At 36.7% G+C, this 196,874-nt stretch carries 169 protein-coding genes, 3 tRNA genes and 1 riboswitch; of the genes, 80 read left to right on the plus strand and 92 right to left on the minus strand.

Annotated elements, in window-relative coordinates:
- The first annotated feature begins 29 nt into the window (after positions 1-29).
- The 9 genes from BUC16_RS09045 (at position 30) to BUC16_RS09085 (ending at position 7,494) form a co-directional block, all read left to right on the plus strand.
- Positions 30-1,193 carry a sigma-54-dependent transcriptional regulator gene (locus tag BUC16_RS09045; protein WP_073369966.1) on the plus strand — a complete coding sequence of 388 codons (1,164 nt, stop codon included), beginning with the start codon at positions 30-32 and terminating at the stop codon, positions 1,191-1,193.
- 68 nt (positions 1,194-1,261) lie between these two features.
- A complete protein-coding gene (locus BUC16_RS09050; protein WP_073369967.1) occupies positions 1,262-1,945 on the plus strand; it encodes a DEAD/DEAH box helicase in 684 nt (227 codons plus the stop codon).
- A gap of 64 nt (positions 1,946-2,009) precedes the next feature.
- Positions 2,010-2,228: a putative signal transducing protein gene (locus BUC16_RS09055; RefSeq protein WP_073369969.1), complete on the plus strand. Its 219-nt coding sequence runs from the start codon at positions 2,010-2,012 to the stop codon at positions 2,226-2,228.
- 35 nt (positions 2,229-2,263) lie between these two features.
- A complete protein-coding gene (locus BUC16_RS09060) occupies positions 2,264-2,509 on the plus strand; it encodes a hypothetical protein (RefSeq protein ID WP_073369970.1) in 246 nt (81 codons plus the stop codon).
- Between the two features lies 1 nt (position 2,510).
- A complete protein-coding gene (locus tag BUC16_RS09065) occupies positions 2,511-2,810 on the plus strand; it encodes a type II toxin-antitoxin system RelE/ParE family toxin (RefSeq protein ID WP_073369972.1) in 300 nt (99 codons plus the stop codon).
- A 39-nt stretch (positions 2,811-2,849) separates the two neighbouring features.
- Entirely contained in the window at positions 2,850-3,653 is an 804-nt protein-coding gene (locus tag BUC16_RS09070; protein WP_073369974.1) for a Cof-type HAD-IIB family hydrolase, read from the plus strand.
- Positions 3,654-3,677: 24 nt separating this feature from the next.
- Positions 3,678-4,466 (plus strand): alpha/beta hydrolase, encoded by a 789-nt coding sequence (locus BUC16_RS09075; RefSeq protein ID WP_084546133.1) that lies wholly within the window; start codon positions 3,678-3,680, stop codon positions 4,464-4,466.
- 126 nt (positions 4,467-4,592) lie between these two features.
- Complete coding sequence (locus BUC16_RS09080; protein ID WP_073369977.1) at positions 4,593-6,227, plus strand: ABC-F family ATP-binding cassette domain-containing protein; 1,635 nt, start codon at positions 4,593-4,595, stop codon at positions 6,225-6,227.
- 64 nt (positions 6,228-6,291) lie between these two features.
- On the plus strand, positions 6,292-7,494 hold the full coding sequence (locus tag BUC16_RS09085) for a hypothetical protein (RefSeq protein ID WP_073369978.1): 1,203 nt from the start codon (positions 6,292-6,294) through the stop codon (positions 7,492-7,494).
- Positions 7,495-7,571: 77 nt separating this feature from the next.
- Here the strand turns inward: BUC16_RS09085 and BUC16_RS09090 are convergent, their stop codons facing one another.
- Positions 7,572-7,856: a GNAT family N-acetyltransferase gene (locus tag BUC16_RS09090; protein WP_073370238.1), complete on the minus strand. Its 285-nt coding sequence runs from the start codon at positions 7,854-7,856 to the stop codon at positions 7,572-7,574.
- Between the two features lie 367 nt (positions 7,857-8,223).
- On the opposite strand from BUC16_RS09090, the gene BUC16_RS09095 reads away from it, so the two are divergent.
- The gene (locus BUC16_RS09095) at positions 8,224-8,880 is read left to right on the plus strand and encodes an alpha/beta fold hydrolase (protein WP_073369980.1); all 657 of its coding nucleotides are present in this window, start codon (positions 8,224-8,226) and stop codon (positions 8,878-8,880) included.
- Between the two features lie 67 nt (positions 8,881-8,947).
- On the opposite strand, the gene BUC16_RS09100 is transcribed toward BUC16_RS09095, so the two are convergent.
- Positions 8,948-9,463: a hypothetical protein gene (locus tag BUC16_RS09100; protein ID WP_073370240.1), complete on the minus strand. Its 516-nt coding sequence runs from the start codon at positions 9,461-9,463 to the stop codon at positions 8,948-8,950.
- A 164-nt stretch (positions 9,464-9,627) separates the two neighbouring features.
- Between BUC16_RS09100 and rpmH the strand changes: the two genes are divergently transcribed.
- Together rpmH and carB are read left to right on the plus strand one after the other, a co-directional pair.
- The gene (gene rpmH / locus BUC16_RS09105) at positions 9,628-9,789 is read left to right on the plus strand and encodes a 50S ribosomal protein L34 (RefSeq protein ID WP_008464848.1); all 162 of its coding nucleotides are present in this window, start codon (positions 9,628-9,630) and stop codon (positions 9,787-9,789) included.
- A 144-nt stretch (positions 9,790-9,933) separates the two neighbouring features.
- Positions 9,934-12,789 carry a carbamoyl-phosphate synthase large subunit gene (gene carB, locus BUC16_RS09110; RefSeq protein WP_073369981.1) on the plus strand — a complete coding sequence of 952 codons (2,856 nt, stop codon included), beginning with the start codon at positions 9,934-9,936 and terminating at the stop codon, positions 12,787-12,789.
- 251 nt (positions 12,790-13,040) lie between these two features.
- Here the strand turns inward: carB and BUC16_RS09115 are convergent, their stop codons facing one another.
- The 7 genes from BUC16_RS09115 to BUC16_RS09145 form a co-directional block, all read right to left on the minus strand.
- Positions 13,041-14,093, minus strand: coding sequence for an ATP-binding protein (locus BUC16_RS09115; protein WP_073369983.1), 1,053 nt, complete (start codon positions 14,091-14,093; stop codon positions 13,041-13,043).
- A 3-nt stretch (positions 14,094-14,096) separates the two neighbouring features.
- Positions 14,097-14,786, minus strand: a complete 690-nt coding sequence (locus BUC16_RS09120) for a hypothetical protein (RefSeq protein WP_073369984.1) — start codon at positions 14,784-14,786, stop codon at positions 14,097-14,099.
- A 271-nt stretch (positions 14,787-15,057) separates the two neighbouring features.
- Entirely contained in the window at positions 15,058-15,498 is a 441-nt protein-coding gene (locus tag BUC16_RS09125; RefSeq protein ID WP_073369986.1) for an SRPBCC domain-containing protein, read from the minus strand.
- 18 nt (positions 15,499-15,516) lie between these two features.
- The gene (locus BUC16_RS09130) at positions 15,517-16,410 is read right to left on the minus strand and encodes a dienelactone hydrolase family protein (protein WP_073370241.1); all 894 of its coding nucleotides are present in this window, start codon (positions 16,408-16,410) and stop codon (positions 15,517-15,519) included.
- Between the two features lie 176 nt (positions 16,411-16,586).
- Positions 16,587-17,411 (minus strand): hypothetical protein, encoded by an 825-nt coding sequence (locus BUC16_RS09135; protein ID WP_141226114.1) that lies wholly within the window; start codon positions 17,409-17,411, stop codon positions 16,587-16,589.
- A 273-nt stretch (positions 17,412-17,684) separates the two neighbouring features.
- Positions 17,685-18,293 (minus strand): YkgJ family cysteine cluster protein, encoded by a 609-nt coding sequence (locus BUC16_RS09140; protein WP_073369989.1) that lies wholly within the window; start codon positions 18,291-18,293, stop codon positions 17,685-17,687.
- Between the two features lie 104 nt (positions 18,294-18,397).
- Positions 18,398-19,762, minus strand: coding sequence for an MGH1-like glycoside hydrolase domain-containing protein (locus BUC16_RS09145; RefSeq protein WP_073369991.1), 1,365 nt, complete (start codon positions 19,760-19,762; stop codon positions 18,398-18,400).
- 163 nt (positions 19,763-19,925) lie between these two features.
- On the opposite strand from BUC16_RS09145, the gene BUC16_RS09150 reads away from it, so the two are divergent.
- Complete coding sequence (locus BUC16_RS09150; protein ID WP_073369992.1) at positions 19,926-20,948, plus strand: LacI family DNA-binding transcriptional regulator; 1,023 nt, start codon at positions 19,926-19,928, stop codon at positions 20,946-20,948.
- Between the two features lie 21 nt (positions 20,949-20,969).
- Positions 20,970-21,902, plus strand: coding sequence for a dihydrodipicolinate synthase family protein (locus BUC16_RS09155; protein ID WP_073369994.1), 933 nt, complete (start codon positions 20,970-20,972; stop codon positions 21,900-21,902).
- A 167-nt stretch (positions 21,903-22,069) separates the two neighbouring features.
- On the opposite strand, the gene BUC16_RS09160 is transcribed toward BUC16_RS09155, so the two are convergent.
- The 4 genes from BUC16_RS09160 to BUC16_RS09175 form a co-directional block, all read right to left on the minus strand.
- Entirely contained in the window at positions 22,070-23,320 is a 1,251-nt protein-coding gene (locus BUC16_RS09160; protein WP_073369995.1) for an MFS transporter, read from the minus strand.
- A gap of 111 nt (positions 23,321-23,431) precedes the next feature.
- The gene (locus BUC16_RS09165) at positions 23,432-23,758 is read right to left on the minus strand and encodes a DMT family transporter (RefSeq protein WP_073369997.1); all 327 of its coding nucleotides are present in this window, start codon (positions 23,756-23,758) and stop codon (positions 23,432-23,434) included.
- A 140-nt stretch (positions 23,759-23,898) separates the two neighbouring features.
- On the minus strand, positions 23,899-24,195 hold the full coding sequence (locus BUC16_RS09170) for a hypothetical protein (protein ID WP_073369999.1): 297 nt from the start codon (positions 24,193-24,195) through the stop codon (positions 23,899-23,901).
- A 122-nt stretch (positions 24,196-24,317) separates the two neighbouring features.
- Positions 24,318-25,211, minus strand: coding sequence for a LysR family transcriptional regulator (locus BUC16_RS09175; protein ID WP_073370001.1), 894 nt, complete (start codon positions 25,209-25,211; stop codon positions 24,318-24,320).
- Positions 25,212-25,311: 100 nt separating this feature from the next.
- Between BUC16_RS09175 and BUC16_RS09180 the strand changes: the two genes are divergently transcribed.
- The gene (locus BUC16_RS09180) at positions 25,312-25,914 is read left to right on the plus strand and encodes an NAD(P)H-dependent oxidoreductase (RefSeq protein WP_073370002.1); all 603 of its coding nucleotides are present in this window, start codon (positions 25,312-25,314) and stop codon (positions 25,912-25,914) included.
- Positions 25,915-26,042: 128 nt separating this feature from the next.
- Here BUC16_RS09180 and BUC16_RS09185 read toward each other — a convergent pair whose 3' ends face one another.
- The 4 genes from BUC16_RS09185 to BUC16_RS09200 all read right to left on the minus strand — a co-directional run bounded on the left by BUC16_RS09185 (position 26,043) and on the right by BUC16_RS09200 (position 30,140).
- Complete coding sequence (locus BUC16_RS09185; protein ID WP_073370004.1) at positions 26,043-26,762, minus strand: DUF3826 domain-containing protein; 720 nt, start codon at positions 26,760-26,762, stop codon at positions 26,043-26,045.
- Between the two features lie 26 nt (positions 26,763-26,788).
- Entirely contained in the window at positions 26,789-27,553 is a 765-nt protein-coding gene (locus BUC16_RS09190) for a hypothetical protein (RefSeq protein ID WP_073370005.1), read from the minus strand.
- 180 nt (positions 27,554-27,733) lie between these two features.
- Positions 27,734-28,138, minus strand: coding sequence for a hypothetical protein (locus BUC16_RS09195; protein WP_073370006.1), 405 nt, complete (start codon positions 28,136-28,138; stop codon positions 27,734-27,736).
- A gap of 220 nt (positions 28,139-28,358) precedes the next feature.
- Positions 28,359-30,140, minus strand: coding sequence for an L-fucose isomerase (locus BUC16_RS09200; RefSeq protein ID WP_073370008.1), 1,782 nt, complete (start codon positions 30,138-30,140; stop codon positions 28,359-28,361).
- A 296-nt stretch (positions 30,141-30,436) separates the two neighbouring features.
- Between BUC16_RS09200 and BUC16_RS09205 the strand changes: the two genes are divergently transcribed.
- The 9 genes from BUC16_RS09205 (at position 30,437) to BUC16_RS09245 (ending at position 38,723) form a co-directional block, all read left to right on the plus strand.
- The gene (locus tag BUC16_RS09205) at positions 30,437-31,396 is read left to right on the plus strand and encodes an ion channel (protein WP_073370009.1); all 960 of its coding nucleotides are present in this window, start codon (positions 30,437-30,439) and stop codon (positions 31,394-31,396) included.
- 54 nt (positions 31,397-31,450) lie between these two features.
- Positions 31,451-32,347, plus strand: a complete 897-nt coding sequence (locus tag BUC16_RS09210; RefSeq protein ID WP_073370011.1) for a MerR family transcriptional regulator — start codon at positions 31,451-31,453, stop codon at positions 32,345-32,347.
- A gap of 54 nt (positions 32,348-32,401) precedes the next feature.
- The gene (gene crtID, locus BUC16_RS09215; protein WP_073370013.1) at positions 32,402-33,871 is read left to right on the plus strand and encodes a bifunctional phytoene desaturase/3,4-desaturase; all 1,470 of its coding nucleotides are present in this window, start codon (positions 32,402-32,404) and stop codon (positions 33,869-33,871) included.
- Between the two features lie 5 nt (positions 33,872-33,876).
- Complete coding sequence (locus BUC16_RS09220) at positions 33,877-34,716, plus strand: phytoene/squalene synthase family protein (RefSeq protein ID WP_073370014.1); 840 nt, start codon at positions 33,877-33,879, stop codon at positions 34,714-34,716.
- A 38-nt stretch (positions 34,717-34,754) separates the two neighbouring features.
- Complete coding sequence (locus BUC16_RS09225; RefSeq protein WP_073370016.1) at positions 34,755-35,195, plus strand: sterol desaturase family protein; 441 nt, start codon at positions 34,755-34,757, stop codon at positions 35,193-35,195.
- Positions 35,196-35,197: 2 nt separating this feature from the next.
- Positions 35,198-35,872 (plus strand): lycopene cyclase domain-containing protein, encoded by a 675-nt coding sequence (locus tag BUC16_RS09230; RefSeq protein WP_073370018.1) that lies wholly within the window; start codon positions 35,198-35,200, stop codon positions 35,870-35,872.
- Between the two features lie 183 nt (positions 35,873-36,055).
- Complete coding sequence (locus BUC16_RS09235) at positions 36,056-36,517, plus strand: SRPBCC family protein (RefSeq protein WP_073370019.1); 462 nt, start codon at positions 36,056-36,058, stop codon at positions 36,515-36,517.
- Entirely contained in the window at positions 36,517-37,812 is a 1,296-nt protein-coding gene (locus BUC16_RS09240; RefSeq protein WP_073370021.1) for a cryptochrome/photolyase family protein, read from the plus strand. Before BUC16_RS09235 ends, BUC16_RS09240 begins: the two co-directional genes overlap by 1 nt.
- Positions 37,809-38,723 (plus strand): TIGR01777 family oxidoreductase, encoded by a 915-nt coding sequence (locus tag BUC16_RS09245; protein ID WP_073370022.1) that lies wholly within the window; start codon positions 37,809-37,811, stop codon positions 38,721-38,723. The genes BUC16_RS09240 and BUC16_RS09245 overlap by 4 nt, the downstream gene beginning before the upstream one ends.
- A 2-nt stretch (positions 38,724-38,725) precedes the next feature.
- Here BUC16_RS09245 and BUC16_RS09250 read toward each other — a convergent pair whose 3' ends face one another.
- The gene (locus BUC16_RS09250) at positions 38,726-39,265 is read right to left on the minus strand and encodes a YceI family protein (protein WP_073370024.1); all 540 of its coding nucleotides are present in this window, start codon (positions 39,263-39,265) and stop codon (positions 38,726-38,728) included.
- A gap of 545 nt (positions 39,266-39,810) precedes the next feature.
- Here BUC16_RS09250 and BUC16_RS09255 point away from each other — a divergent pair.
- From BUC16_RS09255 to BUC16_RS09280, 6 genes are all read left to right on the plus strand, one after another.
- Positions 39,811-41,313 (plus strand): rhamnulokinase, encoded by a 1,503-nt coding sequence (locus BUC16_RS09255; RefSeq protein WP_073370025.1) that lies wholly within the window; start codon positions 39,811-39,813, stop codon positions 41,311-41,313.
- A 38-nt stretch (positions 41,314-41,351) separates the two neighbouring features.
- The gene (locus BUC16_RS09260; RefSeq protein WP_073370027.1) at positions 41,352-42,656 is read left to right on the plus strand and encodes a class II aldolase/adducin family protein; all 1,305 of its coding nucleotides are present in this window, start codon (positions 41,352-41,354) and stop codon (positions 42,654-42,656) included.
- A 173-nt stretch (positions 42,657-42,829) separates the two neighbouring features.
- Positions 42,830-43,990 (plus strand): lactaldehyde reductase, encoded by a 1,161-nt coding sequence (gene fucO, locus BUC16_RS09265; protein WP_073370028.1) that lies wholly within the window; start codon positions 42,830-42,832, stop codon positions 43,988-43,990.
- Between the two features lie 110 nt (positions 43,991-44,100).
- Positions 44,101-45,363 (plus strand): L-rhamnose isomerase, encoded by a 1,263-nt coding sequence (locus BUC16_RS09270; RefSeq protein WP_073370030.1) that lies wholly within the window; start codon positions 44,101-44,103, stop codon positions 45,361-45,363.
- A gap of 361 nt (positions 45,364-45,724) precedes the next feature.
- A complete protein-coding gene (gene rhaT, locus BUC16_RS09275) occupies positions 45,725-46,798 on the plus strand; it encodes an L-rhamnose/proton symporter RhaT (protein WP_073370031.1) in 1,074 nt (357 codons plus the stop codon).
- 46 nt (positions 46,799-46,844) lie between these two features.
- Complete coding sequence (locus BUC16_RS09280; protein WP_073370033.1) at positions 46,845-47,753, plus strand: AraC family transcriptional regulator; 909 nt, start codon at positions 46,845-46,847, stop codon at positions 47,751-47,753.
- A gap of 209 nt (positions 47,754-47,962) precedes the next feature.
- On the opposite strand, the gene BUC16_RS09285 is transcribed toward BUC16_RS09280, so the two are convergent.
- Positions 47,963-49,300 (minus strand): DNA recombination protein RmuC, encoded by a 1,338-nt coding sequence (locus BUC16_RS09285; protein WP_073370034.1) that lies wholly within the window; start codon positions 49,298-49,300, stop codon positions 47,963-47,965.
- A gap of 143 nt (positions 49,301-49,443) precedes the next feature.
- A complete protein-coding gene (locus BUC16_RS09290; RefSeq protein WP_141226115.1) occupies positions 49,444-49,779 on the minus strand; it encodes a hypothetical protein in 336 nt (111 codons plus the stop codon).
- Between the two features lie 201 nt (positions 49,780-49,980).
- Between BUC16_RS09290 and BUC16_RS09295 the strand changes: the two genes are divergently transcribed.
- Positions 49,981-50,586 (plus strand): pseudouridine synthase, encoded by a 606-nt coding sequence (locus BUC16_RS09295; RefSeq protein ID WP_073370037.1) that lies wholly within the window; start codon positions 49,981-49,983, stop codon positions 50,584-50,586.
- 50 nt (positions 50,587-50,636) lie between these two features.
- A complete protein-coding gene (locus tag BUC16_RS09300) occupies positions 50,637-51,092 on the plus strand; it encodes a tRNA (cytidine(34)-2'-O)-methyltransferase (protein WP_073370038.1) in 456 nt (151 codons plus the stop codon).
- A 163-nt stretch (positions 51,093-51,255) separates the two neighbouring features.
- Here BUC16_RS09300 and BUC16_RS09305 read toward each other — a convergent pair whose 3' ends face one another.
- From BUC16_RS09305 to BUC16_RS09325, 5 genes are all read right to left on the minus strand, one after another.
- Positions 51,256-52,665 (minus strand): vanadium-dependent haloperoxidase, encoded by a 1,410-nt coding sequence (locus BUC16_RS09305; RefSeq protein WP_073370040.1) that lies wholly within the window; start codon positions 52,663-52,665, stop codon positions 51,256-51,258.
- Between the two features lie 84 nt (positions 52,666-52,749).
- Positions 52,750-53,586: a hypothetical protein gene (locus tag BUC16_RS09310; RefSeq protein ID WP_141226116.1), complete on the minus strand. Its 837-nt coding sequence runs from the start codon at positions 53,584-53,586 to the stop codon at positions 52,750-52,752.
- A gap of 189 nt (positions 53,587-53,775) precedes the next feature.
- The gene (locus BUC16_RS09315) at positions 53,776-54,558 is read right to left on the minus strand and encodes an ABC transporter ATP-binding protein (protein WP_073370043.1); all 783 of its coding nucleotides are present in this window, start codon (positions 54,556-54,558) and stop codon (positions 53,776-53,778) included.
- Positions 54,558-55,589, minus strand: a complete 1,032-nt coding sequence (locus BUC16_RS09320) for an iron chelate uptake ABC transporter family permease subunit (protein ID WP_073370044.1) — start codon at positions 55,587-55,589, stop codon at positions 54,558-54,560. The genes BUC16_RS09315 and BUC16_RS09320 overlap by 1 nt, the downstream gene beginning before the upstream one ends.
- Positions 55,590-55,779: 190 nt before the next feature.
- The gene (locus BUC16_RS09325) at positions 55,780-56,922 is read right to left on the minus strand and encodes an ABC transporter substrate-binding protein (protein ID WP_073370046.1); all 1,143 of its coding nucleotides are present in this window, start codon (positions 56,920-56,922) and stop codon (positions 55,780-55,782) included.
- Positions 56,923-57,007: 85 nt separating this feature from the next.
- A riboswitch (cobalamin riboswitch) is annotated at positions 57,008-57,302 on the plus strand.
- A 78-nt stretch (positions 57,303-57,380) separates the two neighbouring features.
- Between BUC16_RS09325 and BUC16_RS09330 the strand changes: the two genes are divergently transcribed.
- Entirely contained in the window at positions 57,381-59,321 is a 1,941-nt protein-coding gene (locus BUC16_RS09330) for a TonB-dependent receptor plug domain-containing protein (RefSeq protein ID WP_073370047.1), read from the plus strand.
- Positions 59,322-59,377: 56 nt separating this feature from the next.
- On the opposite strand, the gene BUC16_RS09335 is transcribed toward BUC16_RS09330, so the two are convergent.
- Both BUC16_RS09335 and BUC16_RS09340 read right to left on the minus strand, forming a co-directional pair.
- Positions 59,378-59,998: an N-acetylmuramoyl-L-alanine amidase family protein gene (locus tag BUC16_RS09335; RefSeq protein WP_073370049.1), complete on the minus strand. Its 621-nt coding sequence runs from the start codon at positions 59,996-59,998 to the stop codon at positions 59,378-59,380.
- Between the two features lie 75 nt (positions 59,999-60,073).
- Complete coding sequence (locus tag BUC16_RS09340) at positions 60,074-61,552, minus strand: GFO_1087 family putative carboxy terminal peptidase (protein ID WP_073370050.1); 1,479 nt, start codon at positions 61,550-61,552, stop codon at positions 60,074-60,076.
- A 169-nt stretch (positions 61,553-61,721) separates the two neighbouring features.
- Between BUC16_RS09340 and BUC16_RS09345 the strand changes: the two genes are divergently transcribed.
- Entirely contained in the window at positions 61,722-62,039 is a 318-nt protein-coding gene (locus BUC16_RS09345; protein WP_141226117.1) for a hypothetical protein, read from the plus strand.
- Positions 62,036-62,566: a GFO_1090 family protein gene (locus BUC16_RS09350; RefSeq protein WP_073370053.1), complete on the plus strand. Its 531-nt coding sequence runs from the start codon at positions 62,036-62,038 to the stop codon at positions 62,564-62,566. Before BUC16_RS09345 ends, BUC16_RS09350 begins: the two co-directional genes overlap by 4 nt.
- Positions 62,567-62,629: 63 nt before the next feature.
- On the opposite strand, the gene BUC16_RS09355 is transcribed toward BUC16_RS09350, so the two are convergent.
- The 6 genes from BUC16_RS09355 to BUC16_RS09380 form a co-directional block, all read right to left on the minus strand.
- On the minus strand, positions 62,630-62,974 hold the full coding sequence (locus BUC16_RS09355; RefSeq protein ID WP_073370055.1) for a hypothetical protein: 345 nt from the start codon (positions 62,972-62,974) through the stop codon (positions 62,630-62,632).
- 272 nt (positions 62,975-63,246) lie between these two features.
- A complete protein-coding gene (locus BUC16_RS09360) occupies positions 63,247-63,939 on the minus strand; it encodes a DUF5020 family protein (protein WP_073370056.1) in 693 nt (230 codons plus the stop codon).
- 33 nt (positions 63,940-63,972) lie between these two features.
- A complete protein-coding gene (locus BUC16_RS09365) occupies positions 63,973-65,274 on the minus strand; it encodes an NCS2 family permease (RefSeq protein WP_073370058.1) in 1,302 nt (433 codons plus the stop codon).
- A 173-nt stretch (positions 65,275-65,447) separates the two neighbouring features.
- Positions 65,448-65,530: transfer RNA gene (locus BUC16_RS09370), tRNA-Leu, on the minus strand.
- A 43-nt stretch (positions 65,531-65,573) separates the two neighbouring features.
- Positions 65,574-65,646: transfer RNA gene (locus tag BUC16_RS09375), tRNA-Lys, on the minus strand.
- A gap of 37 nt (positions 65,647-65,683) precedes the next feature.
- Positions 65,684-65,756: transfer RNA gene (locus tag BUC16_RS09380), tRNA-Lys, on the minus strand.
- Between the two features lie 127 nt (positions 65,757-65,883).
- On the opposite strand from BUC16_RS09380, the gene BUC16_RS09385 reads away from it, so the two are divergent.
- A complete protein-coding gene (locus BUC16_RS09385) occupies positions 65,884-66,402 on the plus strand; it encodes a shikimate kinase (RefSeq protein WP_073370059.1) in 519 nt (172 codons plus the stop codon).
- On the opposite strand, the gene BUC16_RS09390 is transcribed toward BUC16_RS09385, so the two are convergent.
- Positions 66,394-66,894 (minus strand): phosphoribosyltransferase domain-containing protein, encoded by a 501-nt coding sequence (locus BUC16_RS09390; protein WP_073370061.1) that lies wholly within the window; start codon positions 66,892-66,894, stop codon positions 66,394-66,396. The genes BUC16_RS09385 and BUC16_RS09390 overlap by 9 nt on opposite strands.
- Positions 66,895-66,968: 74 nt before the next feature.
- Positions 66,969-67,355 (minus strand): RNA-binding S4 domain-containing protein, encoded by a 387-nt coding sequence (locus BUC16_RS09395; RefSeq protein WP_073370062.1) that lies wholly within the window; start codon positions 67,353-67,355, stop codon positions 66,969-66,971.
- Between the two features lie 78 nt (positions 67,356-67,433).
- Between BUC16_RS09395 and bamM the strand changes: the two genes are divergently transcribed.
- On the plus strand, positions 67,434-68,543 hold the full coding sequence (bamM, locus tag BUC16_RS09400) for a BamM family beta-barrel-assembly machinery protein (protein WP_073370064.1): 1,110 nt from the start codon (positions 67,434-67,436) through the stop codon (positions 68,541-68,543).
- Between the two features lie 88 nt (positions 68,544-68,631).
- On the opposite strand, the gene BUC16_RS09405 is transcribed toward bamM, so the two are convergent.
- The 5 genes from BUC16_RS09405 to BUC16_RS09425 form a co-directional block, all read right to left on the minus strand.
- Positions 68,632-69,333: a DUF2971 domain-containing protein gene (locus BUC16_RS09405; protein ID WP_073370065.1), complete on the minus strand. Its 702-nt coding sequence runs from the start codon at positions 69,331-69,333 to the stop codon at positions 68,632-68,634.
- 31 nt (positions 69,334-69,364) lie between these two features.
- Complete coding sequence (locus BUC16_RS09410; protein ID WP_073370067.1) at positions 69,365-71,191, minus strand: ABC transporter ATP-binding protein; 1,827 nt, start codon at positions 71,189-71,191, stop codon at positions 69,365-69,367.
- A gap of 77 nt (positions 71,192-71,268) precedes the next feature.
- The gene (locus tag BUC16_RS09415; RefSeq protein ID WP_073370068.1) at positions 71,269-72,996 is read right to left on the minus strand and encodes a phospho-sugar mutase; all 1,728 of its coding nucleotides are present in this window, start codon (positions 72,994-72,996) and stop codon (positions 71,269-71,271) included.
- A 62-nt stretch (positions 72,997-73,058) separates the two neighbouring features.
- Positions 73,059-74,012, minus strand: coding sequence for a glycosyltransferase family 2 protein (locus tag BUC16_RS09420; RefSeq protein WP_073370070.1), 954 nt, complete (start codon positions 74,010-74,012; stop codon positions 73,059-73,061).
- 8 nt (positions 74,013-74,020) lie between these two features.
- Complete coding sequence (locus BUC16_RS09425) at positions 74,021-74,548, minus strand: DUF4199 domain-containing protein (protein WP_073370072.1); 528 nt, start codon at positions 74,546-74,548, stop codon at positions 74,021-74,023.
- Between the two features lie 246 nt (positions 74,549-74,794).
- Between BUC16_RS09425 and BUC16_RS09430 the strand changes: the two genes are divergently transcribed.
- The 3 genes from BUC16_RS09430 (at position 74,795) to BUC16_RS09440 (ending at position 77,269) form a co-directional block, all read left to right on the plus strand.
- Positions 74,795-75,046 (plus strand): type B 50S ribosomal protein L31, encoded by a 252-nt coding sequence (locus tag BUC16_RS09430; RefSeq protein ID WP_073370073.1) that lies wholly within the window; start codon positions 74,795-74,797, stop codon positions 75,044-75,046.
- Between the two features lie 140 nt (positions 75,047-75,186).
- Positions 75,187-76,362: a GlmU family protein gene (locus BUC16_RS09435; RefSeq protein WP_073370075.1), complete on the plus strand. Its 1,176-nt coding sequence runs from the start codon at positions 75,187-75,189 to the stop codon at positions 76,360-76,362.
- A 160-nt stretch (positions 76,363-76,522) separates the two neighbouring features.
- Positions 76,523-77,269: a hypothetical protein gene (locus BUC16_RS09440; RefSeq protein WP_141226118.1), complete on the plus strand. Its 747-nt coding sequence runs from the start codon at positions 76,523-76,525 to the stop codon at positions 77,267-77,269.
- A 102-nt stretch (positions 77,270-77,371) separates the two neighbouring features.
- On the opposite strand, the gene BUC16_RS09445 is transcribed toward BUC16_RS09440, so the two are convergent.
- A complete protein-coding gene (locus tag BUC16_RS09445; RefSeq protein ID WP_073370078.1) occupies positions 77,372-79,402 on the minus strand; it encodes a S9 family peptidase in 2,031 nt (676 codons plus the stop codon).
- Between the two features lie 291 nt (positions 79,403-79,693).
- Here BUC16_RS09445 and mtaB point away from each other — a divergent pair, with 291 nt between their 5' ends.
- Entirely contained in the window at positions 79,694-81,058 is a 1,365-nt protein-coding gene (gene mtaB, locus BUC16_RS09450; protein WP_073370079.1) for a tRNA (N(6)-L-threonylcarbamoyladenosine(37)-C(2))-methylthiotransferase MtaB, read from the plus strand.
- A gap of 54 nt (positions 81,059-81,112) precedes the next feature.
- Here mtaB and BUC16_RS09455 read toward each other — a convergent pair whose 3' ends face one another.
- The 4 genes from BUC16_RS09455 to BUC16_RS09470 all read right to left on the minus strand — a co-directional run bounded on the left by BUC16_RS09455 (position 81,113) and on the right by BUC16_RS09470 (position 85,879).
- Positions 81,113-83,653, minus strand: a complete 2,541-nt coding sequence (locus tag BUC16_RS09455; RefSeq protein ID WP_084546135.1) for a vWA domain-containing protein — start codon at positions 83,651-83,653, stop codon at positions 81,113-81,115.
- Positions 83,654-83,655: 2 nt separating this feature from the next.
- Complete coding sequence (locus BUC16_RS09460; RefSeq protein ID WP_073370081.1) at positions 83,656-84,156, minus strand: RNA polymerase sigma factor; 501 nt, start codon at positions 84,154-84,156, stop codon at positions 83,656-83,658.
- A gap of 144 nt (positions 84,157-84,300) precedes the next feature.
- Positions 84,301-85,131 carry a DUF6929 family protein gene (locus BUC16_RS09465; protein ID WP_073370244.1) on the minus strand — a complete coding sequence of 277 codons (831 nt, stop codon included), beginning with the start codon at positions 85,129-85,131 and terminating at the stop codon, positions 84,301-84,303.
- A 196-nt stretch (positions 85,132-85,327) separates the two neighbouring features.
- Complete coding sequence (locus tag BUC16_RS09470) at positions 85,328-85,879, minus strand: hypothetical protein (protein ID WP_073370082.1); 552 nt, start codon at positions 85,877-85,879, stop codon at positions 85,328-85,330.
- 218 nt (positions 85,880-86,097) lie between these two features.
- Between BUC16_RS09470 and BUC16_RS09475 the strand changes: the two genes are divergently transcribed.
- Together BUC16_RS09475 and BUC16_RS09480 are read left to right on the plus strand one after the other, a co-directional pair.
- On the plus strand, positions 86,098-87,474 hold the full coding sequence (locus BUC16_RS09475) for an MATE family efflux transporter (RefSeq protein ID WP_073370245.1): 1,377 nt from the start codon (positions 86,098-86,100) through the stop codon (positions 87,472-87,474).
- Positions 87,475-87,637: 163 nt separating this feature from the next.
- On the plus strand, positions 87,638-87,868 hold the full coding sequence (locus BUC16_RS09480; protein WP_073370084.1) for a DUF8828 family protein: 231 nt from the start codon (positions 87,638-87,640) through the stop codon (positions 87,866-87,868).
- 2 nt (positions 87,869-87,870) lie between these two features.
- Here the strand turns inward: BUC16_RS09480 and BUC16_RS09485 are convergent, their stop codons facing one another.
- The 3 genes from BUC16_RS09485 to BUC16_RS09495 are packed head-to-tail and all read right to left on the minus strand — an operon-like array spanning position 87,871 to position 90,831.
- Positions 87,871-89,505: an ArnT family glycosyltransferase gene (locus BUC16_RS09485; protein ID WP_073370086.1), complete on the minus strand. Its 1,635-nt coding sequence runs from the start codon at positions 89,503-89,505 to the stop codon at positions 87,871-87,873.
- Complete coding sequence (locus tag BUC16_RS09490) at positions 89,486-90,118, minus strand: lipid-A-disaccharide synthase N-terminal domain-containing protein (RefSeq protein ID WP_073370087.1); 633 nt, start codon at positions 90,116-90,118, stop codon at positions 89,486-89,488. The genes BUC16_RS09485 and BUC16_RS09490 overlap by 20 nt, the downstream gene beginning before the upstream one ends.
- Entirely contained in the window at positions 90,118-90,831 is a 714-nt protein-coding gene (locus BUC16_RS09495) for a glycosyltransferase family 2 protein (RefSeq protein ID WP_073370089.1), read from the minus strand. The genes BUC16_RS09490 and BUC16_RS09495 overlap by 1 nt, the downstream gene beginning before the upstream one ends.
- A gap of 130 nt (positions 90,832-90,961) precedes the next feature.
- Between BUC16_RS09495 and BUC16_RS09500 the strand changes: the two genes are divergently transcribed.
- On the plus strand, positions 90,962-91,903 hold the full coding sequence (locus BUC16_RS09500; RefSeq protein ID WP_073370090.1) for an NAD-dependent epimerase/dehydratase family protein: 942 nt from the start codon (positions 90,962-90,964) through the stop codon (positions 91,901-91,903).
- Here the strand turns inward: BUC16_RS09500 and meaB are convergent.
- Complete coding sequence (gene meaB / locus BUC16_RS09505) at positions 91,891-93,072, minus strand: methylmalonyl Co-A mutase-associated GTPase MeaB (RefSeq protein ID WP_084546142.1); 1,182 nt, start codon at positions 93,070-93,072, stop codon at positions 91,891-91,893. The two genes, BUC16_RS09500 and meaB, sit on opposite strands and share 13 nt — an antisense overlap.
- A gap of 81 nt (positions 93,073-93,153) precedes the next feature.
- Here meaB and BUC16_RS09510 point away from each other — a divergent pair, with 81 nt between their 5' ends.
- The 3 genes from BUC16_RS09510 (at position 93,154) to BUC16_RS09520 (ending at position 96,038) form a co-directional block, all read left to right on the plus strand.
- Positions 93,154-94,065 carry an AEC family transporter gene (locus tag BUC16_RS09510; protein WP_073370092.1) on the plus strand — a complete coding sequence of 304 codons (912 nt, stop codon included), beginning with the start codon at positions 93,154-93,156 and terminating at the stop codon, positions 94,063-94,065.
- Between the two features lie 47 nt (positions 94,066-94,112).
- Complete coding sequence (locus tag BUC16_RS09515) at positions 94,113-95,333, plus strand: MFS transporter (RefSeq protein ID WP_073370093.1); 1,221 nt, start codon at positions 94,113-94,115, stop codon at positions 95,331-95,333.
- A 66-nt stretch (positions 95,334-95,399) separates the two neighbouring features.
- A complete protein-coding gene (locus BUC16_RS09520; RefSeq protein WP_073370095.1) occupies positions 95,400-96,038 on the plus strand; it encodes a peroxiredoxin in 639 nt (212 codons plus the stop codon).
- Positions 96,039-96,146: 108 nt separating this feature from the next.
- Here BUC16_RS09520 and nudK read toward each other — a convergent pair whose 3' ends face one another.
- The 5 genes from nudK to BUC16_RS09550 form a co-directional block, all read right to left on the minus strand.
- Entirely contained in the window at positions 96,147-96,728 is a 582-nt protein-coding gene (gene nudK / locus BUC16_RS09525; protein WP_073370096.1) for a GDP-mannose pyrophosphatase NudK, read from the minus strand.
- 227 nt (positions 96,729-96,955) lie between these two features.
- Positions 96,956-98,227, minus strand: coding sequence for an adenylosuccinate synthase (locus BUC16_RS09535; RefSeq protein ID WP_073370099.1), 1,272 nt, complete (start codon positions 98,225-98,227; stop codon positions 96,956-96,958).
- Between the two features lie 8 nt (positions 98,228-98,235).
- Entirely contained in the window at positions 98,236-98,709 is a 474-nt protein-coding gene (locus BUC16_RS09540; protein ID WP_073370101.1) for a Fur family transcriptional regulator, read from the minus strand.
- A gap of 86 nt (positions 98,710-98,795) precedes the next feature.
- Positions 98,796-101,015 carry a RelA/SpoT family protein gene (locus BUC16_RS09545; protein ID WP_073370103.1) on the minus strand — a complete coding sequence of 740 codons (2,220 nt, stop codon included), beginning with the start codon at positions 101,013-101,015 and terminating at the stop codon, positions 98,796-98,798.
- 142 nt (positions 101,016-101,157) lie between these two features.
- Entirely contained in the window at positions 101,158-101,943 is a 786-nt protein-coding gene (locus BUC16_RS09550) for a TrmH family RNA methyltransferase (RefSeq protein WP_073370104.1), read from the minus strand.
- A 127-nt stretch (positions 101,944-102,070) separates the two neighbouring features.
- Here BUC16_RS09550 and BUC16_RS09555 point away from each other — a divergent pair, with 127 nt between their 5' ends.
- Positions 102,071-102,679, plus strand: coding sequence for a trimeric intracellular cation channel family protein (locus BUC16_RS09555; RefSeq protein WP_073370106.1), 609 nt, complete (start codon positions 102,071-102,073; stop codon positions 102,677-102,679).
- Positions 102,680-102,763: 84 nt separating this feature from the next.
- On the opposite strand, the gene BUC16_RS09560 is transcribed toward BUC16_RS09555, so the two are convergent.
- The 6 genes from BUC16_RS09560 to BUC16_RS09585 form a co-directional block, all read right to left on the minus strand.
- The gene (locus tag BUC16_RS09560; protein WP_073370248.1) at positions 102,764-104,095 is read right to left on the minus strand and encodes a DUF58 domain-containing protein; all 1,332 of its coding nucleotides are present in this window, start codon (positions 104,093-104,095) and stop codon (positions 102,764-102,766) included.
- Positions 104,096-104,231: 136 nt separating this feature from the next.
- The gene (locus tag BUC16_RS09565) at positions 104,232-105,239 is read right to left on the minus strand and encodes an AAA family ATPase (RefSeq protein WP_073370107.1); all 1,008 of its coding nucleotides are present in this window, start codon (positions 105,237-105,239) and stop codon (positions 104,232-104,234) included.
- Positions 105,240-105,368: 129 nt separating this feature from the next.
- Positions 105,369-106,568, minus strand: a complete 1,200-nt coding sequence (locus BUC16_RS09570) for a DUF4350 family protein (RefSeq protein ID WP_073370109.1) — start codon at positions 106,566-106,568, stop codon at positions 105,369-105,371.
- Positions 106,561-107,322, minus strand: a complete 762-nt coding sequence (locus tag BUC16_RS09575) for a DUF4129 domain-containing protein (protein ID WP_073370111.1) — start codon at positions 107,320-107,322, stop codon at positions 106,561-106,563. The genes BUC16_RS09570 and BUC16_RS09575 overlap by 8 nt, the downstream gene beginning before the upstream one ends.
- Positions 107,315-108,271 (minus strand): hypothetical protein, encoded by a 957-nt coding sequence (locus tag BUC16_RS09580; RefSeq protein WP_073370112.1) that lies wholly within the window; start codon positions 108,269-108,271, stop codon positions 107,315-107,317. Before BUC16_RS09580 ends, BUC16_RS09575 begins: the two co-directional genes overlap by 8 nt.
- On the minus strand, positions 108,271-109,236 hold the full coding sequence (locus BUC16_RS09585; RefSeq protein ID WP_073370114.1) for a stage II sporulation protein M: 966 nt from the start codon (positions 109,234-109,236) through the stop codon (positions 108,271-108,273). Before BUC16_RS09585 ends, BUC16_RS09580 begins: the two co-directional genes overlap by 1 nt.
- Positions 109,237-109,256: 20 nt before the next feature.
- Between BUC16_RS09585 and BUC16_RS09590 the strand changes: the two genes are divergently transcribed.
- From BUC16_RS09590 to BUC16_RS09620, 7 genes are all read left to right on the plus strand, one after another.
- The gene (locus tag BUC16_RS09590) at positions 109,257-110,000 is read left to right on the plus strand and encodes an RDD family protein (protein ID WP_073370115.1); all 744 of its coding nucleotides are present in this window, start codon (positions 109,257-109,259) and stop codon (positions 109,998-110,000) included.
- A gap of 54 nt (positions 110,001-110,054) precedes the next feature.
- Positions 110,055-110,657: a trimeric intracellular cation channel family protein gene (locus tag BUC16_RS09595; protein ID WP_073370117.1), complete on the plus strand. Its 603-nt coding sequence runs from the start codon at positions 110,055-110,057 to the stop codon at positions 110,655-110,657.
- Between the two features lie 35 nt (positions 110,658-110,692).
- Positions 110,693-111,670 (plus strand): GNAT family N-acetyltransferase, encoded by a 978-nt coding sequence (locus tag BUC16_RS09600; protein WP_073370118.1) that lies wholly within the window; start codon positions 110,693-110,695, stop codon positions 111,668-111,670.
- A complete protein-coding gene (locus BUC16_RS09605) occupies positions 111,667-112,773 on the plus strand; it encodes a DegT/DnrJ/EryC1/StrS family aminotransferase (RefSeq protein WP_073370120.1) in 1,107 nt (368 codons plus the stop codon). Before BUC16_RS09600 ends, BUC16_RS09605 begins: the two co-directional genes overlap by 4 nt.
- Before the next feature lie 10 nt (positions 112,774-112,783).
- Positions 112,784-114,106, plus strand: a complete 1,323-nt coding sequence (locus tag BUC16_RS09610) for a CDP-glycerol glycerophosphotransferase family protein (protein WP_244534354.1) — start codon at positions 112,784-112,786, stop codon at positions 114,104-114,106.
- 54 nt (positions 114,107-114,160) lie between these two features.
- Positions 114,161-115,516 (plus strand): bifunctional cytidylyltransferase/SDR family oxidoreductase, encoded by a 1,356-nt coding sequence (locus BUC16_RS09615; protein ID WP_073370122.1) that lies wholly within the window; start codon positions 114,161-114,163, stop codon positions 115,514-115,516.
- 80 nt (positions 115,517-115,596) lie between these two features.
- Entirely contained in the window at positions 115,597-117,039 is a 1,443-nt protein-coding gene (locus tag BUC16_RS09620) for a lipopolysaccharide biosynthesis protein (RefSeq protein ID WP_073370123.1), read from the plus strand.
- Between the two features lie 44 nt (positions 117,040-117,083).
- Here the strand turns inward: BUC16_RS09620 and BUC16_RS09625 are convergent, their stop codons facing one another.
- Positions 117,084-117,965, minus strand: coding sequence for a glycosyltransferase (locus tag BUC16_RS09625; protein WP_073370125.1), 882 nt, complete (start codon positions 117,963-117,965; stop codon positions 117,084-117,086).
- A gap of 167 nt (positions 117,966-118,132) precedes the next feature.
- On the opposite strand from BUC16_RS09625, the gene BUC16_RS09630 reads away from it, so the two are divergent.
- Together BUC16_RS09630 and BUC16_RS09635 are read left to right on the plus strand one after the other, a co-directional pair.
- Positions 118,133-119,230, plus strand: coding sequence for a glycosyltransferase (locus BUC16_RS09630; protein ID WP_073370126.1), 1,098 nt, complete (start codon positions 118,133-118,135; stop codon positions 119,228-119,230).
- Positions 119,231-119,641 (plus strand): sugar 3,4-ketoisomerase, encoded by a 411-nt coding sequence (locus tag BUC16_RS09635; protein ID WP_073370128.1) that lies wholly within the window; start codon positions 119,231-119,233, stop codon positions 119,639-119,641.
- Here the strand turns inward: BUC16_RS09635 and BUC16_RS09640 are convergent.
- The 3 genes from BUC16_RS09640 to BUC16_RS09650 are packed head-to-tail and all read right to left on the minus strand — an operon-like array spanning position 119,622 to position 122,360.
- Positions 119,622-120,557, minus strand: coding sequence for a glycosyltransferase family 2 protein (locus BUC16_RS09640; RefSeq protein ID WP_073370129.1), 936 nt, complete (start codon positions 120,555-120,557; stop codon positions 119,622-119,624). The two genes, BUC16_RS09635 and BUC16_RS09640, sit on opposite strands and share 20 nt — an antisense overlap.
- 3 nt (positions 120,558-120,560) lie before the next feature.
- On the minus strand, positions 120,561-121,661 hold the full coding sequence (locus tag BUC16_RS09645; RefSeq protein WP_141226119.1) for a glycosyltransferase: 1,101 nt from the start codon (positions 121,659-121,661) through the stop codon (positions 120,561-120,563).
- A gap of 15 nt (positions 121,662-121,676) precedes the next feature.
- A complete protein-coding gene (locus BUC16_RS09650; protein ID WP_073370133.1) occupies positions 121,677-122,360 on the minus strand; it encodes a cell division ATP-binding protein FtsE in 684 nt (227 codons plus the stop codon).
- Positions 122,361-122,554: 194 nt separating this feature from the next.
- Between BUC16_RS09650 and BUC16_RS09655 the strand changes: the two genes are divergently transcribed.
- The 3 genes from BUC16_RS09655 (at position 122,555) to BUC16_RS09665 (ending at position 127,960) form a co-directional block, all read left to right on the plus strand.
- Positions 122,555-125,569, plus strand: a complete 3,015-nt coding sequence (locus BUC16_RS09655; RefSeq protein ID WP_073370134.1) for a tetratricopeptide repeat protein — start codon at positions 122,555-122,557, stop codon at positions 125,567-125,569.
- A 56-nt stretch (positions 125,570-125,625) separates the two neighbouring features.
- Positions 125,626-127,389 carry a porin family protein gene (locus BUC16_RS09660; RefSeq protein WP_073370136.1) on the plus strand — a complete coding sequence of 588 codons (1,764 nt, stop codon included), beginning with the start codon at positions 125,626-125,628 and terminating at the stop codon, positions 127,387-127,389.
- Between the two features lie 121 nt (positions 127,390-127,510).
- Complete coding sequence (locus BUC16_RS09665; RefSeq protein WP_073370137.1) at positions 127,511-127,960, plus strand: hypothetical protein; 450 nt, start codon at positions 127,511-127,513, stop codon at positions 127,958-127,960.
- Positions 127,961-128,006: 46 nt separating this feature from the next.
- Here BUC16_RS09665 and BUC16_RS17895 read toward each other — a convergent pair whose 3' ends face one another.
- Positions 128,007-130,241 (minus strand): T9SS type B sorting domain-containing protein, encoded by a 2,235-nt coding sequence (locus BUC16_RS17895; protein WP_073370139.1) that lies wholly within the window; start codon positions 130,239-130,241, stop codon positions 128,007-128,009.
- Positions 130,242-130,523: 282 nt separating this feature from the next.
- Here BUC16_RS17895 and BUC16_RS09675 point away from each other — a divergent pair, with 282 nt between their 5' ends.
- The 7 genes from BUC16_RS09675 (at position 130,524) to BUC16_RS09705 (ending at position 144,216) form a co-directional block, all read left to right on the plus strand.
- Positions 130,524-130,793 (plus strand): Asp-tRNA(Asn)/Glu-tRNA(Gln) amidotransferase subunit GatC, encoded by a 270-nt coding sequence (locus BUC16_RS09675; protein WP_073370140.1) that lies wholly within the window; start codon positions 130,524-130,526, stop codon positions 130,791-130,793.
- A 1-nt stretch (position 130,794) separates the two neighbouring features.
- The gene (locus BUC16_RS09680) at positions 130,795-132,192 is read left to right on the plus strand and encodes an amidase (protein WP_073370142.1); all 1,398 of its coding nucleotides are present in this window, start codon (positions 130,795-130,797) and stop codon (positions 132,190-132,192) included.
- Positions 132,192-135,521: a bifunctional amidotransferase subunit GatB/aspartate--tRNA ligase AspS gene (gene gatB/aspS, locus BUC16_RS09685; RefSeq protein ID WP_073370143.1), complete on the plus strand. Its 3,330-nt coding sequence runs from the start codon at positions 132,192-132,194 to the stop codon at positions 135,519-135,521. The genes BUC16_RS09680 and gatB/aspS overlap by 1 nt, the downstream gene beginning before the upstream one ends.
- Before the next feature lie 183 nt (positions 135,522-135,704).
- Positions 135,705-137,648, plus strand: a complete 1,944-nt coding sequence (gene gyrB / locus BUC16_RS09690) for a DNA topoisomerase (ATP-hydrolyzing) subunit B (protein WP_073370251.1) — start codon at positions 135,705-135,707, stop codon at positions 137,646-137,648.
- A 46-nt stretch (positions 137,649-137,694) separates the two neighbouring features.
- Positions 137,695-138,630, plus strand: a complete 936-nt coding sequence (gene mdh / locus BUC16_RS09695) for a malate dehydrogenase (RefSeq protein ID WP_073370145.1) — start codon at positions 137,695-137,697, stop codon at positions 138,628-138,630.
- Positions 138,631-138,852: 222 nt separating this feature from the next.
- On the plus strand, positions 138,853-141,822 hold the full coding sequence (gene secDF / locus BUC16_RS09700; protein WP_073370146.1) for a protein translocase subunit SecDF: 2,970 nt from the start codon (positions 138,853-138,855) through the stop codon (positions 141,820-141,822).
- 195 nt (positions 141,823-142,017) lie between these two features.
- Positions 142,018-144,216, plus strand: a complete 2,199-nt coding sequence (locus tag BUC16_RS09705) for a T9SS type B sorting domain-containing protein (protein ID WP_073370148.1) — start codon at positions 142,018-142,020, stop codon at positions 144,214-144,216.
- Positions 144,217-144,277: 61 nt separating this feature from the next.
- Here BUC16_RS09705 and lgt read toward each other — a convergent pair whose 3' ends face one another.
- The 5 genes from lgt to BUC16_RS09730 form a co-directional block, all read right to left on the minus strand.
- The gene (lgt, locus tag BUC16_RS09710) at positions 144,278-145,204 is read right to left on the minus strand and encodes a prolipoprotein diacylglyceryl transferase (protein WP_073370149.1); all 927 of its coding nucleotides are present in this window, start codon (positions 145,202-145,204) and stop codon (positions 144,278-144,280) included.
- Between the two features lie 61 nt (positions 145,205-145,265).
- Positions 145,266-145,514 carry a membrane protein insertion efficiency factor YidD gene (gene yidD / locus BUC16_RS09715; protein WP_073370253.1) on the minus strand — a complete coding sequence of 83 codons (249 nt, stop codon included), beginning with the start codon at positions 145,512-145,514 and terminating at the stop codon, positions 145,266-145,268.
- Between the two features lie 49 nt (positions 145,515-145,563).
- Positions 145,564-147,045: a cysteine--tRNA ligase gene (gene cysS, locus BUC16_RS09720; protein ID WP_073370151.1), complete on the minus strand. Its 1,482-nt coding sequence runs from the start codon at positions 147,043-147,045 to the stop codon at positions 145,564-145,566.
- Positions 147,046-147,086: 41 nt separating this feature from the next.
- A complete protein-coding gene (gene folE, locus BUC16_RS09725; protein WP_073370152.1) occupies positions 147,087-147,758 on the minus strand; it encodes a GTP cyclohydrolase I FolE in 672 nt (223 codons plus the stop codon).
- 102 nt (positions 147,759-147,860) lie between these two features.
- Complete coding sequence (locus BUC16_RS09730; RefSeq protein ID WP_073370154.1) at positions 147,861-149,090, minus strand: pyridoxal phosphate-dependent aminotransferase; 1,230 nt, start codon at positions 149,088-149,090, stop codon at positions 147,861-147,863.
- Positions 149,091-149,213: 123 nt separating this feature from the next.
- Between BUC16_RS09730 and BUC16_RS09735 the strand changes: the two genes are divergently transcribed.
- From BUC16_RS09735 to BUC16_RS09750, 4 genes are all read left to right on the plus strand, one after another.
- A complete protein-coding gene (locus tag BUC16_RS09735; RefSeq protein ID WP_073370254.1) occupies positions 149,214-150,524 on the plus strand; it encodes a PDZ domain-containing protein in 1,311 nt (436 codons plus the stop codon).
- A 210-nt stretch (positions 150,525-150,734) separates the two neighbouring features.
- A complete protein-coding gene (locus BUC16_RS09740; RefSeq protein WP_244534355.1) occupies positions 150,735-153,296 on the plus strand; it encodes a T9SS type B sorting domain-containing protein in 2,562 nt (853 codons plus the stop codon).
- A gap of 28 nt (positions 153,297-153,324) precedes the next feature.
- Entirely contained in the window at positions 153,325-154,260 is a 936-nt protein-coding gene (locus tag BUC16_RS09745; protein WP_073370157.1) for a PorP/SprF family type IX secretion system membrane protein, read from the plus strand.
- Positions 154,261-154,270: 10 nt separating this feature from the next.
- On the plus strand, positions 154,271-156,361 hold the full coding sequence (locus BUC16_RS09750; RefSeq protein WP_073370256.1) for an OmpA family protein: 2,091 nt from the start codon (positions 154,271-154,273) through the stop codon (positions 156,359-156,361).
- Between the two features lie 77 nt (positions 156,362-156,438).
- Here BUC16_RS09750 and BUC16_RS09755 read toward each other — a convergent pair whose 3' ends face one another.
- Complete coding sequence (locus tag BUC16_RS09755; RefSeq protein WP_073370159.1) at positions 156,439-156,825, minus strand: DUF1573 domain-containing protein; 387 nt, start codon at positions 156,823-156,825, stop codon at positions 156,439-156,441.
- A gap of 165 nt (positions 156,826-156,990) precedes the next feature.
- On the opposite strand from BUC16_RS09755, the gene BUC16_RS09760 reads away from it, so the two are divergent.
- Positions 156,991-159,624, plus strand: a complete 2,634-nt coding sequence (locus BUC16_RS09760) for a valine--tRNA ligase (protein ID WP_073370161.1) — start codon at positions 156,991-156,993, stop codon at positions 159,622-159,624.
- A 195-nt stretch (positions 159,625-159,819) separates the two neighbouring features.
- On the opposite strand, the gene BUC16_RS09765 is transcribed toward BUC16_RS09760, so the two are convergent.
- The 10 genes from BUC16_RS09765 to BUC16_RS09810 form a co-directional block, all read right to left on the minus strand.
- Positions 159,820-162,036, minus strand: coding sequence for a TonB-dependent siderophore receptor (locus BUC16_RS09765; RefSeq protein WP_073370162.1), 2,217 nt, complete (start codon positions 162,034-162,036; stop codon positions 159,820-159,822).
- Between the two features lie 264 nt (positions 162,037-162,300).
- The gene (locus BUC16_RS09770) at positions 162,301-163,299 is read right to left on the minus strand and encodes an FAD:protein FMN transferase (RefSeq protein ID WP_073370164.1); all 999 of its coding nucleotides are present in this window, start codon (positions 163,297-163,299) and stop codon (positions 162,301-162,303) included.
- Between the two features lie 148 nt (positions 163,300-163,447).
- Positions 163,448-165,643 (minus strand): PepSY domain-containing protein, encoded by a 2,196-nt coding sequence (locus BUC16_RS09775; RefSeq protein WP_073370165.1) that lies wholly within the window; start codon positions 165,641-165,643, stop codon positions 163,448-163,450.
- Between the two features lie 91 nt (positions 165,644-165,734).
- Positions 165,735-166,217, minus strand: a complete 483-nt coding sequence (locus BUC16_RS09780) for a DUF2271 domain-containing protein (protein ID WP_073370167.1) — start codon at positions 166,215-166,217, stop codon at positions 165,735-165,737.
- A 71-nt stretch (positions 166,218-166,288) separates the two neighbouring features.
- Entirely contained in the window at positions 166,289-167,803 is a 1,515-nt protein-coding gene (locus BUC16_RS09785) for an ankyrin repeat domain-containing protein (protein ID WP_073370168.1), read from the minus strand.
- Between the two features lie 245 nt (positions 167,804-168,048).
- Complete coding sequence (locus tag BUC16_RS09790) at positions 168,049-169,176, minus strand: PepSY-associated TM helix domain-containing protein (RefSeq protein ID WP_073370170.1); 1,128 nt, start codon at positions 169,174-169,176, stop codon at positions 168,049-168,051.
- A 65-nt stretch (positions 169,177-169,241) separates the two neighbouring features.
- Positions 169,242-171,593 (minus strand): TonB-dependent receptor, encoded by a 2,352-nt coding sequence (locus BUC16_RS09795; RefSeq protein ID WP_073370171.1) that lies wholly within the window; start codon positions 171,591-171,593, stop codon positions 169,242-169,244.
- A 196-nt stretch (positions 171,594-171,789) separates the two neighbouring features.
- A complete protein-coding gene (locus tag BUC16_RS09800) occupies positions 171,790-172,263 on the minus strand; it encodes a DUF6265 family protein (protein WP_073370173.1) in 474 nt (157 codons plus the stop codon).
- Between the two features lie 149 nt (positions 172,264-172,412).
- A complete protein-coding gene (locus tag BUC16_RS09805) occupies positions 172,413-174,722 on the minus strand; it encodes a type IA DNA topoisomerase (protein ID WP_073370174.1) in 2,310 nt (769 codons plus the stop codon).
- A gap of 325 nt (positions 174,723-175,047) precedes the next feature.
- Positions 175,048-176,094 carry a DUF4917 family protein gene (locus BUC16_RS09810; RefSeq protein WP_073370176.1) on the minus strand — a complete coding sequence of 349 codons (1,047 nt, stop codon included), beginning with the start codon at positions 176,092-176,094 and terminating at the stop codon, positions 175,048-175,050.
- Between the two features lie 504 nt (positions 176,095-176,598).
- Between BUC16_RS09810 and prfA the strand changes: the two genes are divergently transcribed.
- Together prfA and BUC16_RS09820 are read left to right on the plus strand one after the other, a co-directional pair.
- On the plus strand, positions 176,599-177,675 hold the full coding sequence (gene prfA / locus BUC16_RS09815) for a peptide chain release factor 1 (protein ID WP_073370177.1): 1,077 nt from the start codon (positions 176,599-176,601) through the stop codon (positions 177,673-177,675).
- A gap of 119 nt (positions 177,676-177,794) precedes the next feature.
- On the plus strand, positions 177,795-179,993 hold the full coding sequence (locus BUC16_RS09820) for a DUF5723 family protein (protein WP_073370179.1): 2,199 nt from the start codon (positions 177,795-177,797) through the stop codon (positions 179,991-179,993).
- A 123-nt stretch (positions 179,994-180,116) separates the two neighbouring features.
- On the opposite strand, the gene BUC16_RS09825 is transcribed toward BUC16_RS09820, so the two are convergent.
- From BUC16_RS09825 to BUC16_RS09845, 5 genes are all read right to left on the minus strand, one after another.
- Positions 180,117-180,329 (minus strand): YtxH domain-containing protein, encoded by a 213-nt coding sequence (locus BUC16_RS09825; RefSeq protein WP_073370180.1) that lies wholly within the window; start codon positions 180,327-180,329, stop codon positions 180,117-180,119.
- 11 nt (positions 180,330-180,340) lie between these two features.
- Entirely contained in the window at positions 180,341-180,961 is a 621-nt protein-coding gene (locus BUC16_RS09830) for a hypothetical protein (RefSeq protein ID WP_073370182.1), read from the minus strand.
- A 113-nt stretch (positions 180,962-181,074) separates the two neighbouring features.
- Positions 181,075-183,294 (minus strand): PAS domain-containing protein, encoded by a 2,220-nt coding sequence (locus BUC16_RS09835; protein ID WP_073370183.1) that lies wholly within the window; start codon positions 183,292-183,294, stop codon positions 181,075-181,077.
- A 3-nt stretch (positions 183,295-183,297) separates the two neighbouring features.
- A complete protein-coding gene (locus BUC16_RS09840) occupies positions 183,298-183,744 on the minus strand; it encodes a response regulator (RefSeq protein WP_073370185.1) in 447 nt (148 codons plus the stop codon).
- A 5-nt stretch (positions 183,745-183,749) separates the two neighbouring features.
- Complete coding sequence (locus BUC16_RS09845) at positions 183,750-184,316, minus strand: helix-turn-helix domain-containing protein (protein WP_073370186.1); 567 nt, start codon at positions 184,314-184,316, stop codon at positions 183,750-183,752.
- A 314-nt stretch (positions 184,317-184,630) separates the two neighbouring features.
- Between BUC16_RS09845 and pyrF the strand changes: the two genes are divergently transcribed.
- A complete protein-coding gene (gene pyrF / locus BUC16_RS09850; RefSeq protein ID WP_073370188.1) occupies positions 184,631-185,443 on the plus strand; it encodes an orotidine-5'-phosphate decarboxylase in 813 nt (270 codons plus the stop codon).
- Between the two features lie 84 nt (positions 185,444-185,527).
- Positions 185,528-186,313, plus strand: coding sequence for an alpha/beta fold hydrolase (locus tag BUC16_RS09855; RefSeq protein WP_073370190.1), 786 nt, complete (start codon positions 185,528-185,530; stop codon positions 186,311-186,313).
- A gap of 542 nt (positions 186,314-186,855) precedes the next feature.
- Here BUC16_RS09855 and purU read toward each other — a convergent pair.
- Together purU and BUC16_RS09865 are read right to left on the minus strand one after the other, a co-directional pair.
- Entirely contained in the window at positions 186,856-187,710 is an 855-nt protein-coding gene (gene purU / locus BUC16_RS09860; RefSeq protein ID WP_073370191.1) for a formyltetrahydrofolate deformylase, read from the minus strand.
- A gap of 7 nt (positions 187,711-187,717) precedes the next feature.
- Positions 187,718-188,425, minus strand: coding sequence for a DUF4197 domain-containing protein (locus BUC16_RS09865; RefSeq protein ID WP_073370193.1), 708 nt, complete (start codon positions 188,423-188,425; stop codon positions 187,718-187,720).
- Between the two features lie 220 nt (positions 188,426-188,645).
- Here BUC16_RS09865 and BUC16_RS09870 point away from each other — a divergent pair, with 220 nt between their 5' ends.
- On the plus strand, positions 188,646-192,098 hold the full coding sequence (locus BUC16_RS09870; RefSeq protein ID WP_073370195.1) for a methylmalonyl-CoA mutase family protein: 3,453 nt from the start codon (positions 188,646-188,648) through the stop codon (positions 192,096-192,098).
- Between the two features lie 206 nt (positions 192,099-192,304).
- Positions 192,305-193,108: a TIGR02391 family protein gene (locus tag BUC16_RS09875; RefSeq protein WP_073370196.1), complete on the plus strand. Its 804-nt coding sequence runs from the start codon at positions 192,305-192,307 to the stop codon at positions 193,106-193,108.
- On the opposite strand, the gene BUC16_RS09880 is transcribed toward BUC16_RS09875, so the two are convergent.
- From BUC16_RS09880 to BUC16_RS09895, 4 genes are all read right to left on the minus strand, one after another.
- The gene (locus BUC16_RS09880; protein ID WP_073370197.1) at positions 193,105-193,617 is read right to left on the minus strand and encodes a hypothetical protein; all 513 of its coding nucleotides are present in this window, start codon (positions 193,615-193,617) and stop codon (positions 193,105-193,107) included. The two genes, BUC16_RS09875 and BUC16_RS09880, sit on opposite strands and share 4 nt — an antisense overlap.
- A complete protein-coding gene (locus BUC16_RS09885) occupies positions 193,602-194,021 on the minus strand; it encodes an STAS-like domain-containing protein (RefSeq protein ID WP_073370199.1) in 420 nt (139 codons plus the stop codon). Before BUC16_RS09885 ends, BUC16_RS09880 begins: the two co-directional genes overlap by 16 nt.
- Positions 194,008-195,099 (minus strand): sensor histidine kinase, encoded by a 1,092-nt coding sequence (locus BUC16_RS09890; protein WP_073370200.1) that lies wholly within the window; start codon positions 195,097-195,099, stop codon positions 194,008-194,010. The genes BUC16_RS09885 and BUC16_RS09890 overlap by 14 nt, the downstream gene beginning before the upstream one ends.
- Before the next feature lie 361 nt (positions 195,100-195,460).
- Positions 195,461-196,183 (minus strand): S24 family peptidase, encoded by a 723-nt coding sequence (locus BUC16_RS09895; protein WP_073370202.1) that lies wholly within the window; start codon positions 196,181-196,183, stop codon positions 195,461-195,463.
- 78 nt (positions 196,184-196,261) lie between these two features.
- On the opposite strand from BUC16_RS09895, the gene BUC16_RS09900 reads away from it, so the two are divergent.
- Both BUC16_RS09900 and BUC16_RS09905 read left to right on the plus strand, forming a co-directional pair.
- Positions 196,262-196,453: a hypothetical protein gene (locus tag BUC16_RS09900; RefSeq protein ID WP_073370203.1), complete on the plus strand. Its 192-nt coding sequence runs from the start codon at positions 196,262-196,264 to the stop codon at positions 196,451-196,453.
- Positions 196,437-196,829 carry a hypothetical protein gene (locus BUC16_RS09905; protein WP_073370205.1) on the plus strand — a complete coding sequence of 131 codons (393 nt, stop codon included), beginning with the start codon at positions 196,437-196,439 and terminating at the stop codon, positions 196,827-196,829. Before BUC16_RS09900 ends, BUC16_RS09905 begins: the two co-directional genes overlap by 17 nt.
- The last annotated feature ends 45 nt before the right edge of the window (positions 196,830-196,874 follow it).

The raw sequence follows: 196,874 nt of genomic DNA on the forward strand, positions 1-196,874 counted from the left end.
TAAGCAATTAACCGATTAATCAAAAAAAGATGAGTAAAATACTAATCATAGAAGACGAAGCCGCTATCCGAAGAGTACTTGCAAAAATACTTTCCGAAGAAAGTGATACTTATATTGTGGAAGATGCCGAAGACGGAGTTCAAGGATTGGAAAAAATAAAAAACAACGACTACGACCTCGTTTTGTGTGACATCAAGATGCCCAAAATGGACGGAGTCGAAGTACTTGAAGCCGTGAAAAAGATAAAACCCGAAATTCCGATGGTGATGATTTCAGGTCACGGCGACATGGAAACCGCCATTCAAACGATGCGTTTGGGCGCTTTTGATTATATCTCGAAACCGCCTGATTTGAACCGATTGTTGAATACCGTCCGCAATGCTTTGGACAGAAAACAACTCGTGGTCGAAAATAAAATCCTGAAGAAAAAAGTCAGCAAGAACTACGAAATGATTGGCGAAAGCGAACCCATCAATCGCATCAAAGTGATGATTGAAAAAGTAGCCGAAACCGAAGCCCGAGTTTTGGTTACGGGTCCCAACGGAACCGGAAAAGAATTGGTTGCCCATCAATTGCACGAGAAAAGCCAAAGAGCCAGTTTTCCTTTAATCGAAGTGAATTGTGCCGCGATTCCAAGTGAATTGATAGAAAGCGAATTGTTTGGCCACGTGAAAGGTGCTTTTACTTCGGCAGTGAAAGATCGTGCCGGTAAATTTGAAGCAGCCGACAAAGGAACTATTTTCTTGGATGAAATTGGAGACATGAGTCTTTCTGCCCAAGCCAAAGTATTGAGAGCTTTGCAGGAAAACATGATTACTCGCGTTGGCGCAGACAAGGACATCAAAGTGGACGTTCGCGTCATTGCGGCAACCAACAAAGACTTGAAAAAAGAAATAGCCGAAGGTCGTTTCCGCGAGGATTTGTACCATCGTTTGGCCGTAATCTTGATAAACGTTCCATCGTTGAACGAAAGAAGAGACGATATTCCGTTGTTGATTTCACATTTTGCCGATAAAATAGCTTCCGAACAAGGAAATGCGGTGAAACATTTCTCTAAAGCCGCAGTCAAATTATTGCAGGAATACGATTGGACGGGAAACATTCGCGAATTGCGAAACGTGGTGGAACGATTGATTATCCTGGGTGGAAACGAAATTTCGGAAAGCGACGTGCAACTGTTTGCGAGTAAATAATATTAGACACAAATTATGCTAGTTTTTAGAAATTGAATTAGTGTAATTCGTGTCAAAAAGAAGAAAATATGAAACTAAAAAAAATAAACGAAAACCTGCAAGATGCCCTCATTGAAAGCGGTTTGACCGAAGCCAACGAGATGCAAAAAGAAACATTTTCGACCCTGAAAAGTGGAGCCGATTGTATTATTATTGCTCCACAAGGAAGCGGAAAAACGACGACAATAGTCATCAACGTGATCCAGAAATTGGCTGGTGCCACCGAAGAATCTCCTCGTGCCTTGATTATTGTGGAAGATAAAGCCAAGGTGTTGGAAATGGTGGCGCTTTTCGAAAAATACGGAAAAAATTCTGGTTTGGAAGTCTATGGTGTTCACGACAAAGGCGACACGGATTATGACAAGAATTATATTTCCACGGGAATCGATGTATTGATTGGTACACCCAACAAATTGAGCGATTTGTTCAGTACGGCAGGCTACAACGTGAATCGATTGCGAATGTTTATTCTTGACGATGCCGACCCTATTTTGAAATTGCGTCACGAAACCAAGATCATGCGTATTTCGAACAGCATTGCCAAAACCCAACGCATTATTTTTTCGGATGTCTTCACGGAAAGAATAGAAATTTTGGCAGACAAGATGTTGGTAGAGCCTTTTGAATTCGATTTTGATGAAGCAGAGGAAGACGAGTATTTTGAAGACGATGAGGATTTCGAAGAAGGCGAAGAAGATCAAGAAGAGGAGTAATCGGTTTTTAACAACACACGAGCGTCAGCGAACTGGCGAAGCAAACTATAAATAATAAAAAACTATGGGATTAATGAAGGTGTTTTCTGGAAGCGAAATTTTGGCTTTGGCTTTGCAGGGAAAAATTGAAGAAGCAGGAGTGGACACGGTTTTGAAAAACAATATTCAATCGGCTAGATTGGCAGGATTTGGAAATTCAGGGCAAGCTGTTGAATTGTTTATCCAGGAAACCGATTTTGCAAAAGCGAATCCCGTAATCGAGGAATTCAGGTTGAGTATTTAAAATTTGTATATTTGTTATTCAAATAACTCTGTAAGATGGATATAGCTGCAAAAAAAAAGGAATTGGTGGATTGGCTGCTTCATATTAATGATGAAAGCAAGCTAAAAAAAATTATAGCGCTTAAATCTGTCTTGGATAAAGAAGTTGTTGCCCATACTATTAGTGGTTATCCAGTTGATAAAGAAGAATATGTCAATATGGTTAAAGAAGCTGATGAACGAATTTCATCAGGAAAATATACTACAATTGAAGATTTAGAAAAAGAAATCGAGAATTGGTAATATGCAAAAGCCAATTAAAATTCTTTGGGATATTCAAGCCAAAGCTGATTTAAAATTAATCTTTGAATTTATTAAATTAAAATCTCCTCAAGGGGCAAAAAATGTCATTAGTGATATTATAGCCCAAAGTAAAAGTATTCATTTTGTTGAGCAATATCAAATTGATGAATTTTTGGGAGAACCCTATCGAAGAATGATTGTTAGAGATTATAAAATTATTTATAAAATCCATTCTACAACAGAAATTCGTATTCTTCAAATTTTTGACACTCGTCAAAATCCGGTAAAACTTAAAAAGTAAGCAGGATAAATTCTGTTTAAAATCATAAAAAAATAAAGAATGAAATATAAAATGCTGGTGGTGGATATGGACGACACTTTGTTGACCGATGACCACGAAATATCAAACGAAAACAAGGAAATGCTTTTGAAAGCACAGGAATTGGGAGTTTACGTGGTTTTGGCTTCGGGCAGGCCTACCTCTGCGATGATTGAATTTGCCAAAGAATTGCAATGTGACGTGAATAATTCCTTCATGATTTCTTTTAATGGTTCAACTATTACAGACCTGAAAGAAGACAAAGTGCTGTTTGAACACTCCTTGACCAAAGAACAAATCCATTCCATTTACGATTTCAGTCAGCAAAACAACACGCATATCATCACTTATTTAGAGGATAAAATTATCAGCGAGACGAGTTCAGAATATATCGATGTTGAAAGTACCATCACGGGCTTGGAGCATATAATTGTCCCGAGTTTTAAAGATGCGGTAACCACTTCGGCAGTGAAATGTTTGTTGTTGGAAGAACCAAGTTATCTGAAAACGGTGGAGCCAATATTGAAAAACGCCATGCCCGATTTGAGTGTTTGCATGTCGAAACCTTTTTTCTTGGAAGCTGCACCAAACGGAGTTGACAAAGGAGCCGCCATTCAAATCTTGGCCAAAAAACTAAATATCCATCAAAGTGAAATCATCGCCATTGGAAATGCCGGAAACGACTTGACAATGGTACAATATGCCGGATTGGGCATTTGGGTTGACAATGTTGATGCTGAATTAAGAGAATTTGGCGACGTTGTCGTGGCTTCGAACAATGATCACGGTGTTGCCGAAGTGGTGAGGCGATTTATTTTGGAGTAAAAAATTATGCAAACGTTCCGATTTATGATATTGTCACTTTTTACATTCTTTGGAGCAATTTATTTGCTTTATGTTAGTTATGTTTATTGCAATCAGGGAGAACTGATTTTTATTGCAAATAAACTTCCCAATGATTATAAATTTGAATTCAATCAGAATTTTGAAGAATTAAATATTCCTTCATTTGATAATAAAAAATTAAATGGATTATTATTCAAAACGCCAAATCCAAAAGGATTAGTCTTTTATCTTCACGGAAATGCAGGTTCACTTGATACTTGGGGATCTATTGCTAAAAATTATACTGATTTAGGATACGATATTTTTATTTTGGATTATAGAGGTTTTGGGAAAAGTGAAGGAGAAATAGAGAGTCAAGATCAAGTTTTTAAAGATTTAACTTTTGCGTATAACAAACTGATAACGAAGTATGATAGGAATAAAGTTGTAATAATTGGGTATTCTATCGGAACTGGATTGGCAGCCTATTTGGCATCAGTTGAAAAGCCTGAAAAACTAATTTTGCAAGCACCTTATTATAATTTTATTGAATTTTCAAGTGGAAGGGTTCCTTTTGTTCCTGACTTTTTGAAGAAGTTTAAATTTGAAACCAATAAATATATCGTAAAAGTGAAATCACCAATTTATATCTTTCACGGGAATAAAGATCAAGTGATTTCTTATGATAATTCAATTCGAATGCAAAAACTTTTGAAACCCGACGATAAAGTTTTTATTTTGGATGGTCAAAATCATTTGAATATGAATGAGAATCCTGATTTTCAAGAAGAATTGAAAGTAATTTTGGAGTAATTGATTTTGTGAAACCAATTCTACATTCCTAAAATTGCTCAATTCCTCAATTAATCTATCTTTGCAACTTTCAAAAAAATCGCTAATCGATTAAACGATTAATCGAATAAACAAATCAACAAAAAAATGATTACAGTTAACGATATCTCCGTTCAATTTGGCGGAACAACTTTATTTAGCGACGTTTCTTTCGCCATCAACGAGAATGACAAAATTGCCCTTATGGGTAAAAATGGTGCCGGGAAATCAACGCTTTTAAAGATTATTGCAGGTCAAAGCAAACCATCAACGGGAAATATTTCGGCACCAAAAGAAGCGGTTATCGCTTATTTGCCGCAGCATTTATTGACTACCGATGGCGCAACGGTTATGGAAGAAGCATCAAAGGCTTTTGGGGAAATTTTCAAGATGAAAGCCGAAATCGACGAAATTAACGAACAATTGACCATTCGAGCCGATTATGAAAGCGATGCTTACATGAAATTAATAGAAAGAGTTTCGGACTTGAGCGAGAAATTCTATGCCATTGAAGAAGTGAATTACGAAGCCGAGGTGGAGAAAATCTTGACTGGATTGGGTTTTCTTCGAGAAGATTTTTCGCGTCAAACATCGGAGTTTTCTGGTGGTTGGAGAATGCGAATCGAATTGGCCAAAATCCTTTTGCAAAAACCAGACTTGATTTTGCTGGATGAGCCAACAAACCACATGGATATTGAAAGTATTCAATGGTTGGAAGATTTCTTGATTAATGCTGCCAAAGCTGTTGTGGTAATCTCACACGACAGGGCTTTTGTCGACAATATTACCAATCGTACCATTGAAGTGACCATGGGACGAATTTATGATTACAAAGCCAAATATTCCCATTATTTGGAATTGAGAAAAGACAGAAGGATTCATCAACAAAAAGCATACGACGAGCAACAAAAATTCATTGCAGACAATCAGGCATTTATTGATAGATTTCGTGGTACTTTTTCGAAAACAGATGCGGTTCAATCGCGCGTAAAAATGTTGGAAAAATTGGTTATTGTCGAGGTTGATGAAGTAGACACATCGGCTTTGAAATTAAAATTTCCGCCTGCTGCCCGTTCCGGGCAATATCCCGTGATTGTAAAAGAAATGTCCAAGTCCTATGGCGACCACGTGGTTTTCAAGGATGCCAATATCGTGATTGAAAGAGGTCAGAAAGTTGCTTTCGTTGGGAAAAATGGGGAAGGAAAATCGACGATGATCAAAGCCATCATGAAAGAAATAGGTGTTGATACAGGTTCTGTAGAAGTGGGGCACAATTCGCAAATTGGTTATTTTGCCCAAAACCAGGCCGCTTTATTGGATGAAAATGCCACTATTTTTGAAACCATCGATGCTATTGCCGTGGGTGATGTCAGAACCCAAATCAAGAATATTTTGGGAGCCTTCATGTTTCACGGTGATGACATTACCAAGAAAGTAAAAGTGCTTTCGGGTGGCGAAAAAACGCGTTTGGCAATGATAAAATTATTGTTGGAACCAGTGAATTTATTGATTCTCGATGAGCCTTCGAATCACTTGGACATGAAAACCAAAGACATCATCAAAGACGCTTTGCGCGATTTTGACGGAACATTAATCTTGGTTTCGCACGACAGGGATTTCTTGGATGGACTGGCCACAAAAGTTTTTGAATTTGGAAACAAAAGAGTAAAAGAACATTTTGAAGATATTAGCGGTTTCTTGGCACATAAAAAAATGGTAAATTTAAGCGAGATTGAAAAGTAGAAACTTTTTTTTGTAAATTAGCCTTACAAATAATGGTTTAAATAATTAATTTCAATCAAAATATATGAAAAATAAATTTTTATCAATAGTGTTGTTGTTGTCGAGTTTGTTTAGTGTGGCTGCTTTTGCACAAACTAAAGACAAGCCGGTTTCATTAGGATTGCCAGGTGATGATTTGGATCTTTATGCTGTATTGGAAGTGTTTCAAAAAGCTAAAACTATTGAAGGTTTTGAAAAAACATTGAATGACAGTAAAACTGGTGTCAATAATTTAGATTTGGATAAAGACAAAAAAATAGATTTCATCAAGGTAATTACGAACAAAGAGGATGATGATTTTAGTTTTATTCTCCAAGTTCCGGTAAGCAAGACAGAAAACCAGGATGTTGCGGTTATTTTTGTTTCAAAAGATAAAGCTGGTCAAATTTCTATACAGGTTGTAGGAGATGAAGATATGTATGGTAAGGACTATGTTGTAGAGCCTAAAGGTGCCAGTTCTTCTGGAGGAGGTACGGCAAATCCTGGATATAACGGTGGCAGTTCTGAAACAATGAATCTTCCAGCACAAACAGCTCCAACGACGACTGTGGTAGTTCAATCGGCGCCAATTGTGCAATATGTGTATTCTCCTGCTTACGTGCCTTATTATCCTCCTTACTATTACGGATATTATCCTCCATATTTTCATCCAATTGTACCAATTGCACGTGCTGTTTTTTGGGCAAATAATTTCCATTGTCATGGAGGTTATTATGGAGGTTACCATGGTAATGTAAATATTAACGTAAACCACGTAAACCATTTTAATAATTACAACAATAATTCCAGAAATAGATCCAATACGGTAGCCAATAACAAGGCTAGAGGCGATTATGGAAATGGTAGAGGTAGTGCAGGTAACAACAATAGAGCGAATAATAACAATAGAGCAAATAACAATAGAGCAAATAATAATAGAGGAAATAGTGCGTCACCAAGACCTTCGACTTCCGACAGGTCTTCATCGCGTGAATCAGGATCAGCAAGACCTTCGACTTCCGACAGGTCTTCATCACGTGAATCAGGATCGTCAAGACCTTCTACTTCCGACAGGTCTTCATCACGTCAATCCTCGTCGAGTAATTTTTCTCGTCCATCAAGTTCATCCAGCAATTATTCTCGTCCATCGTCTTCATCCTATGGTGGTGGTAGAAGTGGAGGAGGTTATAGCGGTGGCGGTAGAAGTGGCGGCGGCGGCGGAATGCGCGGCGGTGGTGGAAGAAGATAATGGAATAATTGTCGATTGATTTCGTCTGAATTTAGATAAAAAAAGGGGCTGTTTCTTAGTTGAAACATCCTTTTTTTTTATAATCGAATTCCCGGAGGAAGCAATTCTTTGTAAACCGGATTTTTTTTGAAAAAGACCACAATTTTGGGAAGAATGGGAACTACTTTCAGCTTCCTTTCGATGGCAATTGCCATAATTTCTTTGAGCAAATTAGAAATGAATTCTTCGTCGTCAAATAAATCCGGTACATTGAGTTTGGTCAAAAATATTTTTTTTTCCTGAAAAGAGTATTCGACCGTAACCAATCCTTTTTCGGTCATAGTTTCAAATTGTCTGGCAAAAGTATTGTCCTTGATTTCAATAATGACTGCTGCATCCATAATAATTTGTTTTGTTTCATTGGCACTTCAACCAAAAGTATTTTTGATTCAGAATTGATATTGATTTCAAATGGGATTAAAACCAGTTGTTTTTGTCTTAAGAAGTAATAAGAATTGTAAAGGTATCGATTTGATTTTCAATATCAAACGATTTCTTGACGTATCTCGACAGGATAGTTTTTTTTGTCAGGAGATATTCACAAGAGCGGGATGGTTTTAAATGAAATGAGATTTTTGATTGTAATTTTATTTGGTAATTATGGCGTCGAAATGTCATTTAGTTCCAATAAAAAAATTAATTTTATACAAAATCAAATCGATAGCGTTGCAAAACGGCTTAACCCCAATTATGAATAAAATTCCTGTTTACATGATGCCTGGTTTGGCGGCCAATTCGTTAATTTTTGAAAATATTAAATTGCCTGAATCTACTTTTGAAATTCATTTGCTGGATTGGGAAACTCCCATGGGCAATGAGACTTTATCGAGCTATGCCGAAAGAATGGCGAAATTGGTAAAACACGAAAAGGCTGTTTTGATTGGGGTTTCTTTTGGTGGTGTTTTGGTTCAAGAAATGGCTAATTTCCTGAATTTGAGAAAATTGATTATTATTTCCAGCATCAAATCAAATTTGGAACTACCGCTTCCAATGAAAATAGCCAAGACTACCAAAGCGTATAAATTAATGCCTACGAGTCTGTTCCAAAATATTGAGGCATTGGTGAAACTATCTTTTGGGAATGCCGTTAAACAAAGACTCAATTTATACCAAAAATACATGTCAATGCGTGAAAAGGTATATTTGGATTGGGCAATTAAACAAATGGTTTTGTGGAACAGGGTAGAAGAGGATAAAAACGTGGTTCACATACATGGGGATGCCGATGCTGTTTTTCCGATAAAAAACATCAAGAATTGTATTGTGATAAAAGGAGGGACGCACATCATGATTCTGACCAAATACAAATGGTTGAACGAAAACTTGCCCCGAATTATTTTGGAATAAAAAAATCAGCCCCGAATTAGTTTAATTCGGGGCTGATTTTAATCGTGGTAAAAGAATGTGGAGAAAACTATAGTTTCTTCATTTGTTCCTTCATCATCTTGATTTGGTCTGCCAACATATTTTGTTTGTCCAATTTTTTGGCTTCGTTCAATAAATTGGTGGCTTCCAGTTTTCTTCTGCGGGTCATGGCCACTCCGGCAAGATTTAATTTGGCAACAGCCAAATCCATGTCCATAGACAATCCCAATTCAATCGCTTTCTTGAAATATTTCTCGGATTGATTGATGTTGGTTTGCGAAAGCATGATTCCGTGCAAATAATTGAAGTAACCTTGTTGTTTTCTCACCAAAGCAGTTTCTGGATTTTTGATGTAAGCCAACCATTTTTTGGCGCCTTCGAAATCTTGTTTTCTTAGTTTTAGGAAAGCCAATAGTATAAATTCGTTTTTGTAGTAAAGAAAAATTGGAATAGCCGATAATAATACAAGAAAGATTCCGTTACCAATGTTACTTTCGGTAAATTGCCAAATGCCTGTAATTACAATAAGTCCAGCGATAATAAGTTTAATAATTCTATGAAACATGATGTCTATATTTAAGATAGCAAAGATAGGAAAAGGAATTAAAAAAAAAATTATAAAACCACTTGCCAGAAATAAAAGTCTTTGTATATTTGCACTCGGTTTTAGAATAACAGAATTCAAAACTACCAAAGACAATTAAATACATTTTTTAAAGATACAAAGCAATGAGCAAGAGAACGTTTCAACCATCGAAAAGAAAAAGAAGAAATAAGCACGGATTTATGGACAGAATGGCTTCTGCAAATGGAAGAAAAGTCCTAGCTCGTCGTAGAGCCAAAGGAAGACACAAATTGACTGTATCTAGCGAACCTAGACATAAAAAATAATGTTTTTATAAACATACATAAAGGCGTTACTGTTATTAGTATCGCCTTTTTTTATACCTTATCATTAAAAATGGTTAAAGTCTAAGATTTTAAAGACACTTAAGCCACTTTGAATCATAAACTTTAAGTTAAAAAAACAAAAAAATGCCAAAAGACAACTCCATAAAATCGGTTTTAATAATAGGTTCAGGTCCAATCGTGATTGGTCAAGCTTGCGAATTTGATTATGCAGGTTCCCAATCGGCACGTTCCATTCGTGAAGAAGGAATCGAGGTTATCTTGATTAACTCGAACCCAGCAACGATCATGACCGACCCATCAATGGCCGATCATATTTATTTGAAACCATTAACTACCAAATCCATCATTGAAATCCTGAAAGCGCATCCGCAAATCGATGCCGTTTTGCCTACAATGGGAGGACAAACCGCTTTGAACTTGTGTTTGGAAGCAGATGAGAAAGGAATTTGGCAAGATTTCGGAGTACGAATGATTGGTGTTGATGTTAATGCCATCAATATTACTGAAGATAGAGAGCAGTTCAAACAATTGCTTCAAAAAATAAATGTTCCTACAGCACCGGCAAAAACGGCTACTTCTTTCTTGGAAGGAAAAGAAATTGCGCAGGAATTTGGTTTTCCATTGGTAATTCGTCCTTCGTTTACATTAGGGGGAACTGGAGCTGCTTTTGTGCATACCAAAGAAGAATTTGACGAAAAACTAACCTACGGATTAGAAATGTCTCCTATTCACGAAGTTTTGATTGATAAAGCTTTGATAGGATGGAAAGAATACGAATTGGAATTGTTGAGAGATAAAAACGACAATGTCGTGATTATCTGTTCTATCGAAAATATGGATCCAATGGGAATTCATACTGGAGATTCTATCACGGTTGCTCCAGCGATGACATTATCAGATACAACATTCCAAAAATTACGTGATTACGCTATCTTGATGATGCGCAGCATCGGAAATTTTGCAGGAGGTTGTAACGTGCAGTTTGCCGTTTCACCAGATGAAAAAGAAGATATCGTTGCGATTGAAATCAATCCTCGTGTGTCTCGTTCATCAGCTTTGGCTTCAAAAGCGACAGGTTACCCAATTGCGAAAATTGCTTCTAAACTGGCTTTAGGATATAATCTTGATGAATTACAAAACCAAATTACAAAATCAACTTCAGCTTTATTCGAGCCGACTTTGGATTATGTAATCGTGAAAATACCACGTTGGAACTTCGATAAATTTGAAGGAGCCGACAGAACTTTGGGTCTTCAAATGAAATCGGTTGGTGAGGTAATGGGAATTGGACGTTCGTTCCAAGAAGCCTTGCACAAAGCCACGCAGTCATTGGAAATCAAAAGAAATGGTTTAGGTGCTGATGGAAAAGGATACACCAACTATGAGCAAATTATCGAGAAACTGACTTTTGCAAGTTGGGATCGTGTTTTCGTTATTTATGATGCCATTGCCATGGGAATTCCATTGAGCCGCATTCACGAAATCACGAAAATTGATATGTGGTTCTTGAAACAATACGAAGAACTTTATGTTTTAGAAAAAGAGATTTCTAACTATACCGTAACAACTTTGCCAAGAGAATTGTTGTTGGAAGCGAAACAAAAAGGTTTTGCAGACAGACAGATTGCACACATGATGAACACTAAGGAAAGTGAAGTACATACTTTGCGTTCAACGATGAACATCAACCGTGTATTCAAATTGGTTGATACTTGTGCGGCGGAGTTCACGGCAAAAACACCTTATTATTACTCAACTTTTGAGGCAGAAATTGAAAAAGCCAATGGTGAGCGTTACGTTCACAACGAAAGTATCGTAACCGATAAAAAGAAAATCGTAGTTTTAGGTTCAGGGCCAAACCGAATTGGACAAGGAATCGAGTTTGATTATTCTTGTGTTCACGGAGTTCTGGCAGCGAAAGAGTGTGGTTATGAAACCATAATGATCAACTGTAACCCAGAAACGGTTTCGACTGATTTTGACACGGCCGATAAATTATACTTCGAACCAGTTTTCTGGGAGCATATTTATGACATCATCCAACACGAGAAACCAGAAGGTGTGATCGTGCAATTAGGAGGGCAAACTGCCTTGAAATTGGCTGAAAAATTGTCTAAATACGGAGTGAAAATCATAGGAACCAGTTTTGATGCCTTGGATTTAGCCGAAGACAGAGGACGTTTCTCTGATTTATTGACAGAATTACATATTCCTTTCCCGAAATTCGGAATTGCTGAAACGGCTGATGAAGCTTCTGCTTTGGCAGATACTTTGGACTTTCCTTTATTGATTCGTCCTTCTTATGTATTGGGTGGACAGGGAATGAAAATCGTGATCAACAAAAAAGAATTGGAAGAGCACGTTATCAATTTATTGAAACAGATTCCAGGTAATAAATTGCTGTTAGACCATTATTTGGCTGGAGCAATCGAAGCGGAAGCGGATGCAATTTGTGATTCAGACGGTAATGTGTATATCATAGGAATTATGGAGCATATCGAACCTTGTGGAGTACACTCGGGTGATAGTAATGCGACTTTGCCACCGTTCAACTTGGGTGAATTTGTAATGCAACAAATAAAAGATCACACTTTTAAAATCGCTAAAGCTTTAAAAACAGTTGGTTTGATCAATATTCAGTTTGCGATAAAAGACGATACGGTTTACATCATTGAAGCAAATCCTAGAGCGTCTCGTACTGTTCCGTTTATTGCAAAAGCATATGGAGAGCCTTATGTGAACTATGCTACGAAAGTAATGTTGGGTGAAAAGAAAGTAACCGATTTTGATTTCAATCCGCAATTAAAAGGATACGCCATCAAACAACCGGTTTTCTCTTTCAGCAAGTTCCAAAACGTGAACAAAGCATTAGGGCCAGAAATGAAATCAACCGGAGAAAGCATCTTGTTTATTGAAGATTTGAAAGACGACCAATTCTATGAATTGTACTCTAGAAGGAAAATGTATTTGAGCAAATAAACTTGAGTTTTAGATATTGAAAAAGCCCCGATTGGGGCTTTTTTTTGTTTAAATATAAAATGGCGAGTAGCCATAATTGCTTTTTTTTAAATGGTATGATTTTATTTAGGTTTTAACGTTCTGGTAGTAGGAGATGGTCGTGCTAAAGAGAAATTATTTTCAGATTGTCACTAATTTCCCTAACACAAAACAATCTTTCCATTAAGTCTGATTCCCGACTATTGCTTACTAGCTGTTGGTAAATAGTGCTTTTATATAATCCGATTCTTATCAAATTTAATTTTAAATTGATTATGTTCATATTGTAAATTGTTTCTTGTTTTTGCCAACGGTGTTATTCTAGGCAAAATTTCCAGTTCTGCATTATTCAACTTAAGTGTTTTAAGAATTCTATTCATTCCAATTCCATTTCCTTCACTTGTTAATTGAATTGCGCTTTTTGCACGAAATTTTTTGTCACAAAGCTTATCAATTTCATAATCTTCAATCCTTAAAGATAACATTTCAAATACCACGATATATTTGTTTTGCTCTTCTTTAAAGATAATTTTAAAACTCGTATTTGAGCAACAATATTTTACTGCATTTTCAAAAATATAAAATAATGAAACAAATAATATTTCATAATCAAGATGGATTCTTTTTTCATTAGAATCAACAGAAACAACAATTTTTTTATAATCAAAATCTTCAATAAAAATTTGTAGTACAGATAATATTATTTCTCTAACTGAATATTCAATTTTTTGAACATTTGGATTTTGCATTACAGTTTTTTCAAACACAGAAAACTCAACTTTCATTGCGTAATTATATTTGATTAATTTCAGCAAAGTTTCAGTAGTTACGTTTGGCTTGTCATTAACTATCTTTTTAATTATCTCTTTTTGTTTATTAATATTTCCTGATAAAATACTTTGAGGAATTAATAATTGTAATTCTTGGACATTATAGGTGTTTAATGAAGTTAAATTATGTATTAACTCTTGTACATACTCATTTTGATTTAATGATATATTATTTCTATGAGAAACTATATTGTCTAACATCATTAAAGACATTCTTGATAAATCTGTAAAAAGTCTAGAACTATTTACGTATTTTTCATCTATTGTCAATGTAATAATTGAGCCATTTGAATTTGATTGTTTTTCAATTTTAGCCTTTATTTTTTTATTTAAGTATTGTATTTCAACTTTCTCAATTTTCTCAATTTCATTTTTTAATAAATGTCGTATTTCTGTTGGAAAGCTATTTAATACAATTTTTCCTGATATGTCGGTAATTTGGTAAAAAACTTTCATTGATTAAGCATATAATTCTAGACTATATTGTTCAACTAAACTTAAAAATTGATAGGATAAAGCATTTTTTTCAAGTTTGAAATCGCAAACATCCCAAGCAGAATGAAAATTATTGTTTTTATTTGCTGAATATATTACAATCTTTTTATTTGGATATTTTTGTTTCAACATTAAAGCAATATCCAAACCTTCGTGTTCGCATTTCAATAACTTACCAACACCATTTACATCGACAAAAAGTATATCAGCTTCTTTTACGGAAGGAATATCAATACTTTTTATATCAACTACAGATTTTGTGTTTTTCCACTTACTATCTTTTAAAATTTTGACAATATTAAATTTTTTATCATCATCAATAAATAAAATTTTGACTTTTGATTTTAAAGAATCAATTTTAGCTTCACGATTAAATGAATTATCTTTTGAAGTTGATTCTTTAGTGTTATTATGTTCCATATTACCTACATTAACGTTAATTGTATTTGTTGGACTAATTATTGGATTTATATTGGAATTTATTGAAGGATTTTTTTCAGTAATTGGGTCTTCTGTTTTTTTGTTTTTTTTATAATAACTTCTGACGGTAAATGATAATGCTGTTGCTGATAGCGTAATTCCAGACACATAATACCAATTTACTACCCAAAAATTTGAAGTATCAATGCTTAATAAATGTAAAGTAATATTCATATATAAATTATTTTTTTTAAGTTTTTATATTCGTTTCTCTTTTTTTAGCATTTCTGCAAACTCGTTTATAAGTCTGATAAAATCATACAAAGCCACCCTTTTTTGGGTAAATAGGTCTGATAAACATTAGTGTTATTTATTTTCAAATATAATTATAATTCCTCTTTTGTTTGCGTTTTTTTAAGTATTTTCTTTAAAATGTTTTAGTCTTTCCATAAAAAAAAGCCCCAATCACGAAGCTTTTTTTATGGAATCTGTGTTTAGACTGTTTTCAATTTTCACGCATAAAGTCAAATGCTCCCTTGCGAAGTTGTATTCCGTATTCCAAATAGGCTTTCATGCAGGCGAGGAAATTGGCCCAACCTTCCGTGTTTCCTATGGCCCATTTCAGGTTGTCTTCATTGTGTGGTTTTCCGTCTTCGGTCACTTTTACCACGGTGCTTTTGTCAGGTTGTTCTTCCAATATAATTTTAACGACGGTTTCTTTGTCCCAAACAAATGAAATGGAACGATTGATTTCAATCTTGACGTCTTTTACGGGAACTTCGACAGGGAATTCGGGGAATTTCCATGTCAATTCTTTTCCTGTTTCTAGTCGTCCGTTGCTCTCCGATATGAAATAATTCGTCATCTTTTCGGGATTTACAATTCCTTCAAAAACTTCTTCAATCGGTTTTTGTATTTGTATTGTTGCTTTGGCTGTCAATTTCATAATGTCAAAATTTTGAGATTATTTCTTTTTTAGTTTTTCCCTGAAAAAATCAATTGTTCGTGTCCAAGACAATGTTGCGGATTTCTCGTCGTATCGTGGAGTCGTGTTGTTGTGGAAACCGTGATTGACGCCCTCATAGAAATAAGCGGTGTGTTCCACTTTGTTTTTTTTGAGTATGGCTTCAAAAGCGGGCCAGCCTTCGTTTACCCGGGTGTCTAAACCAGCATATTGCAACAGGAGCGGCGTGGTTATTTTTTCTGCATCTACTGCGGTCGGTTGTCCTCCGTAATAAGGTACGGCTGCAGCCAAAGTCGGGATTTTGACCGCCATCATGTTGGCAATCCAGCCTCCAAAACAAAATCCGACCACGCCTACATAACCGTTGCAATCTTTGTGGGATTTCAGGTATTCGTAAGCCGCAATAAAGTCTTCCAACATTTCTTCGCGGGTACGTTTTTTTTGTAATTCTCTTCCCGCATCATCATTGCCGGGATAACCGCCCAATGGTGACAAGGCATCTGGAGCCAAGGTAATAAATCCTTCCACTGCGGCTCTTCTTCCCACGTCTTCGATATAGGGATTCAATCCACGGTTTTCGTGCACGACTATGATTCCGGGTAGTTTTTTCTTTGTTCCGGTGGGTTGGGATAAAAGTCCCTTGATGGTTCCTCCTCCTTTGGGCGATTCGTAGGTCATGAATCCTGATTTCAACCTTGGGTCGTCAGGGTTGATGGTAATGGAATCCACGTAATTTGGTGTCATAAAGCCAAGAAGTGTTGGCAACGTAAGGCTTCCTATGGCAAAAATCGATAATTTTTCGATGAATTGCCTTCTTTCAATTTTATTGTGTGCATAGTCATCGTATAAGTCAAATACTTCTTGACTGATGTCTTCTTTGGTTAGTTTTTTCATAACAGTTGTTTTTTGGTGCAACAATTTAGGAAATAAAATGATTGTTTCAACGGTATCAATGCTCAATAAGATGGGAAAATCAAATTTTATAAGTTTGTTCTATAAAAAAAACCGTTTCAATTTATGAAACGGTTTTTAGAACAAGAAAAAATGTTGTCTAAACTAAAATATTCAAATTAATACACAGATAAATAAATAATCTTTTTCCCAATATAATTATCTTCGGTATCGCTATAAAAACGGAAAACTAATTTTTGAGTTGCATATTGGTACGCCCTATTAGTGGTAGAAGTTGCGGAGGTACTTTTTATGGTTGGTACTCCCAATAGTGTTACTACCATATCCATTGTAGTGGTTGCACTATTGATTTTCCAACCATTCCCAATTTCATAAGGGAAGTTAGTGTAGCTTACTTGTGCATTTGCGCTATTTGTGTAAAAATAATTAGAGCTATACATATCAATTTGGTCTACAATCGTACTGCTTTTAATTATTATAATGCCTAATCCCTTTGAAGCATATCTCCAATATTCAGAAAGTCCATCAGTTGAATTTGTTTTAATGTCAGGCTCACCCAAAAGACTTAAAACTTTAGAAGATAAATCGGCGTTTACTTTTATTCCTTCCACAGTGTTATAATTTTTAACTCCGTGTTCTGCAAAAGTCAAATCAATATTTTTAGTGTCTTTGTATGTATTGTTGCTTAGTATAACATGTATTTTTGCGGAAGTTGCTTCGGTACTTGAAATTTCATAAATTGTACTGGCAACTTTGGTAATTTTAATTTTGGTATTACTAGTAATAACGTTTATATCTTTATAACCAGATGCTTTAATATTTAAAGTTATGGTTCCGTCGATATAAATATCTGTTTTGTTGGCTTCAATACTTGTGAATACGATTGCAGGGTCTTTCTCGTCTGAAGAACATGAAGCCAAAAGCATTACGAGACATAGAACTAAAATAGTACTAATACTGTTTTTAAAGAATGATTTTTTCATTGGTTTTTTTAAGGTTAATTTTTAGAATTGCAAATGAAGTAATAATTTTCTTATTTCAATTTCATTTATTGTTTTTTTAATTAATTCTTCGAAATTATATTTTTTGTAATTGGTTCTTTTACGGTTTCCCACATTTTAACAAAATAATTTTTTTCTTATTTAAAAAGAACAAATACTTAATTAGTTTATACATACAACTTTGTATAGTCGATAACTATCAATTGCGAGTATTTATATAGAAGATGCTATTTTGGAGAAAAGGTTGGAATTTCTTTAAGCAATATTTTCCAATCCACCCGGAAAGGGTCTGTAGGCAAAATAATGCAGGACTTCTTCGATGGCTATTTTCAAGGCTTCGTTTATGGGGAGTAAAGTGGTGCCCATTCTGTAATCAATTTGCGCCAACTGCATGTAATAATCAGTAAAAATGGGCACGTAAAGTCCTTTGCTGATGGCTTCTTCCGTATTGTTGAAGTTTTCCAGTTGGTCGTCTTTTATGATTTTGCAGGTGGCCAATCGCAGTTTGCCGTATTTGTCCCTGCTGGCGGCATTGCCAAAAAGGCGGCATATTAACCCGCGATAGCGATAGTTGTTGCAGCTTCCGTTATGTTCTTCCAAAAGAGAAAGAGGTCGGTAGATGTGACAAGTTGAAATGGAAGAATTGTCTAATTCCAACAAGGTTTTTTCGGCCAGACCATTCAAAAACAAATGGAAAGCCCAAGGCAGGAATTCCAAGGGAGAGGCATCTATGTTTGGTGTGGAACAGCATTTGCCACAGCCAGTGAGACAATGTAAACTAGTTTCGGTTTTGAAAGCAGTAATCTCCTTGTCAAGACGGTGGAATATTTCTTCAACCTGCCGAACCTTTTGTTCTATCGTCATTATTTTTTTCGTAAGGTAGGCTATTAAAAACGGCTGATGCCATAATATCCATTTACTTACGGTTTATTGTAATGGCTCCCTCGGCGAATGAAGCAAATTGCACATTAAAACTCTTCGACAACCTTTTTTCCTTCGAGCCAAGCTGACATATTCAATACGAGGTAATTCCAGTTTTGGAATCCTTTGTTGAGTAGTGGTTCTCCAGTTTCGGGATCGTAATATTCGTGCAAGGCGCCATTTTTTTCAAAATCTTTGCCAAATAATCGAACTGTTTTTGATGCCAATTCTTTTGCTTCTGCGGTGTAGCCATATTTTGCCAGACCTTTGAATACCATGTAATTGGATATTCCCCAAATTGGACCTCTCCAGTTGGATGGATTGGCACTCGCCCGAAGACTGTACATTTTTTCCATTTTGGAAAGTGTTCGAACTCCCGAGGCCGAATTAAAGGTTTTTGGATTCGAATAATGCTCTTTCACGATTCGTTCGGCTTGTTCGGGTGTTGCAATTCCTGCCCATAAAGCCAAGAAGCTGGACCAACTTTCAATGCGTTGAATCAGGCAGTCGTAATCACGCGGATAGCCGCTATGAATGACAAAAGACTTACCCAAAGTGTTGTCGGTGTGGTTGTCCACGGGACGCAAGTTCAAGTCGACACTGTAGAAAAAACCGTCGCGTTCGTCCCAACAATTTTTTTGGATGGCAGCTTTTAATTCTTTGGCATCATTGGCAAATTCTTCTCCAATGGCAGATTGGTTCAATTGGCCGGACAAATAAACCATTGCCAAGAGTTCTTTGTACATCAGGCAATTCAAGTAAATGGAAGCGGAGCTTTTTTCGGGTCTAAAAAAAGTGGCTGGATCATTGTCCACTCCAATGGCCACGTCGTTTTGCCAGTAATACAAACCCGTGGCTTTATTTCTGTGGTGTGATTTGTAGTTGTTTACAAAAGCCTGAAGATGGAAGAACTTTTCCCGGATCCATTCTGCATTGCCGCCGTTTGTCTGGGTGATAAATGCGGCATGTTGAGCCAAAACCGGTTTGTGCATGTTGACGTTATAGATATTTTCTGGGCGAATGTCTCGAGGCTTGGAGTCTTCCCATATCACGATGGGCAAATAGCCGTCCCAATCGCCGTAATGCAAAAAATTAAGGACACAACCTTGTTCGTATTGAATGGCTTCTTTTTTGTCTTTTTCAGAGCCAATGTCGGTCAAAATTTGTCTGAGGGCAATGTTGCTCAACCAGGAATCCCAGTCCCATAAAACATTGTCGTATTGGTTGCTTCCCGGGGTAAGAAAAGGATAGGTCAACGAACCACCGCCTTTGCGATACATTTTTTTGTAATCTTTATAAATATTGGTTTTGATGGTAGAAATGTAATGTGAAAGAGAATCTGATTTTTGACTATAAAGGGCAGAACTACAGAATGTAACGAGCAAGAGCAGAATTTGTATTTTCTTTTTCATGTTTTTTTGGGGCTAAAAAAAATCAAAACAATGTTTTTTTGGTTAAATAAAAAGTAAATATATAATTTTAACTATAATTATGTACTTTTAAATGTAAATGAAACACGTTAAATATTAGGTGGTGTCTAATTATTTGTTACTTTTGCTTAAACGTTAAAGCAAAATGGCTCGTAAAACTTCATTAAAGGATATTGCAAACAAGGTAGGAGTTTCTACTAGTCTAGTTTCATACGTTCTAAACAACAAAGATAAAGAAAACAGGGTAGGTAAAGAAACGGCAGATAAAATTAGAAAAGCAGCCAAAGAGCTTAATTATTTTCCGAATTTGAATGCCAGAAGTTTAAAAACCAATATCTCCCATACCATTGGTCTTATTGTGGCCGATATTTCAAATCCTTTTTTTTCCAGTTTGGCTCGAACGATAGAGGATGAGGCTTATGCCCGTAATTATACCGTGATATTTGGTTCTTCCGATGAAAATAATGACAAATTCATAAAAGTATTGGATTTTCTGAGCACTCGTCAAGTAGATGGGTTTATTGTGGCATCTCCAGAAGAATCCCGTGAAACGGTTTTGGGCCTAAAAGAATCCAATGTTCCATTGGTGCTGATTGACCGTTATTTTTCGGATATTGTCGTGAATACGGTTATGGTGGACAACTTTAAAGCTTCATTTGAAGCGACAAATCATTTGTTGAACAAAGGACACAAAAGAATTGGTGCCATCGTGTATGAATCTACACTTTTGCATTATCAGGATAGGTGCAATGGTTATCTGGAAGCCATGAAGCAAGCCGGGATTGTTGATGGAACACAGTTCTTGGCAAAAGTCAATCATCAATCATTGCAGACTGAAATTCAAGAAGCCGTACAAAAGCTGATTTTCGAAGACAAAGTAACTGCCATCTATTTTTCAACCAATACCATTGCAACGGAAGGTTTAAAACAAATTAAAAATGTTGGAAAGAAAATCCAGGAGGAAATTGACGTGGTTGCCTTTGACGAAAATTTGATTTTCCAGTTTTTGGATGTCCATGTACCTTTTGTGAGCCAGCCCATAAAGAAAATGGGGCAGGAAGCTGTTCGAATCCTGATAGACCAGATTGAGAATAAAGATCAGGGAATCATAAACGTCCTCTTGAAGGCTACGCTTGAAACAAAAGAAAAACTACAAAAAGTAAATTAAAATATATAAAAATTTAGCATAATGGCAACGCAAACAAATAAACCGGCTTTTAGTGGAATTATTCCTCCAATGGTAACACCTTTATTGTCAGACAACCTTAGCTTGGACGTCGAAGGAGTTAAACATCTCGTAGAGCATTTGGTTTCGGGAGGAGTTCACGGAATATTTATTTTGGGAACCACGGGAGAATCAACCAGTTTAAGTTACAAAACAAGAGAACAACTCATCGTGGAAAGCTGTAAAGCGGTAAACGGAAGAGTTCCTGTTTTTGTGGGAATCACGGATACTTCAATCGAAGAAAGTGTTCATCAGGCTTTAGTGGCCCATAATGCAGGAGCTGCGGCCGTTGTGGCTGCACCTCCTTATTATTATGGTTTGGGACAAGAGGAATTATACAAGTACTATTGGAGTTTGGCAGACCAAGTGAACTTGCCGCTTTTCTTGTACAATATGCCGTCACATACCAAAATAAACATCGACGTAAAAACCGTGGTTCGTTTGTCTGAACATCAAAATATTATTGGGTTGAAAGACAGTTCAGCCAATGCGGTTTACTTCCAATCGCTTTGTTATTTATTGAAAACCAATTTCAGCCTTTTGGTTGGACCGGAAGAAATCACTGCCGAAACCGTAATGATGGGCGGAAATGGTGGTGTCAACGGTGGTGCCAATCTTTTTCCTAAACTATACGTGGCACTTTATGATGCTGCAATGGCCAAAGATTTTGCCAGAATTGAAGAGTTGCAAGACTTGGTAATGGAAATCAGTACCAGAATTTACACAGTTGGATCTTATGGTTCCAGCTATTTGAAAGGATTGAAAGGGGCGCTGTCGGCATTGGGAATTGTCAACGGAAATATTGCTCCTCCTTTTACCACTTTCGACGAAAAAGAAATGACCAAAGTAATTGCCAATATCAAGGATATCGAAATAAAAGTGGCCAAGGTTTTGTAGAAAAACTAGAAAGTCCAAAGAGTTCATAAAAAAATGAGCCCGATTTATATCGAGCTCATTTTTTTTGCATTAAAACGAATTCAAAAATCCGTTTTTATCCGTGTTTTCGCAAAGCGAATTCGTTTTATCCGTATCCTAAATGGATTGCTTTATGCAGATAGAATAATCTATTCCGTCATATTGATTGTTTTGGGGCGCAAGGTCGTCAATTGCAAAACGATGGCAATCACCACCACGATAATCAACAAAACAAATACACGTCCCATTCCTCCATTGTCGGCAGCTTTTCCCAAGTATTCCGTAATAACCGCTCCAGCAGAAATTCCGACAAAGTTCATGATGCCATAGCCTGTGGCGCGATAACGTGGTGACACGAACTGGCAAAGAATAGGCATATTGTTGGTGTCAAAAATTCCAAATCCAAGACCAAAGAGCATTCCTCCAACTATGATGGCTTCGATACTGCTGCCATTGCCCAATAAAAATAAGGCAGGAATCGTGAGACTCAAACCGGCTACACTGGTGTAGATTCTTCCTTTAAGATTCCGCATGACCCATTTATCGGAAACAACCCCACCGATTAAAACCCCGACAAACGATGACATTGCGATGGTAACCGTGGCGATGGGTCCGGCCAGTGCCATATCCAGATGCAGTTTTTCCGAGAACAAGGTAGGTAGCCAGTTTTTTGCCGCCCAACCCGGCAAACTTGGAGCCGAGAAATAAAAGAGCAAAACCCAAAAAGAAATGTTTCCGAACAAGATGCCCAATCCCTTGAACATTTGCCTGAATTCCGTTCTCATCGATAATTTTTGGGAAGTGTCAAGAGTGTATGCTTTCTTTTCTTTTATGAAAAAAATCAGGATAATACTGTAAATCACTCCAATCAGGCCAACGGAGTGGAAGGTGAAATGCCAAGAAAATTGTTGTGAAACAGTTGCTCCAAATCCGCCCAAGGCTTGACCCAGGTAGATTCCGGTGGTGTGAATTCCTATGGCAAACGATCGGGTGTTCCCTTGGTGATAATCGGCGATTAAGGACAGGGCGGCAGGGATATAGAACGCCTCGCTAACTCCCATAATGGCGCGCAATACATAAATTTGATTGAAAGTGGTGGCATAACCCATCGCCATCGTGACGCCAGACCAAACAAAGAGACTGCAAATAATCATGTTTTTTCGGTTCATCCTGTCGGCAATGATTCCGGAAATGGGACTCATCAAGGCGTAAATCCAAAGGAAAATGGCCATTAGCATTCCGAAGTTTTCGGCCTTGGCCAATTCTGGAATATCAATCATCATGGACGGTTTCATGGTAGAAAGCATCTGGCGATCCAGATAATTCAACAAGGCTACAAACCATAATAAACCAACAACTATCCACGGATAGGATTTCTTTTCACTCAATTTTGCAATCATAAAATATTTACTATTAAAAAGTCCTAATATACAAATTCAAATGAAACGGAATACTGACTATTATCATATTTTATGGTGTAAATATTAACGTAGTTATGCGTTTGTCAGCAATCAATGCGACATCGATTTTAGCCCGATTATGGAACCAATAAGTGTGGTAATGAAGAAAATGCGCCAGAAGGTAGCCGGCTCTTTGAAAACAAAAATTCCCACCAAGACGGTGCCAACGGCTCCAATGCCTGTCCATACGGCATAAGCGGTTCCTATGGGCAAAGTTTGTGTGGCTTTGACCAACAAAACCATGCTGATTGTCAATGAAATTAGAAAACCGGCATACCACCAATACATTTCATTTCCATTGGTTTCTTTGGCTTTTCCCAGGCAAGAGGCGAAGGCCACTTCGAATAATCCGGCAATAATTAATAGTATCCAATTCATTTTTCAGGTTTTTTGTTTGCTACAAATATACCCGTTTGAATTCGATTTATTTATTTCCAAAAATTTAAAATTGCAGCCAAAGGCATATTGATGGTAAATTTGGTGTCCTTGTTTTGGAACCATTGTAAAGGCAGGATAAATCAGGAAATCAGTTTTAGAATTTCCCTTTCTGAATGGTTCACGGTCGCCTTGAATTTTTCGTACCACTGTTTCCAATCCGCAGTACCCATTTCTTTTGTGAGTTCTTTTTCAAAATCGGAAAGCGAGGCATGCGAAGATTCTAAAATCAATCGGTAACCTGTCCCCGTAAAATCGGTTAAAATCCGACTTCCGCTTGATTGAGGCATCAATCCGTTTTTTTCGGCTTCATCAATCAAGGCTTTGGCATCTTTATAGCGGCCAAATTGCAAATAAAATATTTCACGAACTATATACATGATTGCAAAAATTAAGGATTAGACAAAATAACTTCATTCGCATAAAGTTAATGAATAATACAATTAAATAATTGTTAATTTTCTGGAGTACAGTTTGTTGTGTTTGTTTTGAATATTTTTTTCTACATCACTTCAATAAATATTTTCTTGATTAAGTTAATTTCATCCACATACATTGTTTTTTTGCGTGTTGCAAAATAAAGCGTGTTTTCCAACGGGACTTTTCCTTTCCAAATCAATTGGATTTGATGGTTGTCGATTTCTTTTTTGCACAGGAAATCAGGTACAACCGCCAAACCTTTTCCGCTGCTCAAACAACGCACGATGGAATTGAGATTGGGCACAATATAATTGGGACGAAAATCGGCGTATTTATTGAAATTGAGTTGCCAAAAACGGCGCAAATGTTCCATGTCGCCAGTTGTTCCGTACCATTTTTGCTCTTTGAGCCAGTTTTCGGTAGCTTCAAGATTATTGTTCTTTTCCACTTCCTGGAATTCGGATAGGTTTACTTCATTTCCTCCAACCAGAACAATGGTTTCCGATGAAAAAGCTTGATATTCGATGGCGTTTTTTGTCACCATTTGCGGCGTAATGATAATGTCCAAAATACCTTTTTCCAAATTTTCTACCATTACCGGATATTCCCCAAACTGGATAATGACGTTGAAAGGCAAGGTCGAAATGTATTGTTCCAACGTGATCTGAAAGGTTTCAAAACACATCCCGATGCTGATGGTTGGTGTATGTTTTTCGGTGCTTCGTTGAAAGTTTTGTTCGGCTTCTTCGAGTTTGCTCAAGGCATCGATGGTGAAATTATAGAGTACTTTTCCTTTTTCTGTCGGCACCATTTTGCGTCCCGTTCGGTCAAATAATTTATAGCCCACGTAATTTTCCAATGAACTTAAATGCAAGCTCACGCCCGGTTGCGAAATAAACAATACTTCTGCCGCACCGGTCAAGGTTCCCGTTTTGTAAACCGCTTTAAAAGTGCGATACCATTCTAAATTTACCATAATCAACTATTATTATTCTGATGCAAAGGTATGAATTATGTTATTTTAATAATAGAAAAGACGGTTGTAAATTTGCATCATCAAATTAAAGTAAATCAAAATGACAAAAATATTTATAATTAATGGCGGACAAAAGTTTGGTCATTCAGGTGGAAGATTCAATGAAACGATTGCCCAGGAATCAGCTGATTTTTTTAGAAACAATCCCGATTTCGAAGTTAGAACTACCGATGTGAATGATGATTATGTCCCATCGGAAGAAGTGGAAAAATTCGTTTGGGCAGACGTGATTGTCTATCACACGCCCATTTGGTGGTTTCAATTGCCGCACGGTTTCAAAAAATACATTGACGTGGTTTTCACGGAAGGACACGCCAAAGGAATTTATCAAAGTGATGGACGTTCCTCTAAAAACCCGACCCGAAATTACGGAACCGGAGGAATGCTTCACGGAAGAAAATACTTGTTGACCACTTCCTGGAATGCGCCAAAAGAGGCGTTTACCTTGCCGGGAGAATTTTTCGACGAGAAAAGCGTTGATGATGGTCCGTTATTTGGTTTTCACCGAATGAATGCTTTTACGGGCATGACTTCATTGGAAAGCATCCATTTTCACGATATTGAAAAAAATGCAGATGTGCCGAGGGATATAGAGTTATACAAGGAGCATTTAACCAAAACTATTTTAAATTCGTTATCCTGAATTATCTGTTTTTTGAAATTTGTATCAGTAAAAAACCGCACTTTCTCAAAGCCAGAGGCTTTGAGAAAGTGCGGTTTTTTTAAAGCTGTTGGTTTTATCCAATTGTATTCTCGATGTTCTTTTATAAATTATTTGGCGGCTGCTTTTTCAGCTGCTTTTTTTGCTTTTATGGCATCGGTGAACGCTTTGTACATTTGCTTCCAGTTGCGACCATTGTTGTTGAGATACTGCTCCGATTTTGTTTTGTAAATTTCGAAGATGGCCGATATTTGTTTCATGCTCTTGTAATCGACAGCTTGCTCGCGGGCTTGTTTCATGAACTTGAGAATGGTTTCTTCTTCCAAGGCTGTCATGTCAGGAACGATGGCTTTGTAACCTGCCATAGTAAATTGAACTTTTCCAATGGTGTATTTATCCAAAACAAGTTCCACTTGTTCTTCGGCTAAATCCTTGCGAAGTCCTGACATCAGGTTTTCGTGGACCGTTTTTGGCATGGACGACTGGGCAATAATCTGCTTTTCCAAATCACTGAGCTGCTGTCCTGTCGTTGGATTGATTCCAGCGGGAACAATAGTGCCGGGATGTTCGTTGTTCCAGTCGCGAACCGCTTTCAAATGGGTAACGATTACGGATTGCAGTCTTTTTTCTTTTGCGGTATCGTTCAAATTCAATGAAGTAACCCATTCGGCGGCTTTCTTTTCTTGTTCCAGATTGGAATTGGCTTGTTTTTCTTCTTGGGTCAATTCCTTTTTCTGACTTTGTTGAGCGTTTGATTGTTCCTGTGCGAAAGTTGCGTTCGAAAGGAATAATGCGAATAGGAGTGCGGGTATAAGGTTTTTGTTTTTCATTACTGTTTAAATTGATTTTCTTGTTGTTAACCAGGTATCTTTAAAGCCGGCTGTTTAAATTTAATCTTTTCACCTTTGGATTTGCTCAGGTTGCCTGAAGCATCAAATAAGCTGAATTCAACTTCAAAATTTTCACCATCTTTAAAGTTAAATGCACCTGAACACATACCGTGCCCAACTGCAATTAAGTTTTCTTCTGCTTTTAAATAATAGCTTGTTTCTTTTCCTGTGGAAATATTTTTTACGGTGGTTTTAATTAGAAATTCTGATTTATCACTGGCCGAAAAAGAAAAGTTGGCAAAAATTATAGGACCGCACCCAGCTACAGTAAAAGAGCTGTTCTTGAATTTTGGACTGTCTGTCCACGCAGGTGCTGCATTGTCTAGTCTATTAACCACCGTCCATTTTATTTTTTCTCTCTCTCCGGCTGGATTGTATTTACATACCAATCTTTCTGAATTCTCAAGGTTTTCAATTATCAGTTCATACTCCTGTCCTGGCGAAAGTGTGGTTTCAGGTTTTAATATGGCCTGAGTCAAACCGTATTGTCCAACAAGAATTTCCTGAACTGTTAATTTGATTTTTTGCTGATCTGATTTTAAATATACAGGGTAGACTGTTCCAAGTTCGCTAACGATTTTTTGACTCAGCTGTTGGCCGTCAATTACGAATATTGAATTTTTATTTACTGTCTGGCCTGCAGGCCAAAAAGAAAGTCCGGTGTAAGCACATTTTGAAAATGCGTTCACTGCAGTCAGAAGCATTACTGATATTAGAATTACCTTTTTCATATTGTTAATATTGGTTTATTCTAACTAGATGATAATTTTAGGCAAAAGGTTGGAATTGCGGTTAAATAAAATCTGGTCTTCGGGTATAAGGGTTTTGTTTTTTATAGGATTTTTTGAGTTTAATGTTTTTATTGATTTAAAGCTGGACAGAATTTTGAATAGGTTCAAATGGGTACAAAATCAAACCTCTTCTTCGAGTTTTAAATGTTTTTTCCATCCCAATTTTCTGTAGTAAATATCGAATAGAAACACGGGAATAAATAGTAATGTCGTGTGTCTAAAGCCAATTGTCATTTTCAAAATAAAGTGGAGGGCAAAAATTGCTATTATGATTTCCCACACCCATTTCATCTTCTTGAATTCGGCAATTTTTAAGGTCGTTATCTTATCTTCGGATGTTTCAATTGTAAAGTCTGAACTTGAAAATTGCCCCACTTTCAAGTTGATTAGGTGTTTTCCGTTTGTTGTGTTGAACTCCATAATATCGCCATCAGAAATTGTTCCGGCTTTTTGTTTGTCAATATAGATTTCGTATTCTTTCACCCTGTTTTCTCTAGGAGGTCTTTTAATTGTAATTATTGCCATAATTTAATTTTTGTTTTCTCTCGAAACCTTTAGATTTTACGAATGTTTTTATTTTTAACATTTCCTCAAGTATACTGATTTTTTCTTGCAAAAAATTAAAAAGGTTAGTTAGATAGTTCAAACCAGCCTTTTGTTATTGTCTAAAAATTTACCGCAAATTCGCAAATTAAAAATAGAAGAATTAAATAATTTGCGAATTTGCGGTTTAACCAAATATTAATTATTCATACAAAGCCTTGTATGTACTGCAAGCCCTGTAATCGGAAGATTCTGGATCCATACCAAAAGACGCCCAAGCGCTTGGCCTGAAAATTTGGTCTTCGGGAACGTTGTGCATGTTTACCGGGATTCGGAGCATCGAGGCCAAAGTGATTAAATCGGCACCAATGTGTCCGTAAGTGAAGGCGCCGTGATTGGCTCCCCAATTGGACATCACGCTATACACATCCTTGAAAGGTCCTTTGCCTGTGAGGTTCGGCACAAACCATGTGGTTGGCCAAGTAGGATTGGTTCTTTCGTTGATGGTGTTGTGCACGTCTTCCGGAAGTTCGATGGTTTTTCCTTCGGCGATTTGCAATACGGGTCCAATGCCTTTCACAATATTGATTCGACACATGGTCACCGGCATTTCGCCTTTGGTTTTGAAAGTCGAAGAATAACCGCCACCCCTGAAATACTCCAACATTCCTGGTCCCCAAGTGGTTTTTTCGAGACATTTTTCGACTTCGCTTTCGGTAATGTCCCACCATGGTTTCATTGCCGGTTTTCCGTTGATGGTTTGTTCGCCCGTTCCGTCCAATGCCGAAGCACCGGAATTGATGAGGTGGATAAAACCGTTGGCAGCATCGCCTTTTAGCTCGTAACCCGTCACTCTTTTCACGGCTTCTGGACTCCAATAGGTTCTCACGTCGCTGAAAATTTGGGCTGCACCTGTCAATAAATGTCCGAACAACATCGAAACTCCGTTCAAACTGTCGTTTTCAGTGGCCAACATAAACGGTTGACGGATGCCGTTCCAGTCGAAAGAGGAAGTAAGGATGGCTTCCATAAAATCGCCATTCGGCAAATGGTCCGTCCATTGTCTTTGCCCTTGGAAACCTCCTGAAATAGCATTTCTTCCCAAGGCTTCTTCGCCGTAACCCAAGGCTTTCAGCTTTGGATTTCCAATCATCAAGTCACGACCAATCAAGGCCATTTTTACGACAAATTCCCAATCTTTGTCCAATTCGGCTCTCGATTTTTGTCTGTTTTCAGGATTGTAATCTTTTCCTTCTTTGCATTTGGCTTTTGTCCAAGCAAAGGCTTTTTCGTATTCTTCTTTGTCGTAGATTTCGTGTTCGATTCGTCTCGAAAATTCGGTCATGTCAATGTTTTCACATCGCATTCCCAAAAAGCTTTCGAAGAAATTTGGGTCAATGATGGAACCCGCAATTCCCATGGAAACAGCTCCCATTGACAAATACGACTTGCCTTTCATCGTGGCCACTGCCAAACCGGCTTTTCCGAAAAGCAATAATTTTTTCTGTACATCTTCAGGAATGCTGGTGTCGTCACTGTCTTGAACATCACGGCCGTAAATGCCAAAGGCTGGAAGCCCTTTTTGGTTGTGTCCCGCCAAGGCTGCCGCCAAATAAACCGCTCCCGGACGTTCGGTTCCGTTGAAACCCCAAATGGCTTTTGGAATCAGGGGATCCATATCGATGGTTTCGCTCCCATAACACCAGCAAGGCGTCACGGTCAGGCTCAAACCAACGCCTTCTCTCGAAAATTTGTCGGCAGAAGCTGCGGCTTCGGCAACACCGCCAATGCAGGAATCCGAAATAACGCATTCCACTTTGCTGCCATCGGCGTGTCTCAGGTTTTTTTCCAGGAAGTCGGCGGCGATTCTCGCCATATTCATGGTTGATTCTTCCAACGATTCTCTCACGCCGTCCAATCTTCCGTCTATTACGGGTCTGATTCCTATTTTGGGTAATTGTCCAATCAAGTTTTTAAAGTTCATTTTTATACCTTGTTTTAATGTAAATTTTTCGAGACTATTTGTTTAAACAGCTTTTAAAAATACTACTTTTTTTAAGATAATAAGTGACTGGAATAAAATAATTGTATTTTTTACACTAAAAATATTTATTCTAAAGAATATGTGGTTTTGTACTTGTTTTTCGAGCGAATTAATTTACAAATATTAGCTTGAAAAGAGATGGTGTTTTTTGTTTTTTTTCGAATGTGGCAATTTTCCGGCACGATATTATTGCAGCATTTTTTTGACTATTTTTACGCATCATCAAACAGTATCCAATGGCATTAATGAAACGAATAAACGAAAAAGCAAAATCCTATTTAAGTTCCGGATTTGGGATAAATACCAGTAGCTACGGTGGACGTTTCGTGAATAAAAACGGTAAGGCCAACGTCGAGAAACAGGGAATGCACTTCTTGCATCGCATCAGTTGGTACCACACGATGATTGATATGCCTACCTGGAAATTTATGTTGGTGCTTTTGACTTTTTATGTCTGCATCAATTTTCTTTTTGCCATCCTTTATTTTGCTATCGGCATCGAATATTTGAATGGCATTGACCCTTTGGAATCGGAATGGGTCAAGTTTGGAGAGACTTATTTTTTTAGTGCACAAACATTTACCACCGTGGGTTATGGTCACGTTAGCCCTTCGGGATTTTTGGCGAGTACCGTTTCGGCCTTGGAGGCCTTGATTGGCTTGTTGAGTTTTGCCATCGCCACCGGTTTGTTCTTCGGGCGTTTTAGCAAACCTGTTGCTTTCTTGAAATTTTCCCACAATGCCATAATAGCTCCGTACAAAGACATCACGGCCTTGATGATTCGTTTGACTCCTTTCAAAAACACCAATTTGACTGATGCCGAAGCTAAAATAACGGTGGGAATTAGTATCGAGGAAGATGGCGTGATGAGGAATAAATTTTATTCGCTGGATTTGGAATTGGATAAAATCAATGCGCTAACTTTGAGCTGGACTCTGGTGCATCCCATTACGGAAGACAGTCCGCTGTATCAATTTACGAAAGAAGATTTTGAGGCTGTCAATGGTGAAATTTTGGTGTTTATCAAAACTTTTGACGACATGTTCAGCAATACCGTTGCCATTCGTACTTCCTACACTTTCGAAGAGGTTGTTTATGGGGCAAAGTTCCAGCCGATGTATTCCAGAAATGATGCGAATACCAAAACCATTTTGTATCTGGATAAGTTAAATCATTTTGAAAGTGTTGCTTTGTAGTTCCAGGGTCTAAAAAATATTTCATTACATTTGTTTATTAAATTATGACAAATGATGAACAATATTAAATCTGTCTTTAGTATCAAAGACCTGGAAAACCTATCTGGAATAAAAGCGCATACAATCCGGATTTGGGAAAAAAGATATAATATTCTGGAGCCTATGCGTTCCACGACCAACATTAGAAATTACGATACGCATAATTTGCAAAAATTGCTCAACATTGTTTTGTTGCACAATTACGGTTATAAAATTTCCCGAATTGCCGAATATTCATCCGAGAAAATGGAGCTTCTTGTCAGGGAAATAATTTCGGAAAAAAGTTCCAAAAATCACGCCATCAATGCTTTTAAAATGGCGATGATGAATTTTGACCAAGTCTTGTTTTTCAAAACCTACGCCAATCTGCTTTCCGAGAAATCCTTCCGGGAAATTTTTTACGACGTCATGATTCCGTTAATGAACGAAATTGGATTGTTGTGGCAATCAGGTACGATAACGCCGGCCCAAGAGCATTTTATTTCGTTTTTGATCAAACAAAAATTACTCGTGAACACCGAAAAAATCCAACTTTTGGAACCAACTAGAACCGACAAGATTTTTGTTTTGTATCTCCCGGAAAACGAAATTCACGAATTGGGGTTGATGTATTTGAACTATGAAATCTTGCTCAACGGCTATAAAACCATTTATCTTGGCGAGAGCGTTCCTGTTGACAGTTTGAAGGACATGAAGCAATATTTTGACAATATTGTTTACATTTCTTACTTTACCATTCAGCCTTCTAGAGATGCGATTGATGATTATTTAAAAGAAATTGCAGCCGAAATAATGGATTCCAATTCGCAGATTTGGTTGCTGGGCAGAATGACCCAATTCATTGATGTCAAAAAGATTCCCGAGAACATGATTGTCTTTAATTCCATTCCTGATTTGGTAAACGAATTGTAATTTATTGTTAAGAGTAATTATTTTGTTTAACTTTTTTATATATTTGTTAAACAAATGAAAAAAACAATTACAATAATAGGTTCAGGATTTTCGGCATTGGTAGCTTCTTGCTATTTGGCGAAGGATGGTTTTGATGTAACGATTCTTGAAAAAAATCATACCGTTGGAGGTCGAGCAAGACAACTTTCAAAAGACGGTTTTACTTTTGATATTGGTCCCACTTGGTATTGGATGCCGGACGTGTTCGAGAAATTTTTTGCCGATTTTGGCAAAAAGCCTTCCGATTATTATCATTTGGACAAACTGAATCCAGCCTATGAAGTTTATTTTGGCAAAGTAGATTCGATTAAAATTCCCGATAATTTAGCCGATATTCTTTTCATTTTTGAAAAGGAAGAAAAAGAAAGTGCCAAACACTTGAATGATTTTTTGGATAAAGCCAAACACAATTATGACGTGGCCATCAAGGATTTGGTGTATCGTCCCGGAATTTCCATAACCGAATTGATTACGCCCGCTACCATCAAAAAAGCAAACCAGTTTTTTAGCAGTATTAGAACCACGGTTCGAAAGAAAATCAAGAATCATCGCCTCCAGCAAATAATGGAATTTCCGGTTTTGTTCCTCGGAGCAAAGCCGTCCAATACACCTTCGTTTTATAGTTTCATGAATTATGCTGATTTTGGTTTGGGTACTTGGCATCCAAAAGGCGGAATGTATGAAGTGGTCAAAGCAATGGTGACTTTGGCTGTGGAATTGGGCGTGAAAATTGAAACCAACCAAAATGTCGAAAAGATCAATGTTGAAAATGGAGAGGTAAAAAGCATAGTTTCCAATGGAATCACGATAGAATCTGATGTCGTTTTAAGTGGTGCTGATTACCATCATACGGAAACTTTGTTGGAAGAAAAATACCGGGGTTATTCCGAGAATTATTGGGACAGCAAAATTTTTGCACCATCCTCATTGTTGTTTTACGTGGGTTTTGACAAGAAAATAGACAATGTTTCGCATCACACCTTGTTTTTCGACACCGATTTTGATGTTCACGCGAAGGCTATTTACGACAATCCGAAATGGCCTGAAAAACCTCTTTTTTACGCAAGTTTTCCAAGCAAAACCGATTCGACCGTTGCACCCGAAGGAACAGAAGCCGGAATATTCCTGATTCCCATTGCGCCCGGAATTGAAGACACGTTTGAAATAAGAGAGAAATATTTTAAAAGCATTATCGAAAGATTTGAGCAATTGACCAATCAAAAAGTATCGGAAAATATTCTTTTCAAGGAAAGTTTCTGCGTGAATGATTTTGTGAATGATTATAATTCATACAAAGGGAATGCTTATGGATTGGCCAATATCCTCACGCAAACCGCTTTTTTGAGACCCAAAATCATCAGCAAAAAAGTCAAAAATTTATTTTTCACGGGACAATTAACCGTTCCTGGACCGGGAGTTCCCCCATCGATAATTTCAGGAAAAATAGTGTCGGATTTGATTAAAAAACAATTTACAAATATTTAATAGCTATGAAACAATTATTTGATGAAGTATCGTTTAAATGCAGTGTTTTGGTAACCAAAAGTTACAGCACTTCATTTTCTTTGGCTGTTAAAATGCTGGCACCAAGTATTCGGGAAGCCATTTACAGCATTTATGGTTTTGTTCGTTTTGCCGATGAAATCGTGGATTCTTTTCACGGTTTCGACAAAGAAACCTTGATAAATGATTTCGAAAACGAATATTATAAAGCCCAAAAAATGGGTATCAGTTTGAACCCGATTTTGAATTCTTTTCAACAAACGGTGAACAAATTCAATATTACTGACGACTTGATCCAGTCTTTTTTGAAGAGTATGAAAATGGATTTGGTCAAATCGGATTATCACAACAAGAAGGAATTTGACGACTATATTTATGGTTCTGCCGACGTGGTGGGTTTGATGTGCTTGAAGGTTTTCGTGAAAGGCGACGAACAAAAATTCGAGGAACTGAAAGGGGAAGCGATGCGTTTGGGTTCTGCATTCCAAAAAGTGAATTTCCTTCGGGATTTGAAAGACGACAATCTGGTTTTGAACCGAAATTATTTTCCGGGTGTCGATTTGAAATCCTTTGATGAAAAGTCCAAAGCCATGATTATCCAAGAAATTGAAGAGGATTTTCGAGTGGCTTTGCAAGGAATCAAAAAATTGCCTTTGGAAGCCAAATTCGGGGTTTACACCGCTTATGTCTATTATAAAAAACTATTGCGAAAATTGGAAAATACGCCTTGCCATAAAATTGGAAGCGAAAGAATTCGGGTTTCCAACTATGCTAAAGGGCTTTTGTTTGCCAATTCTTTCGTATCTTACAAATTGAATTTGGTGTAACTAATTTGCTGCCCATTCATCTAAAAAAACATTTTGAAATGATAGCTTTCCTGATTTTTTTGGCCACTTATTTGCTGATGGAATGCGTGACTTGGTGCACGCACAAATTTGTGATGCATGGTTTTTTATGGTATTTGCACGAAGATCATCACCAGCCCAAATACGCCCATGTTTTCGAGCGCAACGATTTGTTTTTCGTGATTTTTGCCACACCTAGCATTTTGCTTTTTTATTTTGGGGCAGAAGCCGGTTTTGACTACAAGTTCTTTATCGGATTGGGTATTTTTGCTTATGGATTGAGCTATTTTATCGTGCACGACATCATCATTCACCAACGATTGAAACTTTTCAAAAACACCAAAAACAAGTATTTGATTGCCCTTCGCAAAGGCCATAAAGTCCATCACAAACACTTGGGAAAAGAACACGGAGAATGTTTCGGGATGTTGTTTGTGCCGTTCAAATATTTTAAAATTTAGTTATGTCGTTGTATTTTTTTTTAAATATCGCTTCCTTTTTCATCCCGTTTCTCTACAGTTTCGAAAGCAGGATGAAATATATCAACCGATGGAAAGCTGTTTTTTCGGCCATCTTTATTACTGCCATTTTCTTTATTGTTTGGGATATTATTTTTACCAAAATAGGAGTGTGGAGTTTCAATCCACGGTATCATTCCGGTATTGAATTCTTTGATTTGCCTATCGAGGAATGGCTGTTTTTTATCTGTATTCCGTATGCGAGTATCTTCATTCACTTTGCTTTTCATTATTTTTATCCAAAGGTTTCGTTGACGGACAAAACGGTGAAAATCATTTATTGGATTTTAATGGTGGTACTTTTGCCGACTATCGTGATTCATTATGATAAGTGGTACACGGTAATTAATTACAGCGTTTTGGTATTGGTTTTGACTTACACGGTTTTCAAAGTTCCCCATATTTTGAATACGTTTTTCATCACTTTTCTTATCATATTAATTCCATTTGCCTTGGTCAACGGAATTTTGACAGGTAGTTTTATTGATGAGCCGGTGGTGTATTATAATAATGCAGAAAATCTGGGAATACGGTTGGGAACCATTCCGATTGAAGATGTTGGTTATGCCTTTTCGATGTTGCTGATGAGTTTGGTCTTGATTAAAAAAGTAGAAAAATAATTAGCCACAGATTGGACGGATTAAACGGATTTACACCGATTTTTGTGAATGCGGTAGTGGAATTATAATATTTTTAATGAGTTTTTATAATCTGCGAAAATCTGCTAAATCTGCGTGCTTATTTTTTCACGCAGATTTATCAGATTCGGCAGATTTTATGCAATAAGAATAAAAACAACTGAAATGAAAGTATATAAAAAAGAAACCGTTCAGCATATCAATGCGAGTATCGAGGAATGCTGGGCTTTTTTTTCAAGTCCAAGGAATTTGCAGAAGATTACGCCAGAAACGATGGGTTTCAATATCACGGATTTCGACGGAAAAAACATGTATGCTGGACAAATTATCCAGTATAAAGTCTCTCCGCTTGCAGGCTTGAAATTGCGTTGGACGACCGAGATAACCATCGTGAAAGACAAGCAGTATTTCATCGACGAACAACGTTTCGGGCCTTATGCTTTGTGGCATCACAAACATTTTTTTGAGCCAACCGAAAACGGGGTAAAAATGACCGATGTGGTTCATTATGCCTTGCCTTTGGGGTTTATTGGTCGAATAATGAATGCTTTGGTGGTCAAAAACAAGTTGAAAGACATTTTCGAATATCGAGTTATGGCCGTAAACCAAATTTTCAATTCCAAATAATGAACAAACAAGAAATAACCCTTTTTTGGTTTCGCAGGGATTTGCGATTTGAAGACAACGTGGGCTTGTTTCACGCACTTCAATCCAAATTTCCAGTGATTCCGTTGTTTATTTTTGATGAAGCCATTTTGGACAGTTTGCCAAAAAATGACGCCAGAGTTGGTTTTATTCACGATTCGCTTTCGAAAATACATCAGAAATTGCAGGAAATGGGTAGTTCTCTTTTGGTCAAAAAAGGGAAAACCCAGGAAGTTTGGCAAGCGCTTCTTCAAGAATTCGATGTCAAGGAAGTATTCTTCAACAAAGATTATGAACCGTATGCCATCAAAAGGGATTTGACTATTAGCGAATTATTGGAAGCGAATAAAACGACTCATTTTTCATTCAAAGACCAAGTGATTTTTGAAGAAAAAGAAATCGTGAAAGCCGATGGATTGCCTTATACAGTTTACACGCCTTATAAAAATAAATGGTTGGAGAAATACAATTCGATGGCTCCAGTTCAAGAATATGATGCCACTGAAAAGTTCTCCAATTTTCACAAAAACAACTTTGTTTTTCCAACATTGGAACAAATAGGATTTGAGGAAAGTCCCATAAAAGTAATTCCGCATAACTTGAAAAACGTTTCCAAATACCACGAAACCCGTGATTTTCCTGCTTTGGACAGCACGACACATCTTTCGCCACATTTGCGTTTTGGAACGGTAAGTATTCGTAAATTAGTCAATTGGGCGACGCATAAAAATCAAGTGTTTTTGAGCGAATTGATTTGGAGAGAGTTTTTTATGCAAATTCTGTTCAGTTTTCCGAAAGTGGTCACGAATAATTTCAAATCTGCTTATGACGGAATTCAATGGCGGAACAACGAAGAAGATTTCAAGCGCTGGTGTTTGGGAACCACGGGTTATCCGATGGTGGATGCCGGAATGCGTGAACTCAATGAAACGGGTTATATGCACAATCGGGTTCGAATGGTGGTGGCAAGTTTTCTCTGCAAACATTTATTGATCAACTGGCAATGGGGCGAGGCTTATTTTGCCGAAAAGTTGTTGGATTTTGAATTGTCGGCCAATGTCGGAAACTGGCAATGGGCTGCGGGAACGGGTTGTGATGCCGCACCTTATTTCAGGGTTTTTAATCCGGAAATTCAACTGAAGAAATTTGACGAAAAAGGAATCTACATCCGAAAATGGATTCCAGAATTTGATTTGGGATATGGCGAGCCAATGGTGGATCACGCTTTTGCTAGAGACCAAGCAATTGCAACTTATAAAAAAGGAATTTTGAAATGAAGACAAATGTATTAATAAGCGGAGGAACGGGATTTATAGGCAAGCATTTGACTCGTTTATTGGTCGAAAAGGGATTTTCTGTTTCCATTTTGAGTAGAAGTGAAAAAGAAAACACCGAGGATGTCAGCTTTTATAAATGGAATGTCGACAAGGATTATATTGACGAAAATGCGGTTTTAAATGCGGATTACATCATTCATTTAGCCGGTGAAGGAATTGCTGATAAACCTTGGACAACAAAGCGTAAAAAGGTAATTGTTCAAAGCAGGGAACATTCCATTGAGCTGATTTATGCGGTTTTGAAAAAGAATAATAAAAAACCCGAGGCTTTTATTTCGGCATCGGGAATTGGCATTTACGGGGCAATAAATGGATCGGAAATTTGCACAGAAAATACTTTGCCAGCCGATGATTTCTTGGGAACTACGTGTCAAAAATGGGAAGCTGCCGCCGATACTATCGAGAGTTTGGGAATTCGCGTGGTTAAAATCCGCACGGGTTTGGTATTGGGTAAAGATGATGGATTTCTAAAAAAAATGGTGCCTATTTTTAAATTAAGATTGGGTTCTGCCTTGGGTTCGGGAAAACAATATATGCCTTGGATTCATATTGACGATTTGTGTGGAATTTACTTCGAAGCCATCAATAATCCCAATATGGTTGGCCCTTATAACGCAGCCATTAACGACAATACAACAAATGCTGTTTTTTCAAAAGCATTGGCGAAAATTTATGGCTATTCGATTTGGTTGCCCAATGTTCCAGCTTTTTTGTTGAAAATAGTATTGGGTGAAATGGCTCAAATCGTCCTCACCGGACAAAGAGTTTCTTCGGTCAAAATAGAAGAAACTGGGTTCAAGTTTCAATTTACAACTTTGGAGACCGCACTCAGGAATTGTGTTGTAGAATAGATTTACTGAACCAGGAATACTGTTTGTATATTCACGGTTTCCGCCACTTTCATACTCAATATTTCGGGAATTTTAATATTGAAGTCTTTGGTGTTTACATTGAAATCCGTGGTAATTTCCAATCCATTGTTCAATTTTCTGAGGATTGCAATCGTGTTGATTTTTTTGGATTTTCCGTGTAATTTCAATGTGCCTTTGAGTCTGAATTCTTTAGGCAAATTTCCAATGATATTAAGGTTGAAACCTTCGATTATACCTTTGAAACTGGCTTTTGGATAGTTGCCACTTTCCATGTAATTTTCGTTGAAATGCTGCTCCATCAAGGCAATCTTGAAGTGAAAATCTCGTATGAAAACTGAACTTTTGATTTCTCCCGTTTTTAGAGTTAGCGTGCAAGTTGCATTTTCGCTTTTTGCTTTCACTTCTTCAAATAATGGCACTGAAGCCTCAAAATTGATGATTCCTTTATAGGCAACCATCTTTTCTTGAGCCATTATTATATTGGCAAAACACACCAGAAAAATTAGAGTAATTTTTTTCATCTTGGCAAAAATGAATTGATTATCTAAAGTTACAAAATTCAGTTGATAATTCCTTGAATTTATTAGGAAAAATTACCTTTTTTTAGGAAGGAAATTAATTGTTTTATTCCCTGTCTGCATTAGCTGGATTCAGGCTGTTTTTTTGTATGTCGTTTTGTTGTTTCAATTGATTTTGGAACTTGAAAAGAGGAATGTTCACAAATTGTTCTTCGCTGCTTTCAAATATTTGGCATAAAGTTTTTTTTAAATATGCTACACTAATTCTTGCCCCAAAAATCAATTTATATAGAATTCTATCCTGATTTTTATCATTTTTATATTTGGATAAATTTGTCTTTTTATTAAGAATATGATAATTATCATATATTTAAATTAAGAATTTTATCAAAAAATCAAGTTTAAATATCAAAAATGCATTCTTGGTTGTATGTGTATAAAATACATTTGTATGTGGTTATTCATGAAGCAGAAGAAAATAGTGTTGCAGGCAATAACCGATTAAATTTTAATTTCTTACTCATTTTTAGACTAAACAATATTTTCGGATGAAAAATAAATCATTCTTGGCTTTCGATCTTGGAGCAACTAGCGGGCGCACCATTTTGGGTACAGTTGAAAACGGTCGCCTTCAAATGAAGGAACTGACCCGTTTTTCCAATCAAATACTTCAAATCGGGAATCACATACATTGGAATATTTATTCCTTGTTCGAACATTTGAAAGAAGGACTTGTTGCCGCCAAAAGAGAAGGTGTGGAAATCGCTTCCATTGGGATTGATACTTGGGGCGTGGATTTTGTTTTGCTGGCCGAGGACGGTTCTATACTTGGTGCACCATATGCCTATCGCGATCCGCATACCATCGATATACCCGAAAAATATTTCGACCTGATTTCGCGTGAAAAAGTATATGAACTAACGGGAATTCAAGTGATGAATTTTAATAGTTTGTACCAACTTTTTGCCTTGAGTCAAGCCAACAATTCTTTGTTAAAAAGCGCCAAGGAATTGTTGTTCATTCCCGATGCCTTGGCTTACATGCTTACCGGAAATAAAGTCGTGGAATATACTGTTGCGTCCACTTCCCAAATTTTAAATCCACGCACCAAAAAATTTGAAGCCGAATTGCTTGAAAAAGCGGGAGTTTCGCCTTCCATTTTGGGAGAAATCGTGATGCCGGGTCATTTGATAGGCACACTAAAAGACGATTTGGCAGCAGAAAGCGAATTAGGAAAAATCAATGTAATCGCTGTCGCAGGACACGATACGGCTGCTGCGGTTGCTGCGGTTCCAGCTACCAGCGAAAATTTTGCTTACCTAAGTTCAGGAACTTGGTCCTTGATGGGTATTGAAGTAAAAGACCCGATTATCAACGGCGAAACTTTTGCGTTGAACTTCACCAACGAAGGCGGAATTGAAGGAACGACCCGTTTCTTGAAAAACATCACGGGAATGTGGCTGTTGGAGCAATGTTTGAAAGACTGGAAAAACGAAGGCATCACTTATGCTTACGAAAAACTGGTTCAAATGACCGCCACTGTTCCTGCTTTTCAATCCCTGATTGATCCCGACCATGTTTCATTTGCCAATCCAGTTTGCATGCCGACCGCAATAGCCGATTATTGTCGGGCAACGAATCAAATCGTGCCTTCCACGCATGCCGAGTTTGTTCGATGCATTTTCGAAAGCCTTTCGCTCAAATACAATTATGTATTGGGAAAACTCAAGGACTTGTCGCCTTTTTCAATTGAAAAATTGCATGTAATTGGAGGAGGATCAAAAAATCCTTTGTTGAATCAATGGACTGCCAATGCCACGGGAATTACCGTAATTGCTGGCCCTTCTGAAGCAACTGCCATCGGAAACATTATGATTCAAGCCAAGTCTGCCGGTTGCGTAAGCTCGTTGCAGGAAATGCGCCAGATCATTGCCAATTCGGTGCCATTGGATGAATTCAGTCCGGAAGAACCGGTAGTTTGGTATGAAGCGTACCAAAAATTCTTGAGCATTACCCAGTTAAAAAAAGAAACCTACGCCCACCACGTTTAGGTTGAAAAAGAATATACAATAAAATAAATAATAGAAGAATGAAAAAGTTAGATGTTAAATTAATGCATCCTGTTGAGCAAATCAACATGGTCATTGGAAGAATTTACGAAAAAGGAATGACTACCACCTCAGGGGGCAATATTTCGATAAGAGATAAAAATGGAGATATTTGGATTACACCTTCTGCTGTAGATAAAGGAGATTTGACCCCGAAAGATATTGTTTGCGTAAAAAAAGACGGAACTATTGTAGGCTTGCACAAGCCATCATCTGAATTCCCTTTTCATAAAGCCATTTTTGAAGCGCGTCCCGACATTAATGCAATCATTCACGCACACCCTCCAGGATTGGTGGCTTTCAGCATCACTCGCCAAGTTCCCAATACCAATATCACTCCCCATTTCCGTTCTGTTTGCGGTAAAGTAGGTTATGCACCTTATGGTTGTCCGGGAAGTAAGGAATTAGGCAAAAAAATTGCGGATCAATTTATCGGTACCGATTCTAAAGCCGTAATCATGGAAAACCACGGAGTTGTGTTGGGAGGGTCCGACATGCTGGATGCCTACCAACGATTTGAAACCTTGGAATTGTGCTGTTGCACCATCGTGAGTGCCGGTAAATTGGGGAAAGTTCACGCATTGACCGATGAACAAATTCAACAGTACAGAGCACAAATTCCTTCGAAAACCTCCCAGTTTTCTGATGTGGGATATCCATCAGATGAATTAGCGATAAGAAGAGATATGGTAAATATCATTCACCGTGCCTGTGAGCAGGGATTAATGATTTCAACTTTTGGAACAGTTTCAGCTCGTTGGAGTGGAAATGACTTCTTGATTACGCCGCACAATGTCTCTCGTTGGAACATTTCTGCCGATAATATCATCCAGGTTAAAAACGGAATGACCGAAGACAATAAAAACCCAAGTTATCAAGTGCCATTGCACCAACGCATTTACGAGCAAAACCCGCACATCAATTCCATCATCATGACACAGTCTCCTAATTTGATGGCCCACTCAATCAGCGGAACCAAATTTGATGTTCGAACCATTCCGGAAAGCTGGATTTTCTTGCAGGATGTACCTTCCGTTCCTTTCGGTTCTTTATTCGATGATATAGACGGTATGGCAAATATGTTTGACAAAAATCGCGTTGTCTTGATCGAAAATGACTGTGTTGTTGTTACAGGCGACAAACTGCTAAACACATTCGACTACCTGGAAGTGGCCGAATTCAGTGCCAATTCATTGGTAATGGCTGCCTCAGTTGGTCCTTTGTGTCCAATGGGTGATGCCGAAATCGATGAATTGAGAGTGGCTTTTAGCGCAATAATAAGATAAATAAAGAACTATCCCATCATTTAGAAATTAATGTTGTTTCCTTAAATCGGTTTGTCAAGTCGAGCGCAGTCGAGACTAACCGTTGAGTCTCGACTGTGCTCGACTTGACAGGGTACATTCTTTTCTAAAGGGTATTTTAAAATTGAAAAAAATAAAAAAAATATAACAATATCATGAGTGCCATTAAAAGAATTATTTTAAATGAAATGTCCTATTATGGGGCAGGAAGTCGTTCTGTACTTGCAGACGAAATCAAAAAAAGAGGCTTGAAAAAAGTGTTTATCGTTACCGACAAGGATTTATTGAAATTTGGAGTGGTCGAAAAAGTGACGAGTATTTTAGATGCAGCAAAAATCGAATACACTATTTTTTCGAATGTAAAACAAAACCCAACCGTTGCCCAAGTAAAAGAAGGCGTTGTCGCTTTTAGTGAGTCCGGTGCCGATGCTATTGTGGCCATTGGTGGAGGTTCGCCAATTGATACTGCCAAAGGAATAGGGATTATTTCCAACAATCCTGAATTTGCCGACGTGGTTTCCTTGGAAGGAGTGGCCGACACCAAAAACAAATCTGTTCCGATTATTGCTTTGCCAACCACGGCTGGAACGGCTGCCGAGGTAACCATCAATTACGTGATTACCGACGAAGAAAACGTGAAGAAAATGGTTTGCGTTGACCCTAACGTTATTCCTGTTCTTTCCATTGTCGATGCCGAATTAATGTTGAGCTTGCCGCCAAGTTTGACCGCTGCAACAGGAATGGACGCCTTGACCCACGCCATCGAGGGCTATATTACCAAAGGGGCTTGGGAAATGTCGGATATGTTCGAATTGAAAGCCATCGAAATGATTGCCAAACATTTGCCGGTAGTGGTTAAAAATCCATCGGATGTAGTGGCTCGTGATGGTATGGCCGTTGCCCAATACATTGCCGGAATGGGATTTTCTAACGTTGGATTAGGATTGGTACACGGAATGGCACATCCATTGGGAGCTTATTACGACATTCCACACGGAGTTGCCAATGCCTTGTTATTGCCAATCGTTATGGAATACAACACCGAATCCTCGATTGCCAAATATGTTGACATTGCCCGTGCGATGGGAATAAAAGTGGATCATTTGTCGCTTTCAGACGCTGCACAAGCCGCGGTTGATGCCGTGAAAAATCTTGCCATTGAAGTAGGTATTCCAGAAAAATTACAGCTTTTGAATGTTAAAGAAGAAGACTTGGAAAGACTTTCCCAATCGGCTTTCGAAGACGTTTGTACTCCAGGAAATCCTCGTGAAGTAAAATTGGGCGATATTTTGGAATTGTATAAAAAAGCATTTTAACCAACCTTAAAAATAAAAAATGAAATGAGCATAATAGATAATTTGGTCGCAAACCCCAATAATGATATGCGAATTACATATGACCGACAAAAAACAATAAATATCAACATATGAAAACAGAACAAATTAATCAAGCGTTCGAATATGCAAAAACACGATACGCCGGATTTGGAATCGACGTGGAAAAAGCAATTGCCGACATGGACAAATTATCCATCTCGCTACACTGTTGGCAAGCCGACGACGTTACTGGATTTGAAGCCGGAAATGATGAATTGACGGGCGGTATCCAAGTTACTGGAAATTATCCAGGTAAAGCCAGAACCATTGCCGAACTTCGTGCCGACATCGACAAAGCAATGTCTTTAATTCCGGGCGAACACCGAGTGAATTTACACGCTTTGTACGGGGATTTTGGTGGAGAAAAAGTAGATCGTGACCAAATTGAAATCAAACATTTCCAAAGCTGGATTGATTGGGCAAAAGAGAAAGGATATAAACTGGATTTTAACGCCACATGTTTCTCCCACGAAAAATCAGCCGATGGATTTACCTTGTCACACCGTGATCCTGCCATTCGCCAGTTTTGGGTAGAACACGTGATTCGTTGTCGTAAAATTGCCGAAGAAATCGGACGTCAATTGGGTTCAAAATGTATCCACAACATCTGGATTCCAGACGGGTCGAAAGATTTAATCGTGGATCGTTCGTTATATCGTCAAAACTTGAAAAATTCATTGGACAATATTTTCGAATACAAATCGAATGACGAATTGATGTTGGACAGTATCGAATGTAAATTATTTGGTATTGGAAGCGAAAGTTTTGTGGTGGGTTCACACGAATTTTATATGGGTTATGGCATTGCCAATAACAAAATGATTACTTTGGATGCGGGACATTTTCACCCTACAGAAGTAATCTCCGATAAAATTTCCTCTTTATTATTGTTTACACCAGAAATCCTGCTTCACGTAAGTCGCGGTGTTCGTTGGGATAGCGATCACGTCGTGATTTTAAACGACGAATTGCAAGCCATTGCCCAAGAAATTATTCGTGCCAAAGCCTTGGATAGAGTTCACGTAGGATTGGATTTCTTCGATGCTTCTATCAACAGAATTGGTGCTTACGTAATTGGTGTTCGCGCCACACAAAAAGCATTTTTGCAAGCCTTGTTGGAACCAAGTGCACAATTGAATTCTTACGAAGTAAACGGTCAAAATTTCGAACGTTTGGCCTTGTTGGAAGAAGCCAAGTCATTGCCTTGGGCTGCCGTATATGATTACTATTGTTCAACAAAAGGAATCACTCCAGCTGAAGATTATATTTCTGACATTCAAGAATATGAAAGAAATGTAACTTCCAAAAGATAAATTATTAACTCCTCGATTTCTTGTAAAAAAGGAGTTGGGGAGTTTTTTTATCTTGATTTTTTCTATTTACTAACCAATTAATTGTCTGCTATTTTTATAATTTACCGTTTTACTTTTGATTTTACTGGAATAAAAAGCACCGTCTCTTCGAGTGATTTTTAATAGTAATGCGATAGCTTTACTATTAAAAATTGTATCGAGAAGTTTTCAATTTTGGAGTTCTCGATACATTTTATTAAAAAAAGCTTTCGCATTTTTTAATAAACACTCGAACAGACGTGTATATTTAGATTGATTTATCTTAGTAAATTTAAAACCTAGATGGTATTAAACGTATGATTAGAGCAGATTTCAATAAAAAATGAATGCACTTTTAGGATTACTTTTTCATTCTATCGGAGGTTTTGCTTCGGGTAGTTTTTATATGCCTTACAACAAGGTAAAAGGTTGGGCTTGGGAAAGCTTTTGGATTATTGGCGGGTTGTTTTCCTGGTTGATAGTGCCGCCATTGGCTGCTTATCTTACCATTCCGGGATTTGGAACCATTATAGCCAATTGTTCCACCCAAATTTTGACCATCACTTTCATAATGGGACTTCTCTGGGGAATAGGAGGCTTGACTTACGGTTTGGGCGTTCGCTATTTGGGAATGTCATTGGGGAATTCCGTGGTTTTGGGTTTTTGCGCCGCTTTTGGAGCTGTCGTACCTTCCATTTATTACACAATTTATCCAACAGTCGGTAAAGTTTCTTTTACCGACATGCTGTCAACCAGCGGAGGACAATTGGTGCTTCTTGGCGTTTTGGTTTGTCTTCTGGGTATTGGTATTTCCGGGAAAGCGGGGATGATGAAAGAGCGTGAACTAACCAAGGAACAACAAAGTGCCAGTGTTGCCGAATTTGATATGGTAAAAGGGTTGATTATTGCCGTTATTTCGGGTATTTTGAGTTCATTTTTCAACTTTGGAATTGAAGCCGGAAAACCAATGGCCGATGTTGCCAATGAAGCCTGGAAAGTCTTGAATCCCAATCAGGGAGAATTTCTTTACCAAAACAACGTGATTTTTGTGGTTATCCTTTGGGGTGGATTGACCACGAATTTAATCTGGACGACCATTTTAAGCTTGAAAAACAAATCGTACGAAAACTTTACCGACAAATCGACTCCGATTACTCGTAATGTCTTGTTTTGTGCCTTGGCTGGAACCACCTGGTTTTTGCAATTTTTCTTTTATGGAATGGGCGAAAGCAAATTGGGAAATGGAGCCAGTTCATGGATTTTGCACATGTCGACAATTATATTGACCGCCAATATGTGGGGGATTTACCGAAAAGAATGGTCAGGAGTTAAAGCTGAAACCAAGTGGACAATCGCCACCGGAATTGCGGTGATTCTGTTGTCGGTAGTATTGGTGGGTATCGGGAATTCGATGTAATGATTATTCTTTATATTTGTAATGAAATGCCATAAATGGAATTGAGATGATTTATAGCGACAAAAATAATAATGTTAATTATCCCATAACTTCGGAAGAAGACGAGTTATGGGGGTTAACCATTACCACTGTTGGACACCAAAATATTTCCGAAAAAGAAAATTATCCTCCCGAAAAACATCCCGTTGGTTATTATTTCAATGTAGACAAAGGCAGAGTGTTAAACGAATATCAGTTGCTGTACATTACCAACGGCAATGGGGTTTTTACTTTTGGAAATTCAAAACAATCCTGTTTTATCACCGAAGGGAAAATGTTTTTCCTGATGCCCGGAGTTTGGCATACTTATAAACCTCTGGAAAATTCGGGATGGAACGAATACTGGATTGGTTTTAAAGGGGAAATCATCGAAAAAATTGTAAAAGAAGGCTTTTTCTTGAATAGACCTCCGGTATTTAATATCGGGATGAATGAAGAAATTATTGATTTGTATTACAAGGCCATAGAAATTGCGAACGAAGAACGCGCCGGCTTCCAACAAGCGCTTTCCGGTATCGTGATGAATATTTTGGGGTTGATGTATTACCGTGACAAAACCAGGGATTTTGAAGATGAAGAACTCATCAATAAAATCAACAAAGCTAAAGTAATTATGCGGGAAGAAATCTATAAAAACACCACTGCCGAAGATATTGCCAAAAATATTGGCATCAGCTATTCCGGATTTCGCAGGGCATTCAAGGAGTTGACGGGAACTTCTCCCTCCAAATATATGATGGAATTAAAATTGAACGAAGCCAAGCTTTTATTGTACAATACCAACTTGCCCATCAAGGAAATATCGTATAGTTTAAACTTCGAAAACCCCGATTATTTCCCTATTTTCTTCAAAAAAAGAACCGGTAAAACGCCCAGCGAATACAGAAGTTTTGCTGTTTCCAACAGCAATTTGTAAATAGAAAATTTGCTTTTATTTCCTTTTGCCGTAATAAAAATATTCCGTCACTTCGAGTGATTTTGAATAGTAATGCGACAGCTTTACTATTCAAAATTGTATCGAGAAGTTTACAATGTTGGGTTCTCGATACATTCGTTTAAAAAAAGCTGTCGCATTTTTTAAACAAACACTCGAACTGACGCATATGGTTGTTAAAATAAATTGTTTTACTCCCGATCTGCATTTGCGCGATTCAAGATGTTGTCGGGCAATGCTTTTTTGGCTTTGGCTCCCATTTTTTTCAATTTTTCGACACTCGTGATGAGGTTTCCTTTTCCATCCACCAATTTGTTCATGGCACCTTGGTATTCGACTTTACTTTCGTCAATTTTTTTTCCAATTTTGATTAAATCGGCCACAAAACCTTCAAATTTGTCATACAAAGCACCGGCTTGACGGGCAATTTCAAAAGCATTTTCCTGTTGTTTTTGGTTCGTCCACATACTGTCAATCGTGCGCAGGGTTGCCAATAGGGTGGAAGGCGTCACGATCACGATGTTTTTTTCGAAAGCTCTATTGTATAAAGTGGTGTCTTCGTTTAGTGCCAAGGCAAAAGCGGGTTCCATCGGAATGAAAAGCAGCACGAAATCCGGGCTTTCAATTTGGTATAAATCCTGGTAATTTTTGTCGCCCAATTGCTCCACGTGGCGTTTTATCGAATTGACGTGTTCTTTCAAAAAGTCGTTTTTCAGGTTGTCTTCTTCCTCGTTGATGTATTTTTCATAAGCGGTCAGGGACACTTTAGAATCGACGATCATCTTTTTGCCGTCGGGAAGATTGATGACCACGTCGGGAAAAACGCGATTGCCTTCTGCATTGGTGTGGGATTGTTGCACAAAATATTCCCGGTCTTTTTCCAATCCTGATTTTTCCAGCACGCGTTCCAGAATTAATTCGCCCCAATTTCCCTGCATTTTGCTGTCGCCTTTCAAGGCTTTGGTCAGGTTCAAGGTTTCCTTGCTCATTTGGGCATTCATTTCGCTCAAGCCCAATATTTGTTGGCGTAAAGCCGCGTGATAATCGATACTTTCCTTGTGGGTGTCTTCAACTTTCTTTTCGAACAATTGAATCTTGTCTTGCAAGGGCGACAAGATGTTTTTCATGTTTTCCTTGTTCTGTTCGGTGAACTTGCTTGATTTTTCGTCCAAGATTTTATTGGCCAAATTCTCGAATTCCTTGGTGAATTTTTCCTGTAGTTTTTCCACTTCCTCCTTTTGTTCCCTGTTGCGTTCCCAAAGATTTTCAAAATCGACTTCTTTCTTGGTCAGCTGAATGTTTATGGCTTCTTTTTCGTTGCGAATGCTTTCCTTTTCTTGAACAGCTTGTTGCAATTGTTTTTCCAAAGCTGTTTTTTCGACCAAAGATTGTTCTTTGAAATCGTTTAGTTTTTCCTCCAAAAAGGCTTTTTCGGATTGAGATTTGGTGGAAAAAATCATTTTTCCAATGAAAATTCCAATGGCGAGTGCAACAATGAACAACAGTAAAAACGGAAACATATTTAACATAAAGAGAGTTTTTTTGTAGAAAGTAAAAGTAAGTAATAATTGGAGTTTTTTAAACACTATTTTAATTGGAATGTATTAAAAGAATAAAAAAAGTAGCCAACAAAAAATCCCTTTCTTGTTGGCTACTCAAAAAACAAAAAAAATTATTCGTCCAATTTTATGTTTCCCCTGTCTTCGTGATTATCGGGATCGGAATTGGGATATCGATGTGCTGTGATATCCGAGTTGTGGTCCTTGTTTTCGATCATTCTTTGGATTTCTTTATCCGAAAAAATCTCAAGGCTGGAACTCGGACTTTCATTGTCTTCGCTGTTGTTTTGTTCTGGATTGGCATCAACATTCCGTGCCCTGTGGACAATTTTTTGCTCTCCACTGCTGTTGGTTTCCACTTCTGCCACGAGTTTTGTTGCTGCAGGATCGTAATTCTCAGGTACATTTTCGGTAGCGAATTCTTCTGATGTATTTTGCTTATTGTTCATCTTTTTTGAACCTAGATCATTATTCTCCATGCTATTTGTTTTAGTGTTAATAGTGTCAACTTTTATAAAGATATTCTATTTGTTTATGGTAATTCAATCATTTAACATAGCTTTTGGTTTGCGGGAATGAATTGTATCGCCATTCTATTTTAAATGTTGTTAAAACAAAACTATCTTTGTCTTTTAAAATTCCAAGTCTGAATGTCCCAACACCGCCATTTCATCCTCCACAAACCTTATGGCTATTTGAGCCAGTTTATTTATGAATTGAAGCGCAAGAAAAAGCTTTTGGGAGAATTGCATGATTTTCCGGCAGGAACAATGGCCATTGGTCGCCTTGACGAAGATTCGGAAGGGTTGCTTTTATTGACCACCGACGGGAAGATGAGTGAAATAGTGCGGAGCAAAAAAGTGAACAAGGAATATTATGTTCAAGTCGATGGAATCATCACCCAAGAAGCCGTTGATAAAATGAAGAAGGGAGTCGAAATTGGTTTCAACGGCACGAAATACATCACCAAACCTTGTGAATCTTTTATAATTAATGAAATTCCTGCTTTTGGAGCCAGGGGGAAAAAAATCAGGGACGAACGCCACGGCCCAACTTCCTGGGCTTCCATCACGGTCAATGAAGGGAAATTTCGCCAAGTTCGAAAAATGACGGCAGCCGTTGGTTTTCCTACCTTGAGATTGGTGCGTGTTCGAATAGGAAACGTTCATTTGAATGATTTGCAGGCTGGCGAAGTAAAAGAAGTCGAGAATTTCAATTTCAATATCAATGACAATATCAATGACAATGAAAAATAACTGATGTCTATCTGCAATCAAGAATCGTTAATTAAAAATCTTAAATCATAATGCTCAACATTGTTTTAGTAGAACCTGAAATCCCCAACAATACTGGAAATATTGGTCGTTTGTGCGTAGGTACCGAAAGCCGTTTGCATTTGATTCATCCTTTTGGGTTTGTCATCAATGACAAGAACCTGAAACGCTCCGGTTTGGATTATTGGGTGCATTTGGATGTGACCGAATATCAAAATATAGAGGAATGGATTACCCAAATTCCCGATAAATCCCGAGTTTTCCTGATGAGTTCCCACGCAGAGAAATCCTATTTGGAAAACGATTTTAAGGATGGAGATTGGTTGGTTTTTGGAAAAGAAAGCGTTGGTTTGAGCCAAGAAGTTTTGGCTAGATTCGAAAATCATTTGACCATTCCGATGTCGAATTTAATCCGAAGTTTTAATATTGCCAATTCTGTTGCGTTTGTAATTGGTGAAGCGAAAAGGCAGATTGGATATAAAATATAAATAGGCAGATTGGGGTTTTGCTTTTCAGAAATATTTCTCTAATCCGCTATATTCTTATTTAGATGTAATTTCATAAAATAGAGTGCAGTCAAGAACCATTGATGTATCTCGGCTGCACTCCATTTAAAAATAATATTGGAAAAAATGATGTTATTGAAATACGTCACTCGTCATTTTCGCGGAAATGATGATTGAAAACATAGTTTGCAATTTGTCTTCCCATTTCTTCTCCATCCAACGCCGATTTTCTAAAATCCCAACCATTATAGATCAGACTAAGTGAATTGTCTCTCGCTGCCTGTGAAAAGCTTGAATATTGAAAAGAAGGCTTTTGTGCAGGATCAACGGGGACAGCGGGGTGTGTACTGGTAGTTGTAATAGCAATGGAAGTTTTGTCGGTTTCAAAGAATAACCGCAATATTTCGGCGGTCGTACCCCCATAGGCTGCAAAACCGCTTGGATAACCCGGCACCGGAGGAGATACAGAAGTCGGAGTTTCGGAGAGGACAGGCAGCCAGTCGGGATTTCCTTGTGTATTGTCATTGCCATCGTTGTCAGCTAAGCGAATGGCAGTTTCGGGTCTCCATGAATAGTAATGATAGCTGCCGTTCAATGCCGAGTTGATGCTTTCCGCCATGGATACATGCATTAAGGCAAAAAGTCTAGCTGTTTTCCAAGCATCGAGTTTTTTATTCTCAATAGCTTGTCTAACGATATGGTTCCAGATAATGGATGGCCTGTTCTCACTCCAGAATTTTCCTTTTTTTTCTTCATCGGCGCTGCGAATGCCACCGACCCTGGCGCCTTTTGTTTTTACTTCATTAAAATCAGTTGTGTATTCATTTGATGTAACTGGATAAGGCCCCGTAGGTCTAAACTGATAGTTACTTTCAATAACATAAGGCTGCATTACAGTGCCCCAGTTTGACACATTCCTAGTTGACGCCAGTGTTGTTTGAGGGATCCAATTCAATGCAGTAAGCGTTGACCGGTATTCGCCGGGATTAACTCCATTGGGAAGCAAATCTGTAAAAAAAATCACTTGCAGTAACCCATCATTGGCACGCTTGGCGATAATGGCATCGGCAGCATTTTTTCCAAGAGTTTTGCCCAACTCTTTACTTTCTCCATCAGGAATAGTTGCCAAGCTTTGGATGTACCAAGTTTCTAGATTTGCCGCGAAAGCTCCCTGTCTGTTTAGTCCTTTAATAGCCCAATAAGCTGCGCTGGCAACGGCTGCATCAGGGTCTGCAAATTTTCTTCTTTCGTTCAATAATGCATAGCGCTGATACTTTGGTTTGATGTTATTGAGTGCATCGTGTACTGCAATTTGAATTATGGCAAAAAACCGGGCGCGAGAAGGTTGAGGCCCGGGAGCACTAAGAACAAGTTCTGTTTTTTCATTCCAATACAGAACCATATTGTTGTCTGCAAAACCTGGGGTCTTTATTTTTTTAGCTAAATTGGAAGTATTTAATGCTTCATTATTTACAAGTACATCTTCTTCCGCGCAGGAAACAACCAACAAAATTAGAGCGAAACACATAGCCGCTCTTTTTAAATAATTTTTCATGACAGTAAATTTTAGTTAGACAAATTGGTATAAGAAAAAAAATAAAAAAGGAGAAGCTGTTTCGACTTCCCCTTTTAAGTACAATTAGTTTCTGGCTACAAATTCACTTAGTGTTACGTAAGTATTTCCAGTTGCAGCATCGTGATAAATATTATATTTTGTTGGATAATTTCCGGCTTTTGCAAAATGTTCCGGCTGGGAATAATTCATGCTAAAATCTGTATTGGAAAGTAAATAATCTAAAGTGATCATTGGTTCAACAAAAATTAATTTGCCATTATAGGAACCGTAAATCATAATTTTGGAAAATGGCAAATAAGCCCCCAAGTTAACAGGTAGCCAGTGTTTTCCCATTTGTGCCTCGGCAGTGGCAGGACCGGGAGGAGTAAAATAATCAGCCGGCATATAGCCGATGGGAGGATAGTTGTTAAAAGCGGCATCGGTACTGGGAGACCAAGCAGGAATTGCCATTTGTTCTTCGGCAGATATCATGTAAAAGTGAATGTCAAAATGGGGGACATCAAAAACATGTTCAGGTTCATGTCCATGAGGATTCCAGTTGAGTCCAATGTGGTCGAAAGGAGTCAATTGTTTTGCCTTTAATTGCAAGGGTACAACAATGGTTTCGCCTTCGGGAGGAAGGGTTTTAGCATTGTCCGCTGTCAAGTTTTTAAAGGCTTCCGGCGTGATTTCTAGTCCTATTTCATTGGGAAATCCATTTTGGTCAACACTAATCCAGGAACGTACTTTCCCGTATCCAAGAGCAACTTGTGGACCTTTAAATACATTAAGTTTTTTGGAACTCATTTTCGCTGTAAGCGCCGGCGAAGTGCTTTCTTGTGCATCATTATTTGCCATTTCGTCTTGACTGCAAGAAAAAAGGAAGAATAATGACCCCAAAACAATGATTTTTTTTGGCATTCTAAACAAATTTTTCATAATTAAAAAAAATTAAAAGATTGTTTTTAATATGTAGACAAGTTCAGCTTTGGGGGAAAAAAAACGGGGGATTAAAAGTACAAAAAAATATTTAAAACACTGATAATCAGTGTTGAATATTTTTAAAAATCTTTAATACTAAAAAACCTAGATAGAATATGGGCGAATCGGCTAAGTGAAAAGGAATCTCCCTTTTTGAGCATCGAAAACAATATGTTCGTCTTTAAATAAAGTGTTAAAACTTCCTTTCGTGATCAAATTGCAGGGTTGATCTTGAATCACGGCTTCGGGAGTCATAATGATCATTTCGTCACTCAATTGTATCGCCATATCGATGTCGTGTGTCGAGAAAAGAATGCATTTTTCGGTTTCTTGGGTGAGTCTTTTCAGGAGTTTAAAAAGAGCAATTTTATGCAATAAATCCAAGTGCGTTGTCGGTTCATCTAAAACAATCAAAGGAGTATCCTGTGCCAAAGCTCTTGCAATCAATACGATTTGCAATTGTCCGTCGCTAATTTCGAAATGTTTTTTGGATACTAAATGTTCGATTTGTGTCAGCGCTATTGCTTCGTTGATTTTTGCAATATCATTGTCGGTTAGTGTTCCAATCCAATTGGTGTAAGGCTGTCTTCCCAGAGCAATGAGCTCCCAAACGGTCAAGTTGCTTGGCGGTAATTTTTCGGTCAAGACGATACTTAAATTTTGTGCCAAGTTTAGAAAATCCATTTCGTGAATGTTCTTTTTGTTCAACGAAACAGTTCCGGAAATGGGTTTTTGGATTCCAGTAATGGTTCTTAAAAGCGTTGATTTTCCAATGCCATTGGCCCCGATTAAGGCGATTAGTTTTCCTTTTTCCAAAGATAAATCAATATTTTTGGCAATGACATTCTTTACTTTTTTAGAAGTATATCCAATGCTGATTTTTGAAGCCTGCAAGATGATTTTGTTTTCCATTAGTTCATCATTTTACGTTTTCGAAGCAACAACCAAATTACGATTGGTGCACCAAATAGAGAAGTCACGGCATTAATTGGCAAAGTAATATCACTTCCCGGAAGTTGCGAAATACAGTCACAAATAAGCATTATTATTGAGCCCAAAAGCAAAGTACTCCAAAATAAAACAGTGTGATTGCTGGTTTGAAAAACCAATTTGGCAATATGTGGCACGGCCAATCCGATAAAGGCAATTGGACCGGCAAAAGCGGTGATGCTTCCCGTCAAGATACTGGTAGCCAAAATGATGACCAATCGGGTTTTTTTGTAATTCATTCCCAAACTTCGGGCGTAGTTTTCGCCCAAGAGCAATGCGTTGAGAGGTTTGATGTTGACAAGGCTTAAAAGCAGGCCAATCGCGACACAAATCGATAAAATCACAATCGACGACCAAGACAAATTACCCAGATTTCCCAAAGACCAAAAAGTGAATTTCTGCAATTGTTCGGCGGTGCTGAAATAGGTCAGTGTTCCCACAATCGCGTTGGTCAAACTCCCAAACATCAAGCCGACAATCAGGATTGCCATGGTGTTGCGCAAGCTTTGCGAAACCGACAAAACCGCCAACAAAACCAAGAAACTCCCCAAACTGGAAGCCAAAATAATTCCATAGGAAGAAAGTAAAAACGAAGCAAAAACTGGAGGCAAGAAAGCCGCTCCCAAAATTACCGTTGCCACGCCCAAACTGGCTCCGGAACTTAATCCCAAAACATCGGGTCCAGCCAATGGATTTCTGAACAAGGTTTGCATCAACAATCCGCTGATGGCAAGCCCCATTCCCACGAGAATTGCTGCAATGGCTTTGGGTAGTCTATAATTGACGATGATGTAATCCCAAGTTTCCTTGCTGGCGTTTCCTCCTGTCAAACTGTTGAAAACGTCTTTCATTGGAATGGAAACCGAACCCAGGCTGATGTTCAACAACAACAGCAATACCAATGACAATGTCAAAAAGGAGAATAGAAGTGTATTTCGGTTTTTGTTTTGCAAGCTTTGATTTGTTTATCGTACCGTCTGTTCGAGTGTTTTATTAAAAAATGCGATAGCTTTTTTAATAAAATGTATCGAGAACTCAATTATTATAGGCTTCTCGATACAATTTTTAACATTAAAGCTGTCGCATTAATGTTAAAAATAACTCGAAGAGACGAGCTGATTTGTTTTACTATTTCAATCTATATTATTCCAATTTCTGAAAGAAAAACAGTTTGTGATTCGGTACTAATTCCGGATGAAAAATTTTGATTAAATCTTTCAAAACCCAATCGGGGCGTGTTGGAGACCATTCGAAATATATGATGCCGCCTTTTGCGCCTTTGTTTAGGCTGTACGAATATACTTTTTTATTTTTAAACGAGGCAAATTGGCTGTAATGCGGATTGCTGTCGCTCATTTCTTTCAAGGACGAAAAATCTCCTGGAGCAATCCAGAAATCGGCATTTTGTGCTTTTTCCAAGATGGTTTCAAAGGGTATGGCCAAACTTCCGGTTCCTTTTGTGTCTGCCCATAAATAACGGGATTGAGCATCTTTCAAAAACAGGGAAGCCCAACTTTCACCTTGCGGAACATACCATTGTTCCTGATACATCGCACCACTCAAAACGGTTGGTTTGGTTGTTGCATTTTTGGCTAAAGCCAAGGTGGCATTATATTCCTTTTCAATCTCCGAAAAAATGACATTTGCCTTGGAATCCAATCCGTATAATGCTCCGAAAAACTTGATCCATTCGGCTTTTCCCAATGGAGATTGCTCCGTCCAATCGCCGTTGAGCATTACTTTCAAGCCACTTTTTTGAAGATTATCCAAAGTAGGATTGCTGTTGTTCAACCCAAAACTGACAATTAAATCAGGATTTATGTCGATTAAAACTTCGGTGTTCAGGTTTTCATTAACGCCTACTTCTCGAACTTTTCCAGCATCAATCCGCTTTCTGGTTTTTTCGGAAGAAATGTAATTGGTGTTTGGGAAACCTGCCAAAGTATTTTCGACTCCCAATAATTCCAATGCCGGAATGTGGGTGGTCGAGGTTACGACAATCGATTTTAGGGGAATTGGAATAACGGTAAATTGCTTTAAACTATCCGGGATGATTCCGTTTTTTTCTTGGAGAATATAGGTAAAACTTTCTTTGGCTTCCGGCCAAGGATTCGTGATTTTTACGATTGAAAAACCTTGGTGTTTGTAGATTTCAAACCCTTTGGCATACTGAATGGAATTGGTGGAGGAGACAACCGTTTCTTTGGAAACAGGATTGTTTTTTTTGCATCCAATGGAGGAAATAATCAGTAAAAACAGGGTGCAGCGCAGGAAAATAGATTTCATATTAACACTTTTGAGAGAAGTGCAAAGGTATATGTATTCCTTTTTAAAAATCAATTTTATTTTTTTATTCGAATCTTAGAGACTACATTTGCAGCCGTATTGAGGTTGCTGTTTTTAATTTTAAAACCGCATTAAAAGGGAATCAGGTGAAAGATTGCAGATTGCAGATTTTAGATTGTAACAATCAAAAAAATCTAAATCGAAAATCCAGAATCCTGGGCTGTACCCGCAACTGTAAGCTGTCAAGCTTGTTGTTATCTACAAAACCACTGTTCAAAATTTTAGAATTGAGATTTCAGATTTTATCAAATCGGAAATCAAGAATGGGAAGGTAAACAACAAGACGCAAGCCAGGAGACCTGCCTATTACATCGAGTATCAAACTTTCGGGAAAAAAGGTTTGGGTATGGGTCATTCTATGCTTTTCTCCCATTTTTATTATTAAAAATGTTTATTAAATGAACAACAAAATCGTTCGTATTAGTGCGTTATTCGTACTGATGACAAGCTGTGTATTTGCACAGCAAAAAGACACCATCGCGTCCAAAAATCAACTGGATGAAGTGGTAATTTCGGATTCCAAATTTGCTTTGCCCAAAGAAAAATCAGGGAAAGTGATTACCAAAATCACTTCCGAAGATTTAAAAATGAAGGAAGGACAAAGCGTGGCGACCATTCTAAATTCGGTTGCCGGTGTTGAAATCAACGGAAGCCAAAGTGCAGCCGGAAAAAATTTGGGTTACTACATTCGTGGCGGAAAAAGCAGTCAAGTACTTGTCCTTATTGATGGAATTCCGGTTACCGATGCGTCTGGAATTAGTCTTGAATATGATTTGCGTTTGCTTCCTGCGGAACAAGTGGAGAGCATAGAAATCATGAAAGGTGCTTCGAGTACTTTGTATGGAACTGGTGCTGCCACTGGTGTAATCAATATTACGTTGAAGAAAAAGGGAAAGAAATCCTTTCAAGGAAATGCGTATTGGAATGCGGGAACGTATAACACGGCATCTACTTCAAAAAAGAGTCCACAGGATTACAATCAAGGGTTTTTAGTAAACGGAAACCTGAAAAAATTCAGTTATTTTGCGTCCTTGAATAGCTCGGAAACCACTGGAATGTCACAAATTGCTTCGCCAAATGAAAACGTGTCGTATGAAGCAGATCGTTTTTCGAGAATCAACTATTTGGCAAAACTGGGTTACAAAGTCAACGACAAATTAACTTTGGACTTTTTTGGCAATTACGACAAAATCGACAATGATTATGACGGAGGTTTCGACAATACGGGAACCAACGATATTAGCCAGAATCATTCGAAATCAGAACAATCTCGATTTGGATTTTTGCCAAAATACAAATATAACAAAGGAGAATTTGTATTGAATTCCAGCTTCAACCAAATTGGACGTTCTTATAACGAATTGGATACCTATTCGGGAACGGTTGGGTATTCGAAATACGATTCCAGAAACGTAAATGTTGATGCTTACAACAAATATGAGATTACTAAATCCTTGTTTATAGTGACTGGGGCACAATACCAGTTTTTTGACATGAACAGCGTAACGCCTTATGGTGGGGTTGAAAGGGAAAGTGCCAAATTTAACATGATCGACCCTTATGTTACTGGAGTTTATACTTCAGATTTTGGGTTGAACCTGAATGCAGGTGCACGATTGAACATTCATAGCGTATACGGAAACCAATTTGTTTACAACGTGAATCCATCGTTTGATTTCAAAACATTTCCATTGAAGGTTTTGGCTTCTTACAGCACGGCTTTCGTGACGCCAAGTTTGTACCAATTGTATTCTCCATACGGTAATGCCGATTTGACGCCAGAAAAAAACAGCACTGTTGAAGCTGGTTTTGAAACGAATCTTCTAGACAAAAAAATTGTGTTTTCTGCCGTGGGATTTTATCGCGAGCAAAATAACTTTATTGGATTTTCATCGGCCTATAAATACATCAATGTTGAAGGGACGAATAAAGCAAAAGGAGTTGAAACTGAAATCAGTTTTGCTTTGAACCAAAAGTTAAAATGGATTTCGAATTATACTTTTACCCAAGTGGACAAAGCTTTGGACAGATTGATTCCGAAACATAAAGTGAATTCCTCCCTGGATTATCAACTTTGCCCAAGAACTACTTTTAACGTGAATTATCAGTATGTTGACGGTAGAAATGATGCTTTCTTTGATGGAAACACTTACGGCACCCAAAATGTTGTTTTAGGGTCTTACCAATTGGTAAATGCATCCTTGAACTATGAATTAGTAAAAAATAGATTGAACATTTTTGGTGCGGCAACCAACATTTTAAACGAAGATTTTGTTGAAAACGTTGGGTATAACACCAAAGGAAGAAACTACAAATTGGGTTTGAATTTCAAATTATAATTACATAATTTGGTTCAAAAAAAAAGGCTTTCTCGTCATTGAAAGCCTTTTTGCTTTTATTTTATACTCGAAACAAATTGAAGGATGCTTTCGGCAATTTTGTTTTGTTCCTTTTCGTTGGTGAGGTGTTTTTTATCCTTTTCATTAGATAAATAACCAAGTTCAATGAGTACTGCCGGCACAGTTGCATTTTTAATAATTGAATAGGAAGCATTTTTTATTTCTCCCATTTCAAAACTATTATTTTTAGACATTTCTGCACTTAATTTTACTGCAAAGTTATTTGATTCTTTATATAATTTCGAATCTTTATAAACGAAGAATTCCACTCCTGATTTGTCCTTGTTTGTATTGGAATTTACGTGTAATGACAAAACTAAATCGGGTTTAATTGCATTGGCAATTTCGGTTCTTTCTTTCAGTGGAACAAACACATCTGAACTTCTGGTAAAATGGATGACAACATTTTTATCTTTGTTTAAAGACTTGATTTTATTGGCGATTTGCTCGACAATTTGTTTTTCGTTGATTGAGTTTGAAACCGCTCCAAAATCATGCCCACCGTGCGCGGCATCAATAACCACGTTGATTTGCTTTGGTTTTGGATGATTAGGGTTTACAAAAGCAAAAGAAATAATTGCCGTCAAAAGCAAAAATAATTGTGTTGGTTTTTTCATGAGACTTCAGTTTTGTTAATATTGTTTATTAAGCATTAACTGATTAAATCTTGTTTTATTGTGCTGGTTCATGACCTATTCCAAAGCTTTCAATAAACCTTCGGGAGCTTTGTCAAGATACATTTGGTTTCGCAAACCATTTATGGATTTCGAATCTTTGAAATATTCAAATTGAATTCCGGGAGTGGATTGTTTTGTTCTTGCAGTTCCCGTGATTTTGCCAATGGCTAGATTCAACAAAGGTTCTGTTGTGCTCCCCAAAACATCAAGAGTGCTTAACGTTTCTTTCAATGCAAAAGTAGGTACTAAACCACTTTGATAATCGCCAAAACCTGCTCCATTCACAATTTTCAACACCAGGGGTTGCATCGCATAACGGTGGCTTGGGTTTCTGTTTTCTTTGCCGAAAGTAGGAGAATCATATAAAGTAACCGATCCAACATTTTTACCGGTAGTTAAATCACCTATTTGTACAACTGTTATGTATGGTTTCAATCCATTAATCACCAACTCGCTTGCCGAAGCCGTGCTTGCCGAAGTTAAAATATAAACTTTGGTCATGCCAACACTGTTGATGGCTGTAGTTCCCATTTTGTCGGTAAATAAATTTTTCAATGATTCAGGATCGTTGGCTGCAAAATAAGATTCTATTTTGGCGTTCCATTGTTCTTTGGAAAAAACCTGTCCCTTAAATTGTCCCGTAATCATGCTGGCCAATCTTGTTGCAGTTTGGATGGAACCACCACCATTGTATCGTAAATCAAGAACCAAATCTGTAATTCCTTGTGATTTAAGTGATCCAAAAGCATCGTTTAGTTGGGTGTCGTAATTGCCATAAAATGCATTATACATCAGATATCCAATTTTATGGGAACCAGAAACAATTACTTTATTTACCAAAATGGGATTTTCGTCCAAAATGGTTTTCGTCAAAGCGACTGTTTTTCCGTTTGGAGTGAATGCTCCACCGTTGATGTCGGCCATATTTAAAGTATAGTCGTTGTTTGAACCGAACAATAATGCTTGGTAATTGCTTACGGTAAGTTGGGTTCCATTTACGCCATAAAAAACATCACCACGTTTGATGTTTTTTGTTGATGCATTAGAATTTGGGATAATATATCTTACCCAGCCAATTATTTCTGAAGAACCGGATGATTTATAGCTCAAACCAAATTCCACACCGTTATTATTGGTCGTTCCTTGAAGCTGTCCTTCTAATTCTAAATAATCGTCGACAATCCAACTGAATCTGTCCACGGCTTGTCCTGCTGCGGGATAAAGACTTTCAGGTTTGTACAACAAGCTTTCGAATAAATTTTCCGGTTTTGGATATCCAGACAAGAAATTATTTAGTTGTGTTTGGGTGGCAAATTTGTTGTCGGATAAATTGGGTACATCGGCTTGCCATAAATAGTAAAGATTCAGTCCTTTCCAGATAAAATCATTCACTTCCAAGTTTAGCGGTGCAGAAACATCGTCATTGTCTTGACAACTTTGGAAGGCAAAAACGGTTAAAAAGAAGAGAATTATGAGTTTAAACTTTGTTTTCATATTTAGGTTTTGATGTATCAAACGTAAAATTACTAACTTTAGTTTTATTTTAAGGACTTTGTGACGAAAATAAGTTAGTTTCGTCATAATTTTGGAAGCGTTTTATAAACTTCTTTGCAAGTTTGTGAAATTAATGACTTCTTTCAGAAACAAAATTTTCCGATAGATTATGAGTAAGATGGAAACAGAAAACGGTACTCAAGAAAATGCCTTAAAACCTAAAAAACTAAATTTGGGCAAGGTTTCTATTGTTGTTATGGTTCTAGTTTTATTGGGAATAGGGACGTATGGTTATTTTAATTGTTGCGATGTTGACCAAAATAAAAATCTGGGAACCTATGATGATCCCGAAGTTGCCTTCAGGGAAACGCAAAAAGCATTGTCGATTTTGTCTGGTCATTTGAAAATTGGCATAGAAAGTGTACAGTACATTCAAGAATATGATAATTCAAAAAATTTAATTTTTAAACCACAAAAATCAAAATGAGAAAATTTATACTCACAGTAGTAATGGTATTGGTTTCCAATGCGTTTTTTGCGCAGTCCGGCTTTGATAAATATGACGGGCAAGAGGGAGTGACTTCGATAATCGTCAACAAGAAAATGTTTCAAATGATGGGAAGTGTCAAGGTGGACGCCAATGACAAGGAAACCCAACAGTATTTGAGCTTGATGAAAAAGTTGGACAACTTGAAAGTGTTTACTACCACCAATACAAAAATTGCCGCCGACATGAAATTATCTGCCGACAAGTATATGAAAACAGCCGGTTTGGAAGAATTGATGCGTGTAAACGAAAATGGTAAAAATGTCAAGATATGGGTGAAATCTGGATCGACAGCCACTAGAGCAAAGGAACTTTTAATGTTTATCGAAGATGGGAGCAAGCAAGATGAAACCGTATTGATGTCATTAACCGGAGATTTTGAACTGAGCGAAATAGCGATTCTTACAGACAAAATGAAGATTCCCGGCGGCGATGATTTGAAAAATGCAACAAAAGGGAAGAAATAGAATAATCAGTTTTAAACAACAAACAAAAAAAATGCCTCAATAATTGAGGCGTTTTTTTGTTGTTTAGATTCTGCCACCCAGCAATTTGTTGTATAAATCAATACTTCTTGCAGAAATTTGTGCCATTTTGTATTTTTTGAAAAGTATGTCAAAATATAGTTTTGATTTTTGAAAATCTTTGTCCTTGTAATAATAATTTCCCAGATACTCCAGCATTTCAATAGATTCGTAGCCTTTTTGTATTACTCTTTCGTATGTGGCATGAACATCGATTTTCGCGTATTTTTTCTTGTTTATTGTGTCGTAAAAAACGGTTTGGGAAAAAGCAGTGGATACGCCAAATAATAAAAATGAAAGGATAAAAAATCCTGATAAATTTATTTTTGATTTAGCTGTCTTTTTTTTCATATATATGCCGTTTTAATTAAGATAGGGTAGCTAATTTACAAGATTAAAACTAATACACAAATTAAATAGCTATTTTTTTAAGGATAATTGATTTATTGTCGTGTATTGTAAGTATTTATTTTCTTAATTTGGTTGGTTGGTGTACAGTACTGAATAACAGTAGGTTTTGGGATTGATTCGTTTTGTTTTGGGGTTTTTTAGAAAATTTCAATAAAATAAAAAAGGGCAACAGTATTTCGATACTTGTTGCCCTTTTGGTATAAAAAAAATCTTTAGAATGCGTATTTGGCCATAATGGTTGGGTATACTTTGAATTCTTCAAATGGAACGAAGTTGTTGCTGATTTCGATTTCAGAACCCAAAGAGAAGCTTTTGTTGAAGTTGTACAAAACTTGTGGTTCGGTCAGTAAAATCATTTTTTTGCTGGAACCGTCAACTCTATCTTCGGACCAAAAATCAAGAAATCCTCTAAGGGTTACTTTGTCGTTGAACAGGTTTTGGAACCAAACAGCCGTAAATTGTCCGTCAACTCCGGCAGATCCATGTGTGTTTTTGTATATATAGGTCGTGTTCAGCGTAAAGTTGCCTATTTTGATAGGGAGTCCTAAACCAACCAAAAAAGCGCGATTGATAGGGAATCCGAGCGCATTTTCTGGACTTCCGGCTTTGTCGTCGGTCATCAAAAAACCGTCGTTGTATTCGACATGAAAGTTCAATCCTTCGACAAGATTGTTTTTGATATTGAATTTCCTGGCAATTTCGAAATAAGCCAAGTTTGCGGAGTCAGTGCGTCCAAAGTTGTAATCGGTAAAGAAGAAAGTGCTTCCTAACTTGTCGGGCTTGAAAAATTCGAACGTGAAGGTCAGGTATTCTCTTTCGGGTAAAAAGTCGTAATGCAATTGTACTTCCTGCGCTTTGACAAAACAAGAAAACAAAAAGATGGGTAATAAATATTTGATTTTCATTGGGTTGAATATTGGGTATTCTGTAATTTGGTATTAATTCATTTGTGAAATGATGATTTCCAATATGGAAAAGAGTCCAATTCCCCACATAATTGGATGAACCTTGTCGGTGTTTTTCGTCAAAAGACAGAGAATGATGAATGATGAAAAACCATAAGCAATTCCTGAACTGATACTGTAGGTTAGTGGCATTAAAATTAATGTCAGGAAGGTGGGAACGGCTATATAAAGTTCGTTAAAATTGATTTTAATCAAGTGTTTCGCCATAAATATCCCTACCAATATAAGTGCCGGTGCTGTTGCATAAGCCGGAACAATTCCAATCAGAGGAGCAAAGAACATGGCAAGAAAGAATAATCCGGCGGTAAAAACAGAACTCAATCCAGTTCTGGCGCCATTGGCGATTCCTGCCGCCGATTCTATATATGTCACGGTACTGCTGGTTCCCAAAACACCGCTGAAAGCAGTTGCCACTGCATCAGCTTCCAAAACTTTTTTGATGTGGGGCATTTTTCCGTCTTTGTCAACCAGTCCTGCTTCCATGGAACAGGCAATCGCCGTTCCGATAGAATCAAATAGATTGACGAACAAAAATGAAAAAACAGGAGCGATGAAAGAGATTTTTAAAACCGACAAGATTTCCAATTGCCCAAAAACAGGGGTGATAGATGGAGGAGTACTTATGAATTCCGAAGGTATTTTTATGGAGTCGTCAAAGATAAATCCAAGTACGGTAGCGAGTAAAATTCCTATCAGGATGGATCCTTTTACTTTTCGGATTTCCAAAAACACCGTAACAATGAAAGCAATCAGTCCGATAACGACTGCCGGAGTGAATTTTCCCAATCCTACCAAAGTGGCTGGGTTGGCAACAATGAGTCCCATTTGTTTAAAACCGATGAAGGCAATAAACAGTCCAATTCCCGCTCCAATCGCAACCCGGAGCGATTCAGGTATGGCATCGACTATTTTGTGCCGAATTCCGAGAATGGAAATGATGATAAAGACAATCCCCGACATAGTAACAACGCCCAATGCTTGTTGCCAAGTTGCTCCATCGCTCATTACGAGAGTATAGGCAAACATCGCGTTGAGTCCCATTCCCGGCGCCATTGCAAAAGGAACATTGGCCCAGATGCCAACCAAAAGAGTTCCCACGATTGCGGCGATACAGGTTACGCTGATAAGTGCGGCTTTGTCCATTCCTGCATCAGAAAGAATGTTGGGATTCACGAATATGATGTAGGCCATTGTCAAAAAGGTGACAGTTCCGCCAATAGCTTCTTGTTTGAAAGAAGTGTTTCTTTCCCTGAGCTTGAAGAATTTTTCTAACATTGTATTTCTTTTACAGATTAATTTTGGGCAAAAAAAAACCCCACACTATGGCAGGGTTATTTTTTGTACTATTTAGTATTTGTATTTTGTAGATGATAATTTAAAATAAATTGATGCATTCAATTGTCTTTTTATGTTGCGGACAAATACTTGCTTTTGATAATTTTTAATCGTGACCACGGCGGGATTTGAACCCGCACGCCCTTGCGAGCACCAGCCCCTCAAGCTGGCAAGTCTACCGTTTCTCCACGTGGCCTTAAAAAAGAAAAGGTCAAGTAACAAATTACTCGACCTTTTAGTGACCCGACTGGGGCTCGAACCCAGGACCCCATCATTAAAAGTGATGTGCTCTACCGACTGAGCTATCGAGTCATTGCTTCAAGAAACTTATGTGTTGATCACAGATTTGTGACCCGACTGGGGCTCGAACCCAGGACCCCATCATTAAAAGTGATGTGCTCTACCGACTGAGCTATCGAGTCATATTCGTTTCTTGAATGCGGGTGCAAATATAAGGTCTTATTTTTGATTTTTCAAAGGTATTTTGTCATAAATTTGTCTTTTTTTAACAAAACCCTTTAACGCCTTAGTATTTAAGGTTTTATTCAAATGAGAAAAATAGTTTTATTAGGTTATATGGGTTGTGGGAAGTCCACAATCGCCAATAGATTGTCTAAAACAACCAATATTCCATTCGTGGATTTGGACAAAATCATCGAAGAGAAAACAAATTTGACCATAAACCAGATTTTTGAACAGCAAGGAGAAATCTATTTTAGAAAGCTGGAACACGATGTTTTTGTTGAATTATTGAATTCTCCCGAAAACTTGATAATTGGTCTTGGAGGTGGAACTCCATGCTACGCCAATAACCATGAATTGTTGAAGGGTGACAACGTTTTGTCCATTTATTTAAAAGCTTCAATAGAAACTTTGTTTGATAGATTGGTTGTCAATAAAGACAAACGTCCTCTCATTGCCAATAAAAACGAAGAAGAAATGAAGGAATTTATTGCCAAGCATCTTTTTGATCGCAGTTTCTACTACAACCACGCACAGCATAAAGTGGTGGTTGATAAAAAAACTGTTGACGAAACTGTTGCCGATATTCTGGATATTCTAGCTTAAACAAGCATAACTGTCTCCGTTTTCATCAAAAATAACTTGCACGTGTTCCAAAGAAGAGGTTGAAAGCGAGATTCCTTTAAAATCTGCTTTCACAGGATATTTTTTGTGATTTCTATCTACTAAAACCGCTGTCTTGAATTTCGTGAGGGGAACGTCCAGGAAGTGTCTCACGGCATAAATCAAGGTGGTTCCCGAGTTCAACACGTCATCGACAAGTACCAAACCTTTATTGGCATAAGCTTCTTTGGACAAAGAAGTGTTCACGGCCGATTCTGGATTTTGTTTGTTGATTCGAACTTCGCATAACGAAACTTTCAGGGTTGAAATGGTGTTCAGGGCTTCGGCGATTTTTTTGGCAAAAACATATCCATTGGAAGCAATTCCTGCAATGACAATTTCTTCTTCATCTACAAATGTTTCATAGATTTGGTAAGCAATTCTTTTGATTTTATGCTCTATTTCTTGATTCGACAGGATGATGTTCTTGTTCATTGGTATAATTTTAGAGTTCAGGTTTTAGATTTTAGAGTATTGAAATTAGTTTTGTCATTTAAATGGATTCCGTATTATTCATCATCTTTATCTTCGATTTCATTGCCAAAATCATCAATGTCGCGTCTGTCTTTTTTGGTGGGTCTTCCCGTTCCGTTTTTTCGATAATGCTCTTTGGATAATTTCAACAATTCCAAATGTTGGTAGGCTTCTGCCGGTGTTTCGTTTTTTCGATACATATCGACCAATTTAGCTCCCACACGATTTTCAGGAATATCCAGAACTGTTATGATTTGCGTGATTTGGTCTTTTCTGAAAGTGATCTTGTCTGTGGGAAAAACCTCTTTTGAAGGTTTCGCTACTTGGCCATTTACGGTGACATGATTTTTTTTGCAAGCTTCCGTCACCATATTACGCGTCTTGTAATATCGCACACACCATAAATATTTATCTATTCTCATAAATTTTCCAAAATCGAAGTTAAATTGTTTACAAAAATAAATCAAAATTGTATCTTGCGAGCTTAAAAATCAACTATAATGAACAAATTTAAGTTTTATTTTATTCTATTAATTACAACCCTCTCTATATTTTCGTGTTCAAAGAATGACAATAACGAAACAGTTGAGCCAATAAGAGATTATCAGACACAATACGACGCCGAGATTAAAATTATCGAAGAATATTTAAAAACGAATTATATCACTGTTACAAATGCTCCGGGACAAACAAGCGACCAAGATGTCGTGATTTCAAAAATAACGGACGCAGCAAATCAGCCTTCCATTATGTCTTATTTGGATGCGCCAACTTATCCAAAGCTGATAAAAGGAAAAGTAAATCTGCATAGTATTGAATATACGCTGTATTATTTAGTGTTAAGAGAAGGTGTAAAGGATGCCGTTACAGGTCTTGGAGGCGTATCACCTTGCAATGTTGACGGTGTTTTAACATCATATAGAGGAACTTATTTGTCTCAAACGACTGCTACAGATACAACCCCTTCGACGATTACTGCTACTCAATTTGAAGAAGTGGTATTGCCAAATGACTTTTTAAGTTTGTTTAGCACTATTACAGGATGGGGAGAAACTTTTCCAAAATTTAAAACTGGTAGCTATGTTTCAAATCCTAATGGAACGGTTACTTATAACGGTTTTGGTGCCGGAGTAATGTTTTTGCCTTCAGGATTGGCTTATTACGCTTCAGGTTCATTTTCCATTCCATCTTATTCTCCGTTGGTTTTTAGTTTTAAATTATATGAAATCAAACGATTAGACCAGGATAATGATGGTATTCCATCTTACCAAGAAGACGTGAGCGGCGGTGATGGATATATGAGAATCTTGGGCGTTGGTGTTGACAATCCTGATGATAGCGACAAAGATGGCATTCCTGATTTCTACGATGTTGATGATGATGGGGACAATTATACTACGCGACTTGAAATTACCAAACCGGGTGGAAGCAACCTTCTTCTTGACGGTCCGAGTGCGTATTACCCTTTTGACCCAATTGTGTCGAATCCGCCAAAAGCAACGGATGAAAAAAGAGGTGTTCCTGCTTATTCGGCAACCGGAACACCAGATTATACCTCTCCTGGCAGGAAAAGGATTCACCTTGATAAAGAACATCATACAGCTAATTAAATTGGCTTGAATTAACTAAAAAAAACCTCGAAATATTCATTTCGAGGTTTTTTTTATGAGGTAATGTGGTCAAAAATCTATGCGTAGATTATATCAAAATATCACTTTCCAAATCCGATTTTTCTATCGTGAAATCAAAACCCAATTGCTCCACTAATTGAATCACGAGGTTTTTATACCAGTTTTCTGATTTGGGGTGAATATAGATTTTTTCGATTAACTGGTTGATGTCCACGTTTATTTTTAGGCCATCATTCAATTTGGTGTTGCTTTGGGTAACATCCGAAATGATTCGAACTTCCCTTTCGTACTGGAAACTTTTTCGCTTGAATAAAAAAGGGAAAAACACGTCGTCAAACGGGATATGTTCTTTTTTGTAATCAATGTAGTTCACTTCGCCGATGAATTGGTCGAATTTTTTTTCGGGAATGACTGCATTTTGCAATCTTCCAATTGTAGATTGAATAGCCAAACCTTCACTGTTTTGGGTGAAAATTTGCCACATGGCAAAGGATTCGTATTCATTGATGTGCCAACTGCTGATGGCCACTTTTTCGCGATGCGATTTGTAATATTGTAAAAACTCGGGATTGTTTTCGGCTATTTTTTTGATTTCTTCATAAGTGGGTTCGCTAAAAGTCCCTTCGTATTGGTCTTCAAATTTATCCGAACGCGACATAAATAGTTTCTTTGACATCAACAAATCGAGAAACTTTGACAAGTCAAGGTATTTCCAAACAACAGTATTTGGATCTTCTGGAAGTGTTATGTTTTTGTTGTTCAGGTACATTTTTTAGAATCTAAATTATTAAATTCTTTATCTATTCAAAAGACTGCATTGTTACCAATTTGTTATAAGTTCCATTCAGTGCAATTAGTTCGTCGTGGGTTCCTTGTTCCACAATTTCTCCTTTTTGCATTACCACGATTTTGTCCGCTTTTTGAATGGTTGAAAGACGGTGCGCAATCACGATGGAAGTCCTGTTTTGCATCATGTTTTCCAATGCAACTTGCACGAATTTTTCGCTCTCGGTATCCAATGCCGAGGTGGCTTCGTCCAAAATCATTATAGGTGGGTTTTTCAAAACGGCACGGGCAATCGACAATCGTTGTTTTTGTCCTCCCGAAAGTTTATTTCCGCTGTCGCCAATGTTGGTGTAAATTCCAAGAGGTAAATCTTTGACAAATTCATGTGCATTGGCAATTTTCAAGGCTTCGATAATTTCGTCATCTGTTGCGTCCAATTTTCCAAGTGAAATATTGGCTTTTATGGTGTCGTTGAACAAAATGCTGTCTTGGGTAACCAATCCCATCAAACCGCGAAGCGATTGCAGATTTATGTCCTTAATGTTGACGGAATCAATGGCAATTGTTCCTTCATTCACGTCATAAAAACGAGTCAATAAATTGGCAATGGTGCTTTTTCCGCTTCCGGATTGACCAACGAGAGCTATAGTTTGTCCTTTTTTTACAGTAAGCGAAAAATTCTTTAAAACGGCTTCTTCTTCATATTTGAAGTTGATGTTTTGCAGTACAATTTCAGTGTTGAAAGTTGATTTTTCCACAGCATCAGTTTTGCTGGTTATTGGGTTTTCTTGTTCCAAAATTTCCAGAACACGTTCTGCGGCTGCATTTCCTCTTTTGATGGCATACGAAGCTTTCGAAATGGATTTTGCAGGAGTAAGAATATTGTATGCCAATCCCATATAGGTGATAAAAGCGGCACCTTTCAGGCTGTGTTCAATCAAAACCATGTGGCCTCCGTACCAAAGCAAAATGGCAATAACCATAATTCCCATAAATTCACTGGCAGGCGAAGCCAAGTTTTGGCGGTTGCCGATGCTATTCGATAAAGTAAAAAAGCGTTGTGTCGATTCTTGAAAAACTTGGTTGAAATAATTCTCGGAATTATATCCTTTTACCACTTTCAATCCTCCAAGAGTTTCTTCAATTGTTGATAAAAATTGGCCTTGCTCTTCTTGTGCTTTTGTGGATTTTCTTTTTAATTGTTTGCCTATAAGTGAGATAATATAACCTGAAACGGGGATGAAAATAAACACGAAAAGAGTCAATTGCACGCTGATGGTGACCATCGCAATCAAGGTAAACACAATCGTTAAAGGCTCTTTTACAATAAGCTCCAGGATGGACAAGAAAGAAGTTTGAACTTCGTTGACATCGCCGGAAATTCTAGCAATTACGTCTCCTTTTCTTTTTTCGGAATAGAAAGCCAATGGCAATTCAATCGTCTTTTTGTACATGGCATTTCGCATATCCCTCAAAACGCCATTTCGTAAAAAGGTGATAAAAAACATGGCCAGATAATCACATAAATTTTTCAACAAAAAGATGGTAATGATTCCTGCCACTAATATGGACAGTGTGTAACCAATTCCGTTTGTGTCGGTAATTGAAGTTAAATAATAACTTAAATAATCAGACAAATATGTTTTTAATCCTGAAAGTCCTTTATAAGTTGGAAGAATGTAATTTTTTTTCGATTGCCCAAATAAAACATCCATCATGGGCATCAAGGACACAAAAGAAAGTGTGCCGAAAACTGCATACAGAATATTAAAAAATATATTCAGGTAGGCATATTTTTTATAAGGAAGTATAAATGGAAATATTTTCTTGAAATTATTCATTTAAATTGTTTTTTACCTTCAAGACCCGACAGATATTTAAAACTGTCGGGTCTTTAGAAAAAATTATTTGTATTTTATTAGTTCAACTGCAGGGCAGTAATGATATTCTTGATTTTGTTGTCTAAAACAGTTTCCACTTTCGTGAAATTTTCTACGCTGTCCAATTCAGTATTTACGCTGATGTAAAATTTAATTTTCGGTTCAGTTCCGCTTGGTCTGGCGCAAATCTTGGAACCATCTTCGGTGTAATAAATCAATACATCCGATTTAGGAAAGTCCAATGTTTCTTCTACGCCAGTCAATAAATTTTTGGCAACAGACGATTTGTAATCTTCCAACATAACCACTCGTTGACCATTGATTTCTTTTACGGGATTATTACGCATTGTCACCATCATTTGGTTGATTTCGGCTAATCCGTCCATTCCTTTTTTGGTAAGAGAAATTAGGTGTTCTTTGTAAAAACCGTGTTCTACATATAATTGTAATAATTCTTTGTAAACGCTGCTTCCGTTGGCTTTTACCTGAGCAGCCAATTCGCAAATCAATAAAGTGGCGGCAACGGCATCTTTGTCACGAACGGCATCGCCCACCATATATCCAAAACTTTCTTCGCCACCGCCAATGAATTCCAATTCCGGGAAATCCTTGATCATTTTGGCAATCCATTTGAAACCTGTCAAGCCTACTTTGAAACCCACTTCGTAAGCCGAAGCCAATTCCATGATCATTGGAGTGGAAACAATGGTGGAACCAACGAATTGTTTTCCATTAATTTTGCCCGCTTTTTTCCATTCTTTCAATAAAAAGGCGGTCATCAAAATCATGGTTTGGTTTCCATTCAACAAAATCATTTTGCCTTCGTTGTTTCTAACCGCAACACCTAATCTGTCACAATCTGGGTCTGTTCCAACAACAATATCGGAATTGGTTTTGTCTGCCAATGCCAATGCCAATGTCAAAGCTTCCGGCTCTTCGGGATTTGGAGATTTTACGGTTGGGAAATCGCCATTTGGAACTCTTTGTTCTTCAACAATGTTCACGTTTTTATATCCTGCTTGTGCAAAAGTATCGGGAACCAAAGTAATCGAAGTTCCGTGTAAGGAAGTAAAGACAATGTTAAGATTGTCTTTCGCTGCTTGCGGCGTTCCAAAACTGGCATTTTCGATAGTCGATTTTATGAAAGCCTGATCAATTTCGGCATCTATGTATTGAATCAAATTTTCGTTGGCGTCAAACTTGATTTGGTTGTAATTCAAGTTTTCAATAGTATTGATGATGTCGCCGTCTTGCGGAGGAACGATTTGTCCACCATCTTCCCAATATACTTTGTAACCGTTGTATTCAGGTGGATTGTGGGATGCTGTTAATACAATTCCGCATTGGCAACCCAAATGTTTTAATGCGAAGGACAATTCTGGAGTTGGTCGCAAATCCGAAAATAAATAAACCTGGATTCCATTCGCAGAGAAAACATCGGCAACCACTTTCGCCAACGATTTACTGTTATGACGACAGTCGAAAGCGATAACGGCTTTCAAAGGTTGGTTTGGAAAGGCAATTTTCAAATAATCAGAAAGTCCTTGGGTGCTTTTTCCAAGCGTGTATTTGTTGATGCGATTGTTTCCAACGCCCATAACACCACGCATTCCGCCTGTTCCAAATTCCAGGTTTTTGTAAAAACTTTCTTCCAAGTCTTTTGGAGAGGAAGTCATCATTGCTGTAACGGCTTCTTGTGTTGCTTTGTCGAATGTTGGTGTAAGCCATTCGTTTACTGCGTCTAAAATGTTTGCTTTGATTTCCATTTTATTATACTTTTAAATTTGAATATTTTTTTGAGGTCACAAATTGTGTCCTCAAAGTTTGTTTAATTTATTTCCTTCGAAACCTTGTATCGCTCTTCATTGTTCTTGGTTCTCAAAATGATTTCGCCCAGAAATCCTGCCAAGAATAATTGTGTTCCCAAAACCATCGTGGTTAGCGCAATATAAAACCAAGGATTATTGGTCACTAAACTATATCGCATTCCGTTATACATATGGTATAGTTTTGAACAGCCAATAAAACCAGCAGCAAAAAAACCTATAATAAACATTACGGACCCAATGGCCCCGAACAAGTGCATTGGTCTTTTTCCAAATTTTGACAAGAACCAAATGGTAATTAAATCCAGAAAACCATTGATGAAACGTTCCATGCCAAACTTGGTCTCTCCATATTTCCTGGCTTGGTGTTGCACCACTTTTTCGCCAATTTTATTGAAGCCCGCATTTTTTGCCAAAACGGGGATATAACGGTGCATTTCACCCGAAACTTCCACATTTTTCACCACGACATTCTTGTAGGCTTTCAATCCGCAATTAAAATCGTTTAATTGTACACCCGAAGTTTTTCTGGCAGCCCAATTGAACAATTTGGAAGGAAGATTCTTGGCAACAACTGAATCGTATCTTTTCTTTTTCCAACCTGAAACCAGGTCAAAATTTTGAGAAGTAATCATTTCGTATAATCCCGGAATTTCTTCCGGACTGTCTTGTAAATCGGCATCCATCGTGATAATGACATCGCCTTGTGCTTTTGCAAAACCAGCGTGCAAGGCCTGCGATTTTCCATAATTTTTCATGAAACGAATGCCTTTTACATTCGGATTTTCTGAGGATAATTCTTCGATTATGGACCAAGAATTGTCCTTGCTGCCATCATCTATGAAAATAACTTCATAAGTGTAATTGTTGGATTTCATTATGGAGAGAATCCAGGTATAGAGTTCTTTAAGCGATTCGTCTTCGTTGAGAAGCGGAATGAGTATGGATAAATTCATTTATATTTTTATTCTTGAGTAGGTTTGCTTTTAAAGATTAAAGCCAGTAGTAATCCAAAAAGAGCACTTCCAACTATGCTGTATATAGATCCTTTCATTAGTTCAATTGTTGAATAAGGGTTGTTTTCTTGCATTTTTTTGGCAGCTTCATTAATTGCAGATGAAGGTGTGCCAATTTTTTGTAACATTTCAACAGTATATTTAATGAAGATGTCGTTTAATGTATCTTTTGCAGAAGGGTCTATGACATTAAATAGAAGGATGTTGAAACCTACAGAGATCAATATTCCTATGACAGCAGAGATAAAATAAGTGGTAAATGCTTCTTTGAAAGAGAAAATACCTTTTAGTTCTTTTTTTGTTTTTGATAATAATACTATCCCAATAATGATGTAGACTAAAAAAATGATAATCCCTAACCACCATTTTACAAAAAGATTTAAATCAATTGAATAGATAGCCGTTGTAATTAATGCACTCACAATACCTGTGATAATCCCGTAAGAAATCCCGTTTTTCTTTATAATTTCATTCATGGTTGAAAGTATTTATTTATTAATCCACAAATATAGCAATTCCCAATATATTCCCGGATAAAAATCGGTTTTTACAATTATATAAAAAAAGCGATACAAAGATTTGTTTATTGAAAAATTAGTGTAAATTTGCAAACTCAAAATAATTAAAAAGTTTTAAACAAAAAGAGTAGTTGCATTTACACCTTTTTCTAAGTACGAGAAAGCTTCAAAATTAAAACGCTCAAAAAAATAAATAAAAAAAAGATGAAAAAAGGAATTCACCCAGAAAATTACAGATTAGTTGCCTTCAAAGATATGTCGAATGAAGAGGTTTTTATCACTAAATCTACTGCAGATACAAAAGAAACAATCACTGTTGACGGTGTTGAATATCCAGTTGTAAAAATGGAGATTTCTAGAACTTCTCATCCTTTTTACACAGGTAAATCTAAACTTATTGATACAGCAGGACGTATTGATAAATTCAAAACTAAATACGCTAAACACGGTAAATAATATTTATCAGTTTGATAACATAGGAAGCCTCACAGTTTGTGGGGCTTTTTTTATTTTTATTGCTATCCAAAACTTTGTAACTTTGGAATCCGTAAGTACGGACGAGTCTTGACTTATCTCTAACAAAAAAAAAACATATTATGAATTATATACTTTTCGACGGGCCAGCCAGAAACGCTTTGTTGCCTTTTACCTTCACGCGTCCAGTTGCCGATATTCTTGTTGGCATCATGACGATTCGTCAAAAATGGGAAATGCGTCTGGGTTCGACCACGACAACAATAACCGAGGAATATTTATCCGGAAAATTTCCAATGGTGGAAATGGAGGAGAATGTCATGATAAACGCGTCCTTTCTTCCCAATGCAATTTTGGCGGAAATGGTCGGTAATCTTGAAACAAACCAAGCCATTTTTAAAGGGGATGATGTTATTGCTTTTCATACCCACGAAAATCAGCAAGAAGTAAATTTTGAAACCTATGAAATTATAGAGTTCGAAGGCGACTGCATAAGAATAGAACATACTTGGGATATTTTTTCCAAAAATGATGCTGCGATTCGAGAGGATTTCGAACTTTTAACAGAAGACAGAATATCACAACCGATTCCTAAAAGTGTCAATACCATTGCCAAAGAAAATATATTTATAGAAGAAGGGGCAAAGTTGGAGTTTGTAACACTGAATGCTTCTTCAGGGCCCATTTATATTGGAAAAAACACCGAAATAATGGAAGGTACCATTATTCGTGGTCCATTTGCTTTATGCGAAAATGCCTCTGTTAAAATGGCGTCCAAAATTTATGGAGCAACAACCGTTGGTCCTTATTCCAGAATTGGCGGGGAAGTAAAGAACTCCGTTATTTTTGCTTATTCCAATAAAGGACACGAAGGATTTTTAGGGGATTCCGTTCTGGGAGAATGGTGTAATATTGGTGCTGACAGTAATAATTCAAACCTGAAAAACAACTACGAAGAAGTGAAAATGTGGAACTATGAAACCGAATCTTTTGAAAAAACGGGGCTCCAGTTTTGTGGATTGATGATGGGGGACCATAGTAAATGCGGTATCAACACAATGTTCAATACGGGAACGGTGGTTGGAGTGAGTGCCAATATTTTCGGAGCCGGATTTCCGCGCAACTTCGTGCCAAGTTTTTCATGGGGAGGAGCTGCAGGTTTTACCGTTTACATGACCCGAAAAGCGTTTGAAACGGCTCGATTGGTCATGAGTCGAAGAAATATTGAATTTGACGAAAAAGAAGCCGCTATTTTGCAACATGTTTTTGATGAAACCAAAATTTGGAGGAAAGAGTAAGTCTTGTTTGTGTATTCTAATTTAACTTGTTTTGAAATAGGAATGCACAATATAAAAATTATGTAAGCCTGATAAATTGGTATAATGCTGATTATTATGCAGATAAAATTGGTATTTTTGGAATTATTTCAAAGTGTAAGTTGTTTTAAAAAATGATTTCATGAAAATAATTCTCATATCAGTTGTGTTTATTTGCTCATTAATGTCTTTTTCACAAACAATTAATGATAGCGATACCAAGAAGCCTTTAGAAGGTAATTTTATAAATAATTCTTCCGAAAAATCTTTAACAAAGATTGATTCAGTTAAAGTTACTGATAATAATCAAAAGAAGTCTAAAATTCATGAATATTGGACTAAGGCTTCTTTTGCTGAATTAGGCTTTGGTGGTTATTCTTTTAAATCTGAATTACTAAATAAAAATGGTGTCTTTGGACAAGTCTCATTAGTACCTTTAAGTATGGGAACTAGTTCTCTTGGCGGATTGGGATTTGGGACCAAATTTTTTGAATATTTTGGTTTACAAGATATAGTTGAAATAAGTACAATAGCTCCTATTTATATCTATTTTCCAATTTATATATCAAAAAAACATGAAACAAATGGAGGTTCAATTCCATCGATGGTCAATTTATATGCTGGAGGGTCGCTGTGGTGTAAAGATTTGAATTCATCATCATCAAGTCCTGATGATATAATGATACTTCAAGCTACCGAATATTTTCATATAGGAATTAATTATATGTTTTATAATTATTCATTTGATGATCGTCCCTTTGGCAAAGGAAATTTTTCCCTTGATTGTGGAATGCTTTTTTATGAAACAAAGGGTGTGACTTTCAAAAACAGTTTCCATATTGGCATCCTATATAATTTTGCAGGTAAAGTGAAAAAATTTAAAAGCTAAACATATTTGATGAAACCAAAATTTGGAGGAAAGAGTAATAAATAATATAAAAACAGGAGTTACATAGCTTTGTAACTCCTGTTTTTATATTATTTACAATATTTATTTTTTAGGCTCGTATGTAACTTTAGAAATGTCAACAGTTATTTCTTTTAAACGTTTGGATACATTTTCTGGCATATCTTGTTGATATTTCCCGCCAAGAATCCCCGCCAAGAATTTTTCTGTTTCAGCATACATTGCCATACTATTTACAGGTTTTCTAAAACCGTGACCCTCATCATCAGCCAGTAGGTAGGAAACTTGTTTCCCTTTTTCTCTCAAAGCAACAACAATTTGTTCCGCTTCGGCTTTTTTAACTCTTGGGTCGTTTGCCCCTTGAATTATTAATAAGGGTTTCACAATTTTATCGGCACTAAACAATGGACTTGCTTCTTGCATTCTTTTTTTACCGTCTTCTGTTTTTGGATCACCAACCATTGCATAGAGTCTTGCCCTTCCTGCTTCCCAATAAGCAGGAATTGATTCCAATAGAGTAAAAATATTACTTGGTCCAACAATGTCAACACCACAAACATACAAGTCTGGAGTAAAAGCTAATCCTGCCAAAGTTGCATAGCCACCATAGCTTCCTCCCATAATGGCAACTTTATCTTTATTGGCAATTCCTTGTTCAATTAAATATTTCACACCCCAAGTGATGTCATCTTGCATTAATTTTCCCCATTGTAAGTCACCAGCGTTCAAGAAGTTTTTTCCGAAACCACCACTTGCTCTATAATTAGGTTGCAAAACCGCATAACCTCTATTTGCAAGAAATTGTACCTCTGCATTGTATCCCCAATTGTCTCTGGGGCCTTTTGGTCCGCCGTGGATTAACATTATCACGGGTAAATTCTTGCCATTTGAGCCCACAGGAAGGGTTAAATAGCCTGTGATTTCCATTCCGTCACTACTTTTATAGCTCACTGGTTTCATTTCGGCCAAATACTGTTCTACTTTTTTTAAAGCGGGTCTTGCTACATATTGCAGAAGTAATTCTTTGGTTTCAGTATTAAAAAAGTATAATTCGGAAGCGTATTTATCTCCAGTAATTGCTGCTAATAATTTCTTTTCATCATTTGTTGAACTTTGGAAGTATACTCGTCTCCCCGGGAATTTAGATTGTAAAAATTTATAGCTAGATTCCCAATTTTTATCTTTCCAGTAATAAGTGGTTTTATCATCTGTATAGGATGTAGAAATAATTTTATGGGTCAAATCGCTTGTGGAAAGTCCTCCAAAATCAACTTTGTTTTTTGGGTCACTTTCTATTTTGGTGATTTTTTGAGTTTCTAAATTCATTAAGAGCAAAGTAGAGAGGTTTAAGTCTCCTTTGTTGCTAACGAAATAGGCTTGTTTGTTGTCGGGTGTCCAGCCGGCAATATAAGCTTGTTCTGTAACTGAGGTTTCATAAATTGGAGTTAGTTTATCACCTTCTTTTTTATATGTTATGGTGATTCCCTTTTCATCAGTTTTAGAAAGAACCCTCAGGTTTTCATCCCAATCAAAGTCAAAACCAGTAACTCTATCTTTGTTTTCATATATTTTAGTAAGTTCACCGGTAGAAATTTTAAGCTGGTATAAATCGTGCCAAGCTTTATCCCTATCATTTAATAATACCATCATTAAATCTGGATTTTTCTTGCTGGCTAAGTTTATTCCTGCCGCAATTCCCTTTAATGGAGTTAGATTTCTAGATACAGGAACTTTATTTGCTTCTGCCGTAGCCATGGGGTCAACAGCAAATATATTTATGTTTTCATCCCCATTTTCGTCTTTTACATACAAGATATATTTTGCATCATACGACCAAAAATAACCTTGCATTGGGCGTTTACTGTTAGTAAGTGGCCTTGCTTTTTCAAATGGTTCATCGATTTTTTTGACCCAAATATTCATAATACCTTCATATTCCTTCATAAAAGAAATATATTTTCCATCAGGACTTAATTGTCCACCAGCAATTTCTGGATTTCCAAAAAACAACTCTCGGTCTAAAATTGGAGTTTCAGTTTTGTTGGTTTTTGTCTGCGCAACGGCAACAGTAACCATACTAATAAATACTGCAAGATGTAGAATAACTTTTTTCATAAAATTATGGTTTTAAGTTTGTTATTAATTGTAGAAAATTTGCGAAATTTTGTCTGTTTATTTCTTGGGTTTCCTTTGTGAATTTGCAAACTATTCTTACTTCGATGTAAATATATATTAAAATAATGTAAGTGATTGATTATTAATATGAAAAAATAAAAAAATTAGCGTCTATGCGTATGATTTAGCACTTGTTTTTCTTAGATTACTATTGATTTCATTTTAAAGTTTTTTGTTTGTAAATTTGCAACCTCAATTTTTTGACAACGATTTCATTAATTGAGCTATTTTATGGAAAACAGAAAAAAAGTTGCCTTTTATACCCTTGGGTGCAAATTGAATTTTTCGGAAACTTCGACCATTGCCAGAAGTTTTCAGGACGAAGGTTTTGACCGCGTCGATTTTGAAGAAGTGGCCGATATGTATGTCATCAATACCTGTTCGGTAACCGAAAATGCCGATAAACAATTCAAGCAAGTCGTGCGAAAAGCGATGAAACTCAATGACAAAGCTTTTGTTGCCGCCATTGGTTGTTATGCCCAATTAAAACCCGAAGAATTGGCTAATGTTGACGGAGTTGACTTGGTTTTGGGAGCTACAGAAAAGTTTAAAATTACCGATTACATCAACGATTTATCCAAAAACGATTTTGGAGAAGTGCATTCTTGCGAAATTGAAGAAGCCGATTTCTATGTAGGCAGTTATTCCATTGGAGACAGAACCCGTGCTTTCTTGAAAGTACAAGATGGTTGTGATTACAAATGTACCTATTGCACGATTCCATTGGCGAGAGGAATTTCCCGAAGCGATGAATTGCAAAACGTATTGAAAAATGCCAAAGAAATTTCCGCCCAGAATATCAAAGAAATTGTTTTGACTGGCGTAAACATAGGCGATTACGGAAAAGGAGAATTCGGCAACAAAAAACATGAACATACTTTCCTGGAATTGGTTCAAGAATTGGACAAAGTGGAAGGAATCGAGCGTTTGCGAATTTCATCCATCGAGCCGAATTTATTAAAAAATGAAACCATTGAGTTTGTGTCCAAAAGTCGAACTTTCGTGCCGCATTTTCATATTCCGTTGCAATCCGGAAGCAATGAAATCCTGAAGTTGATGAAACGCCGTTACCTTCGCGAAATATACACGGAGCGCGTGAATAAAATTAGAGAAGTGATGCCTGACGCTTGTATTGGCGTGGATGTTATTGTTGGTTTCCCGGGAGAAACCGATGAGCATTTCTTGGAAACTTACCATTTTTTGAATGACATGGATATTTCCTATTTACATGTTTTTACTTATTCAGAACGTGACAATACCGAAGCTGCTGATATGGAAGGAGTTGTTCCTGCCAATGTTCGAGCCAAACGCAGCAAAATGTTGCGCGGATTGTCGGTTAAAAAACGTCGTGCTTTTTATGATAGCCAGATAGGAACGAACAGAACCGTTCTTTTTGAAGCTGAAAATAAAGAGGGATACATTCATGGTTTTACCGAGAATTACGTGCGTGTAAAAACACCTTGGAACCCGGAATTGGCCAACACTTTACACGAAATCAATTTGACCAAAATTGATGAAGACGGAAGTGTTCGACTGGAGTTTACTTCGTCCGTTCAACCTGTGGTCTCGGGTTTAAATGTTTCAATTGAAAATTAAAAAAAAGTCCCGATAGTTTTTGATAACTATCGGGACTTTTTTTTTTGGAATATCTTATTTAACGGTTTCTACCAAACGGATAAATTCTGCTTTGTAACCGTCTTCGTCATTGGACAATCCTTCTTTTGCCAGTTTTTTGATGTCTTCTGTAGTCTTGTTGGGAACCAGATTGGAATCTCTTAATTTCAATCCAAACCAGGCAACGGCAGCGCTAAATTTGAAATCATCAGAGGAATTTTTCAACGGAACGGATTTGTTTTCTGTCACTTTTACCATTTCAATACTTTTATCTCCATCTGGTTTTTTGTAACGAAATTTTATGGTGGCCAGTTCATCGGAATAATTACTTTCGCTTGCGGCTACTTTCGTGTATTTCAAATCGGGTTGGTTGTTTAAAAAATCGCTTTTCACTCCAGTTGGAATCACTTCATACAAAGCCGTAACGGTATGTCCGCTTCCTAACTCACCCGCATCAATGGCGTCATTCGTGAAATCTTCGGGACGCAATTTTCTGTTTTCGTAACCAATCAATCTGTAGGCTTGTACCTGTTTTGGATTGAATTCGATTTGGATTTTCACGTCTTTGGCGATAGCAAACATCGAACCTTTGAACTCTTTTCCCAAGAAACGATTGGCTTCCTGAATATTGTCGATATAAGCATAATTCCCATTTCCTTTATCGGATAAAGTTTCCATTTTGCTGTCTTTGTAATTGCCCATTCCATAACCCAAACAAGTCAAGAAAACGCCTGATTTTCTTTTTTCTTCAATCAAGGTTTGCATGTCGGTATTGGAAGAAGCGCCGACATTAAAATCGCCGTCAGTTGCCAGAATTACCCTGTTGTTTCCGCCTTTGATAAAGTTTTCCTGGGCTAATTTATAAGCCAACTCTATTCCTTCTCCACCGGCCGTGCTTCCGCCTGCACTTAAATTCTCCAAAGCATTGATTATGGTTTGTTTTTCGTCTCCGGTTGTTGGCGGCAAGACCATTCCTGCTGCTCCGGCATAAACCACAATGGCTACTTTGTCTTTTTTGCGCAATTCGTTTACCAAGATTTTTAGCGATTGTTTCAATAATGGCAATTTATTGGCATCACTCATTGAGCCAGAAACATCTATCAAGAAAACCAAGTTGGAAGCCGGTAAACTTTCCGTTGTGATATTTTTGCCCTGCAAACCTATTTTCAGCAATTGATGTTTTGGATTCCAGGGACAACTGCTGTATTCGGTATGAATCGAAAATGGATGTTGGTCTTGTGGTTGTGGATAGTTGTACTTGAAAAAATTCATCATTTCTTCGACTCTCACGGCATCTTTAGGTACGGTTTGTCCATTGTTGATGAATCGTCTTACATTGGTATAGGAAGCATTGTCCACGTCAATAGAGAAAGTGGAAAGAGGTGCCGTATTTGGACTTTCAAACTGGTTTTCCACAAAATTATCATAGTCTTCTTGGGAAACTTCGATAGATTTTGGAGCAACTTCCGGCTTTCTGTTTTTATCCAGTTTTTTGAGTCTTCTTTCGAGTTCTTTTTGGGAAAGTTTTTGATAAGTTCCGTTTTTCGTTGTTATGATGACCACTCCGTTTGCGCCATGACTTCCATAAATTGCAGTTGCAGAAGCATCTTTAAGCACCTCAATGGATTTGATGTTATTTGGATTTATTTCTAATAAAGGAGAATCCAGAGGAACTCCATCAACAATATATAAAGGTTCGTTAGCTGTTGCGATGGATCCTGTTCCTCGAACATATATTGTTGGTGAGCTCACTTTTGATACCAAGTTTGCCATTTCTTTTGATTTTGAATCCGCCATTGCCATCTTCATTGCTTTTGATTTAGCCTCTGCTTCCGCTTTTGACATTGCTTTTGCTTTTGCGGAATATCTAGAAGATGCCTCCTGGACTTGAACTCCAGCAACTTTTCCTTGAAGGGCTTGGCTTAGGGAAGCAGCTTCAGCTTTTTCTAAATCGGCAACAGTAATTTGGGGAACAGAACCATTTTTGCTTTCGGGGGTTAAAACAACTTTTTCTTTACCCATAATTTCAATAGTTTCTCCTTTCATGGGGTTATTTTTCACGGTGGCAACAGCTCCCGTCAAAGATGATTTTTTTTGTGTTCCGTAACCAATGACAACCACTTCATTCAAAACATTGTCATCTGCTTCAACTGCTGCGATTCCAGTTCCATTTGAAGTAGGGTTTACTGCTGAAAAAGTATCAGCTACTACCAAAGGAGTTTGTCTTGAAATCTGTTTTTCCAGAATGGCTTCGGCATCTGGTTTGATGTTTTTGGATGGTTTTTCAATGGTGTTTGTGTCTTGTTTTTCTTGTATAACCACGTTGTTTTCCTTCGTTCCGTTTGGAACAATTGGGTTTGATTCGGGTTTGAGAAATTGGTAACCTAAAGAAAAAAACAATAGGAGCGAAGCGGCAATTGCCCATTTTTTCCAAAGAATAATTGCTTTTTTATCTTCTTTTTTGTCGAGTTTTTCTTCCACGCGCAGCCATACTTTTTCGAATGCCGGAAAGTCTTTTTCTCCTGCTTTTTGGGAAGCATTTTTTATTTTTTCGAATATTTTATCTTGATTGTCCATGACTATTTCGCTTTTTGGTAATACAAATTGTTTACTAATTCCTTTAGCTTGGTTTTCGAAGCATTCAATTGTGATTTGGATGTGCCTTCGGAAATGTTGAGCATGGCCGCGATTTCTTTGTGGCCATAGCCTTCGATAACGAAAAGATTAAAAATAGTCTTGCAACCTTCGGGAATGTGATTGAGCAAATTCAGTAAATCTTCCTCTTCGAGTTCGGTTACTTCATCGGTAAAAGGTTGCGAAAGGATTTTGACGTCATCAAGATACAAATTGAAATTGGTGTTTTTCTTGATGGTAGCCAAACAATGATTGACCGTAATTTTTCGGGACCAGGCTTCAAAAGCACCAAACTCTTTGAGTTGGTCAAGTTTTGTAAAAATAGTATAGAAAGCGTCGGCCAAGGCTTCTTCTATTTCTTCTTCTTTCTTTAGGTAACGCTTGCAAGTGCGGTACAATTTGGGAGCCATAAGCTCATACACCTGACGCTGGGCATCGCGGTGCATTTTTTTGCAGTCAGAAATTAAGTTTTCGTTTATCACAATTGTTGTCTTTCTACTAAAGAGGATTAAAAAGAGAAAAAGGTTGGAAAGCAGTTGAAATATTTTTGGATTTTACACCTTTGTCAAAGCTTCAAACTTTTACAAAGGTTATATTAATGGAATGGTTAATTTGTAAATATTTGTTTCCAAAACATCCGAATCATTGTCTTCGCAAATCAGAAATTGGATTTTGGTTTCGGTTTTATTGTAAAGCGTCAATCCTTCAAATTTTTGGTTGTCGGATATTTTTTGGGTGAACTCGATTTCAAAAGTTGTGTTATTCATTCTCCCAATGCTGCTTCCAAAAATTTCTCCGTCATCATAAGTGGAAGTGGTATTTTCGGCCGTGGCCAAAAAGTAAATTTTATCATCGACCAAAATGGCATCGGTAAACGAAGTTTCTATCTGTTTTATTTTTGGCAATTGGATTGGGACGAACTCGATAGTGCTGTTTTTATTGAGTTTGTTGTTTAGTATTGCGATTCCGTTTTTGGAATTAGCGCCATTTCCTCTTTGGAATAAAAGCCATTTTTCGTTGCAGAATAATGCCCCTTCAATGTTTAGTTCCTCATCGGAAATGGAAGTTGTTTGTTTTAGGTTTTGGTACAATTTTGACAAGTTTTTTTCGGCTACTTCGTTTGTGTCAAGATTATAGGTTATTCTTTTTTCTCTTTTGGGAGTGGAACCAGAACCTAAAAGATGAAGTTTTTTTCCTTTTAAAGCAATGGCTTCAAAATCGAATTTGTCTTTTTTGGAAATATTTTCCTGGTTGTTTTTGAATAGTTTTATTTTCGAAAGTTGTTTTTCCTGAACTTGATATTCATAAAGAAAAGAACTGTTGTCTGAAATGATGAACAAGGAATCGTCTTTGTAAACGAGTCCTGAAGCAGAACCAATTCCGATGATTTTGTACAAGAATTCGATTGTGAATTGTTCCATTAAAAAATATTTTTTGAAAAATATTACTTCACAAACTTCTATTTTCATAGGAGTTCAGTGAATTTCATTTGTCGTGAATGACAGAAATAAGCTCTTCAAAAATAAGGTATTTAGTAGCAACCTGAACTGAAAGCGAAAATTTTTTCACAAAAAAAATGCGCTGAATTACAGCGCATTTTTTTAAGAATTATCTTTTTTACAATTTAAAACCATATGCTACACGAACACCTAATTGGCCAACACCAATACCTTGTGATCCATTGTTATTTAATCTTTCAAAGTCATTGTAATGCTCATATCTCAAGGAGATGTCGATGCATTTTGTTGCATAACCAATACTTGGCGCTAAAAGTAATGAGGTTTGGTCATAATTATTTGACACTGCAAAAGCTGCACCAACTTCACCCATTACATAAAATTGGTCATTCCAAACGAAAGCTTTAAAACCAGCTTTTGCAGGAATAAATCCTAAATCATTCCCGTCGGCTTCGCTCACAAATAGATTTGAATATCCGGTTGTAAGTGTTACAGAGTATCTTTTTGAAAGGTCATACTGTAACCTTGCATCACCACCCAATGTTAATTTAAAAGGATCGTGAGCTGCATAACCTGCATTTAGCCCAACTCCCAAACGAAATCCTTGATCATAGTTTTTAGTATTTGCTGCTTCTTGTGCATGGGAATTAGTTGCGAACATTGTCGAGATTGCCAATACCAATACAATTTTAATTTTTTCTGTAGTTTTCATAATTTTGAATTTTGGGGTTATTAAAAATTTATTTTTTAGTGTTGCACTTTTCTGACAACACTGCAAAAGTAGGGCAGTTAACTATTGCAGATATTATAGAATTGCGTGTGTTTGTTACATAATTTTTGGATTATTATCTATAAATAAGTCATTATTAATGCAATAGTATTGAATGAATCAATTAGTTCTGATTACCTTTGCCAACTAAAAAAAACAAATTGAATTTATCCCAGTACACAAAAGAGTTTTCTTATAATTTAACATTGGCTTATCCCGTTATTTTGGGGATGCTCGGGCATACCTTGATAGGGATTGTCGATAATTTTATGGTTGGAAATCTTGGTTCTACCGAGTTGGCCGCAGTTTCTTTAGGCAATAGTTTCATCTTTATCGGAATGTCGCTGGGAATTGGGTTTTCCACAGCCATAACCCCTTTGATTGCGGAAGCAGATGCCGAGAAAGATGACAAGAAAATCAGGACTACTTTTCATCACGGATTGCTGCTGTGTACAATTTTGGGAATTGCCATATTCATTATGATTGTTTTGGCAAAACCCATAATGAGATTGATGAACCAACCCGAAGCGGTTGTGGATTTGGCTGCACCTTATATTGATTGGGTTGCATTTTCGTTGATTCCGATGATTATTTTTCAAGGTTACAAACAATTTGCAGATGGTTTGTCGCAGACCAAATATTCGATGTACGCCATTTATTTGGCCAACGTGGTTCACGTTTTCTTTAATTATGTGTTGATTTATGGTATTTGGGGTTTTCCAAAATTGGGGATTCTGGGAGCTGCATTGGGAACCGTGATTTCCAGAATCATGATGGTGGTTTTCATGCATTTTATTCTTCGGAAAAATGAAGCTTTCAAACGCTATTTCAAGAATTTTACTTTCAAGGAAATCAAGAAATCTATCTTGAAGAAAATCATTAATCTTGGTTTTCCTTCGGCATTGCAAATGCTGTTTGAAGTGACGTTGTTCACTGCGGCGATATGGCTTTCGGGTTCACTTGGCAAGAACAGTCAGGCGGCAAACCAAATTGCGCTAACTCTTGCCTCCTCCACATTTATGGTGGCCATGGGTTTTAGCGTTGCGGCGATGATTCGAGTTAGTAATGCCAAAGGGATGAAAGATTACAAACAATTGATAACTGTGGCTCGCTCCATTTTTTTATTGGCGATAATTGTGGAAATTTTCTTTGGTCTTGTTTTCGTGATTTCGCATAATTTTCTTCCGCATTTATTTTTGAATATGTCCGATGCCTCACAACAATTTGATAATGCAGAAATAATAATAATTGCGGCCAAATTGCTTTTGGTGGCAGCCGTATTCCAGATTTCGGACGGAATTCAGGTAGTTGTTCTCGGTGCTTTGAGAGGTTTGCAAGATGTCAAAATTCCAATGTACATTACCTTTGTGGCCTATTGGCTTATTGGTTTTCCAATTTCGTATTATTTAGGAACGAAGACTGATATGGGGGCAACCGGAATTTGGATAGGATTGTTGGCGGGATTGACGGCAGCTGCTTTGTTTTTGTATATTCGCTTTGCGAGTTTGACCAAAAGATTGGTATTGGAAAACGCCTAAAATTAAGCACAAAAAAGAAATTGCAACTTCACCAAACACCAAAATTATTTTTACGGGAAAAGAGGAAGTGTACAGTAATTTTGTCTGATAAATAATTAACTTTACGAGGTTTGAAATTCCAATAGGAATCTAAAACATAAATTCAAAAATCTAAAATTACAATATGGAATTACCAAAATTTTTACTGGGCGACAACACTGATTTTCCCGAAGATATTTTCATCATTCACCTTGATTATCCTAGATTCATCATCAATCTAAAAGACGATGAAGTGGAATTTATGGAAGAAGCCGAAGATCTTGACGAAGGTGAACTCAATGCAGAAATGGAAGGCTTAATTGAGCAAGCTAACGCATTTTATGACCGAGAAATGGAACGTTACGAGAAAGAGTAAAACTATTTTTTTGTGGCTAGATAATAAATCCTGAACAATCGGTCGTTGTGTTTTTTTGATTCCTTTGGAACTCTATTCAAATCAACGGTGGTTATCTTTTTCAAGTTATAGTCTTCCAGTTTCTTTTTCGAAAGAACACTGTCTGTTTTTGAAGCCAATAAACCAAATTTATCTTCCAAGGGTAAGTTTAGTTCATTGGTTTTTTCATTTAGTAAAACTGGAATGCTGGAGCCGTAATCCCATACAATTTCTGGGGTAAAATAACTCATGTCGTAGGTCTTTATGCCCAAGGTTTTTTCTTTTTCTTTTAATTCTTTTGCACTGTGATACTCAGGATTTATCAAGACGGCTTTGGTTAGTGGTAAGCCAAAAACAATTATGGCTACCTGAACTCCCACAACAGCATAAAATACGTTCAAAAAGTTTTTGTTTCTGAGATTTTGGAACAGAAGATAGCCTAAAATGAATAATGAAATGGTTAATCCAATCAGCCATAATTCGAATCCAGCAAGGTCATTTTTTATCTTTATGAATAATCCAACTGGAATGGCTACGCAGATAATTGCAATCAATCCGAAAGCGAAATTGATTACTGCTTTTTCAATTTTCAAGCTGATGTTTTTAAAATTGCGAATCAAATACTCAATATAAAATCCAGTGTTTAAAGCCAACGGAATTAGTACGGGTAATAAATATCTTGATTTTTTTTCAGGAATTATCGAAAGTAAAACTACTGCGGCCAATGTCCAGATTAAAGTAAATTGATAGGCTTTTAAATTGCTGACCCTGGTTTTTAAATACGGATATAATAGTGCTATAAATGCAGGAACTGTCCAAATTCCGCATTGGACAAAAAAGTCCCAATAATAGTAAAACGGCCTGACGTTGTAACTTCCCCATCGGCTGCTTTCTAGTTTGGTAACCCTTGAAACTGTTTCTGGGTCTATATACCGTACATACAAAGGCCACGACAAGCCAATGCAAAATCCGATTAGTAAAATTAAAAAAACATAAAATTTTTTGTCGTTTAATTCAAATTTGTAAATGATGCCATACGCTATCAAGAAAGGCAATAATAAGCCATAAACTGAAATGGGGCCTTTGCTCAGGAAGGACAACCCAAAAAATAATCCAGCCAAACAAGCATTGAGGAAGGAATGGTTTTTATCGTTTAGAAACTTCCAGAAAAAGACAATGCAAACCATCATGAAACTATGGGTGTACATATCCCATTGATTGTCCCTACCCGCAAAATAGATGTAAAAGGAAGTGATTAAAATGAGCCCGTTGTGAAAATTCTGTTGTTTGTCCAGTCCTAATTTTTCGGATAATTTGTGGGTGCTGAATACCAATAACAATGTAATTAAAACCACGGGCAATCGCAATCCAAAAATGTTTTCAAATCCAAAAAACTTGCCAAATTCGGCTGTCAACCATGTAGGCAACGGCGGTTTTTCGTAACGTGGCATATCATTGATGGTGGTCAATATCCAATTGTTGTTCTTCACCATTTCTCTGGCCGTGATAAAGTTTCTGGCCTCCATGATGTCCACTTCAATAACGCTTAAATGTGGGATAAGCATGAAGCAAGAAACCAATAAAAGCCACAAGACGTATTTATGCTTTAAGTTTGACATCTTTTCTTATGATAATTATATTTCGTGAATAAACCACCAATCCCATAGCGTTTCCTACAAATAAAACAGGGTCTTTCCGTATTATGGCATAAATAAAAATCAATACGGAACCAATTAAACTAATGACCCAAAAACCCATTGGCAAGACAGAACTTTTGATTTTTTCGGAATAAATCCATTGGTAAATAAATCGAAAGGTAAAAAGGATCTGTGAAAATATACCTAGGAACAATAGCCATTGCGGAATGTTTTCGTTCTTGAATAAATGATCGACATCTATGACATTATTATTGTAACCGTACCAAACTATAAATGCTGGAAAAATCAATATAAACCAACGCAAAAAAGTTGGGATTTTCGTCCAATCATTTTGTAATTGAATGTTGCGAATGTAAATGTAGTAAGTTATAGATTGTCCAAGCATAATTGAAAAATCGTGTCTTAAATAACCATAAACAAATAATAGGAACGAAGCCAACAAACTGATTTCCCAAAACAATACTGGATTAATCACTTTTTTGTTTTTTTCGGAGATTATCCATTGCAAAATCATTCGGCTCGAAAATAATATTTGAGCCAAAAAACCTATGGAATATATTAAATATTGGTTCATTATCCCTGTTTTGCCACGCGGTAATTAAGGTACTTTTTCTTCATCCATAAATAGGCGAAACAATCTTGCAATGGACCTAAAAGTCTGTTCCAAAGATTGAATTTTGAAACTCCTGCCACTCTTGGAAAGTGTCTTACGGGAGTTTGCTTGATTTTGCCATTTTGCAATAAAATCATGGCAGGCAAAAATCGGTGCAGTCCGTTGAACATGGGTATTTTTTTGGCCATGTCCGTTCGGATTATTTTTAACGGACAACCGGTATCGTCTATTCCGTCATTTGTAAAAGCTCTTCGAATGCCATTGGCAATTAGGGAAGACATATTTTTTACAAATGAATCCTTTCTGTTGGAGCGCACTCCGGTAACCAAATCAAATTCATCGGTGTAGTCTATTAAAATATTGAAATCTTCGGGAGCTGTTTGCAAATCGGCATCGATGTAACCCACCCATAGAGTATCGGCATAATCAAAACCCGCTTTGACGGCAGCACTCAAACCACAGTTTTTTTCGAAAGTGATGAACGTGAATTCTTCGTTGTTGGCACAGATTTTTTCAATCAAAGATTGACTATTGTCTTTCGATCCATCATTTACAAATAAAATTTTGGACTTTTTCTTGGCGATTTTCAGAAATACGTTCATTTCTTGATGCATACGATCAAGATTACCTTCTTCGTTATAAACGGGTATAATGATTGTTAGTTCAAATTCCATATTTCATAATGTTTTTTATACAAAAGTATTTTATTTTGAGAAAAAATAGCTTAGTAAAGTATTGAAATTTGGTAATAAGCAAGAGAAAAGGAATATTTATTTTTACTTTTGATATGTAATTTCGAGTGCCATGAAAATACTAATAACAGGAGCTGCTGGATATATTGGTTCACATGTTGCAGAGCGTTTGCAATTGCAAGGTTATAATGTGGTTGGATTGGATAATTTTTCGGATTACTACGACGTTTCTTTAAAGGAAATGAATGCCAATGTACTAAACTTGAAAGGAATAAAAATTGAAAAAATAGACCTTAGATTCGCTGAACAATTGAATTTTTTGTCAACTGATTTTGATTATATCTTTCATTTTGCCGCCCAACCTGGTATTTCTGGCTCTTCCAGTTTTGAAGATTATTTAGGGAATAATGTAATTAGCACTAAAAATTTATTGGATTTTGCCCTAAAAAATCAAAAGTTGAAACTTTTTGTCAATATTGGCACATCATCTATTTATGGCATTCACGCCACTTTTGACGAGTCATTTGTTCCAGAGCCTGTTTCTTTTTATGGTGTAACCAAATTGACGGCCGAACAATTAATTTTGGCTAGCAGCAGAGTCGAAAAAATAAAAGCGTGTTCCCTAAGATTGTTTTCGGTTTACGGTCCTAGGGAAAGACCCGAAAAACTATACGCCAAATTGATTGCCAATGCCTTCAATGACATTGCTTTTCCATTGTATAAAGGAAGTAAAAAACACCTGAGAAGTTTTACTTATGTTCAAGACATTGTTGACGGTATTGTGAGTGTTATTGGCAAAGAAGATTTGGTCAATAATGAAATCATCAATTTAGGCACGGAAGTAGAAAATACGACCCAACAAGGTATTGAAATCGTGGAGCAGATTCTAAACAAAAAAATAATAATAGATGTTGTCAATGCCAGGGCTGGTGACCAAATAAGAACCAAGGCAGTAATTGATAAAGCCAGAAAACTATTGAATTATAATCCGCAAACCAGTTTAAGACAAGGATTGGAAGAGCAAGTGAAGTGGTATCAGGATCATTTCTTGTAGTCGTGATAAATGTTCAATAATAACTGAGCGGCTGCAAAAGGTGAAAATTCACCGTTTCGCACCGCTTTTTTAGTAGCATCCAAAAGTTTTTGGATTTCTGGATGATTGTAAAAATTGGTTTTTAATTGCTCGTTGATGGTTTCCAACAGCCAATATTGGTTTTGTTCTTTTCGGTTTTCAATAAAATAATGATTCGTTTTGGCGAATTCAACATACTGTTCGATGGTTTTCCAAATTTCTGGAATTCCTTCGTGGGTTAAAGCACTACAAGTGGTAGTTGTTGGTTTCCAACCCGATTTTTTGGTGGGGAATAAATGCAAAGCCCTGTTGAATTCTGCTTTCGCCAAATTTGCTTTTTTGATATTGTCGCCATCAGCTTTGTTGATAACGATGGCATCGGCCATTTCCATAATGCCCCGTTTGATGCCTTGCAATTCGTCGCCGGCACCGGAAATTTTCAACAATAAAAAGAAATCGACCATACCGTGGACTGCAGTTTCGCTTTGTCCAACGCCAACGGTTTCTATGAGTATCGTGTCAAAACCGGCAGCTTCACAAAGCGTGATGGCTTCCCTGGTTTTTCGAGCCACGCCGCCCAAAGTTTCTCCCGAAGCCGAAGGCCTGATAAATGCATTTGGGTCTTTTACCAATTCCTCCATTCGGGTTTTGTCTCCCAAAATGCTTCCATGCGAAATCGTACTGCTGGGATCAACGGCTAAAACGGCGACTTTTTTTCCTAGCGAAGTCAAATGATTGCCAAAAGATTCTATAAAAGTACTTTTTCCAACACCTGGAACTCCCGTGATTCCTATTCGAATAGATTTATTGGCATGTGGCAAGCAGGCAGTAATCACTTCATTGGCTTTCGCCAAATGGTTGACATTGGTGCTTTCTACCAAAGTAATCGCACGACTCAAGGCAGAAGTTTTTCCAGACAAAATGCCTTCGATCAATTCCTGTGCAGAAGGTTGTTTTTTTCTAAACTTCTGGACTTGTTTGACTGCGCTTGAACTGATGAATTCTGGCTGGGAAACGCCAGGTTTTTCGTGTAAACTGCTCGTATGTTCCTTTTTATTGGCCAAAATAATTTGTTTGAAAAGTAAAAGTAGTGAAAACAAAAACAGTTTCAAAAAGCCACTGCTTAATGAAACTGTTTTATTAATAGGCATCGTTAATAATACAGAATCAAAATAATGATTTCCCTGTTTCAAAATAAATTTAAGTGGTATTTTTGCATTCAATTCTGCACTATGTACAACTTTATCCTGATTTTTGTTTTCTTGTTTCTTGGAATTGTTTTGCAAAAGATAAAACGCTTTCCAACCGATATTTATAAATTATTCAATAAAATTGTAATATATCTTTGCCTTCCTGCATTGGCACTTTTTTACATCCCAAAAATCAAATTAGACACTCATTTGTTGTTTCCTATAGGAGTAACTTGGATTGGTTTTACAACAGCGATTTTGTTTTTCAGTTTTTTGGGTGCAAGATTCAAATGGTCCAAAAAATTGACCGGATGCTTGATTTTAACAGCCGGTTTTGGGAATACTTCGTTTTTGGGTTTTCCAATTATCCAGGCCTTGTACGGTGAAGAAGGATTGAAGGCAGCGATTATTGTCGATCAGCCGGGAACTTTTGTCGTGCTTTCCACCTTGGGAGTCATCGTGGCCACTTTGTATTCTACAGGAAACCCAAATGGATTTTACATCGCCAAAAAAATCATCTTTTTCCCTCCGTTTATCGCTTTCTTGTTGGCGTGTTTCATGAATGTTTTCCAATTTGATTTTCATCAATACGTCCAGTTTGGATTACTGAAAATAGGTAGCGTAATGACGCCTTTGGCGATGCTTTCGGTGGGATTGCAATTGCATTTTGACAAGAAGAGCAAACATTGGAAATTCTTGCGATTGGGACTTTTGTATAAATTGATTTTGACTCCAGCTTTGATTTATTTTTTGTACGTGGTTGTTTTTGACCAGCACTCCAAAATGATTCAGGTTTCGATAATGGAGGCAGCAATGGCACCAATGATTTCTGCAAGCATTATTGCCGCTTCCCACGGTTTGAAACCCAGATTATGCAGTATGATGATTGGTTTTGGAATCCCCATTTCTTTTGTCACATTGGTGTTCTGGTATTTTGTTGCCAATTCTATATAATCTGCTTTTTTGTTCCAATTTTTATATCCCATTAATTTTATTCCAGTATGAGTACTTTAACCAATACAGCATCAGCAATTGACGAAAATTCGATAGTTCAAAAAACAGTTTATTCGATATTGTTTTCGATAGCATTTGCCCATTTGTTAAACGATTTGATGCAGGTAGTCATTCCTTCTACTTATCCTTTGTTGAAGGAGAAATTTAGTCTTTCTTTTACTCAAATTGGATTGATCACTTTTGTCTTTCAGCTAACTGCTTCTATATTGCAGCCCTTCATTGGGTTTTATACCGATAAAAAACCAAAACCATATTCATTGGTAATTGGAATGATTTTTACGATTTTAGGTTTGGCCTTTTTATCGCTTTCAACTGCTTTTTGGATGTTGTTGGTGTCGGTTTCATTCGTAGGGATTGGTTCGTCAATATTTCATCCGGAAGCTTCCCGAGTTGCATTTTTAGGGTCAGGAGGAAAACGAGGTTTGGCTCAGTCTATTTTTCAATTAGGCGGAAATGCAGGTAGTGCCATTGGACCATTATTAGTGGCTTTGATTGTAGCTCCTCACGGACAATCGTATATCATTTGGTTTGTTATTGCAGGTATTTTGGGAATGATTATTTTGTCAAAAATTGCCGTTTGGTATCAAAATCATTTGGAATTACGTGCTTCCAAAAAGGTAGTTCTTGAAGAAGAAACCATTCATCTGTCTAAAAGAAAAGTCAATATTTCGCTTGCCATTTTACTGTTCTTGATTTTTTCGAAGTTTGTCTATATGGCTAGTATGTCCAATTATTTTACTTTTTATTTGATGGATAAATTTGGATTGAGCATACAAGATTCCCAGTTTTATTTATTTGGATTCTTGGCATCGGTGGCGGCTGGAACATTAATTGGCGGGCCATTGGGAGACCATTTTGGCAGGAAATACATTATTTGGATTTCTATTCTGGGAGCAGCGCCTTTTACTTTATTGTTGCCGTATGCCAATTTGTTTTGGACAGGAATTTTAGCGGTAATTATTGGCATAATTATAGCTTCGGCATTTTCGGCAATTTTGGTTTTTGCACAGGAATTAATGCCTGGAAAAGTTGGAATGATTTCCGGATTGTTCTTTGGTTTTGCCTTTGGAATTGCAGGAATTGGGTCGGCACTTTTGGGTTATTTAGCCGATCATACCAGCATTGAATATGTGTATAAAATAACTTCTTTTCTCCCGTTGATTGGTGTGATGACCTATTTTCTGCCAGATATGAAGAAGAAAAAATAATGTAATTTTCCTTGTTGAGAGTATTGCTTTTTTGAGTAATTTTAGTAACCAAAAAAAACAACAATTATGGCAACACTACGTTTAGGAGATACAGCTCCCGATTTTACGGCAGAAACAACATTTGGAACAATAAATTTTCACGAATGGTTAGGAGATTCTTGGGGTGTTTTATTTTCGCATCCAGCAGATTTCACGCCAGTTTGTACCACCGAATTAGGAACAGTGGCAAATTATTATCCTGAATTTGTAAAGAGAAATACAAAAGTTATAGCATTAAGCGTTGATGGACTGGAATCTCATAAAGAATGGATAAAAGACATCAATGAAACGCAAGGAACAACGGTAAATTTTCCGATTATTGCTGACGAAGACAAAAAAGTGGCTAATTTATACGACATGCTTCACCCCAATGCAAGTGATAAATTCACGGTGCGTTCGGTTTTTGTGATTGGAGCAGACAAAAAAATCAAATTGACTTTGACGTATCCAGCATCTACAGGCAGAAATTTTGACGAATTACTGCGCGTGATTGATAGTTTGCAATTGACCGCCAATTACAGCGTTGCAACACCGGCCAACTGGAAAGACGGAGAAGATGTGGTTATTGTACCTGCCATAGCGGACGAAGATATTCCTGCCAAATTTCCAAAAGGATATAATAGAATTAAGCCTTACTTGAGAATGACGCCTCAGCCTAATAGATAAGAATTTTAGGTTTTAGCCAATAAAAAAAGTACAATGAGAAATCCTTGTACTTTTTTTTTCATAAGTTAGACTTAAATGAACTTACATAACTTATATGGTTGAGAAAAATTAAACCAGCTTGTTTATTTTGGCATATTGCAACAACATTACAGTTTTGGCATCCTTGATTTCTCCCGTTGCAATCATTGCATAAGCGTTGTCAAAAGAAAGTTCAATTACTTCAATATGTTCTTGTTCGGCATCGAGTCCACCGCCTTCATGCACTTTCATTGACTCATCGTATTCGCCCACAAATAAATACAAGATTTCGGTCACGGCACCAGGCGACATAAAGGTTTCAAAAACTTTCTGAACCGTTGAAATTCGATATCCTGTTTCTTCTTCCGTTTCCCGAATGATGCATTGCTCGGGATTGTCTTTGTCCAAAAGTCCGGCGCAAACTTCAATCATCATTCCTGTTTTGTTGCCGTTTAGGTAGGACGGCAACCGAAACTGGCGCGTTAAAATCACTGTTTTTTGAGTTGAATTGTAAAGCAAAATAGCGGCTCCATTTCCTCGGTCATACACTTCGCGAATATGGGTTTCAGTGTTCTTGTCTTCTTCTTGGTAATCGTAAGTTACTTTGTTCAAGATATACCAATTGTCTGAAAGCAATTCGGTTTTTTGGATGGTTATTTTTGGGTTGTTCATTTGAATTTTTCGAATTTAGTTGTCACAGAAATTTAGTGGATTTTATATAGAGTTTAAAGTTTTTACCGCAGATTCGCAGATTTTTAAAATTATTATTTGTAATCTGCGAATCTGCGGTAAAAAAATAGTAACAGTAAAGGTTTTATTGGCTAATCAAATTTATGAAATTAAATTCATAGTATTTGATGTAAAAAAAAACGTCCCGATGTATCGGGACGTTTAAGTTATTATTTTAAAATTGTTTGCTTTCTGTCTGGTCCAACAGAAACAATTTTTATTGGCACTTCAACAGCCGCTTCAATAAATTCGATGTATTCTTTCAACTCGATTGGCAATTCCTCATAAGTGGTCATTCCAGTCAAATCAGCTTTCCATCCTTTGAATTCTTTGTAAACAGGAGTCACGTTTTCAGGCTCGATATTGTAAGGGAAATGCGAAATGTTTTTTCCTTTGTAATTGTATTCCGTACATACTTTTAATGTGGAGAATCCTGAAAGAACGTCGCCTTTCATCATCATTAATTGCGTTACACCATTGATTTGAACGGCATATTTCAAGGCCACTAAATCCAACCATCCACAACGTCTTTGTCTTCCTGTCACGGAACCAAATTCGTTACCAACGCGTGCCATTGTGGCACCATCTTCGTCAAAAAGTTCGGTTGGGAAAGGACCGCTTCCCACACGAGTTACATAGGCTTTGAAAATTCCATAAACTTCCTTGATTTTGTTTGGAGCAATTCCTAAGCCGGTACAAGCACCAGCCGCAGTAGTATTGGATGAAGTTACAAATGGATAGGTTCCAAAATCAACATCAAGCAATGAACCTTGAGCCCCTTCGCACAAAATTGATTTTCCTGCTCTTTGTGCTTGGTTCAAATATTCTTCGCTGTCTATGAAATCTATTTTTTTCAATTCTTCGATGGATTCAAAGAATTCTTTTTCCATTTCTTCTAAATTGTATTGAATGTTTACATCATAGAATGCAATCATTTCTTCGTGTTTGTTTGCCAAAGCACGGTATCTTTCCTTGAAATCTTCTAGTTCGATATCGCCAACACGGATTCCGTTTCTACCAGTTTTGTCCATATAAGTTGGTCCAATTCCTTTAAGAGTGGAACCAATTTTGGCTTTCCCTTTTGAAGCTTCTGAAGCTGCATCCAGCAAACGGTGTGTCGGTAAAATTAAATGTGCTTTTCTTGAAATGATTAATTTGGATTTGATGTCCATGTTAAATTTAGCCAATCCTTCGATTTCTTTTTGAAAAACAACAGGGTCAATAACTACTCCATTTCCGATGATGTTAACGGCAGTTTTATGAAAAATCCCGGAAGGAATAGTTCTAAGGACATGTTTTATTCCGTCGAATTCTAAAGTGTGTCCAGCATTTGGGCCTCCTTGAAAACGAGCAATAATATCGTATTTTGAAGTAAGAACGTCAACTATTTTTCCTTTTCCTTCATCTCCCCATTGTAATCCTAATAATAAATCTGCGGTCATTCTATTTGTTATTTTTCGTTAATTTCTGAGTTATTTTTTTTTGTTGCGTATAAATATAAGGAGTGATTTGAAATATTGATGTTGAATATTTCCTCCATTGTTTTTTTGATAGTTTGAATTCTGGGATCACAAAATTCGATTACTTCTCCAGTATCCGTCATAATAATATGGTCGTGTTGCTTGTCGAAATATGATTTTTCATAATGCGCCTGATTTTGTCCAAATTGGTGTTTGCGAACCAAACCAGATTCCAACAAAAGCTCGATAGTGTTGTACAGCGTAGCCCTACTCACGCGATAGTTTTTGTTTTTCATTTTGATGTATAGATTTTCTATGTCAAAATGCTCTTCGCTGTCATAAATTTCTTGAAGTATGGCGTAACGCTCTGGCGTTTTGCGATGTCCATGAGACTCAAGATATATTGTAAAAACATTTTTTACAATTTCTTGATTGTTACTATTATTGGATGAAATTTGTGTCATATCGTGCAAAGATAAATTTTATTTTTTAGTTTGGAAGTTTAAAAGTTTATAAACTAAACCTAAACTAAACAGTTTTATTTTTTTAGTTAATTTTTATACTCTCGGGTTACCTTTTCGATGCCGTCAATTTTCTTGATATTGTCCATTAATCTTTTCAAAATAGTGTTGTTTTGTACGATGACCGCTATTTGTCCGTTGAATATTCCTGCATCTCCGCTCAAAGAGATACTTTGAATGTTTACGTTCATGTTGTCCGAAATTACCTTGGTCAATTTGTTGGTCAGTCCTATGGTGTCCATTCCGGTGATGTGCAAAATCGCTTTGAATTCTTGTTGGGAGGAATCAATCCATTTGGCCAAAATAATTCGATACGCATAATTCGACTGCAAACTGATGGCGTTGGGGCAGTCCTTTTTGTGGACTTTTATTCCTTCATTTATGGTGATGAAGCCAAAAACTTCGTCGCCGGGAATAGGGTTGCAACAGTTTGACAGTTTGTAATCCAATTTGTCTTGGTCTGCTCCAAAAACCAGCATGTCGTAATTGCTGTTCAATACCTGTTTATGGATATCTTCGCTGGCAGTACTTGGAGAGCGCTTGATTTTGTTTTTGAAAAAATTGATGAAAGTGTTGCTTTTCTGGGCAGCATAATCTTTTAATTGCTGGTTTTCGATGGCTCCAATTCCCACTCGGTAAAACAAATCCAGGCTCGTTTTTAGTTTAAAGAAATTCACTAATTCGTTGACAACGGATTCGCTTAGCGTAATTTTCAAATGCTTTAATTTTCGAGTAAGCAATTCTTTTCCTTCCTCGGCAATTTTTTTCGTGTTTTCGTTTAGAACGTTTTTAATTTTATTTTTTGCCCTGGAAGTCGTCACGTAATCCAGCCAGTTGACGGTCGGTTTTTGATGTTGCGAGGTAATCACTTCAATTTGGTCACCACTTTTCAGCTCATGATTCAGAGGAACCAATCTTCCGTTAACCCGCGTTCCCCTGGTGCGAATTCCAATTTCGGAGTGGATACTGAAGGCGAAATCAAGTGAAGTGGCTCCTTTTGGCAACGATTTTATTTCTCCTTTTGGTGTAAAGACGAAGATTTCTTTGGAATATAAATTCATTTTGAAGTCTTCCACAAAATCCACGGCATTGGTTTCAGGATTTTCCAAAGCTTCTTTCAAGAGATTCAACCAGGCATCCAGACCGCTGTCTTCCGAACCTCCTTGTTTGTATTTGTAATGGGCAGCGTATCCTTTTTCGGCAATTTCGTCCATGCGTTCGCTTCGTACCTGAACTTCCACCCAACGTCCTTTTGGTCCCATAACCGTGATGTGCAAGGCTTCGTAGCCCGTGGTTTTTGGCGATGAAATCCAATCGCGTAAACGGCTGGGACTTGGCCTGTAATGATCGGTTACGATGGAATATATTTTCCAAGCCAAGAATTTTTCTTCGTGGGGATTGGATTTGTAAACGATGCGCAAGGCAAATTTGTCGTAAACTTCATCGAAGCTTACGCCTTGAACCTTCATTTTTCTGTAAATGGAATAAATGGATTTGGGTCTTCCCTTTATGATGTAATCCATTTTTTCTTCGTCCAATGCTTTTTTTAGGATGTCGGAAATGTCTTTTATGTAAGCGTCTTGCTCTTCTTTGGTTTCTTTTATTTTACTTACGATGTCGTTGTAAATTTCGGGTTCGGTATATTTTAACCCTAAATCTTCCAGTTTGTTTTTTATTTTATACAGGCCTAAACGATGAGCCAAGGGTGCATAAATGTATAAAGTTTCGGAGGCAATTTTGACTTGCTTGTAATCGTCCATCGTGTCCAAAGTTTGCATGTTATGCAATCTGTCGGCAATTTTGATAAGGATTACTCGCACGTCATCGTGAAGCGTGAAGAGCATTTTTCTGAAATTCTCGGCCTGCATCGAGACATTCATTTCCTTTTGGACTTTCGAAATTTTTGTCAATCCTTCCACCAATTGTGCCACTTTGGGATTGAACATTTTTTCAATATCTTCTACTGTTATTGGCGTGTCTTCAACCACGTCGTGCATCAAGGCAGCTGCAATGGCCGTCGCTCCCAAACCTATTTCCGAAGCCACGATTTTGGCCACGGCAATGGGATGGAAGAAGTAGGCTTCCCCGGATTTTCTCCTTTGGTCTTTATGGGCATCCATGGCGACATCAAAAGCCTTGCGAATCAGTTTCTTGTCTTCGGCGGTCAGAGTTTGATAACTAATGCGAAGTAATTCTTTGTATTCCTGAAGAATTGCCTTGTTTTCTTTTTCAAAATCTATTTCTAACATAAAAGTATAGTTGATTTTTTAAAAATACGTATAACTACTGATATATGCAAAAATTAATTGCCAATTAAAAATTAAAAATCAGGGATTGCAATTATGCGAAACCCCGTAAAATATAGAATCTTGTATGAATTAACGCAGAAATCTAAAATCCTCTTTGTCTTTTGGCTTCAAAAATTAGAATGGCTGCTGCAACCGAAACGTTCATGCTGTCGATTTCGCCTTGCATCGGGATGATGATGTTTTGCGTGGCTGCATCTCGCCATTCTTGGGTCAGTCCGGTGGCTTCCGTACCGACAACCAAGGCGGTTGGATTGGTGTAATCTTGGGTGTGATAGGAAGTCGAGTTTTGCAAAGTGGCGCAATAAATATTGATTTGTCGCTCTTTCAAGAAGGCAATAATTTCGGTAGTTGTTCCTGTTGCAATTTGATTGGTAAACAAACAACCCACGCTGGATCGAACGATATTTGGATTATACAAATCACTTTTGGGATTGGCAATAATCACGGCATCTAGGTTGGCAGCATCGGCGGTTCGCAACAAGGCACCAATGTTTCCCGGTTTTTCCGGTGCTTCAGCCACTAGAATCAATGGGCTTTTGGATAATTTTAAATCCGATAATTGGAGGGATTTGGTTTTGGCCACGGCCAAAATTCCTTCGGTGGTATCGCGATACGCCAGTTTTTGATAAACTTCTTTTGAAATTTCGATTAATTCGGTGCTTTTTGACAGTTTTTGGGCTTCATTTTCCGAGATTAATTCGGGTAAAAACAAAATCATTTCCATTGTATACCCACCTTTCATTGCGATTTCGATTTCTCTTTTGCCCTCAATCAAAAAAGTGCCTGATTGTTTGCGTGCTTTTGCTTTTTCCTGCAATAACACCAAGGATTTTATGAAAGGATTTTGGATGGAAGTGATTTGTTTCAATTTAATAAAATAAGTGTTTTGAATTGGCTAAAATACTAAGAATTTTTTAATATGAAATTATAAGGATTGACTAAAAAAAAATAGAATCATTTGATTTATTTTTGCCAAAAATTAAATTTCTGTTTTGATGTTCGAATTTTTAGAAATAATAGGTGTTGCGGCTTTTGCCATGTCGGGTTCCTTAACTGGAATGCATAAAAAATTAGATCTTTTTGGCGTTTTTGTCATTGCACTGGCCACCTCTTTTGGAGGCGGGACTTTACGTGATATATTGATGGGCGAAAAGGTTTTCTGGCTCAAAACCGAAAATTTGATTTATATTTATGTTGCCGTTTTGGGCTATCTATTGGCTGTTTTTTTTCATAAAAAATTAGAATATTTTCGTGTTTCGCTATTTTTATTCGATACAATAGGATTGGGTCTATATACCTTGGTGGGGCTTGAAAAAGGTTTGGTTTTCGGATTTAATCCTGTTGTATGTGTTGCATTGGGTACTATTACTGCCTGTTTTGGAGGAGTGACTCGGGATATTTTATGCGCTGAGGTGCCTAATTTATTTAAACAGGAAATCTATGCGACCATTTGCGTGGCTGGAGGAATTGTTTTTTTCGGATTGAAAAAAATAAATATGGACGATGACATGTTGTATTTGACAACTTCGCTTTTTATTATAGCAGTGCGATTATTGGCTGTTAGATACAAATGGCAAATCAAGCCACTAAAAATGGAGAACTAATTAGTTGTTATTGTTCACATTTTGATCAAAAGATAATTGGCATCATTTCGCATAAATCCCAAATCTGTAATCTCAAATCTGAATTTAAAGAATCCCTCTTGCCTTGATTTCCAAATATTTGTTGATGGTGTCCAAAGTCAGGTTTTCAGGCTGGGTAAGCACCGAATAAATGCCGTATTTCTTAAGTTCGTTGACGATTAGTCGTTTCTCGAAAGAAAATTTCTCGGCGATTACTTTGTCATAGACTTCTTGAATGTTTTCGGCTTTTTTGTTGATGAGTTGGTTCAGTTCGGTGTTGTTGAAGAAAACCACGACCAACAAATGGTTTTTGGCAATGCCTTTCAAATAGGGCAGTTGCCGATGCAAACCGTCCATCGTTTCGAAATTGGTGTACAAAACGATCAAACTTCTTTGATTGATGTTTTTCTTGATGTCGGTGTACAAACGGCTGAAATCACTTTCGAAAAAATCGGTTTTGATGTTGTACAAGGTTTCCAGAATTTTGTGCATTTGCGAAGCGCGCCTTTCGGCAAAAACCCGGTTTTCCACCTTTTTTGAAAAGGTCAACATTCCCGCCTTGTCCTGTTTTTTTAAGATGACATTCGACAAAACCAGCGTGGCATTGATGGCATAATCCAGCAAGCTCAATCCGTTGAAAGGCATTTTCATCACGCGACCTTTGTCGATAATCATGTAAACCGATTGTGATTTTTCGTCCTGAAATTGATTGACCATCAAGGCATTTTTCTTGGCGGTAGCTTTCCAATTCAGGGTTCGTATATCATCTCCTTGATTGTATTCCTTGATTTGTTCAAACTCCATCGTGTGTCCAATTCTCCTGATTTTCTTGATGCCGTATTGAAACAAATTGTTGGAAAAAGCCATCAAACTGTATTTTCGTAACTGAATGTAGGATGGATAAGTGGGTACCATTCTTTGATTGTCGAATTGGAAACGTCTCGAAATTAAAAACAAGGGCGAAGAAACATACACGTTCAAATTTCCGAAATAATATTCGCCACGCTCGGTAGGACGCAAATAATATTGGATTTCTTTTTCAGAAGAAGCCTTGATTTTTTGCTTGATTCCAAAATTCCGCACCTGAAACTGGAAAGGAATTTCGTCAATTAGTTGCACCGAAATCGGGAAAGTATAATAGTTTTTGATGTTGACTTTTATTTCATTTTCATCGCCATTGGACAGTTTTTCGGACATCATTCTAATTCCTTCGATGCCGTTTTTGGTAAAAAACAAAATCAAGACATCCAAAACCAAAAAAGTCAATAAAATCAATACAACATACCAAGTGGCGTTGTACAATGCGGGAAATATAAAGGCCAAAACAAACAGTCCCACAACGCCCAAAAGCGCATAGAAAAAGAAATTGTTGATGTATAAACTTTTTAGTAGTTTCATAAATTTAGAATCTGAAAACTTAATTTTTAGCCCACTGATTGCACTGATTGCACTGATTAGACTGATTTTCACGGATTTTTTCATTTAAGTTCTGTGCGAATCCGTTCAATCCGTTTTATCTGTGTGCCATTTTTAATTACCTCGGAATTTCCACACTTTCCAATATTTGTTTGATAATTTCAATGCTCGTAATACCTTCCATTTCCCTTTCAGGAGTCACGATGACACGGTGTTGCAAAACAGGAATGGCAGCTTCCTTGATGTCTTCCGGAGTCACGAAATCACGTCCTCGGATGGCGGCAAAACCTTTGGCGGCATTCAAGATGGCGATGGAAGCACGAGGCGAAGCACCGAGATACAAAAAGGCATTTTCACGGGTATTGATCACGATTTTGGCAATGTATTCCAACAGGTTTTGCTCCACGATAATTTGCTTGACCAAGGCTTGATAGTACTTGATTTCTTCCGAGGAAAGCAAGGTTTTGATGTTGTCGAGTTTTCCTTGGTTTTGGAGTAAATGTTCTCTTTGGATAATCAGGATTTCCTCGTCCATTTTTGGATAATCGATGGAGATTTTGAACAGAAAACGGTCTAATTGCGCTTCGGGCAAACGGTAGGTTCCTTCTTGTTCGATTGGGTTTTGGGTGGCAATGACCAAAAATGGTGTGTCCAAAACATAAGTAGTTCCATCGATGGTGATTTGGCGTTCTTCCATCACTTCAAAAAGTGCGGCCTGGGTTTTTGCCGGCGCACGATTGATTTCGTCAATCAATATCAAGTTCGAAAAAATAGGACCTTTCTTGAATTCGAATTCCGATTTTTTCAAGTCGAAAACCGAGGTTCCCAAAATGTCCGAAGGCATCAAATCGGGCGTGAACTGGATTCGGCTAAAGCCAATGTTCAAGGTTTTGGACAACAATTTTGCCGTTATGGTTTTGGCAACGCCGGGAACGCCTTCCAGCAAAACGTGACCGTTGGACAAAATGGCAACCAACAATTGGTCAATCATTTTGTTCTGACCCACGATTACGGTTCCCAGTTCCTGTTTGATGGTGTTGATGCTTTCCAAAAGCGGTTCCAAGTTGATTCGGGATTGAAAATTTACGTTTTCGGTTGGATTTTCAGGGGTGGTTATTTCTTCCATATTTTTGTTTTATTTTTTTACCACAAATTACACAAATTAGCACAAATTTATCGTTGTTTTGAATGGTACAAATTTGAGTTTATGACCAAATGGAATTTGTGTTAATTTGTGTAATTTGTGGTTTTTAAATTAGTTCATCACTTTTTCGATGGCATTATTAATTTGCAGCAAATCATCTTCAATGCTGATGAAATTGTTTTTTCGATAGGCCTTTATCAAAGAGACCAGATTTTGAATATCGTCTAATTTTTTTCCTGATTTATGGTGTAATTTTTTAATGAAATCATCATCCAATTTATGGGTGTCAATCAAGTATTCGTTGCGAACTTTTTCGAGAAAATAAATAATTTTTTTGTCGATGATGTTGTTGTGGTCGCCTTCTTGATAATACAAATTCCCGATAGTTTTCGTGAAATCGACCGTGGTGTTGGCCAGTGGTTTTATTATTGGAACGACTCTTTGTTTTCGTTTGGCGTTAAAAAAGATAAATACAAGCATTCCAATCAAGAAAATATACCAAGCCCATTTTAGTGCCGGTTGACTCAAAATGTACCGCATTGGCGAATCTGAAATCACTTCGCCAGTTTGATCCTTGATGCACCAATACACTTTTTCTTTCGGGATATAGGACAAGACTTTTTCGGCATATTCGTGATGATTGCCTTTCAATAAATGAAAATTGGTAAACGCAACGGGTTGGGTATGCAAATAAAACACACCAGTTTTATAGTTTACTTTTATGAAATTGATTCTGGTGCTGTCGCCATTTTGATAGCCTAAAACCGTGGTGTTCAGCGTGTCTATTTTGGAGAAATAATTGTTGTTGACGCCTTCGGTGATTTTATATTTTTGGTTTCCCAGTTTTTTGTTGGCTACCCAATTGTAAATGCTGTCCGAGTAGTTGTATTCGCTGTCCATCTTTAGATTCAAACTATCCAACAAGGCATTAGGAATCATTTCGGAACTGATGAAAGCATTGTTTCCGTGATTGACAAACGTGCAAATTTCGGTAATCGATTCTTTGTCAAAATTCGCAATTTTGGAAATGCTGAGAAAAGTTCCTTTTATTCGATAATCATTCACGAGCGTGTCATAGTCGTATTTGCTGTCCAAATATTCATACGGAGTCGTGTTGAATTTCCTGATTTTTTGTCCTTTCAAAAGTGAACCGATTTCCTTGTCGAAAACATGCATTCCATAAGGAATTTTGTCTTTGAGGGAAAAACTTGGTGTCCAATCAATGGGTTTTGGACGATTACTGTCAATAACAATAATAGCCACCATAAGCAACACCAAAAGGGCGATGTATAGTTTCAGCGTTCTACCCATTGTTTATCTTATTTATTGATTTTTCGAAACTGGTTCTGGCTTTTGCAAAGGTTTCATCGTCCAATTCGAATTCGCCGTACCAAATATTGTTGTACAGATAAGACAAATAGGCAAATTCGTCTTTTTGGCTTTCATTTTTTATTTCATAAAGATAATCCGAGTTGGTTTTTTCGACATCCCATTCAATGATTTGTTTTTCGGACATTTTTTTGAGCAACCAAAGATAATAGTATCGAATCGTCAATCTTTTTTCATCCAATTGTAAACTGTTTTGAATGAGTTTCTCGAAGTCCACAAGATGTAAATTTTTCTCGATTTCGTCATAATTGATGATTTTCCTGTCGGAATTTCTGCCAAAAATCCATTGTCCTTCTTTGTTCATTATGGCTTTTGCAATTAAATAAATGACAAAAATAATGATGCCGATCGCTATGGTTCTTAGTAAAATATCCACGAAATTGTTGGCTGCTTTGCTATCGGTAAAGCTGAATAAATTATTAAATAAATTGGCCAACCATTCCTTGAAACGATCCCAGGCATTCTTTTCGGGCGTTTTGAATTCGTAGATAAATGCTGCGTCGGTGTACTTCTTTTTGAAATTTTTGGCAAAAGGTTTCGCTTCGATTGCAGCCGAATCGACAGCGATGTCTTTTTCGGTAAAAACGATTTTTTCTTTTTTGGCCACAGCCAACGAGTCTTGGGCTCCAATATTGGAACAAAAGAAAAACAGTAATACGATTAGGATTTTATTCAATGTCGGAGCCAATTAAATCGATTTGACTTTTGGTGGAATTATTTTCTTTTTCTTCCTGCAAACCATAATAAATAAGCCCTTGGTTGACGAGAACAAAATTGTTGAAAACATAACTCAACAAGACCGAAAACACCATTATCACGGCTATGATAATTCCCATTGTGGAAAAAGTATCGGTTCGTGCAGCAGGCCCTTGCAGGTTTTGGGAGGAAACAAACATCCAAACCATACTCAATACATAGGGAATCATCGTGATAAATCCCTGGATGATTTGAACCAGCAACATCATGAGAAACGTGGTTCCAACAATAGTCCAAAATTGCTGTTTCACTAAATGGAAACCGTTGGATAACGCCTTAAAATAGCCTACATCTTTCAGAATATATTCATAGTAAGACAAAGTAATCCAAGACATAAATGCCGAACCCACAATAATGATTAGTGGAATTCCTATGAGTATAAAGCAGAGGAAAAAAAGCAAAACAAAAACAATAACGGCTAAAGGCAGTATGATGAAAATACTTCCCAACAAGAAAATTATCATTTTTCCAATGTTTTCTTTTAAACCGCCCATAATTTCCTGGGTTGAAAAAGGATCACCGTTTGTTTTTTCTATGAGTCTCAAATAAATTACGGGGAAACTTATGTTGAGCATCGACAAAATGACGATAAGTAGAAAAGTAATTATGAAACCTCCTGCTATGAGAGCCATATTGTTGTTGAAATAAGCCATCAGATAGTTTGGATTATTTCGCACATTTGTAATTCCGGAGAAAATGAGTTCCATATACACTTTTGAAATGAAATAAATCAAAACCACCAATACCATCAAGAATATTCCGTTGATGACAAAATAGTTTTTGAAGTAATGCTTTCCAAAAGACTTGAAAAAAGCAATGGTATCGGAAAAATTGGCGCTTAAATCACGCTTTTTGTAAAGTTCGAACATTATATGGGTTGTGTTTTTTTGTGGACAATAAATGGATAGATTAGGTAATAAAAGGATATAATTGCCAAGGTAAACAAAATAATAAAACTGCTCAGCCAGTTTGGCATATCAATGGAATATCGAGTGATGAAACCTTCGAGAAATCCCGCTGCAATGGTAAAAGGAACGGTGCTCAAGAATATTTTGAAACTGTTTTTGAATCCTATTTTGAAAGAATTCATTCTTGAATAGGTTTTGGGAAACAGGATGGAAGCGCCAAGAATATAGCCAGCTGCAGTTTCTATCACGATGCCGAAAATTTCCATTGAACCGTGAATCCAAATGCCGCGAACACTTTTCCAAAAAACGCCTTGTTGCAAGAAAAAATATTGGAAAGAACCCAACATAATGGCGTTTTGCAACGAAATGTAAAAAGTGCCAATACCACCAAAAATTCCGAAAATGTAACACGTCATCCCCACCTTCAAATTATTGAATGTAATACCAATAAAACTGCCCCAATTGCTTCCCGATTTATAGATGGCAACCGGATTCCCTTCCTTGATGTTTTCCAAAGTTTCATTGACATAGCTGTCGCCGAGGATTAATCGAACAAAATCCGCATCGTATCGGGCAGAAATGGCTCCGAGAAAAACGGTCACAAAAAAAAGCACGAATGCGTAAACCAAATACCTGCGATAGTCATAAACGATTAGTGGAACTTCGGTTTTGAAGAAATAGACCAATCGATTGCTTTCGGCTCGTTTGGTTTTGTAAATTTTTTGATAAATCTGTGAAGCTAAATAGTTTAAGTAAACGACTGTTTTGCTTTTGGCATAATAAGTTTGGGCATAGGACAAATCATTCATCAATTGAATGTATAAATTTGCCATTTCATCAGGATTTTTTTTAGCTTTACCAAAAATAGCTTGCTCAAACTCAAGCCACTTGTCCTTATTTGTTTTTATAAATGCAATTTCTCTCATCGAGTGCTAAAATAGGAATTATGTCAGAATTATCCATACAGACAACACAAAATGTTGTCATAAATTTTAAAGCCGCTTCTGTAGGCGAGAGAATGTTGGCTAGTTTGCTGGATTTACTCATAAAAGTCGCCTATATTATTGTTGTTGCTTACGTCTTTTTTAATTTGTTGGGAATTTCGAATATATTGAATAGGGTGGATATGTGGTCCAGAATTTCCATAATAATACTGTTTTTCTTCCCGGTCATGATTTATTCCGTGACACTCGAAAGCATTTTTGAAGGACAAACCATCGGGAAAAAATTGATAAAAATAAAAGTCGTAAAAATTGACGGCTATCAAGCGGGTTTCGGCGATTACCTCATTCGCTGGCTTTTCAGGATTGTCGAAAACAATATGCTTGGAGGATTAATAGGTTTGGTTGCCATGTTGGTTAGCAGCAAAACCCAACGCATGGGCGATATGGCAGCGGGAACGGCCATCATCACTCTCAAAAACAATATTTCCATTGATCATACCATTCTCGAGGAAATCGGGGATGCTTATGTGCCCATTTACCCGTTGGTCATTAAACTTTCGGATAATGATATGCGAATTATTAAGGATACTTTCCAAATTGCAGAAAAAAAGGGAGATGATGAAACCATTGAAAAATTGTCCAAAAAAATTGAATCCGTTACCGGCATTAAAAATCAATCCGGCAATGAAATTGACTTTATAAAGACCGTTTTGAAAGATTATAATTTTTATACCCGGAATATGTAAGGCAATATTTCTGTAGTTTTGCTGGATAAATTTCTTTATTTAAAATCAAAAAACATGTTTCATTTATTGGATATCATCGGTACAATGGCATTTGCCATGTCGGGTGCGTTGACTGCAATGCATAAAAAGCTGGATCCTTTTGGTATTTTTATTATTGCATTTGTAACTGCGGTGGGAGGAGGAACTTTGCGTGATGTCATGATTGGTAGAACGCCGGTAGGCTGGATGCTTGACGTGAATTATGTTTATTTCATTGTCATTGGATATGTTTTTGCCATTATTTTCAGAAAGAAATTTGATAGATTAAAGACTTCTTTGTTTTTTTTCGATACAATTGGACTGGGAGTTTTTACTTTGATAGGTCTTGAAAAAGGTATCAACATTGGTTTGCATCCCGTTATTTGTATTGCATTGGGAACAATGACCGCTTGTTTTGGAGGCGTGATTCGCGATATTTTATGTACAGAAATCCCCGTTATTTTCAGGAGAGAAATTTATGCGACAATCTGTATTCTTGGAGGAATTGTTTTTTTTCTGCTTCGAAAATTAAATTTGGACTCGGATATTTTGTACCTGACAACCTCTTTATTTATCATTTCGGTTCGATTAATGGCAGTGAAATTTAAATGGCATTTGCCTACTTTAGGTTATAAATAAAAAATGCTTAATTTCACAAAGTCAAAATCAAAATCGTGAAAAAATACATCGTCAGACTATACCAAGAAAGCGATTACAAGAATTGGAATGCTTTTATCGGGAAAGCCAAAAATGCAACCTTCTTGTTTCATCGTGATTTTATGGAATACCACAAAGATCGATTTCAGGATTATTCCTTGATTGTTTTGGATGGGGAAAAATGGGTTGCCGTTCTTCCTGCCAATGTCGTTGACGATGAAGTTTTTTCGCATCAAGGCTTGACTTATGGAGGCTTGGTCTATAATGAAAAAGTAAAATTGACAGCGGTTATTGGAATTTTCAAAAGTATTTTGTTTTTTTTGAATGACAATAATATTGAAAAATTGCAGGTGAAATTAATTCCTTCCATATACCATCAAAAACCCTCCGAAGAATTAAATTATGCCTTGTTTTTGGCGGAAGCCCGATTAATTAGAAGAGATTCCATGGCGGTTATTGATTTGTCCAAAAAAATGGTGATTGCTGCAGGAAGAAAAGAAGGTATTGTAAAAGGGGAAAAAAATAAATTGGAGGTAAAAGAAGTGGTTGATTTTGAATTATTCTGGAATGATATTTTGGTTCCAAATTTGGCCAAGAAGCATCAAGCAAAGCCAGTTCATAGTTTGCGGGAAATTACAAAATTGAAAGAGTTATTTCCGGAGAATATTAGACAGTTCAATGTGTATGAAAACGGAATTATAGTTGCAGGAACGACTTTTTTTGAAAGTGACGAGGTGGCTCATTGCCAATATATTTCTGGCAAAGAAGATAAAAATGAATTGGGAGGTCTTGATTTTTTACATTATTATTTGTTGACTGAGGTTTTTAATAAAAAGCGTTTTTTTGATTTTGGAACTTCTAATGAAAATCAGGGTCGAAAGCTGAATAATGGCTTGTCTTATTGGAAAGAAAGTTTCGGGGCAAGTACTATTGTTCATGACTTTTATGAAGTGGAATCTGCAAATTTTAATCTATTAGATACAGTTTTGACATGATTAAATTCCTTGATTTAAAAAAAATAAATGAGCCTTATGAAACTGCTTTTCAAGAGAAATTGAAGTCGGTTTTAGAAAATGGTTGGTATATTTTGGGTAATGAAGTCGCTCTGTTTGAAAGTAGTTTTGCAAATTACTGTGGAACAAAACATTGCGTAGGAGTGGGGAATGGTTTTGACGCATTAGTCTTGATTTTCAAAGGATATATTCTATTGGGAAAATTGCAAAAAGGAGATGAAGTAATTGTTCCTGCCAATACTTATATCGCCAGTATTTTGGCCATTATGCAAGCGGATTTGATTCCTGTTTTGGTAGAGCCAAAGTTGGAAACTTATAACCTCAATCCTGATTTGATTTCAGAAAAAATCACGTCTAAAGCCAAAGCAATTCTAGCAGTTCATCTTTACGGTCAATTAGCCGAAATGGATGTAATCAATGAAATAGCCAATCAAAATAATCTTTTGGTTATTGAAGATGCAGCACAGGCGCACGGAGCCATTTCAGATTTCGGAAAATCTGGAAACCTGTCCAATGCTGCCGCTTTTAGCTTTTATCCCGGAAAAAATTTAGGAGCTTTGGGAGACGGAGGAGCAGTAACCACGAATGATGATGCCTTGGCAAAAGTCATTAAATCGTTGCGGAATTATGGTTCGGAAGTCAAATACAAGAATGAATATATTGGCGTAAATTCGCGATTGGATGAATTGCAGGCGGCTTTCCTGAATGTGAAATTACCTAATTTGGATGCAGAAAACAATGCCAGAAGAGCAATTGCCAAACTGTATTTATCCGAAATTAAAAATGATAAAATCATTTTGCCAACTTTGTCATTGCAAGGAACTTCGCCATCTCACGTTTTTCATTTGTTTGTCATTCGAACCGAAAACCGAGAGGATTTACAGCAGTATTTATTGGAAAACGGAATTCAAACAATGATTCATTATCCAATTCCTCCTCACAAGCAAAAAGCTTTTGCAGCTTGGTATCATTTGTCATTTCCAATTACCGAAAAAATCCACAATGAAGTTTTGAGTTTGCCGATAAGTCCCGTTATGACAGATGATGAAGTTTCTTTTGTAATTGATGTTTTAAATAAATACTGATTTGAAGTTTATGAAAAACATAAGTGAATTAGTAGCAACAATTAAGCGATACGTCCCTACAAAAGTTTGGGGTGTATTTGTAAAAGTATATGGTCTTATATATTATAATCATTTTTATAATTTATATTTAATTAAAAAAGCACCTGCGAGACATAGAAAAGCACTTGAAAAAGTCCGGAAAAAAGAAAAGATAAAAGTTGCGTTCTTTTTGATTCACGAATCAGTATGGAAATATGATTTGCTTTTTAACTTAATGCTAAAACATCCCAGATTAGAACCAATAATATTTGTCTGTCCTGCTATGGATTATGGCATGAAAAATATGTTGTTTGAAATGGACAAAACATTTGAATCATTTAAAAGCAAGGGTTATGATGTCATTAAAACATTTGATATTGGAACAGGAAAATATCTAGATGTGAAAAAAAATTATTCTCCAGATATAATATTCTACACTAATCCTTATTCAGGTTTACAAGGTCATAGGTTTTTTATAAAAAGGTTTCCAAAAACATTAACATGCTATGTGCCATATGCAGTGATGACTACTAATTATGAGTTTTTCTATAATTTAGATTTTCACAACCTTGTTTGGAAAATTTTTTCGGAAACTCCCATTCATAAAAAAATAGCGGTTCAAAAACAAAGAAAAAAGGGACGAAATCATATTGTAACAGGGTATCCAGGATTCGATCAACTTTTGATTAATAAAAATCCAAAAGATGTTTGGGAAAATAAAAATCCAACTCTAAAAAAAATTATATGGGCTCCACATCATTCAATGACCGAGCTAAATAAAGTGTCTAATTTTTTAGAATATTACGATTTGTTTTTAGAATTGGCTGATAGTTACAGCGATAAGTTGCAAATTGCATTTAAACCGCATCCTTTATTAAGAGTTAAATTAGAAAAAGATTCAAATTGGGGTAAAGAAAAAACCGATATGTATTATAATAAATGGATAAACCTAGAAAATGGCCAGTTTGAAAACGCTGAATATGCAGATCTTTTTTTGACATCAGATGCATTGATTCACGATTGCGGTTCCTTTATGTCTGAATATCTTATTACCGGAAAGCCATCCCTTTTTATGGTTAGAAACGAATCGGTTATGGAGGATTGGAGTGAATTTGGGATAAAAGCAGTATCGGCACATTATCAATCCAGAAACAAAAAACAATTGATTGATTTTATTGAGGGTGTTGTGTTGAATGAAAAAGATTGGATGAAAGAAGAGCGCAATACTTTTGTACAAAGTATTTTGATTCCAAAGAACAAGTTAACTGCATCTGAAAACATATTGCATTATTTAGAAAGTCAAATTTTTCAATAGGTTAATGGTGTTTTTTGAAATTTATAATTAAAAATTTACTTGAAAATATATTAGATGAACATAGCCGTCATTTTAGCAGGAGGAGTGGGAACTAGATTGGAAAAATCTTTACCAAAGCAGTTTTTCAAAGTTGCTGGAAAAATGGTTATGGAACATGCTGTCGATGCGTTTGAAAAGAATGAATTAATAGACGAAATTGCAATCGTGATTAGCAATCATTACCTATTTATGGTAGAAGACATGATTATTAGAAATAGATGGCAAAAAGTGAAGCGTGTTTTGATAGGGGGCGAAGAGCGATATCATTCAAGTCTTGCGGCAGTTAATGCTTATAACGACTTTAAAAATGCTAATTTGATTTTCCATGATGCGGCTCGTCCTTTGGTTAGTCAAAGAATCATCAATGATGTCGTGAAATCAATGGATAATTATAATGCAGTGGATGTTGCCATTAATTCAGCCGACACTATTATTGAAGTTGAAAACGATATTATAAATTCGATTCCGGACAGGGCGAAAATGCGAAGAGGACAAACCCCGCAAGGTTTTAAGCAGGAGATTATTTCAAAAGCTTATAAAATGGCTCTTCAGGATGAAAATTTTAAAGCTACTGATGATTGTGGAATTGTAAGCAAGTATTTGCCGGAAGAAAAGATATTTGTGGTAAACGGTGAAGAGGTCAATATGAAGTTGACTTATCCTGAGGATACGTACTTGTTGGATAAGTTGTTTCAATTGCGTTCTGTTGAAATTCAAGACATGCAACTTTCGAAAGAATGTTTGGCAGAAAAGGTTATGGTCGTTTTTGGGGGATGTTATGGAATTGGAAAAAGCATTGTGGATTTGGGTCTTTCGAATGGAGTTCGTGTTTATAGTTTCTCTCGCAGTGAAAATAATGTTGATGTCTCCAATATGGAGGATGTTAAGCAAGCATTGGAAAAAGTGTTTCAAATAGAAAAGAAAATTGATTTTGTAGTCAATACCGCCGGGGTATTATATAAAGAACCGTTAGAAACCATGAGTTATCAAACCATTCTTGATTCCATAAATATTAATTATTTTGGTATAGTTAATATTGCTCTTGCATCATTGCCTTACTTAAAAGAGTCAAAAGGACATGTTTTGTTTTTTACTTCTAGTTCTTATACAAGAGGTAGAGCATTTTACAGCATTTATTCTTCAACTAAAGCGGCTACTGTTAATTTTGTCCAGGCAATTTCCCAAGAATGGGAAACGTTGGGTGTTAAAGTGAATTGTATAAATCCAGAGCGCACGCAAACACCTATGAGGATGAAAAATTTTGGCAGTGAACCAGAAAATACTTTATTGAAACCAGATGCAGTTGCTTTAAGATGTATTCAAACCTTGTTGTCTAATTATACTGGGCAGGTGATAGATGTTCGACTTTAAGAATAATAATAAGCAAAAAAATGAATACTGATTATAATTGAATTGAGAAGTGAAGTACAATAAATTTTAATTTTTTTTAAATGCACAATACCTCTCTAAAATCAACCGCAACGAAAGGGATTATATGGTCGGCTGTCGATAAATTTGCTGTTCAATTTGGGCAATTCGTTGTGAGTATTGTGCTTGCTCGAATTTTGATGCCGGAGGATTTTGGTTTAATGGGAATGTTGACCATTTTTATAGCCCTGTCACAGATTTTTATTGAAAGTGGTATGGGAACAGGCTTGATTCAACGTCAAGAAAGGGAAGATATTGACTTTTCGACCCTATTTGTATTTAATTTAGGAGTCAGTGGTTTCCTTTATTTGCTGCTGTTTTTTTCGGCCCCTTTAATTTCCTCTTTTTTTAAGCAACCACAATTAACCGATTTGACAAGGATATTGGGTTTGAGCCTGTTTCTAAATGCTTTTGCAATAGTCCAACGAACTAAATTAACAATTGTCATTGATTTCAAAACTATTGCCAAGAGCAATGTAGTAGGAATGATTGCAGGTGGATTATGTGGAGTGATAGCCGCAAAAAATGGATATGGGGTGTGGTCGTTGGTTATTCAAATACTCATTGGGTCTTTGGCTTCATCCGTTTCTTTATGGTTTTTCAGCAATTGGAGTCCCTCTATTGCCTTTTCCAAAAAATCTTTTAAATCTTTATTTGGTTATGGCTCAAAACTGTTGATGGTGGGTTTGTACGCCCAAATCCTGAATAATGTTTATAATATATGTTTGGGTAAATTTTATCCAACAGCTTCGTTGGGTTATTATACAAGGGCAAAAAGTTTAGCCGACATATCTGCCGGCACGATTGTAAGCATTTTACAACAGTCCACATTTCCCATTCTCACAACAGTTCAACACGATAAAGAGAAATTGATTTCCATTTATGGCAGAATGATTCGGATGTCGGCTTTTTTTATTATCCCGCTGATGATGCTTATTGCTTTGCTGGCAAAACCCATTGTCATACTATTACTGACCGAGAAATGGGTTGCTCTAATTCCGCTTTTGCAATGGATGGTTTTTGCACGCATTTTTTATCCAATGAGTGCTCTCAACATGAATTTGTTGAATGCAGTTGGACGTTCGGATTTATTCTTGAAAGTAGATTTGTCTAAACTCCCATTGACTCTACTGGCCATGGTAATCACTATTCCTTTAGGGCTAGAAGCCATAATAATAGGACATGTTGTTACATCGGCCTTGTCTTTTTTTATAAACGCCTATTTTCCAGGAAAGTTATTTGGTTATGGTCCAATTAAACAATTAAAAGATATGTTGCCATTTTTTGTTGCTACAATAGGAATGGCAATTTTGGTTTTTGTCATGACTCGTTTTGTTGATAATTTGGTTTTGCAGTTGTTTTTCGGAAGCTTACTTGGATCGATAACTTATCTGTTTATCTGTTGGTTGTTGAAATTGGATGAATTGAAAGAGATTGGTGAATTATTTTTTAAAAGTTTGTTTTGACTTTTTTCAAGCATATCCTAATGTAATTATATTTGTTGATTTTTTTATAATGATTTCAACCCCACTTTTATTCTTAGTAGAATATTCCTGTAAGCCAAGGGAAAATTCCTTGTTTTTAGAGCAAATTTAATTTCATTGTTAACTCTTTTTGAAAGAATTCGATTTTCTTTTTTGTTTCTATTTAGGAAAAAAGCTTTTTTTAATATTAAGTAAGTAGAAAAACCATTAATGTTTTTTGGAATGGAAAAGCTGGAATGTAAAGAAGTGGAAACGATTCTTTTTTTTACGAGAACAGCATCAACAAAATCAATATTGTAATGTCTTGCAATTCGAATCCAAAAATCAAAATCCTCATAGGAAAGACTTTCGTCATAACCTTTTAAAATATCAAAATAGCTTTTTTTAATCATTGCCGAAACACTGCAAATTATTGTTTGGGTGCTGATTATTGTTGAATAAATATCGCCTACAGGAATTTTTGTAATTGTTTTATAATTGGCATCAACATCAAAAAAATACGAATTGTGGACTCCATTTTCAGCGATTAGCTCTGCATTGCCAAAAACAATGGCAAGATCTTCCATTTTGCTGGTATAAAAAGTTTCAAGTTGGATACCAATACAATTGGGCAACAAAACATCATCTGCAGATAAGTCTAAAATGTAATCTCCTTTTGCAAATCTTATGGCATTATTAAAAGACTTTGTTATGCCTAGGTTCGTTTCGTTTTTTATAAAAAGAATTTGAGGGAATTGTGATAGAAATTTTTCTATGACAGCTACTGAATCATCTGTACTACAATCATCAATGATAATGAGTTGAATGTTTGTGTGGGATTGATTTAAAACAGATTCTATACTTTCTGATACAAATCTTGCATGATTATAACAAGAACAAATTACCGTGACCAAGTCAGATTTTTGCATTTTAAATAGTAATTATTTTGATGCTAAAATAATCTAATTAAAATGGTATTCAAAAAAAATTTAATTGCAATTCAATTGCAAGTTTTTATTGAAATTCACTGTGTTTTTTAATTAATTTAAAGAGCTATTTAAGCTATATTTGTTGCCGTGATTGTTAAATATTGAGTATGCCTTCAGCGAATAAGTTTAAAATTTGTATGGTTTCAGATATGCTTGCAACTGGAGGAGCAGAGCGCTGTGCATCTTTATTATCAGTCTTTTTTGATAAAAATAATTGCCAAGTGCATCATGTTGTTGTTGTTGATAAAGTTGAGTATGAATATGCGGGTGAACTTTTGAATCTTGGTAGGATAAATAACAATTCAAATGGATTTTTCGATAGATTGAATCGATTTAGGGTTTTAAGAAATTTTTTTTCTGACAATGAATTTGATTATATATTGGATTTTAGAGTAAAAAATCACCAATGGCAAGAGTTTTATATTGCTAAGTTTATTTATAAAGCTCCTTTAATTGTCACTATTCATAGTTATATGATCGATTTGTATTTTCCTAAAAACAGATTATTGACTAATTGGATTTACTCAAATTGCAATGAAATTATTGCCGTCTCCAACGGAATTAAAAAAAGAATAGATTCAAATACTAATTACTTAAATAGTAAAACTATTTATAATCCTATTGATATTAACTATATTGAATCTGTTTCCAATGAAACTTTCGATTTTGATTTTAAATATATTCTTGCAGTGGGAAGGATGCATGACAATATTAAACAATTTGATAAACTTATTGAGAGTTATGCCAATTCAGAATTACCCCAAAATGATGTCAAATTAATCATTTTAGGCGATGGAATTTTAAAAAGTGAACTTGTTGGTTTAGTTAAAACCTTTAAATTAGAAGACATGATTCGGTTTGAAGGACAAGTTGGCAATCCATTTAAATATTATAAAAATGCGTTTTTTACGATTCTTTCCAGTAAAAATGAAGGATTTCCAATGGTTTTGATTGAATCGTTGGCTTGTGGAACACCTGTGGTTTCTTTTGATTGTCTTTCGGGTCCAAACGAAATAATCATAAATAATGAAAACGGAATTTTAGTTGAAAATCAAAATTTTGAAAAATTGACTTTATCCATGAATAAGATGATTCAAAACAAAGAATTTTATTTACATTGCAAACAAAATGCGAAACCAAGTGTGGAGAGGTTTTCAATTGAAATAATAGGAAAACAATGGCTGGAACTATTTAAAATTAAATAAATGGAGATAAAAATTATTGATATACCTAAAATTGAAAATCCTGAAGGGAATATTGCTGTAATTGAAAATGACACAATATCTTTTGATATAAAAAGGGTTTATTATTTGTTTGATGTTCCAAGTTCTGCTAAAAGAGGTGGTCACGCACATAAAAAATTGAATCAAATTCTAATTGCACTTTCTGGAAGTTTTGACGTTGTTTTGAAAGATGGAAATTCAACAGAAAAAATAACTTTAAACAAACCCGATAAAGGACTTGTAATTACCAATAATTTATGGCGAGAGTTGGAAAATTTTTCTTCTGGAGCCGTTTGTTTGGTTTTGGCATCTGAAGTTTTCAATGAAGAAGATTACATTCGCGATTATGACGACTTTGTGTCTTATGTCAATTCTAATAGCTTGTCCATTTAAAACCTTTCCGAATCAAGAAATCTTTGGTTGTCTTGATGCAACGCAACAAAAAAACGGGAGAGTTTAACAAAAATCGTTGCTTGTAGTTTAGATTTTTGAAATCAATACCGGCAATTATTTTCTTGTGTTTTGTCTTGTCACCGTCAACTTTTAAATGTTTGGACAAAACATATCTTTCGAAGTCCAAATATTTTTTTAGGTGAGGAACGGTGGAACAATATTTTTCAAATTGATCATAATCAGGTACTGTTTTACTAAGGATGGAACTTCTGGTGATTTGATTGTCTGTTTCCATAAAATAGCTCATTTGGGCGCTAGTGCTGTAAGCCAATTTGAACTTTAAGTTGGCTCTTATGTTGAAATCCAAATCTTCTGAAAAAGTGATTTTTTCGTCATAATACCCAGCCGTTTCAAAAACCGATTTGTGCCAACAAGAGCTGCTTGGAGTGTAGATTCCTTGTTTCAAATTGATTTTGAAAAAATCGATCAACCCGCTAAAACCGGGAGGCAAGGTTTCGGAACCATTGTGTGGTTTATGGGTTTTTTGGGGATACACTTCATCGAAGTTGGTTGCGAAAATATGTGCTTCCGGGTAAGAAGAAATTAGATTTTTAATGGTTTGTAAATAGTTTGAATGCCATAAATCATCAGCATCGAGGAATGTGACATAATTTGATTTTGCGTTTTTTATGCCAGTATTTCTGGCTGCAGATAACCCTTTGTTTTCGAAATGGTCTATGATTCTAATTTTGTTGGAAACATATTTAGATGCTATTTCTCTGCTTTTGTCTGTCGAACCGTCGTCGACTATTATGATTTCATAGTCGGTAACCGTTTGTTTTAAAATGCTTTTTAGGGCATTTTCAATATATTTTTCTTTGTTGTAAAGCGGTATAATTATGGAGAAAAAAGCCATTGATTAGTCTTTTAAAATGAAATCAAATAATTCAAACCAGTTGTTCAATTGATTTGATGTTTCAATTTGAGTTTTGTTTCCTTGATAAACAATTGTTTTGTTTACAAAATTAGTAATTAATGCAGCTAACTCCCTAGGTTCATCAACATCGAAAAAAGAGACTTTGTCATAGTCTCCAATCGTTTCTTTGGCATAAGGCAAGTTTGCAGCCAATATCGGCTTGTGAAATGCTTTTGCTTCTGTTAACGGTAAGCCCCAAGTTTCTAATTTGGACGGAAAAATTAAACAATTAATGGAATTATAAAGTTTCAATAATTCATCCCTATCGATGTTGCCCCAAAATTTAACTTCTTCTAAACTATTGTATTTGTTGTATAAATGTCTTGCAAATTTGTTTGGATTATCTTTGATGGTGGTAAAATGGAATTTCACCTTGTCTCTGATAGATTTGTTCAATAATTGTGCGGCATCAAATATTATTTCGAAGTTTTTAAAAGTTCTCGGAAAACTAGGATATAAAAAATGAATTTTATCTTCTTCTAATTCTGTCTTTTCGTTGGTTGTTTTTTCAACGTATTCTGGTTTGCTGACAACCAAATTTTTAATATTGAAAAGGGTTTCAAACTCCTTTTTAATCCAATGTTGCTGTACAAAAATGGCATTGTTTTTCTTGATGTTAATTTGGGAAAGATATTTATACAATACCGAAAACACACCTATTTTATAATCGAATTTCCAATCTTTGAATGTCGCTTTATAAAAAATGGTAGGATGGTGGAAGTATACAAATCGCTTTTTTGCAACTACGGTTGGACTGACATCGTGTAGCGAAAACCAAATATCGGGTTTTATTTTTTTTGAAATTTTTTTAAAATAAAAATATTCATAATAGAATCGTAAAAGCCAAGATTTTTTGGATCTCGGAAACTCGATGTATTCTATGTTTGGATAATTAAATTTTGATTTATCGTTGACTAATGCAATTACTTTTATTTCTTTGTTTTCTGAATAATCCGAGATTTTTTGCAAGCAATTGTCCAAAATGGTAAAAATACCACCCTCGACCATATTAATGCCTGAAATGACTATTGTTTTCTGTTTCAATGAAAAATTATTGAATTACACCGTTTTTTGAACCACCTCAAAAATTTTGGCATCCTCGCATTTCAATGTTTTGGATGGAAATTTCATCAACATGGCATAATCGTGGGTAGCCATAATGACTGTTTTTCCAGTTTCATTGATTTTTTTCAAAACATCAAGTACTTCAATGCTGGTTTGGGGATCAAGATTTCCGGTTGGTTCGTCTGCCAGGATGAATTCAGGGTCGTTGAGCAAAGCGCGTGCAATGGCAATACGTTGTTGTTCTCCTCCAGAAAGTTGGTGCGGCATTTGGTCTACATAAGACTTCATTCCAACTTTATCCAAAACTTCGTCTATTTTATGTTGTATTTCCTCCTTTTCCGTCCATCCAGTTGCTTTCAGGACAAACAATAAATTGTCTTTTACCGAGCGATCAGGAAGCAATTTTAAATCCTGGAAAACAAAACCTATCTTTCTTCTCAAAAACGGAATATCGTCTTCTTTTAGGGTTGCCAAATCAAAATCCACAATTTTTCCTTCTCCTTCAGTCAAGGGCAATTCGGCATAAAGTGCCTTCATAAAACTACTTTTTCCAGTTCCCGTTTTTCCGATGATATATATAAATTCTCCGTGATTTACGTCAAGATTTACATTGGATAATATGACTTTTCCACCTTGAGAAATGGTTACATTTTTTAAAGATAATACGGTTTTTGACATGATCAGTTTTGTTTTATTTGGTAAATGTAATTATCAATTAGCACACGAGCAAACAAAAAAATATTTTTGTGTAAACTAGGCTTCATTATTCACGGTTTACTATTTGTTAAAACTTTTGTTCATAATAAAAACCGTTTGTCTTCCGTTATACCCTTTAGAACATGATATATTTGAATTATTAAATCAAAACCACAATGCGAAAAATTTCTTGGCTTTTCTTTTTGTTTATTTTTATTCAATCCCTGTCCGTTTCAGCCCAAAAATCAGCAATTTACACCCACGATTCGAAAGATTTTGACAAAGCACTTTTGTTGTTTAACGACAATCAATATGCTTCGGCACAGCTAATTTTCGAGAAAGTGAAGTCGGCTACAACCAATGAAGAACTCAAGTCCGACTGCTCTTATTATGTTGCCAATTGTGCCATTCGCACTAATCAGCCCAATGCCGATGTGTTGATGGAGCGATTCGTTGCTGATTATCCCACGAGCAGAAAACAAAATCAAGCTTATGTTGGAGTGGCACACTATTATTTTGCTCAAGGAAATTATCCGAAAGCCTTGGAATGGTTTGGAAAAGTGGACGAGAATAACTTGAGTTCCAATGACCGAGACCAATACAATTTTCAAAAAGGCTACAGTTTTTTTACTGCCAAAAACAAAAAAGAGGCCACGACCTATTTCAATAAAGTGGTAAATTCTGCCGAGTACGGTTCGCAAGCCAAATATTATTTAGGTTTTATGGCTTATGAAGGCGACGATTACAAACAAGCCAACAAATATTTTGACGAAGTTTCCGGCGAAGAAAAATACAAGGAAAAATTGTCTTATTATCAGGCAGACATGAATTTTAAACTTGGAAATTTCCAAAAGGCGATTGATTTGGGAGAAAAAGCAATGGCTAAATCGAATGAAATTGAAAAATCGGAATTGAACAAAATCATTGGCGAAAGCTATTTCAACTTGAAAAAATACGACAAATCCATTCCGTATTTGGTGATGTATAAAGGCAAAAAAGGGAAATGGAATAACACCGATTTCTACCAATTGGGATATGCTTATTATATGCAAAAGGATTATGAAAAAGCCATTTCACAATTCAATAAAATCATTGCGGGCAAAGATTTCGTGGCTCAAAACGCTTATTATCATTTGGGAGAAAGCTATTTGAACTTGGATAAAAAACAACAAGCATTGAACGCTTTCAAGAATGCTTCCGAAATGGAATTTGATGCTGCAATTCAAGAAGATGCGAGTTTGAATTATGCTAAACTGAGTTACGAAATTGGAAATTCTTATAAGAGTACTCCCGATGTTTTAGCTGCGTTTATAAAAAAATATCCAAATAATGCCAATAAATCGGAGATTGAAAGATTGTTGATTGATTCCTATATTTCATCCAAAAACTACAAAGAAGCCTTGATTTTGTTGGAGGGAAATAAATCCCCAGAAAATAAATTGGCGTACCAAAAGGTTACTTTTTATAGAGGATTGGAATTATACACTGACTCCAACTATCAGGAAGCAGCAACTATGTTCGAGAAATCGCTGGATGGACAAAAAGACGCGAAATTTGCTGCTCGTGCCACTTTTTGGAAAGGGGAAACCGAATATGTTTTGGGTGATTTCAAAAATGCCGTGTTGAGTTACAAACAATTTATGGGTTTTGCCCAAGCCGCATCAACTCAAGAATATAAAAACTCCAATTATAATTTGGCCTATGCCTATTTCAAGTTGAAGGAGTACGATCAGGCGGGAAATTATTTCCAAAACCAGATTAGCAATGCAAAAGACGACAAAGTGCGCTTGCACGATTCTTATTTGCGTTTGGCAGATTGCAGATTTGTGACTTCAAAATATACTTCTGCTTTGGAAGCGTATAATAAAGTAATCGAATTGAAAAGCGTTGATGCCGATTATGCTTATTTCCAAAAGGCAATTTGCTACGGATTCATTTCTAAAAACGACAAGAAAATTGGAGAACTCAATGCTTTTCTGAAATTATATCCAAAATCGGACTACAGGGATGATGCCTTTTTTGAATTAGGAAATACCTATGTTGCAGAGAATAAACAAGATCTTGCCATAAAAACGTATGATCGTTTGAATACCGAATTTGTAAAAGGTTCCTACACTTCAAAAGCGATTTTACGTCAGGGATTAGTGTATTATAATGCAGACAAAGACGAACAAGCCTTGACTAAATTCAAGAAAGTGGCTGCTGATTTTCCTAAAACTCCTGAGGCACTTGAAGCAGTTTCGACAGCACGATTGATATATGTGGACAACGGAAAAGTGGATGAATATGCCGCTTGGGTTCGTACTTTGGGCTTTGTGGCCGTTACCGATGCAGAATTGGATAATGATACTTATGAAGCTGCCGAAAAACAATATTTGCAAAACAACACCAAACAAGCCATTTCGGGATTTAGTGGTTATGTTGCCAAGTTTCCAAACGGAATTCACTCTTTGAAGGCTAATTTTTATTTGGCTCAATCTTATTTTTCTGATGGACAGGAAACCAAGTCGATTCCAAATTATGAGAATGTTGTTGCAGTACCTCGAAATGAATTTACGGAACAATCTTTGGCGAGACTAGCCCAGATTTTCTTGAAAAATGAAGATAAAGTTAAAGCGATTCCAGTATTGTTGCGTTTGGAAAATGAAGCTGATTTTCAGCAGAACAAGACTTTTGCACAGTCCAATTTGATGAAATCGTATTATGACAATAAAGATTATTCTAATTCTGTTGTTTATGCCGAAAAGGTTTTGGCAAATCCAAAAACAGATGATAATGTAAAAAGCGATGCCCAAATTATCATTGCCCGTGCGGCAATTCAAACGGGAGATGAAGTCAAAGCTCGTTCGGCTTATGCCAAATTACAAACCATTGCCAAAGGAGAATTGGCAGCCGAAGCTTTGTATTATGAGGCTTATTTCAAAAACAAAGACGGAAAATTTGAAGCTTCCAATGTAGTAGTTCAAAAATTGGCCAAAACTTATTCGGGCTATAAATATTTTGGAGCCAAAGGATTAATCCTGATGGCGAAGAATTTTTACGGATTGAAAGACAGTTTTCAAGCGACTTATATTTTGGACAGCGTAGTGAAAAACTTCACCGATTTCCCTGATGTTGTTGCAGAAGCCCAAAAAGAATTGGATACCATCAAAAGCGAAGAAGCCAAAACAAATTCATCGATAACCAATTAAATTAAAACGTTGTCACACTGAGCTTGTCGAAGTGCTTCACATTAAAATATCAAAATATGAAAATCAATTTCAAATCTATAATAGCTTTTACTTTATTGTTAATTTTTCAATTTTCGTTTGCACAAAAAAAGGATCCCAAAAAAGAGGAGAACATTGGGACAGAAGAGGTAAATGTGGTAAAACCATACACGCCAACCATTTCTGATGCTTTCAAAGTAAGCGAAACTCCCGCTGTTGAAGACGAAGGAAATACGAAAAAAGAAACTATAAAATATAATATTTTTTCCTTTCCGGTAGCTTCTACTTTTACGCCATCCAAAGGGAAAGCTGAAGGTGTCGAAAAAGAAAAACAAGCCAAATTATTTAATAATTATGCCACTGTTGGGGGAGGGAATTATGGTGTTTTGAACGCCGAATTATTCGTGATTCAAGATTTGGGTGCCGATGATTATGTGGGCGGAATGTTTCGCCATCTTTCGTCTCAAGGCGGAATCAAAAGCGTGGAATTGCAAGATTCATTTTATGACACTTCCATCGATTTGACTTATGGTGTTCGTGGAAAAGATTTGTCTTGGAATTTTGATTTGGGTTACCAAAATCAAATCTATAATTGGTACGGATTACCCACGGATTTTGGAAGCTCATTAACTCCCGTAGATAGGGATGTTTTGGTAGACGGAATCAATCCTCAACACGCCTACAATAATCTGTATTTGGGAGGCAAGATCGATTTGGGTGAAGGAGCTTTTCAAGAAGCGAACTTAAAATTTAATCATTTTTCGGATAATTTGGGTTCGTCTGAAAACAGGTTTTACGTGAAACCTTCTTTGCAATTTGACATCGATAATTTGGCGATAAAAACAAATGTGATAGTAGATTATTTGGGCGGAAGTTTCGAAAAAGACTATTTGAATACCAGTTCGATAAAATACGGCTTTGCCAATTTTGGAATTGCACCAAGTATTGCAATGCAGAAAGAAGATTGGACATTTAATCTTGGGGTTGGGATATTCTATAGTTCGGATTTGGAAAAAAACGACAGTAAGTTTTTAATTTATCCACAAATAAATGCTTCCTATAAAGTGGTGGGTGATTTGATGATTTTCTACGCAGGTGCCGAAGGAAATTTGGAACAAAATACTTATGCAGATTTTGTGGGCCAAAACCCCTATTTGTCGCCAACATTAAATGTTGCTCCAACGGATAAACAATATGATGTTTTTGCTGGATTGAAAGGGAAATTGACCAACAACATAGGGTATAATATTCGCGGATCTTATGTAAACGAAAGAAATAGAGCCTTGTTCAAAAGTAACGACTATACCGAGGATGCAACCAATGAAAACTATGCTTTCGGGAATTCACTTCAAGTGGTTTATGACGACATGAAAACGGTGAGTTTTTACGGCGAATTAAAAGCGGATCTTTCTGATGAAGTGACTTTTGGCATTGACGGAACTTTCAGCAGTTATACCAACGATATCCAAAGTGAAGCCTGGAATTTGCCTTCCATAAAATTAAACGCAAAGGCTGATTTCAATATCACGGAAAAATGGTACGCTGGAGTGAATGTGTTTTACGTGGGAGAACGAAAAGATCAAAAATTAAACACCAATATTGTGTATGTTACTGCTCCAAGTCCAATTACTTTGGATAGTTATTTTGATTTAAATGCACACGTTGGATTCAAATACAGTGACCGATTGACTGCTTTTTTGAGGCTCAATAATATTACCAATCAGGCTTATGAAAAATGGCTGAATTACCCAGTTCAGGGATTTCAGGTGGTTTTGGGAGCAAATTATAAATTTGATTTTTAATTTAAGACACAAGGTTTTTTGCCGCAAAGCCGCAAAGCCGCAAAGTTTTTTTGTTCTTTTGTGATTTAAACAAATGTTAATTTCTTTTTCTTCGTGACTTAGCGCCTTTGTGGCAAATTTTATGACTTTCAAACAAAAAATACACCAACATTATTTACAATTAGTCCAGGACAGAATTGATGTTTTCAGGGACATGATTGCGGCTTTGACCGAAGATTCGAAAAACGATGCCAAAGGTTCTGCCGGCGATAAACACGAAACGGCGCTGTCAATGATGCACATCGAGCAGGAAAAACTCAATCACAAACTGAAGGAAGTACTAGCTCAAAAGGCAATTTTAGAGAAAATTGATTCAACAACAATTGCCAAAACCATTATTGTGGGCAGTTTGGTCAAAGCCAATGGTATTTACCTTTATTTAAGTGCCGCACTTCCTAAAATTGCTGTCGAAGGGATTAATGTTATAGCACTTTCTCCACAATCGCCATTGGGAAATAAATTGATGGGGAATGAAGTGGGTTTTCAATTTGAAATTAATGGAACGAAGTATTTGATAGAAAGTATTGAGTAAAAACAAGTCAAAAAACTACATCTCAAAAAAAAACCGTTGTAGTTTTTTATCTCTTCAAAGAAAAATGCGATTTGAATTTTTTGGTAATTCCTTGTTCCTCATATTCTACCGTAAACCAATAATCAGTTGCGGGCATTAGTAGACCTTTGTAGGTTCCGTCCCAGCCAGCTCCTTTTGGACTGATGTTTTTCAAAATTTTACCATATCTGTCATAAATATAAATCTTGGAAGATAGTTGATCTTTCAACTCAAAAACATTCCAAGTATCATTATAGCCATCACTATTGGGCGTGAAAAATCTAGGAAAGTCTATTATCAAAATATTGTTTTTTGTGATGGAATTTCCACATCCTGTTACATCTTGAACAGTAACAGAATGATATCCAGAAGTTACATTTTCAAAAACAGGACTTTTCTGAAAAGGACCATCATTCAATTGATATAAATAATCATTTCCTGGAGCAATTGGAGCAATGGTTATTTTTTGATTTTTAGAAAAAGCCTCAGTTACTTCCCAATTAAAATCGACTAATTTTTTTGATGATAAAATGGTAACGTCTATAGTTTGTGGAATGGCACACTGACCTGGATCAGGGGTAAAAGTGTACAGAGCACCATTTAAATTATCAACCGTGCCAGGATTCCAAATGCCTGTAATGCCATTTGGTGATGAAGTGTCTAAATTAGGTGCTGAATTTCCTGAACAAATAGAAAAATTACTGAAATCAGGATGGATAGGCTCATTTACCTTTATATCCATGGCTTGTTTCGTGGCACACTCATTGGCACTAGGAGTAAAAACATAAGTAGCACTTACAGAATTATTGACTACGGCAGGAAACCATGTTCCCGAAACATTGTTGGGAGAAGTAGATGCCAATATTGGCACAGGATCGCCAGGACAAAAAGGAGGGATTTGAGCAAAATTAGGTACTTTTTTGGCAATTACAGTTACAGCTAAAGTTTGCGGAATGGCACATTGATTGGCATCTGGTGTAAAGGTATAAGTTAATGTTCCTGTTGAATTGGTATTGATTTGTGCTGGAGACCAAGTTCCTTTTAGCCCTAATGGAGATATTCTGTTCAAAATAGGTGCAGTACTTCCAATACATATTGGCGCAATAGGTGTAAAACCAGCATCGGTGAGAATAGGATTGACGGTAATTGCGATAGTTGTTTTAGGTGTTGTTAATGCACATTGATCAGTATTATCGGGTGTAAAAGTATAAAATGTCGTGCCTGCAGTTGAAGTGTCAATCCTGTTTGGACTCCAAGTTCCTGAAATTGATATTTTATTTTCTGATCTTAAAGGCAACAGTGGCGCAGTTGCTCCTTGGCATACCGATGTTGGAATGGAATTAAAAATTGGGATTTCTTTAGGCACAATTTCTATTTTCAATATTTGGGAATCAGCGCAAGGAAAAGTCATGGGGTCAGGATCAAATTTATACTCAAAAGTTCCTGTGCCGGATGTGTTAATTCTGGCTGGAGTCCAAGTTCCCGTAATCCCATTGGGAGAAGTATTCAGTAAAGCTGGAACTTCAGTTGAACCATGACAAATAGGATCGACTGTAGAAAAGTCAGGTTTTTGACGTGAAAAATCACAAGGGCTACAACTGTTACCTGTTCTTTGAGTAATACATGGATAAGAAGCCAATCCTAAGAATAGTGTAATACTGTATTTCGGTGAGAATCCAAAAATTTCTAGCTGTTTGTCAGTAGTAGTTCCACCTATAGAAGCAACTATTTCTTGCTTGGTATCCCTAATTAGGTAAGAATAAGAGTAAATAATAGAATTGGGAAGAGTATTATTGAAGGACCAATCAAAAACTATGGAAGACAATGGTGTTGGGGGCACAGCATTAGGTCCCGTGGTAATTTTAGAATAGTTGCATTGGACATTAGGGATATATATTCCAACTCCCGTATACGTAATTATATTTACAACAATTGGAGTTCTTGTGCTCTCTGTTGTACCATCGGTTTGACTTACATAATAAGTAAATGTGCCATCAGTTCTAGTATCAGGCGTTGGAGCAATTGAACTTCCTGTTCCTCCTGTGGAATTTGTGCCATACCAAAGTAAAGTATGGCCAGGCAATGGTGTGGCATCAAGGGGAACAGTTTGAGAATACTGACATATTTTGACAGGTGAAGTTACCGTGGGAGGATTTGGTGCCAACACAGAAACGACATCCAAGCTTGTAGTGGCATAACTATTTGAATTAAATAAAATGATATTAAAAAATAGACAAATAAATGTCTTGAGGATATTTTTCATTTAGGTTGGTTTAAAACTAAACTTGGGTATAGTATTAAATTAACGGTAAATATATAAATTTTTTAAAGTGTAATAAAAATACTATTTCTGAATTTGATGCCATTAACTAACTTGAACTCTATTTCACAACATTGTCACATATTATAACAAAATTAAACATAATGTTAAATTAGTGTCTTCTTTGGTGGAAAACCATCTAAAACATTAAAAAATGGAAATCCCTAAAAAAACTTTTTGTAATTTCGCGAGCTTAGAAGTTTGACTTTAAAACGAAATGAAATTATGAGCAAAACAATGACAGTAGACATCTTGTCGAGTATTAAAGGAGCACAGCCCTCGGAGTCCGTGAACAAATTATTTGATGTAATTAAAAATGCAAACTCATCAAATGATAATGCCGCAAATACTGTCAATCGTAATTGTGTGTTAGTGAGTAATTTAAGGGAAGATGTTGTGATAGAGAGTTCGGCTATTGAGAAACAAATAATTGTGGAAAACTTCCCGAACAAGAAAAATGGTTTTTTAGTTGTTGCTAAAGTTATAGAAGGATAAAATGGAATCTCAAATAAAAAAAATACACCAACAATTGGTGTCAAAACAAATAACTTGTACTGCTTTGGTACAAGAAAAATTAGACTTACTGAAACAAAATACATACAAATCCGTAAATTCTTTGTTAGATACTTTGGCTTTGGAATTAGCTGCCAAGGTGGATGCTAAAATTGCAAAGGGTGAAACCATAGGTTTGTTGGAAGGAATTCCTTTTGGAATCAAAGATGTATATATGTTGCAAGGAACTTACACTACGGCAAGTTCTGATTTGTTGAAAAATTATAAATCACCTTACACTGCTACTGCAATTCAAAAATTATTGGATGCAGGAGCTATTCCATTAGTAAAAGAAAACTGCGATAGTTTTGGTCACGGTTCATCGAGTGAAAATACCATTTTTGGAGCTGTAAAAAATGCTGTCAACCCAGAATTAGTTGCTGGAGGTTCAAGTGGTGGATCTGCGGTTAACGTTGCAAAAGAATATACTGTTTTTTCTATTGGTGGAGATACGGGAGGTTCAGTTCGTCAGCCTGCTGGGTACAACCATATTTACGGTTTGAAACCAACTTACGGAAGAATTTCCAGATATGGTCTTATGGCTTATGCGTCCTCTACGGATTGTGTTGGTCCATTGGCTAAATCGGTTGAAGATATCCGAATTGTACTGAATGTAATGAGTGGGAAAGATCCAAAAGATCAAACTTCAATCGCATCAACAGAAATTAGTGAAGAGGTAATTGCAACTTCAACTATAAAAAAAGTAGGGTATTTTAAAAACTTTATTGAAAGCGATGCGATCGATGCCCAAATAAAAGCTGATTTTTTAGCAAGCATTGAAAAATTAAAAGCCAAAGGAATTGAAGTAAAAGAATTAGATTTTTTCAAATCCGATATTTTGGTTTCGACATATTATACATTAGCAATGGCAGAAACGGCTTCTAATTTATCTCGTCTCGACGGAACAAATTATGGAAATCGTATTGAAGCTGAAAATTTAATTGAAACTTATGCAGTGACGCGTTCTGAAAACTTTTCAGAAGAAACAAAACGCAGGATTGTAGGAGGAAACCAAGTGCTGTCACAAGGTTTTTCAGATGAAATATATTTAAAGGGATTGGCTTTGAGAGATCAGATTTCTGAAAACTTCAGTAAAGATTTTGAAGAGGTGGATATTATTTTATCTCCGGTTACTCCAAGCACTCCGCCTAAAATTGGAGACAGTTTAAAAGATCCTTTGGCTATGTATTTGTCGGATGCTTATACGGTTGGATTTAGTTTAGGACAATTGCCTACTTTAACAGTACCACAAGGAACAAGTACTGGACTGCAAATTACTGCAGCGAAAAATAATGATGAATTAGTATTGAAGTTTGCTAACTTCTTAAAAGAATTGATATAATGGAATTGGAACAATTAACTGCGGCGATAAAAGCCCACGATTTAGAATTGGTAATTGGACTGGAAACTCACGTTCGATTGAATACCAAAACCAAGTTGTTTTGTTCTTGTCCAAATCAAGAAATAGAAACACCTAACGAAAATATATGTTCGGTTTGTACTGGACAAATGGGCGTTTTGCCTGCCTTGAATAAAGAAGCAATTACAAAAGCGATTTATTTTGGAAAAGCGGTGGATTCATCATTCAGTAATGAAGTGATATCTTGGGATAGAAAGCATTACGAATATCCGGATAATCCAAAAAATATTCAGATAACGCAATATCACAACCCGATAATTCCTGACGGACACGTTTCTTGTTACCGAAATGACGGTTCGCAATTTACTGTAAATTTAACTCAGGTTCATATTGAAGAGGATGCTGCGAAATTGATGCACGAAAAGAAGATTTCGTTAGTCGATTTTAACAAAGCAGGTGTTCCGTTGATTGAAATTGTTACGGAACCTTGTATCAGAAATATTGAAGATGCTTCGACCTACGCACAATATATTCAGCGTATTGTTCAAAACTTAGGAATCTCTGAAGCGAATCTTGAAAAAGGAGAATTTAAATCGGATGTTTCTGTGTCTTTGCGTAAAAAACACAGTTATGATTTAAACCCAAGAACGGAAATCAAAAACTTGAACTCGTTTAAGTTTATGGTTGAAGCTTTGAAAGAAGAAGTTGAAAAACAGTTCAATTATTTTATAGAGCACAAAGAATTTAGACCTGACCAAACGACTGTGTTATGGGATGCTGATTTAAAGCAGACCAAAGTGATGCGTAAAAAAGAATTTGAAGCGGATTATCGTTTTATTTCTGAGCCGGATTTGCCTTTTGTAAATATTAAAGCTGAAATTGAAGCCATTAAAGTAGACACAAGTGCTTTGCCTTATGCTGTTGAATCTATTTTAATTAACGGTGGCGTTTTGCCACAAGATGCTAAATTTTTCACCGCAGATAAATTGCGTTCGCAAACATTTGTAGAAATAAATAACGAAATTAAAGACCCTTCGTTTGTTGCCAAGACTTTGGCAAATAATATAAAAGCTGAAGACTACGCTGATATCCATAGCATTGCTCATTTGACGGAAATTTTTCAATTATTTAAAGCCGAAAAAATCACGGCAGTTTTAGTTCAAAATGCGATTGTTGGTTATTTAAAAGATAGAACTTTTGACTATAACAAGTATTTTGAAGAGAACACAATTTCTGAGGATAAAATCCAAGAAGTTATTGCTAAAGTACTTTTGGAAAATGAGGCTGTAGCCAATGATATTAAAGCGGGTGACCAAGGGAAAGCAGGTATTTTAGTTGGAAAGGTTTTAGGTGTTATCGGAAAAGGTGCTAATGGAAAAGTAATTCGTCAAATTATTTTAGATAAATTAGGTGCTGCTGCTGTTTTAGAAAATAAAGAAGCGGCTGAAAAAGTTTCCAAAGAAACAGTTGTAGAGAATAAAGAGGCTCAAGAAGAATCGCTTCCTGAAATTCCTATTATTATAAAAGATACTTATAGAACGCATAAAATTTCACAATTATCAGAGGAGAATATCAAAGAAGAAGTGATGTTGTCGGGCTGGGTTGCAAGTGTGCGTGATCACGGGGAATTAATGTTTATTGATTTGCGTGATTCAAGTTATGAAATTTTTCAAGTACGAATCAGCAGAGAATCATTTTCTAATATCGATGAGTTAGTGAAATTAAAACCAGAGTCTGTAATTTCGGTAAAAGGTATTGTAGTAGGACGTAATGAAGATGATTATAATGCAGGTTTGCGTACAGGTAAAATTGAATTGGAAACTTCAGTTTTAGAAATTTTAAACTTGTCTAAAACATTGCCTTTTGAAATTAAGAGAGCGGCTAAAACAAACGAAGCAATCCGTTTTCAATACAAGTTCTTGGATCATAGAAATGATGAGGTAAGAAGGGCAATCGTGAATCGTCATAAAGTAATTAAACTATTGCGTGACATTTTAGATGAAGAAGAGTTTTTAGAAATTGAAACTCCGATTTTAAGTGCAGGAACTGATGAAGGAGCACGTGAATTTATTGTTCCGACACGTAAGGGTTCTGGTATGTTTTATACTTTGCCACAAGCTCCTCAACAGTTCAAACAAATGTTGATGGTGAGCGGTTATGAAAAGTATTTCCAAATTGCGCGTTGTTTTAGAGATGAGGATTCTCGTGGAGATCGTCAGCCGGAATTTACGCAATTGGATATGGAAATAGCCTACGCAAGTATGCAGCAGATTATAGATTTAAACACAAAAATGTTTAATGAAGTAGTTAAAAAAATATACGGCAACAAGTGGATTTTGCGTCCGTTTGAAGTGATTACCTATAAAGATGCGATGGATTTTTATGGTTGTGACCGACCAGATTTGCGTTATGGATTGAAAATGCAGGATATTACCAATATTGTAAAAGACACGACTTTCCAAGTATTCAGCAAACCTATTGAAGATGGCGGAATTGTAAAATGTATCAAAGTTTCGGCTAAAGAGCAAGGAAACAAGCGTATGTCTAAAGGCCAGATCGAAAACCTTACCGCTATTGCTCAACAGCACGGCTTAGGTGGATTGGCTTATATTATTGTAAATGAAGATGAACTACAGTCGCCGATTATCAAGTTCTTAGGTGAAAATATTGCGGCAGGAATCATAAAAGCAACTGACGCACAAGTGGGAGATATAGTGTTCTTCTCAGCGGCGGATTATGCAACGGCCAACAAAGCTTTGGATGCTGTCCGTCAAGAATTGGGCAGAATGTTGCACTTGATTAATCCGAAGGAATTATGTCCGGCGTGGGTTGTTGATTTTCCAATGTTTGAAAGAACAGATGAGGGAAGATGGACTTTTACGCACAATCCGTTCTCAATGCCTGCGATTTACGATTTAGAAAAGCATATGAAAGGCGATGACAATGAAATTGGAACTATCATTGCTCAACAATACGATATTATTTTGAACGGTTACGAAATTGGTGGAGGATCAGTTCGTGCACATAAATCAGAAATTCTGGAAGCGACTTATAGAAATATGGGTTACAATAAAGAAGAAATGATTAAAAGTGTTGGAACGATGTACAAGGCTTTTCAATACGGCGCACCGCCACACGGTGGAATTGCTTGGGGAATTGACCGTTTGATGATGATTTTGGAGAAAAAAGCATCCATTAGAGAAGTGATGGCTTTCCCGAAAACGGGATCCAGCGAAGATTTATTATTTGGCGCACCATCTCTTTTGTCTGATAAAAAGGTGGAAGAAATGAATGTTCGAATCATGAGATAATAGATTAGATTTTATTATCTAAAACCATTTAAAAACGTCCTCGATTCGAGGGCGTTTTTTATTACAACAAACACGTAAAATGTTAATAACTTAACAACTTAAAACCGGATTTTAATCATTAAATCCTATATGGTTTCATATATTTGCGTGTTATACGAAAAATACATTTTTAGATTAAAAAATATGAGCGAAGAAATCAAGAAGGACAATTATTCAGCAGATAGTATTCAGGCATTGGAAGGAATGGAGCACGTAAGAATGCGTCCTTCGATGTATATTGGAGATGTAGGTGTTCGAGGACTGCATCATTTAGTTTATGAAGTGGTGGATAACTCAATCGATGAGGCAATGGGAGGTCATTGTGACACGATTAGAGTTGATATAAATGAAGATGGTTCTATTTCGGTAGAAGATAATGGACGTGGAATTCCGGTTGGGATTCACAAGAAAGAAGGTGTTTCCGCATTGGAGGTTGTAATGACGAAAATTGGTGCCGGAGGTAAATTCGACAAAGATTCGTATAAAGTTTCTGGAGGTCTTCACGGTGTTGGGGTTTCGGTGGTAAACGCGTTGTCAAACCATTTGAGAGCGACCGTTCACAGCAGTGACGGGAAAATATACGAACAGGAATACGAAAAAGGAAAAGCCCTTTATCCTGTAAAGCAAATAGGGGAAACGACCAAGAGAGGTACGATTGTAACTTTTTATCCAGACCCGTCTATTTTTACCCAGTCAATTGAGTATTCTTATGATACTTTGTCGGCTCGTATGCGTGAATTGTCTTTCCTTAACAAAGGAATCACGATCACTTTTACCGATAAAAGAGAATTGGACAAAGACGGAAATTTTGTTTCTGAAATCTTCCATTCTGACGAAGGTTTGAAAGAGTATATTCGCTATTTGGATGGAAATCGTGAGCCAATTATTGCACACGTTATTTCAATGGATTCCGAAAAAGGAGAAATCCCTGTTGAGGTTGCCTTGATTTACAATACCAGTTATACAGAGAATATTTTTTCTTATGTAAACAACATCAACACTCACGAGGGAGGGACCCACTTGCAAGGTTTTAGAACGGGTCTTACCAGAGCGTTGAAGAAATATGCAGATGCTTCGGGAATGTTGGACAAATTGAAGTTCGAGATTGCTGGAGATGATTTCCGTGAAGGACTTACGGCCATTATTTCGGTAAAAGTGGCAGAACCTCAATTTGAGGGTCAAACCAAAACTAAATTAGGAAACAGGGAAGTTGTTTCGCCGGTAAGTCAAGCGGTAAGCGAAATGATCGAGAATTATTTGGAAGAAAATCCAAATGATGCTAGAGTTATAGTTCAAAAAGTGATTTTGGCCGCACAAGCCCGTCACGCTGCCAAGAAAGCTCGTGAAATGGTACAACGCAAAACCGTAATGGGTGGCGGTGGATTGCCAGGAAAATTATCCGATTGTTCAGAACAAGATCCTGCGAAATGTGAAGTATATCTTGTCGAGGGAGATTCGGCGGGTGGAACGGCAAAACAAGGTCGTGACCGTGCTTTTCAGGCGATTTTACCTTTGCGTGGTAAGATTTTGAACGTGGAAAAAGCGATGCACCACAAAGTTTTCGAAAACGAAGAGATTAGAAATATTTTTACCGCACTTGGAGTAACTGTTGGAACTGAAGAGGATAGTAAAGCCTTGAATATTTCAAAATTACGTTACCACAAAGTAATCATTATGTGTGATGCCGATGTCGATGGTAGTCACATTTCTACCTTGATTTTGACGTTTTTCTTCCGTTTCATGAAAGAACTTATAGAAGAAGGACACGTGTATATTGCTGCACCGCCTTTGTATTTAGTAAAAAAAGGAAACAAAAAAGAATATGCTTGGACGGATGATCAACGCGATCAAGCCAATGCAAGAATGGGTGGAAGTGCCGCTATCCAACGTTATAAAGGTCTTGGAGAGATGAATGCGGAGCAATTGTGGGAAACTACAATGGATCCTTCTTTTAGGACATTACGCCAGGTAAATATTGACAGCCTTGCCGAAGCAGATAGAGTTTTCTCTATGTTGATGGGAGACGAAGTGCCGCCAAGAAGAGAATTTATAGAGAAAAATGCTGTTTATGCAAATATTGATGCATAATTAAGTTTTTATAAAAATTAATAAATAAACATTAAAAAAGATCAAAATGAAAGTTACAGTTGTAGGAGCAGGAAACGTAGGAGCATCTTGTGCAGATTCAATTTCTTATAGAGGAATTGCAAGTGAAGTAGTATTGTTGGATATTAGAGAAGGCTTTGCTGAAGGTAAAGCAATGGATATTATGCAATGTGCCACTAATACAGGTTTTAATACTAGAGTTTCTGGTGTTACCAATGATTATTCGAAAACAGCCAATAGTGATGTAGTGGTAATTACATCTGGGATTCCAAGAAAACCAGGAATGACTCGTGAAGAGTTGATTGGTATCAATGCTGGAATTGTAAAATCGGTTGCAGATAATGTATTGGCACATTCTCCAAACGCAATTATCGTTGTGGTTTCAAACCCTATGGATACAATGACTTATTTGACATTGAAAGCTACAGGTTTGCCAAAAAACAGAATCATTGGTATGGGTGGAGCATTGGATAGTTCACGTTTTAGATATTATTTGTCACAAGCATTGGATAAGCCATCAAATGATGTTTCTGCAATGGTTATTGGCGGTCACGGTGATACTACCATGATTCCTTTGACAAGATTGGCTTCTTACAACGGAATTCCAGTTTCTGAATTTTTATCGGAAGAAGAATTGGCTAAAGTAGCTGCTGCAACAATGGTTGGTGGAGCTACATTGACAGGTTTGTTGGGAACATCTGCTTGGTATGCGCCAGGAGCTTCCGTAGCTTATTTGGTGGACAGTATCTTGAATGACCAAAAGAAAATGATTGCATGTTCAGTTTTTGTTGAAGGTGAATACGGTCAAAACGATATTTGTATCGGGGTGCCTTGTATTATTGGTAAAAATGGAGTGGAGCAAATCGTTGATATTGCATTGAACGATGCTGAAAAAGCAGCTTTCGCCAAAAGTGCCGATGCAGTTAGAAACATGAATGCTGATTTAAAATCAGTGTTGGCATAATAATATTTGGGTAAAAATGAAAAGACTGCACTTTTTGCAGTCTTTTTTTTGATATTAATCAATAAATATATTGGTTAATCTTTACGTTAATTATATATTTGCTCGGTTTATAAAAAAAGAGGTAGTTATAACTGTTTTGTTTTTGAAACGAAGTAGTGATAACTGGTTCTTTTGTAATCGTTTAAACAAAAAAATACAATAAATAATTAATTTTTAGTAATAATGCAGAATAAAGGACTTATTAAATTTTTCGCAATTCTATTTGCATTGGTAAGTATTTACCAACTTTCGTTCACTTTTGTTTCCAATAAAGTAAAAAGTGATGCAAAATCTTTTGCGAATGGAAACCCAGATAAAGAATTAAAATATTTGGACTCCATAGGTAAAGAAAATGTTTTCAATCTTGGATTTACCAATTTTACTTTCAATGAAGTAAAAGACAAACAAATCAACAAAGGTCTTGACTTGGAAGGTGGTATCAACGTGATACTTCAAATCTCGGTTAAAGACGTTTTGAAAGGATTATCCAATAATTCTAAAAATCCGGTTTTTAATAAATCTTTGGCTGATGCCACTGCAAATCAAAAAGGAAATCAAACTTATATTGATGCTTTCTTCGAAGCTTTCGAAGCGAATTCCAAGGGAACAGTAAAACTGGCTTCGCCTGATATTTTTGCCAATAGAACTTTGCAAGGTGAAGGTGGAATTGATTTTCAAATGACCGATGATCAAGCTAAAAAAGTAATCAGAAAAAAAGTTGACGAATCAGTTGATAGTGCTTTTGGAGTATTGAGAGAGCGTATTGACAAGTTCGGCGTAACTCAACCCAACATTCAAAAATTGGGAGAAACAGGAAGAATTCTTGTGGAACTTCCAGGTGCAAAAGATGTTGACAGGATTAAAAGATTATTGCAAAGTACAGCTCAATTGGAGTTCTGGGAAACTTATAAAATTGATGAAATAGGTAATTTCTTGATGGCTGCAAACGAGGCATTGAAAAAAACCGAAATCAACAAAGTTGAGACTAAAACTGCTCCAAAAGATTCAATAAGTGCTTTATTGGCAACTGGAAAAGATTCAGCTACAACTAAAAAAGGAAACGATCCTATATTAGACAAAATTATCGGACAAGGTGGAGGTCCAGTTTTGGGATTATTTGCACCAAAAGACACTGCCGCTGTTGGAGGTTATTTAAGAAGAGCAGACATCAGAATTTTATTGTCGGCTGACCAACATTATGCAAAATTTGTTTGGGGTAAACCATCAACTATCAAAGATGCAAAAGGAAAAGACATTGAAGCAGTAGAATTATATGCTTTGAAAGGAAATCGTGATAATATAGCCGCGATGAGCGGTGGAGTTGTTACGGATGCCAGCGATACATTTGACCAATCAGGGAAACCAGCGGTTTCGATGCAAATGAGCGGTAAAGGAGCGAAAATCTGGGAAGAATTAACAGGTAAGGCATATACTCAAAAAAGCAATATTGCCATTGTTTTGGATAATGTGGTATATTCTGCACCAGGTGTTTCTAGCGGTCCAATTTCAGGAGGAAGATCAGAAATCTCGGGAACTTTCCAAATTTCGGAAACTAAAGATTTAGCCAATGTTCTTAGGGCAGGTAAGCTTCCTGCTGCTGCAGATATTATTCAATCTGAGGTAGTTGGGCCATCCTTGGGTCAAGAGGCTATTGACAACGGTACTAATTCAGCTCTTTTAGGATTGCTTATCGTATCACTTTGGATGATGGTTTATTATGGAAAAGCAGGTTGGTATGCAAATATTGCATTGGCAGTCAATTTATTGTTCTTGTTTGGAATCTTGGCAAGTATTGGTGCTGTTCTTACATTGCCAGGTATTGCCGGTATCGTTTTGACAATGGGGACTGCCGTGGATGCGAATATTATTATCTACGAAAGAGCAAAAGAGGAATTGCGTTCCGGTAAAACATTGCAAGAGGCGATTAGCGCTTCATACAGTTGGAAAGGGGCGATGCGTTCCATCGTAGATGCGAATGTTACTCACGTTTTAACTGGTGCCGTGTTGTTTATTTTTGGTTCAGGACCAATTAAAGGTTTTGCAACTACCTTGTTAATTGGTATAGTTACCTCTTTGTTTACTTCTATTTTTATTGCAAGAATATTTTTGGATTGGAGTGCTGCCAAAAGTGATAAACTATCATTTGTTACAGGATTCTCTAAAAACTTCTTTACCAATTTCCATTTTGATTTCTTGGGAGTTAAGAAATGGACTTATGCATTTTCAGCAATTGTAACTGTTGTGAGTATTTATTCATTAGTAACAAATGGTTTGGATCAAGGAGTTGATTTTGTTGGAGGAAGAACTTTTCAAGTGCGTTTCGAAAAACCAGTTGAAGTAGAAACAATAAAAGCAGAATTGGTTAAAGTATTCGATGGTAGTGCTGAAGTTAAAGTTTTTGGTAACGACAACCAATTAAAAATTACCACTAAATATAAAGTTCAGGAACACGGGACTAAAGCGGATGAAGAAGTAAACAAGTTATTGTATGATAATTTGAAACAACATTATTCTGCTGGATTGACTTATGATAAATTTGTTAATGCATACGATGGTAAAACATTGGGTGTTTTGCAAGCTTCTAAAGTAGGACCAACACTTGCAGAGGATATCAAAACCAATGCGTATTGGGCTGTACTTGGAGCAATGCTTATTGTAGGTTTGTATTTGATAATCAGTTTTAGAAAATGGCAATACAGTTTAGGTGCCATTGCAGCTATTGCGCACGACGTTATTTTTGTATTGGGTATTTACTCTTTGTGTTACAAATTTATGCCATTTGGAATGGAAATTGACCAACACTTTATCGCTGCGATTCTTACTGTAATTGGATACTCCATGAATGATACCGTAATTGTATTTGACAGGGTTCGTGAGTATTTAGGAGGAAAAACCAAAGGAAATTTCAATAGTATTGTAAACCAATCCATCAACAGTACAATGTCTAGAACCATTAATACATCGTTGACGATGATTCTGGTATTGCTGATTATGTTTGTTTTTGGTGGTGAATCTATCCGTGGATTTATCTTTGCCATGTTGATTGGTATCGTAGTAGGAACTTATTCTTCATTATTTATTGCAACTCCTGTTTTGTGTGATACTATTTCAGAAGAGGAACATAAAAGAATTGAGCAAGAGCACAATGCTTAATCAAATCATATTTTAAATAATTGTAAAAGACCCGATTTATCGGGTCTTTTTTATTTTATCCCCATTTTTATGGGGTGACTTCCTTTAAGTTGACAATAATTTTGCAATTAGTTTTATGGAATTGTCAATTTTCATATATTTACTTAATATTGCGATAAGTTTCCCCAAATTTTAAAGCAACTAAAAAAAACTAAAATGATGGAAAAATTACACAAGTCATTCTCCTTTTTATTTTTGATTGCTACTTTATCGATTACAGGTGTTTTCGCTAAAAACAGTATTGGTAGTAATGCAAAAGTGAGTCTTGCCACTGCTCCACCAATTGTTTATTCACCAGTTATTTATTGGCAAAATTGTTCAAAACCATTAACGGCAATTCCTTCAGCGGGTGGAACCTTGAATTGGTATCTTACAAATTTACCTGCAGAAATCTCAACTCCTATAGCTCCAACACCGATTACAACTACAATTGGATCAACAGTAACTTATTATGTTACTCAAACTATTGGTGGTGTTGAAAGTTCTCCTCGGACTCCAATTGTTGTTAATGTTGCTGCCGATAATGGAGCGACTATTCTTAATCCCAGATGTGATCCTTCACAAATCCCAACATATTCTCTAGATTATACTCCTCCAGCTACAGTTAATAATTCAGTTATGTTTGATTGGTCAAACAATATCTTAATTTCAAATACATATAATTTTACTTATTCTATTCAAGGCGGGCCTGTAGTAGTAGGAACTACAGGAACATCACATTGGTTAGTTCCGAATATGTTGCCAGGTCAATCAGCTACATTAATATTGTCATCTGCATCTCATCCTTGTGTGCCATCGCAAACCATAATTTGTAGTGTTCCTTGTGGTTCTTCAACTGTAACTCCTACATTTAATCCAATCCTTCCTTTTTGTGCAGGAACTCCGGCTCCATCCTTGCCAGCAACGTCGATTGAAGGTATCACGGGAACTTGGTCTCCGGCAACAATTAGTAATACGGCCAGCGGGAATTATGTATTTACACCAGATCCAATAGCATACCCTTGTGCTTTGCCAAAAACTGTATCGGTTACCGTTACGCCATTGGTGGCTCCAACATTTTCGGGTATTCCAGCTGTTGTTTGTCAAGGAGCTCCAGCGCCTGTTTTGCCTTTGATTTCTTCCAATGCAACACCGATAACTGGAACTTGGAGTCCTTTTCCTGTCAATACAGCTACATTGGGAACGACTGTTTATACTTTTACTCCGACTCCTGGTCAGCCATGTGTTTCGGCTACCTTGACCACCACTTCAATAAGAATTGACCCAGTCTTGACACCAACTTTTGCTCCAGTAGGGCCTATTTGTACAGGAACTACTTTGTCGGCTTTGCCTACTACATCTACCAATGGAATTACGGGTACTTGGTCACCAGCCTTGAATAACACGGCAACGACTACCTATACTTTTACCCCAACTGCGGGACAATGTGCCACCACGACTACCATAACGATTACCGTGAATCCCAATGTTGTGCCAACTTTTGCTCCAGTAGGACCTATTTGTTCGGGAGCTGCTTTGCCACCTTTGCCTACTGTTTCCACTAATGGAATCAACGGTACTTGGTCTCCGGCAACAATTAATAATACGGCTACCACGACCTATACTTTTACACCGTCTGCCGGGCAATGTGCTACAAACACTACTATGACAATCGTTGTAAACCCGCTTATTGATCCTAATTTCACGGATTTATCAATCTGTTCCGGAAGCACACCTCCCAATTTGGATCTTGTTTCGCCAAATGGAATCACGGGAACTTGGTCACCATCAAGTATTGATAACACGACCAGTGGTGCTTATGTATTTACTCCAGATGCACCACAATGCGCCACGATAAAAACTATTAATGTTACCGTAAATCCATCCAATACTCTTCAGACTTTAGCTTGGGCAGTTACCGATGCCTTTACCAAAAATCAAATAGTTACCATTACGGCCACAGCAGCCGGTAATTATTTATACCAACTGGATTCTGGTCCATTTCAGACAAGTCCTGTTTTTGAAAACGTGGCTTCTGGAATGCATTCCATCACGGTTAAGGACGTAAATGGTTGCAGCACTCCCTTGACGGAAAACGATATTCTAATTATTGGTTACCCAAAGTATTTTACCCCAAATGGAGATGCCTATAATGATACTTGGAATATTTTTGAGTTGAAAGATCAATTGGCTACGAAGATTTATATTTTTGATCGATATGGCAAACTCTTGAAAGACATCAGTCCAACAGGGGCAGGCTGGGATGGAACTTATATAGGTCAGCCAATGCCCGCATCAGATTATTGGTTTACGGTTGAATATGAAGAGCAGGGAATCGTCAAAAAATACAAATCGCACTTTTCTTTAAAGAGATAAAAACAAAAAAGCTTCCCAATCAGGAAGCTTTTTTTTATGAAATTTTAATGTTTTAAGAGACTTATATTTTAACAGGTTTTTCGGCGGTAAAAACAAAATACAATCCTATCAAGATAAAAGGGATGCTAAGCCATTGTCCTGTAGAGAACAATCCCAATGCGCTTTCAAAACCGCCTTGGCTTTCTTTTACATATTCCACGACAAAACGAACAGACCATAAAAGAACTAAAAATAAACCAAATAAATAACCGCTTTTTTCTCTTGCATTCGTTTTCCAATACAAGAAAAACAAGATGGCAAAAACAAAGATGTAGCAAACGGCTTCATACAACTGTGCAGGATGTTTAACGGGAACTTGTTGAAGTAGTCCTGCAAACTGTGGGTCATTTGCGATGGCATGATAGGCCTCTTTTGGATTTGCTATTTTGGTGTTGTTGACAGCTTCGTTAGGAGAGAAATAGTCTCTTATGAATTTTATTCCAAATGCCGAATCCGTTTCTTTTCCAACAATTTCCGAATTGAAAAAATTTCCCAATCTCACAAAAATAGCACCGCTGGCAACAGGAATGACGATTCGGTCCAAAATCCACATTTGGGGTCTTTTTAATATTTTTTTACTGTAATAATACATGGTGACAATAATGGATATTGCGGCACCGTGACTTGCCAGTCCTTGAAAACCGGTGAACTCAAAATGAGGTTCGAATCTAAAAGGCAAAAATATTTCCAATAAATGATTGCGGTAATATTCCCAATCATAAAACAATACATGGCCAAGTCGTGCTCCAATCAATGTGGCCAAAACAGTCCAAATGAACAAGGTGTCCAGTTTTTCCACAGATTCGTTTTCGCGTTCAAATATGTTTTTCATAATGTACCAACCCAATCCAAATGCGATTACAAACATCAGGCTGTAAAAACGTATTACAAAAAAACCTAAATTAATTCCTTCAGATGGATTCCAAACCATGTTTAAAGCGTGTGCCATATAGTAATGTTTTATAGTTGTAAAAATAAATATTTAAAGCAGAGTATGTCTTTATAAAAGGTTAATGTTTGTGCGAACATTCTTTTTCTGGTACGGGGTCATAACCGCTTTTTCCCCAAGGATGACAACTCAGGATTCTTTTAATTCCTAAATATCCGCCGTAAAACAAACCGTGTTTTTGCAAAGCTTCAATCATGTAACTCGAACAGGTGGGCTCGAATCTGCAAGTTGCAGGTGTAAATGGAGATAGGGCAGATTGGTAGAATCTGACCAACAGCACAAATGGATAAATGAGGATTTTTGACATCATTTTTTCAGGAGTTACAATTTGAAATCCTTCTTGAACACCAAATAACCGATTACTGGACACTAAATGTAGTGCCTTCTTTACCGTCTTTCAATTGAATCCCCAAGGCAATCAACTGGTCTCGAATTTGGTCCGACAAGGCAAAGTCTTTATTGGCTCTGGCTTCCATTCGCATATTGATTAACATGTGGATAACTCCCTCTAATTTGTCGTTATTGTTTCCAATTGCTTTTTCGTCTTTTAAACCTAAAACATCGAAGACAAAAGCATTCATCGTTTTTGTGAAATTTTTCAAATCTTCGGCGGTAATCGTGGCCGAACCGTCTTTCAACAAATTGATGAAACGAACGCCTTCAAATAGTTGCGCAATCAAAATTGGACTGTTGAAATCATCATTCATTGCATCATAGCAACTTTGTTTCCAGCCAGCAATATCTAGGGTAGAAGTGGAGCTTGGCTTGATTGCTGTCAATCCATCCACGGCTTCCATCAATCGGTAAAATCCTTTTTCGGCAGCAAGAATAGCATCATTCGTAAAATCGAGATTACTTCTATAATGGGCTTGAAGCACAAAAAATCGAGCCACGCTTGGTGAAAAAGCCTTGCTTAAATTTGGATTTTCTCCGGTTAAAATCTCTCTTGGCAAAATATTGTTTCCAGTGGATTTCGCCATTTTTTTTCCGTTCAACGTCAGCATATTGGCGTGCATCCAGTAGTTTACAGGCGTGTGTCCCGTGCAAGCTTCGTTTTGTGCAATTTCGCATTCGTGATGCGGGAATTTTAAATCCATTCCGCCACCGTGAATGTCAAAATGATTGCCCAAATATTTGGTGCTCATTGCGGTACATTCCAAATGCCAACCTGGAAAACCATCGCTCCAAGGTGAAGGCCAACGCATTATATGTTGTGGTTCTGCTTTTTTCCAAAGAGCAAAATCCTGTGCATTTTTTTTATCTCCCTGCCCATCCAAATCTCGGGTATTGGCCAACATGTCTTCAATGTTTCGACCGCTTAAAATACCGTAATTATTGGTTTCATTGTATTTTACAACATCAAAATAAACGGAACCATTCACTTCATAAGCAAAACCATTGTCGATAATTTTCTTGACAATTTCAATTTGCTCAATAATATGACCCGTTGCCGTTGGTTCGATACTTGGCGGCAAAAAGTTGAATAAATTCAATATTTCGTGAAAATCAACTGTATATTGTTGAACCACTTCCATTGGTTCCAGTTGTTCCAATCGTGCTTTTTTGGCGATCTTGTCTTCGCCATTATCCACGTCATCCACAATATGACCCACGTCGGTAATGTTTCTCACATAACGGGTTTTGTATCCCAAATGCAAAAAATACCTGAAGATTACGTCGAAAGACATAAAAGTGCGCACATTTCCAAGATGCACGTTGCTGTAAACCGTTGGTCCGCAAACATACATTCCCACATTTCCTTCGTGAATTGGCGTGAAAACTTCTTTTTCTCCCGAAAGAGAATTGTATATTTTTAGAGTTTGGGTTTTGTATAAAGGCATTTCAGTTTGTAGTTTTATTTGATTTAAGGTCGACAAACGAATTAAAATTTTGTTTCCAATTTAATGTAATCCAATAATTCTCTTCGAGTTTGTTCGTTTTTAAATTGTCCGCCAAATTCAGAGGTAACCGTACTGCTTTCGATGTCTTTTATCCCTCTGGAATTCACGCAAAGGTGTTTGGCATCTATGATACAGGCCACGTCTTCTGTTCCAAGAGCGATTTGTAGTTCTTGTACAATTTGCATCGTCAACCGTTCTTGAACTTGAGGTCTTTTGGCATAAAATTCAACGATCCTGTTTATTTTGGATAAACCAATGACTCTTCCTTTTGAGATATAAGCCACGTGGGCTCTTCCTATTATGGGAAGCAAATGGTGTTCGCAGGTAGAGTAAACGGTGATGTTTTTTTCGACCAACATTTCGCCGTATTTGTAACCGTTTTCAAATGTGGAAGCATTTGGTTTTTTGGAAGGATTTAGTCCTCCAAAAATTTCCTTCACAAACATTTTGGCTACACGATTGGGTGTTCCTTTTAGGCTGTCGTCCGTCAAATCCATTCCAAGTGTTAGCAGGATATTCTCGACGTCTTTTTTTATTTTTTCAATTTTCTGGTCATCAGTAATGTCAAAAGCGTCTTTTCTTACTGGGTTTTTTGCAGATGAACTAATATGATTGTCTCCTATTTCGTCATGAAATTCTTCGTTGTTTATCATCAAAAGTTGCTATTATGGTGGTATATAAATTTAAGGGGTAAAGATAATTAATAAAAGCCAAAGAATTTCCATGGCTTTTATAATAATTAATTTTATGATATTTTAATTGGCAGTGCTCTTTAAAACCAAATGATTTTTTTCTGAATTATAAATCGGAATGGCATCTTTTAGAATTTGAACGGCACGTGTTAAATCTTCTTTTTTCAAGACATAAGCAATTCGAACTTGGTTCAGGCCCACGCCTGGAGTGGAATAGAATCCGCCGGCAGGAGCCACCATTACTGTTTCTCCGTTTGAATTGTAACTTTCAAGCAGCCATTGTGCAAAATCATCGGTGTTGTCCACAGGTAATTGGGCAATGCAATAAAAAGCGGCTTTTGGTGTAGTTATGATAATGCCTTCTATTTTATTTAATTCGGAAATCAAAGTGTCTCTTCTTTCCTTGTATTCTGAAATTACTTCGTCAAAATAACTTTGAGGAGTGTCAATAGCCGCTTCGCAAGCAATTTGTTCAATTGTTGGCGGGCATAAACGAGCTTGTGCAAATTTCATTGCAGCAGCAATAACTTCCCTGTTCTTAGTCACCATGCAACCAATACGTGCTCCACACATACTGTATCTTTTGGAAACAGAATCAATCATGATTACATTTTGTTCGATTCCTTTTAGGTTCATCACGGAAAAATGCTTGTCTCTTTCGTCATATATAAATTCACGATACACTTCGTCCGCGATTAAAAACAAATCGTGTTTTTTCACCAATTCCCCCAATTGATTAATTTCAGATTCGGAATACAAATACCCTGTTGGGTTGTTTGGATTACAGATTAAAATCGCCTTGGTTTTTGGTGTAATGGCTTTTTCAAATTCTTCAATGGTCGGAAGCGTAAATCCACTTTCGATATTGGAAATCACTGGAATTACAGTCGCACTTGATTCTTCAGAAAAAGCATGGTAATTAGCATAAAAAGGTTCAGGGATGATGACTTCGTCTCCTGGATCCATAATACTTCCAAGCGCAAACAATAGCGCCTCGGAACCACCCGTGGTTATCATTATGTCTTCGAAAGCCACTTTTACATCTTGTTTAGTGTAAAATTGGGCTAGTTTTTTTCGGTAACTTTCGTAACCTGCCGAAGGACCATACTCGATGATGTCCAAATCAATATTTTTTATGGCTTCGATGGCAATTTCCGGGCTTTTTATATCGGGCTGTCCAATGTTTAAATGATAAACTTTGAGGCCCTTCTTTTTGGCTATTTCTGCATAAGGCGCCAATTTTCGAATTGGCGATTCCGGCATTCTTCGACCTCTGATTGAAATTTCAGGCATGATTGTAAAATTTGGTGCAAATTTGCGATTTTTTTTTCAAATTTAGGAGAGTCAACTCTCTTAATTTGACGTTAAATGGATGTTTTTTGTTAATTATTCGCTAACTTTATGCAAACAATTCTGATGAAAAAACTTGTCATTTTATGTTTATTGTTTGTTTTTGCCTTGCCTGCTTCGGGGCAAGAAGGATTTTTGTTTGAAAAAGAGGTCGACAAAGTGGTCATTCCCTTTAAATTTATTAATAATTTAATTTTTATTCCCATAAAAGTCAACGGCATAGAGTTGAATTTCTTGTTGGATTCCGGTGTTGAAGAGACTCTTTTGTTTAGTATGAACGACAGAAAGGAAGTCAATTTTTTTAATGTGGAAAAAATAACCTTGAGAGGGTTGGGAAGTGAAACTTCCATTGAAGGCTTAAAATCCAATAAGAACACTCTAGAAATTCCCGGAATGAAATCAACAAATCATATGTTGTATATTATTTTGGATCAAAATTTCAACCTGTCGTCTCATATAGGAATTCCTGTAAACGGTATTATTGGGTATCATTTTTTTAAAAATAATTTGGTAGAAATCAATTACGAAAAAAAAAGAATTACGGCTTACAAGGATACTAATAAAATCAGAAAAAATATAGAAAAAAAATTCGAAGATGTTCCTATAACAATCGAAAGATTAAAACCTTACCTAAAGGGAAGCGTAATTATAGATGCTGTCGAAATTCCCACGAAATTATTGATAGATATAGGGAACAGTGATGCTGTTTGGCTTTTTCAAAATAAATCGGATGAAATAAAAGTGCCGGAGAAAAATTTTGAGGATTATCTGGGGAAAGGATTTAGCGGAGATGTGGAAGGGAAAAGAGCCCAGATTAAAAAATTTACCATGTCGAAATTTGAATTTCACAATCCCGTTATCGCTTTTCCGGATACTATTTCAATTAGAAATGTTACAATGGTAAAGGATAGGGCAGGTTCTGTGGGAGCTGAAATCATGAAAAGATTCCACGTTATTTTTGATTACCCCAACCAAAAAATGTTTTTAAGAAAGAACAAGGAGTTTGACCATCCTTTCAGTTACAATAAAAGTGGAATCGAATTGCAACATTATGGTTTGCAATGGGTCCAGGAAACGGTTAAACTAGAGACTGTTCCGTTGTATGAGGGTGGTAATATGTCCAATAATTTTAAATATAAATTTGCCTTAAAACCAGTTTATCTCATCGCAAATGTTCGAAAAAAATCAACTGCGGCTCTCAACGGGATACAAAAAGATGATATTTTGGTTAGCATAAATGGAATTCCGGCCTACAGATATTCCTTGGAAAAAATTAATTCAATTCTAAAATCGGAAGAAGAAAGATGGATTACCCTGGAAATTGAAAGGAATAACCAACTTCTTAAAATCAAATTCCAATTGATAAACGTGTTGTAAAAAAGACGTTTTTTTTGGAATGATTATTTTTTTTATAAAAAAAGACATCATAATTGGTCAAATGAACAAAACAAAAAAAAAGCATCAATTTTTGAGTATTTATTTGGATTAAAGAATTAATTTTGAGAAAAATAATACTAATTCATGGTTAAAAAATACTTCTTCTTACCTTCATTTTTTCTTCTTTTATTTTTCATTCCAGCTAAAATTTTGGGACAATGTGCAGGCAATGATGCTAATTTTGAGGTGTGCAATATTCCCGATCCCAGCAGTAAATCAATAGCATTATATCCTTTATTGGGAGGTGCTGCAACTCCTGGTGGCACTTGGACTGATGATTATTTGTCGGGTGGATTGAACAAGGCAACCGGAGTTTTAAACGCCCAAATAATACCTAGAAGCGGAGTTTATAAATATACTTATACGGTTTCAGGTGTTTCAGGTTGTGTCGATACTTCGTCAACGATAACAGTTGTAGTTGGGGGATATTCGGGTGTTACAGGACCGAATGCTTCCGCTTGCAGCGATGATAATGCCTTTAATCTCTTTCAAGTTTTTAATGGTAGTTATTTAAGTCCACAATCCAATGGAACTTGGTTTAACAATACTGCGAACACTGCCGTAAGTAGTGTGATTGATGCTGGAACCTTGGGATTGGGAACAACTCAATTTACTTATTCCATTCCAGCAATTGGGTCTTGTCCAGCAGTCTCTTCAACAGCTTTTGTTACTGTTTTTAAAACTCCAATGCCGGGAGTTTCTTCCAGAATGTTGTTGTGTGACAGTGATAATTTATCACAATACTCCAATCTTGATTTGAATAGCCAAATTCTGGGTGAAGATGCAGGAGGAACTTGGACTGATAATGGGGGTACTGGACAAATTACTTTTTTAACTGATCATTTTATTGATGTTAAAATGATTTATGACTCTTATGGTCCTGGAGAATATTCTTTTTCTTATACTGTTTTGCCTTCAAACCCTATTTGTACTAAAAAAACGGCTGTTGTAAAAATTAAAATAGAGAAACAGCTTGATTTTACCGGGGCTACTTTAGTCGTGAATTCAGATATATGTGAGCCCGAAATCCCAACGGCAACTTATTCGGTTGTACTCAAAAAAGGGCCGGCGGTTATTCCAAATGGACAGTATTATGTCACTTATAAAGTATCGGGACCTGCAGGAGAAATAAAAACTGAATTGTTGACTTTTAACAATGGCGTTTTAAATTTTCCTTTGGATTCTAAATATTTTCGACAAGTTGGCGACTTTACTGTTGAGATTACAGGTATTACTGCTTTTGGAAGTGAAGGTGCTTGTCAAAATATCATCAATAATTTATTTGACGTTTTACACGTATATCCAAAACCGGTTTTAGATGGATCAAAATTGACGATCAATACAGTATGCCAAAATCAAAGTGCTTTGGTTCAAATCACGGGAGCTGCACTTTTAGCGGATGGTACTTATGACATCGTTTATAATTTGACAGGTTCTAATACTGCAACAGCCCAAACAGCCCAGATAGTATCGGTTGGTGGTGTTTCAAGTTTTGCCGTTCCGTCAAATTTTATTGTAAATAATGGAAATACAGTGGCTACCATTGCAAAAATAACCAATGTAATTACCAAATGTACCAATGCAGCAACAAGTAGCGGAACAATGCTTGTAAATCCTCTTCCAAATGCCGCAAATTTGAAAATTGTGGTAGATGATTATTGTTTGAACAAACCGGTGTCGGTTGCACTTTCAGGTTTGGGAACTTTGATAAATGGCACTATTGGCTATACTTTATTGGGTGCAAATGTGGCAACGCAAACAATTTCATTAGTAGTTAGTGGTGGAAATGCAAGCTTTATCATTCCTTCCAATTTGTTGACCCAAACAGGTTCAACTACTATTGCCTTAACAAGTTTGGTGAACGATGACACGACTTGCGGTATAATAATTAGTACGGTTTCGGATAGTTTTTTAATAAGTCCGATTCCAAATGCTCCAATAGCAGTCAGTCAACAAAAGTTTTGTGAAACTAATGCAGCCACAATTGCCAACTTAACCCCAATTGGCCCACAATACCAATGGTTTGACTCGGCAATAGCCACGACAGCTCTTGCCAGTTCTGCTGTACTGGTTTCTGGAAATTACTATGTCAGGGAAAAAGGACTAACCAGCTTGTGTCTTTCAGCACCTACGATGGTTACCGTTACAATAAACGGTTTGCCAGAACCTACATTAAATCCGAACGGACAAAACTTTTGTGGAATCAATCAGCCTACAATTTCAGATTTATCGGCAAACACAAATGTTCCCGCTTCAATAGTGTGGTATGATGCTGCAAGCAATGGAAATGTTTTGAATGGTGCAACTTTATTGCAGGATAATGTAACCTATTATGGATTTGATTATTCAACTGTTACAGGTTGTTTTTCGAAAAATAATCTTGACGTAACCGTTTCACTTACAGATTGTCCTGCTTCACAGTATGAATTCTTTGTCGCTGACGGATTTTCACCCAATGGAGATGGCGTAAATGATACTTTTAGAATACCGGAAATTGAATTTTTATATCCAGATTACTCGCTTGAAATTTATAATAGATACGGAAATGTGATGTTTAAAGGCAACAAAAACAAACCCAATTGGGACGGAACAAATTCTGGATCAGCAGGGTCTAGTGACGCAATAGCACCAAGCGGAGTCTATTTTTATATTATCAATTTTAATAAAGAGAATAAATCGACTCAACAAGGTCGTCTTTATTTAAACCGATAATTTTCTATACTTTTTAATATAATTTCAAATGAAAAAAATACTATTTCTAATAAGTTTTTTCTTTTACATCATAGACATATCCGCGCAGCAAGATCCAGAATACACACATTATATGTATAATATGAGTGTAGTAAATCCAGCATATGCCACAGGAACGTCAGCAATGTTAAACACGGGAGCTTTGTATAGAACGCAATGGGTTGGAGCTGTTGGTTCTCCCAAAACCTTTACTTTTTTTGGGCACACCGCTTTGAGTAATAAAATAGAAGTGGGCTTGTCTTTAATCTCGGATGATATTGGAGATGGCGCGAAAAAGGAAAATAATTTCTATGCCGATTTTGCTTATATCATTGAATTGGGTGGAAAAAATAAATTGTCATTCGGTATGAAAGCGGGATTTACTTCTTTGCAAACTAATTTTAATGGATTTCGTTTCGAAAGTGGAGACATAACAACAGATTTGGCATTTTCCCAAAACGTCAATACTACAAAACCTAATATTGGTGCAGGAGCTTATTATTTTACCGATAAATATTATGTTGGGTTGTCAGTTCCAAACTTGATCAATTCCAAGCATATCGAAGAAAAAGAAGGAATCAGTTCTTATGGTTCCGAAGAAATTCACGCTTTTTTAACTGCGGGTTATGTTTTTCAAATTAACGATTCATTCAAGTTGAAGCCTGCTTTTATGTCAAAGTTTGTGGTGGGTTCACCAATTTCGGTTGATGTTTCGGCCAATGTTTTATATGACAACAAGTTTGAATTGGGAATCGCTTATCGATTGGATGATGCCTTTAGTGCTTTGATGAATATCAACGTTACTCCAAATTTAAGAGTGGGATATGCCTATGATTACACCACTTCTAACCTAGGTCAGTTCAATTCTGGAACACATGAAATAATATTGCTTTTTGATTTGGATTTATTAGGAAAAGGATATGATAAATCACCAAGATTCTTTTAAGATGAAAAATATGAAAAAATTACTCGTTATTATATTCGTATTTTCAATACAGTTTATAAATGCCCAAGACCAGGAAAGAGCAAAGCGTTTTTTTGACAGAACGTATTACACCGAAGCCATTCAGTTGTATGAAAAAATAGTTTCAGAAAGACCTTCTGCAGAAGCGGTTAGAAATCTTGCCGACAGTTATTATTATACCAATGATTTTAAAAATGCACAGCGTTATTACCGACTTTTGATTAAAAGTTATAATCAGGATTTGGATAGAAATTACTATTTCAAATTTGCACAAACCTTAAAAGGGACTAATTCATATGAAGAAGCCCATACGGTTTTAAAAGAGTATTATTCAAAATCGATTAATGCCCAGGATTTGGCCAAATTTGAAAGTGACACTAAAATTTTGGAAAATGTTTCGGCAATTGGCAATCGCTACGAAATAAAAAATCTGGCTATCAATACGGAGAATTCCGAATTTGGAGCGGTAAAACACAACGACAGTCTAATTTTTGCTGCCGTAAAAAAGAAACCGGGATTGTTTGACAAAGTATATAAATGGGATGATGAAACTTATTTGAATTTGGTTTCCGTGCCAATGAAAAATATAAATTCAAGAGATTCCATCAAATATTATTTCCCCAAAGAATTGAAAACTTCGATGCACGAATCGAATGTCATTTTTACGAAAGATGGCAAAACCATTTATTTCACGCGAAATAATTATAAAAATGGAAGAAGAGGCAAGAACGAAGAAAAAGTATCGAATCTTCAAATTTTTAAAGCCGAACTCGTAAACGGAAAATGGACGAATGTAACCTCGTTGCCGTTCAATAGCGACAATTATTCGGTTGAACATCCGGCTTTGAGCAGCGATGAAAAAACATTGTATTTTGCTTCCGATATGCCGGGGACATTGGGCTCGTTGGATATTTTTTCGGTAGCGGTAAATGAAGGTGCTTTTGGAACTCCCCAAAATTTAGGACCTGAAATAAATACGGATAAAAGGGAGCAATTTCCATTCGTGTCCAAAGACAATAAACTTTATTTCTCTTCCGATGGACATTTAGGTTACGGTTCGCTCGATGTTTTCGTGTCAGAAATTAAAAATAAAGAATACGGAAAAGTGAATAATGTTGGGTTGCCCGTCAATTCGAATCTGGATGATTTTGCATTTAATATCGATTCCGACACGAAAGAAGGTTGGTTTTCTTCCAATAGAACAGGAGGAAAGGGAAGCGACGATATTTACCAATTAAAGGAAACTAAAGATTTGATAATTGAAGATTGCAAACAGTTTATTGCAGGAATCATTACTGATGTTGATACAAAATTGCCATTGGAAAATGCAGTTGTTGTACTTCAGGATGCTGCTAAAAAGCAAATCAATTCTGCTAAAACGAGTGCCGATGGAAAATTCAATTTTGAAATAGCCTGTGAATCATCTTATACAGTTTTGGCTTCCAAAGAAAAGTATACGAGCAATTCTAAAGCTGTATTTTCAGGTAAAACCAGGGATTATTCCAATGATGCTTCTATGGCATTAAAGTCGCTTGAGGCTATAAAAATGGAAAATCAAAAATTGGAGCAAGAGAAAAAACAGAAAGAAGCTTTGGCTTTAATTGCCTTGAAAGAAACTGAAAATAAAGAAAAAGAGAAAGAAATAGCCCAGGCTGAAGTCAATAAAAAAGAAAAAGTCAACCAGATTTTGGTACAAGAGAAAGATGTGGTCAAAGAGAAAGATCGATTGATTATTAAAACGGACCCGATTTATTTTGATTACGATTTATGGTACATCAGAAAAGAATCCAAAGTTATTTTGAACCGAGTTTTTGACTTAATGAAGAAATACCCGGAGATGGTTGTCGAAATTGGTTCGCATACAGATTCCAGAGGAGACTTTAAGTATAATGCCGAATTATCTGGGAAAAGAGCACAATCGACCAAGGAATATTTAGTGGAATCTGGAATTGATGCCAAACGAATCATTGCCAAAGGGTATGGAGAATCGGTGCCAATTATAAAATGTAAAACGGAAGAATCTTGTTCTGAAGAACAACACGAATTGAACAGACGAAGTGAATTTGTGATTAAAAATCTATAATTAACTTCAAATAAAGCTATAAAAAAAAACCGTTTCGATTTATCGGAACGGTTTTTTAGTATTTAAATAGGTTAAAATTATTCTGAAACGAGCCCTTTAATTTTTAAAGGAATTCTTCCGCTATCGTAATTCACCGCATTTGATTCAACAGTAATTGTTTTTCTAATGGGTCCAGGAACCATGTTGTACTTAATGTCAATTTTTCCGTTTTTCCCCGGTGCAATTGGCGCAGTTGGTTTTGAAGAAATTGTAAACCCCGAAGTAGAAAGCACATTCGTGATAATCAATGGAGCATCACCGGTATTGGTAAATTCAATGGTGCGAACTCCATTGTCGTTTTGTTTAGAAACAGTTCCGTAATCTATTGTATTATCAGCAGCTTTAAAGTTAATCTTTGCACCCGACTGGGCAAAACCAAAACTACTAAACAATATCATTGTTATTAGTACGGCAATATTTTTCATTTTTATAGTTTTTTGAATATTCTTTTTAGTAAAATTACTTTTTTTAATTAACAGGACAATTATTTATTTCGCTTTTTATACTGTACTTAATTATTTACTTTTGTCCCCAATTAAAATTACAAAAATCAGACCAAAGCTAAATTTTGGTTGTAACAGTTGCTTTTTATGACAATTCCTGCACAATTTGACGCGAAAACCATTGAAAATAAGTGGTATGATTACTGGATGAAGAACAATTATTTTCATTCAAAACCAGACCACAGAACACCATATACCATCGTGATTCCTCCTCCAAACGTGACTGGAGTTTTGCATATGGGACATATGTTGAACAATACAATTCAGGATGTATTGATTCGTCGTGCGCGTTTGAAAGGGTTTAATGCTTGTTGGGTTCCTGGAACCGATCACGCTTCTATTGCGACGGAAGCCAAAGTGGTTGCCAAATTAAAATCAGAAGGAATCAATAAATCCGATTTGAGTCGTGAAGAGTTTTTGAAACACGCTTACGACTGGACGGACAAATACGGAGGAACTATCCTGGAACAATTGAAACAATTGGGTTGCTCTTGTGATTGGGACAGAACCAAATTCACCATGGATCCTGACATGTCGGCATCCGTGATTAAATCGTTCGTGGATTTATACAACAAAGGCTTGATTTATCGTGGCTACCGAATGGTAAATTGGGATCCGGAAGCCAAAACAACTTTGTCTGACGAAGAAGTAATTTACGAAGAACAACAAGGGAAATTATATTTCCTGAAATATAAAATCGAAGGTTCAGAAGATTTCTTGACAGTGGCAACCACGCGTCCTGAAACTATTTTTGGAGATACCGCGATTTGCATCAACCCAAATGACGAGCGTTTTGCCCATTTGAAAGGAAAGAAAGCGATTGTTCCAATATGTGGAAGAGTAATTCCAATTATCGAAGATGAATATGTAGATGTGGAATTCGGAACGGGTTGCCTAAAAGTAACTCCGGCTCACGATGTGAATGATAAAACCTTGGGCGAAAAACACAATTTGGAAATTATTGATATTTTCAATGAGGATGCTACGCTAAATAGTTTTGGTTTGCATTATCAGGGAAAAGATCGTTTTGCGGTTCGCGAAGAAATCGCCAAAGAATTAGAATCGAATGGAGATTTAGCCAAAACAGAAATCCACTTGAATAAAGTAGGCACTTCTGAAAGAACCAAAGCGGTAATCGAACCTCGTTTGTCTGACCAATGGTTCCTGAAAATGGAAGATTTGGTAAAACCTGCCATTAAATCTGTTTTAGAAGATGGAGATATTAAATTGCATCCAAAGCGTTTTGATAATACCTATGCGCATTGGTTGAACAATATTCGCGATTGGAATATTTCTCGTCAATTGTGGTGGGGACAACAAATTCCTGCTTATTTCTATGGGGATGGAAAAGAAGATTTCGTGGTCGCAGAGAATATTGAAGATGCTTTAAAACTAGCGCAGGCCAAAACGTCCAACTTTTCACTTCAGACTTCAGACTTGAAACAAGATGCCGATGCCCTAGACACTTGGTTTTCTTCCTGGTTGTGGCCAATGTCAGTTTTTGGAGGAATTATGGATCCTGAAAACGAAGATTTCAAATATTATTATCCAACCAATGATTTGGTAACCGGACCGGATATTTTGTTTTTCTGGGTGGCGAGAATGATTATCGCTGGTTATGAATACACGGGTAAAAAACCATTTACAAATGTGTATTTGACTGGTTTGGTTCGTGACAAACAAAGACGTAAAATGTCTAAATCGTTGGGGAATTCACCAGAACCATTGGAATTAATAGAAAAGTTTGGTGCCGACGGTGTTCGTGTGGGATTGCTTTTGAGCGCTTCTGCGGGTAACGACATTATGTTCGACGAAGAATTGTGCAACCAAGGAAAAGGATTTACAAATAAAATTTGGAATGCTTTCAAATTGATAAAAGGCTGGGAAGTTTCGGATTCTATTCCGCAACCAGAATCTTCTAAAGTGGCGATTGAATGGTATGAAGCCAAATTGCAACAAACGCTTTTGGAAATCGAGGATAACTTTGAAAAATACAGAATCTCGGATGCTTTAATGGGAATCTATAAATTGGTTTGGGATGATTTCTGTTCTTGGTTTTTGGAAATGATTAAGCCTGCTTACCAACAGCCAATTGACAGCATTACTTTTGCGAAAGCGATAGAAATGTTGGAAAACAACATGAAATTGTTGCATCCTTTTATGCCGTTCTTGACGGAGGAAATTTGGCAATTGCTTTCAGAAAGAACTGCCGAAGAAGCTTTGATTGTTTCGACTTGGCCGGAAATAAAACCTTTCAATGCGCAATTAATCACTGATTTTGAAAACACCATCGACGTGATTTCCGGAGTTAGAACGATTCGTAAAGACAAGAATATTCCGTTCAAGGATACGATTGAATTGAAGGTGGTAAACAATGATAAAGCCTCTACTTATTTTGATTCGGTTGTGACCAAATTAGGTAACATTACTTCGTTGGAATATGTTTCGGATAAAGTGGATGGGGCGTTGTCTTTCCGTGTAAAATCGAATGAATATTTTATCCCGATTTCTGGTAATATCGATGTGGAAGCCGAAATTGTTAAATTGACTGAAGAGTTAAATTACATTAAAGGTTTCTTGAAATCGGTACAAGTTAAATTGTCAAATGAAAAATTTGTAGCCAATGCGAAACCTGAAATCATTGAAAACGAACGCAAAAAAGAAGCCGATGCTCTTTCTAAAATAGAAACGATTGAGCAGAGCTTGGCTGGATTACAGTAGCAATCAGGTTTTTATAAGTATAAAAATCCCAATTCTGAAATTTTCGGAATTGGGATTTTTTAATTGATTATTATTTAGGGCTACAGATTAAATAGTGCCACTGAATTTTTTAATTTTGATATAAAAACCAAGAACTTTTTCTGCAAAGAGGCAGAAAAAGTTCTTGGAAAAATTAACTAAACTAAAAGTTTTAAATTACAATTGATATTTTAAATTTACCAATACTTGGCGTGGTGCGATTGGATTCACACTGTAATTTTCGTGAACGGTGTAATTCAATTCGTTGGTAATATTGGACAGTTTGCAAAGAACAGAAACCTTCTTCCAAGTGTAACCTGCCGATACATCAATGGTCGTGTATCCTTCCAATGGGATTTCTCTGTGCCAAATTCCATCTGGTTTGGTTTTGTCATATTGGTTGTTCCAACCTCCAATACGATCCCCGATATAGTTTCCAATTGCTCCAAGAGAGACTCCTTTAAACGTTCCTGTTTGCAATGTGTAGAAAAAGCTTAAGTTGGCTGTATTTGCAGGTGTTCTAACCACACGATCTCCTTCTATAAAACTACCGTTTAAACCTGAAGTTTCAGTATAGCGCATATCATTATAACTGTATCCGGCAATGATATTCAGACCTGCAATTGGTCTTGCAGTAATGTCAACTTCAATACCTTTACTTTTTGTTTCTCCACTCAGTGTTTTTATGGTAGTATCCGTGTTTACAGATCCGTCAGCCTTGAATTCGGCAGTTTGTGCCAGATTGTTGTTTGTGATTTGATATACTGTAACGTTTGTGCTCAAAACACCTTTCCAGAAATCTTTTTTGATACCTGCTTCATATTGGTCTATGATGGAAGGTTTTATTGGTTGCAAATCAACGGTAGTTCCTGTATTTGGCGTAAATGAGTTAGAGTAGCTTGCAAATAGCGACATATCTTTTGTTGGTTGGTATATTAATCCAACTTTTGGAGAGAACGCATTGTCCAAACGTTTTGCACCTTCAGTGATGGTCTTTTTGGTTACATTGGTAGTTTCTGCTTGAGATTCTTGCCAAGACCAACGGATACCCGCCAAAAGCTTAATTTGTTCTGTAAACGAAATCAAATCTTGTGCATAGATTCCAAAACGATTGGTATCTGTTTTTACGATTTGAGTAATGGTGCCATTTGGAATATCGTTTCTTTGTGTGGAAGGGTCGAAATTATAAAGATTGATGGTGTCGTAATTCGCAGGGGTAAAAGTATAAGTATAAGCTGTTGTAAACGAATTTTCCCAATCCATACCGGTAAACAATTGGTGTTTTATGGAACCAGTGTTGAAGTTTCCTTGCAAACTCAATTGGTCTCCAAGTATTTGTTCCAAGTTTTTATTTTGAACCAATGGTCTAGTCCAGTCACCTGCGGCAGTCACAGTCGCTAATTGAGCGGTTGATTTTGATTCTCTATCGTAAGATTGAAAAGAACTGTTGAAATTAAGTTTCCAGTTTTTGTTGAAATCGTGGTTTACCAATGCAGAAGCGCTGGCAGAATTTGTTTTTCCATTGGACCAAAGAGCCCCATAAAAGTTGCTGCGAGGTACATCTACAATTGTTGAGGTATACGTCGTAGTAATAGCTCCTGTTCCAAAATCTGGAGTCCAATCATCGCTCAAGAAATCTCCTTGTACCGTTATTTGGGTTTTATCGGTTACGTTAAAAAGCAAGGATGGGTTAAGATAAATACGTTCTCTTTTTACGACATCCCTGAAACTTTCCGAGTTTTCATAAGAACCTGAAAATCGATACGCTATGGATTTATTTAAGGGACCATAAAAATCCAAGGATGGTTTGTAGAAAGAGTAACTCCCCATTTGCATGGATATTTCTCCTCCTTGTTTGAAAGAAGGTGTTTTGGTTACTAAATTCAAGATTCCTCCTGGAGCCACATTTCCATATAATAAAGCAGCACCTCCTTTTAGGAATTCCACTTTGTCTAGAGAAGATACTTCAGGGATAGAACCTGCATTATAACGAAAACCATTTTTGAACATGTTGTTTGCAGACATGTCATATCCTCTTGAGAAGAAGGATTCCTGTGCTCCACCACGCGCAGAACCTACATAAACACCATTGGCATTTTTTAGAACCTCACTCAAGCGGATAGCCTGTTGTTGTCCTATTATTTCACCGTCTATTACCTGGACACTTTGTGGGGTATCCATTGGTTTTAGACCAGAGCGTAATGCTGTCACTGGTTTTGGTTGTTTATTTGTGGTTACGACCACTTCTTTTAAAACTTCTCTTTTTTTGTTTTTGATGGTATCTGAATCGGAATAAAATCCTTCAAGATTGTCAGATGCGCTTGCAGTTTCTTGTGCAAAGGCGGAAAGGCTAAATAATAATATTAATGTGGGTAGTAAGATATTATATTTCATGTTGTTTATTTGGATTGAATAAAAATAACAATGCAAATATAAAACTCATTTTTAATTCTCCAAACTTATTTAGACTAAATCTTAATAATATTTATTAACATTGTTTACTTATTGTTAATCAAGTAATTGCAATTTTTGTTTTTGTTTTTTTTGCAAAATTTTAATATTAATCGAGTTTTGGAAGGTAAGTTGAAGAGGATACTTTAAAGGTTGACTAATCAAAATCTCAAAACAGGGAGTTTATTTGCTTTAAGGCTACCGTAATTAAAGTCTCGCCTTAAATTTCTTGATTTTGAAGTTTTTTGATTTTACTACATTTCCATTGTCGGTAATCATTACGCAACTATAATCAGGGAATTGGTTGAGTAGGTCCAATCCTGCAGTTTTTTCCAATACCATCAACGAAGTACTCAGTCCGTTGGCTGTTTCGGCATTCGGGCCAAAAACCGTCACACTGCAAAGCCCCGTGGCAGGATAACCTGTTGCCGGATTGATGATGTGTGAATAACGTTTGCCATCAAAAACTACAAATTTTTCATAGCTTCCGGACGTAGTTACGGCTTCTTGTCCCAACGGAGCGACCGCCAAAAGTTTATCAGGATGGAAGGGATTCGTAATGCCAATATTCCAGGGTTTTCCACTAGGCTGTTTCCCCCAGGTACTCATGTCGCCCGATCCGTTGACTATTCCGGCATTAATGCCTTTGGCAAGCATTATGGCCCTGCATTTATCGGTGGCATATCCTTCTCCCAATGCACCAAATCCAATTTTCATTCCTTTTAGTTTAAGGAAAATGGTCGATTGAACACTGTCCAGAATGATGTTTTTATACCCCACTTTTTCTACTGATTTTTTAATGGCTTCCGCCGAAGGCATCTCGGTCATGGAGCCGTCAAATTTCCAGATTCTGTCCATCGCCGCAAAGCTGATGTCAAAACCTCCATTGGTCATTTCAGAAAATCGAATGGCTCTTTGCGTTAATTCAAAAACTTCCTTGTCCACTTTTACGGGACGAATACCCGCATTTTGGTTCACTTCGGAAACTTGAGAAGTAGGTTTCCAGTCGGATATCAAATTCTCTATTCTTGTGATTTCGGCAATGACAATATCTATATTTTGTTCAGCCGATAACGAATCTTTGGCAACAATGGTGATGTCAAAACGTCCTCCCATCAACAAAGTGGTTCTTTTTCGCAAGACTTGACCGTGGCTGGTGAAGCCAAAAGTGATTAAAAAAAGAAAAAGAAATAGGTGTTTTGACATAAAGTTTATTTTATTCCTGCAAGGTTTTCAAAACCTTGTAGGTGTTGCTTTTGATCTAATACCTACAAGGTCAAAAAAAGACCTTGCAGGAAAATCGAATTAATCCAGTTTTAGCTCCCTCTTCTTAGGATAGGGTTGGGGAGCGGATTTAATAACAATCAGTCACTATTTGTCCTTTGGCTTTATAATCTGCAATTCCTTTAGCTGTTTTGACAAGGCATAATTCATCAAGGGCAGATTCTACGTCCTTTTGCATGGCCAATGAACCGCAAATCATTATAACGCCTCCGTGCATTAATAAATCCATAAAAAAATCAGCATCTCGCTTGATTAAATCCATCACGTAAAAATGGTTGTCTTCACGAGATAAAGCCAAATGAAAACTTTGGAGTTGCTGTTTCTGGATCATTTTATCGGCAAATTTTTTATAGCCCGAAACAGTTTCTGTTTCAGTTCTAAAACCGCAATACAAATGAATTGCTGTTTTTTTCTTGTTTTGTTCCATCATTCCAAGAAAGGGAGCAATACCGGTTCCATTCGAAATTAAGGCAACTTTGGAAGCTTTTTTCGGAAAATGAAAAGCAGTGTTATTAATGATTCGAGCTTTTATAATCGAACCCTTTTCAACATTATATAAATAGCTTGATCCTAAACCTGAAGGATGCAATTTTACCACCAATTGTATGTTGTCATCGTGATTTCCTATGGAGTAGAGGCGTTCTCGATTGTCGTTTGCAGGATAAATGGCCAATAAATCTCCCGAAGTAAATTTGGCATTGACATTGGCCTGCAACGTGAGTATAAAAGTATGTTCGGTATCTGAAATGCTGGTTTTGTCCAATACTTTGAGCTTTTGCAAGCCTTTTGGCACTTCATTATAAATTGATGGAGTGGTATAAAGAGGAATTCCTGTTTTGTCGCTCCATAATTTTACCCAAACTACAAATTCTTCAGAAGATTTGTCGTTTATGGTTTGTAGTTCCAGAAAACGTTCCGCCCAAGTTTGCTTGGCTAATTCAGTATCGATTTCATGGGCAAAACCACAAAAATCAGGATAGGATTTTGAACCAAAACCCACCACCGACACATTGATTTTTTGCTGTTGTTCGGTTTTGTTTACAAGAGAAATGAATTTGTTTGCATTGGCGGGAGCATCCCCCAATCCGTGGGTAGAAGTGAAAATGACAAGATGCTCGGCTTTTGGATAGGCGGCATAATTATTCAATTCAGCAAGGAAAACTTTTTCTCCGTGGGCGAGCAATTGTTTGTGGATGGCATTGGCAAATCGAAGTGTGCTTCCATTTTCGGAACCTACCAAGAAAATAAATTTACTTTCCTCGGCACCGTATTTGTTTTTGATGCGACTGGCTCTTCGTTTCAAGGTCATTGCAAAACCCGAATAGATGAAAAACAAAATGTTTAAACTTGCTATTCCCAAGATTATTGCCCACAAAATACTGGTTCGTCCCGTATGTAAATCCAAACTCAAATCCGATAATTGGGTTGTCATTGGAGACTTGGATTCACTTACCAAAGTACCGGTAATTTGGTTGACTTCGATTTCTCGGTCATTTAATGTAATGATGTAATATTCTTCTGGATCATCCGAAAAAGGGAATTCAATTTTTTGGACATCCGACAAAAGCGTGGTTTTGAAAATGGAAGAATCCTCTTTTTTTGAAATAGTTGGGGTTTTTACAATTTCAGTTTTTTCTTCTGAATCTGTTTTTTCGAGGAAAAAATTAAATTTTTCCAATGTCAAATAGGTTCCCGAAAGTGCAATGACCAGAATGGGAATTAGCGACAATCGGCCTAAGAAAACGTGATAATATTGGGCGAAATTTTCTTTTACAATTTTGGAAAACAAACTTCGAATGCTTCTTTGCCTGTTCAAAACGAGGGCAAAACCAGAAATGGAAATCAACACTAACAGAAAAGAAATAAAACCCACGATAAAACGGCCTGTTTCTTTAAGAAATAAGGAACGATGGAGTGCAGTTGTCCATTGTATAAACTCGCTTTTTTTGATGGGTTCTCCCAGTATTTTTCCAGTTCTGGGGTCGATATAGGCGTTTACATCATTGTCTTCTTGGTCGATACCTTGCAACGTTACAAATTGATTGTGATCCACGTTCAATTCTGTTATTTCAGGATAGGTTTTGCGAAGTACAGGCAAGGTTTCTCCCAAGGTTATGGAATCGAAGTTTTCCACTCTATACCCTGGTGTTTTTTCTTGTATGGCATCAACGGCGAGAATGACACCGGTTACGGATGCCAATATCAAAAATGCGGCAGAAAAAACGGCCAAAGCCAAGTGGGAGTAACGCCAAAAAGAAAGAGTCATTGATAATAAATTTTAACATATAAGTCATATAAGTTTACGTTTTGTAAAATCTTATATGACTTATATGGTTTAATGCAAAAGCTGTTTTTTTTTAGATTTTGTTTAATCTTACGTAGCGAATATAACCTTTACCTTCTGTTTTTGCCGCAATTCCTTCGGTTGTCAGAGGGATTTCAATATCAGTCACATAATATTTTTGATCTTCCACAGAGGTTTCAAAGCGTAATTTGTATCCTTTGTTGATTTTTGAATCTTCAATTTCTATCGTGGTGATGCTGCGATCTCCACCAGTAACCGAAGCTCCTGTTTTGGCGCTGATATTTTCTTGTTTTTTGGAATGAAATTTATTCCATTCTTTAAGGGTTTTATACCATTTTTTGTCCTCGCCCATCACATAAAGTGTTTTTTCGTATTCGCCTTTTGCATTGATAAGCGAAACTACCACGTAAGCGCCTTCACCGACATAGTTCGACATTTGAAGCATGCATTTGTACTTGCTGGTTTGTGCCGTGGCTTGAAAAGACAATAGGCAGATTAGGGCTGTAGTTAGGCTTATTTTTAGTATTGATTTCATATACAGATAATTTCTTTTTATTTTGAGATAATTAGTGAAAAGCGGAAACTAATTGCCAATCACTAAAAAGATTATTTTAAAAATTCTATTGATACGTTGTTTTTTGTCAAAGACTCGTTTTCTTTTGCCAAGGCGAAGGCACTTTCGTCAAAATCGGTTTTGATATCTGTTTTGGCGCCGATGGAAACCAAGTATTTCAAGATAACATCGTCTTTAGAAATCATTGCAGCTTTGTGCAAAGCAGTTAAACCATCCTTGTTTTTGGCGTTGATGTCGATTTTTAAATCGGCAATTTTCTTTAGTAAAACCAAGTCGTTTTTGACTACTGCAAAATGGTATAATGTACTTCCGTCTTTTTGTGGAGTGGCCAAGTTTAGTCCTTTGTCCTGCAGCAATTTTATTTTAGCGGCAAAAGGTTCTTGTTTGGGTGCAGTGGACGACTCTGGATTACGACCCATTGTCATTTGTGGACGGTAAGATTGAACTAAATAAAACCCCAAGTTGTTTCCATCTTTGTCCAGTACTTTTACATCGGCTCCTTTTTCTAAAAGCAGTGATGCCGCTTCAGGAGTTCCCAATTTTATGGACATCGTCAATGCCGATTCTCCTTTGTTGTTTTGAATGTTGTTGTTTTTCACAATAGACAATAACAGTTGCAATGCTGCTGTATCTCTAGCCGAAGCAGCAACCATCAAAGGAGTGTTTCCGTCGTTGTCGGCTTTGTTGGCATCTACTCCTTTGGACAAAAAGTAGTTGATGATCTCGGTTTGGTTTGGTTTTGTTGCCAAAAAATGGAGTACAGTTTCTCCGGCTTTAGAAGTTACCGTTGGTTTTAATTTCAAATCCTCCACCAGGTATTTATAGGTTTCAAGGGGAGTTGCGTCTCTACGAGAACCTTGTGCGGCAAAGATTAAAGCATTGTCAGTATATTTCACTCCTTTTTCCAACAGTGATTTCAATAGTGTTGTGTTGCCCGATTTGGAGGCATAATCGAAAGCGGTATTACCATCGTTGTCGACATCTTTAAGCGACAATCCTTTGGAAATAAAATAATTGGTCAGCGCAAGGTTTTTATCCGATGGAATTGCCATGAGGAGCAGGTTTAAGCCGTCTTTGTATTTTTTCGTTGGACTGGTTCCCGCTTTAAAAAAGGCGTCATAAATTGCCGTGTTGGTTTGACCGCTAACGGCTGCAAAAGTTAGGGGAGTCTCTCCTTTGCTGTCTTCCAGGTTAATGTCTGACCCTTTAGCGATGAGGTATTCCACGATTTCAGCATTTCCTTTGTTGGCAGCCCAGTGAAGATAAATACGATTGTCGTGCGTGGATTTAGAAACGTTATTTCCGGGTTGTTCCAGCAAGAATTTTATGGTGGCTGCCGGTGCATCATTGTTTATGGCCATTACGGTTACATCAAAGGCATTTGGAGTTGATGCCGACGGGCTGTTGCCTTTTGCAATTTCGGCTTTAACAGCGGTTACATCTGGGGCTGTTTTCCAAAAAGACTGCTCCAAAAGCGGGTTTTTTTGTTGCGCACTAACAAATGAAGTAGCGGCTAAGGCTAATGAAATAAAGAAATTCTTTTTCATAAATTTTTTTATAAAGGTTCTTGTTAATTGGTAGGGTGTTTATTTAAATCTATTCTTGTTATTTAGATTAAATAAAAATAATGCAAATATAAAAATTAATATTACAAATACATATTAATATTGCCCTTTTACGAGTTGTTTTTTGTGCTTTTTTTTTGAAATTTTTCTTGAATTTAGACGGTAAAAACAACGAAAGGTTTAAAGCAACAGCTTTAAACCTTTCATTTTTTTAAAGAAAATTATGTCTAAGCGACTGCTGTTTTTTTCTTGTTTCGTCCCCACCAAATATAAAACCCTGATAAGGGAAGGCTGGCAATGAGCAAGCTGATTAAAAAAGCAAATATTTTTCCAGCCAATCCAAATACCGCTCCGGTGTGGATGTCATAATTCATTCGCATTATTTTATCGGCAAGACCGGCATTTTCGTATTTGCCAAAAATGTGGTTCACTTCTTTTTCTTCCAAAGTGTATTGGTCAAAATAACGGTAATTGATTTTCCAGTAAGTTCCTTCCTCCGGATTGATGCTGACGGCAATAGCCGTGCTGTCAGTTTCTGGTGGATGTACTTCAATGGATTTGGCGTGAGGATATTCTTTTTTCATTGATAACCAGATTTTATCCAATGCCTTTTCCGTGGTTGGAGTGGTTTTCTTTGAAATTGGATCTTCATAAATCAATGATTTTTCTCCTCCAAGTGCAGTGTAATAAGAGTAGGCAAACCATTGGAAACCCCAAACTAAACCTGTAATTGCAAAAATGAAGGCAATTAAACACACATAAAAACCAGTTATGTTATGCAGGTCATAATTTTTGCGTTTCCATTTTGTTCCTTTTTTCCATTTGAACCGGAAACGTTGTTTTGTGGCATTTTTATTTCTGGGATACCAAAGGACTAGACCTGAAATTATTAGTGCAAGAAATATCAAAGTTGCCGAAGCTGCCACTGTTTGTCCAATTTCCTCTGGTAGCCAAAGATAGTAATGTCCGTCGAGGATAAAATGGAAAAATCCTTCTTCCATATTGACCTTTTCCAGTACTTTTCCAGTATATGGATTCAGGTAAACAATATGATAATAAGTGGGTTCATAATGAAAAAATATGGCTTCAACAGATTTTTCTCCTCCATTGTATTTAACGGAATGCAGGGCTTTGTCGGGAAGTTCTTTTTTTGCAATTTGTTCCAATTGGGAAGGCAGTAGGAAGGGTTTGTCTTGTTTTTCGACAAAACGGTATTCCTCGGTGTAATTTTGAATTTCTTCCTGGAAAGCATACAGGCAGCCTGTAATGGCAATAATAAACACAATTATGCCCGAAGACAATCCGAGCCATAAATGTATTTTTCCTATTGCTTTTTTGATATTATTATTTTTCATTAAAAATGGATAAAACTCCCCACCAAAATGAGGAGTTCAATTAAATAAAACTAACTAACTCAAAACTAAAATTTATAACCTACCGACAAACGTAAATTGGTTCCCGGTTCCGATTGCCAGTAATAGGTTTCGTTATAGGTATAATATCCTCCAGAATACAAATATGCGTCTAATATATTGTTGACCGTAAGATTAAATGTCATTTTGTTTTTGGTGTACGTTACCCCACCATCCAAACGGAAATAATCGGGTAATTGCGTTTCATCGTTAGATGCAAACCAAGGTTTTCTGTCCACTTGATATTGGTATCCCAAAGAAAGTCCAAAGCCATTCAAGGCACCATTGTCTATTTTATAATTCAACCAAGCATTTTGAACGTGTTTTGATGTTCCCGCAACTTGAGTCCCTATTAATGTTGGATCGGTATCTTCAGTAATTTTTGCTTCAGTAAAAGCATAGTTGATGATTACGTCAAGATTTTTGAAGATTTCTCCTCTAATATCGGCTTCAAAACCTTTTACCTTTTGTTGTCCGCCTTGTTTGCTGAATTGTATTGCTCCAGAGTGTTCAGGGTCTGGGGTAAGTATGTTATTGTTTGTGATTTGGTACACGGTAAATACTGAATTCCATTTTCCATTCATCCAATCTCTTTTGAAACCAAGTTCAAGATTGGTTCCTGTTAGCGGGTCAAAACTTTTCCCTTCCCAATCGGTTCCGTAGTTTTCGTTAAAGGACTCATCCCTTAAAAAATAAACAGACGTGTTTTTGTTGATGGAATAACTCAAACCAAGACGAGGCGTGAATTTGCTGTCTTTGAAAGCTCCAGAATATACGTCAGATGTTTTTAATGTGGTATATCTGCCGGCCAATGTTAAACGAAGTTTTTCTTCAAAAAAACCAATTTCGTCTTGTGCATAAAAGGCGGTATACCCATTTTTATATTGAAGTCCTCTTGTTTTGATGTCAATACTTCTGTCAAAAACAGGCATATTGGCAGGAGTAACAGTTCCATAAACAGGTTTGTAAATGTTGAGATCGGTAAGTAAGGCGCTTTGAACCCAGTCATAATAATTGATTTTGTCACTCAAGTCAATACCGGTGAGTATTTTATGATTGATGGAACCTGTTTTTTCCTGTCCGTTTAGGAAAAACTGACCTGTTTTTGCCACTGCATAATCTTCTGAAATATACACACGTCTTTTCATGATGCTGTCGTTAACACCTACAATGGCATCAGGCCACATCGACATTCCCACTTGGGTATAATTGAAGTATGAGGCTTGTCCGGTGAACTTCCAATTGTTGCTTATTTTGTGGTCTAAAATGGCAAGGAGGCTTTTGTCGTTCATTTTTGTTGGAGAAAAATTCGGTTCGCCAGTAGTAAAATCTCTAGGTAAATCGGCATATCCTTTTTTAGAAAAAACATAGTTGGAACCAATAATATTTACTTCAGAGAATTGATGGGTGTATTCCAATGTAATGGCAGTTTTGTCATCTACCAAATATTTTAATACTGGTGCAATGGAGTAGCGGTTGTTGTAATCATAGTCACGGTGACTGCCTTTGGCTTGTCCCATTACATTAATACGGTACAATAATTTTCCATCTTTTGACAGTTTTCCGTCTAAATCAAGAGAGGCTCTGTACATGTCAAAACTTCCAAATGTAATATTGGCTTCTCCTTTGTTTCGCCCACTTGGTTTTTTGGTTACCACATTATAAAGTCCGCTCGGGTTTCCGTTGGAAAGCATAAATCCAGCAGGGCCTTTTACAAATTCGATACGTTCCACCATACTCATATCCTCTGTCAATGGTCCCCAAGTAGTACTCACGTTCATTCCGTTTCTAAAAGGTGCCACTCGGCTACCTCTCATGTTGATGTTGGCATAATTATCCCAGTGTTCCACTCTTGTCGCTCCACTCACGTTACGGGTTACACCTTCCAGCATATCATAAATTTGTTGATCCTGAATTAATTTTCCAGTGACAACCTGAATGTTTTGCGGAATCTCGATAATTTTTGAATCCAGACGCAACGAGGATGAAATTCTGTTGGTTTTGAAAGCACTTTTGTTGCTTAAAACGACCACTTCGTTCAATTGGTTATTGGATAATCCAAGTTGAAGAGTGACCTGGGATGTTTCTCCTGTTTTTACTTCAACTTCTTGCTCCAAATCAGTATAACCTACCAAAGTAACAATTAAAGTATGTGTTCCTGCTGGAATGCTTCTAAGTTCAAATTCACCATCATTATTGGCGATGGTTGTTCTGTTTAATGCTTTTACAGAAATTGAGACTCCCTCGGCTGGCTTGCCGTCGCTAGTTCCCACAGTTCCTTTGATGTTTCCTGTATTGGCATGTTGTGCCCAACTCACAAGAGAAAAGAAAAATAATGTTGAAAGTAAAAAATATTTCATGTTGCTTATTTAGATTGATTAAAAATAACAAGGCAAATATAAAAACCATTTTTGGTTTGGCAAAACTTATTTAGAATAAATCTTAATAATAGTTGTTAACATTATTTTAAGTGTTGCTTGAGAGGGTTTTATCCTAAAAAAGAATCCTGCTTTTAGGGAGCAGGATTCTTGATTAAGTTGAAAAAAGGGTGGTTTTCTACTTGCTTTTCTTCATCGAAAAACGTTCCGAGCTGGGTTTTCCTTGTTGGATTCCAGAAATCTGGATTACGATGCTGTCTTTTGTAATCAGCGAATACGAAATTTTTTGGGGAAAGTCGTGTTTCGGATTTTCAAATACCAATTGTTTCTCGATGGTATCGTTGTGCATAAAAGTTACGGGTTTATTATTGTTTTGGCCTTTTACGGTTGCAATGTAAAAAAGGTTTTCGCCTTTTTGTTTCATTTGGATTTTTTCGAAATGCAAAGTGTCTTTTCCTTTTATAAAGTAGCTTTCACCATCATAAAGGCTGTCGTTCACTTTTTTCCAAGTTTCCAATAAATGGCCATCGTCCGATTTGTTTTCCCAATTGCCCAAAAGCCAATCTGCAACCACTATTTTGGAAACTTCCTTTGATTTCTGGCAGGAAGTGAATATCAGGATTGTAAAAAGAAATAGAATTACTTTTTTCATAAGATGAATGATTTGATTGATTGAGCGTTTCAAAATTAAGAAAAAGTTTGCAATTAGCCCAAGATGGAAAGCAAAAGTATAAGTTTTCGAAATAACCGCAGATTCGCAGATTATAAAATTTGAAATCTGCGAATCTGCGGTAAAATAAATTATGAAACACTTTCTTTCAAAATACCATAAACCAATTCCTTGGTGGGTTTCTGGTCTTTTAGTTTCGCCCTGACCACCTCAAACGACACTTTAAAATCGCAGCCCGATTTATAGCCGCTGCAACCGTAAGCGGTGTTTCCTTTGATAACGGTTCCTTTTTCACATTTCGGACAGGACAATGCATCCGATGTTGGTTTCACTGCTGTTTTCTTTGGCTCCAATTTTAGTTCGAAATTATCGTCAAAGCGAAGCAAACCTTCCACAATGCCGGCATCGGTTTTGAAATCTTTCAAGTTTACGGTCGATCCTTTTTGGAGCAAGCGCAAATATTGGTTCTCGGATATTTTTTTATCCGCAAAAGTGTAAGGCAATACAAAACGACAACCGGCCTTGTAATCGCCACAGCCATAAGCGGATTTTCCCTTGATAAGGTTTGCTTTTTTGCATTTCGGACAGACTTCGGACAAAATTCCTTCGGCTTTCTTTTTCTCGACAACGGCTTCCTGTTTCTGTACACTTCCTGCGTGCGAAATGTTGGCGTGTCTAGTTTCTCTTCGAACCTCATAGACCAATTCCTCGACCATCAGTTTCATGTTCTTGATAAACGCGCCAGCCGTAAAAGTTCCTTTTTCAATGTCTTTCAACTGCTTTTCCCAGGAACCAGTCAATTCTGCCGACTTGACCAAATCATTTTGAATGGTGTCAATCAGCTGGATTCCTGTTGGTGTCGGCAAAACCTGTTTCTTGTTTCGAACAATGTATTGGCGTCTAAAAAGAGTTTCAATAATATTGGCTCGCGTGGATGGTCGTCCAATTCCGTTTTCTTTCATCAATTCGCGGAGGTCTTCGTCGTCCACTTGTTTGCCGGCAGTTTCCATGGCGCGCAACAAAGTGGCTTCCGTAAACTGGTTGGGCGGTTTGGTTTCTTTTTCCAAAAACGAGGGTTCGTGCGGGCCTTTTTCGCCCACGACAAAACTCGGCAAAATGTCGGCTTCTTTTTCTTTGGCGTTTGTACTGAGCGTAGACGAAGTATCAAACACGACACGAAAGCCTTTTTTCAAGATTTCTTTTCCGGTGGTTTTGAATAAGACTTCGGCAGCTTTTCCCATCACTGTGGTGTTGGCAACCAAGCAATCGTCATAAAACACGGCAATAAAACGCCTTGTAATAATATCATATACTTGCTGTTGGTTGTATTGCAAATTGCTTTGCATCCCCGTTGGAATAATCGCGTGGTGATCGGTTACTTTCTTGTCGTTGAAAACCTTGGGCGATTTCTTGATCTTTTTTTCCAAAAGCGGTTGCGTCAAGGCAGCGTAATTGGTCAACTTTTGCAGAATGCCGGGCACTTTTGGATAGATGTCGCTGGGCAAGAACGTGGTGTCTACTCTGGGGTAGGTGACCACTTTTTGTTCGTACAAGGTTTGGACAATTTTAAGTGTTTCGTCTGCCGTGAACCCAAATTTGGTATTGCAATAGACTTGCAAACCTGTTAAATCAAAAAGTTTTGGGGCAAATTCATTGCCGTTCTTCTTTTCGACAGAAACAATTTCGAACTCGCTTTCCTTGACTTTGTTGGCCAAAAGTTCGCCATCTTCTTTATTTAAAAAACGTCCTTCTTCATAGCTGAAAAGTGTTTCTCGATACAAAGTTTGCAATTCCCAATACGGTTGCGGCTTGAAATTCTCGATTTCCTTGAATCGATCCACGACCATTGCCAAGGTTGGGGTTTGCACTCGTCCGATGGACAAAACTTGTTTGTACCCGCCGTGTTTTACGGTGTACAAACGGGTGGCATTCATACCCAGCAACCAGTCGCCAATGGCCCTGGAAAATCCGGCGTAGAATAAATTATCGTAGTTGGCGGACGGTTTCAGGTTTTCAAAACCCTCTTTGATGGCTTCGGTGGTCAGGGAGGAAATCCACAAGCGTTTGACCTCGCCTTTATAATTGGCTTCGTTCATCACCCAACGCTGGATGAGTTCTCCTTCCTGCCCGGCATCCCCGCAGTTGATGACCAAATCGGCTTTGTCGAACAGGCTTTTTATGATTTTGAATTGCTTCTGGATACCCGCATTATCAACCACTTTGGTTTCAAATTTTTCAGGAAGCATTGGTAGGTTGTTCAAATCCCAACTTTTCCAGTGCGGTTTGTAATCGTTGGGTTCTTTCAAGGTGCACAAATGCCCAAAGGTGTAGGTAACCTGATACCCATTGCCTTCAAAATAGCCGTCGTGCTTGGTATTGGCTCCCAAAACGGATGCTATTTCACGTGCCACACTTGGTTTCTCGGCAATACAGACCTTCATTTTTTCCTTCTAATTTTGAAGCCGCAAAGTAGGAAATTAGAAATTGGTATCGAAATGAAATCTTTAGGAGTTATGAACGGGAGAGGTTTTTGCCGCAAAGCCGCAAAGCCGCAAAGTTTTTTCAAGACTCGCTCCGCAAAGTCTCCGACTTTGAGGATGTGTGTATCAGTCTGTGACTGTTATAAATAAATCTAAAAAACAAATCGGTTGAAAACCGAAATTCACTACCTCAAAGTCTGGAGACTTTGCAGAGCTGGGAGACTTCGCAGAGCTGGTAATTCTGCGCTAGCGCTGTGGATATCCGAGCAATCGGGTATATAACTTTTTATTGCCAAATTTTAGCAGTTCTAGCATTGTAAAGATTGACCTTGCACATAAATTTACTTTTAATACTTTCTATATATTCAAGATTTTCGTCTGAGAAAACCCCGATGTAAACGCTATGTAATTTATTTCCGCCACGGGCACCATAATGAGCTGACTTATTGATTGCATCTATAATGTGGGAATCATATTCGCCAAAATTAAATCCAAAAGTCACTAATGAGCCTTCAATTTTACAAAGTTCATCATAGCAAAATGACAGATATTTATTGTGCATAATATGGTTAAGTTTTTCTTTTGCACTTCCAGCTGTTACAAATATTGGATATTCTTTATTTTCCATACGTTCATGAATTTTCTGTAATATATAATGATGTGAATCGTATTCTTCTTTGACAATATCAATTCCAGTATCGAATATTGGTAAAGCTCCATGTAGGTAATAAACATTTTGTTTCTCTTTATACTTTCCCCATCGCAATTCTGAAAATTCGGCATCTTTACCTATAATAATTTCTTCTGGATTTTCTAATTCTCTACCGAAGCCATCTATAGCAATTTTTGAGTCATTTCTCATCAATACCCAATATGGAAGTAAATCGTAATTGGTAGAAAATACTTTTCCTTCGTTTGAAAGAAAATCATTAAGATAACTATGGCAACACTGGCTTTTTTCTTCAGGAATAATAAAAACATGTTCCGGATGAAGTTCTTTGACGGCTTCTATTAAGCTGTTTTTTAATGTCAAACTAGCTTTTTCTATTTTTTGTACTAATTCTGGGTCATTACTAAAAACCTTTGCAATTTCCGCGAAATTATCTAATTGTTGCATAATTAATTCGAAGTTTTTCGTATTAATTATGGAAAATAGGGTTATAAGAAGTTCATTCTTTGAATCATCAATAAAAGTACTTAAAGCATTGTAAGAAAATATTTTTGGATCATAAGCCATACTAAATCCATTTCCGAATAGTAGATGTTTTGTGCGTTTTTTTTGGTGTAGGGATTTAACAACTTCGTCAAAAGAGGGTAATGTGTCAATTTTCATATTCTTGTTTTTAAAATTGTATATAGCTTATATAGATGTGAAAACCAACCCTTGTCTAAATTAGCATTGTTTTGTAGGATTTGTTTTCTTTTCAAAGATATAACTTAATGATGAAAATACTGATTAAAAATATTTTTTTAATCCTTTTTTTAAAAGTAACTCCTTTTGATTCAGCAATTTTACGGAAAACCGTAAGTGCTGTGTTTATTATTCAATTTCCTAGTTCAGTAGCCAAATTGAGTTAAAGATTAGTCAGTTCGAGTGTTTTATTAAAAATGCGACAGCTTTTTTAATAAAATGTATCGAGAACATTACTTCTTGTAGGCTTCTCGATACAATTTTTAATAGTAAAGCTGTCGCATTACCATTAAAAACCACTCGAAGTGACGGATAAAAGTCTTGGCATAATAGCATTGCTTTGCTTACTTGAAAAATTCTGAAATCTGCAATCTAAAATCTGCAATCTTTTCACTAAATTTGCACTCCAAATAAAGGAACAAGAATATGTTAGACAGACTTCAAATAGTAAAACAACGTTTCGACGAGATTTCGGACTTGATCATCCAGCCCGACGTAATCAGCGACCAGAAGCGTTATGTACAGTTGAATCAAGAGTATAAAAATTTAAAAGCTTTGGCCGAAAAGCGTGACGAATATGTCATTTTGATGGCGAATATCGACGAAGCGAACGAAATAATTTCGGACAACTCGGATGCCGACATGACCGAAATGGCCAAGATGCAACTCGAGGAAGCCAAGGAAAGATTGCCGGAATTGGAGGAAGAAATCAAGTTTATGTTGATTCCTAAAGATCCCGAAGATGCCAAAAACGTGATGGTCGAAATTCGTGCCGGAACGGGTGGGGATGAAGCCAGTATTTTTGCGGGAGATTTGTTCCGTATGTACACCAAATATTGTGAAAATCAAGGTTGGAGAACTTCGGTTGTCGACATGAACGAAGGAACTTCGGGTGGTTTCAAAGAGGTGATTTTTGAAGTTACGGGCGAGGATGTTTATGGAACCTTGAAGTTTGAAGCAGGCGTTCACCGTGTGCAACGTGTTCCTCAAACGGAAACGCAAGGACGTGTCCACACCTCGGCAGCAACGGTTATGGTGCTTCCGGAAGCCGAAGAATTTGACGTGCAAATTGACATGAACGATGTTCGTGTAGATTTTTTCTGTTCTTCTGGACCTGGTGGACAATCGGTAAATACCACAAAATCGGCGGTTCGTTTGACGCACATACCAACAGGTTTGGTGGCGCAATGTCAAGACCAGAAATCGCAACACAAGAATAAAGACAAAGCTTTGACGGTTTTGCGTTCCCGTTTGTATGAAATGGAATTGGCCAAAAAACAAGCGGAAGATGCCACCAAACGTACTTCGCAAGTAAGTTCCGGTGACCGTTCGGCCAAAATTAGAACCTACAATTATGCCCAAGGACGCGTGACCGACCATAGAGTGGGATTGACCTTGTACGATTTAGGAAATATCATGAACGGTGACATCCAGAAAATTGTTGACGAATTGCAATTGGTCAACAACATGGAAAAATTGAAGGAAGCCAGCGAAGTATTTTAAAAAAAAGACACTAGATAGAAACACTTAATTAATTTATAATTAAGTGTTTTTTTTTACGTTATACCAGCAATAAATCAAATTACTAAAACCAACTTTATATTTAATTCAAACCAATTTATATGAAAAACCAATTACTTTTTTTAACCATCCTGTTTTCAACCCTAGCCGCGAATGCCCAGTCTTACATGGGTTATTTTTCAGATAATTATGCGGGAGTTCAAGGGACACTTTTTAACCCGGCTTCCATAGTGGATTCTCGTTTTAAATATGACATCAATTTGTTTTCTACCAGTAGTTCATTAAACAATGATTTTTACGGTCTGAGTTTATTTGACTTGTCAAAAAGTTCTTATGACCCTAATACGGATGGTGTTAGAACGCCTTTGAGAAATAATGGTGGAATCTCGTATTCTGACGTGATGGGGCCTTCGGTAATGTTCAATATCGCTCCAAAACATTCGCTTGCCATCTATACTAGAGCCAGGGCCATCGTGAATTTGAACAAGATAAATGGAGAATTATACAATCAACTGAGAAATGGTTTAGACGAAGCCGCTGGTTTTGATATTGTCGTGGGTGATCCAAACGTGGTTGGACATACTTGGGGTGAAGTGGGAGTTTCCTACGGAGCCGTTTTATGGCAAAGCAAACAACATTTCCTAAAAGGAGGTTTGACCGCCAAATATTTGGTTGGTGGGGTGAATTCCTATGCACAGGGAGGCAACATGACAGCCAAGTACAATAAAACAAACAATCCCAATACAACTACATTGACAACAACCGGAGGACTTACTTTAGGAAGCAGCCAGGATTTTATCACCGGAGACGAAGACGTGAGATTTGATTCCAATTCAAAAGGATTTGGTGGTGATTTTGGTTTGATATACGAATGGAGACCGGATTATGAGTCGTATGATTTGAGTAAAGCCAAAGCAACCGACAATAATTACAGGGACTTGAATAAATACAAATTGCGTTTTGGTTTGTCTGTTACGGATGTGGGTTCAATAAAATATAATAACGTAAAAGAAGAAGTTTATAATTTTAACCAAACGCTTACCCAGGCCCAAATTGACTCGGCAGACGACATCAAAGAATTCTTGGCTTTATACACGAAATCTGTCACGACTTTTGAAGATCAGAATGTTAATTTGCCAACAGCATTGCACATTGATGCAGATTGGAACATGTACAAGAAATTCTATTTGAACTTTAATGGAAATCTAAGTTTAGTGGACAAAGCAGGCTTGAATCAAATGAGTTCTGCAGATACCTGGATTTTGACACCTCGATATGAAACCCGATGGTTTACGGCTACTCTTCCAATAAATTACATGGAATACAGCGGAACACAAGTGGGTGCAGGATTGCGTTTTGGACCAGTTTTTGTTGGTTCCAGCTCTGTAATTACCAACGTGTTTTCCAAGGAATCAAAAGCAGCTGACGTGTATTTTGGCATTAAATTTCCGGTATATGAAAAGAAATTCAAGGATACCGACGAGGATGGTGTCTTGGATAAAGAAGATAAATGTCCAACGGAAGCTGGACCTGTTGAAAACAAAGGTTGTCCTTGGCCAGATACTGATAAAGACTCGGTTGTGGATAAAGACGACAAATGTCCTTCAGTGGCTGGACCGTCAGAAAATCAAGGATGTCCTTGGGGTGATGCAGATAGCGATACTGTTTTGGATAATGTGGATGCTTGTCCTTCGGTTGCTGGACCTGTTGAAAATAAAGGTTGTCCTTGGCCAGATACTGACGGAGACAAAGTTTTAGACAAAGACGATAAATGTCCAAACGAAAAAGGATTGGTTGCCAATGCAGGTTGTCCAGAACGTGACGCAGACAAAGATGGGGTAACCGATTTGAAAGACGATTGTCCAACCGTTCCTGGACCGGCAAGCAACAATGGTTGTCCAGTAGTAACCCAAGCGGCCTTGAGAGAACTTAAAGTACAAGCAAGAGCAGTATTTTTTGTGACTGGAAAAGCGGTTTTGGCTACAGCCGATAAAGGAGAAACCAACGGAAGATTGGAAGCCATCAAAGAAATTTTGAAAAATTATCCAAATGCCAAGTTCTCTGTCGAAGGACATACGGATGATGTTGGGGATGCCAAATCCAATCAAAAACTTTCCGAGGCAAGAGCAAAAGCTGTCGTGGATGCTTTGGTTGCCAAAGGCGTGAATCCAGAAAACCTTGCGTACAAAGGTTTTGGAGAGACTAAACCTGTTGCCAGCAACAAAACGGCAAAAGGTAGAGCCCAAAATAGAAGAACCGAAGTGATTCACGTAGGAACTATTTACCAAGGAAAATTATAATCTTGGTTTTGTAAAATATAAAAGGAGGTCTGAAAAGACCTCCTTTTTTTTGGGAATACTTGACTGTTTTATCTTTCTTTTTCAGCTGTCCAATGATTTTGTTGCTGTTTTCAACAAGATGTTTTATTTTCCTTTGTTCAATAATGAATTGTATTTCCCGGAAACCGAATCGGCGATATTGCCCAGTTTTTCTTTTAACTCATCTGTAGTCTCCGTGCTTTTTTTGACAATTTTTTTTCTTGTATTTGAACCTTTGTCCGGTGCAAATAATACTCCCAAAGTTGCGCCTACTGCGACTCCTCCCAAAATTCCGATTAGTGTTTTGTTCGTTTTCATATTTCTGTTTTTTAAATTATTTCTTTTCCGTTTGCAGTATTTTTGATTGTTCTTGCCAATGCAATAATATAGTGTTTGACTTGTTTTAAATCTAAAGTTTTCTTCAACACTTCATTATTGGTCTGCACTATTTTTTTTGATTTTATGGCAAATAGTCTAAAATCAATATTTTGGGTCGTATTTCCAATCCTGTCAAATAACACGACTTGATTTTCAATCTCGTTTACCAATACATTTGAAAGGTAGAAATTGGCGTTTTTCCCTTTTAATGAATCGGTGTTTAAGTTGAAATTATAAGCCAGTTTAGAAAGGATTATCAAATTATTTTCGGTCAGTTTTTTTAATTCGGAATCAATTTTTTGATGGTCTCTTTTTATTTTCAAAAGCAGCTCAAGTCTTTTTACATCCTTGGTTTGGTTGAATGCAATACTCGAAAGTTTGATGATTTTTATGTTCGATTCGTATAGACAATCAACCAAATTAAAATCTATTGCGTCAGACTTGCTATATTCCGTTTTAAAGATAAAGTTGTCGAATTCGTTTTCTTTATTAGCACACGAAATGGCGAAGATTATTGCAATAAACAGTAATAGATTGTAAAGAATTAATCGATGTATACATCTCTTTTTCATGGCCTTTGCTTTGGTACAAAGTTCTTTATAAAGAGATGAAATGAATTACATGATTTGTTTATAATCTTATATTATTTCCATATAAAAGGTTGTTCATTGCAGTCCAATTGGCTTTATGCAAGAACAGGAACAGGAAGGTAAATGGTGAATGATGCGCCTTGGCCAAGTTGGGCATTGGCAAAAATATAACCCTTGTGGTTTTCCACGATTTTTTTACAAATGGCGAGTCCCACGCCAGTTCCTTGATATTCGGTCTTGCCGTGAAGTCGGTTGAAGAGCAAAAATATTTTTTCGGCGTATTCTTGTTCAAAACCTATTCCGTTGTCGGTGAAGTTTATTTTGTAATATTTTTTTAAACTTCGATCCTTTAGGACGGCTTCAGTTTTGGCCGTTATTTCAGTACAATCAATATCAATTATTGGTGCTTCATTTTCTTTGGAATACTTCAATGAATTACTCAATAAATTGGAGAAAAGCTGTTGCATTTGAAAATGAATCCCATTGATTACAGGCAATTCGGCATAATTGACAACTGCTTTCTTGTCTTCGATGTTTTGGGACAATTCCAATAAACTATCGCGCAGGACTTCATTTAAATTGGTTGACACCAGATTTTTTTCGGCTCTGTTGGCTTTCGAATATTGCAATAAATCATTGATTAGAACTCTCATTCTGTCGGAAGCTTTTTCCATTCTGGACAAATATTCCTTGCCGGCATCCGTCATGTTTTCTTTGTCCTTGTCGTTAATTCGAGAAATAAACGTTTGGATTTTTCGCAAAGGTTCTTGTAAATCGTGACTGGCCACCTGGTTGAATTCATTTAATTCCTTGACATGTTTTTCAAGTTCCGTGTTTCTGTGTTTTAATTGTAAACTTTTGTTGAAATCCTCGGTAACATCTTGCGTTGTTCCAATCATGCTTTGTATGCCCTTTAAATCCGTAAAAGGTTTTGCAATGGTTTTGAACTGCCTGATTTTTCCATCTTTTCGGATGATTCTATAGTTTATGGCGGCAATTTTCATCGAAGTTAAAGCTTTCTTGTAGGCTTTATCCACAATAGGTTTGTCTTCTGGATGTATGTTTTCCAACAAGTTTTTAATGCTTGGGTCAAATGATTGCGGTTCAAAACCCATTAATCTGTATTGGTTGTCGGAATAAGTAAATTTAAGGCTGTCATAGTTTAAAACCCAACTTCCATATTTACCCAGAATTTCGGCTTGTTTGCTGGATTCGTCAAATATTTTGAGTTGGTTGTTTACCCCAATTAAATCTTGATAATTGCTTTTCAACAATTCGTTTTTATTGTGCTCGTCGGTAACGTCTCCCGTTACTCCCAGAACGGTTTTGTTCCCTAATTTGTCTATGAATAATTTTCCGACCGATCTTAAAATACGGGTTGTTCCGTCGGGTCTAACAATTCTATAATAGGTATGGGGCAAGTCTTCGTCGGCAATAATTTTTTCAAAAATGTTGTTGGCAATTGACACATCTTCAGGATGGACAAATTGCATGAAATTATCTTGACCCGCTTCAAAAGATTGGGGTTCTGCTCCCAGGATTCGATATAAATTATCGGAATAAGTTATGATATTGGTGTTTAAATTCCATTCCCAAGTGCCAAATTCCGAGAGGATTTCGGCCTGGTAACTTAAAAATTGGGATTTGTTCAATTTGATATTGGCCAATTGGACTTTCTCTATATCTCTCGTGGTTTTATAATAGGTGAAAATGGTAAGCAAAAGAGTGATGAACAAGATGCCTAAAGTTAAAATAGGCGTAAAGTATATTTGATTGTTGTAGATGGAATTGCGCTGTTTCAAGAAGGATTTTTCAATAGCCACCATTTCGTTGAGTTTACCCCTAATTTCCGCCAACAATATGCTGCTTTCGTTAAAATTTCTTTTGAAAGTGTCATTTCTGTTGACATCGAAATTATTGTTGAAGTTGGAATAACTATCCATATACGCATACCTCGTGTTGATAATCTTGTATAATGCTTGTAGATTTTGTTGTTGGACAGCATTATTGCCAGTCAGTTTTTTGAGAGATGAAAAAGAATAATTGATGTTTTTTATATCCGTTTGATACAGTTTTAGATAGAGAGAATCTTTTGAAATCAAATAGCCTCTCATACTGTTTTCGGAACCTTTTATGTAGGAATATAAATGTTCCAATTCCAAATTTACTTCATAGGAATGTATCAGTGATTTTGAAGAACCAGAAATGTTGTCGATGTGTTTTACCGTTATTATTCCAATGAGGAACAGTATAAGTAAACTTATGGTAAATATAATTTTATGATATATGGAAGATTTATATCTGTTGTTTTTCATAAACTATAATCGAAGTAAAAAATTTTCTTTGTTTAAATCGTTGGTATGGTATTGCCAATTGATGGTGACCACATCGGACAATATTTTTTTCAAATCATTGAAGTTGCTCGGTTTTTTGATGTAAATGTTGGCCCCTAAAACAAAAGTGTTTTCCACATCTTGATCGGATGATGAGGTGGAATAAATGGCAATGGCAATATCGTTAAATTTATCGTTTCGTTTTATTTCTTTCAAACAATCTATTCCGTTTAGAATGGGCATGTTCAAATCCAAAAAAATAATGTTGGGCAAAACGGTTTCCGGATGATTCAAGAAGTTCAGCAATTCTCTGCCATTGTTTACCGTATTGACAATGGTGTTGATTTTTAATTCCTGGAAAGCATCGGTAAAAAATAATCTGTCGTCTTCGTCGTCGTCTGCCAAGGTGATAATTATAGAGTCGTACTGCATATTTTTTAGTTTATGTTTTTAGAGGTAATTTCTTTTCGCTTTTTTATTATTCTTTGAAAGGCAGATGGCGTTAGGCCAGTGGTGTTTTTAAACTGTGAACTTAGATGGGCAACGCTTGAATAATTGAGCTTGAAAGCTATTTCGGTTAAAGATAATTGATTGTTGATAATTAGCTGTTTAGTATATTCAATTTTTTGGAGAATGATGAAGTTTTCAATGGAAGTATACGTTACTTCAGAAAAAAGATTGGATAAATAACCATAAGTGAACCCCAGTTTTTCCGATAAATACACGGAACTTTTTACGCTTACACTCGTGTCTTCGTTAAAAACCATGTCGACTATGGCGTCCTTGATTTTTTGAATTAAAACCGTTTTTTGATTCTCGACAATTTCAATTCCATAAGAACCCAATGATTGGGTAAATAATTTCATTTTTTCTGCGGATACTCTTTCTAAAAAATCAACTTCCCCAAATCCTAAAATCCTGTGTTTTATTTGGCATTCGTTTAATTTCTCTTCAAGGATTTTTTTACAAGCCGTGTTAAAGTCAAACTTTATAAATATCTTCATACCCTAATTTTTTTTTACTAAAGTAATTAAAAATACTCTTCGTTAAAAGACAAACATTCTATTCCTTAACGAATATCTGGATTTTAAATTGTTGCCATTAATTTGGACAATAAAAACATTTGAAACTAAAATAGTAAAAGGCAACTGTTTTTTGAGGCAAGTATTTGTTAAAAACAGAACTACCTCCTAAAAAAAATAATTTCTAGGGATTGTGACACGACAGAGAATCGCTAACACAATTTTTTAGGATTGTTGCAAAATTCCAAGTTTATTAGATTCTAGTTTGTAAATTTGCCGCAGAACAAAATTTCACGATGACTACACAGCAACTTATAGACCAAATCAAAATCAAAAAATCATTCCTTTGCGTAGGATTGGATGTTGATTTGAATAAAATTCCGAAACATCTATTGGAACTCGAAGACCCAATTTTTGAATTCAACAAAGCCATAATTGACGCCACGCACGATTTGACGGTTTCCTATAAACCCAACACGGCCTTTTATGAAGCCTATGGAATTAAGGGTTGGCAATCTTTGCAAAAAACCATCAATTACATCAACGAAAATCACCCTGAAATCTTCACGATAGCCGATGCCAAACGAGGCGATATTGGCAATACTTCCTCCATGTATGCCAAAGCTTTTTTCGAAGATTTGAATTTTGACAGCGTCACCGTTGCCCCTTACATGGGGAAAGATTCGGTAGAGCCATTTTTAGCTTTCGATAACAAGCATACCATCATGTTGGCCTTGACTTCCAATGAAGGGGCTTTTGATTTCCAGACCTTGAACGTGGACGGAAAGGAATTGTACAAACAAGTATTGGAAACTTCCAAAAATTGGAAAAATTCCGAAAACCTGATGTATGTCGTGGGCGCTACCAAAGCCGAATATTTTACCGAAATCCGTAAAATTGTCCCTGATAGTTTCTTACTTGTTCCCGGTGTTGGCGCACAAGGAGGAAGTCTTTCCGAAGTTTGCAAATACGGAATGAATGCCAATGTAGGATTGCTCATCAATTCTTCAAGAGGCATTATTTACGCATCCAATGGAACTGATTTTGCCGAAAAAGCAAGGGAAGAAGCCTTGAAAATGCAACAGAAAATGGAATCCATTTTAAAATAAAATTAGCCACGAATTCACGAATTCAAAAAAATAATTCGTGAATTCGTGGCTAAAACTTTTCTACTGCAACGAATTAGAAATCCATTGATAAACTACATCATATACAAAAACGAAAACAGCGATCAGTGGGTGACTTTTGTCCACGGTGCTGGCGGTAGTTCGTCTATTTGGTTCAAGCAAATTCGGGATTTCAAAAAACAGTACAACGTTTTGTTGCTGGATTTGCGTGGTCACGGAAACTCAAAAATCCAAATCAAAAAGGCTTTCCAAAAAAAATACACATTCGAGTCGATTGCCAATGATGTTTTGGAGGTAATCGACCATCTAAAAATTGAAAAATCACATTTCGTGGGGATTTCTCTCGGCACCATCTTGATTCGACAATTGGCCGAAATGCATCCCGAACGCGTGCAAAGCATGATTCTGGGTGGAGCCATCCTGAAAATGAATTTTCGCTCGCAAATCTTGATGAAATTGGGGAATGCATTCAAATATGTGTTGCCTTATTTGGTGCTCTACAAGTTTTTTGCCTTTGTGATCATGCCCAAAAAGAATCACAAACAATCTCGTTTGCTTTTTATCAATGAAGCCAAGAAGTTGTATCAAAAAGAATTCATAAAATGGTTCAAACTCACTGCCGAAATCAATCCATTGCTGAGGTGGTTCCGACAAGTAGAATTGAATATTCCAACACTTTATGTAATGGGCGAGGAAGATTACATGTTTTTGCCTTCCGTTCGATTAGTGGTTGAAAAACATCAAAAATCATCTCAATTATTTGTGATTGAAAAATGCGGACATGTAGTCAATGTCGAGCAACCAATGGTTTTTAACAAAGAAGTCTTGTCTTTTATGGGTTTGATAAAATAAAAAAATGCCGACATCCCAAGACTTCGACATTTTTTTTACTAACTAACCAAAACCAAATAATAAATAACCAGTTTATTACTCTGCAAAGATCATATACTTTTGGGTGTTTCGTTGTTAAGAATTTGTTATTAGTTTGTTGGATATAAGTTAAGTTTTCCTCTTTGATGATGGCATTTTTTGTGTCTGAATAAAATTATTTCAAACTAACTGCCTTTGCCTTATTCACTTAGGTTTCTTGAACTTGGCATTTTTTGATTTAGGTTTGATAAAAATATGTTAACCTGTTTTTTAATTTTTTTTCATAATGAAGTTTCGTCATTGTTTTAAACAAAAATGCCGACATTTTGAAATGTCGGCAGTTTTTTAACTAACCAAAACCAAATAATAAATAACCAGTTTATTACTCTGCAAAGATCATATAGTTTTGGATTTTTTGCTGTTAAGGATTTGTTATTACTTTGTTGAAGATACGTTAAAAATTTTTGACCCAAGGAATTGACATGAATTCTCGGCACTTCATGCAAAGGAAATACGGCGTTTTCCTAAGTAAACACGACCGTTTTATTGTCGTAGACCATTACTTTTCTTTCGGCGTGGATTTTTACGGCCCTGGCCAAAACCATTCGTTCCAAATCACGTCCTTTCATGATAAAATCTTCTATGGAATGACTGTGGGAAACTCGGGCAATATCTTGTTCGATAATCGGGCCTTCGTCCAAACCTTCGGTCACGTAATGGCTGGTGGCTCCAATAATTTTTACTCCACGTTCAAAAGCAGAATGATAAGGTTTTGCTCCCGGAAAAGCAGGTAAAAAGGAATGATGGATATTGATGATGTTGTTTTTGTATTTTGCAACCAAATTTGGAGTAATAATTTGCATGTATCGTGCCAAAACGATGAAATCAATCTCGTATTGCTCCAATAAATCCAATTGGGTTTTTTCTCCTTCCTCCTTGATCTCCTTGGTGAAAGGAACATAGTGGAACGGAATCGAAAAACGTTCCGCAACCGACTTCAAGTCTTCGTGATTGCTGATGATCAAGGGGATTTCCAATGCCAGCTCGCCAGCGCTGTAACGTCCTAAAATGTCGTACAAGCAATGGTCGTATTTCGAAACAAACAGTGCCATTCTTGGTTTTTGTTCCTTCATGTAAAATTCCCACGACATATTGAAATCTGTGGCAATTGTTTGCTGAAAAACATTTTTTATTACTTCCAGATTGCTGTTTTTATTGGTAAGCTCACACTCCAGACGCATAAAAAACACGCCTTGTTCCACATCGACATGTTGGTCTATATAAATAATGTTTCCTTGTACTCTCAGGATAAAATCAGTCACGGCGGCAATAATTCCTTTTTGGTCTTCGCAATGAATAAGGATGATGATTTTTTGCATATAATAATTATTTTTTGTCTTGCATTGCAAAAACCTTTTGTAATAAAACGGAAGTTCTTGAATTCAAATTGGTTCTAATGTTTTTTTCTTCGACGGCTATCATTTTGAAAACGCCTGTCATTGCTTGATTGGTCACATAATCGGTCAAGTCTGGATTTACCTTTTGTACAAATGGGATAAGATTGTATTTGTTGATGATGTTTGCCCAAACCTTGTCGGCACCCACTTTGGTAAACGAATTTTTGATTACGGGATTGAATTTTCCGTATAAAGCGGTCGAGGTTGAGTTTTGCAAATAAGTCGTCGCCGAGTTTTCATTGCCCATCAAAATGGTTTTGGCATCCGTAAAAGACATGTTTCTCACGGCATCGACAAATATGGGAGTGGCTTCTTTTACGGCATCTTCGGCAGCCCGGTTGATTACTTTTAGACCTTCATCGGCCAAAGAGGAAAGTCCAATTTTTCTCAGGCTCGAATCTACTTTTTTCAATTCTTCGGGCAAAAGTATTTTCACGGCTTCGTTTCTGTAAAAACCATCCACGGCTGTTAATTTGCTTACTTGTTTCGAAATGCCGTTGTTCAGTGCTTCTTTCAATCCACCTGAAACATCAATTCCTCCAATGCTTTGTGTCTGCGGAAATTGATTGATTACCTGTTGCATTTCAACGCAGCTAGAAAGAGGAAATACCAAGAGTAACAATAAGATTTTTTTCATTTTAAAGATTTTATGGGCTTTCTTCGTCTATGACTGAAGTAAGGCTCGGGTCAAAAATACTATTTATTCAAGTATAAAGCCATAATTTGTTTTGAAGCAAAGGAGGAAATTAGTGCTAAATGTAAACTTCATTGCTTTTTTGCCGATAGAAGTAATCAACAACAATTAATTATTAAAAATAATCGTAAATTGCAGTATCTAAATTGTCATTTTCATAAAAATGGAAGTTGTAAAACCTTATATTCCTGTAAACAAAGTTCGGATAGTAACTGCGGCATCACTTTTTGACGGCCACGATGCCGCCATCAATATTATGAGAAGAATAATTCAATCGACAGGTGTTGAGGTGATTCATTTGGGTCACGACCGAAGTGTGGAGGAAGTCGTGAACACGGCCATCCAGGAAGATGCCAATGCCATCGCGATGACTTCCTATCAAGGCGGACACAACGAGTATTTCAAATACATGCACGATTTGCTGAAAGAAAAAGGGGCAGGACACATCAAGATTTTTGGCGGTGGTGGCGGCGTGATTCTTCCTTCCGAAATTGCCGAATTGCAAGCTTACGGAATTACCCGGATTTATTCGCCGGACGATGGTCGGGCGATGGGATTGCAAGGAATGATCAATGATTTGGTTCAAAAATCTGACTATCCTATTGGCGATAAATTGAATGATGAAATCAATCATTTGAAAGAAAAAAATCCAACGGCAATTGCCCGAATTATTTCCTCTGCAGAGAATTTTCCTGAAGTTGCGGCTTCGACATTGGATAAAATTCATAAAATAAATAAAGATTGCACAACTCCTGTTCTCGGAATTACAGGAACCGGAGGCGCAGGAAAATCATCCTTGGTGGACGAATTGGTGCGTCGGTTTTTAATTGATTTCCCGGAAAAAACCATCGGAATAATTTCTGTCGATCCGTCGAAACGCAAAACGGGTGGCGCATTGCTGGGCGACAGAATCAGGATGAATGCCATCAATAATCCCAGGGTTTACATGCGTTCCTTGGCAACACGGCAATCCAATTTGGCTTTGTCAAAATACGTTGCCGATGCCATTCAAGTCATCAAAGCGGCCGAATACGACATTATAATCCTTGAAACTTCGGGCATCGGGCAATCGGATACAGAAATTACCGAACATTCCGATGTTTCCCTTTATGTGATGACTCCGGAATTTGGTGCCGCAACCCAATTGGAAAAAATCGACATGCTCGATTTTGCCGACTTGGTGGCAATCAATAAATTTGACAAACGGGGTTCACTCGATGCTTTGCGCGACGTGAAAAAACAATACCAACGCAACCACAATCTTTGGAGTGCTGATTTGGATACATTGCCTGTTTTTGGGACAATCGCTTCCCAGTTCAACGATCCGGGAATGAACACTTTGTACAAGGCGATAATGGACAAGATTCACGAGAAAACCAAGACCGATTTGAAATCGACTTTTGAAATTTCGCACGAAAGGAGTGAAAAAGTCTTCGTGATTCCGCCACAAAGAACCCGCTATTTATCTGAAATTGCAGAAAACAACAGAAAATACGATGAAACGGCTTTGAGCCAAGAACAAGTAGCGCAGAAATTATACGGCATTTTCAAAACGATTGAATCGGTTTCCGGGAAAATACCTGAATTGGGTAAAGCAGGAATTAATGAAGATTCGGTTTTGCCAACTGCTTTGGAACTAGAAAAACCAGATGCTGCCGAAGATAAAATTTTCCTTAATTTATTGTTGAATCAGTTCGACAAGGTAAAAATGGATTTGGATCCCTACAATTGGGAAATCATCTTGACTTGGAAGGAGAAGGTGAACCAATACAAAGAACCGTTTTATGCGTTCAAGGTTCGGAGCAAAGAAATCAAGATGGAAACCCAGACCGAATCGCTTTCGCATACTCAAATCCCAAAAGTTGCCTTGCCGAAGTATCAAGCTTGGGGTGATATTTTGCGTTGGAATTTGCAGGAAAACGTTCCGGGAGAATTTCCTTTCACGGCTGGATTGTATCCATTTAAAAGAGAAGGGGAAGACCCGTCCCGAATGTTTGCGGGGGAAGGAGGACCAGAACGAACCAACAAAAGATTCCATTACGTAAGTGCCGGTTTGCCTGCCAAACGGCTTTCCACGGCTTTTGACAGCGTGACTTTATACGGAAATGATCCACACATTCGCCCTGATATTTACGGAAAAATAGGAAATGCGGGAGTTTCCATTTGTTGTCTCGACGATGCCAAAAAATTGTATTCCGGTTTCGATTTGGTCGATGCCATGACTTCTGTGAGTATGACCATTAATGGGCCTGCGCCAATGCTATTGGGATTTTTTATGAATGCCGCCATCGATCAACGCTGTGAAATTTATATCAAGGCCAATCATTTAGAAGAAGAAGTTGAAGAAAAAATAAAGACTATTTACGCCAAAAAAGGAACCGAACGTCCGCAGTATCAAGGCGATTTGCCGGAAGGAAACAACGGTTTGGGATTGATGCTTTTGGGCGTGACCGGAGACCAAGTTTTGCCTTTGGATATTTATAACGAGATAAAAGCCAAAACACTTTCCAAAGTTCGCGGAACGGTTCAAGCGGATATTTTAAAGGAAGACCAAGCGCAGAACACCTGTATTTTCTCTACAGAATTTGCCTTGCGATTGATGGGGGACGTTCAGGAATATTTTATTGCCAACAACGTGAAAAACTTCTATTCGGTTTCCATTTCGGGTTACCATATTGCCGAAGCGGGCGCAAACCCCATTTCGCAATTGGCGTTCACGCTTTCCAACGGATTTACTTACGTGGAATATTATTTGAGTCGCGGAATGAAAATCAATGATTTTGGACCCAATTTGTCGTTCTTTTTCTCGAATGGCATTGACCCGGAATATGCTGTAATTGGTCGCGTGGCAAGGAGAATTTGGGCAAAAGCGATAAAGAATAAATATGGAGCCAACAAGAGGGCACAAATGTTGAAATACCACATCCAAACTTCGGGTCGTTCTCTTCATGCACAGGAAATTGATTTTAATGATATTCGCACCACTTTGCAAGCCTTGTACGCCATTTACGACAACTGCAATTCCTTGCACACCAATGCCTATGACGAAGCGATTACCACGCCAACAGAGGAAAGTGTACGCCGGGCGATGGCCATCCAGTTGATTATTAATAAGGAACTAGGTTTGACCAAAAACGAAAATCCGATTCAAGGCTCGTTCATCATCGAAGAATTGACTGATTTGGTGGAAGAAGCCGTTTTGCAGGAATTTGAACGAATCAACGAGCGAGGCGGAGTTCTGGGTGCCATGGAAACAATGTACCAAAGAAGCAAAATCCAGGAAGAAAGCTTGTATTACGAGACCTTGAAACACACGGGTGAATTCCCGATTATTGGCGTGAACACGTTCTTGAGTTCGAAAGGTTCGCCAACAATTATTCCAGCTGAAGTGATTCGTGCTACCGAAGAAGAAAAGCAATACCAAATCAGGATGTTGGCCAATTTGCACCAATCCAATCCAGAGAAAGTAAAGGAACAATTGAATTTGCTTCAAGAAGCGGCCATCAAAAACGAAAACTTGTTCGAACATTTGATGGAAGCCACCAAGGTTTGTTCTTTGGGACAAATCACGACTGCCTTGTTTGAAGTCGGTGGGCAATACAGAAGAAATATGTAAAATATATTATTTCTCTGAATCCAAATGAATCTAAGTGAATGAAAATCCAGTGTTTTAGGTGTTCGGTCTATTGTTTATAAAGTAATTGATTTATTGAAATACACTTTTAGTTGACTAATTGTTGACTAAAAGTGTATTTTTTTAGGATAAATTAAAATTGTTTTAATTAATTTTCACCAAAATAAAGTAACTCCACCTAAAGGAATATGGCAAAGAGAACATTTAATCCAATAGATGGAGGAACATTAGAAGGATTAGCTAAAATATTAGGACATACTGAATATGGCTTAACAGGAGCTGAATTATCAAAATTTATTCCTGAATCTGGACTTGTTGACGTGGATGCAACTAATACTAAATGGAAAAGACTTTACAATAGCTTTATTGATTTCCAAAACAGAACTAAAACATCAAATCTAATTCTCAAATTTATTAATTTATCTATGAAGCCTTCGCGTTTCATCGGACAAAACGAAAAATTCGAGTTACTAAGGGGCGAATTAAACAAAAGACTTTCATTCATTGGTTTGAAATTAAACGAATCTGGAATTTTCAATCCTGTTGAAGCATCCAGAACTATTACTGAAGCAGAGCTAAGAGTAAATAGATTTAAATCAAAACTAGAACACCGAAATATTCATCCTAAAATATATGAATATTGTAATTCAGAACTTATTACTGACAATTATTTTCATTCTGTTTTTGAAGCTGTAAAAAGTATTGCTGAAGAAATTCGAATAAAAACAGGTTTAAATCTTGATGGTTCAGATTTAGTAGAGAAAGCCTTGTCTGTTACTACACCATTATTAAAAATAAATAGTTTAGGAAATGAAACTGAAAAAAGCGAACAAAAAGGTTTTTCAAATTTAATTAAAGGAGTTTTTGGAATGTTTAGAAATACAACAGCACACTCTCCTAAAGTTATTTGGAGTATTACTGAAGACGAAGCTTTAGATATAATGACAACGATTTCTTTAATACATAAAAAAATAGACCAAGCTAGAATTTAATCCGCATCATTTACAAGCCTAATGAGTTTATTAAAAAGACCATAATGCGTTAATTGAATTAAATCTATTTGTCTTTTTGTTATGGAAGAAAAAGCAACAGGATTGTTCCTTCTAAAATTTGTTGAATATTCAGGTGCATTTGTGATTATATCTCGCAAATCATTATGAAATGAATTTAGTTCAGGACAATTAACTTTATATAAATTACTAATCTCCCCCATAAGGTGAATCGTCTTTATATTAATGAGTTTAAACCATCTTAAAGTGTCTTGTGGGATTAAATTTCCAGCGTAACAATTTTTAATATAGTCATTATATTCAATCCTTAATTCCTTAATTTCGCTTATAAAATGGTCTTTTAAAACTCTTTTGTTATTTAGTTTGTTCTGTATAGTTCTTACAATCCAGATTGCAAGAAAAAAATTAACTATAATCCCAAAAATCTCAATACAATCTGAAAAATCTAATGAACAATTAAATACAACAAAAATTTTTAAGGCGTCTCCCATACATTGCTTATTAGTTCTCCATTAATAAGTCTGTACCAACTTTCGTGTTCTTCAGTGACAACAACTTTCTCACAATTAACTCTTCTAGCCTCCCATTGTGGATAAGTTTTTTCTTCTAACATTTTAATCCAATGAGGTTCATCATTAGAAACAATTACAACCAAACGTTCAGCATTAGCCAATGTAAAATCATAAACTAAATTCCCAAAAGCTTCGTCTAAAAAGGAAGATGCATATGCATCAGTTCCATCTAAATCTACAACAAGTTTATCATTGTTCTCATATGCTTTTTTAAATGCCTTATTAAGAACTTTGTGGTAATAATCTTCGCCAGAATTTTCGCTGATTGAACAATGTCTTAATCCAGGAAATTCATCAAAGTCTAATACTTTAATTTTCGCCATAATAATTTATTGTATTTGTAATACACTCTTCCGTTAATTCCCATTGGTACATAGTTCCTTTAAACCTAGATGTCCCAGATGAAAAAGTTGAAGATTTATTATCATCTCCAAAGTGCAAAATTACATTATTTGTCAGTACAATCAAGTTTTTTATTGCACCCATATCTGAATTATTTTTTATAGCAGGCAACCCTTTGTTTCTATTCTCCTCTTGAGTACTAGAACCATATTTTTGATTAAAAGCTCCTTTTAAGATGTTTAATCTACTAGTAAAAGTAGCAAGATTAGCCATAATCTGAGCATTATTAATAAAAAGAGTTTCTAAAATACCTTTACCAACATCAGTAACAGTAAAACTTACTTTGCCGTCCATAAATTTTACACCTAATAACCATTGTCTATCTTTTGTTTTTGCATGTTCAATGCTATTTCCACAAATCTCTAGTAGGATAGACTTAATCGATTTAATATTTCTTCTAGTTCCTGTCAAATGCTCTACAACATCTTTAATCAGTTCTGAAATATTTTTACTATCTTTTTTGGTTAACTTACCGGAACCTTTTTCAAAAAAAATAAATTTTGATTTACTAAACTTAGGAAACTGTCTATTACTACCATCCACCATATGGCTTAAAAAACCCGACTCTATAATGTATTCTTTACATTTAGCATTTTTTGGAAAATCTCCTTGCATTCCTATTTTTCTACTTTTTAAATCATCACTAATTGCAGTTAAAGCGCTAATAGTAGCATAATCAATCTCTTCTACGTCAATCAGAGAAATTAAAACTTTTTTTTGTCCACCTATGTTGTTGATGTTTTCATAAGACCTAATTTCTCTAAAAAAATTCAAACAAACCTCAGTATTTTCCATTAGTCTAAAATCTTTAGGAGCGAATAAAGGAAACTCATATTTGTGTTTGTTTTTATGATACTCGTTTATCATCTTTAGACTTCTTCTGCGTCTTTTCTTTTCCTGAGTATGCAATTTGTTTTTTTTTCGATTTTTCCTTTCAATCTTTAAAAATCTTCTTTTTTGGTATTCTTTATTATTTTTATTGCTGTAAAGTTTCTTCATATTTAAAAAAAATGTAAAACGTAAATATACAATTATTAAAAGAATGTAGATGTTCTAAGAATTTTATTATAAGAATGATTTAATAGAAATCAAATAGTGATTGTTAAGGTATTTTCTTATCTTTATTGTGCTTTATGGCAGATGTTTGCTAATTTATTAACTACTATATTAACTGTTTTATTTAATTTTAACGAATTGAATTTTTTATCTAGTTGGTATTAGGGGCAATACCAAACATACACCATAAACATTAGACTTATAACCAAAAAAGGTTTAAAAAGGTTTAATTCCTCTTTAATAAAAAAGGTCTAAAATTAAACTTATTCCAAAAAAGGTTTAATTTTTGGTGCGGTTGGTTTAGTTACTCTAGGCGAATAACGCCTAAAACAATCGCTATAGCGTGAATTTTTGAAAGGTGCAATTCGTATGGCTCGTAGGACTTATTGTCGCTCACAATTAATAAATGGTCGTCACTTCCTTTTTTGATTCGTTTTATTAATGCGCCTTGATCAGTATCTAAAACATATACTTTATTCCATTGAAAAAATATGTCGCTTAAAACCAACTTCTTACAGGCGACTAAATCTCCACTATTATATTTCGGGTACATACTACTTCCTTTGACCCGTATCATAAAATCCACTTTCAATTCAGTAAATTCAGGTACAATGTATTTTTGGGTGTCGTAATCCATTACTTGTACTGAACCATTTCCAAAACCTCCCATCGCTTCGATAGGTATTAATGGTATTCCGTATTCGTGTTGTGGCTCATTTAATGAAACGGTGGCGTTTTCTGTATTTTTCGTTTCTTCCGAAAATGCCACCCTTTTTGCCACCCTTTCTAATGGTGGCATTTCTTTTATGTTTGGTTTTAACATATCGCCTTTGCCTGTTAATAACCATTCCGCATTTACTTCTTCATAAGTTGAGTAAAATTTCTCAACGGTATCCATTGACAAACCACTTTTTTTATCTAAAACGCCATTAGAAATGCCTGTTTTTATATAAAATTTATTCTTGCTAATCCCCTTAAATTCAAGGAAATGTAAAATTCTTTCCTTTTGAGTTGAGATATTTGTCATAATAATTTGTTTAGTTGAGAAATATATCTATATATTTGTATCAGTTAACAAACACAAAAGTAATTAAATAATTGATATATGAGCACACTAGCAGATAATCCAAGAAAAGTAAACCTGTGGCAGCTATTAAGTACTACCACAGGTTATAGTAAAGTGTATTGCCGTAAAGTAATACAAGGCGAACGAAATGCCGAAGCTAAAGGGGCGCAAATCATCTTTAAAAAGTACAATGAACTATCTAAACTATTAAACAATGAAAACAGTAATTAAAATCAATTCGCTAATTGGCACAATGGTGCTAGTATCATCAAATAATGATGCCCCCGAAAAAGTAGCTGCTGCGGTTACAAAAGCTTTAAATCAAGTTATAAAGTCAAGTCAGGAAAGCCGTGCAAAAAATTATTCTGAAACTAAAAGTTTGCTACAAGACTTGATTGAAAACGCTTCACGAGCAATTATTGCAATAGATGACAACAAACCACATTGGGAAATATGCAATATAGCTGTTGAAGAAATTGAAGAATTAACTAAGCAAATTAGTTCGACTATCCTTGGGAATTGTGCCTCTGTCATCAATAGTAATAGTGACATTGTAATGTACGTCTTCAAACTAATTTGGACTTTTACTAAGAGAGTGTTCTGTTAATTAATTCAAAGATAAATGTTTTTCTTTGTTAGTTGAATTTTTAAA

The sequence above is a fragment of the Flavobacterium fluvii genome, from assembly GCF_900129545.1.
In the GTDB taxonomy this organism is placed as follows: Bacteria; Bacteroidota; Bacteroidia; order Flavobacteriales; family Flavobacteriaceae; genus Flavobacterium; species Flavobacterium fluvii.

What these genes read in the sequence shown, in the direction of transcription:
- rhaT (WP_073370031.1), top strand. Translation starts at nt 45,725, where the DNA reads ATGAATGCACTTTTAGGATTACTTTTTCATTCTATCGGAGGTTTTGCT.
- BUC16_RS09440 (WP_141226118.1), top strand. Translation starts at nt 76,523, where the DNA reads ATGAAAATAATTCTCATATCAGTTGTGTTTATTTGCTCATTAATGTCT.
- BUC16_RS09510 (WP_073370092.1), top strand. Translation starts at nt 93,154, where the DNA reads ATGTACAACTTTATCCTGATTTTTGTTTTCTTGTTTCTTGGAATTGTT.
- BUC16_RS09655 (WP_073370134.1), top strand. Translation starts at nt 122,555, where the DNA reads ATGCGAAAAATTTCTTGGCTTTTCTTTTTGTTTATTTTTATTCAATCC.
- BUC16_RS09280 (WP_073370033.1), top strand. Translation starts at nt 46,845, where the DNA reads ATGATTTATAGCGACAAAAATAATAATGTTAATTATCCCATAACTTCG.
- BUC16_RS09140 (WP_073369989.1), bottom strand. Translation starts at nt 18,293, where the DNA reads ATGACGATAGAACAAAAGGTTCGGCAGGTTGAAGAAATATTCCACCGT.
- BUC16_RS09705 (WP_073370148.1), top strand. Translation starts at nt 142,018, where the DNA reads ATGATGGAAAAATTACACAAGTCATTCTCCTTTTTATTTTTGATTGCT.
- BUC16_RS09620 (WP_073370123.1), top strand. Translation starts at nt 115,597, where the DNA reads ATGCACAATACCTCTCTAAAATCAACCGCAACGAAAGGGATTATATGG.
- BUC16_RS09390 (WP_073370061.1), bottom strand. Translation starts at nt 66,894, where the DNA reads ATGAACAAGAACATCATCCTGTCGAATCAAGAAATAGAGCATAAAATC.
- BUC16_RS09770 (WP_073370164.1), bottom strand. Translation starts at nt 163,299, where the DNA reads ATGTCAAAACACCTATTTCTTTTTCTTTTTTTAATCACTTTTGGCTTC.
- BUC16_RS09055 (WP_073369969.1), top strand. Translation starts at nt 2,010, where the DNA reads ATGGGATTAATGAAGGTGTTTTCTGGAAGCGAAATTTTGGCTTTGGCT.
- BUC16_RS09220 (WP_073370014.1), top strand. Translation starts at nt 33,877, where the DNA reads ATGAAACAATTATTTGATGAAGTATCGTTTAAATGCAGTGTTTTGGTA.
- fucO (WP_073370028.1), top strand. Translation starts at nt 42,830, where the DNA reads ATGAGTGCCATTAAAAGAATTATTTTAAATGAAATGTCCTATTATGGG.
- BUC16_RS09300 (WP_073370038.1), top strand. Translation starts at nt 50,637, where the DNA reads ATGCTCAACATTGTTTTAGTAGAACCTGAAATCCCCAACAATACTGGA.
- BUC16_RS09615 (WP_073370122.1), top strand. Translation starts at nt 114,161, where the DNA reads ATGAACATAGCCGTCATTTTAGCAGGAGGAGTGGGAACTAGATTGGAA.
- BUC16_RS09180 (WP_073370002.1), top strand. Translation starts at nt 25,312, where the DNA reads ATGACAAAAATATTTATAATTAATGGCGGACAAAAGTTTGGTCATTCA.
- BUC16_RS09790 (WP_073370170.1), bottom strand. Translation starts at nt 169,176, where the DNA reads ATGAAAAATAATAATATCAAAAAAGCAATAGGAAAAATACATTTATGG.
- BUC16_RS09455 (WP_084546135.1), bottom strand. Translation starts at nt 83,653, where the DNA reads ATGGACAATCAAGATAAAATATTCGAAAAAATAAAAAATGCTTCCCAA.
- BUC16_RS09735 (WP_073370254.1), top strand. Translation starts at nt 149,214, where the DNA reads ATGAAAAAACTTGTCATTTTATGTTTATTGTTTGTTTTTGCCTTGCCT.
- BUC16_RS09565 (WP_073370107.1), bottom strand. Translation starts at nt 105,239, where the DNA reads ATGGAAGAAATAACCACCCCTGAAAATCCAACCGAAAACGTAAATTTT.
- BUC16_RS09070 (WP_073369974.1), top strand. Translation starts at nt 2,850, where the DNA reads ATGAAATATAAAATGCTGGTGGTGGATATGGACGACACTTTGTTGACC.
- BUC16_RS17895 (WP_073370139.1), bottom strand. Translation starts at nt 130,241, where the DNA reads ATGAAAAATATCCTCAAGACATTTATTTGTCTATTTTTTAATATCATT.
- BUC16_RS09115 (WP_073369983.1), bottom strand. Translation starts at nt 14,093, where the DNA reads ATGAAAGTTTTTTACCAAATTACCGACATATCAGGAAAAATTGTATTA.
- pyrF (WP_073370188.1), top strand. Translation starts at nt 184,631, where the DNA reads ATGACTACACAGCAACTTATAGACCAAATCAAAATCAAAAAATCATTC.
- rpmH (WP_008464848.1), top strand. Translation starts at nt 9,628, where the DNA reads ATGAGCAAGAGAACGTTTCAACCATCGAAAAGAAAAAGAAGAAATAAG.
- BUC16_RS09315 (WP_073370043.1), bottom strand. Translation starts at nt 54,558, where the DNA reads ATGGAAAACAAAATCATCTTGCAGGCTTCAAAAATCAGCATTGGATAT.
- BUC16_RS09045 (WP_073369966.1), top strand. Translation starts at nt 30, where the DNA reads ATGAGTAAAATACTAATCATAGAAGACGAAGCCGCTATCCGAAGAGTA.
- BUC16_RS09330 (WP_073370047.1), top strand. Translation starts at nt 57,381, where the DNA reads ATGAACAACAAAATCGTTCGTATTAGTGCGTTATTCGTACTGATGACA.
- BUC16_RS09875 (WP_073370196.1), top strand. Translation starts at nt 192,305, where the DNA reads ATGGCAAAGAGAACATTTAATCCAATAGATGGAGGAACATTAGAAGGA.
- BUC16_RS09340 (WP_073370050.1), bottom strand. Translation starts at nt 61,552, where the DNA reads ATGAAAACAAAGTTTAAACTCATAATTCTCTTCTTTTTAACCGTTTTT.
- BUC16_RS09895 (WP_073370202.1), bottom strand. Translation starts at nt 196,183, where the DNA reads ATGACAAATATCTCAACTCAAAAGGAAAGAATTTTACATTTCCTTGAA.
- BUC16_RS09430 (WP_073370073.1), top strand. Translation starts at nt 74,795, where the DNA reads ATGAAAAAAGGAATTCACCCAGAAAATTACAGATTAGTTGCCTTCAAA.
- BUC16_RS09500 (WP_073370090.1), top strand. Translation starts at nt 90,962, where the DNA reads ATGAAAATACTAATAACAGGAGCTGCTGGATATATTGGTTCACATGTT.
- BUC16_RS09125 (WP_073369986.1), bottom strand. Translation starts at nt 15,498, where the DNA reads ATGAAATTGACAGCCAAAGCAACAATACAAATACAAAAACCGATTGAA.
- BUC16_RS09680 (WP_073370142.1), top strand. Translation starts at nt 130,795, where the DNA reads ATGGAATCTCAAATAAAAAAAATACACCAACAATTGGTGTCAAAACAA.
- BUC16_RS09200 (WP_073370008.1), bottom strand. Translation starts at nt 30,140, where the DNA reads ATGAACTTTAAAAACTTGATTGGACAATTACCCAAAATAGGAATCAGA.
- BUC16_RS09480 (WP_073370084.1), top strand. Translation starts at nt 87,638, where the DNA reads ATGGAATTACCAAAATTTTTACTGGGCGACAACACTGATTTTCCCGAA.
- BUC16_RS09470 (WP_073370082.1), bottom strand. Translation starts at nt 85,879, where the DNA reads ATGAAAACTACAGAAAAAATTAAAATTGTATTGGTATTGGCAATCTCG.
- BUC16_RS09100 (WP_073370240.1), bottom strand. Translation starts at nt 9,463, where the DNA reads ATGTTTCATAGAATTATTAAACTTATTATCGCTGGACTTATTGTAATT.
- BUC16_RS09560 (WP_073370248.1), bottom strand. Translation starts at nt 104,095, where the DNA reads ATGAAACTACTAAAAAGTTTATACATCAACAATTTCTTTTTCTATGCG.
- gatB/aspS (WP_073370143.1), top strand. Translation starts at nt 132,192, where the DNA reads ATGGAATTGGAACAATTAACTGCGGCGATAAAAGCCCACGATTTAGAA.
- BUC16_RS09190 (WP_073370005.1), bottom strand. Translation starts at nt 27,553, where the DNA reads ATGAAAAAGGTAATTCTAATATCAGTAATGCTTCTGACTGCAGTGAAC.
- BUC16_RS09835 (WP_073370183.1), bottom strand. Translation starts at nt 183,294, where the DNA reads ATGAAAAACAACAGATATAAATCTTCCATATATCATAAAATTATATTT.
- BUC16_RS09155 (WP_073369994.1), top strand. Translation starts at nt 20,970, where the DNA reads ATGGCAACGCAAACAAATAAACCGGCTTTTAGTGGAATTATTCCTCCA.
- BUC16_RS09195 (WP_073370006.1), bottom strand. Translation starts at nt 28,138, where the DNA reads ATGGCAATAATTACAATTAAAAGACCTCCTAGAGAAAACAGGGTGAAA.
- BUC16_RS09650 (WP_073370133.1), bottom strand. Translation starts at nt 122,360, where the DNA reads ATGTCAAAAACCGTATTATCTTTAAAAAATGTAACCATTTCTCAAGGT.
- BUC16_RS09185 (WP_073370004.1), bottom strand. Translation starts at nt 26,762, where the DNA reads ATGAAAAACAAAAACCTTATACCCGCACTCCTATTCGCATTATTCCTT.
- BUC16_RS09845 (WP_073370186.1), bottom strand. Translation starts at nt 184,316, where the DNA reads ATGAAGATATTTATAAAGTTTGACTTTAACACGGCTTGTAAAAAAATC.
- BUC16_RS09880 (WP_073370197.1), bottom strand. Translation starts at nt 193,617, where the DNA reads ATGGGAGACGCCTTAAAAATTTTTGTTGTATTTAATTGTTCATTAGAT.
- BUC16_RS09830 (WP_073370182.1), bottom strand. Translation starts at nt 180,961, where the DNA reads ATGAAAAAGAGATGTATACATCGATTAATTCTTTACAATCTATTACTG.
- gyrB (WP_073370251.1), top strand. Translation starts at nt 135,705, where the DNA reads ATGAGCGAAGAAATCAAGAAGGACAATTATTCAGCAGATAGTATTCAG.
- crtID (WP_073370013.1), top strand. Translation starts at nt 32,402, where the DNA reads ATGAAAAAAACAATTACAATAATAGGTTCAGGATTTTCGGCATTGGTA.
- BUC16_RS09060 (WP_073369970.1), top strand. Translation starts at nt 2,264, where the DNA reads ATGGATATAGCTGCAAAAAAAAAGGAATTGGTGGATTGGCTGCTTCAT.
- mdh (WP_073370145.1), top strand. Translation starts at nt 137,695, where the DNA reads ATGAAAGTTACAGTTGTAGGAGCAGGAAACGTAGGAGCATCTTGTGCA.
- BUC16_RS09240 (WP_073370021.1), top strand. Translation starts at nt 36,517, where the DNA reads ATGAACAAACAAGAAATAACCCTTTTTTGGTTTCGCAGGGATTTGCGA.
- BUC16_RS09595 (WP_073370117.1), top strand. Translation starts at nt 110,055, where the DNA reads ATGTTTCATTTATTGGATATCATCGGTACAATGGCATTTGCCATGTCG.
- BUC16_RS09050 (WP_073369967.1), top strand. Translation starts at nt 1,262, where the DNA reads ATGAAACTAAAAAAAATAAACGAAAACCTGCAAGATGCCCTCATTGAA.
- BUC16_RS09305 (WP_073370040.1), bottom strand. Translation starts at nt 52,665, where the DNA reads ATGAAAAATTATTTAAAAAGAGCGGCTATGTGTTTCGCTCTAATTTTG.
- BUC16_RS09150 (WP_073369992.1), top strand. Translation starts at nt 19,926, where the DNA reads ATGGCTCGTAAAACTTCATTAAAGGATATTGCAAACAAGGTAGGAGTT.
- BUC16_RS09410 (WP_073370067.1), bottom strand. Translation starts at nt 71,191, where the DNA reads ATGAATAATTTCAAGAAAATATTTCCATTTATACTTCCTTATAAAAAA.
- BUC16_RS09865 (WP_073370193.1), bottom strand. Translation starts at nt 188,425, where the DNA reads ATGAAAAAAATCTTATTGTTACTCTTGGTATTTCCTCTTTCTAGCTGC.
- BUC16_RS09085 (WP_073369978.1), top strand. Translation starts at nt 6,292, where the DNA reads ATGAAAAATAAATTTTTATCAATAGTGTTGTTGTTGTCGAGTTTGTTT.
- BUC16_RS09120 (WP_073369984.1), bottom strand. Translation starts at nt 14,786, where the DNA reads ATGAATATTACTTTACATTTATTAAGCATTGATACTTCAAATTTTTGG.
- BUC16_RS09250 (WP_073370024.1), bottom strand. Translation starts at nt 39,265, where the DNA reads ATGAAAAAAATTACTCTAATTTTTCTGGTGTGTTTTGCCAATATAATA.
- BUC16_RS09165 (WP_073369997.1), bottom strand. Translation starts at nt 23,758, where the DNA reads ATGAATTGGATACTATTAATTATTGCCGGATTATTCGAAGTGGCCTTC.
- BUC16_RS09495 (WP_073370089.1), bottom strand. Translation starts at nt 90,831, where the DNA reads ATGGAATTTGAACTAACAATCATTATACCCGTTTATAACGAAGAAGGT.
- BUC16_RS09785 (WP_073370168.1), bottom strand. Translation starts at nt 167,803, where the DNA reads ATGAAAAAGAATTTCTTTATTTCATTAGCCTTAGCCGCTACTTCATTT.
- BUC16_RS09245 (WP_073370022.1), top strand. Translation starts at nt 37,809, where the DNA reads ATGAAGACAAATGTATTAATAAGCGGAGGAACGGGATTTATAGGCAAG.
- BUC16_RS09405 (WP_073370065.1), bottom strand. Translation starts at nt 69,333, where the DNA reads ATGTACCTGAACAACAAAAACATAACACTTCCAGAAGATCCAAATACT.
- BUC16_RS09170 (WP_073369999.1), bottom strand. Translation starts at nt 24,195, where the DNA reads ATGTATATAGTTCGTGAAATATTTTATTTGCAATTTGGCCGCTATAAA.
- BUC16_RS09135 (WP_141226114.1), bottom strand. Translation starts at nt 17,411, where the DNA reads ATGAAAAAATCATTCTTTAAAAACAGTATTAGTACTATTTTAGTTCTA.
- BUC16_RS09425 (WP_073370072.1), bottom strand. Translation starts at nt 74,548, where the DNA reads ATGAATGAAATTATAAAGAAAAACGGGATTTCTTACGGGATTATCACA.
- BUC16_RS09385 (WP_073370059.1), top strand. Translation starts at nt 65,884, where the DNA reads ATGAGAAAAATAGTTTTATTAGGTTATATGGGTTGTGGGAAGTCCACA.
- secDF (WP_073370146.1), top strand. Translation starts at nt 138,853, where the DNA reads ATGCAGAATAAAGGACTTATTAAATTTTTCGCAATTCTATTTGCATTG.
- BUC16_RS09310 (WP_141226116.1), bottom strand. Translation starts at nt 53,586, where the DNA reads ATGCCAAAAAAAATCATTGTTTTGGGGTCATTATTCTTCCTTTTTTCT.
- BUC16_RS09580 (WP_073370112.1), bottom strand. Translation starts at nt 108,271, where the DNA reads ATGTTCGAACTTTACAAAAAGCGTGATTTAAGCGCCAATTTTTCCGAT.
- yidD (WP_073370253.1), bottom strand. Translation starts at nt 145,514, where the DNA reads ATGATGTCAAAAATCCTCATTTATCCATTTGTGCTGTTGGTCAGATTC.
- BUC16_RS09080 (WP_073369977.1), top strand. Translation starts at nt 4,593, where the DNA reads ATGATTACAGTTAACGATATCTCCGTTCAATTTGGCGGAACAACTTTA.
- BUC16_RS09775 (WP_073370165.1), bottom strand. Translation starts at nt 165,643, where the DNA reads ATGACTCTTTCTTTTTGGCGTTACTCCCACTTGGCTTTGGCCGTTTTT.
- BUC16_RS09810 (WP_073370176.1), bottom strand. Translation starts at nt 176,094, where the DNA reads ATGAAAATTGACACATTACCCTCTTTTGACGAAGTTGTTAAATCCCTA.
- BUC16_RS09540 (WP_073370101.1), bottom strand. Translation starts at nt 98,709, where the DNA reads ATGACACAAATTTCATCCAATAATAGTAACAATCAAGAAATTGTAAAA.
- BUC16_RS09205 (WP_073370009.1), top strand. Translation starts at nt 30,437, where the DNA reads ATGGCATTAATGAAACGAATAAACGAAAAAGCAAAATCCTATTTAAGT.
- BUC16_RS09605 (WP_073370120.1), top strand. Translation starts at nt 111,667, where the DNA reads ATGATTAAATTCCTTGATTTAAAAAAAATAAATGAGCCTTATGAAACT.
- BUC16_RS09750 (WP_073370256.1), top strand. Translation starts at nt 154,271, where the DNA reads ATGAAAAAATTACTCGTTATTATATTCGTATTTTCAATACAGTTTATA.
- BUC16_RS09780 (WP_073370167.1), bottom strand. Translation starts at nt 166,217, where the DNA reads ATGAAATCAATACTAAAAATAAGCCTAACTACAGCCCTAATCTGCCTA.
- BUC16_RS09230 (WP_073370018.1), top strand. Translation starts at nt 35,198, where the DNA reads ATGTCGTTGTATTTTTTTTTAAATATCGCTTCCTTTTTCATCCCGTTT.
- BUC16_RS09900 (WP_073370203.1), top strand. Translation starts at nt 196,262, where the DNA reads ATGAGCACACTAGCAGATAATCCAAGAAAAGTAAACCTGTGGCAGCTA.
- cysS (WP_073370151.1), bottom strand. Translation starts at nt 147,045, where the DNA reads ATGCCTTTATACAAAACCCAAACTCTAAAAATATACAATTCTCTTTCG.
- BUC16_RS09515 (WP_073370093.1), top strand. Translation starts at nt 94,113, where the DNA reads ATGAGTACTTTAACCAATACAGCATCAGCAATTGACGAAAATTCGATA.
- folE (WP_073370152.1), bottom strand. Translation starts at nt 147,758, where the DNA reads ATGATAAACAACGAAGAATTTCATGACGAAATAGGAGACAATCATATT.
- meaB (WP_084546142.1), bottom strand. Translation starts at nt 93,072, where the DNA reads ATGCCTATTAATAAAACAGTTTCATTAAGCAGTGGCTTTTTGAAACTG.
- BUC16_RS09805 (WP_073370174.1), bottom strand. Translation starts at nt 174,722, where the DNA reads ATGAAGGTCTGTATTGCCGAGAAACCAAGTGTGGCACGTGAAATAGCA.
- BUC16_RS09545 (WP_073370103.1), bottom strand. Translation starts at nt 101,015, where the DNA reads ATGTTAGAAATAGATTTTGAAAAAGAAAACAAGGCAATTCTTCAGGAA.
- BUC16_RS09485 (WP_073370086.1), bottom strand. Translation starts at nt 89,505, where the DNA reads ATGTCAAACTTAAAGCATAAATACGTCTTGTGGCTTTTATTGGTTTCT.
- BUC16_RS09445 (WP_073370078.1), bottom strand. Translation starts at nt 79,402, where the DNA reads ATGAAAAAAGTTATTCTACATCTTGCAGTATTTATTAGTATGGTTACT.
- BUC16_RS09590 (WP_073370115.1), top strand. Translation starts at nt 109,257, where the DNA reads ATGTCAGAATTATCCATACAGACAACACAAAATGTTGTCATAAATTTT.
- BUC16_RS09355 (WP_073370055.1), bottom strand. Translation starts at nt 62,974, where the DNA reads ATGAAAAAAAAGACAGCTAAATCAAAAATAAATTTATCAGGATTTTTT.
- BUC16_RS09235 (WP_073370019.1), top strand. Translation starts at nt 36,056, where the DNA reads ATGAAAGTATATAAAAAAGAAACCGTTCAGCATATCAATGCGAGTATC.
- BUC16_RS09890 (WP_073370200.1), bottom strand. Translation starts at nt 195,099, where the DNA reads ATGAAGAAACTTTACAGCAATAAAAATAATAAAGAATACCAAAAAAGA.
- BUC16_RS09820 (WP_073370179.1), top strand. Translation starts at nt 177,795, where the DNA reads ATGAAAAACCAATTACTTTTTTTAACCATCCTGTTTTCAACCCTAGCC.
- BUC16_RS09285 (WP_073370034.1), bottom strand. Translation starts at nt 49,300, where the DNA reads ATGTTAAATATGTTTCCGTTTTTACTGTTGTTCATTGTTGCACTCGCC.
- BUC16_RS09665 (WP_073370137.1), top strand. Translation starts at nt 127,511, where the DNA reads ATGACTTTCAAACAAAAAATACACCAACATTATTTACAATTAGTCCAG.
- BUC16_RS09435 (WP_073370075.1), top strand. Translation starts at nt 75,187, where the DNA reads ATGAATTATATACTTTTCGACGGGCCAGCCAGAAACGCTTTGTTGCCT.
- BUC16_RS09465 (WP_073370244.1), bottom strand. Translation starts at nt 85,131, where the DNA reads ATGGAACAATTCACAATCGAATTCTTGTACAAAATCATCGGAATTGGT.
- BUC16_RS09640 (WP_073370129.1), bottom strand. Translation starts at nt 120,557, where the DNA reads ATGGCTTTTTTCTCCATAATTATACCGCTTTACAACAAAGAAAAATAT.
- BUC16_RS09295 (WP_073370037.1), top strand. Translation starts at nt 49,981, where the DNA reads ATGTCCCAACACCGCCATTTCATCCTCCACAAACCTTATGGCTATTTG.
- BUC16_RS09825 (WP_073370180.1), bottom strand. Translation starts at nt 180,329, where the DNA reads ATGAAAACGAACAAAACACTAATCGGAATTTTGGGAGGAGTCGCAGTA.
- BUC16_RS09885 (WP_073370199.1), bottom strand. Translation starts at nt 194,021, where the DNA reads ATGGCGAAAATTAAAGTATTAGACTTTGATGAATTTCCTGGATTAAGA.
- BUC16_RS09520 (WP_073370095.1), top strand. Translation starts at nt 95,400, where the DNA reads ATGGCAACACTACGTTTAGGAGATACAGCTCCCGATTTTACGGCAGAA.
- BUC16_RS09395 (WP_073370062.1), bottom strand. Translation starts at nt 67,355, where the DNA reads ATGAGAATAGATAAATATTTATGGTGTGTGCGATATTACAAGACGCGT.
- BUC16_RS09905 (WP_073370205.1), top strand. Translation starts at nt 196,437, where the DNA reads ATGAAAACAGTAATTAAAATCAATTCGCTAATTGGCACAATGGTGCTA.
- BUC16_RS09460 (WP_073370081.1), bottom strand. Translation starts at nt 84,156, where the DNA reads ATGCACCGCGATGCCCAGCGTCAGGTGTATGAGCTTATGGCTCCCAAA.
- BUC16_RS09675 (WP_073370140.1), top strand. Translation starts at nt 130,524, where the DNA reads ATGAGCAAAACAATGACAGTAGACATCTTGTCGAGTATTAAAGGAGCA.
- BUC16_RS09870 (WP_073370195.1), top strand. Translation starts at nt 188,646, where the DNA reads ATGGAAGTTGTAAAACCTTATATTCCTGTAAACAAAGTTCGGATAGTA.
- BUC16_RS09585 (WP_073370114.1), bottom strand. Translation starts at nt 109,236, where the DNA reads ATGAGAGAAATTGCATTTATAAAAACAAATAAGGACAAGTGGCTTGAG.
- BUC16_RS09765 (WP_073370162.1), bottom strand. Translation starts at nt 162,036, where the DNA reads ATGAAATATAATATCTTACTACCCACATTAATATTATTATTTAGCCTT.
- BUC16_RS09160 (WP_073369995.1), bottom strand. Translation starts at nt 23,320, where the DNA reads ATGATTGCAAAATTGAGTGAAAAGAAATCCTATCCGTGGATAGTTGTT.
- nudK (WP_073370096.1), bottom strand. Translation starts at nt 96,728, where the DNA reads ATGAACAACCCAAAAATAACCATCCAAAAAACCGAATTGCTTTCAGAC.
- BUC16_RS09145 (WP_073369991.1), bottom strand. Translation starts at nt 19,762, where the DNA reads ATGAAAAAGAAAATACAAATTCTGCTCTTGCTCGTTACATTCTGTAGT.
- BUC16_RS09075 (WP_084546133.1), top strand. Translation starts at nt 3,678, where the DNA reads ATGATATTGTCACTTTTTACATTCTTTGGAGCAATTTATTTGCTTTAT.
- BUC16_RS09290 (WP_141226115.1), bottom strand. Translation starts at nt 49,779, where the DNA reads ATGAACAATAAGCAAAATACATCAGAAGAATTCGCTACCGAAAATGTA.
- BUC16_RS09535 (WP_073370099.1), bottom strand. Translation starts at nt 98,227, where the DNA reads ATGACCGCAGATTTATTATTAGGATTACAATGGGGAGATGAAGGAAAA.
- BUC16_RS09755 (WP_073370159.1), bottom strand. Translation starts at nt 156,825, where the DNA reads ATGAAAAATATTGCCGTACTAATAACAATGATATTGTTTAGTAGTTTT.
- BUC16_RS09095 (WP_073369980.1), top strand. Translation starts at nt 8,224, where the DNA reads ATGAATAAAATTCCTGTTTACATGATGCCTGGTTTGGCGGCCAATTCG.
- BUC16_RS09130 (WP_073370241.1), bottom strand. Translation starts at nt 16,410, where the DNA reads ATGAAAAAACTAACCAAAGAAGACATCAGTCAAGAAGTATTTGACTTA.
- BUC16_RS09610 (WP_244534354.1), top strand. Translation starts at nt 112,784, where the DNA reads ATGAAAAACATAAGTGAATTAGTAGCAACAATTAAGCGATACGTCCCT.
- mtaB (WP_073370079.1), top strand. Translation starts at nt 79,694, where the DNA reads ATGGAAAACAGAAAAAAAGTTGCCTTTTATACCCTTGGGTGCAAATTG.
- BUC16_RS09800 (WP_073370173.1), bottom strand. Translation starts at nt 172,263, where the DNA reads ATGAAAAAAGTAATTCTATTTCTTTTTACAATCCTGATATTCACTTCC.
- purU (WP_073370191.1), bottom strand. Translation starts at nt 187,710, where the DNA reads ATGCAAAAAATCATCATCCTTATTCATTGCGAAGACCAAAAAGGAATT.
- BUC16_RS09365 (WP_073370058.1), bottom strand. Translation starts at nt 65,274, where the DNA reads ATGTTAGAAAAATTCTTCAAGCTCAGGGAAAGAAACACTTCTTTCAAA.
- BUC16_RS09065 (WP_073369972.1), top strand. Translation starts at nt 2,511, where the DNA reads ATGCAAAAGCCAATTAAAATTCTTTGGGATATTCAAGCCAAAGCTGAT.
- BUC16_RS09635 (WP_073370128.1), top strand. Translation starts at nt 119,231, where the DNA reads ATGGAGATAAAAATTATTGATATACCTAAAATTGAAAATCCTGAAGGG.
- BUC16_RS09795 (WP_073370171.1), bottom strand. Translation starts at nt 171,593, where the DNA reads ATGAAATATTTTTTACTTTCAACATTATTTTTCTTTTCTCTTGTGAGT.
- BUC16_RS09225 (WP_073370016.1), top strand. Translation starts at nt 34,755, where the DNA reads ATGATAGCTTTCCTGATTTTTTTGGCCACTTATTTGCTGATGGAATGC.
- BUC16_RS09625 (WP_073370125.1), bottom strand. Translation starts at nt 117,965, where the DNA reads ATGCAAAAATCTGACTTGGTCACGGTAATTTGTTCTTGTTATAATCAT.
- BUC16_RS09260 (WP_073370027.1), top strand. Translation starts at nt 41,352, where the DNA reads ATGAAAAAGTTAGATGTTAAATTAATGCATCCTGTTGAGCAAATCAAC.
- BUC16_RS09325 (WP_073370046.1), bottom strand. Translation starts at nt 56,922, where the DNA reads ATGAAATCTATTTTCCTGCGCTGCACCCTGTTTTTACTGATTATTTCC.
- BUC16_RS09350 (WP_073370053.1), top strand. Translation starts at nt 62,036, where the DNA reads ATGAGAAAATTTATACTCACAGTAGTAATGGTATTGGTTTCCAATGCG.
- BUC16_RS09570 (WP_073370109.1), bottom strand. Translation starts at nt 106,568, where the DNA reads ATGGGTAGAACGCTGAAACTATACATCGCCCTTTTGGTGTTGCTTATG.
- BUC16_RS09745 (WP_073370157.1), top strand. Translation starts at nt 153,325, where the DNA reads ATGAAAAAAATACTATTTCTAATAAGTTTTTTCTTTTACATCATAGAC.
- BUC16_RS09555 (WP_073370106.1), top strand. Translation starts at nt 102,071, where the DNA reads ATGTTCGAATTTTTAGAAATAATAGGTGTTGCGGCTTTTGCCATGTCG.
- BUC16_RS09210 (WP_073370011.1), top strand. Translation starts at nt 31,451, where the DNA reads ATGAACAATATTAAATCTGTCTTTAGTATCAAAGACCTGGAAAACCTA.
- BUC16_RS09175 (WP_073370001.1), bottom strand. Translation starts at nt 25,211, where the DNA reads ATGGTAAATTTAGAATGGTATCGCACTTTTAAAGCGGTTTACAAAACG.
- carB (WP_073369981.1), top strand. Translation starts at nt 9,934, where the DNA reads ATGCCAAAAGACAACTCCATAAAATCGGTTTTAATAATAGGTTCAGGT.
- BUC16_RS09335 (WP_073370049.1), bottom strand. Translation starts at nt 59,998, where the DNA reads ATGAAAAAACCAACACAATTATTTTTGCTTTTGACGGCAATTATTTCT.
- bamM (WP_073370064.1), top strand. Translation starts at nt 67,434, where the DNA reads ATGAACAAATTTAAGTTTTATTTTATTCTATTAATTACAACCCTCTCT.
- BUC16_RS09490 (WP_073370087.1), bottom strand. Translation starts at nt 90,118, where the DNA reads ATGAACCAATATTTAATATATTCCATAGGTTTTTTGGCTCAAATATTA.
- BUC16_RS09660 (WP_073370136.1), top strand. Translation starts at nt 125,626, where the DNA reads ATGAAAATCAATTTCAAATCTATAATAGCTTTTACTTTATTGTTAATT.
- BUC16_RS09345 (WP_141226117.1), top strand. Translation starts at nt 61,722, where the DNA reads ATGAGTAAGATGGAAACAGAAAACGGTACTCAAGAAAATGCCTTAAAA.
- lgt (WP_073370149.1), bottom strand. Translation starts at nt 145,204, where the DNA reads ATGGCACACGCTTTAAACATGGTTTGGAATCCATCTGAAGGAATTAAT.
- BUC16_RS09760 (WP_073370161.1), top strand. Translation starts at nt 156,991, where the DNA reads ATGACAATTCCTGCACAATTTGACGCGAAAACCATTGAAAATAAGTGG.
- BUC16_RS09415 (WP_073370068.1), bottom strand. Translation starts at nt 72,996, where the DNA reads ATGGAAATCAAAGCAAACATTTTAGACGCAGTAAACGAATGGCTTACA.
- prfA (WP_073370177.1), top strand. Translation starts at nt 176,599, where the DNA reads ATGTTAGACAGACTTCAAATAGTAAAACAACGTTTCGACGAGATTTCG.
- BUC16_RS09730 (WP_073370154.1), bottom strand. Translation starts at nt 149,090, where the DNA reads ATGCCTGAAATTTCAATCAGAGGTCGAAGAATGCCGGAATCGCCAATT.
- BUC16_RS09420 (WP_073370070.1), bottom strand. Translation starts at nt 74,012, where the DNA reads ATGAATTTATCCATACTCATTCCGCTTCTCAACGAAGACGAATCGCTT.
- BUC16_RS09630 (WP_073370126.1), top strand. Translation starts at nt 118,133, where the DNA reads ATGCCTTCAGCGAATAAGTTTAAAATTTGTATGGTTTCAGATATGCTT.
- BUC16_RS09360 (WP_073370056.1), bottom strand. Translation starts at nt 63,939, where the DNA reads ATGAAAATCAAATATTTATTACCCATCTTTTTGTTTTCTTGTTTTGTC.
- BUC16_RS09840 (WP_073370185.1), bottom strand. Translation starts at nt 183,744, where the DNA reads ATGCAGTACGACTCTATAATTATCACCTTGGCAGACGACGACGAAGAC.
- BUC16_RS09270 (WP_073370030.1), top strand. Translation starts at nt 44,101, where the DNA reads ATGAAAACAGAACAAATTAATCAAGCGTTCGAATATGCAAAAACACGA.
- BUC16_RS09255 (WP_073370025.1), top strand. Translation starts at nt 39,811, where the DNA reads ATGAAAAATAAATCATTCTTGGCTTTCGATCTTGGAGCAACTAGCGGG.